General features: G+C 68.6%; 210 protein-coding genes and 6 tRNA genes (2 of these 216 cut by a window edge). 138 read left to right on the forward strand and 78 right to left on the reverse strand.

Annotated features, from left to right (window positions below):
* Positions 1-827, reverse strand: partial view of a diacylglycerol/lipid kinase family protein gene (locus JOE67_RS10800; protein ID WP_204975569.1) — the 5' portion only. The gene continues 172 nt to the left of window position 1, outside the view; 827 of the gene's 999 nt are visible here — the first part of the coding sequence; it begins with the start codon at positions 825-827; its stop codon lies off the left edge, out of view.
* A 78-nt stretch (positions 828-905) separates the two neighbouring features.
* Here JOE67_RS10800 and serS point away from each other — a divergent pair, with 78 nt between their 5' ends.
* From serS to JOE67_RS10875, 15 genes are all read left to right on the forward strand, one after another.
* On the forward strand, positions 906-2,222 hold the full coding sequence (gene serS / locus JOE67_RS10805) for a serine--tRNA ligase (RefSeq protein ID WP_204975570.1): 1,317 nt from the start codon (positions 906-908) through the stop codon (positions 2,220-2,222).
* The gene (locus JOE67_RS10810) at positions 2,219-3,013 is read left to right on the forward strand and encodes an HAD hydrolase family protein (RefSeq protein WP_204975571.1); all 795 of its coding nucleotides are present in this window, start codon (positions 2,219-2,221) and stop codon (positions 3,011-3,013) included. The genes serS and JOE67_RS10810 overlap by 4 nt, the downstream gene beginning before the upstream one ends.
* A gap of 128 nt (positions 3,014-3,141) precedes the next feature.
* A tRNA-Ser gene (locus JOE67_RS10815) sits at positions 3,142-3,226 on the forward strand.
* A 21-nt stretch (positions 3,227-3,247) separates the two neighbouring features.
* Positions 3,248-4,498 (forward strand): LCP family glycopolymer transferase, encoded by a 1,251-nt coding sequence (locus tag JOE67_RS10820; RefSeq protein ID WP_204975572.1) that lies wholly within the window; start codon positions 3,248-3,250, stop codon positions 4,496-4,498.
* A 63-nt stretch (positions 4,499-4,561) separates the two neighbouring features.
* A tRNA-Ser gene (locus JOE67_RS10825) sits at positions 4,562-4,653 on the forward strand.
* Positions 4,654-5,258: 605 nt separating this feature from the next.
* Positions 5,259-6,305: a hypothetical protein gene (locus tag JOE67_RS10830; RefSeq protein ID WP_204975573.1), complete on the forward strand. Its 1,047-nt coding sequence runs from the start codon at positions 5,259-5,261 to the stop codon at positions 6,303-6,305.
* Between the two features lie 456 nt (positions 6,306-6,761).
* Entirely contained in the window at positions 6,762-6,983 is a 222-nt protein-coding gene (locus JOE67_RS10835; protein ID WP_204975574.1) for a multidrug transporter, read from the forward strand.
* A gap of 86 nt (positions 6,984-7,069) precedes the next feature.
* Complete coding sequence (locus JOE67_RS10840) at positions 7,070-8,689, forward strand: sodium-dependent transporter (protein ID WP_204975575.1); 1,620 nt, start codon at positions 7,070-7,072, stop codon at positions 8,687-8,689.
* The gene (locus tag JOE67_RS10845; RefSeq protein WP_204975576.1) at positions 8,686-8,820 is read left to right on the forward strand and encodes a methionine/alanine import family NSS transporter small subunit; all 135 of its coding nucleotides are present in this window, start codon (positions 8,686-8,688) and stop codon (positions 8,818-8,820) included. Before JOE67_RS10840 ends, JOE67_RS10845 begins: the two co-directional genes overlap by 4 nt.
* A gap of 113 nt (positions 8,821-8,933) precedes the next feature.
* Positions 8,934-9,593: a GntR family transcriptional regulator gene (locus JOE67_RS10850; RefSeq protein WP_204975577.1), complete on the forward strand. Its 660-nt coding sequence runs from the start codon at positions 8,934-8,936 to the stop codon at positions 9,591-9,593.
* Between the two features lie 54 nt (positions 9,594-9,647).
* Positions 9,648-10,280 carry an asparagine synthase gene (locus JOE67_RS10855; protein WP_204975578.1) on the forward strand — a complete coding sequence of 211 codons (633 nt, stop codon included), beginning with the start codon at positions 9,648-9,650 and terminating at the stop codon, positions 10,278-10,280.
* Between the two features lie 73 nt (positions 10,281-10,353).
* A tRNA-Arg gene (locus tag JOE67_RS10860) sits at positions 10,354-10,426 on the forward strand.
* Positions 10,427-10,539: 113 nt separating this feature from the next.
* Positions 10,540-12,036 (forward strand): L-serine ammonia-lyase, iron-sulfur-dependent, subunit alpha, encoded by a 1,497-nt coding sequence (locus JOE67_RS10865; protein ID WP_204975579.1) that lies wholly within the window; start codon positions 10,540-10,542, stop codon positions 12,034-12,036.
* A gap of 45 nt (positions 12,037-12,081) precedes the next feature.
* A complete protein-coding gene (locus JOE67_RS10870) occupies positions 12,082-12,837 on the forward strand; it encodes an ABC transporter ATP-binding protein (protein ID WP_204975580.1) in 756 nt (251 codons plus the stop codon).
* A complete protein-coding gene (locus JOE67_RS10875; RefSeq protein ID WP_204975581.1) occupies positions 12,834-13,568 on the forward strand; it encodes an ABC transporter permease in 735 nt (244 codons plus the stop codon). The genes JOE67_RS10870 and JOE67_RS10875 overlap by 4 nt, the downstream gene beginning before the upstream one ends.
* 48 nt (positions 13,569-13,616) lie before the next feature.
* On the opposite strand, the gene JOE67_RS10880 is transcribed toward JOE67_RS10875, so the two are convergent.
* The 5 genes from JOE67_RS10880 to JOE67_RS10900 all read right to left on the reverse strand — a co-directional run bounded on the left by JOE67_RS10880 (position 13,617) and on the right by JOE67_RS10900 (position 21,065).
* Positions 13,617-14,036 (reverse strand): hypothetical protein, encoded by a 420-nt coding sequence (locus JOE67_RS10880; RefSeq protein WP_204975582.1) that lies wholly within the window; start codon positions 14,034-14,036, stop codon positions 13,617-13,619.
* Between the two features lie 135 nt (positions 14,037-14,171).
* Positions 14,172-16,724, reverse strand: a complete 2,553-nt coding sequence (hrpB, locus tag JOE67_RS10885; protein ID WP_204975583.1) for an ATP-dependent helicase HrpB — start codon at positions 16,722-16,724, stop codon at positions 14,172-14,174.
* 98 nt (positions 16,725-16,822) lie between these two features.
* Positions 16,823-18,445 carry an SPFH domain-containing protein gene (locus tag JOE67_RS10890; RefSeq protein ID WP_239528095.1) on the reverse strand — a complete coding sequence of 541 codons (1,623 nt, stop codon included), beginning with the start codon at positions 18,443-18,445 and terminating at the stop codon, positions 16,823-16,825.
* A gap of 54 nt (positions 18,446-18,499) precedes the next feature.
* The gene (locus tag JOE67_RS10895; RefSeq protein WP_204975584.1) at positions 18,500-18,931 is read right to left on the reverse strand and encodes a MarR family winged helix-turn-helix transcriptional regulator; all 432 of its coding nucleotides are present in this window, start codon (positions 18,929-18,931) and stop codon (positions 18,500-18,502) included.
* 307 nt (positions 18,932-19,238) lie between these two features.
* Complete coding sequence (locus JOE67_RS10900) at positions 19,239-21,065, reverse strand: bifunctional metallophosphatase/5'-nucleotidase (protein WP_239528097.1); 1,827 nt, start codon at positions 21,063-21,065, stop codon at positions 19,239-19,241.
* An 85-nt stretch (positions 21,066-21,150) separates the two neighbouring features.
* Here JOE67_RS10900 and JOE67_RS10905 point away from each other — a divergent pair, with 85 nt between their 5' ends.
* Both JOE67_RS10905 and JOE67_RS10910 read left to right on the forward strand, forming a co-directional pair.
* A complete protein-coding gene (locus JOE67_RS10905; protein WP_204975586.1) occupies positions 21,151-22,422 on the forward strand; it encodes an alpha-L-fucosidase in 1,272 nt (423 codons plus the stop codon).
* Positions 22,423-22,439: 17 nt separating this feature from the next.
* The gene (locus JOE67_RS10910; RefSeq protein ID WP_274606820.1) at positions 22,440-23,201 is read left to right on the forward strand and encodes an aspartate/glutamate racemase family protein; all 762 of its coding nucleotides are present in this window, start codon (positions 22,440-22,442) and stop codon (positions 23,199-23,201) included.
* Between the two features lie 140 nt (positions 23,202-23,341).
* On the opposite strand, the gene JOE67_RS10915 is transcribed toward JOE67_RS10910, so the two are convergent.
* Positions 23,342-24,286, reverse strand: a complete 945-nt coding sequence (locus JOE67_RS10915; RefSeq protein WP_204975587.1) for a LysR family transcriptional regulator — start codon at positions 24,284-24,286, stop codon at positions 23,342-23,344.
* A gap of 70 nt (positions 24,287-24,356) precedes the next feature.
* Here JOE67_RS10915 and JOE67_RS10920 point away from each other — a divergent pair, with 70 nt between their 5' ends.
* Positions 24,357-26,105, forward strand: coding sequence for an FAD-binding protein (locus JOE67_RS10920; RefSeq protein WP_204975588.1), 1,749 nt, complete (start codon positions 24,357-24,359; stop codon positions 26,103-26,105).
* Between the two features lie 150 nt (positions 26,106-26,255).
* Here the strand turns inward: JOE67_RS10920 and treZ are convergent, their stop codons facing one another.
* The 4 genes from treZ to JOE67_RS10940 are packed head-to-tail and all read right to left on the reverse strand — an operon-like array spanning position 26,256 to position 32,867.
* Positions 26,256-27,962, reverse strand: coding sequence for a malto-oligosyltrehalose trehalohydrolase (gene treZ, locus JOE67_RS10925; RefSeq protein WP_239528585.1), 1,707 nt, complete (start codon positions 27,960-27,962; stop codon positions 26,256-26,258).
* Between the two features lie 29 nt (positions 27,963-27,991).
* Positions 27,992-30,340 (reverse strand): malto-oligosyltrehalose synthase, encoded by a 2,349-nt coding sequence (gene treY / locus JOE67_RS10930; protein ID WP_204975590.1) that lies wholly within the window; start codon positions 30,338-30,340, stop codon positions 27,992-27,994.
* 2 nt (positions 30,341-30,342) lie between these two features.
* Positions 30,343-32,547 carry a glycogen debranching protein GlgX gene (glgX, locus tag JOE67_RS10935; RefSeq protein ID WP_204975591.1) on the reverse strand — a complete coding sequence of 735 codons (2,205 nt, stop codon included), beginning with the start codon at positions 32,545-32,547 and terminating at the stop codon, positions 30,343-30,345.
* Entirely contained in the window at positions 32,544-32,867 is a 324-nt protein-coding gene (locus JOE67_RS10940) for a hypothetical protein (RefSeq protein ID WP_204975592.1), read from the reverse strand. Before JOE67_RS10940 ends, glgX begins: the two co-directional genes overlap by 4 nt.
* Positions 32,868-33,082: 215 nt before the next feature.
* On the opposite strand from JOE67_RS10940, the gene folE reads away from it, so the two are divergent.
* The 4 genes from folE to JOE67_RS10960 all read left to right on the forward strand — a co-directional run bounded on the left by folE (position 33,083) and on the right by JOE67_RS10960 (position 36,587).
* On the forward strand, positions 33,083-33,736 hold the full coding sequence (gene folE, locus JOE67_RS10945; RefSeq protein ID WP_239528099.1) for a GTP cyclohydrolase I: 654 nt from the start codon (positions 33,083-33,085) through the stop codon (positions 33,734-33,736).
* A 40-nt stretch (positions 33,737-33,776) separates the two neighbouring features.
* Positions 33,777-34,916: an NAD(P)/FAD-dependent oxidoreductase gene (locus JOE67_RS10950; RefSeq protein WP_204975593.1), complete on the forward strand. Its 1,140-nt coding sequence runs from the start codon at positions 33,777-33,779 to the stop codon at positions 34,914-34,916.
* An 80-nt stretch (positions 34,917-34,996) separates the two neighbouring features.
* Complete coding sequence (folP, locus tag JOE67_RS10955) at positions 34,997-35,821, forward strand: dihydropteroate synthase (RefSeq protein ID WP_204976941.1); 825 nt, start codon at positions 34,997-34,999, stop codon at positions 35,819-35,821.
* Positions 35,822-35,831: 10 nt separating this feature from the next.
* Complete coding sequence (locus JOE67_RS10960) at positions 35,832-36,587, forward strand: dihydrofolate reductase family protein (RefSeq protein ID WP_204975594.1); 756 nt, start codon at positions 35,832-35,834, stop codon at positions 36,585-36,587.
* Here JOE67_RS10960 and JOE67_RS10965 read toward each other — a convergent pair.
* On the reverse strand, positions 36,572-37,735 hold the full coding sequence (locus JOE67_RS10965; RefSeq protein WP_338041583.1) for an FUSC family protein: 1,164 nt from the start codon (positions 37,733-37,735) through the stop codon (positions 36,572-36,574). The two genes, JOE67_RS10960 and JOE67_RS10965, sit on opposite strands and share 16 nt — an antisense overlap.
* A gap of 118 nt (positions 37,736-37,853) precedes the next feature.
* On the opposite strand from JOE67_RS10965, the gene JOE67_RS10970 reads away from it, so the two are divergent.
* From JOE67_RS10970 to JOE67_RS10980, 3 genes are read left to right on the forward strand one after another with little or no spacing between them, the layout of a single operon-like run.
* A complete protein-coding gene (locus tag JOE67_RS10970) occupies positions 37,854-38,363 on the forward strand; it encodes an SRPBCC family protein (RefSeq protein WP_239528101.1) in 510 nt (169 codons plus the stop codon).
* An 18-nt stretch (positions 38,364-38,381) separates the two neighbouring features.
* Positions 38,382-39,764 (forward strand): M20/M25/M40 family metallo-hydrolase, encoded by a 1,383-nt coding sequence (locus tag JOE67_RS10975; protein ID WP_204975596.1) that lies wholly within the window; start codon positions 38,382-38,384, stop codon positions 39,762-39,764.
* 44 nt (positions 39,765-39,808) lie between these two features.
* Positions 39,809-40,555, forward strand: a complete 747-nt coding sequence (locus tag JOE67_RS10980) for an AAA family ATPase (protein WP_204975597.1) — start codon at positions 39,809-39,811, stop codon at positions 40,553-40,555.
* A gap of 4 nt (positions 40,556-40,559) precedes the next feature.
* Here the strand turns inward: JOE67_RS10980 and JOE67_RS10985 are convergent, their stop codons facing one another.
* Both JOE67_RS10985 and JOE67_RS10990 read right to left on the reverse strand, forming a co-directional pair.
* Positions 40,560-41,462 (reverse strand): sigma-70 family RNA polymerase sigma factor, encoded by a 903-nt coding sequence (locus JOE67_RS10985; protein ID WP_204975598.1) that lies wholly within the window; start codon positions 41,460-41,462, stop codon positions 40,560-40,562.
* Positions 41,463-41,492: 30 nt separating this feature from the next.
* On the reverse strand, positions 41,493-41,951 hold the full coding sequence (locus tag JOE67_RS10990) for a carboxymuconolactone decarboxylase family protein (RefSeq protein ID WP_204975599.1): 459 nt from the start codon (positions 41,949-41,951) through the stop codon (positions 41,493-41,495).
* Positions 41,952-42,109: 158 nt separating this feature from the next.
* Between JOE67_RS10990 and thrC the strand changes: the two genes are divergently transcribed.
* Both thrC and JOE67_RS11000 read left to right on the forward strand, forming a co-directional pair.
* Positions 42,110-43,528 (forward strand): threonine synthase, encoded by a 1,419-nt coding sequence (gene thrC, locus JOE67_RS10995; protein WP_204976942.1) that lies wholly within the window; start codon positions 42,110-42,112, stop codon positions 43,526-43,528.
* Positions 43,529-43,637: 109 nt separating this feature from the next.
* On the forward strand, positions 43,638-45,095 hold the full coding sequence (locus tag JOE67_RS11000; protein ID WP_204975600.1) for an MFS transporter: 1,458 nt from the start codon (positions 43,638-43,640) through the stop codon (positions 45,093-45,095).
* A gap of 18 nt (positions 45,096-45,113) precedes the next feature.
* Here the strand turns inward: JOE67_RS11000 and JOE67_RS11005 are convergent, their stop codons facing one another.
* Positions 45,114-45,701 (reverse strand): TetR/AcrR family transcriptional regulator, encoded by a 588-nt coding sequence (locus tag JOE67_RS11005; protein ID WP_204975601.1) that lies wholly within the window; start codon positions 45,699-45,701, stop codon positions 45,114-45,116.
* A gap of 89 nt (positions 45,702-45,790) precedes the next feature.
* On the opposite strand from JOE67_RS11005, the gene JOE67_RS11010 reads away from it, so the two are divergent.
* Positions 45,791-46,462 (forward strand): hypothetical protein, encoded by a 672-nt coding sequence (locus JOE67_RS11010; protein WP_204975602.1) that lies wholly within the window; start codon positions 45,791-45,793, stop codon positions 46,460-46,462.
* 16 nt (positions 46,463-46,478) lie between these two features.
* On the opposite strand, the gene JOE67_RS11015 is transcribed toward JOE67_RS11010, so the two are convergent.
* The 5 genes from JOE67_RS11015 to JOE67_RS11035 all read right to left on the reverse strand — a co-directional run bounded on the left by JOE67_RS11015 (position 46,479) and on the right by JOE67_RS11035 (position 49,535).
* Positions 46,479-46,883, reverse strand: a complete 405-nt coding sequence (locus tag JOE67_RS11015; RefSeq protein ID WP_204975603.1) for a VOC family protein — start codon at positions 46,881-46,883, stop codon at positions 46,479-46,481.
* 89 nt (positions 46,884-46,972) lie between these two features.
* Positions 46,973-47,386 (reverse strand): VOC family protein, encoded by a 414-nt coding sequence (locus JOE67_RS11020; RefSeq protein ID WP_204975604.1) that lies wholly within the window; start codon positions 47,384-47,386, stop codon positions 46,973-46,975.
* Positions 47,387-47,498: 112 nt separating this feature from the next.
* Complete coding sequence (locus JOE67_RS11025; RefSeq protein ID WP_204975605.1) at positions 47,499-48,302, reverse strand: alpha/beta fold hydrolase; 804 nt, start codon at positions 48,300-48,302, stop codon at positions 47,499-47,501.
* A complete protein-coding gene (locus tag JOE67_RS11030; protein ID WP_204975606.1) occupies positions 48,302-48,709 on the reverse strand; it encodes a VOC family protein in 408 nt (135 codons plus the stop codon). Before JOE67_RS11030 ends, JOE67_RS11025 begins: the two co-directional genes overlap by 1 nt.
* Before the next feature lie 58 nt (positions 48,710-48,767).
* Positions 48,768-49,535, reverse strand: a complete 768-nt coding sequence (locus JOE67_RS11035; RefSeq protein WP_204975607.1) for a siderophore-interacting protein — start codon at positions 49,533-49,535, stop codon at positions 48,768-48,770.
* An 84-nt stretch (positions 49,536-49,619) separates the two neighbouring features.
* Between JOE67_RS11035 and JOE67_RS11040 the strand changes: the two genes are divergently transcribed.
* From JOE67_RS11040 to JOE67_RS11055, 4 genes are read left to right on the forward strand one after another with little or no spacing between them, the layout of a single operon-like run.
* Positions 49,620-50,615: a siderophore ABC transporter substrate-binding protein gene (locus JOE67_RS11040; RefSeq protein WP_204975608.1), complete on the forward strand. Its 996-nt coding sequence runs from the start codon at positions 49,620-49,622 to the stop codon at positions 50,613-50,615.
* Positions 50,616-50,645: 30 nt separating this feature from the next.
* The gene (locus JOE67_RS11045) at positions 50,646-51,683 is read left to right on the forward strand and encodes an ABC transporter permease (protein WP_420827644.1); all 1,038 of its coding nucleotides are present in this window, start codon (positions 50,646-50,648) and stop codon (positions 51,681-51,683) included.
* Between the two features lie 22 nt (positions 51,684-51,705).
* Positions 51,706-52,716 (forward strand): iron chelate uptake ABC transporter family permease subunit, encoded by a 1,011-nt coding sequence (locus JOE67_RS11050; protein WP_338041584.1) that lies wholly within the window; start codon positions 51,706-51,708, stop codon positions 52,714-52,716.
* Complete coding sequence (locus JOE67_RS11055) at positions 52,713-53,468, forward strand: ATP-binding cassette domain-containing protein (protein WP_204975610.1); 756 nt, start codon at positions 52,713-52,715, stop codon at positions 53,466-53,468. The genes JOE67_RS11050 and JOE67_RS11055 overlap by 4 nt, the downstream gene beginning before the upstream one ends.
* A gap of 40 nt (positions 53,469-53,508) precedes the next feature.
* Here the strand turns inward: JOE67_RS11055 and JOE67_RS11060 are convergent, their stop codons facing one another.
* Together JOE67_RS11060 and JOE67_RS11065 are read right to left on the reverse strand one after the other, a co-directional pair.
* Positions 53,509-54,447: a DNA-3-methyladenine glycosylase family protein gene (locus JOE67_RS11060; RefSeq protein ID WP_204975611.1), complete on the reverse strand. Its 939-nt coding sequence runs from the start codon at positions 54,445-54,447 to the stop codon at positions 53,509-53,511.
* Positions 54,448-54,593: 146 nt separating this feature from the next.
* The gene (locus JOE67_RS11065; RefSeq protein WP_204975612.1) at positions 54,594-55,283 is read right to left on the reverse strand and encodes a winged helix-turn-helix domain-containing protein; all 690 of its coding nucleotides are present in this window, start codon (positions 55,281-55,283) and stop codon (positions 54,594-54,596) included.
* 338 nt (positions 55,284-55,621) lie between these two features.
* Between JOE67_RS11065 and JOE67_RS11070 the strand changes: the two genes are divergently transcribed.
* The 3 genes from JOE67_RS11070 (at position 55,622) to JOE67_RS11080 (ending at position 60,149) form a co-directional block, all read left to right on the forward strand.
* Positions 55,622-55,939: an N-acetyltransferase gene (locus JOE67_RS11070; protein ID WP_204975613.1), complete on the forward strand. Its 318-nt coding sequence runs from the start codon at positions 55,622-55,624 to the stop codon at positions 55,937-55,939.
* Between the two features lie 65 nt (positions 55,940-56,004).
* Positions 56,005-57,162, forward strand: coding sequence for an exonuclease SbcCD subunit D (locus tag JOE67_RS11075; protein WP_204975614.1), 1,158 nt, complete (start codon positions 56,005-56,007; stop codon positions 57,160-57,162).
* Positions 57,162-60,149 (forward strand): AAA family ATPase, encoded by a 2,988-nt coding sequence (locus JOE67_RS11080; protein ID WP_204975615.1) that lies wholly within the window; start codon positions 57,162-57,164, stop codon positions 60,147-60,149. Before JOE67_RS11075 ends, JOE67_RS11080 begins: the two co-directional genes overlap by 1 nt.
* Position 60,150: 1 nt before the next feature.
* On the opposite strand, the gene JOE67_RS11085 is transcribed toward JOE67_RS11080, so the two are convergent.
* Positions 60,151-60,708, reverse strand: a complete 558-nt coding sequence (locus JOE67_RS11085) for a phosphorylase family protein (RefSeq protein ID WP_204975616.1) — start codon at positions 60,706-60,708, stop codon at positions 60,151-60,153.
* A 51-nt stretch (positions 60,709-60,759) separates the two neighbouring features.
* Here JOE67_RS11085 and nadE point away from each other — a divergent pair, with 51 nt between their 5' ends.
* From nadE to JOE67_RS11100, 3 genes are read left to right on the forward strand one after another with little or no spacing between them, the layout of a single operon-like run.
* Entirely contained in the window at positions 60,760-61,578 is an 819-nt protein-coding gene (gene nadE / locus JOE67_RS11090; protein WP_204975617.1) for an ammonia-dependent NAD(+) synthetase, read from the forward strand.
* A gap of 36 nt (positions 61,579-61,614) precedes the next feature.
* Positions 61,615-65,166 (forward strand): TM0106 family RecB-like putative nuclease, encoded by a 3,552-nt coding sequence (locus tag JOE67_RS11095; RefSeq protein ID WP_338041585.1) that lies wholly within the window; start codon positions 61,615-61,617, stop codon positions 65,164-65,166.
* Positions 65,159-65,941 (forward strand): GNAT family N-acetyltransferase, encoded by a 783-nt coding sequence (locus JOE67_RS11100; RefSeq protein WP_204975618.1) that lies wholly within the window; start codon positions 65,159-65,161, stop codon positions 65,939-65,941. Before JOE67_RS11095 ends, JOE67_RS11100 begins: the two co-directional genes overlap by 8 nt.
* Before the next feature lie 11 nt (positions 65,942-65,952).
* On the opposite strand, the gene upp is transcribed toward JOE67_RS11100, so the two are convergent.
* The gene (gene upp / locus JOE67_RS11105) at positions 65,953-66,585 is read right to left on the reverse strand and encodes a uracil phosphoribosyltransferase (RefSeq protein ID WP_204975619.1); all 633 of its coding nucleotides are present in this window, start codon (positions 66,583-66,585) and stop codon (positions 65,953-65,955) included.
* 81 nt (positions 66,586-66,666) lie between these two features.
* Here upp and tadA point away from each other — a divergent pair, with 81 nt between their 5' ends.
* Positions 66,667-67,122 carry a tRNA adenosine(34) deaminase TadA gene (gene tadA / locus JOE67_RS11110; RefSeq protein WP_239528105.1) on the forward strand — a complete coding sequence of 152 codons (456 nt, stop codon included), beginning with the start codon at positions 66,667-66,669 and terminating at the stop codon, positions 67,120-67,122.
* A 146-nt stretch (positions 67,123-67,268) separates the two neighbouring features.
* On the opposite strand, the gene JOE67_RS11115 is transcribed toward tadA, so the two are convergent.
* The 8 genes from JOE67_RS11115 to JOE67_RS11150 form a co-directional block, all read right to left on the reverse strand.
* The gene (locus JOE67_RS11115) at positions 67,269-68,240 is read right to left on the reverse strand and encodes a cation diffusion facilitator family transporter (protein WP_204975620.1); all 972 of its coding nucleotides are present in this window, start codon (positions 68,238-68,240) and stop codon (positions 67,269-67,271) included.
* Between the two features lie 87 nt (positions 68,241-68,327).
* Positions 68,328-69,479 (reverse strand): FAD-dependent oxidoreductase, encoded by a 1,152-nt coding sequence (locus JOE67_RS11120; RefSeq protein WP_204975621.1) that lies wholly within the window; start codon positions 69,477-69,479, stop codon positions 68,328-68,330.
* A gap of 2 nt (positions 69,480-69,481) precedes the next feature.
* The gene (locus JOE67_RS11125) at positions 69,482-70,075 is read right to left on the reverse strand and encodes an isochorismatase family protein (protein ID WP_204975622.1); all 594 of its coding nucleotides are present in this window, start codon (positions 70,073-70,075) and stop codon (positions 69,482-69,484) included.
* Positions 70,076-70,172: 97 nt separating this feature from the next.
* On the reverse strand, positions 70,173-71,750 hold the full coding sequence (locus JOE67_RS11130) for an ABC transporter substrate-binding protein (protein ID WP_204975623.1): 1,578 nt from the start codon (positions 71,748-71,750) through the stop codon (positions 70,173-70,175).
* A gap of 40 nt (positions 71,751-71,790) precedes the next feature.
* Entirely contained in the window at positions 71,791-72,627 is an 837-nt protein-coding gene (locus tag JOE67_RS11135) for an ATP-binding cassette domain-containing protein (RefSeq protein ID WP_204975624.1), read from the reverse strand.
* Positions 72,627-73,427 (reverse strand): ABC transporter ATP-binding protein, encoded by an 801-nt coding sequence (locus JOE67_RS11140; RefSeq protein WP_204975625.1) that lies wholly within the window; start codon positions 73,425-73,427, stop codon positions 72,627-72,629. Before JOE67_RS11140 ends, JOE67_RS11135 begins: the two co-directional genes overlap by 1 nt.
* A gap of 9 nt (positions 73,428-73,436) precedes the next feature.
* Positions 73,437-74,333, reverse strand: coding sequence for an ABC transporter permease subunit (locus JOE67_RS11145; protein WP_204975626.1), 897 nt, complete (start codon positions 74,331-74,333; stop codon positions 73,437-73,439).
* Entirely contained in the window at positions 74,330-75,310 is a 981-nt protein-coding gene (locus tag JOE67_RS11150; protein WP_204975627.1) for an ABC transporter permease subunit, read from the reverse strand. Before JOE67_RS11150 ends, JOE67_RS11145 begins: the two co-directional genes overlap by 4 nt.
* Positions 75,311-75,482: 172 nt before the next feature.
* Between JOE67_RS11150 and JOE67_RS11155 the strand changes: the two genes are divergently transcribed.
* The 3 genes from JOE67_RS11155 to proC are packed head-to-tail and all read left to right on the forward strand — an operon-like array spanning position 75,483 to position 78,138.
* Positions 75,483-76,088 carry a helix-turn-helix domain-containing protein gene (locus tag JOE67_RS11155; protein ID WP_204975628.1) on the forward strand — a complete coding sequence of 202 codons (606 nt, stop codon included), beginning with the start codon at positions 75,483-75,485 and terminating at the stop codon, positions 76,086-76,088.
* A 36-nt stretch (positions 76,089-76,124) separates the two neighbouring features.
* Positions 76,125-77,240 carry an NAD(P)/FAD-dependent oxidoreductase gene (locus JOE67_RS11160; RefSeq protein ID WP_204975629.1) on the forward strand — a complete coding sequence of 372 codons (1,116 nt, stop codon included), beginning with the start codon at positions 76,125-76,127 and terminating at the stop codon, positions 77,238-77,240.
* Positions 77,241-77,298: 58 nt separating this feature from the next.
* Entirely contained in the window at positions 77,299-78,138 is an 840-nt protein-coding gene (proC, locus tag JOE67_RS11165) for a pyrroline-5-carboxylate reductase (protein ID WP_204975630.1), read from the forward strand.
* A 118-nt stretch (positions 78,139-78,256) separates the two neighbouring features.
* On the opposite strand, the gene JOE67_RS11170 is transcribed toward proC, so the two are convergent.
* A complete protein-coding gene (locus JOE67_RS11170; RefSeq protein WP_420827645.1) occupies positions 78,257-78,919 on the reverse strand; it encodes a potassium channel family protein in 663 nt (220 codons plus the stop codon).
* Between the two features lies 1 nt (position 78,920).
* Entirely contained in the window at positions 78,921-80,351 is a 1,431-nt protein-coding gene (locus tag JOE67_RS11175; protein WP_204975632.1) for a TrkH family potassium uptake protein, read from the reverse strand.
* An 84-nt stretch (positions 80,352-80,435) separates the two neighbouring features.
* Here JOE67_RS11175 and JOE67_RS11180 point away from each other — a divergent pair, with 84 nt between their 5' ends.
* From JOE67_RS11180 to JOE67_RS11245, 14 genes are all read left to right on the forward strand, one after another.
* Positions 80,436-80,852 (forward strand): ArsR/SmtB family transcription factor, encoded by a 417-nt coding sequence (locus JOE67_RS11180; RefSeq protein WP_204975633.1) that lies wholly within the window; start codon positions 80,436-80,438, stop codon positions 80,850-80,852.
* An 82-nt stretch (positions 80,853-80,934) separates the two neighbouring features.
* Entirely contained in the window at positions 80,935-81,126 is a 192-nt protein-coding gene (locus JOE67_RS11185; RefSeq protein ID WP_204975634.1) for a helix-turn-helix domain-containing protein, read from the forward strand.
* A 114-nt stretch (positions 81,127-81,240) separates the two neighbouring features.
* On the forward strand, positions 81,241-81,339 hold the full coding sequence (locus JOE67_RS11190) for a 30S ribosomal protein bS22 (RefSeq protein WP_003792170.1): 99 nt from the start codon (positions 81,241-81,243) through the stop codon (positions 81,337-81,339).
* A gap of 67 nt (positions 81,340-81,406) precedes the next feature.
* A complete protein-coding gene (locus JOE67_RS11195; protein WP_204975635.1) occupies positions 81,407-81,700 on the forward strand; it encodes a rhodanese-like domain-containing protein in 294 nt (97 codons plus the stop codon).
* A complete protein-coding gene (locus JOE67_RS11200) occupies positions 81,697-81,960 on the forward strand; it encodes a glutaredoxin family protein (RefSeq protein ID WP_204975636.1) in 264 nt (87 codons plus the stop codon). The genes JOE67_RS11195 and JOE67_RS11200 overlap by 4 nt, the downstream gene beginning before the upstream one ends.
* On the forward strand, positions 81,957-82,256 hold the full coding sequence (locus tag JOE67_RS11205) for a Dabb family protein (protein ID WP_204975637.1): 300 nt from the start codon (positions 81,957-81,959) through the stop codon (positions 82,254-82,256). The genes JOE67_RS11200 and JOE67_RS11205 overlap by 4 nt, the downstream gene beginning before the upstream one ends.
* A 145-nt stretch (positions 82,257-82,401) precedes the next feature.
* Positions 82,402-83,229, forward strand: coding sequence for a basic amino acid ABC transporter substrate-binding protein (locus tag JOE67_RS11210; protein ID WP_204975638.1), 828 nt, complete (start codon positions 82,402-82,404; stop codon positions 83,227-83,229).
* Positions 83,230-83,260: 31 nt separating this feature from the next.
* On the forward strand, positions 83,261-84,052 hold the full coding sequence (locus JOE67_RS11215) for an amino acid ABC transporter permease (RefSeq protein ID WP_204975639.1): 792 nt from the start codon (positions 83,261-83,263) through the stop codon (positions 84,050-84,052).
* Positions 84,049-84,804 carry an amino acid ABC transporter ATP-binding protein gene (locus tag JOE67_RS11220; protein WP_204975640.1) on the forward strand — a complete coding sequence of 252 codons (756 nt, stop codon included), beginning with the start codon at positions 84,049-84,051 and terminating at the stop codon, positions 84,802-84,804. Before JOE67_RS11215 ends, JOE67_RS11220 begins: the two co-directional genes overlap by 4 nt.
* Before the next feature lie 353 nt (positions 84,805-85,157).
* Positions 85,158-85,955 (forward strand): hypothetical protein, encoded by a 798-nt coding sequence (locus JOE67_RS11225; RefSeq protein ID WP_204975641.1) that lies wholly within the window; start codon positions 85,158-85,160, stop codon positions 85,953-85,955.
* Between the two features lie 64 nt (positions 85,956-86,019).
* Positions 86,020-86,844 (forward strand): sulfite exporter TauE/SafE family protein, encoded by an 825-nt coding sequence (locus tag JOE67_RS11230; protein WP_204975642.1) that lies wholly within the window; start codon positions 86,020-86,022, stop codon positions 86,842-86,844.
* A 140-nt stretch (positions 86,845-86,984) separates the two neighbouring features.
* Positions 86,985-88,256: an ABC transporter substrate-binding protein gene (locus JOE67_RS11235; protein WP_204975643.1), complete on the forward strand. Its 1,272-nt coding sequence runs from the start codon at positions 86,985-86,987 to the stop codon at positions 88,254-88,256.
* Positions 88,257-88,309: 53 nt separating this feature from the next.
* A complete protein-coding gene (locus tag JOE67_RS11240) occupies positions 88,310-89,257 on the forward strand; it encodes a carbohydrate ABC transporter permease (protein WP_204975644.1) in 948 nt (315 codons plus the stop codon).
* Positions 89,254-90,078 (forward strand): ABC transporter permease subunit, encoded by an 825-nt coding sequence (locus JOE67_RS11245; RefSeq protein ID WP_204975645.1) that lies wholly within the window; start codon positions 89,254-89,256, stop codon positions 90,076-90,078. The genes JOE67_RS11240 and JOE67_RS11245 overlap by 4 nt, the downstream gene beginning before the upstream one ends.
* 7 nt (positions 90,079-90,085) lie before the next feature.
* On the opposite strand, the gene JOE67_RS11250 is transcribed toward JOE67_RS11245, so the two are convergent.
* Both JOE67_RS11250 and aspS read right to left on the reverse strand, forming a co-directional pair.
* A complete protein-coding gene (locus JOE67_RS11250) occupies positions 90,086-90,601 on the reverse strand; it encodes a GNAT family N-acetyltransferase (protein WP_204975646.1) in 516 nt (171 codons plus the stop codon).
* Positions 90,602-90,704: 103 nt separating this feature from the next.
* Positions 90,705-92,495, reverse strand: coding sequence for an aspartate--tRNA ligase (gene aspS / locus JOE67_RS11255; protein ID WP_204975647.1), 1,791 nt, complete (start codon positions 92,493-92,495; stop codon positions 90,705-90,707).
* Between the two features lie 98 nt (positions 92,496-92,593).
* Here aspS and JOE67_RS11260 point away from each other — a divergent pair, with 98 nt between their 5' ends.
* Positions 92,594-93,235: a histidine phosphatase family protein gene (locus JOE67_RS11260; RefSeq protein WP_204975648.1), complete on the forward strand. Its 642-nt coding sequence runs from the start codon at positions 92,594-92,596 to the stop codon at positions 93,233-93,235.
* A gap of 84 nt (positions 93,236-93,319) precedes the next feature.
* Here JOE67_RS11260 and JOE67_RS11265 read toward each other — a convergent pair whose 3' ends face one another.
* The gene (locus JOE67_RS11265; RefSeq protein WP_204975649.1) at positions 93,320-94,210 is read right to left on the reverse strand and encodes an NAD(P)/FAD-dependent oxidoreductase; all 891 of its coding nucleotides are present in this window, start codon (positions 94,208-94,210) and stop codon (positions 93,320-93,322) included.
* Positions 94,211-94,271: 61 nt separating this feature from the next.
* Here JOE67_RS11265 and JOE67_RS11270 point away from each other — a divergent pair, with 61 nt between their 5' ends.
* Genes JOE67_RS11270 through ccsB form a run of 5 tightly spaced genes read left to right on the forward strand, consistent with a single transcriptional unit; the run spans position 94,272 to position 98,803 of the window.
* Complete coding sequence (locus tag JOE67_RS11270) at positions 94,272-94,706, forward strand: MerR family transcriptional regulator (RefSeq protein WP_204975650.1); 435 nt, start codon at positions 94,272-94,274, stop codon at positions 94,704-94,706.
* A 23-nt stretch (positions 94,707-94,729) separates the two neighbouring features.
* Complete coding sequence (locus tag JOE67_RS11275; RefSeq protein ID WP_338041586.1) at positions 94,730-95,350, forward strand: TlpA family protein disulfide reductase; 621 nt, start codon at positions 94,730-94,732, stop codon at positions 95,348-95,350.
* The gene (locus tag JOE67_RS11280) at positions 95,347-96,093 is read left to right on the forward strand and encodes a cytochrome c biogenesis protein CcdA (protein WP_204975652.1); all 747 of its coding nucleotides are present in this window, start codon (positions 95,347-95,349) and stop codon (positions 96,091-96,093) included. Before JOE67_RS11275 ends, JOE67_RS11280 begins: the two co-directional genes overlap by 4 nt.
* The gene (gene resB, locus JOE67_RS11285; protein WP_204975653.1) at positions 96,074-97,804 is read left to right on the forward strand and encodes a cytochrome c biogenesis ResB family protein; all 1,731 of its coding nucleotides are present in this window, start codon (positions 96,074-96,076) and stop codon (positions 97,802-97,804) included. The genes JOE67_RS11280 and resB overlap by 20 nt, the downstream gene beginning before the upstream one ends.
* A 3-nt stretch (positions 97,805-97,807) precedes the next feature.
* Entirely contained in the window at positions 97,808-98,803 is a 996-nt protein-coding gene (gene ccsB / locus JOE67_RS11290) for a c-type cytochrome biogenesis protein CcsB (protein WP_204975654.1), read from the forward strand.
* 176 nt (positions 98,804-98,979) lie between these two features.
* Here the strand turns inward: ccsB and JOE67_RS11295 are convergent, their stop codons facing one another.
* Entirely contained in the window at positions 98,980-101,142 is a 2,163-nt protein-coding gene (locus JOE67_RS11295; RefSeq protein WP_204975655.1) for a YhgE/Pip domain-containing protein, read from the reverse strand.
* On the reverse strand, positions 101,139-103,910 hold the full coding sequence (locus JOE67_RS11300) for an efflux RND transporter permease subunit (RefSeq protein WP_204975656.1): 2,772 nt from the start codon (positions 103,908-103,910) through the stop codon (positions 101,139-101,141). Before JOE67_RS11300 ends, JOE67_RS11295 begins: the two co-directional genes overlap by 4 nt.
* A gap of 103 nt (positions 103,911-104,013) precedes the next feature.
* Here JOE67_RS11300 and JOE67_RS11305 point away from each other — a divergent pair, with 103 nt between their 5' ends.
* On the forward strand, positions 104,014-104,625 hold the full coding sequence (locus JOE67_RS11305; protein ID WP_204975657.1) for a TetR/AcrR family transcriptional regulator: 612 nt from the start codon (positions 104,014-104,016) through the stop codon (positions 104,623-104,625).
* On the opposite strand, the gene JOE67_RS11310 is transcribed toward JOE67_RS11305, so the two are convergent.
* Together JOE67_RS11310 and JOE67_RS11315 are read right to left on the reverse strand one after the other, a co-directional pair.
* Positions 104,622-105,608: an o-succinylbenzoate synthase gene (locus tag JOE67_RS11310; RefSeq protein ID WP_204975658.1), complete on the reverse strand. Its 987-nt coding sequence runs from the start codon at positions 105,606-105,608 to the stop codon at positions 104,622-104,624. The two genes, JOE67_RS11305 and JOE67_RS11310, sit on opposite strands and share 4 nt — an antisense overlap.
* Before the next feature lie 120 nt (positions 105,609-105,728).
* A complete protein-coding gene (locus JOE67_RS11315; protein WP_204975659.1) occupies positions 105,729-106,748 on the reverse strand; it encodes a GNAT family N-acetyltransferase in 1,020 nt (339 codons plus the stop codon).
* Between the two features lie 78 nt (positions 106,749-106,826).
* On the opposite strand from JOE67_RS11315, the gene JOE67_RS11320 reads away from it, so the two are divergent.
* Both JOE67_RS11320 and JOE67_RS11325 read left to right on the forward strand, forming a co-directional pair.
* Positions 106,827-107,162 (forward strand): PadR family transcriptional regulator, encoded by a 336-nt coding sequence (locus JOE67_RS11320; RefSeq protein ID WP_204975660.1) that lies wholly within the window; start codon positions 106,827-106,829, stop codon positions 107,160-107,162.
* A 1-nt stretch (position 107,163) separates the two neighbouring features.
* Positions 107,164-108,120 (forward strand): permease prefix domain 1-containing protein, encoded by a 957-nt coding sequence (locus tag JOE67_RS11325; protein ID WP_204975661.1) that lies wholly within the window; start codon positions 107,164-107,166, stop codon positions 108,118-108,120.
* Between the two features lie 232 nt (positions 108,121-108,352).
* On the opposite strand, the gene JOE67_RS11330 is transcribed toward JOE67_RS11325, so the two are convergent.
* The gene (locus JOE67_RS11330; protein ID WP_204975662.1) at positions 108,353-109,051 is read right to left on the reverse strand and encodes a peptidylprolyl isomerase; all 699 of its coding nucleotides are present in this window, start codon (positions 109,049-109,051) and stop codon (positions 108,353-108,355) included.
* A 44-nt stretch (positions 109,052-109,095) separates the two neighbouring features.
* Here JOE67_RS11330 and JOE67_RS11335 point away from each other — a divergent pair, with 44 nt between their 5' ends.
* From JOE67_RS11335 to JOE67_RS11375, 9 genes are all read left to right on the forward strand, one after another.
* Complete coding sequence (locus tag JOE67_RS11335) at positions 109,096-110,007, forward strand: 1,4-dihydroxy-2-naphthoyl-CoA synthase (protein WP_204975663.1); 912 nt, start codon at positions 109,096-109,098, stop codon at positions 110,005-110,007.
* Positions 110,008-110,090: 83 nt separating this feature from the next.
* On the forward strand, positions 110,091-111,215 hold the full coding sequence (locus tag JOE67_RS11340) for an AMP-binding protein (RefSeq protein WP_204975664.1): 1,125 nt from the start codon (positions 110,091-110,093) through the stop codon (positions 111,213-111,215).
* A 128-nt stretch (positions 111,216-111,343) separates the two neighbouring features.
* On the forward strand, positions 111,344-112,135 hold the full coding sequence (locus JOE67_RS11345) for a class I SAM-dependent methyltransferase (RefSeq protein WP_204975665.1): 792 nt from the start codon (positions 111,344-111,346) through the stop codon (positions 112,133-112,135).
* Positions 112,136-112,206: 71 nt separating this feature from the next.
* Entirely contained in the window at positions 112,207-113,424 is a 1,218-nt protein-coding gene (locus tag JOE67_RS11350) for a sensor histidine kinase (RefSeq protein WP_338041587.1), read from the forward strand.
* 28 nt (positions 113,425-113,452) lie between these two features.
* Positions 113,453-114,088: a response regulator gene (locus tag JOE67_RS11355; protein ID WP_204975666.1), complete on the forward strand. Its 636-nt coding sequence runs from the start codon at positions 113,453-113,455 to the stop codon at positions 114,086-114,088.
* Positions 114,089-114,288: 200 nt separating this feature from the next.
* Positions 114,289-115,050 (forward strand): ABC transporter ATP-binding protein, encoded by a 762-nt coding sequence (locus JOE67_RS11360; RefSeq protein WP_204975667.1) that lies wholly within the window; start codon positions 114,289-114,291, stop codon positions 115,048-115,050.
* Entirely contained in the window at positions 115,047-116,516 is a 1,470-nt protein-coding gene (locus JOE67_RS11365) for an ABC transporter permease (protein ID WP_420827646.1), read from the forward strand. The genes JOE67_RS11360 and JOE67_RS11365 overlap by 4 nt, the downstream gene beginning before the upstream one ends.
* Positions 116,517-116,655: 139 nt before the next feature.
* Positions 116,656-117,333, forward strand: a complete 678-nt coding sequence (locus JOE67_RS11370) for a 2-phosphosulfolactate phosphatase (RefSeq protein ID WP_204975668.1) — start codon at positions 116,656-116,658, stop codon at positions 117,331-117,333.
* A 250-nt stretch (positions 117,334-117,583) separates the two neighbouring features.
* A complete protein-coding gene (locus JOE67_RS11375) occupies positions 117,584-117,958 on the forward strand; it encodes a DUF3054 domain-containing protein (protein ID WP_204975669.1) in 375 nt (124 codons plus the stop codon).
* Positions 117,959-117,991: 33 nt separating this feature from the next.
* On the opposite strand, the gene JOE67_RS11380 is transcribed toward JOE67_RS11375, so the two are convergent.
* The 4 genes from JOE67_RS11380 to JOE67_RS11395 all read right to left on the reverse strand — a co-directional run bounded on the left by JOE67_RS11380 (position 117,992) and on the right by JOE67_RS11395 (position 121,298).
* Positions 117,992-118,480 carry a SprT-like domain-containing protein gene (locus JOE67_RS11380; protein ID WP_204975670.1) on the reverse strand — a complete coding sequence of 163 codons (489 nt, stop codon included), beginning with the start codon at positions 118,478-118,480 and terminating at the stop codon, positions 117,992-117,994.
* 58 nt (positions 118,481-118,538) lie between these two features.
* Complete coding sequence (locus JOE67_RS11385; RefSeq protein ID WP_204975671.1) at positions 118,539-119,069, reverse strand: hypothetical protein; 531 nt, start codon at positions 119,067-119,069, stop codon at positions 118,539-118,541.
* A 109-nt stretch (positions 119,070-119,178) separates the two neighbouring features.
* On the reverse strand, positions 119,179-120,048 hold the full coding sequence (locus tag JOE67_RS11390; RefSeq protein WP_204975672.1) for a spermidine synthase: 870 nt from the start codon (positions 120,046-120,048) through the stop codon (positions 119,179-119,181).
* A 23-nt stretch (positions 120,049-120,071) separates the two neighbouring features.
* On the reverse strand, positions 120,072-121,298 hold the full coding sequence (locus JOE67_RS11395; RefSeq protein WP_204975673.1) for an LCP family protein: 1,227 nt from the start codon (positions 121,296-121,298) through the stop codon (positions 120,072-120,074).
* A gap of 163 nt (positions 121,299-121,461) precedes the next feature.
* On the opposite strand from JOE67_RS11395, the gene JOE67_RS11400 reads away from it, so the two are divergent.
* The 5 genes from JOE67_RS11400 (at position 121,462) to JOE67_RS11420 (ending at position 127,257) form a co-directional block, all read left to right on the forward strand.
* The gene (locus tag JOE67_RS11400) at positions 121,462-123,138 is read left to right on the forward strand and encodes an ABC transporter substrate-binding protein (RefSeq protein ID WP_204975674.1); all 1,677 of its coding nucleotides are present in this window, start codon (positions 121,462-121,464) and stop codon (positions 123,136-123,138) included.
* Between the two features lie 57 nt (positions 123,139-123,195).
* Entirely contained in the window at positions 123,196-124,200 is a 1,005-nt protein-coding gene (locus tag JOE67_RS11405) for an ABC transporter permease subunit (protein ID WP_204975675.1), read from the forward strand.
* Positions 124,200-125,147, forward strand: a complete 948-nt coding sequence (locus JOE67_RS11410) for an ABC transporter permease (RefSeq protein WP_204975676.1) — start codon at positions 124,200-124,202, stop codon at positions 125,145-125,147. The genes JOE67_RS11405 and JOE67_RS11410 overlap by 1 nt, the downstream gene beginning before the upstream one ends.
* Positions 125,144-126,817, forward strand: a complete 1,674-nt coding sequence (locus JOE67_RS11415) for an ABC transporter ATP-binding protein (RefSeq protein WP_239528107.1) — start codon at positions 125,144-125,146, stop codon at positions 126,815-126,817. The genes JOE67_RS11410 and JOE67_RS11415 overlap by 4 nt, the downstream gene beginning before the upstream one ends.
* Before the next feature lie 128 nt (positions 126,818-126,945).
* Positions 126,946-127,257: a hypothetical protein gene (locus JOE67_RS11420; RefSeq protein WP_204975677.1), complete on the forward strand. Its 312-nt coding sequence runs from the start codon at positions 126,946-126,948 to the stop codon at positions 127,255-127,257.
* A gap of 60 nt (positions 127,258-127,317) precedes the next feature.
* Here the strand turns inward: JOE67_RS11420 and JOE67_RS11425 are convergent, their stop codons facing one another.
* Complete coding sequence (locus tag JOE67_RS11425) at positions 127,318-127,818, reverse strand: hypothetical protein (protein WP_204975678.1); 501 nt, start codon at positions 127,816-127,818, stop codon at positions 127,318-127,320.
* A gap of 204 nt (positions 127,819-128,022) precedes the next feature.
* On the opposite strand from JOE67_RS11425, the gene rpoB reads away from it, so the two are divergent.
* Positions 128,023-131,523: a DNA-directed RNA polymerase subunit beta gene (gene rpoB, locus JOE67_RS11430; RefSeq protein WP_204975679.1), complete on the forward strand. Its 3,501-nt coding sequence runs from the start codon at positions 128,023-128,025 to the stop codon at positions 131,521-131,523.
* Positions 131,524-131,569: 46 nt separating this feature from the next.
* A complete protein-coding gene (rpoC, locus tag JOE67_RS11435; RefSeq protein WP_204975680.1) occupies positions 131,570-135,445 on the forward strand; it encodes a DNA-directed RNA polymerase subunit beta' in 3,876 nt (1,291 codons plus the stop codon).
* A gap of 166 nt (positions 135,446-135,611) precedes the next feature.
* Here rpoC and JOE67_RS11440 read toward each other — a convergent pair whose 3' ends face one another.
* Positions 135,612-136,196, reverse strand: coding sequence for a hypothetical protein (locus JOE67_RS11440; RefSeq protein WP_204975681.1), 585 nt, complete (start codon positions 136,194-136,196; stop codon positions 135,612-135,614).
* A gap of 96 nt (positions 136,197-136,292) precedes the next feature.
* On the opposite strand from JOE67_RS11440, the gene JOE67_RS11445 reads away from it, so the two are divergent.
* Positions 136,293-137,198: a PfkB family carbohydrate kinase gene (locus tag JOE67_RS11445; RefSeq protein ID WP_204975682.1), complete on the forward strand. Its 906-nt coding sequence runs from the start codon at positions 136,293-136,295 to the stop codon at positions 137,196-137,198.
* Positions 137,199-137,284: 86 nt separating this feature from the next.
* A tRNA-Tyr gene (locus JOE67_RS11450) sits at positions 137,285-137,365 on the forward strand.
* Positions 137,366-137,473: 108 nt separating this feature from the next.
* On the opposite strand, the gene JOE67_RS11455 is transcribed toward JOE67_RS11450, so the two are convergent.
* Positions 137,474-137,770: a DUF7882 family protein gene (locus tag JOE67_RS11455; protein WP_204975683.1), complete on the reverse strand. Its 297-nt coding sequence runs from the start codon at positions 137,768-137,770 to the stop codon at positions 137,474-137,476.
* A gap of 211 nt (positions 137,771-137,981) precedes the next feature.
* On the opposite strand from JOE67_RS11455, the gene JOE67_RS11460 reads away from it, so the two are divergent.
* From JOE67_RS11460 to JOE67_RS11510, 11 genes are all read left to right on the forward strand, one after another.
* Positions 137,982-138,989, forward strand: a complete 1,008-nt coding sequence (locus JOE67_RS11460) for a helix-turn-helix domain-containing protein (protein WP_204975684.1) — start codon at positions 137,982-137,984, stop codon at positions 138,987-138,989.
* Positions 138,990-139,070: 81 nt separating this feature from the next.
* Entirely contained in the window at positions 139,071-139,775 is a 705-nt protein-coding gene (locus JOE67_RS11465; protein ID WP_204975685.1) for an ankyrin repeat domain-containing protein, read from the forward strand.
* A 9-nt stretch (positions 139,776-139,784) separates the two neighbouring features.
* On the forward strand, positions 139,785-140,258 hold the full coding sequence (locus JOE67_RS11470; RefSeq protein ID WP_204975686.1) for a nucleoside deaminase: 474 nt from the start codon (positions 139,785-139,787) through the stop codon (positions 140,256-140,258).
* Between the two features lie 9 nt (positions 140,259-140,267).
* Positions 140,268-140,759 (forward strand): FBP domain-containing protein, encoded by a 492-nt coding sequence (locus JOE67_RS11475; protein ID WP_204975687.1) that lies wholly within the window; start codon positions 140,268-140,270, stop codon positions 140,757-140,759.
* Between the two features lie 73 nt (positions 140,760-140,832).
* Positions 140,833-141,633: an enoyl-CoA hydratase/isomerase family protein gene (locus tag JOE67_RS11480; RefSeq protein ID WP_204975688.1), complete on the forward strand. Its 801-nt coding sequence runs from the start codon at positions 140,833-140,835 to the stop codon at positions 141,631-141,633.
* A gap of 109 nt (positions 141,634-141,742) precedes the next feature.
* Positions 141,743-142,942, forward strand: a complete 1,200-nt coding sequence (locus JOE67_RS11485) for a hypothetical protein (RefSeq protein ID WP_204975689.1) — start codon at positions 141,743-141,745, stop codon at positions 142,940-142,942.
* Entirely contained in the window at positions 142,939-143,730 is a 792-nt protein-coding gene (locus tag JOE67_RS11490) for an inositol monophosphatase family protein (protein WP_204975690.1), read from the forward strand. Before JOE67_RS11485 ends, JOE67_RS11490 begins: the two co-directional genes overlap by 4 nt.
* 262 nt (positions 143,731-143,992) lie before the next feature.
* The gene (locus JOE67_RS11495; protein WP_338041588.1) at positions 143,993-145,126 is read left to right on the forward strand and encodes a M23 family metallopeptidase; all 1,134 of its coding nucleotides are present in this window, start codon (positions 143,993-143,995) and stop codon (positions 145,124-145,126) included.
* A gap of 66 nt (positions 145,127-145,192) precedes the next feature.
* Positions 145,193-145,264 (forward strand) — tRNA-Thr (locus JOE67_RS11500).
* Positions 145,265-145,298: 34 nt separating this feature from the next.
* Positions 145,299-145,372 (forward strand) — tRNA-Met (locus JOE67_RS11505).
* 97 nt (positions 145,373-145,469) lie between these two features.
* Positions 145,470-146,540: a C45 family autoproteolytic acyltransferase/hydrolase gene (locus JOE67_RS11510; RefSeq protein ID WP_204975692.1), complete on the forward strand. Its 1,071-nt coding sequence runs from the start codon at positions 145,470-145,472 to the stop codon at positions 146,538-146,540.
* Here the strand turns inward: JOE67_RS11510 and JOE67_RS11515 are convergent.
* On the reverse strand, positions 146,529-147,521 hold the full coding sequence (locus tag JOE67_RS11515) for a LacI family DNA-binding transcriptional regulator (protein ID WP_338041589.1): 993 nt from the start codon (positions 147,519-147,521) through the stop codon (positions 146,529-146,531). The two genes, JOE67_RS11510 and JOE67_RS11515, sit on opposite strands and share 12 nt — an antisense overlap.
* 163 nt (positions 147,522-147,684) lie before the next feature.
* Here JOE67_RS11515 and JOE67_RS11520 point away from each other — a divergent pair, with 163 nt between their 5' ends.
* A complete protein-coding gene (locus JOE67_RS11520) occupies positions 147,685-148,998 on the forward strand; it encodes an MFS transporter (protein WP_204975694.1) in 1,314 nt (437 codons plus the stop codon).
* Positions 148,999-149,110: 112 nt separating this feature from the next.
* On the opposite strand, the gene JOE67_RS11525 is transcribed toward JOE67_RS11520, so the two are convergent.
* Entirely contained in the window at positions 149,111-150,103 is a 993-nt protein-coding gene (locus tag JOE67_RS11525) for a cation efflux transmembrane domain-containing protein (RefSeq protein ID WP_204975695.1), read from the reverse strand.
* Positions 150,100-150,594, reverse strand: coding sequence for a type 2 periplasmic-binding domain-containing protein (locus JOE67_RS11530; protein WP_239528109.1), 495 nt, complete (start codon positions 150,592-150,594; stop codon positions 150,100-150,102). The genes JOE67_RS11525 and JOE67_RS11530 overlap by 4 nt, the downstream gene beginning before the upstream one ends.
* 85 nt (positions 150,595-150,679) lie before the next feature.
* Here JOE67_RS11530 and JOE67_RS11535 point away from each other — a divergent pair, with 85 nt between their 5' ends.
* The 6 genes from JOE67_RS11535 to JOE67_RS11560 all read left to right on the forward strand — a co-directional run bounded on the left by JOE67_RS11535 (position 150,680) and on the right by JOE67_RS11560 (position 158,573).
* A complete protein-coding gene (locus tag JOE67_RS11535; RefSeq protein ID WP_204975696.1) occupies positions 150,680-151,345 on the forward strand; it encodes a TetR family transcriptional regulator in 666 nt (221 codons plus the stop codon).
* Between the two features lie 28 nt (positions 151,346-151,373).
* Positions 151,374-152,114: an SDR family oxidoreductase gene (locus tag JOE67_RS11540; RefSeq protein ID WP_204975697.1), complete on the forward strand. Its 741-nt coding sequence runs from the start codon at positions 151,374-151,376 to the stop codon at positions 152,112-152,114.
* Positions 152,111-152,959, forward strand: coding sequence for an NAD-dependent epimerase/dehydratase family protein (locus JOE67_RS11545; RefSeq protein ID WP_204975698.1), 849 nt, complete (start codon positions 152,111-152,113; stop codon positions 152,957-152,959). Before JOE67_RS11540 ends, JOE67_RS11545 begins: the two co-directional genes overlap by 4 nt.
* Positions 152,960-153,038: 79 nt before the next feature.
* Positions 153,039-154,508, forward strand: a complete 1,470-nt coding sequence (locus tag JOE67_RS11550; RefSeq protein ID WP_204975699.1) for a DUF3375 family protein — start codon at positions 153,039-153,041, stop codon at positions 154,506-154,508.
* A complete protein-coding gene (locus JOE67_RS11555; RefSeq protein ID WP_204975700.1) occupies positions 154,501-155,223 on the forward strand; it encodes a DUF4194 domain-containing protein in 723 nt (240 codons plus the stop codon). Before JOE67_RS11550 ends, JOE67_RS11555 begins: the two co-directional genes overlap by 8 nt.
* Entirely contained in the window at positions 155,220-158,573 is a 3,354-nt protein-coding gene (locus JOE67_RS11560) for an SbcC/MukB-like Walker B domain-containing protein (protein WP_204975701.1), read from the forward strand. Before JOE67_RS11555 ends, JOE67_RS11560 begins: the two co-directional genes overlap by 4 nt.
* Positions 158,574-158,597: 24 nt before the next feature.
* On the opposite strand, the gene JOE67_RS11565 is transcribed toward JOE67_RS11560, so the two are convergent.
* Entirely contained in the window at positions 158,598-160,403 is a 1,806-nt protein-coding gene (locus JOE67_RS11565; RefSeq protein WP_204975702.1) for an acyltransferase family protein, read from the reverse strand.
* A gap of 179 nt (positions 160,404-160,582) precedes the next feature.
* Here JOE67_RS11565 and JOE67_RS11570 point away from each other — a divergent pair, with 179 nt between their 5' ends.
* The 5 genes from JOE67_RS11570 (at position 160,583) to JOE67_RS11590 (ending at position 166,066) form a co-directional block, all read left to right on the forward strand.
* Positions 160,583-162,856, forward strand: a complete 2,274-nt coding sequence (locus JOE67_RS11570) for a carbon starvation CstA family protein (RefSeq protein ID WP_204975703.1) — start codon at positions 160,583-160,585, stop codon at positions 162,854-162,856.
* Entirely contained in the window at positions 162,856-163,092 is a 237-nt protein-coding gene (locus tag JOE67_RS11575; RefSeq protein ID WP_204975704.1) for a YbdD/YjiX family protein, read from the forward strand. Before JOE67_RS11570 ends, JOE67_RS11575 begins: the two co-directional genes overlap by 1 nt.
* A 64-nt stretch (positions 163,093-163,156) precedes the next feature.
* Complete coding sequence (gene truA / locus JOE67_RS11580; RefSeq protein ID WP_204975705.1) at positions 163,157-164,029, forward strand: tRNA pseudouridine(38-40) synthase TruA; 873 nt, start codon at positions 163,157-163,159, stop codon at positions 164,027-164,029.
* 10 nt (positions 164,030-164,039) lie between these two features.
* Positions 164,040-165,335 carry a hypothetical protein gene (locus tag JOE67_RS11585; protein WP_204975706.1) on the forward strand — a complete coding sequence of 432 codons (1,296 nt, stop codon included), beginning with the start codon at positions 164,040-164,042 and terminating at the stop codon, positions 165,333-165,335.
* A gap of 62 nt (positions 165,336-165,397) precedes the next feature.
* Positions 165,398-166,066, forward strand: a complete 669-nt coding sequence (locus JOE67_RS11590; protein ID WP_204975707.1) for an endonuclease/exonuclease/phosphatase family protein — start codon at positions 165,398-165,400, stop codon at positions 166,064-166,066.
* 3 nt (positions 166,067-166,069) lie between these two features.
* Here JOE67_RS11590 and JOE67_RS11595 read toward each other — a convergent pair whose 3' ends face one another.
* Both JOE67_RS11595 and JOE67_RS11600 read right to left on the reverse strand, forming a co-directional pair.
* Complete coding sequence (locus JOE67_RS11595) at positions 166,070-166,360, reverse strand: hypothetical protein (RefSeq protein ID WP_204975708.1); 291 nt, start codon at positions 166,358-166,360, stop codon at positions 166,070-166,072.
* Positions 166,357-167,217, reverse strand: coding sequence for a nucleotidyltransferase family protein (locus JOE67_RS11600; RefSeq protein WP_204975709.1), 861 nt, complete (start codon positions 167,215-167,217; stop codon positions 166,357-166,359). Before JOE67_RS11600 ends, JOE67_RS11595 begins: the two co-directional genes overlap by 4 nt.
* A gap of 34 nt (positions 167,218-167,251) precedes the next feature.
* Between JOE67_RS11600 and JOE67_RS11605 the strand changes: the two genes are divergently transcribed.
* Together JOE67_RS11605 and JOE67_RS15790 are read left to right on the forward strand one after the other, a co-directional pair.
* On the forward strand, positions 167,252-168,436 hold the full coding sequence (locus JOE67_RS11605) for an ATP-binding protein (RefSeq protein ID WP_204975710.1): 1,185 nt from the start codon (positions 167,252-167,254) through the stop codon (positions 168,434-168,436).
* 117 nt (positions 168,437-168,553) lie between these two features.
* Entirely contained in the window at positions 168,554-169,585 is a 1,032-nt protein-coding gene (locus tag JOE67_RS15790) for a glycosyltransferase (protein WP_204975711.1), read from the forward strand.
* Positions 169,586-169,590: 5 nt separating this feature from the next.
* Here JOE67_RS15790 and JOE67_RS11615 read toward each other — a convergent pair whose 3' ends face one another.
* Positions 169,591-170,766: an O-antigen ligase family protein gene (locus JOE67_RS11615; protein ID WP_204975712.1), complete on the reverse strand. Its 1,176-nt coding sequence runs from the start codon at positions 170,764-170,766 to the stop codon at positions 169,591-169,593.
* Positions 170,767-170,888: 122 nt separating this feature from the next.
* Between JOE67_RS11615 and JOE67_RS11620 the strand changes: the two genes are divergently transcribed.
* The 8 genes from JOE67_RS11620 to JOE67_RS15795 all read left to right on the forward strand — a co-directional run bounded on the left by JOE67_RS11620 (position 170,889) and on the right by JOE67_RS15795 (position 181,591).
* Positions 170,889-172,403 carry a polysaccharide biosynthesis tyrosine autokinase gene (locus JOE67_RS11620; RefSeq protein ID WP_204975713.1) on the forward strand — a complete coding sequence of 505 codons (1,515 nt, stop codon included), beginning with the start codon at positions 170,889-170,891 and terminating at the stop codon, positions 172,401-172,403.
* A gap of 68 nt (positions 172,404-172,471) precedes the next feature.
* Positions 172,472-173,356: a glycosyltransferase gene (locus tag JOE67_RS11625; protein ID WP_204975714.1), complete on the forward strand. Its 885-nt coding sequence runs from the start codon at positions 172,472-172,474 to the stop codon at positions 173,354-173,356.
* Positions 173,353-174,339, forward strand: coding sequence for a CgeB family protein (locus JOE67_RS11630; protein ID WP_204975715.1), 987 nt, complete (start codon positions 173,353-173,355; stop codon positions 174,337-174,339). Before JOE67_RS11625 ends, JOE67_RS11630 begins: the two co-directional genes overlap by 4 nt.
* Before the next feature lie 110 nt (positions 174,340-174,449).
* Positions 174,450-175,367 carry an RNA-binding protein gene (locus JOE67_RS11635; protein ID WP_204975716.1) on the forward strand — a complete coding sequence of 306 codons (918 nt, stop codon included), beginning with the start codon at positions 174,450-174,452 and terminating at the stop codon, positions 175,365-175,367.
* Between the two features lie 148 nt (positions 175,368-175,515).
* On the forward strand, positions 175,516-177,762 hold the full coding sequence (locus tag JOE67_RS11640; protein WP_204975717.1) for an N-acetylneuraminate synthase family protein: 2,247 nt from the start codon (positions 175,516-175,518) through the stop codon (positions 177,760-177,762).
* Complete coding sequence (locus JOE67_RS11645; protein WP_204975718.1) at positions 177,759-178,697, forward strand: glycosyltransferase; 939 nt, start codon at positions 177,759-177,761, stop codon at positions 178,695-178,697. The genes JOE67_RS11640 and JOE67_RS11645 overlap by 4 nt, the downstream gene beginning before the upstream one ends.
* A complete protein-coding gene (locus tag JOE67_RS11650) occupies positions 178,690-179,790 on the forward strand; it encodes a glycosyltransferase family 4 protein (RefSeq protein WP_204975719.1) in 1,101 nt (366 codons plus the stop codon). Before JOE67_RS11645 ends, JOE67_RS11650 begins: the two co-directional genes overlap by 8 nt.
* Positions 179,791-179,845: 55 nt before the next feature.
* Entirely contained in the window at positions 179,846-181,591 is a 1,746-nt protein-coding gene (locus JOE67_RS15795) for an ATP-binding cassette domain-containing protein (protein ID WP_204975720.1), read from the forward strand.
* A gap of 32 nt (positions 181,592-181,623) precedes the next feature.
* Here the strand turns inward: JOE67_RS15795 and JOE67_RS11660 are convergent, their stop codons facing one another.
* The 3 genes from JOE67_RS11660 to JOE67_RS15800 are packed head-to-tail and all read right to left on the reverse strand — an operon-like array spanning position 181,624 to position 184,902.
* Complete coding sequence (locus JOE67_RS11660) at positions 181,624-182,508, reverse strand: PIG-L deacetylase family protein (protein ID WP_204975721.1); 885 nt, start codon at positions 182,506-182,508, stop codon at positions 181,624-181,626.
* Positions 182,505-183,731: a glycosyltransferase gene (locus JOE67_RS15695; RefSeq protein ID WP_204975722.1), complete on the reverse strand. Its 1,227-nt coding sequence runs from the start codon at positions 183,729-183,731 to the stop codon at positions 182,505-182,507. The genes JOE67_RS11660 and JOE67_RS15695 overlap by 4 nt, the downstream gene beginning before the upstream one ends.
* Positions 183,721-184,902, reverse strand: a complete 1,182-nt coding sequence (locus JOE67_RS15800) for a glycosyltransferase (RefSeq protein WP_204975723.1) — start codon at positions 184,900-184,902, stop codon at positions 183,721-183,723. The genes JOE67_RS15695 and JOE67_RS15800 overlap by 11 nt, the downstream gene beginning before the upstream one ends.
* Before the next feature lie 521 nt (positions 184,903-185,423).
* Between JOE67_RS15800 and JOE67_RS11675 the strand changes: the two genes are divergently transcribed.
* From JOE67_RS11675 to glmM, 4 genes are all read left to right on the forward strand, one after another.
* On the forward strand, positions 185,424-187,001 hold the full coding sequence (locus tag JOE67_RS11675) for a choice-of-anchor G family protein (RefSeq protein ID WP_204975724.1): 1,578 nt from the start codon (positions 185,424-185,426) through the stop codon (positions 186,999-187,001).
* A gap of 294 nt (positions 187,002-187,295) precedes the next feature.
* Positions 187,296-187,742, forward strand: a complete 447-nt coding sequence (gene rplM, locus JOE67_RS11680; protein ID WP_071640481.1) for a 50S ribosomal protein L13 — start codon at positions 187,296-187,298, stop codon at positions 187,740-187,742.
* A gap of 29 nt (positions 187,743-187,771) precedes the next feature.
* A complete protein-coding gene (rpsI, locus tag JOE67_RS11685; protein ID WP_204975725.1) occupies positions 187,772-188,257 on the forward strand; it encodes a 30S ribosomal protein S9 in 486 nt (161 codons plus the stop codon).
* 17 nt (positions 188,258-188,274) lie between these two features.
* Positions 188,275-189,639 (forward strand): phosphoglucosamine mutase, encoded by a 1,365-nt coding sequence (gene glmM / locus JOE67_RS11690; RefSeq protein WP_204975726.1) that lies wholly within the window; start codon positions 188,275-188,277, stop codon positions 189,637-189,639.
* 147 nt (positions 189,640-189,786) lie between these two features.
* Here glmM and JOE67_RS11695 read toward each other — a convergent pair whose 3' ends face one another.
* From JOE67_RS11695 to JOE67_RS11710, 4 genes are all read right to left on the reverse strand, one after another.
* Positions 189,787-190,455, reverse strand: a complete 669-nt coding sequence (locus JOE67_RS11695) for a helix-turn-helix transcriptional regulator (protein ID WP_204975727.1) — start codon at positions 190,453-190,455, stop codon at positions 189,787-189,789.
* A gap of 270 nt (positions 190,456-190,725) precedes the next feature.
* Positions 190,726-191,394, reverse strand: a complete 669-nt coding sequence (locus tag JOE67_RS11700; RefSeq protein ID WP_204975728.1) for a helix-turn-helix transcriptional regulator — start codon at positions 191,392-191,394, stop codon at positions 190,726-190,728.
* A gap of 331 nt (positions 191,395-191,725) precedes the next feature.
* Positions 191,726-192,190 carry a VanZ family protein gene (locus tag JOE67_RS11705; protein ID WP_204975729.1) on the reverse strand — a complete coding sequence of 155 codons (465 nt, stop codon included), beginning with the start codon at positions 192,188-192,190 and terminating at the stop codon, positions 191,726-191,728.
* A gap of 110 nt (positions 192,191-192,300) precedes the next feature.
* Positions 192,301-193,371, reverse strand: a complete 1,071-nt coding sequence (locus JOE67_RS11710) for an acyltransferase family protein (protein ID WP_204975730.1) — start codon at positions 193,369-193,371, stop codon at positions 192,301-192,303.
* Positions 193,372-193,458: 87 nt separating this feature from the next.
* Between JOE67_RS11710 and JOE67_RS11715 the strand changes: the two genes are divergently transcribed.
* Genes JOE67_RS11715 through JOE67_RS11725 form a run of 3 tightly spaced genes read left to right on the forward strand, consistent with a single transcriptional unit; the run spans position 193,459 to position 197,595 of the window.
* Positions 193,459-194,856, forward strand: a complete 1,398-nt coding sequence (locus tag JOE67_RS11715; protein WP_204975731.1) for an O-antigen ligase family protein — start codon at positions 193,459-193,461, stop codon at positions 194,854-194,856.
* Entirely contained in the window at positions 194,826-196,430 is a 1,605-nt protein-coding gene (locus tag JOE67_RS11720) for a tyrosine-protein kinase domain-containing protein (protein WP_204975732.1), read from the forward strand. The genes JOE67_RS11715 and JOE67_RS11720 overlap by 31 nt, the downstream gene beginning before the upstream one ends.
* Positions 196,414-197,595 (forward strand): glycosyltransferase family 4 protein, encoded by a 1,182-nt coding sequence (locus JOE67_RS11725; RefSeq protein WP_204975733.1) that lies wholly within the window; start codon positions 196,414-196,416, stop codon positions 197,593-197,595. Before JOE67_RS11720 ends, JOE67_RS11725 begins: the two co-directional genes overlap by 17 nt.
* Positions 197,596-197,620: 25 nt before the next feature.
* Here JOE67_RS11725 and JOE67_RS11730 read toward each other — a convergent pair whose 3' ends face one another.
* Positions 197,621-198,676: a glycosyltransferase family 4 protein gene (locus JOE67_RS11730; protein ID WP_204975734.1), complete on the reverse strand. Its 1,056-nt coding sequence runs from the start codon at positions 198,674-198,676 to the stop codon at positions 197,621-197,623.
* 95 nt (positions 198,677-198,771) lie between these two features.
* Here JOE67_RS11730 and JOE67_RS11735 point away from each other — a divergent pair, with 95 nt between their 5' ends.
* Genes JOE67_RS11735 through JOE67_RS11745 form a run of 3 tightly spaced genes read left to right on the forward strand, consistent with a single transcriptional unit; the run spans position 198,772 to position 201,475 of the window.
* Positions 198,772-199,743, forward strand: coding sequence for a glycosyltransferase family 2 protein (locus JOE67_RS11735; protein WP_204975735.1), 972 nt, complete (start codon positions 198,772-198,774; stop codon positions 199,741-199,743).
* Positions 199,740-200,639 carry a glycosyltransferase family protein gene (locus JOE67_RS11740; protein ID WP_204975736.1) on the forward strand — a complete coding sequence of 300 codons (900 nt, stop codon included), beginning with the start codon at positions 199,740-199,742 and terminating at the stop codon, positions 200,637-200,639. Before JOE67_RS11735 ends, JOE67_RS11740 begins: the two co-directional genes overlap by 4 nt.
* Positions 200,636-201,475 carry an alpha-1,2-fucosyltransferase gene (locus JOE67_RS11745; RefSeq protein WP_204975737.1) on the forward strand — a complete coding sequence of 280 codons (840 nt, stop codon included), beginning with the start codon at positions 200,636-200,638 and terminating at the stop codon, positions 201,473-201,475. Before JOE67_RS11740 ends, JOE67_RS11745 begins: the two co-directional genes overlap by 4 nt.
* A gap of 6 nt (positions 201,476-201,481) precedes the next feature.
* On the opposite strand, the gene JOE67_RS11750 is transcribed toward JOE67_RS11745, so the two are convergent.
* Entirely contained in the window at positions 201,482-203,293 is a 1,812-nt protein-coding gene (locus JOE67_RS11750) for an ABC transporter ATP-binding protein (RefSeq protein ID WP_204975738.1), read from the reverse strand.
* Between the two features lie 146 nt (positions 203,294-203,439).
* Here JOE67_RS11750 and JOE67_RS11755 point away from each other — a divergent pair, with 146 nt between their 5' ends.
* Positions 203,440-203,940, forward strand: a complete 501-nt coding sequence (locus JOE67_RS11755; RefSeq protein WP_204975739.1) for a hypothetical protein — start codon at positions 203,440-203,442, stop codon at positions 203,938-203,940.
* A gap of 82 nt (positions 203,941-204,022) precedes the next feature.
* Here JOE67_RS11755 and JOE67_RS11760 read toward each other — a convergent pair whose 3' ends face one another.
* From JOE67_RS11760 to JOE67_RS11775, 4 genes are read right to left on the reverse strand one after another with little or no spacing between them, the layout of a single operon-like run.
* Positions 204,023-205,126 carry a glycosyltransferase gene (locus JOE67_RS11760; RefSeq protein WP_204975740.1) on the reverse strand — a complete coding sequence of 368 codons (1,104 nt, stop codon included), beginning with the start codon at positions 205,124-205,126 and terminating at the stop codon, positions 204,023-204,025.
* Positions 205,123-206,139 carry a glycosyltransferase gene (locus JOE67_RS11765; RefSeq protein WP_204975741.1) on the reverse strand — a complete coding sequence of 339 codons (1,017 nt, stop codon included), beginning with the start codon at positions 206,137-206,139 and terminating at the stop codon, positions 205,123-205,125. The genes JOE67_RS11760 and JOE67_RS11765 overlap by 4 nt, the downstream gene beginning before the upstream one ends.
* Positions 206,140-206,150: 11 nt before the next feature.
* Positions 206,151-207,278 (reverse strand): glycosyltransferase family 4 protein, encoded by a 1,128-nt coding sequence (locus JOE67_RS11770; protein WP_204975742.1) that lies wholly within the window; start codon positions 207,276-207,278, stop codon positions 206,151-206,153.
* Entirely contained in the window at positions 207,278-209,221 is a 1,944-nt protein-coding gene (locus JOE67_RS11775; RefSeq protein WP_338041590.1) for a glycosyltransferase, read from the reverse strand. The genes JOE67_RS11770 and JOE67_RS11775 overlap by 1 nt, the downstream gene beginning before the upstream one ends.
* 192 nt (positions 209,222-209,413) lie before the next feature.
* Between JOE67_RS11775 and JOE67_RS11780 the strand changes: the two genes are divergently transcribed.
* The 4 genes from JOE67_RS11780 to JOE67_RS11795 are packed head-to-tail and all read left to right on the forward strand — an operon-like array spanning position 209,414 to position 212,896.
* Positions 209,414-210,679 (forward strand): glycosyltransferase family 4 protein, encoded by a 1,266-nt coding sequence (locus JOE67_RS11780; RefSeq protein WP_204975743.1) that lies wholly within the window; start codon positions 209,414-209,416, stop codon positions 210,677-210,679.
* A gap of 17 nt (positions 210,680-210,696) precedes the next feature.
* Positions 210,697-211,581 carry a nucleotidyltransferase family protein gene (locus tag JOE67_RS11785; RefSeq protein ID WP_204975744.1) on the forward strand — a complete coding sequence of 295 codons (885 nt, stop codon included), beginning with the start codon at positions 210,697-210,699 and terminating at the stop codon, positions 211,579-211,581.
* Positions 211,578-211,862 (forward strand): PqqD family protein, encoded by a 285-nt coding sequence (locus tag JOE67_RS11790; RefSeq protein ID WP_204975745.1) that lies wholly within the window; start codon positions 211,578-211,580, stop codon positions 211,860-211,862. Before JOE67_RS11785 ends, JOE67_RS11790 begins: the two co-directional genes overlap by 4 nt.
* Before the next feature lie 26 nt (positions 211,863-211,888).
* Positions 211,889-212,896: a MauE/DoxX family redox-associated membrane protein gene (locus JOE67_RS11795; protein WP_204975746.1), complete on the forward strand. Its 1,008-nt coding sequence runs from the start codon at positions 211,889-211,891 to the stop codon at positions 212,894-212,896.
* Between the two features lie 25 nt (positions 212,897-212,921).
* Here JOE67_RS11795 and JOE67_RS11800 read toward each other — a convergent pair whose 3' ends face one another.
* The 4 genes from JOE67_RS11800 to JOE67_RS11815 form a co-directional block, all read right to left on the reverse strand.
* Complete coding sequence (locus JOE67_RS11800; protein ID WP_204975747.1) at positions 212,922-214,013, reverse strand: glycosyltransferase; 1,092 nt, start codon at positions 214,011-214,013, stop codon at positions 212,922-212,924.
* A gap of 13 nt (positions 214,014-214,026) precedes the next feature.
* A complete protein-coding gene (locus JOE67_RS11805) occupies positions 214,027-215,496 on the reverse strand; it encodes a sugar transferase (RefSeq protein WP_338041591.1) in 1,470 nt (489 codons plus the stop codon).
* Positions 215,497-215,676: 180 nt separating this feature from the next.
* Positions 215,677-216,450 (reverse strand): signal peptidase I, encoded by a 774-nt coding sequence (lepB, locus tag JOE67_RS11810; RefSeq protein ID WP_204975748.1) that lies wholly within the window; start codon positions 216,448-216,450, stop codon positions 215,677-215,679.
* A complete protein-coding gene (locus JOE67_RS11815) occupies positions 216,447-217,103 on the reverse strand; it encodes an arsenate reductase/protein-tyrosine-phosphatase family protein (RefSeq protein ID WP_274606821.1) in 657 nt (218 codons plus the stop codon). Before JOE67_RS11815 ends, lepB begins: the two co-directional genes overlap by 4 nt.
* Positions 217,104-217,175: 72 nt before the next feature.
* Between JOE67_RS11815 and rfbA the strand changes: the two genes are divergently transcribed.
* The 3 genes from rfbA to JOE67_RS11830 are packed head-to-tail and all read left to right on the forward strand — an operon-like array spanning position 217,176 to position 220,428.
* Positions 217,176-218,048: a glucose-1-phosphate thymidylyltransferase RfbA gene (gene rfbA, locus JOE67_RS11820; RefSeq protein WP_204975749.1), complete on the forward strand. Its 873-nt coding sequence runs from the start codon at positions 217,176-217,178 to the stop codon at positions 218,046-218,048.
* Positions 218,045-219,040, forward strand: coding sequence for a dTDP-glucose 4,6-dehydratase (gene rfbB / locus JOE67_RS11825; protein WP_204975750.1), 996 nt, complete (start codon positions 218,045-218,047; stop codon positions 219,038-219,040). The genes rfbA and rfbB overlap by 4 nt, the downstream gene beginning before the upstream one ends.
* Positions 219,037-220,428: a sugar nucleotide-binding protein gene (locus JOE67_RS11830; RefSeq protein WP_204975751.1), complete on the forward strand. Its 1,392-nt coding sequence runs from the start codon at positions 219,037-219,039 to the stop codon at positions 220,426-220,428. Before rfbB ends, JOE67_RS11830 begins: the two co-directional genes overlap by 4 nt.
* On the opposite strand, the gene JOE67_RS11835 is transcribed toward JOE67_RS11830, so the two are convergent.
* Positions 220,425-221,432 (reverse strand): hypothetical protein, encoded by a 1,008-nt coding sequence (locus JOE67_RS11835; RefSeq protein WP_204975752.1) that lies wholly within the window; start codon positions 221,430-221,432, stop codon positions 220,425-220,427. The two genes, JOE67_RS11830 and JOE67_RS11835, sit on opposite strands and share 4 nt — an antisense overlap.
* A gap of 78 nt (positions 221,433-221,510) precedes the next feature.
* Between JOE67_RS11835 and galE the strand changes: the two genes are divergently transcribed.
* Positions 221,511-222,533 (forward strand): UDP-glucose 4-epimerase GalE, encoded by a 1,023-nt coding sequence (galE, locus tag JOE67_RS11840; protein WP_204975753.1) that lies wholly within the window; start codon positions 221,511-221,513, stop codon positions 222,531-222,533.
* A 25-nt stretch (positions 222,534-222,558) separates the two neighbouring features.
* On the opposite strand, the gene JOE67_RS11845 is transcribed toward galE, so the two are convergent.
* Complete coding sequence (locus JOE67_RS11845) at positions 222,559-224,052, reverse strand: hypothetical protein (RefSeq protein ID WP_204975754.1); 1,494 nt, start codon at positions 224,050-224,052, stop codon at positions 222,559-222,561.
* A 2-nt stretch (positions 224,053-224,054) separates the two neighbouring features.
* Positions 224,055-224,825 (reverse strand): glycosyltransferase, encoded by a 771-nt coding sequence (locus JOE67_RS11850; RefSeq protein ID WP_204975755.1) that lies wholly within the window; start codon positions 224,823-224,825, stop codon positions 224,055-224,057.
* 60 nt (positions 224,826-224,885) lie between these two features.
* Here JOE67_RS11850 and JOE67_RS11855 point away from each other — a divergent pair, with 60 nt between their 5' ends.
* Complete coding sequence (locus JOE67_RS11855; RefSeq protein WP_204975756.1) at positions 224,886-225,335, forward strand: GtrA family protein; 450 nt, start codon at positions 224,886-224,888, stop codon at positions 225,333-225,335.
* Between the two features lie 39 nt (positions 225,336-225,374).
* Here JOE67_RS11855 and JOE67_RS11860 read toward each other — a convergent pair whose 3' ends face one another.
* Positions 225,375-227,315 (reverse strand): DUF4012 domain-containing protein, encoded by a 1,941-nt coding sequence (locus tag JOE67_RS11860; RefSeq protein ID WP_204975757.1) that lies wholly within the window; start codon positions 227,313-227,315, stop codon positions 225,375-225,377.
* Positions 227,316-227,385: 70 nt separating this feature from the next.
* Here JOE67_RS11860 and coaA point away from each other — a divergent pair, with 70 nt between their 5' ends.
* On the forward strand, positions 227,386-228,339 hold the full coding sequence (coaA, locus tag JOE67_RS11865; RefSeq protein WP_204975758.1) for a type I pantothenate kinase: 954 nt from the start codon (positions 227,386-227,388) through the stop codon (positions 228,337-228,339).
* A gap of 4 nt (positions 228,340-228,343) precedes the next feature.
* Positions 228,344-228,880, forward strand: coding sequence for a VanZ family protein (locus JOE67_RS11870; protein WP_204975759.1), 537 nt, complete (start codon positions 228,344-228,346; stop codon positions 228,878-228,880).
* A gap of 34 nt (positions 228,881-228,914) precedes the next feature.
* Here the strand turns inward: JOE67_RS11870 and JOE67_RS11875 are convergent, their stop codons facing one another.
* A protein-coding gene (locus JOE67_RS11875; protein WP_338041592.1) for a sugar transferase crosses the window boundary here: on the reverse strand, positions 228,915-229,464 show its 3' portion. The gene runs 872 nt beyond the window's last position; only the last 550 of its 1,422 coding nucleotides appear in the window; its start codon lies off the right edge, out of view; the stop codon is at positions 228,915-228,917.

Consider the following 229,464-nt stretch of genomic DNA (forward strand, 5'->3'; position numbering starts at 1 on the left):
TCCCTGCCGCGCCGCTCGAGTACGAGACGGCCGGCTCGCGTGCGGCGCAGCACCGAGTTGTCCCACCAGACCTTCCGCCAGATCCCGAGCCACCCGAGGGGGCCCGTCGCCTGGATCAGCGCGATGTCCATCGCTCCGTCGTCGAGTGAGGCGTCCGGCAGCAGCGCGATGCCGGCGGGCAGGGCGCCGCAGTTGGCGAACAGCATGCTGTGCACCTTCGCCGAGTGCAGGCGGCCGTCGTCGAGCTGATAGACGACGCGGAAGGGCTTCGCTCCCGGGAGAGAGCGAGCGGCGCCGTCGAGATAGGCCACCCAGCCGACCGACCGTTTGAGATCGGGTCTCGTGTTGGCAATCATGTCGGCGTCCAGGCCCATGCCGGCGAGCACGACGAAGCCGTGCTCGCTGACGGTGCCGTCGGGCCGGCTGAGCCGCGCCCAGCCCATGTCGACGGGGTACGTGAACCCGGTGAACACGGCTTCCATCACCTTCTCGATGTCGAGCAGGGGAAGACCGAGGTTGCGGGCGAAGAGGTTGCCCGTGCCTCCTGGCAGGACGGCGAACGGGGTGCCCGTGCCGGCCATTGTCTCGGCGACGGCGCGGATCGTGCCGTCGCCGCCGGCGGCGAGCACGGCCGCCGCTCCCTCATCGAGGGCGATGCGCGTGATCGTCTGACCGGGGTCTTCGATCGTCGTCTCGTAGAACCGTGGCGGAGCCCAGCCGTGCGTGCGCGAAAGCGACAGGAGAGCTGCGCGCAGCCGCACGGCATCCACCTTCACCGGATTGAGAATGAGAGCCGCGTGCGCGTTCTCGTTCCCGGATGCCGACATGACGCCACTCTACGACCTGCGCGCTCGCCGCTTCTCCGCCCGCCCGAGCAGCATCGACGCCCTCGATAGACTTGGCGCATGATCGATCTCGCCCTTCTCCGCGACGAGCCCGAGCTCGTCCGACGCTCACAGATCGCGCGCGGGAACGCGCCGGAAACCGTCGACGCGGCGATCGAGGCCGACCGATCGCGCCGCGATGCGCTGAACGCCTTCGAGACACTGCGCGCAGAGCAGAACGCCTTCGGCAAGAGCGTCGCCAAAGCGCCGAAGGAAGAGAAGGCCGCTCTGGTCGCACAGGCCAAGGACCTGGCCGATCGGGTCAAGGCCGCCCAGCAGGCGGCGAACGAGGCGGCGGATGCTGCAGCATCCGCCCTCGACCGCATCGAGAACGTCATCATCGACGGCGTCCCCGCCGGCGGCGAGGAGGACTTCATCGAGCTGCGCCGCGTGGGCGACGTGCCTACCTATGACTTCGAGCCGCGCGATCACCTCGAGCTCGGCGAGATGCTCGGGGCCATCGACATGGAGCGCGGTGTGAAGGTCTCCGGCTCGCGCTTCTACTTCCTGAAGGGCGTCGGCGCACGTCTCGAGATCGCTCTGATGAACCTCGCGCTCGACAAGGCGCTGGCTAACGGCTTCACGCCGATGATCGTGCCTACCCTGGTGCGGCCCGAGATCATGCAGGGCACTGGATTCCTCGGAGAGCACGCCGACGAGGTCTACCACCTCGACAAGGAAGACCTCTTCCTCGTGGGAACGAGCGAGGTGCCCCTCGCGGGGTATCACAAAGACGAGATCCTCGACCTGAGCGCGGGTCCTCACCGCTACGCCGGCTGGTCGACGTGCTACCGCAGCGAGGCCGGTTCGTACGGTAAGGACACCCGCGGCATCATCCGGGTGCACCAGTTCAACAAGCTCGAGATGTTCGTCTACACGACCCCTGAAGACGCCGAGGCCGAGCACGACCGTCTCGTCGCCCTGCAGGAAGAGATGCTCACCGCGCTCGGTCTCGCCTACCGCGTGATCGATGTGGCCGCGGGTGATCTCGGCTCGAGCGCGGCGCGCAAGTTCGACATCGAGGCGTGGGTGCCCACTCAGGGCGCGTTCCGTGAGCTCACGTCGACGTCGAACTGCACGACCTACCAGGCGCGTCGACTCGACATCCGGTACCGGCCCGAGACCGACGACGCGGCTGCGGCGAAGACACGCAGCGTCGCCACGCTCAACGGAACACTGGCCACCACCCGATGGATCGTCGCGATCCTCGAGACGCACCAGCAGGCAGACGGGTCGGTGACCGTGCCCGAGGTGCTTCGCCCGTACCTTGGCGGCATCGAGGTGCTGCGGCCGATCGGCTGGTCGGAAGAGCCCGCAGCCGCGCAGGGCACCGAGTGACTTCGCTTGGCCTCGTCGGGCTCGACATCGACGGCACCATCCTGCTTCAGGACGAGACGCTCAGCCCCGGCGTGACAGAAGCGGTCGGCGCCGTTCGCGACGCCGGATACGAGGTCATGCTCGCAACAGGGCGCAGCTGGGGTGGCACCAAGAGGTACATCGACGAGCTCGGCATCACCGCCGAGTACGCGGTGTGCTCGAACGGTGCCGTCGTGATGCGCCGTGTCGGCGATGACTGGGAGCGCTGGCGCGTCGAGGTCTTCAACCCGGCGCCCGTGCTCGCGCTGCTGCGCGAGAGCCTGCCCGAGGCGCGGTACATGGTCGAGCTCGGCTCTGGTGAGCGCCTCTATACCGACGTGCTTGACGACTGGACGCTCGATGCCGGCCGCGAGGTCGAGTTCGAGGAGCTGATGCAGCAGCCCGTCTCGCGCATCGTCGTCGTCTCACCGCAGCACGACGAGGAGGACTTCCAGCGCATCGTCGCCGAGGCAGGTCTCAATGAGGTGTCGTACGCCGTCGGCTGGACGGCCTGGCTCGACATCGCCCCGAAGGGCGTCGACAAGGGCACCGCTCTCGAGCGGGTGCGTTCGCAGCTCGGCACGCCCCGTGAGAACGTGCTCGTGGCCGGTGACGGCCGCAACGACCTCGGCATGTTCGCCTGGGCTCTCGAAGGCGGAGGACGCGCCGTGGCGATGGGCCAGGCGGTCGACGAGGTGCAGAACGCGGCGGGTGAGCTGACCGGAGCCGTGGAAGAAGGCGGACTGGCATCCGCTCTTCGCACTCTCATCTGAACCCGCCGATGCGCCGCGCATCCGCCCAGAAGATCCCCAGGAGTTCGCGCAAGAATGAGTCGTCCGCATTCGACTTCCCCCGGAGCCGATAGACTCGACGACTGACCGTCCGGTGAGAGCCGGAGTCGGGAGGGTTGTCCGAGCGGCCGATGGACCTGGTCTTGAAAACCAGTGGGCAGCAATGTCCCGTGGGTTCGAATCCCACACCCTCCGCTTCTTGTCGAAAGGCCCCGAGTGAGCACGTCCGTCAAACGGCGCCAGCCCGTGGCGCGCCATGGTCAGCTGCGTTCGCCCGGTGCAGCCGGGCAGCTCCTGAAGCTGATCGGCGTCGCGCTGGCAGTGATCCTCGTGAGCGGCGTGGGCGTCGCGGGTTACGTGCTCGGCGGCTTCACGTCGACCGTCAACGCGAACGCCGTCGAGATCGAGGGAACCAAAGAGCTGCCGCCTGACATCGGGGCGTACCCCGGCGGGTTCGACATCCTGCTGACCGGCGTCGACACGTGCGAAGAGAAGTACAAGCACCTGTTCGGCAAGCGCTGCACCGGCAAGGACGCAGGCGGCACCCTGAACGACGTGAACCTGCTGGTGCATGTCTCGGCGGAGCCGCGTCGAGTGACCGCGGTGAGCTTCCCGCGAGACCTCATGCTGCCCATCCCCGAGTGCACCGACATCAACGGCCAGACCAATGGGGCGCTGCGCAAGCAGCCCCTGAACGTCGCCTACGAGCACGGGGGTGAGAAGGGCGGCCTGAACTGCGTCGCCAAGACCATCTCGCAGCTCACGGGAGAAGACATCGAGTTCGCCGCGAAGGTCACCTTCGGCGGGGTGATCGAGATCACGGATGCCATCGGCGGCGTCGACGTGTGCCTCGCGAACCCCATCAAGGACCGGTACACCGGTCTCGACATGGCCGCGGGCGACCACACGATCCAGGGCGTGCAGGCACTGCAGTTCCTGCGCACGCGTCACGGCGTGGGAGACGGGTCCGACCTCGGTCGCATCGGCAACCAGCAGCAGTACATGTCGAGCCTGGCGCGCAAGATGATCAGCGGCGAGGTGCTCGGCAACGTGCCCGTCATGCTCCGTCTCGCCGACACCGGCCTCAACAACCTCGAGGCGTCGAAGTCGCTGGCCGACCCGATGAAGATCGTGCAGATCGCGCTCGCCGTGAAGAGCGTGCCCTTCGAAGACATCGTTTTCGTGCAGTACCCGACGCTGGAAGACCCGTACGACGCGAACAAGGTCGTGCCGAACGAGGAAGCCGCGACCGTGCTGTGGGACGCGATCAAGGCGAACAAGCAGCTGCAGATCACGCATGAGGCGACCAACAACGATGGTGTCGTCGTGAAGGACCCCGCGACGCCCGCGCCCACGCCCTCGGACGCCCCGACGCCCGTGCCCGACGACGTCGTGGCGCTGCCCGACACGATCAAGGGCAACTCGGCCGCCGTGCAGACCTGCTCGAACGGCAACGTCCGGCGCTGATTCGTGAGTGCCCGTCGGAACGGGTATGCTTGCAAGGCGCGTCCGAGCGGAAGCCGGGCGCCTGGAGACGTCGCATAGTCAGGCCTAGTGCACCACCCTGCTAAGGTGGAGTCCCCTCACGGGGACCGAGGGTTCAAATCCCTCCGTCTCCGCCAGATCGAGGCCCCCGAACTCCCTACGAAACACTGGGAAGGCGGGGGTTTCGTCATTCCGCTGACGCGGCTGGTGGCAACAGATTGGCAACACCCCGAGCAGCGATCGCGTGATCGAGGCGGCTCACCAGGGCCTCGAGGTCCTCATCGAACAGGTCGCTGTAGGTATCCAGAGTCATTGCTGCGGATGCGTGTCCGAGCATCCGCTGCCCGGCCTTGACGTTGCCTCCGCCGAGACCGCGAGGGATGCTGCCGTGAGCCGCAGGTCGGGTGCAGCCAAGGCGGGGGAGGGCGCTGCAGCCTGATCAGAGGACACCCACCATCCAGGTGGCGCGGCAGGACGAGCCCACGTATGAGTATCAGAAGCGCAGTGCTGCGCGTTCAGACGAGGAAGGTCCTGATCCATACGTTGACGTGGCTCGTGGGCAACCGATGCCACTGCGGTGCCCCCGGACGTCCGACATCACTGCACAGTTCGCGCCAGTATGCCTGCACTTCCGGTCATGATCGCCTTTCTCGCGCGAGGTCCCCTCGCGGACCGCCGATCCTATTACAAGGAGTGCGCCGAGCGGGGGCTCGGGGATCGCACTGTAATTTTGGGGAGAACAATGAGCGACGTCACCGAGCCGAACGCAAGCGCCAGCGCAAGCGAGGGCAACCAACGCTTGCCGCGCCGGCGAACGGTCATCAAGGGCGCGGCGTGGAGCGTGCCGATCCTTGCGGCCGCCGTTGCCGCACCCGCGCACGCTTCGTCCTGCGCACCGGGTGAAAGGCAGATCACCGCCACTTCTGACAGCTATGCGTGGACCACGATCGAGATCCCGGCGTGCGCTCGGGAGATCAGGTACGTGGTTCGCGGCGGTGGGGGAGGCGCATCTGGCGCGTATGGAGGTTTCGGTGCTGTGGCCACCGGCACCATCACACCCACGGGAAGCAGCATGACGCTCTACCTCATCGCCGGTCAAGGCGGATGGCGCCGCGGCAGCACGAAACTCGATGTACGACCGCGCGGGTATGGCGACGGCGGACTCGGCGGTGACCGGTACGATTTCAACGGCAGCGGCGTCTGGGCTGTTGACGCGGGCTACGGCGGAGCCGGTTCAGCAATCCTGCTGGGAAGCACTGAAGCCTCGCCGGCGCTAGTCGTTGCAGGTGGTGGTGGAGGTGGCGCCAACTCCATGAACTCAGGCGGCGATGGAGGAGTCCTCATCAAGGCGTTCCCGGGCGGTGGGGGCCACGCTGGGGCAACCGCTGAAGCTGGTGCCGCTGGAACCGTCGAGGGCGGCGGTTTTGCAGGCGGCGGAGGCGGCGCGACTCTGTCTAACGTCGGGGCCGGCGGAGTCCCGAGTGGTCCCTATATGAACATCGTGGGGTACAGCGGTAGCGGACGCAACGGTGGAAGCGGCGACGAAATGCGCTATGGCGCGTCCGGCGGCAAGACCGGGGCAACTTCTGGTGGCGGTGGCGGCGGGTACTTCGGTGGCGGCGGTGGTTCTGCGGTGTGGTACGAAGATCTGCACGCTGGCGCCGGAGCAGGTGGCGGCGCTGGTTCGTCGTTCATCAACCAGACGGCGGCACCCGGCACCATCGACTCCTCTTGGTTGGACAACTCCGGTGACGGCGTTCCTGGGATGGTCTCCGTCAGCTGGCGGTGATCCCGGACACGTCAGGCTGAGCTGGGCGGGTTACCTTTCGGATCGCCCCACGCAACAAAATCATTGAGCGGTAACGCCTCTCCGCTGACACCACCGTCCATATGCCGGTCTCCAGAACGGCGTCGGTCCAGTTCACGCAGGAAGGCCGATGGCGAGTCCATCAGCCCTAAGGCCCTCTCGTGATCCGTAGCTCCTTCCACGACAATCCCAGTCATCGCGGAAGGAGCTACGGTCACGCTTTGGTGTCTATTGTGCGCTCACCGGCAGCCTTGCCGGCGGTGCGGCGCTCTGTCATGGACGCGGAGGACTTCGACCTCATCATGGGGGCATGGAGCGGGTGCTCGAGTTGATCTGGGCGGGCGGCTTTTTCCGCCTGGGGCGAGATTCCCTATCCCCGTCCGGCACCGTCGGGCAAGGCCCTCGCGCCGTGGCACAGCATCCGGGCATCCTGCCGTCATGTCCGACAACACCGACGCAACCGGCGACATGACCCACGAGCAGAAGCTGCGCGATCAGTTCCTGCGTGCCGAGCACTCCACCGAGGCCGATGCCGCACCTCGCATCGAGGTGTCTGAGCGCAACGGCAACACCCGCATCGACATCGCCGATACGGCCGCAGTGCGACCGGGGCCCGGCCCAGGAGTCGAGGGAGCCGAGGAGCCCGAGAGCGAGAGCTGACCCCGTGCCCTGACCGGGGGACAGTAGCGGGGCGAGCACCGGCGGGGCCAGCCGGCGGGACCACGTGCCTCCGGTACCCTCGGACCATGGCGAACGCAACGACGCAGACCACCAAGCGCGAGGGCTTCGGCTCGCGCAATGTCTTCATCATGTCGGCGATCGGATCGGCTGTCGGGCTCGGCAACATCTGGCGCTTTCCATATGTGGCGTACGAGGGCGGCGGTGGCGCCTTCCTGATCCCGTACCTGTGCGCGCTGCTGACCGCGGGCATCCCTCTGCTGTTCTTCGACTACGCGATCGGCCACCGCTTCCGCAGCTCGGCGCCGCTGGCTTTTCGCCGGATGAACCGCGCCGCCGAGCCGCTGGGCTGGTGGCAGGTGCTCATCTGCGTCGTGATCGCGACCTACTACGCGGTGATCATCGCGTGGGCTGCGATGTACACCTGGTTCTCGGCGAACATCACGTGGGGCAAGGGCAACGAGCAGGACTACTTCTTCGGTGACTTCCTGCAGATGGGCGACGTAAGCGCGGGGCTGTCGACCGAGTTCGTGCCGCAGGTCGGCCTTCCGCTCATCGGGGTCTGGCTCGTCGTGATCATCATCATGACGCTGGGCGTGAAGCGCGGCATCGGCGCGGCCAACATGATCCTCATGCCGCTGCTCACGCTGATGTTCGCCACGCTCGTCGTGCAGTCGCTGTTCCTGCCCGGCGCGATGGACGGCCTCACCGCGTTCTTCACCCCGAACTGGGAGGCGCTCGCTGACCCCGGCGTCTGGGCATCCGCCTACGGACACATCTTCTTCTCGCTGTCGGTCGCCTTCGGCATCATGGTGACGTACTCGTCGTATCTGAAGCGCAAGACCGATCTCACGGGCTCCGGCCTGGTCGTGGCCTTCGCGAACTCGAGCTTCGAGATCCTCGCCGGCATCGGCGTGTTCGCGGCCCTCGGCTTCATGGCGGCAGCGCAGGGCACCGAGGTCTCGGGGGTGGCGACGTCGGGCATCGGCCTCGCGTTCATCGCGTTCCCCACCATCGTGTCGAACGCGACCGGCGGCTCGATCATCGGGGTGCTGTTCTTCGGAGCGCTGGTCTTCGCCGGCATCACCTCGCTCGTCTCGGTTCTCGAGGTGGTCGTGGCAGCCCTGCAGGACAAGCTCGGCTGGGGCCGAGTGCGCACCACTCTCGTCGTCGCGATCCCGGTGGCTCTCCTGTCGATCGCCTTCTTCTCGACGACCACCGCTCTCGCGGTCCTCGACACGACGGATGCCTTCGTCAACGCGTTCGGCATCATGGCCGTCGCCCTGGTCGCGGTCGTGCTCGTCGCCTGGATCCTGCACAAGCTGCCGGTGCTGCGCGACCACCTGAACAAGCGCTCCAGCTTCAGGTTGGGCTGGACATGGATGCTGCTGACCGGCGCTCTCGCACCTGTGGTGCTGGGCTACCTGCTCTACAACGAGATCGTCGCGAAGCTCGAGGCTCCCTATGGCGAGTATCCGGCGTGGTTCCTCGGGATCTTCGGGTGGGGGATGGCGATCGCCCTGATCGTGCTGGCGGTGCTGCTCACCCTGCTGCCGTGGAGTCGCCGCTCGCACGCCAAGCTCGATCCCGACTACGACGAGTTCCTGATCGAGGAGAACTACGAACCGGACTCCGAGACCGGCAGCATCCGACTGCCCGACGAGACAGCGAAGGTAGCACGCTCATGACCACGACCGCCATCATCATGATGATCATCGCGATGGTCACGGTGTGGGGAGGCCTCGCCCTCGCCATCGTGAATCTCGCCCGGCACCCCGAGGTCGCAGACGACGAGCCCGCGCCGCCGGTCGAGCTCTAGCCGTCGATGCCCGAGAGGGTCGCCACTCGCGTGGCGGCCCTCTCGTTCGGTTCTGCGGGACGGCGTACGCAAGGTGCTGGCTGAACGCGCGGCGGGGTGGTATGAATCCGATCATGGCGATCGATCGCGTGCCGGAGCTCGAGTCCGAGCGGGTCACCGACGTGCTGCGCGACGACATCATGTCGGGAAGACGCGCCCCCGGTTCCCGCCTGGTCGAGCGCGACATCGCGGCCGAACTGCAGGTGTCCCGCCTGCCGGTCCGGGAGGCGATCAAGGCGCTCGTCGCCGACGGGATCGTGGTCGCACGGCCCCGCAGCTGGGCGACCGTTCGCGAGTTCTCGCCTCAGGACCTGCAGGACTTCGCCGAGGTGCGCGAGGCGATAGAGACGCTTGCGTTCGCTCTCGCCACCGAGCGCCTCGACGATGTCGGCCTGGCACTTCTGGAGTCCCTCGTGGCGCAGGAGACGAATGCGGCGGCGATGGGAGACGGTGAGGCGGCGCGTGAGGCATCCGCGAACTTCCACATGGCCGCGGTGCGGCTGTCGAACAACACCATGCTCATCGAGCTCGCCGCCTCGCTGGTCACCCGCCTTCGCTGGCTGTTCGGGCAGCACGATGACGTCGTCGGGATGGCCGCGACGCACCGCCGCATCCTCGACGCGGTCCGGGCGCGCGATGTCGAGCTCGTGCGGCGGCTGATTCCCGAGCATCTGGCCGAGGGGCGGGCTGTGGCGCACGAGCGGATGTTCGGGAGCTCCGTGAGGCGGGACTGAATCCACCCCACCGGTGTCGGTGGGGTGCCGGTACGCTCGATTCGGGAGGTACTTGTGGGACGAACATCGGAGGCCATCGCCGAGGGCGTCGCGATCGCCACGGCGGCCGTTCGGCTGACCGTGAAGAACCAGATCCTGGTCGGCACGATCGCGCGGGGCGGCACCTTCGAGATCGATCACTACATGGACGAAGCCCGCGCCGCGCTGCGCGCGATGGCAGACGAGTCCGAACAGGCGGCTGAGCACCTCACGGCGCTGCGCAAGCGCGCACGCGGCCGCCACTCAGACCCGCACGGCACCCACGACTACCGCGACCGCGATGTGCGCAATCTGCGCCGACGAGCCAAACAGTCCACCGGGGTGGCGAATCACCTGCGCGAGATGACCGAGGATCCCGAAGCGCTCAAGGCACTCGTGGAAGAGGCCAGGGCAGCGGCGTGGGCCGACGTGCGCAGCAACCTCGACCGCCGACTGCGGGTGGAGGGCATGCGCGCCGACCAGGATCCCGAATACGAGCAGATGCGCGAGGCACGGATGCAGGCGCTGAAGCTGGTCGATCTGCAGGCGCTGTCGTCAGAGCAGCGCGCCCGCCGCAAGCGCGAGAAGGCGGTCGAGAAGGCTGCGGAGAAAGACGCCGCGCGCGCCGAGAAAGAGGGCAAGCGGGTGCCCTGGACGCGCCGGGCGTGAGCCCGATCCTGCTCGATTTCACTTCTCGGCAGAACGTGTTGTAGGCTGTTCTTCGGCCCGCTGAGCGGGCCGTGCGCCCCTAGCTCAATGGATAGAGCATCTGACTACGGATCAGAAGGTTGGGGGTTCGAGTCCCTCGGGGCGCGCACTGTGTTGAGACAGTAGTGAAACCCCCGTCGCGAAAGCGGCGGGGGTTTCGCCTTTCTTGCGGGGCCTTCGACCGGCCCTCGCGCAGCCCCCGCGGCCGTAGGCTGGAGAGGTGACTGCGTACGTCTCGGCTTTCGATCTGTTCTCCATCGGTGTAGGACCGTCGAGCTCGCATACCGTCGGCCCGATGCGCGCCGGTGTCGATTTCGCGGATCGCCTGCGCGCCGAGGGGCGGATCGGCCACATCGCGCGCGTGCGCTGCGAGCTCTTCGGCTCGCTGGGGGCGACTGGTCTGGGCCACGGAACCCCGGATGCTGTCGTCGCGGGCCTGCAGGGGCTGCACCCCGAGACCTGCGATCCGGCCGCCGTCCGCGAGCTGTGGAGCCGCTGGCCCGCGGGCCGCGATCTGCTGCTGGCGGGGGAGCACAGCATCCGGTTCGAGAAGGACGACATCGCCTTCGTGCCCCGCACCCGTCTGCCGGGCCACCCCAATGCGATGACGCTGCACGCCCTCGACGCCGATGGGGCGCCGGTGCTCGAGCAGACCTACTACTCCGTCGGCGGCGGCTTCATCCGCCGTGACGGCGAAGAGGCGCGCGTCGCCGCGGCTCCCCAGCCCTACCCCTACGACACGGCCGAAGAGCTGCTTGTCCTGTGCGATGAGACCGGCATGTCGATCGCCGAGATCGCCCGCGCCAACGAGATGGCGGTCCGCACCGAAGAGGAGGTCGCGGCCGGACTCGACGCGATCTGGGACGCCATGGCCTCGTGCGTCGACGCCGGCCTGCACTCCGAGGGCACGCTGCCGGGCATCCTCAAGGTGAAGCGGCGCGCGGGCGACATCCGTCAGCAGCTCGAGGCCTCGGAGGCCGAGGGGCATGCGGCCCTGCCTGGGGAGTGGCTCGGTGCCTTCGCCCTCGCCGTCAACGAGGAGAACGCGGCCGGCGGCCGCGTGGTCACCGCTCCCACGAACGGTGCCGCCGGCATCCTCCCCGCCGTGGCGATGTACTGGTGGCGCTTCCTCGCCGATTCGGGCCTCGGCGTCGGCAACGCTGTGACCCCGCACGGTGAGCTGGTCGGCAGCGCCCTGCTGGGCTTCCGCAACGAGCAGGCGGCTCTCCCCGCGGGTGAGCCGCTCGACGAGGCGGCGGTGGCCGAGGCGAACCGCCGCCGCGGCATCCGGCGATTCCTGCTCACGGCGACCGCGCTCGGATCGCTGTTCAAGGCCAACGCGTCGATCTCCGGTGCCGAGGGCGGCTGCCAGGCCGAGGTCGGCTCGGCGTGCGCGATGGCCGCCGGCGGCCTCACCGCCGTGATGGGCGGCACGGTGCGCCAGATCGAGAACGCCGCCGAGATCGCCATGGAACACCACCTGGGTCTCACCTGCGACCCCATCGGCGGGCTGGTGCAGATCCCGTGCATCGAGCGCAACGCGATCGCCGCCTCGACCGCCGTCACGGCCGCACGTCTCGCGCTGCGCGGAGATGGTCACCACTATGTGTCGCTGGACGCCGTCGTCGAGACCATGCGTCAGACCGGCCTCGATATGTCGACGAAGTACAAGGAGACCAGCGAGGGCGGCCTCGCGGTGAACGTCATCGAGTGCTGACCGTTTGCTCCCCCGAGATGGCGTTCTCGGGCGGATAATCGACGCATGACGAACCCCGATGCCGTCGTCGTCGACGGGTTGCGCGTGCGGCGCGGGCACCACGCGGTGCTCGACGGGCTGTCGCTGCGCATCCCCCGCGGACAGGTGATCGGGCTGCTCGGTCCGTCGGGCTGCGGCAAGACGACGCTGATGCGCTCGATCGTCGGGGTGCAGCGCATCCACGGCGGCACCGTGACCGTGCTCGGAGCACCGGCCGGATCGCGTGCGCTGCGGCACCGGGTCTCGTACGGCACGCAGGGCTCGGCGGTCTACGACGACCTCAGCGTGCGCGAGAACCTGCGCTACTTCGCATCGGTCCTCGGGGCGCCCCGGACCGACGTCGCCGAGGTGATCGAAAGGGTCGGGCTGAGCGCGCAGGCGCAGCAGCGGGTCGCCGACCTCAGCGGCGGTCAGCAGAATCGCGTCTCGCTCGCCGCGGCGCTGCTCGGCGATCCCGAGCTGGTCGTGCTCGACGAGCCGACCGTCGGGCTCGATCCGGTGCTGCGGGCGGAGCTGTGGGCACTGTTCAGGGACATCGCCGACGGCGGCACGACCATGCTCGTGTCGAGTCACGTCATGGACGAGGCTCTGCGCTGCGACCGGCTGCTGCTCATGCGCGACGGCCGAATCATCGCCGACACCACGCCACGAGAGCTGCTCGTCGACACGGGTCAGACCGACGCCGAGAGCGCCTTCCTCGTCGTCATCGAACGCGACGCGGGCCATGAGACGAGACGGTCGCGACGGGAGGTCGGGCGATGACCTTCCGCCGCACTCTCGCGACCGCAGGGCGCGTGCTCAGCCAGCTGCGTCACGACCCGCGGTCGATCGCCCTCATGCTCGTCGCGCCGAGCCTGCTCGTCGGTCTGTTCGCCTGGCTGTTCTCGGATCAGGACGGTGTCTTCGACCGTTTCGGCGGGGCGATCCTCGCGCTGTTCCCCTTCATCGTGATGTTTCTGATCACGTCGATCACGACCCTTCGCGAGCGGCGCTCGGGCACGCTCGAGCGACTGATGACGACACCGCTCGGCAAAGCCGACTTCATCATCGGCTATGCGCTGGCGTTCGGGGCGATGGCTGTTCTGCAGGCGATCGTCACGGTCGCCTTCGCCGTGTACGTATGCGGCCTTGAGGTCGACGGTCCGCTCTGGCAGCTCGGTCTCGTCGCCGTGGTGGATGCCGTGCTCGGAACGGCCCTCGGTCTGCTGGCGAGCGCGTTCGCGCAGACGGAGTTCCAGGCCGTGCAGTTCATGCCGGTGCTGGTCTTTCCGCAGATCATTCTCGGCGGGCTCTTCATGCCGCGCGACCAGATGCCCGACGTGCTCTACGCCATCTCGCAGTGGCTGCCGCTGAGCCACGCGATCGATGCGATCCAGGCTGTCACCGCCGGTGACGAGGGGTGGGATGTCGGCGCACCGCTGCTGATCGTCGCGGCATTCGCCGTCGGATGCCTGGTGCTGGCGCCCCTGACGCTGCGCCGTCGCACCGCATGACGGATCCGGATGCCCGTGCGCCTGGCATCCGGATCCGGGTGGTGCAGATCAGCCGAACTCGACGCCGCACGCCATGTAGGCGCCCATGATCTCGTCGCCGTAGGCGGAGAACACCAGGTCGATGCCCTTGCCGTCGCTGTCGAGGTGGTCGTTCGGGTTGTGCGCGAGCAGGGTGCCGTCCTGCCCGTTCGCGCCCTTCACCTTGACCGTGAACGATGCCGGGCCGTCGTACTCGTCCAGGATGCACTCGGCCTGCTCCTGCGTGTAGCCCATGCCGACGCCCTCCATGACGACGTCTTCGACGACGAGAGTCCACCAGCTCTGCGAGTTCTTGCCGGCCGCCGCGTTGCCCTGGTCGGAGCGGTTCGGGTTGAAGCAGTCGTGTGCCGAGGCGGCCATGCCCCCTCCGAGCACGAGCGCGGCCGTGAGGCCGAGGGTCGTGCCGGCGTACGTGAGGAACTTCTTCATTGATGCTTCCTTTCGCCCGACGCAGTCGGTCCGTCCGCCGCGTCATCGAACGATCTTCCAGGGGCGACACGCGTAGAGCATCGGTGAGAGCACGGAGAAGCACACGGAGAAAACGCGCCCGGTACGCAGATGCGGTCAGTCGCGGGCGGCGCGTCGAGTGGTGTGCCTGGTGGGCGCGGCCGCCCATGGATCCTCGGGCCAGCGATGCTTCGGGTAGCGCCCCCGCATCTCTGCGCGCACCTGGGCGTAGGGTCCCGACCAGAACGACGCGAGATCGCCGGTGACGGCGAGCGGGCGCCCGGCTGGTGAGAGCAGGTGGAACAGCACGGGTACGCGACCGGCGGCGATCCGCGGTGTCTCGGCCCAGCCGAAGCACTCCTGCAGCTTGACCGCGACGACGGGGCGTGCCTCGGGATCATCGAGCGGCGGGTAGGAGACCCGGATGTGCGAGCCGCTGGGCACCTCGAGCCGGTCGGGCGCGAGGGAGTCGAACTCGGTGGCTGCCGGCCAGGGCAGCAGCCGGCGCAGGGGTGCGGCGAGATCGATGCGTCCTGCGGGTGTGCCGTTCGCGAGAGCCGCGAGCTCGGGGTCGAGCCACTCCTCGAGCCGCGACAGCAGCCCGTCGTCGGACACGTCGGGCCAGGGCGAGCCGAGCTCACGGTGCAGCAGTGCCAGTCGGCGGCGCAGCTCGTCGGCGCCATCTGACCAGGTGAACACGTCGAGGCCGCGTGCGCGCACGGCCCGCTGCACGGCATCCCGTCCCTCCGCGGCCGAGGCGCGCACGGGCACTGATGAGCGAATGATGGCTCCGACCCGTCGTTCGCGACGCGCGCTGACCCGCCCGTCCTGCAGCTGGGCCTCGATCTGATCGGTGATCAGATGATCGGCGGCACGCTCGACCTGCTGCTCGGTGATCGGCGCTGCAGCGCGGATGACCGCACCGGTGCCGGCGGCGATGCGCGCGCTCGCCCGCGCCACGTCGGCCACGGCGAGCCACTCGGCGTCGGCCAGCGGGCCGCCGACGCCCGCCCGGGTTCCGGATGCCAGCAGGAACGTCGCGCCGTCGGCCGAGCGCTCGACGCGTTTCGCGATGCGCTCAGGGAAGGCGAGCGCGACGACGAGGCCGACGCCGTCTCGGCCGCCGTGTTCCAGGCTGGGCGGGGCGAGGCGCAGGAGGCGCTCGACCTCACGCGACCAGCGCTGCGCCTCGGGGCCGCGTCCGGATCGCAGCGCCGAGAGCGCCGCGACGATGTCGCCATCGCGCACCCGGATGTCGCCGCCCACCAGCGCGACGACCTCGGCAGCGGTTCGGGGCCCGGCGAGCGCCGAGCCGTCGCGCAGCGCGCGTGCCAGGCGCGGGTCTGTCGGGATCCGCGCGAGAGCTCGCCCCTCATCGGTCGCGCGGCCGTCGTCGTCGACCGCGCCCAGCGCATGCAGCACGGCGACGGCGTCGCGCAGACTGTCGGAGGGCAGCGCGTCGACGAGACGCAGGCCGGCTCCGCCCGGCGCGCCCCAGCAGGCGAGCAGCAGGGCCGCGTCGGTGAGGTCGGCGGTGGTGATCTCGGGCGCCGGTCGTGCCGGAGCTGCAGCATAGGTGCGTTCGTCGACGCATCGAACGACCGTGCCCGGCGCCTGACGGGTCGCTCGACCGGCGCGCTGGACGCAGGACGACCGGGATGCCGCTGTCGTCACCAGCCCGGTCATGCCCCGCGCCGCATCGCGCTGCGGCTGGCGGGCCAGGCAGCTGTCCACCACGAGCCGCGCCCCCGGTACCGTCAGCGACGACTCGGCGAGAGACGTCGTGACGATGATGCGGGGCTGGTCGTGCGGCCGGCGCCCTCGGATGACGGAATCCTGCGCGGCCGGTGGCAGCTGACCGTGCAGCTCTCGCACGTCGAACCCAGGCGCCAGATCGGCGATGCGACGGGCGACCTCAGCCACCTCGCGCGCGCCTGGCGCGAAGACGAGAGCATCGGCGCCGGCATCGTCACGGACGAGGGCCAGCGCAGCGGATGCCGCCGTGCGGGCGACGTGATCGAGGAACCCCCGGGTGACTCCTCGCTCGTCGAGCCTCGGCACCGGGCAGGGGGCCCACCGCTCCGCTAGCGGGTGAGCGGTCACGGTGTGCTCGACGACCGGAGCCGGTGCGTCGTCGGCGCCGATCACGGCGGCGATGCGCTGGGCGTCGAGAGTAGCCGACATCGCCACGAGCGTGAGGTCGTCGCGCAGCTCACGCACTTCGCCGAGCAGGCCGATGAGCAGATCGGTCTCGAGCGCCCGCTCGTGCACCTCGTCGAGGATGACGGCGTCGACGCCGTCGAGGCCGGGGTCATCGAGCATCCGCCGCAGCAGAACCCCCGCCGTGACGAACTCGATCCGCGTCTCGCGACCCACCGAGCGCTCGCCGCGGACGGTGAAGCCGACGCGGCCGCCGAGCGGAGAGCCGTCGAGCTGGGCGAGGCGACGGGCCGCAGCACGGGCGGCGACCCGGCGCGGCTGCGTGACGATCACGCGACCTGCACCACGCGATGCCAGTACGGGAGGAACGAGCGTCGTCTTGCCCGTGCCCGGTGGCGCGCTGATGACGACCGCGGTGCTGGTGTCGAGGGCGGCGTCGACCTGGTCGAGCGCTGCCGCGAACGACAGGCCGGCACCGATACGGCCGAGGTCGAACGCAGCTGAGGTCACCCGTCCAGTCTGCCTCTTCGCTCCCGGCGGCACGCACCGGCGCCACGACGCACGGGAGCCGCCTCGCGGCGGCGAGGCGGCTCCCGTGATGCGGACGCTTACGCGCCGGCGAACGGCTCCGCAGCGTCGTCGACCCGGCGCTCGACCACGGTCGATGTGGGCGCTGCGGTCGAGGCGGATGCCGCAGGCGGGGCATCCGTCGCCTGCGCGACCCCCGCACCGAAGCTGCGGCCGACGGCCTGGCCCTGGATGATCGCGGCGAGGTCGAGACCGGTCGCCGCGCTCACGCTGTCGAACACCGAGCGCATCGCCTTGGCGCTGTCTCCGCCGACCACGCTCGACGCCCCGTCTTCACCGGCTCCGCCGATGATCGACACGTTGCCGATGGCGGAGTAGCCCTTGGCGAACTCGGCCATGATCGACGGCAGCACCTCGAGCACGCGCTGCGAGAGGAATGCCTCCTGGTTCGAGGCGATGGCCTTGGCCTCCGCCTCGACCGCGGCGGCTCGGGCCTCACCCTCGGCGCGGATCGCCTCTGCCTCTGCGCTGGCGCGCAGGCGGCGTGCTTCGGCTTCGGCCTCGGCCTGTGCGCGAAGCGCGTTCGCGTCACCCGTGGCCTTCGCCTCGGCGGCGGCCGCCTCACCGGCAGCACGGGCCTTGTCGGCCTGCGCCTGCTGCTCGGCGATGCGGGTGCGCGCCTCTGCCTGCTTGACCTGCTCGATCGCGGCGGCCTCTGCCGCCTTCTCACGGGTGAACAGATCCGCCTGTGCACGGGTCTCGGCCTCGTACCGCTGAGCGTCGGCGACGCGCTTGACGTCGGCGTCGAGCTGAGCCTGCTTGTTCTCGGCCTGCTGCTGCAGAACGGCCTGCTCGGCCTGCGCGCGAGCGAGCTGCTCGGCCTGCTCGGCTTCCGCGCGAGCGCGGCCGATGCCGGCGTTGGCGTTGGCCGTGTTCGTGTCGAGCGCGGTCTGCTCGATCAGGTTGGCTTCCTGGTTGGCGATGTTCTTCTGGTTGATCGCACGGTCGGCGTTGGTCTGCGAGATCTCTGCCGCCTGGCGCTTCGCCTGGATCTCGGGCGCGCCGAGCGACTGGATGTAGCCGACCTTGTCGGTGATGCCCTTGATCTGGAACGAGTCGAGGATCAGACCCTGCTCGGCCAGCTCCTGAGAGACGTCGGCGGCGATCTGGTCGGAGAACTTCTTGCGCTCGCGCATCAGCTCGACGACCGACAGCGTCGCGACGATGCCGCGCAGGGCGCCCTCGAGCTGCTCGGTGGTGAACTGCTCGATCGCCTTGTCCTGCGAGGCGAAGCGCTCGGCGGCGCGACGCACGTAGAGGGGGTCGGAGCCGATCTTGACGATCGCCACTCCGTCGACGTTGAGCGTGACGCTGTCGAGCGACTGGGCCTCGGCGTTCAGCGACACCTGCCGCGAGCGCAGCGAGATGATCTCGTGGCGCTGCGTGATCGGGTTGACCAGCGACTTGCCGTTGACGATGACGGTGACCGGTGACTCTTCGGTCTCACCGCGGGTCGTGCCGTCGGCGGCGACGACCGTGCGCTGCACCTTCTGCTTGCGGCCCGAGATGACGAGCGCCTCGTCGGCGCGTGCGACCTTGATCCAGCTGCGTGCGAACAGCAGCAGGATCAATGTGATGACGATCGCGGCGGCGACCGCGATTCCGATGATGACCAGGATGCCGATTGCTCCGGCGAGCTCCATGGTGACCTTCCTTTCCCCCTCGTAGGTTTCAGGTCCACCCTGCCAGAGTCGAGGTCAGCGCATGCGGCGGAGCTTCTGCGTCAGTTCGAGCAGGGTCGCGAGCTCGGCGTCGTCGAGTGGCGACATCTTCTCGGCGATGGTGCGGCCGTGCACGGTCGCCAGCTGGCGGAACGCCTTCGCTCCGGCATCGGTCGCGGTGATCACCGCGCCGCGACCGTCGTCTGGATCGATCGTCTTCGTGATCAGCCCTCTGGCCACCATGCGGTCGATGAGCCTCGAGACGCTCGGCTGGCTGATGAGCGACTTCGCGGTGATGTCGCGCAGCCGCGAGGTCATGTCGGGAGCTCGCACGACCGTGAGCAGCACGTCGTACTCGCCCTGCGCGAGATCGGAACCATCGAAGTCGACGGCCATCTCGGCCAGCAGCTGATGCTGCGCGCGGAACAGGCTCTCCCACGCCTGAAGGGCGAGCTCACGGTCGGTCATGATCTCAGCGTACTGTCGGCCGGCGACGTCGGAGCGGCAGCAGTAAGGGCCGGTCGGAGAGGCTTCCGGCCGGCCCTTGTCCCTTGCACCAAAGAGAGTCCTGCAATCACATGCGGTGGATGCCACAGCAAAACATTCACCGTGCGACGAGTGTATAACGGCGAGATAACGAATGCAACGGTTTGATCACGAAGATGTTCGGGGAGCGCTGGTGAAGGTCGGGTCGTGCGTGTGAGAGCCCTGGCGTCTCCGCTCCCGGTCGTCACCTGGGGTGGCGTCCCGGTTCGCGAGACGCCACCCGGCAGGCTCAGAACACCGGCACTCCGTCGCGCACGAGCTTCCAGTTCACGACGTGGAAGTCGGCCGGGTCGATGGCGCCGGCCTCCGTCGCGTACTGCACGATCGCCTCGCGGATCGCCACCTGCGCGTTGTAGACGACGGGCGCGGTCGAGATGTGCGGAAAGCCCCCGCCGCCCGACTGGCGGTAGTTGTTCACCGCGACGACGAACCTCGCATCCGCCGCGATGGGGGAGCCGTCCCATGACAGATTCGCGATGCGCGAGCCGACCGGCTTCGAGATGTCGACGTCGTAGGTGACGCCCGAGAACTGGTCGTAGTTATAGTCGGGCGTCCCGCTCGCGTTGGTCCAGCTGGCCGGATCGACCGGGGCTCCGGGGGCGACCGTGGCGAAGTACTTCGCCGAGTACTCCAGGTAGTCCTTGATCTGCGCCCCGGTGAGGACGGATGCCATCAGCGTGTTGTCGTAGATGTACAGACCTGCGACATCGCGGATCGTCACCTCGCCCGCGGGGAACTTCGCCGCACGGCTGAAGGGAGCTGCGATCGAGATCACCGGCAGCGCGGCCTCGGCGGTGCCGGCGATCGCCGCGGTGACGGTGTCGACCTGCACCTTGTTGACGTAGTCGAGGATCGCGGTGTCCTTCCAGCACGACTCCGCTGCCGACAGCTCTTCCGTCGAGGTGGCGACGGTCTTGTTCACGTACGTCACGACCGCGTCGTGCTGCGTCTGCACGACGGCGACGAGCGCCGGGTCGTCTTCGACGGTGTTCGTGTTGAGGTTGGTGGCCCGCTTCGACACCACCCGCCACTGGCCCTTGACCTGCTGCAGCTCGATGTCGAAAACGCTCAGGCGCTGGCCCCAGCACATCGGCTCGCTCATCACGACCTGATTGCCGTCGGGGCCGGTGACGAAGCGCTCGGGAATGTCTTTGTGCGCGTGGCCGAACAGGATCGCGTCGATGCCTGCGACCTGCTGCGCGAGCAGCCCGGCGGCGTTCTCGACGGGCAGCTCGCTGCCGTACGACGACGTGCCACTGTCGCCGGAGTGCACGCTGACGACCACGACGTCGACGCCCTGCTGCCGGATGATCGGCACCCAGTACTTGGCCGTGGCGACGATGTCGAGCACGTCGAGCTTGCCGCTCACGTTCGCCTTGTCCCAGATCACGGTGCCGGGGTTCGTGAGCCCCAGCACGCCGACGCGGATGGGCTTGGCGCCCTTCACCTTCATCGTCTTGATCACGTAGGGCGTGTAGGCGGGCACCTTCGTGCCGATGCGCACCGCGTTCGCTGCGAGCGCCGGCGCCTTCAGCTGCGAGATGAACGTGTCGAGGAACTCGAGCCCGTAGTTGAACTCGTGGTTGCCCAGGGCGACGGCGTCGTAGCCGATGGCGTTCATCTGGGCGGCGATCGGATGCACGGCACCGGTCTTCGTGATCGGCTCGACTGTCGCGTAGTAGAAGCCGAGGGGCGTGCCCTGGATGGTGTCGCCGGCGTCGAACAGCAGTGTGTGGTCGCGGCCGCGATCGGCGCGCACCTGGTTCACGACGCTGGAGAGCCGCGCGAGGCCGACCACGTTCCCCTTGCCGTCGGTGAACTCGGCATCTTTGTAGTAGTCCCAGTTCAGGGCGTTGGAGTGGATGTCGGACGAGCCCAAGATCGTGATCGTCACCGACTTGCCCTCACCGCCCTGAGCGGCGGAGGCCGACGCCGGCTGGGCGACCCAGCCGGCGGCCGCGAGCGCGCTCGCGGCCGTCACTCCGGTGAGGAATCCGCGACGGCTCAGCCCCTCGGGTGAGTCGGCGGGGACGTGGGTGTGCTGTTCGTCTGTCATAAGCACCGATGCAACCACCGGCATCCGACGCAGACAAGAGTCGGGCGATGAACAGCCCGAGAATGGGGTCATTACAGTGAGGGGGATGCCTGAGATCGTCGCCCCCGCCCCCGGCCAACTCGCCTGGCAGCGCGCCGGATTCGGGCTCTTCGTCCACTTCGGGCTCAACACCGTCCACGGCAGGGAGTGGAGTGACGGGACCCTGCCCGCGGACAGCTTCGACCCCGTCGATCTCGAGGCTGCGGCATGGGCGAGGACCGCTGTCGATGTCGGCGCCCGCTACCTCATCCTCACAGCCAAGCACCATGACGGATTCTGCCTGTGGCAGACCGCGACGACCGACTACTCGGTCGCCTCATCTCCGTGGAAGAAGGGCAGGGGAGACGTGGTCGCCGAGGTCGCCCGGGCCTGCCGCGAGGCGGGCATCGGCTTCGGCATCTACCTCTCGCCGTGGGATCGCAACGCCGACTGCTACGACGATCCGCAGGCGTACAGCGAGTTCTATGCGCGCCAGCTGACCGAGCTGTGCACCCGGTACGGTCCGCTGGTCGAGATCTGGTTCGACGGCGCAGGATCCGACGGCTACGTGTACGACTGGGAGCGCATCATCTCCGTCATCGACGAGCACCAGCCCGACGCGATGGTGTTCAACATGGGCCGACCGACTATCCGCTGGGTGGGCAACGAGAACGGCCTCGCCGCCGACCCCGTCGAGTACGTCGTCGACCGCACCCATCTGAGCAACTACACCGCGGAATCCATCGACATGGGCGGGGCGGCGTACCTCCCGCCCGAGTGCGACGTGTCGATCCGGCGCGGATGGTTCTGGCATCCGGACGACGAGCCCAAGACCGTCGACCACCTCATGGCGATCATGTACGGCTCGATCGGCATGGGGGCGAACCTGCTGCTGAACGTGCCGCCTACGCCGCGGGGGGTCTTCGACCCGGGGGATGTGCAGCGCCTCGCCGAGTGGCGGGCGGAGTGGGATCGCCGCTTCGACTCCCCGATCGAGGCGCAGGTCGAGCGCGACGGCGCGGAGTGGCGGGCGCGCTTCGCTCAGCCCACTCGCATCGATCATCTCCGTCTGCGGGAAGACCTGGCCGCGGGACAGCGCATCAGTGCGCATGAGGTGGTGGCGGGAGGGGATGCCGACGCCGACGTCATCACCGAGGGCCTGACCGTCGGGCAGGGCCGCATCCACGCGTTCCCCGCGCGTGAGGTGACCGAACTGCGCATCCGCGTGCACGGAGAAGGCGCGACGCTCAGCGAGGTCACCGGCTTTCTCGCGGGTCACGAGACCATCCCGCAGCCGCCGGAGGGATACGAGGCCCCGACGGACGCTCCTCTCGCTTGACCTCAGGAGTACATTCGATGGATGCGAACGGCTCGTCATCCCGCCTGTGCCCGCGCCGAGAGGTGCCGATGAAGACCATCGGCGTGCTCGGCGGCATGAGCTGGGAATCCTCTCTCGAGTGGTACCGGCTCGCCAATGAGCGGGTGCGCGACGCTCTCGGAGGGCACCATTCGGCGCGCGTCATCCTCGATTCACTCGACTTCGCCGAGATCGAGCAGCTTCAGGCGCGCGGTGATTGGAGCGCGGCCGGCTCGCTGCTCGCCGAGCGCGCCCGAGGCCTGGAGCGTGCGGGTGCCGACCTCATCGTGCTCTGCACCAACACGATGCACCTCGTCGCAGATCGCATCGAAGACGCCATAGGCATCCCGTTCCTGCACATCGCCGACACCACAGCCGCCGCGGTGCGCCAGGCGGGTATCCGGAGGGTCGGCCTTCTCGGCACGGCCTTCACGATGGAGCAGCCCTTCTACCGCGAGCGTCTCGAGACCCACGCGATCGAAGTGCTCGTTCCGAGCTCCGAGCAGCGTGCGCGCGTGCACGCGGTCATCTACGACGAGCTCGTGCACGGGGTCATCCGTCAGGAGTCCCGCGCGTACTACCGCGAGGTGATCGACGAGCTCGCAGCGCGAGGCGCCGAGGGAGTGATTCTGGGCTGCACCGAGATCGAGCTGCTCATCTCGGCGGACGACTCGCCGGTGCCCGTCTTCCCGACCACGGCGCTGCACGTCGATGCGGCGCTCGCCGCGGCGGGCGCGACGCCGGGCCCTCGCTCACGCTGATACGACCCGCCGATCAGAGCCTCGCGGCGGCGGTCACAACTCCGGAGAACCGGGCCTGGTCTGCCCCGATCCGGGCCGGATGGGGCCGATTCGCGGCGGATCTCCTGAGTTGTGCGCGGCTCCACGGCAGCGGCGGGCGATCACCCGACGAGGGCGATCCGCCCGCCCAGGTCGCCGTCGTCCGCCAGGCGTGCGACGACGTCGAACACCGTGCGCTCGATCGCCGCGACGGCAGGTGCCTGCCGCACGGCCGCGCGCCGCGAGAGGTTGACCGTGCGGGTCATCGCGGGATCGGTCAGCTCCGAGCCGCGCAGCTCGGGCCTGTGCAGCAGCACGGTGGCCGGCACGACGGCGACGCCGATGCCCCGCGCGACGAAGCGCAGCACGGCATCCATCTCGGCGCCCTCCACCGCGATGGTGGGCCTGAGGCCCGCCGCTTCGAAGGCCGCGTCGGTGGCGAGGCGCAGGTCGTAGCTGCGGTTGAACGCGATCTGCGGCAGCTCGGCGAGCTCTGCGACCGTCAGGCGAGCCGGCAGATCGGCGTGCGCCCGGAGCGAGGGTTCGGCTGCGGATGCCACCATCAGCTCCTCACGGAACAGTGCGACGCGCTCGACCGCGCTGTCGTCGCGCACGTTCGGGCGCGTGATCGTGAGGGCGAGGTCGAGGGCGCCCTCGCCGAGGGCATCGACCAGAGCGTGCGAACCTGCCTCAGAGATGTGCAGGTCGACGCCCGGATGCTCGCGGTGGAACTGCGCGACCACCTCGGCGACCACTGAGACGCACAGCGTCGGCGTCGCGCCCAGTCGCACACGGCCCCGGCGCAGACCCGCGAGCTCGTCCATCGCCTGGCGCGCGGAGTCGGCGTCCGCCAGCATCCGCCGCGCGATCGGCAGCAGCGCCTCGCCGGCGGCGGTGATGGCGACGCCCGTTCGGTCGCGCTGGAACAGCGTCGTTCCGAGGTCTGCCTCGAGGGCCTGGATCTGCCGCGACAGCGAGGGCTGGGTCAGGAACAGCTCCTCGGCAGCGCGCGTGAAATGCTCGAGGCGGGCTACGCTCTCGAAGGCTTTCAGCTGTTCGAGTTTCATGCCCCAAGCGTATCCAAGTGACAGAAAAGATGCATTGGCGCGATCAGAGGCTGCTTTCTAGCGTGGGTGCATGAGCAATCAGCACCGCACCGAACGCCGCCTGTCCACATCCGTCCTCGTCATCGGCACGGGCGGCGCGGGGCTTCGCGCCTCGATCGAGCTCGCCGAACGCGGCATCGAGGTGCTCGCCGTCGGCAAGCGTCGCAAGCACGACGCGCACACCACGCTCGCCGCAGGCGGCATCAACGCCGCTCTCGGCACCATGGATCCCGAGGACTCATGGCAGCAGCATGCCGCCGACACCCTCCGCGAGTCGTACTTCCTCGCCGATCCCGCGATCGTCGAGGTCGTCGCCCGCGGAGCCGCTCGCGGCATCGAAGACCTCGAGCGCTGGGGCATGCCGTTCGCCCGCGAAGGCGACGGCCGCATCAGCCAGCGATTCTTCGGCGCGCACCGGTATCGCCGCACGGCATACGCCGGCGACTACACCGGGCTCGAGATCCAGCGCACCCTCATGCGTCGGGCGGCAGAGCTCTCGGTGCCGATCATCGACACCGTCTACATCACGCGCATCCTCGTCGCCGACGGCACGGTCTTCGGCGCCTACGGCTTCGATGTCGTCGACGGCACCCCGGTCGTGATCCACGCCGACGCTGTGATCCTCGCCGCGGGCGGACACACCCGCATCTGGCGCTACACGTCGTCGCGCCGTGACGAGAACACGGGCGACTCGTTCCGCCTGGCCGCGCTGGCGGGCGCCCGCATCCGCGACGCCGAGCTCGTGCAGTTCCACCCCTCGGGGCTGATCGAACCCGACGACGCCGCCGGCACGCTGGTCTCAGAGGCAGCACGTGGCGAAGGCGGGATTCTCACCAACGCTCTCGGCGAGCGGTTCATGGAGCGCTATGACCCTGAGCGCATGGAGCTGTCGACCCGAGACCGCGTCGCACTGGCGAACTACACCGAGATCGCCGAAGGCCGCGGCACCGACAAGGGCGGCGTCTGGCTCGACGTGTCGCACCTGCCCCGCGAGCAGATCCTCGAGAAGCTGCCCCGGCTGTACCGGACGATGATCGACCTGCAGATGCTCGACATCACCGAGAGCCCCATGCAGGTCGCTCCCACGGCGCACTACTCGATGGGCGGGGTGTGGGTGCGGCCAGACGACCACGGCACGGGCGTCGAAGGCCTGTACGCGATCGGCGAGGCATCCAGCGGCCAGCACGGAGCCAACCGCCTCGGCGGAAACTCCCTGATCGAACTGATGGTCTACGGCCGCATCACAGGCGAGACCGCGGCCGAGTTCGTCAGCGCGCGCACCGAGGTGCGTCGCGACCCGGCCGCGGTGGCCGAGGCGCGGGCGGAGATGGACAGGTTCCTCAGCAGCACGGGCACCGAGACGCCGCGACGGCTGCAGCGCGCCGTGCGCGACCTGATGACCGAGCACGCCGGTGTCATCCGCACCGAGGATTCACTGCGCGAGGGCCTGGCGAAGCTCGCCGTGCTCGAGGAGCGCGCAGCGCACGTCGGCGCTCACCCCGACATCGCCGGGTTCGACGATCTCGCGCACGCCTTCGATCTGCTCGGCTCGCTGCTCGCCGCCCGGGCCACCCTCGAATCGGCGATCGAGCGTCGTGAGACTCGTGGATGCCATAACCGCGCCGACTACCCCGAGACCGACCCGACGCTGCGGGGGAACATGATCTGGAGCGCTGACGGCGGCGTGAGCTTCGAGCCGCTACCAGACGCCCCCGACTCGTTCCGCGCTCTCGCCGAGAAGTCGGCGTCGGACTCGGTGGTCGGCAAGCTCGTCGAGTGAGGTCGGCGGCCGGGTACTGAAGTCCCTCTGCACGACTCCGGAGAAGCGCGCCCTCCTGTCCGGGTTCCGGCGGGAGACCGGCGGATTCGGCGCGGATCTCCGGAGTTGTGCCGGCGCGGAAGCGGTGAATGCCCCGCGCTGCCGCCCCGGTCAGCGCCGGACGATCGCGGCCGCCTCGGGCGGCACGGTCGTCCGGCCGCCTGCCGTCACCGGCTCTTCTGTGGCGAGCAGCACCTCGCCGTCGAGGTCGAACGCGACCGCGTCAGCGGTCAGATTGATCAGGACGCTGATCGCGCCGCGATCGATGCGCCATGCCCGCCGCTGCGGCTCCTCGTTCGCGACGATCAGTTCGACCGACGCCCGGTGCAGGCGCGGATCGGTCAGCTCCGGATGCTCTCGCCGCAGACGCACGAGCCGGCGGTACAGCCCGAGAAGCCGTGCGTGACGGGGTTCCTCCAGCTCATCCCAGTCGAGGCGCGAGCGCTCGAAGGTGCCGGGATCCTGCGGATCGGGCACGAGACGGGCATCCCACCCCATCCGCGCGAACTCGGCCGTGCGGCCCTCGGCCGTCGCGCGCCCGAGCTCGGGCTCGGGATGCGAGGTGAAGAACTGCCAGGGCGTCGAGGCGCCCCACTCCTCGCCCATGAACAGCATGGGCGTTCCCGGCGCGGTGAGCGTGAGCACGGCGGCGACTGCCAGCCGGCCCTCCGACAGGGTCGCGCTGAGCCGATCGCCCGCTGCCCGGTTGCCGATCTGGTCGTGATCCTGAGCGAACGTGACCAGCCGCCAGGCGGGCACCTCGTGAGGGATGGGCGAGCCGTGCACGTGATCGCGGAACGACGAGAACGTGCCGTCGTGGAAGAAGCCGCCGCTGGTGACCTTCTCGAGGGCCTCGGCGTCGGCGAAGTCGGCGTAGTACCCAGACACCTCACCCGTCAGGGCGACGTGCACGGCATGATGCCAGTCGTCCGACCACTGGCCGGACAGGCCGTAGCCACCTGCCTCGCGAGGCAGGATCAGGGTCGGATCGTTCAGATCGGACTCGGCGATCAGCGTCAGAGGCCTGCCCTCGTGGGCCGACAGGGCGTCGACCCGCTCGGCCAGCTCCTTGAGGATGTGCGTGCGGCTCTCGTCGTGCAGCGCATGCACGGCATCCAGCCGCAGACCGTCGACGTGCCTGTCCCGCAGCCACATCAGCGCATTCTCGATGATGTACTCGCGCACCTCGTGCTCTTCGAGGTCGATCGCATCGCCCCACGCGTTGCTGCTGCCTGAGCGCAGGTACGGGCCGAACTCGGGCAGATAGTTGCCGCTGGGACCGAGGTGGTTGTAGACGACGTCCTGGATGACCGCGAGGCCGTGCGCGTGGGCGGCGTCGACGAAGCGCTGGTAGGCGCGGGGCCCGCCGTAGCCCTCGTGCACCGCGTACCAGAGCACGCCGTCGTAGCCCCAGTTGCGCGGGCCGTTGAAGGCGTTCACCGGCAGCAGCTCGACGTGCGTGACGCCGAGATCGACCAGGTGCTCCAGCCGCTCGACCGCCGAGTCGAGCGTGCCGCCCGGGGTGAAGGTTCCCAGGTGCAGCTCGTAGATGAGTCCACCCGCCAGCTGCCGGCCCGTCCACCCCTCGTCGGTCCAGGCGAAGTCGGCCTCGTCGAACGCCGCCGATGCCGCGTGCACGCCGTCGGGCTGACGTCGGGAGCGCGGGTCAGGTCGGAGCCGATCGTCGTCGCCGATCAGGAAGCCGTAGCGCTCGCCGTCTCTCAGCGCGAGGTCGAGCCGCCAGTGCCCGCTGCCCGCGGCAGTCAGCTCGTGCTCGTCGAGCGTCGTCCCGTCATCGCGCACGCGGCGCAGTCGCATCCGCTGCGCGCGCGGCGCCCAGACGTCGATCACCGCAGCTCCTGCAGCAGGGCGACGGGGTAGTGCTCGAGCAGCTCCGCGAGGCGCACCGGCCCGCCGCCGAAGCGGCGCCCTGTGAGCACGTCGACCGATGGCAGCTCCGACCGCATCAGCATCGTCTCGCCCCACCCGCCGCGGCGCTCGAGAGCCACCGGCAGCCGCGTGGCGACCGCCGTCACCCCACCGCGACCGGCGGCTATGGCGTGCGTGGCCGCAGACCCCGCCACGGTCTCGGGGCGATAGACGGTGAACAGCTCAGGATGGTCGCGACGCAGCCGCAGCGCCCGCGAGGTCACGAGCAGCTTCGCGGCACCCGTATCGTCGATCGCCGGCAGATCGCCCACGGCGACGGCGGCGTCGAGGTCGGTCAGCATGCGCTCGCGCTGCGCGAAGTCGACGGGACGGCGATTGTCGGGATCGACCAGCGACAGATCCCACAGCTCGCTGCCCTGGTACACATCGGGCACGCCGGGCGCGGTCAGCTGCAGCAGCTTCGCCGACAGCGAGTTCGATCGCCCGTGACCGACGACCTCGGCCACGAAGTCCTCGACGACCTCCTTCGCCGCGCCGTTCGCGGCTTCGGCGATCTTCTCGAGGCCCTTCTCGAACCGGGTATCCGGATGCTGCCAGCCGGTCGACTCACCCGCCTCGCGCGCTGCCTTGCGGGCGTAGTCGAGCAGCCGCTCCGACGGGATCGGCCAGGCGCCGACGGCGGCCTGCCACAGCAGGTTGTCGAGCGGCCCGTGGCCCGTGGATGCGATTCCGCGCAGCTCGTCGAGCACCTCGCCCCACCGCTCGGGCAGCTCGGCGAGCACCGCGAGCCGGGCGCGCACGTCTTCGGACCGCTTGGTGTCGTGCGTCGACAGGGTCGTCATCGAGCACGGCCACGCCGCGAGCCGGCTCTGCTGCGACGCGTGGAACTGCTGGATCGACAGCGATCCGACCGAGGGGTCGCCTCCCACCTCGGTCAGAGTGCCGAGCCGCGTGTACCGGTAGAAGGCGGTGTCTTCCACGCCCTTCGCCATGATCGCGCCCGATGTCTGCTGAAACCGCCGGGCGACGGGCAGGGCCGGGTCGGCGAGCAGCGGCTCGAGCTCGGCGATGGCGGATGCCAGGTCGGGGCGCCGGCGCCTCGCCTCCTCGACGGCATGCCGCAGGTGCTCGCACCCGGCGGGCAGGTACGAACGGTAGACGGGGAAGCAGGCGAGCAGCTCGGCGAAGGCGTCGGCCGCCCCGACCACACCGAACGGCAGATCGCGGACGAGCCTGCGCACCTCGGACTGCAGCAGCCCGTCGGCCATGGCGCGCTTGGTGTCGTGGATGAGGTCGGCCCAGTCCTGCGCGACCGGCAGCCCCGTCTCGGCGCGCAGCCGTGCGTCGAGCGCCGTGAGTTCGTCGACGCCCGAGGGGTCGATGAGCACCCTGTCGATCTCGCCGAGCGCGTCGTACCCCGTCGTGCCGTCGGTGCGCCACCAGGACGGCAGCTGTTCGCCGTGCTCGAGGATCTTCTCGATCAGCGTGTATGCGCCGCCCGTGGCATCCGCGAGCCGCTCGAGGTAGCCCTCCGGATCGTCGAGACCGTCGGGGTGGTCGACCCGGATGCCGTCGGCGAGACCATCACGGATCCACCGCACGATCTCCTGGTGCGACTGCGCGAAGACATCGGGCAGCTCGACGCGGATGGCCGCGAGGTCGGAGACGGCGAAGAAGCGCCGGTAGTTCAGCCCGTCGTTCTGGTCTTCCCAGTGGCACAGGTCGTAGTGCTGGGCGTCGAGCAGGGCGGACAGGTCGTCGCTCAGCGCGCCCGTGCCGGGGGCGAGGGGAAGCACATGCTCGAAGTACGACAGAGTGCCGTCGGGGGCGTCGGGTGCCGGGGTGGGATCGACCGAGATCTCCCCGCGCTCGACGACCTCGGCGGGGGCGCCGCCCAGCATCGGCAGCCGCACCTTGCCGTGACCTCGTTCCCAGTCGATGTCGAACGCGACCGCGTGGGCTGAGCCTCGGCCCAGACGCAGCACGTCCCACCACCACGGGTTCTGCCGCGGCGCGGCGACGCCCACATGGTTAGGCACGATGTCGACCAGGATGCCGAGGCCGTGCGCGCGCGCCGCGGCCGCGAAGGCGGTGAGACCGGACGCCCCGCCGCGCGACTCGTCGATGCGGGAGTGGTCGACGACGTCGTACCCATGGCCCGATCCCTCTGTCGCCGCCAGCAGCGGCGACAGGTACGCCCAGTCGGCCCCGAGCCGATGCAGGTACCCCGTCACTCCGGCAGCATCGTCGAGGGTGAAGCTCGACGTGATCTGCAGGCGGTACGTCGAATCGGGACGACTGGTCATGGTCACACCTCGGGCTTCGGGGCGGGGGAGCGGGTCGCGGCGTTCTCGATCTGGATCCGCAGCGACGCCTCGACGGAGTCGTCGGCCGGCTCCTCATCGTCTCCTGCCTCACGCAGTACCAGCAGCGACCCTGCCTCCAGGTGCACGCCTCCGGCGGCGGGTAGCGCGCCGGCGTGGGTGAGTTCGCCCGCCGTGTCGACCACGGCCTCCCAGCTGGCGCCGTGCCTGGCATCCGGAAGCAGGATCTCGACCGCCTCGTCGCCGCTGTTGAAGTAGACGATGAAGTTCAGGTCGGTGACCGGCTGCCCGCGGCGGTCTTTCTCGCGGATGCCGCGGCCGTTGAGGAACATGCCGATCGACAGCCCGAAACCCGACTCCCAGTCCTCTGGCTGCATCGTGCGCCCGTCCGGGCGCAGCCACTCGACGTCGGGCACGCGCGCGCCGTCGTCGCTGCGCACGGGCTTGCCGTCGAAGAACCGGCTGCGCCGGAACGTCGGATGCAGGGCGCGCAGCCGCGTGAGCGCTGCAGTGAACTCGATGAGAGGGACGTCGGCGGAGTCCCAGTCGATCCACGTGATCTCGTTGTCCTGCGCGTAGCCGTTGTTGTTGCCGTTCTGCGTGCGGCCGAGCTCGTCGCCGTGCGAGATCATCGGCACGCCCTGTGAGAGCAGCAGTGTCGCGAGCAGGTTGCGCTGTCGCATCGCCCGCCGGCGGTTCACGTCGGGGTCGTCGGTGGGGCCCTCGACCCCGAGGTTGTCGGAGCGGTTGTGCGATTCGCCGTCGTTGTTGTCTTCGCCGTTCGCCTCGTTGTGCTTCTCGGCGTAACTGACCAGGTCGCGCAGCGTGAAGCCGTCGTGGGCGGTGATGAAGTTGACGGAGGCCACGGGGCGCCGCCCCGAGTGCTCGTAGAGGTCGGCCGAACCGGTCAGGCGCGAGGCGAACTCGCCGAGCGCCTGCGGCTCACCGCGCCAGAAATCCCGCACGGTGTCGCGGTATTTGCCGTTCCATTCCGACCACTGAGGAGGGAAGTTGCCCACCTGGTAGCCGCCGGGGCCGATGTCCCACGGCTCGGCGATGAGCTTGACCTGCGAGACCACCGGATCCTGCTGCACGAGTTCGAAGAACGTCGCCAGCCGGTCGACGTCGTAGAACTCGCGGGCAAGGGTGGAGGCGAGATCGAACCGGAAGCCGTCGACGTGCATCTCGGTGACCCAGTAGCGCAGCGAGTCCATGATCAGCTGCAGGGCGTGGGGGTTGCCGACGTTGAGGCTGTTGCCCGTGCCGGTGTAGTCGGTGTAGTACCGGCGGTCGTCTTCGAGCCGGTAGTACGCCTCGTTGTCGATGCCGCGCATCGACAGGGTGGGGCCCAGGTGATTGCCCTCGGCGGTGTGGTTGTAGACCACGTCGAGGATCACTTCGATGCCGGCGGCGTGCAGGGTGCGCACCATCGCCTTGAACTCCTGCACCTGCTGGCCGTGCTCGCCGCTCGACGAGTACGTGTTCTGCGGCGCGAAGAACGACAGCGTGTTGTAGCCCCAGTAGTTCGACAGGCCCTTGTCCTGCAGGGTGCTGTCGTTGACGAACTGGTGCACCGGCATGAGCTCGATCGCGGTCACCCCGAGGCGGGTGAGGTGATCGACGATGGCCGGGTGGGCGACGCCCGCATAGGTGCCGCGCATCTCTTCGGGCACCTCCGGGTGCCGGATGCTGAGGCCCTTCACGTGCGCCTCGTAGATCACGGTCTGCGCGTATGGCGTCTTCGGCAGGCGGTCGCCCGCCCATTCGAAGAACGGGTTGATCACGACGCTCTTCGGCGTGCTCGCGGCCGAGTCCTGCTCGTTGTGCGAGTCGGGGTCGCCGAAGTCGTACGAGAAGGGCGCCTGGCCCCACTCGACCTGTCCGGCGACCGCCTTGGCGTAGGGATCGAGAAGCAGCTTGCTGGCGTTGAAGCGCTTGCCGTTCGCCGGATCGTACGGTCCGTGCACGCGGTAGCCGTACAGCTGGCCGGGCTGCACGGTGGGAACGTATCCGTGCCAGACATAGGCGTCGACCTCGACGAGGTCGACCCGGGTCTCTTCGCCCGCGTCGTCGAACAGGCACAGCTCGACGCGCTCGGCGCATTCGCTGAACAGCGCGAAGTTGGTGCCCTGACCGTCGAAGGTCGCGCCGAGGGGGTGGGCTGACCCCGGCCACACGTCGACGCTCATGCGGCGGATCGGCCGTGGTGGTGCGGGCCGCGCGAGTGCGGCGCGGCGTCGCGGACGCGGCGCACGGCCTGCGAGAAGTCGTACACCTGCGCCACCTCGATCGCCTTCGGGTAGGGGTGACCCGAGTAGCAGATGAACAGCGGCGGGATCACCTCGACGTAGCCGACGGGGCCGTCGTCGAACACCTCGTAGCGGTCGATGTCGACGAGCTCGTAGGGCGGCTCGTCGGGTGCCGGGGCGATCTCGTCGTGCTCGGTCGGCGTCAGCTGAGCGCCTGGCTGGGCGACTGCGTGTCCGGTGGTTCTGACTGTGGCAGACATGAGGACTCCTGTCTCGGCTGCCTTCCGGCGATGCGCCTCGAGGTTGTTGCTGTCGAGGAGACGCTACGGGGGATAGGGGCGGGGGGCTACGGGGTTGTCATTGGACGAAGCAGGGGGTAACGCAGGGAATCTCCCTTCTAAAAGAAGTGATGCTTGCTTTTAGAAGGGGGCGGGTGTCTCATGGAAGAAGCAGCCGCAGCACTCGGGAGGTCGACATGACGATGACAGCCATCCACGACGAGGACGAGCTTGCACTGCAGCCACGAGCGCCGCAGCGGGTGCGGATCGAGGCCGCTCCCCAGCCGGTCGATCTCATAGCTGCCGAGCATGCCGCCCGCCTGTTCCTCGAGGCGCTCGGCATCGAACCGGATGCCCTCGATACCCCCGACCTCTCCCGTACGCCCCGGCGATTCGCCGAAGCGTACGCCGAGCTGCTCTCGCCGCAGCCGTTCGACTTCACCACCTTCGCCAACGCCGAGGGCTACGACGAGCTCGTCCTGATCCGCGACATCCCCGTTCGCTCGATCTGCGAGCATCACCTGCTGCCCTTCACCGGCACCGCGCACGTGGCGTATCTGCCCCGCGAAAACGTCGTCGGCCTGTCGAAGATCCCCCGCATGGTCGACCACTACTCCCGGCGTCCGCAGACGCAGGAGCGGCTGACCGTGCAGATCGCGGATGCTCTTACCGCGCGGCTGCAGCCGCGCGGCATAGGGGTCGTCATCGAGGCCACGCACACCTGCATGACCCTGCGAGGCGCGCGCGCCGTGGGCGCGATGACGACCACAGCGGCACTGAGGGGCACCCTGCGCGAAGACGCGAGCGCGCGTGCCGAGTTCTTCGCGCTGACCGCCGACCGCGCGCGCTGATCCGCCGTACCCACCGCTGTCACCGATCGGAAGGAAGACCATGAACATCTCCATCGTCGGCGGAGGGCTCGCCGCCGCCACCGCCGCCACCGAGCTGCGCGAGCACGGGTTCGACGGCGATGTCGTCATCTACGCGCGAGAAGACCACCTGCCCTATGAGCGCCCGCCCCTGTCGAAGGAGGTGCTGCTCGGCAGGAAGGACGTCGACTCCGCGCTCGTGCACGACGAGGCGTGGTACACCGCCAACCGCGTACGGCTCGAACGCGGCGTGGCGGTCACCGACATCGATCCCGCGACGCACACGCTGCGGACCGAACCGGTCGGCGGGGGCGGGGCCGCCGAGCACCGTTACGACCGGCTGCTGCTCGCCACCGGCGCCGCCGCACGTCACTTCGACCTCGCCGACCGCGTCGCCGAGCCGATCTACCTGCGCACCATCGAGGACAACACCCGGCTGCGCGCCGCGCTGCGGCCCGGCGCGAAGGTCGTGATCGTCGGAGCCGGCTGGATCGGACTCGAGGTGGCATCCGCCGCCAGGCAGAAGGATGCCGAGGTGATCGTCTACGAGATCGCCGACCTGCCCCTCGTCGCGGTGCTCGGCCCCGAGGTCGCGCAGCTGTTCGCAGACCTGCACCGCGCGCACGGCGTCGACCTTCGCCTCGGCACCGCCGTCGAGGAGGGCGCGCTGGCAGCCGCCGACGTGGTCGTCGTCGGAATCGGGGCGATCCCGCAGACCGAGCTCGCCGAACACGCCGGCCTCGATGTCGATCGCGGCGTGCTCGTCGACGAGCGACTGCGCACCTCCGACCCCGACATCTACGCGATCGGCGATGTCGCGAATCAGCACCATCCGGTACTCGGCAGGCGCATCCGCGTCGAGCACTGGGACACGGCGATAGAGCAGGCGAAGGTCGCCGCGCACAACCTGATGGGCGAAGAAAAGCCGTACACGCATCTGCCGTACTTCTTCACCGATCAATACGATCTCGGCATGGAGTACTTCGGCAGCGTGGGCCCCGACGGATACGACCGCGTCGACATCGAGGGCGACACCGACGTCGCGAACGGCGGGGCGTTCCGGGCCTACTGGGTCAAGGACGGCGTTGTGCGCGCGGCGATGCACGCCAACGACTGGGATGCATCCGACGCCGTACACGACAGCGTCGGCACCGAACGGTGATCGGTCAAGGCCAGCCGCCGGTGACGCGGTCGCGCCGCACCGGCAGCCGGCAGTTCGACTTCTCGCGGCGCGTCGCGGTGATGGCGGTGATCAACCGCACGCCCGACTCGTTCTACGACAAAGGCGCGACGTTCGCGCTCGATAGGGCGGTCGAGAGAGCTCTGCGCGCCGCCGACCTCGGCGCCGACTGGGTCGACATCGGCGGTGTGCCCTTCGGGCGGGGGTCGGCCGTGAGCACAGCCCAGGAGATCGACCGCGTGGTGCCGTTGGTCGAGGCGATCACGGCGGCTCGACCGGAGCTCGTCATCTCGGTCGACACGAACCGCGCCGACGTGGCCGAGCGCGCCATCGCCGCGGGCGCCGCCGTCGTCAATGACACCAGCGGCCTGGGCGATGAGCGCATGGCCGAGGTTGTGGCCGCGAGCGGGGCGCATATCGTGATCACGCACAGCGTGGGCCCGCCGCGGGTCGAGAAGCCGCCCGCACGCTACGGCGACCTGGTCGCCGAGGTGCGCGCCTTCCTCGCAGAGCGGATGGCCCGCGCCCAGGCTGCCGGCATCCCCGCAGAGCGGCTCATCGTCGATCCGGGCCACGACCTCGACAAGAACACGCTGCATTCGCTCGAGCTCACCCGCCGGATCGGCGAGATCGCCGACCTGGGTGCGCCGCTGCTTGTCGCCGTGTCGAACAAGGACTTCATCGGAGAGACGCTCGACCGCCCTCAGGGCGAGCGGCTGCCGGGTTCGCTCGCCGCGATGATCGCGTGCGTGCTGGCGGGGGCGCGCATCGTGCGCATGCACGACGTGGCCGAGACCGTCGACGCCGTCCGTATGATCGAAGCCATTCTCGGCTGGCGCCCCCCGGTGCGGCTCGAACACAACACACATCCGACCGGCAACGTCTGAGGAGGGCACCGTGACCGTGCACACCCCCATAGACCGCATCTGGCCAGACCCTGCCGACGACCTCGACGACGATGCGCTGCTCGAGGCGACCCGCTTCCCCGATGACGGCACCTGGCTGCGGGTCAACTTCATCTCGAGCCTCGACGGTGCCGCGACGCGCGACGGGGTCTCCGGCGGCCTGGGCGACGACGCCGACCGCCGTCTCTTCGCGCTGCTGCGCCGGCCGGCCGATGCCGTGCTGGTGGGAGCCGGCACGCTGCGCGACGAGCAGTACGAGGGGCTGCGCGTCGACGACGCCTCTGTCGCCTGGCGGCTGGCGCACGGGATGCCCGCCCATCCGGTGCTCGCGATGGTCAGCCGCAGCCTGTCGATAGACCCCGGCTCGCCCCTGTTCGCCGATGCACCCGTGCGCCCGATCGTCTACACCGTGGCATCCGCCCCCGCCGCCCGCCGGGAGGCGCTCGAAGCCGTCGCCGACGTCGCGACGGTGGGCGAGACGGATGCCGATCCGAGGCGCATCCGTGACGATCTGACCGAACGCGGCCTGCGGCGCATCCACGCCGAGGGAGGACCGCACGTGTTCGGCGCCCTGCTCGCCGCCGGCGTCGCCGATGCGCTGCACCTCACCCTCTCGCCCACGCTCGAAGCAGGCGCCGCCGGGCGGATCGTGCGCGGAGACGTCACGGGCGCACTGCCGGTGGCAGCGCGTCTGGCGACGGTGCTGCGCTCGGGCGACGAGCTGCTGCTGAGCTACTCGCTGCGCTGACCGCCGGCCCCGGGCGGGTCCGCGCCCTGATCCGCGGGCTCGTCTTCTTCGGCGGCCAACTCGGGGTCGAGCATGCTGAGGATGCGCTGCAGATGCATCGCACTCAGCACGCCGGGCCCGGCGACGGCATCCATCTCGAGCGACCGCGCATGCACGGCGCGATACAGCCGGTCGACGGCCTCTGAGGCGCGGGCGTGCAGCTCGCCGGCCTCCTCGGGATCGCCGCCGAGAAGATCGGCGACCGCGCTGCAGGCATCGGACAGGGGTTCGACGAGCTCAGGATCGAGAGGAAAGGACGAGGGCCGCTTGTTGATGGTGTCGCTGAGGCAGCCCGAGACGTCGCGGATCTGATGCGCGACCTCGACAAGGACCTCGAGCTTGGCGTGCTCATCGCTCGTGTCGGCGCGTCCGCGCCACGCCCGCGGGTTGCCCCGGCGGCTCTCGTCAGCCTCCGCGAGGGCATCGCTCAGCGAACGGCTCGTCTCGGCGAGGGCTCCGGCATCCTGCATCCACCCGTCGCGCTCCGGCGGCCACTTCTCGGTCAGCGCGGCGGCGATGTCGTCGAGGTGGGCGGCGAGCCGCTGCTGGAAGGCGTCGATCCGCGCCGCCGCCTCGGAGACGAGCGGTGCGGGAGGGATGATGAGGTTCACCGCGAGACCGACGATCACGCCCACTGCCGTCTGCGTGACGTACCCGAGGGAGTAGTCCTCGGCATCCGCTCCGCCGATGATCAGCACGAAGAGCGCCGCCATGGGGATGTACTCGCGGCCGATGCCGAACCATCCGGTGCCCGACACGATGACGCCAAGCCCGACCACCGCCGCGATCGACCAGAGGCTCGGGCCGACCGTCACCAGCACCAGCGTCGCGAGGCCGATCCCGACTCCCAACCCGAGCAGGGTCTGCAGACCCGAGCGGAACGACGACATCAGCGTCGGGTACATGCTGATCAGCGCGCCGAATGGAGCGTAGTAGGGATACTCGTCGGTGACGCCGGGCATGTGGGGCGCGATCAGCCATGCGGTTCCGACGGCCAGCGCGGTCTTCACGGCGAACAGCAGGCGCGCACGCGTCACCGCGCCGCGGACGGACGGCCGGATGCTGCTCAGCGACGATCGCACCCGCCGCTCGATCCTCTGTGCGCGCACGCCGACCACCTCCTCGCTCGGTTCCACAACACACGCGCCCGGGGTGTTGCGAAAGGGGCTTCCCCCAGCGCGGCACGTTTGCGACAATCTCCGCGATCGACGGCTTCTGGAGGGCATCATGGCGACGAATCGACGACTCATGCGATGTGCGCCCGAGGCGGTGTTCCGTGCGCTCAGCGATGGGTGGCTGTATCCCTCGTGGGTGGTGGGCGCGGCGCGGATGCGTGAGGTGGACGCCACGTGGCCGGCGCCGCGTTCGACGCTGCACCACTCGGTGGGCACCTGGCCGTTTCTGCTCAACGGCACGACGACCATGCTCGAATGGCACCCGAACAGGCAGGCGGTCATGCAGGCACGCGGATGGCCCATCGGCGAGGCTCGGGTCGTCGTCGAGGTCGAGGCCGGGCACTCCGGCTGCCTGGTCTCGATCCATGAGACTCCCGTGCGCGGCCCCGGGGCCGCGCTGCCGTCGTTCCTCAGCGCACCGCTGCTGCGCTGGCGCAACAGCGAGACGCTGCGTCGGCTGTCGTATCTCGCGGAGAGCGACTCGCTGGGCACGCGGAACATGAGTCCGGGAATCTATGGCGAGAGCACTGGAGGGGTCAAGCCCCCTGCCCCGTCGGAGTGACGAGCTCACACTGCGGGCATGGACCCCATTCGCGAGCATCTGCATCGGCACCTCGACGAGCTGACGGACAGACTGGCCGAGTGGGTGGCGATCCCCTCGATCGCGGGCGACGCCGAGCATCAGGGCGATCTGAGACGTTCGGCCCACTGGCTCGCCGGAGAGATGCGTGCGGCAGGGCTCGAGGCATCCGTGCTCGAATCGGGGGATTCATGGGCCGTGCTCGGCGAGTACAGCGCCGGCCCCGAGGCGCCCACCGCGCTGGTCTACAGCCATCACGACGTCCGCACGGTCAAGCCCGAGGAATGGGCTGAGACCGAGCCGTTCATACCTGTGCGGCGCGACGGGCGGCTCTACGGCAGGGGCGCGTCGGACGCCAAGGGGCAGGCCCTCGCGCACGTATGGGCGCTGCGGGCGCTGCGCGATCTAGACGGCGGCGCGCCCATGAACGTGAAGCTGCTCATCGAGGGTGAGGAGGAGACCGGTTCGCCCACCCTCGCCGCCCTGCTCGAGAAGCACGCCGAGCGCCTCGCCTGCGACGTGATCGTCTTCTCCGACACCGTGCAGTGGAAGGCGGACGCACCTGCACCGGTGACCTCGATGCGCGGCACCGTCAACGCCACGCTCACGGTGCGAGGGCCCGACCGCGACGTGCACAGCGGGGTCGTCGCGGGAACGACGGTGAACCCGGCCATCACGCTCGCGCATGCGCTCGCCGCGCTGCACGACGAGCAAGGCCGGGTGCGCGTACCCGGCTTCTACGACGGCGTGGCAGAGCTGACCGACGAGCGTCGTTCGGAGTTCGCGGCGCTTCCCTTCGACGAGCACGACTGGGTGGTGCGCACCGAGACCCGCGTCGTCAATGGCGAAGAGGGCTTCACGGTGCTGGAGCGCCTGTGGGCCCGCCCGACCGTCGAGGTGATGTCGCTGATCGCCGGCGACCCCCTCGGCCTGCCCCGTTCGGTCATCCCGCGGGATGCGACCGCGAACCTGAGCATCCGCACGGTCGCCGACCAGCGCATCCCCGCGGTCGCCGAGCAGCTGCGGGGCTTCTTCGCATCGGTGCTGCCCGCCGAAGCCGAGTACTCGCTCGTGATCGACGAGGCAGTGGGGCAGGAGCCGTACGAGTCGCCGAGCGGACCTCTTCTCGGCGCGCTGGAGCGCGCGCTCGAACGCGGCTACGACCTGCCCGTGCGCGGACGGATGGGCAACGCCGGTGGCGGGCCAGCCGACCTGCTGACTCGTACGTTCGACGCTCCGATCCTGTTCCTCGGCACGGGGCTGCCCGAAGACCACTGGCATTCCAGCGACGAGAGCATCGATCTGCGGATGCTGCACAGCGGCGCCGCGTCGATCGCGCACCTGTGGCGTGAGCTGGCGGAGGTGCTCTCCGCGAGGCCGTGAGCGCCATCCGTGGCCTGTCGGTGCACGCGGATAGGGTCGGGAGCATGAAGTCGGGTGATCCGGGGTGGCTGCGGCGCAGGCATCCTGTTGTCGCGGTGACCGCGACCGACGACGCACCCGAACCGGGTGGCGAATGGCCGACCGGCATCCCGGCGGTCGCTCAGCTGCTGCGCGATGGCATGCGGCTCTCGCCGGGGGTCACGTTCCTCGTCGGTGAGAACGGCAGCGGCAAATCGACGATCGTCGAGGGGATCGCGCTGGCGTACGGGCTGTCGCCCGAGGGCGGGTCGCGCAACGCCCGGCACAGCACGAGGCCGACCGAATCGCCGCTGTCGGACTGGCTGCGGCTGGAACGCGGCATCGGCGCGAGCTCGTGGGGGTTCTTCCTGCGTGCCGAGACGATGCACTCCTTCTACACGTACCTCGAGCAGAATCCCTCGTCGAGCGGAGACGCGCGCTTCCACGAGATGAGCCACGGGGAGTCCTTCCTCGAGATACTGAGCACCCGCTTCGATTCGCCGGGCTTCTACTGCCTCGACGAGCCGGAGGCGGCGCTGTCGTTCGCGTCGACGCTGACCCTCATCTCGGTCCTGCGCCGCATCGCCGACGAGGGCGGGCAGGTGCTCTGCGCCACCCACTCGCCGGTGCTCGCCTCATTGCCAGGCGCGACCATCCTCGAGGTCGGCGACTGGGGGCTGCGCGAGACGACCTGGGACGACCTCGAGCTGGTGCGGCACTGGCGCTCTTTCCTCGGCGATCCCGACCGCTACCTGCGGCACCTGCTCGACTGACCGGCTATGCGGCAGCCTGCGGGAAGGCGCGGGTCAGCTTGTGCGGGTTGCACACCTGCCGGATGCCGCGGATCCGGCCGACCTGGTCGAACTCGAGGGTCAGCACGTCGGTGCGTCCGCTGTGGTCGAGCGCGAAGGCGAGCTCGCCGTTGACCTCGATCGGCGTGAACGAGAAGGGAAGCGCGGGATCGAAGGCCCTCGCCTTCTCGCGCACGCCAACGTAGAAGCGATGCACCTTCTGGGCGCCGAAGATCGGATTGCGGGTCGCGGCGACCACACCGCCGCCGTCGGTCCACAGGATGGTCTCGTCGGTGAGCAGCGTCAGCAGGGTGTCGAGGTCGCCGTTCTGCACGGCGGCGAGCAGGCTGCTGAGCGCCTCGGGATCGGCAGCGCGCGGGGCGGGCGAATGCTCGTCGATCTGCAACCGGCGCTCGGCACGCGAGATCAGCTGGCGCACCGCGGCGGGCGACTTCTCGAGGATCTCGCCGATCTCGACGGCGGTTATCGCGTAGGCGCGGTGCAGCACCACGGCGGCGCGCGCCTCTGGCGAGAGCTGCTCGGCGAGGTGCAGCAGGGCGAGTGAGAGCAGTTCGCGGTCGGCGACCGCGTCGTCGGGAAGCCGGTCGGTCGCGACGGGCTCCGGCAGCCAGTGCCCGGTGTACTCCTCGCGCACGGCGACCAGCGCACGCACGCGGTCGATCGAGCGGCGCACGCATGTCGTGGTGAGCCAGGCGGGCCAGGAGCGCACGGCCGCGGCATCCGCCCGCTCAGCCTTCAGTGCCTCGATCGCGACCTCCGAGACGACGTCTTCGGCATGGCCGAAGTCACCGAGCATCCGGTATGCGATCCCGATCAGCCTGCCGCGTTCGGCCTCCCAGGCCAGCGCGGCGGAGGTGGCGACGGTCATGCCGCTCACGCTACCGCGCTGGGCATTCGCTCACACGATGGGGTGCTTGTCATCGACCGGCGGAGCCATCTCTGTCGCGATCGCGATGCGGTTCCAGACGTTTATGGTGCAGATCGCCATGACAATGGCACCCAGCTCGCTCTCGCTGAAGTGCTCTGCCGCAGCGTTCCAGATCTCGTCGGTCACGGTGTCGGGGCCGAGCTTCGTGATCGCGTCGGTCAGTGCGAGCGCGGCGAGTTCCTTCGGCTCGAAGAGGTTGCGGGCGTGCTGCCAGGCACCCACCGCGTGCAGTGTGCGCTGGGGAATGCCGTGCTTCGCACCGTCGGTCGCGTGCATGTCGACGCAGAATCCGCAGCCGTTGAGGATCGACGCGCGAAGCTTGATCAGCTCGTACAGGCGCTTCTCGACCGCCCTGCTCGAGTACGCCTCCATCCCGATGACGGCGGCGTAGCCGAGCTTGTTGGTGCGGCCCATGTCGATCCTGGTCATGGTGGTCCTCTCATCCGGGCATCCGGTCGATGCCTCTGACCGTCTGTCGGAGCCGAGCTGCGAAGTGTGACAGGCGTCGGCGCCGGCCTGGCGTCATCCGGCCTCGGCGCCGAGACGACCCTGCGAGAATGGGAGATCCGACGACCCGAGGAGTTCTCGTGCTGTACATCTCGACCCGCGGCGGCATGCAGCCGCAGCCGTTCAGTGAGACGCTGCTCGAGGGCCTCGCGCCAGACGGCGGGCTCGCGGTGCCGCAGCAGCTGCCGCAGGTCGACGCCGAGACGCTCGAGCGGTGGCGCGCGCTCACCTACCCGCAGCTCGCGACCGAGGTGCTCTCGCTGTTCGCCACAGACATCCCTCGTGACGACCTCGCGCGCATGACCGCGGCGGCGTACGCCGACTTCCCGGATGCCGTGGTGCCGCTGCGCTCGATCGGCGGCGGGCTGACGCTCGTCGGCCTCTCGGAGGGCCCGACTCTGGCGTTCAAGGACATGGCGATGCAGTTCCTCGGCCAGGTGCTCGAGTACGTGCTCGAGAAGAAGGGGCGCGTGCTGAACATCGTCGGTGCGACCTCGGGCGACACCGGATCGGCGGCTGAGCACGCGCTGCGCGGCAAAGACCGCGTCTCGGTGTTCATGCTCTCGCCGCAGGGCCGGATGAGCTCCTTCCAGCGGGCTCAGATGTTCTCGCTGCAGGACGCCAACGTGCACAACATCGCCGTCGACGGCGTCTTCGACGACTGCCAGAACCTGGTGAAGAGGCTCGCGGGCGACCTCGAGTTCAAGCGCGAGCAGAACCTCGGCGCGGTCAACTCGATCAACCTGGGGCGCATCGCTGCTCAGGTCGTCTACTACTTCTGGGCATGGATGCGGGTGACGGACGCCGTCGAGCCGGAGTTCCGCCCGGGCTTCGAGGTGTCGTTCACGGTTCCCTCCGGCAACTTCGGAAACATCCTGTCCGGCTTCTTCGCCAAGGGCATGGGCGTTCCGATCCGCCGTCTCGTTCTCGCCGCCAACGAGAACAACGTTCTCGACGAGTTCTTCCGCACGGGCATCTACCGCCCGCGTTCGGCGGCAGACACCCACGCCACCTCGAGCCCCTCGATGGACATCTCGAAGGCATCGAACCTCGAGCGCTTCATCTTCGATCTCGTCGGCCGCGACCCGGGACGCGTCGTGCAGGCCTGGGATGCCCTCGATGCTGTGGGCCAGGTGGACTTCTCTGCAGAGCAGGGCCGCTTCGAGAGCGAGTTCGGCATCGTCAGCGGCACGTCGACACACGCCGACCGGCTTGCGACGATCCGCTCGGTGTACGAAGAGACCGGCGAGATCATCGACCCGCACACGGCTGACGGGGTGAAGGTGGCCCGCGAGTTCGTCGAGCACGAGGTGCCGATGCTCGTGCTCGAGACGGCGAAGCCGCAGAAGTTCGCCGAGACCATCGCCGAGGCGATCGGCGTCGAGCTCGAGTTCTCGCCCGCTCTGCGCGAGATGATGGATGCTCCGCAGCGCGTCACCGAGATGGCAGACGACGAGCAGGCGCTGCGCGCCTTCGTCGCGGAGCACGCGCTGCGCTGACAGATCGCCCCTCCGGTGGGTCCGCGCGGTGGCAGCCGCAGCGGCCCCTCGCGCTACTCTGAGCGCATGTGCACGGCGTGGGGACCGGCTGCACGGCAAGGGGGAGGGGATGACCGCAGCGATTCGCGGGCTTGCGCTGGGCTCGCTCGCAGGCATCGTCGGATTTCTCGCGTTCGTCGAGTTCACCAGCGGCGTGCTGCAGGGCTACTACACGCCCATGCTCACCGATATCGCGCGTCATCTGGGCATTCATGACGCCGACGTGAACTGGCTCGAGGGCGCGCAGCTGATGCTGTCGGCGCTGGTCGTACCGGCCTTCGCGAAGCTCGGCGACATGGTCGGGCACAGGCGCATGCTGCTGATCGCGACGGCCCTCACGGCGGGGGCTGCGCTGGTTCTGCCCTTCACCGACTCGTTCCTCGTGTTCCTCGTCGGGTGGGCACTGATGGGCTTCTACGTGGTGTGGCTGCCGCTCGAGATCGCGTTGATCTGGTCTCGCACGAGGCCCCGGAATGAGCGTGCGATCGTCGTGGCCCGCGCCGCCGGGCTGCTGGTGGCGGCGCTCGAGGGCGGAGCGATCATCGGAGCGCTTGCCGGCGGTGCGCTGGTCGACCGGCTGCCGCTGCAGGTCGTGCTCCTGATCCCCGCAGTGATGATCATCGCCTGCTTCTTCGTGATCCTGTTCGGGGTCGAGGAGTCGCCGGAGCTCACCGGCGGGCGCCTCGACGTCGTCGGGCTGTCTCTGATCGCGATCGCGCTGCTCGCATTCACCGGCGGACTCGGACTGCTGCGTCTGCCCGGCGGGGTGACGAGCTGGTGGTCATGGGCGGTGCTGGTGCTCGGCATCGCGCTGATCGTCCCCTTCGTCCGCTGGGAGCTGCGCCATGACGACCCCGTGATCGAGGTGCGGATGTTCCGTTCACCGGCGCTTCGACCGGTCTTCGTCACCGCCGCTCTGTTCGGGGTCAGCATGCTCGGGGCGCAGGCGCCGCTCGCCACCTTCGCCCGCACCGATCCCGTCGCGAACGGCTACGGACTGGGGACGACCGGATTCACGACGTCGGTGATCATCGGCATCTATCTCGTGGGCATGATCACCGGCGCGCTCACGTACCCGGTGGTGGCCCGCCGCCTGTCGCCGCGGGTGGCGCTGATCGCCGCGTGCGTCTTCATCGGCATCGGCTTCCTGCTGTTCCTGCCGCTGCACTCCGCGTACCTGCAGGTCGTCGTCAACATGACTGTCGTGGGCATCGGATCGGGCGCGCTCATCGCGGCGCTGCCTGTGGCCGCGGCATCCGCTGCACGCTCGACGCAGACCGGGGTCGCGACGGGACTGAACAACACGTCGAAGACTCTCGGGGGCGCGATTGCGTCGTGCATCTTCGGCATTGCGCTGCTGAACGGTGTGACGGTAGGCGGTTCGGGCTCGACGGCCGGATCGCTGACGGGGTACATGACCGTGTGGATCGTGTGCGGCGTGACCGCACTGGCCGCAGCGCTGGTGCTGTTCTTCGTACCGAAGCACACCTTCACCGACCCGGCGGCTGTTCGGGAGCCCGCGGGCTGACCGGTCATCAACGGCCGATCAGCGGATGCCGTTCGCGCTGAGCTGTGCATCGAGCGCGGCGAGGGCCTCGGGCGCGGTCAGACCCGCACTCAGCACGGTGAGGCCGAGCCCCTCGGCGGTCGCGAGCAGGCCGACCGCGCGGATCGATGCTGTCGCCTCATCGACCTCTGTCGCCTTCGCGATCAGGTCTGCGAGCCAGGTCCGCAACTGCGCATCGCCCTGCTGCAGCGAGCGCGAGAGGTCGTCGCGGGTGGCCGCGTACGCCTGGAACTGCAGGCCGATCCTGCCGTCGTGCAGTTCGTCCTGGCTCTGCGAAATGAAGTTGGCGAGCACCGCGCGCACGACGGCGCCCGGTGAGGGCGAGTCTCCGAGTGCGGCGACTGATGTCCCTATCCGCTGCTCGTAGCGGGCGCTGGCTGATGTCATGGCGAACGCCATGAGGTCGTCCTTCGAGGTGAAGTAGTGCTGCACCATCCCGGCGGTGACCTGCGCTTCGGCGGCGACCTGCCGCAGACTCACGCCGCCGACGCCGTCGCGGACGATCACGCGGAACAGGGCATCGATGATGAGCGCGCGTCGCTCGGCATGGTCGACGATCTTCGGCATGCCGCCATGGTTTCACATTGCAGTCGTATTGACAACGCGACGGCGCCCTGGTTGCATTGCAGGTGTAATGCAACCGCGGGAGGAGCGTCATGACCCAGGGATCCGCCGTCCGGACCGCCGAACCGCGTCGTATCGGTCCAGAACTGCACGGCGCAGATCGGCTGCGGTACAGCGTTCGTCGCGCTACTGCCATGGAGGCTGCCGGCTGGCGCAGCATCGGCCGGGCCCTCGCCGGCCGCCCTCGCGTGCCGCGGGGTGCGTCGGCATTCACCTATGATCGTCCGGTCCGCACGATCCTCGTCGTCTTCCTCGTGCTGTCCGCCATCGAGATCCCGATCATCGACCTGGTCGTGCACGGCATCCCGTGGCTGCGATGGCCGCTCATGGCGCTGGGGGTGTGGGGCGTGCTGACGATGCTCGGGATGCTGCTGGGGTACCTGACCCGACCGCACGCGGTCGGACCGGATGGCATCCGCGTGCGGCACGGGGGCGAGGTCGACATCGACCTGGCGTGGAACGACGTCGCCTCGGTCGAGCACCGACGGCACGCGCTCAGCGGCGCGCCCGCGCTGAGCCTCACCGGACACGGCGACGATCAGGTGCTCAATCAGGTCGTGCAGGATGGAGCCGACATCCTGGTCACCCTCGAGCGACCCACCCGGCTGCGCCTGCCGCAGGGCGACGTCACCGTCTCAGCCGTGCGGATGTCGGTCGACGAGCCCGCGGCGTTCCTCGACTCCGTGCGCACTCACATCCCGTGAGAGTCGGTGCGGTCGATCAGGCCTGACGCGGCGGGTTGTGCATGATCTCGAGCCGGATGCCGTTGGCGTCCTCGACGAAGCTCGCGTAGTACCTGTCGCTGAAGCGCGGGTAGTCCTTCGGCGCGCGCACCTCGTTCCAACCCGCGCTCATCGCGATCGCGTGGATGCGGTCGACCTCTTCACGCGAGTCGACCGCGAAGGCGAGGTGCTGCAAGCCGACGCGGCCGTGCACGTGAGGTCCCGTGCCCTTCTCCCGTGCCGTGTACAGCAGGATCTCTGGCTCGCCCTCGAGCACCCAGTACGCGTGATCGTCGGCATTGTGGGCCCTGGTGTAGCCCAGCGCCTCGAGGACCGGATGGAACTGCGCGGATGCCGAGGACACGTCGTCGACGGTGATGCCGAGGTGATCGAAAGTCGCCATGCCCCCAGTCTGGCCGATCCGTCAACGAGCAGTCACGGCAGACTGGGGCGATGACCGCCGTCTCGCCGCGGTCGTCGACTGACCCTGCTTCAGGACGAGGCGTCGATCGACACCATCCAGGCCACGCCGAAGCGGTCGACGAGCATTCCGAAGTCTCCGCCCCACGGAGCCGGAGCCAGCGGAATGGTGGCCGTACCGCCGTCGAGCAGTCCGTCCCAGATCGCGCGCAGCCGCTCGGCCTCGCTGCCGCCGACCGAGATCGAGAGGCCGCGAGGCGCCTGGAACTCCATGCTCGACGGCGTGTCCGATGCCATCAGCACCATTCCGTCTTCGGTGGTGAGCTGGCCGTGCATGACGAGCTCGCTCTCGTTCGGCTCGTAGCCCATCTCGGGCATCGACCCGAAGGTCATGATCTGCAGGTCGCCGCCGAGCACCTCGTGATAGTGCTCCAGCGCCTCGCGGGCGTTGTCCCGAAAGGAGATGTACGGGTTCAGAAGGGGCATGGTCTCACCTCTCGATGGTTTCTGCCGGGGGCCCGGCGACGCCAAGTATTCGCCGCCCCACCGACATTCGCAATGCCTCTTCCCAGGCGCCTCGCGCTCGCGCCTGCCCGAGTCAGTTCGAGCCGACGACCCGCAGGATCTCAGGCCACGCCCGTCTGCCCAGCTCGGCATCAGCAGCCGCCGATCCGCCGCGCGCCATGCGCACGCCGCCGCTCGCCGCCTCCTCACCGGGCAGCAGCAGGCGATGCCCGGCATCCGGATGCCCGATCACCGTCGTGACCAGTCCTGCTGACCGCCGCGCCGCGACGATCGCCTTCGCGAAGGCGTCCGACGGCCAGACCTGATCGTCGCCGCCGACGATCAGCAGCACCTCGCCCTCGATGCGCTCGACAGCGATGCGGGCCACGGTCGCGCGTTCCGCGAAGCGGGTGAGGCTCGAGGCGTAGAGCCCGCGATACGCGGGCGGATCGGCATCCGGAAGCCAGTCCGGGTCGAACGGCGTGAACGGCACCGGCTCGCCCGCGAGCGTCCAGTGCGACGACCATGCGCCCTCGTGCGCGCCGGCCCACACGACGGATGTCGGAGCGACCGCGATCACCCCGTCGACAGGACTGACAGTCGCCGTCAGCAGCGCCGCCTCGGCGCCGAACGACGTGCCGAACACGACCACCCGATCGCACTCCTGGCGCAATTCTTCGAGATGCTCGACGAACAACTCGACAGGAACCTCATGCGGTACCGGCCGCTGACCCTCGCCGCCGAACCAGCGCATCGCCAGCACGCGTGCGCCGTGCGCCGCGAGCAGCCCGGCCCGCTCGGTCTCGATCCGTCCGCTGGAGCCCGCCAGCAGCAGAACCCCTGTGCCGCTCGGCGTCGTCGGGTGCGCATCGAACCGGTCGGCCTCGGCGAGCACCATCACGCCTCACGCGGCGGGTTGTGCACGAACTCGAGCCGGATGCCGCTCTCATCCTCGACGAAAGACGCGTAGTACCGGTCGCTGAATCGCGTGTAGATCTTGGGCTCGCGCACGGCCGTCCACCCGGCATCCATCGCCACGCGGTGCAGCTCATCGACCTCGTCACGCGAGCCGACAGCGAACGCGAGATGCTGCCAGCCGGCCTCGCCGTGTCGGTGCGGCACGGCGTCGGCGTCGTCGCGGATCTGAAAGACGATGAACTCGGTCTCGTCGCCGTTGTGCCACGAGATGCCGTGCTCGGCCTCGACGCCGACCGAGTATCCGAGCGCGGTCAGCACCGGATGGAACTGCTGTCGTGCTCGCTCGATGTCGAGAACGGATATGCCGAGGTGGTCGAGAAGCGCCATGCTGTTCAGTCTGTCGCACCCTGGCGCGGATGCCCCACGGTCCGGGCGCGCCGGTGCCTCAGTGCGGTGCGTGGTACTCCGCGGTCCCGCGCTTCCAGTAGCCCTTCACGACGGCGTTCGCCACGTCGACTCCCCAGCGGGTGAGCAGCGCACGACCTGGTCTGACGATCGACTGCTCGGCGGCGATGAACACGAAGGGGTCTTCGCTCACGGCATCCGCCTCGCCCAGCTCCTCGATGAACGCGATCAGCGCAGATCCGGCCGGGGCGTCGCCACGGTGCAGCCACTCGACGGCGACAGGAGCGTCCACAGCCACCTGATCGGACTCGGACGCGACCTCGATCACGATCCTCGCGGGCGTCCCCGAAGGGATCATCGCCGCGAAGCGGCGAATCGCCGGGATCGCGGTCTCGTCACCCACGAGCAGCCACGATCCCGGCTCACCCGTCAGCACCGCCGACCCGCGCGGGCCGCCCACGCCGACGAACGAGCCGAGGGGAGCGGACGCCGCCCACGGAGCGCCCACGCCCTCATCGCCGTGCACGGCGAACTCGACATCGAGCCAGTTCTCTCCCCACGCGAGCGGGGTGTACTCGCGGCTGGGCGAGGCGCGAAGCTCGTCGACCGACGAGGTGGGGCCGGCCGCGAAGAACAGGCGCATGTGGTCGTCTGCGCCGAGAGATGCGAACCCCGCGAGCTCGGCGCCGGCAAGGCGCACACGCACGTAATTCGGCGCGAGCCACTCACGCGATTCCAGGGTCGCCGCGCGGAAGCGCAGATCGAGGCCCTGTCGTTCGATCGAGAAACCGGATTTCACATCGCTCATAAAGTAAGGCTAACCTAAGTCGCGGCGAGGACGGACTCGCTTCCGCGCAGCTCGCGCACCACCCCGCAGAACAGGAGACTCTCCATGTCCATGCCCCGAATCATCGGCGGAACCGCTCTCGGTCTCGTCAGCATCCTCGCACTCGCAGGCTGCTCCACCGGCCCCGCTGCCGAAGCCGAAGAGGCCGCGCCCAAGACCGCGAGCACCGTCACCGTCGAAGACAACAACGGCACGCACAAGATCTCCACCCCGCCGAAGTCGGTCGTCGCGACAGACAACCGCACCTTCCAGACGCTGAGCGACTGGGGCATCGAGCTGTCGGCCGGCGCGGTCGCCCTCATGCCGGTGACCGTCGACTACAAGACCGACAAGAGCATCATCGACCTCGGCAACCACAACGAGCCCGACCTCGAGTCGGTCGTCGCGGTCGAGCCCGATCTGATCATCAACGGCCAGCGCTTCACTCAGCATCACGACAAGCTCGCGAGCCTCGTGCCCGACGCGACGATCCTCGAGCTCGACCCCCGCGAGGGCGAGCCCTTCGACGACGAGCTCAAGCGCCAGGTCACCGTGCTCGGCGAGGTCTTCGGCAAGCAGGCCGAGGCCAAGAAGCTGGTCGACGACTTCGACGCCGCCATCGCCCGCGCCAAGGACGCCTACGACGACGCAGACAAAGTGATGGCCGTCACCACCTCGGGCGGCGAGATCGGCTACATCGCACCGAAGGTCGGCCGCACGCTCGGCCCGATCTTCGACATCCTCGGCCTGACCCCTGCGCTCGAGGTCGAGGGCGCCACCGACGACCACCAGGGCGACGACATCTCGGTCGAGGCCATCGCGAAGTCGAACCCCGACTGGATCCTCGTGATGGACCGCGACGCGGTCTTCGCCGACGAGGAGCCGAACTACGTGCAGGCCGCCGAGATCCTCGAGAACTCCGAGGCGCTCGCATCCGTCACCGCCGTCAAGGACGCGCAGATCGTCTACATGCCCACCGACACGTATCTCAACGAGAGCATCCAGACGTACACGACCTTCCTCAACGACTTCGCCGACGCGCTCGAGAAGTCCGAGAAGTGACACTCCGCGGTGGCATCCGGTCGATTCCGGATGCCACCGCGCACCCCCACCATGACACGCACCCTCACTCTGACTGAGCCCGGGCCCGCCCCCGCCGGGCGCGGCGGCGTCGCGACCCGCGGACGCCTGTTCGACGCGAAGCTGCTGATCGGCATCCTGGTCGTCGCAGCCCTCCTCGTCGCCTCGCTCTTCACCGGCGTCTACGACATCGCGGGCGCCGCAGACGGCGCCGAGATGTTCCAGATCACCCGCATTCCGCGCACGATCGCGCTCGTGCTCGCGGGAGCCTCGATGGCCATGGCCGGTCTCGTCATGCAGCTGCTCACGCAGAACCGCTTCGTCGAGCCGACGACGACGGGCACCACCGAATGGGCGGGCCTCGGCCTGCTCGCGGTCATGGTGCTCGTGCCGCACCCGTCGCTGCCTCTGCGTATGGCTGGCGCTGTCGTCGCCGCGTTCATCGGCACCATGATCTTCTTCCTCTTCCTCAAGAGGGTCTCGCTCCGCTCGTCGCTCATCGTCCCGATCGTCGGCATCATGCTCGGCGCTGTCGTCGGCGCGGTCTCGACATACCTCGCCCTCGCGACGAACACGCTGCAGAGCCTCGGCGTCTGGTTCGCCGGCAGCTTCACCTCGGTTCTGCGCGGCCAGTACGAGATGCTCTGGATCGTCGCCGCGGTCGGCGTGATCGTCTTCATCGTCGCCGACAGGCTCACCGTCGCCGGCCTCGGCGAAGAGATCGCCACGAACGTCGGACTCGACTACGACCGCATCATGCTGCTCGGCACCGCCCTCATCGCCGTGGCCACCGGAGTTGTCACCGTCGTCGTCGGCAACCTGCCCTTCCTCGGATTGATCGTGCCCAACATCGTCTCGATGCTGCGTGGCGACGACCTGCGCAGCAACCTGCCGTGGGTCTGCCTGCTGGGGGTGGGCATCGTCACCCTCTGCGACCTGATCGGCCGCATCGTGGTGATGCCGTTCGAGGTGCCGGTCTCGCTGATCCTCGGCATCGTCGGCGCCGTCGTCTTCGTCCTCCTCCTGCTCAGGCAGCGTCGCCGTGCTTAGGCGGGCCAGTGCGCTGTCGCCGGTGCCGACGCGCACCTCGTCGGGTCTGTTCCCGGATGCCAGGGCGCGGCGCCGCTATGCGATCGCACTTCTGATCCTCGTCGTGCTCTCGGCCGGCTTCGGGCTGGGCCTGCTCGCATGGGACAACCCGATGCCGTTCGGAACCGAGGGGTTCTGGCGCATCGCCCAGCTGCGATTCACCAACGTGCTCGTCATGATCCTCGTCGCCGTCTGCCAGGCCGTCGCCACCGTCAGCTTCCAGACGATCGCGACGAACCGCATCGTCACGCCGTCGATCCTCGGATTCGAGTCGCTGTACCGCGCTGTGCAGACCTCGTCGGTGTACCTGTTCGGCATCACCGGCCTGATCGCGATGCAGGGACTGCTGCAGTTCGGCATCCAGATCGCCATCATGGTCGCACTCGCGATGCTGCTCTACGGATGGCTTCTGACCGGACGGTACGCCAACCTGCAGATCATGCTGCTGATCGGCATCGTGATCGGCGGCGGTCTCGGGGCCATCGCGACGTTCATGCAGCGGCTGCTGACCCCGAGCGAGTTCGACGTGCTCGCGGCGCGTCTCTTCGGCAACATCTCGAACGCCGACCCGTCGTACCTTCCCGTGGCGGTGCCGCTGTGCGTCACGGCATCCGCTCTGCTCTGGATGCGCGCCCGCCGCCTCAACGTGATGGCGCTGGGGGCAGACACGGCGAACGCGCTCGGCCTGAACCACCGTCGCGAGCTCATGATCACGCTCTTCCTGGTCGCGGTGCTGATGGCGACGTCGACCGCGCTGGTCGGACCGATGACGTTCCTCGGGTTCCTCGTGGCAACGCTCGCGTATCAGTTCGCGGGATCCGACGATCATCGGCTCGTGTTGCCGGTCGCCGTGCTCACCGCGTTCACGATCCTCTCGGGCGCCTACTTCGTGATGCGCAACATCTTCTACGCGCAGGGCGTCGTGTCGATCATCATCGAGCTGATCGGCGGCGTCGTGTTCCTCATCGTCATCCTCAAGAAGGGCCGCCTGTGATCACCATCTCTGATGTGCGCCGCCAGTACTCGGACGAGGTCGCGATCGGACCCGTCGACCTCGTGATCCCCGAGGGGGGCATCGCCGCCCTCATCGGGCCGAACGGCGCCGGCAAGTCGACGCTGCTCACGATGGTCGGCCGGCTGATGGGCATGGATGCCGGAACCATCGAGATCGCGGGACTCGACGTCGCATCGACGAAGTCGGCCGACCTCGCCAAGGTCGTCTCGATCCTGCGGCAGGAGAACCACTTCGTCACCCGCCTCACCGTGCGCCAGCTCGTCGGATTCGGTCGCTTCCCGCATTCGAAGGGGCGGCTGACCAGGGCGGATGAGGAGATGATCAGCCGCTCGATCGACTTCCTCGATCTCGGGATGCTCGAGCACCGCTACCTCGACGAGCTCTCGGGCGGTCAGCGTCAGCGGGCGTACGTCGCGATGGTGCTCGCTCAGGACACCGACGTCGTGCTGCTCGACGAGCCCCTGAACAACCTCGACATGAAGCATGCGGTGACCATGATGGCCCAGCTGCGCCGTGCTGCCGACGAGCTCGGCCGCACGATCGTCATCGTGCTGCACGACATCAACTTCGCCGGGCACTACGCCGACCGCATCTGCGCCATGAAGGACGGCCAGGTCGTCGAGTTCGGAGCGCCGGCCGAGATCATGACGGACGAGGTGCTGACCCGCGTGTTCGAGACCCCCGTGCAGGTGATCGACGGGCCTCACGGCCCGCTCGCCGTGTACTACTGAGCGGTGCCGGTCGGTCCGCACGGTGTCGGTGTGAACCCGGTCAGCGGTTGCGGTGGTCTTCGGGGGCGAGGCGCGCACCGCGACGCGGCTCGCGGGACCCGGATGCCCAGATCAGGCGGATGATGCGCTGACGGTGCCCTGCCCAGGGCGCGAGCAGCTCGAGCATCCCGTCGTCATCGGTGCGGTGACCCGTCAGGGCGAACCCGACCTCGTGGGCCAGATGGTAGTCGCCGACGCTCACGGCATCGGGGTCGCCGAGGGAGCGGATGCGCGTCTCGGCGGATGTCCACACGCCTACTCCGTGCAGGCTGGTCAGCACGCGGTCGCGATCACGGCCGTCGGCGGCGGCGAGGGCCGCGCGTTCGATGCTCGCGCCGCGACGCGCGGCCGAGACGATGGTGCGCGACTGCGGCGGCTCGACCGCCGCGCGGTGCCACTGCCACGAGGGAATGCGCTGCCAGACCTCATGCGAGGGGGAGGCGAACATGGGCCGCGGCACAGGACCCGGTGCGCGTTCGCCGAACCGGCTGACGAGATACCGCCAGGCGCCGAACGCCTGCATGCCGGTCACCTTCTGCTCGATGATGGCGCACGCGAGGGCATCGAAGACGCGATCGGTGCGCGCCATCCGGATGCCGGGATGCCTGCGCGCGACCTCCTCGAGCCGAGGATGCATCGAGACGTCGAATCCGGCGTCGTCATCGTCGGAGCCGCACAGACGCGGCACGGCGTCGAGCGCCTCGGCGGCGCCGGGCCCCCACGCCGAGGCGCGCACGCCCTCGGAGCCCTGCCGGAGGCACAGCGTCGCGACACCGGCGTCCGTCCGGAACGCCATCCAGATGCGGTGGCCCTCTATGACCATCGTCGGATCCGTGCCGCCTCGGCGCAGCATGCCGACCGTCCGGCCGAGGTCCAGCGGATGCCGCGGGCGGTAGACGGACTCGCGCGCAGTCGCAGGAGCATCCGTCATCAGGGTCATGCAAGAACCCTACGCGTCGTCTCTGACATCGACTCGCGGGAGCCCAGCCTGATCGTCGAGCTCCGGGTGCCGCCTGGATGGCCTCGCCCGCAGACGGCGAAACCCCGGGTCTCGGTGAGAACCCGGGGTATCGGCGAAGAGAGGGATCAGAAGCGGTCGGGCGAGGGGGTGCCGTGTCCGTAGCGGATCGAGACGTCGGCGTGACGGTCGAAGCGGTAGCCGACGCCGCGCACCGTGCGCACGATGTCTTCGTGGCGGCCGAGCTTGGCGCGCAGGCGACGCACGTGCACGTCGATGGTGCGCTCGCCGGGGGCCTCTTCGTCAGACGATGCCTGCCACAGGGCCGAGACCAGCTCGCTGCGCTCGATCGTGCGACCCTCGCGCAGCACCAGGTACTGCAGCAGCTCGAACTCCTTGTAGGTGAACGAGGCCGACTCGCCGTCGAGCAGCACGCGCTTGCGGGAGATGTCGACGACGACGCCCGACTCCTCGTCCTTCTCCTCCTCGACCGCGGCGTTGGCGCGGGCGATGGCGCCGGGCTCGTGCAGGGCGAGCCGCACGACGTCGAGGTCGCGGCCGCCTGCCGACTGCGGCGCGAGGGCGACGGTGGCGTGCGTCTCGGCGCCGGGGGCAAGTTCCGCCAGCGTGCGACGCAGGGCGTCGACGAGCACCGGGAGGCTGACACCGGCTGAGGCGGCCTTGATCTCGTCGATGCCGACGTAGAGGGCGAAACCGCGCGGGGAGCGGACCGAGGGGAGGTCTGCGGCGGCGTCGGCGGGGGAGATGACGCGAACGGGGGCGGTGACAGGACGCTCGAGGAGGGCGGTGTTCGACATGATGATGGATCCTTCACGGATACGTGAGCCGAGGCTCTGGATGCGTTGCACGAATGACCGGACGGAGCCGGTGGAGAATGAGCGCGAAGGGTGGGCGCTCAGAGACTCGTCCTCAGATCGAGGAGAATTCAGCGAGTCAGGCTGGGTGGTTGCGCCTTAGCAACACATTCGGCAACACGTGCCAACGCGACCGGGCATCATCATCCCGGCAGTCCCGTTCGCCTCCTGGGCGGACAGAGGGCTTGCGTTGGTGGTCATGGGGGTGATTATTTCCCACCATGACCCGCCATGTCAAAACGTGACAATCCAGCGGATGAAACACGACGTAACGTTGTGGGGTGAGTTCAACCGCCGATGCCTCCGATTTCGTGTTCCAGGATGAGAAGGATGCCTCGCGCTACACCCTCACGCGCGGGGGAGAGCTGCTCAGCGTGCTCGACTACCGCGACGACGGCAGTGCCGTAGCGATGACCAGGGCGTACACGATCCCCATCCATCGAGGCCGGGGATACGCGGCGCTCGTCACCGAGCATGCCGTCTCCGACGTCGAAGCGCGCGGTGACCGCCGGATCGTCCCGGTGTGCTGGTATGTCGCCGACTGGTTCGACGCGCATTCCGACAAGCGCCACCTGCTGCGTCGCGGTGCCGATTCCTGAGCCGGAGGCGGCTGAGCGCGGCACGCCTCGGACACGATGTCGGTGGTCGTCCTTACCGTTGAGGCATGCGCATCCTGCACACCTCCGACTGGCATATCGGCCGCACCTTCCACGGGCACTCCACGCTCGCGGCGCTGGCCGACGTGCTCGACGCGCTGGTCGCGCAGGTCCGCGAGAACGCGGTCGACGTGGTGATCGTCGCGGGCGACGTGTTCGACTCCGCCACCCCAGCGGCCTCCGCATACACGCTGCTCGACGATGCGCTGCTGGCGCTGCACGAGACCGGCGCCACGGTCGTCATGACCAGCGGCAACCACGACTCCGCCGCGCGGCTCGGCTTCCACTCGCGGCTGCTGCGCGACGGCATCCACGTGCTGACCGACCCGCTCGCGATCGCCACGCCGATCACCTTGCACGACGAGCACGGGCCGGTGCACTTCTTCGGCATCCCCTACCTCGAGCCGGCCATCGTCCGCCATCACTGGGCAGATGCCGAGTCCGCGCTGCGCTCGCAGGCGCAGGTGATGACTCATGCGATGGGTCTCGTGCGCGAGGGCGTAGCGGCGCACGGGGGGCGCTCGGTCGCGGTCGCGCACTGCTTCGCGGCCGGCGTCGACGTGACCGCAGGTCTCGAGCGCGAGGTGCGTCAGGGTGGCCTCGACATGGTGCCGCTGGCATCGTTCGACGGTCCCGACTACGTCGCCCTCGGACACATCCACGGCCGTCAGCAGCTCAGCGAGCGGGTGCGCTACTCGGGCGCTCCGCTGCACTACAGCTTCGGCGAGCAGCACAAGCAGCGGGGCTCGTGGCTGGTCGACCTCGACGCCGGCGGGCTCGCAGGGGTCGAGTGGCTCGAGCTGCCTGTGCCCCGCGCACTCGTCACTCTCACCGGAACGCTCGACGAGATCCTCGCCGATGAGAACGCGGCCCATGCCGACGCGTGGGTGTGCGCGATCTACACCGACGCCGTGCCTCAGCACGAGCCGATGCGGCGGCTGCGCGAGCGGTTCCCGTTCTGCGCTCTGGTGCAGCATCAGCCCGCTGGGGCGGATGCTGCAGACGAGCGCTCCTATGCGCAGCGGCTGCGCACCGCGGTCAGCGACGTCGACCGCATCGAGGCGTTCCTCGAGCATGTACGCGGCGGGCACGGGGCGACCGATCGCGAAGCGCAGCTGATCCGCGAGGTGCTCGACGATCGCGTACGGGCCGAGGCGCTCGTCTGATGCAGCTGCATCGCCTCGAGATCGAGGGGTTCGGTCCTTTCCGCACCCGACAGACGGTCGATTTCGATGCGTTCGCCGATGACGGCATCTTCCTGATCGCGGGGCGCACCGGCGCCGGAAAGTCGTCGATCCTCGACGCTGTGTGCTTCGGGCTCTACGGTGGCGTGCCGCGCTACGACAGCGGAGACAAGCGACTGCGCAGCGATCACTCCGAGCCCGACGAACCCACCGAAGTCGTGGTCGAGTTCAGCACGGCCGGCGGGCGATACCGCGTGACACGGGCACCCGCGTACGAACGCCCGGCCAAGCGCGGCGGCGGCTTGACCACTCAGGCGGCGTCCGCGCTGCTGCAGCAGCTCGTCGACGGCGAGTGGATCGGGCTGGCGGCTCGCGCCGTCGATGTCGCCAACGAGCTGAACGACATCCTGCAGCTCACGCAAGAGCAGTTCCTGCAGGTGATCCTGCTCGCGCAGAACCGATTCGCCGACTTCCTGCTCGCCGACAGCCGCGAACGCCAGGCCCTGCTGCGGCGCCTCTTCGGCACCGAGCGCTTCTCCGACTACCAGGCGCGATTCGACGAGCGTCGGCGCGCGGCCGAGCAGGCGCTCGGCGGCAGTCGTGCGACGGTGGCCGCCCGGCTAGACGAGGCCGAGCGTATCGTCACGGAGGCAGAGCTGTGGGGCGACGACGCCGATTCCGCGCCCGCGACGACGGACGCCCGGATCGATGTGCTCCGCCGCGCCATCGCTCGCGCCGACTACCGCGTCGAGCGCTTCGGTACCGAACGCGATGTGGCAGAGAAGACGCTCACGCTCGCGGATTCGGCGCTCGCCGATCTCAGAGAGCAGCGGCACGCGCAGTCCGATCGCGATCGGGCACGCGTCGCCCTGGCAGCACTGGAGGCGCAGACGGCCGAGATCGCGGATGCCACAGCGCGGCGGGACCGCGCGCGTGTGGCCGAATCGCTGCGCACGCTCATCGCCGCCGCCTCCCGAGCATCCGCAGCGCGGGTCATCGCCGCCGAGGCCGAGGAATCCGCCCTCGCCGCGTTCTCGATCGCAGAGGCGACCGGCGACGGCCGTGCGGCTGCGTACCGCGAGTTCGCGTCCGAGCGCACGCGCGAGAGCGGAGCATGGCAGCAGGCCGCCGAGCTGGAAGCCAGCGCCGCGACGCGCGCCGCCGAGCTGGCCACCGCGCAGGCGGCAGTGGCGCAGGCATCCGGGACCCTCGCCGCGCTCGATGCAGAGCGAGAGGCGCTGCCCGCCACCATCGCCGAGCTCACCGCTGAGCGCGACGTGGCGCGGCGGGAGGGTGACCGGGCCGACACCGCCGCAGATGTCGTCGCGCTCGCCGAGCGACAGCACGCCGCCTCTCGAGAGGTCGAACGGCTCACCGCCGCGGTGGCCTCAGCGGCATCCGCCGAGTCCCACGCGTCCGACGCGCACGCACGAGCGCAGACCGTGCTGTCGCAGCTGCGCCGGCGCCGCCTCGACGGCTACGCCGGTGAGCTCGCGACCTCCCTCGTCGACGGTCAGCCGTGCGCGGTGTGCGGCGCGACCGAGCACCCGGCGCCGGCCGAGCACGCCGACCCCGTTTCCGCTGACGACATCGAGTCTGCCGAGGCTGCGCGGGACGCGGCCGCCGTCGCCGAGCGGAAGGCGTCGCGCGCCCTTGCAGAGCTCACCGCCGAGCACGCTGCCGCACTCGAGCGATCGGCCGGGCTCAGCGTCGAGGAGGCCGGCGAGAATCTCTCTCAGGCCGTGGTCGCTCGCGACGCCGCTCGGCAGGCGGCGCTCCGAGCCGAGCAGCTCGGAGCCCGACTCGACGATCTGCAGCGCGACCTCGGCGATCTCGAGCAGCGCCGCGCCACAGCGTCCGAAATCCTCGGCGGGGCGCGCACCGCGCTCTCGCTGATCGAGCAGCGCATCGCCGATTCCGACGCAGCCGTGGCGGCAGCCCGCGGCGAGCACGACAGCGTCGCCGACCGCCTTGCCGAAGCGCAGCGCGACATCGCTCTCGCGACGGCGGCAGCCGACGCGATCGACGCGCACGCGGCTGCGATCGAGCGCGAAGGGAACGCGAACGACGAGCTCGCGGCGGCCGTCGCCGGGTCGGTCTTCGACGAGGTCGCCGAGGTCGAGCAGGCGCTGCTCAGCGCCGCCGAGGTCGCTGCGCTCGACGATCGCATCACCGCGCACGCGGTCGAGATCAAGAAAGAGCGCGCCCTGCTGCTCGACCTCGAGATGCGCATGCTGCCAGATGAGCCGCTCGACCTCGAGCCGGCCGAGCATGCCGCGCAGCAGGCGCGGGCCGCGTGGCAGACCGCCGTCGACGCCGACAGCCAGGCCCGCAGCGTGCAGAAGAGCCTCACCGCGACCGTCGACTCGGCTGCTCGCGAGCACGCCGCATCCGCCGAAGCGGCGCGCGAGTTCGAGGTGCTGCGCTCGCTCGCCGACACGCTCGCCGGTCGCTCGGAGAATACGCACCGGATGACCCTCGAGACCTTCGTGCTCGCCGCCGAGCTCGAAGAGATCGTCGCGGCGGCCAACGTGCGCCTGCACGACATGTCTGACGGCCGCTATCAGCTGCGCCACTCCGACGCGCTCGCGGCTCGAGGCGCGGCATCGGGCCTCGGCATCGTCGTCTTCGACGCCTTCACCGGCCAGACCCGGCCGGCGAAGTCGCTCTCGGGCGGCGAGACGTTCCTGTCGTCGCTCGCGCTCGCCCTCGGCCTCGCCGAGGTGGTCACGGCGCGCGCCGGGGGCATCCGGCTCGACACGCTCTTCATCGACGAGGGATTCGGATCACTCGACGCCGACACGCTCGATACCGCGATGCGCACCCTCGACGAGCTGCGTCAGGGGGGTCGCACGGTCGGCGTGATCAGCCACGTCGAGGCGATGCAGGAGCAGATCCCCGCTCAGCTGACGGTGCGCACGCTGCCAGACGGTCACAGCGTCATCGACGCTCCACCCGGCGCGAGCTGACTCAGACCGCGTACTCCCGCTGCATGTGCTCCCACAGCTGGGCGCTGCACGCGGCGACGACGTCGTCCCACACCTGGGTCGCCCCGTCCTGCGCGCGGTCCGAGACCACACGCATCACGCGGATCGGCACCTCGAACTTCTGCGCGACCCAGATGAACGAGAAGGTCTCCATGTCGACCAGCACTCCGCCGAGATCGCGGATGCGCGCCACCGCGTCGGCATCGTCGACGAAGATGTCGCCGGTCGCGATGGTCACGCCGTCGCGCCCCGTCTCGACGCGCGACGGCAGCGACACGTGCTGTCCGATCACGCCGTCGAGGTCCTGCACGTCATGCTGGATCGCTGCGCTCACGTCGTAGATGCCCGACTCGACCGAGTCGTCGACGGCGCCGGCCGTGCCCACCACGACGATCTCGTCGTAGCGCTTCGCGTCGAGCGCCCGGGTCAGGCCGTAGGCGGCCATCAGCTTGCCGGGGCCGGTGACCAGCCGGTCGAAGCCGGGGAGCTCTGCGGGAAAGGCCTGAAGTTCGGATGCCAGGGCGGCGACGAGAAGTCTCACGTGCTCCATCCTCTCAGGTGGGGGAGACTGGTACCCGACGAAGGAGGCGCCATGAGCATGCAGCAGCAGATCATCCACGACCTCGGCGTGAAGCCCGAGATCGACCCCGCGGCCGAGAACGAGAAGAGGATCGGATTTCTCGTCGACTACCTGCGCGCGACTGGCGCGAGGGGTCTGGTGCTCGGCATCTCGGGCGGGCAGGACTCGACCCTCGCCGGCCGTCTCGCGCAGCTCGCCGTCGAGCGCGTGCGAGCCGAGGGCGGCGAGGCCACGTTCCTGGCGGTGCGGCTGCCGTTCCGCGTACAGGCGGATGCCGCTGACGCCGAGTCGGCGATCGACTTCGTCGCGGCCGACCGCTCGGTGACGATCAACATCCAGAACGGCGTCGACGGTATCGAGCGCGACCTCGAGGAGGGGCTCGGCGAGAGCATCACCGACTTCAACCGCGGCAACATCAAGGCGCGACTGCGGATGGTCGTGCAGTACGCGCTCGGCGGCCACGACGGTCTGCTCGTGATCGGCACGGATCACGCGGCAGAGGCAGTGACCGGCTTCTACACGAAGTTCGGCGACGGCGCTGCCGATCTGCTGCCGCTCTCAGGGCTCAACAAGCGGCAGGGACGCGCGATGCTCAAGCAGCTCGGGGCCCCGGAGCATCTGTACATGAAGGTGCCCACAGCCGACCTGCTCGACGGCGTACCAGGCCGGCCGGACGAGGACGAGCTGGGACTGACCTACGAGCAGATCGACGACTACCTCGAGGGCAAGGAGATCGCGGCCGAGGCCGCGGCGATCATCGAGCAGAAGTATCAGGCATCCCGTCACAAGAGGCACCTGCCGGTCACCCCCGCCGACGACTGGTGGCGCTGACACCCGCGCGACCGGTGATGTCCGAGCCTGCGGATAGTGTCGAAGCAGGCCGAGGAGAGGGGCATCGTGCGGGTCATCGCAGCGGAGAACCGGGTCGTCTGGAGTGCCAGCGATCTGAAGCTGGCGGCTGAGTGCGAGTTCGCGTGGGCTCGTGCCCTCGACGCCAAGCTCGGCCGGGTTCCCGCCGTCGAAGAGCCTGAGGATGCGACTCTCGAGCGCGCCGCCCGGCTCGGCGACCGGCACGAAGAGAAGGTGCTCGAGCGGTACGTCCGCGAACTGGGCGAATCGGTCGACGGCGGACCGGGCGTCGTCGTGCTTCCCAAGGTGTCGTCGGCGGATGCTGCTGAGCTGGCCGCCACGGTCGACGCCACCGAACGGGCGCTGCGCTCGGGGGCGTCGCTCGTGTTCCAGGCGGCGTTCTCGACTCCGGAGTTCGTGGGCTTCGCCGACTTCATCGCGCGCGACGAGCCCCTGCCGGGCGAGAGCAGCGGGCGCTGGCGGGTGCAGGACTCGAAGCTCGCCCGCACGGCCCGGGCGACTGCGCTCATGCAGCTCGGGGCATACGTCGACCAGCTCGATCGTCTGGGCATTCCGCGCTCAGACGAGGTCGATCTGATCCTCGGCGACGGCACGATCAGCACGCACCGTGTCGACGACCTGCTTCCCCTGTTCCATGTTCGTCGCTCCCGGCTGCGCGCGCTCATCGCCGATCGTCGGCTGGGGGACGGAGCGGCGGGTGAGCCGCTCGCCTGGGGCGACGATCGCGGCGACCTGCAGGTCACGGCGTGCGGGCGCTGCGCGACCTGCGAAGAGCAGGTGCTGGCGCACCGCGATCTGCTGATGGTCGCCCGCATGCGGCCGGTGCAGCGACAGCGACTGCGCGCCGCCGGCATCCATTCGATCGATGATCTCGCGGTCGCCGCTGCGGCTCCTGAGGGGATGAACGCCGACACCTTCACGGCGCTGCGCGCGCAGGCCCGGCTGCAAGCAGGGGTGGCGACCGATCCAGCCGCCGTGCCGCCGTACGAGCTGGTCTCGGCCAATGCGATCGGCCTGATGCCGCGCCCCAGCCGGGGCGACCTGTTCTTCGACTTCGAGGGCGACCCGCTGTACACCGAGGCCGTGGCTCCGGGCGAGAGCCCGCGATGGGGCATCGACTACCTGTTCGGATGGATCGACAACGCCGAGCAGTACTCGGCGCTGTGGGCGCACACCTTCGCAGATGAGAAGCAGGCGCTGCTCGACTTCCTCGCGTTCGTGAAGCTGCGCCGGCAGACCCACCCCGACATGCACATCTACCACTACGCGCCCTACGAGACCTCGCACCTGTCGGCCATGGCCGCCAGGCACGGGGTGGGCGAGGCAGAGGTCGACCGCCTGCTGCGCGAGGGAGTGTTCGTCGACCTGTACCCGATCGTGCTGCGGTCGGTGCGCATCGGGTCGCGTTCGTACTCGATCAAGAAGCTCGAGCCGCTCTACATGGGTGCGGAAGTGCGCACCAGCGATGTGCAGAAGGGCGACGACTCGATCGTGCAGTACGTGCAGGCGCGCGAGCTGCAGGCATCGGGAAACGATGCCGAGGCGCAGAGCATCCTCGACGACCTCGCCGACTACAACCGGTACGACTGCGTGTCGACGCGTCGGCTGCGCGACTGGCTGATCGGTCTCGCGCGAGAGGCCGGCGTGGTTCCGGCGCCGCCGGACGACCCTGAGACCCGGGCGTACGAGCCCTCGCCGCTCTCCCTCGCCCTGCAGGCCGAGGCGCAGAGCGCCGGCGACGAGTCGAGCGCCGCGTCGTACAGGGTGGCCGCTGCAGCGATCGACTATCACCCGCGTGAGGCGAAGAGCTTCTGGCAGGGGCACTTCCAGCGACTGCGCGAGCCGGTCTCGATCTGGGAGTCGACTCGCGACGTGCTGCGAGTCGACGCCGGTGCCAGCCGGGTCGATGCCGATTGGGCGGTCGATGAGGGCCGCCGGGCGCAGACGCGTCTCGTGCGATTGCGCGGCGAGGTCGCGCCGGGCAGCACGCTCGGGGTGGGCAGTAGGCCGTTCGCGCTGTACGGGGTGCCGACGCCGTTCGACATCCCGGCTCCCTCCCGGGTGATCCACGTGCCGCACGAGGTCGAGATCGTCGAGGTGCTCGATGACGGGTACATCGTGCGCGAGCGTACCGTGCAGGGGCAGGTCTGGGACGAGATGCCTGTCGCCCTCGCCCCGGCGGCTCCGCCGAATGTGCTCTCGCAGCAGGGGGCGATCGAAGAATGGGCGGCGTCGCTTCACCACGCGGCGCCGGTCTTTCCCGACGATGCGGCCACCGACATCCTGCGTCGCATCCCGCCGCGCACCGTATCGGGCCGCCCGCTGCCCGAGGCCGGCGACAGAGGCGACACGATCGATGCGATCGTGCATGCCGTGCTCGACCTCGACGACAGCTACCTGGCCGTGCAGGGTCCTCCGGGCACGGGCAAGACATACACGGGCTCGCAGGTGATCGCCCGGCTGGTGCGCGACCATGGCTACCGCATCGGCGTCGTCGCGCAGTCGCACGCGATCGTCGAGAATCTGCTCGAGCGCGTCGTGGCGGACGGCGTGCCGGCGGCGCAGGTCGCGAAGGCCCCCAAGGATCCGGATGCCCCCGAACCGGCGTTCACAGTGATGCGCAAAGACGGCATGGCCTCCTTCCTCGCCGAGCACGCGCACCACGGCGCCGTCGTCGGCGGCACCGCGTGGGACTACAGCAACACCCGCCGCGTCGACCGGAAGGGCCTCGACCTGCTCGTGATCGACGAGGCGGGTCAGTTCTCGCTCGCGTCCACGATCGCGGTGGCGGCGGGAGCGAAGCGCCTGCTGCTGCTCGGCGATCCCCAGCAGCTGCCGCAGGTGAGCCAGGGCACGCACCCCGAGCCCGTGAACACCTCGGCGCTCGGCTGGGTGATGGACGGCTCGTCGGTCATCGATGCGCGATACGGCTACTTCCTCGCGGAGTCGTGGCGCATGCATCCTGCCGTCGCCGCCCCCGTCTCACGGTTGTCGTACGCGAGCCGTCTCGCATCTGCCGACGGCACCGAGGGGCGTCTGGTCGACGGCGTCGACCCGGGGCTGCACATCGTGCCCATCCGGCACCGGGGCAACGCCACCCAGTCGGCGGAGGAGGCCGCGGAAGTCGTGCGCATCGTCCGTGACCTGATCGGACGCACGTACGTCGACGGCATGTGCGACGATCCGCGGCGTCCACTCGAGCAGCGCGACATCATCATCGTCGCGCCCTACAACGCGCAGAAGCAGCTCATCCACGATCAGCTGTCTGCAGCGGGGTACGGCGATGTCGCCGTCGGCACGGTCGACAACTTCCAGGGCAGGGAAGCGGTGGTGTCGATCACGTCCTTGGCGGCGTCGAGCGGACGAGACGCCCCGCGCGGACCCGAGTTCCTGCTGCTGCAGAACCGCCTCAACGTGGCGATCTCGCGCGCGAAGAGCGTCGCGTACCTCGTGCACTCGCCCGCGCTGCTCGACGACCTGCCATGGACGCCCGAGGGCGTCGCCCGCCTGAGCGCGTTCGCGCACCTCGTCGGAGCAGACCGTGACTGACCGCGTGCACACGGCCGACGACATCCTGCGCGCCTCCGCGGCGTGGGTGTGGTTCCCGAGGGGGAGCGAGCAGGAGAAGACGGATCTGCAGCTGGTGCGGCACCCGGCGCGCTTCGGCGGCGGCGTCAAGGCATCTCAGGTCGATTCGACGAGAAGCGCAGACGAGGTGCTCGAGCATGCGATCGAGCGCACCCGCGCGTGGGGCGAGACCGAGCTGACCTTCTGGACCAACGCGTCCGACAGCCCCGACCTCGAAGACGCGCTGCAGCGACGAGGAGCACAGCACATCGACACGGTTGCGGTGCTGGCTCGTCCGATCGACGGCATCCCGATCGAGGTGCCCGGCGACGTGACCCATGAGGTCGTCCGCACCGAGGAGCAGTTCCGCGAGCTAGACCGGATCAACGTCGCCGTGTGGGACCATCAGTCCGCGCTCACCGACGACGGGCTTCGCGATGAGCTCGACGAGATCGCCGAGTCACTGGCATCAGGAACGGGCGGCCGGGTGCTCTCGCGGCTCGACGGCGTCGCCGTCAGCACGGGCGGATGCACGGTGGCTGACGGCTTCGTGCGCCTCTGGGGCGCTGCCACCCTTCCCGAGGCACGCGGACGCGGGGCGTACCGCGCCGTGCTCGCGGGCCGGCTGCGTCTCGGCGCCGAGATGGGCGCGACGACCGCGCTGGTCAAGGGCCGGATCTCGACGTCCGCGCCGATCCTCGCGCGCGCGGGGTTCGAGCACTTCGGCGACGAACGCGGCTACGTGCTCACCGTCTGAGCGGCGAGCGGTCAGACGGTGCCGTACAGGCGGTCTCCGGCGTCGCCGAGCCCGGGCACGATGTAGCCCTTCTCGTTCAGACGCTCGTCGAGCGCGCCGAGCACCAGGGTGACGTCGGCGTCGCCGACCATGTTCTCGATCGCAGCGACGCCCTCGGGGGTGCCGAGCAGGCAGATCGCGGTGACGTTCTTCGCGCCGCGGTCGAAGAGGAACTGGATAGCGGCCGCCAGCGAGCCGCCGGTCGCAAGCATCGGGTCGATCGCGAAGCACTGCCGGTCGCTGAGGTCGTCGGGCAGACGCTCTGCGTACGTGGTCGGCTCGAAGGTCTCCTCATCGCGCACCATGCCGAGGAAACCGACCTCCGCGGTGGGGATGAGCTTGACCAGGCCCTCGAGCATCCCGAGACCGGCGCGCAGGATCGGCACCACGATCGGGCGCGGCTCGGCGATCTTCACACCCATCGTCGTCGTCACAGGCGTCTTCACCTCGACCGGCTCGACCTTGACCTCCCGCGTCGCCTCATAGGCGAGCAGGGTCACGAGCTCCTCGGTCAGCTGGCGGAAGACCGGAGACGAGGTCCTCTCATCCCGCAGCACCGTGAGCTTGTGAGTGATGAGCGGGTGATCGGCCACATGAACGCGCATGGGTACAGATTACTTGCCGAGCCTCCACTCACCAGCACTGGCCGCACGGAGGGCGGCTAGGCTCGACCGTCGGGAGGGCCGATGACCGCTGCAGACGACGACGCGATGCGTCGCGCACTCGCGCTCGCCGCCGAGGCCGGCGCCGAGGGCGATGTGCCGGTCGGAGCCGTGGTGACGGATGCGCGCGGTGCGATCATCAGCGAGGGACGCAATCTGCGGGAGCAGACGCACGATCCCACCGCGCACGCCGAGATCGTGGCGCTGCGCGCCGCCGCCGAGGCGCAACGTGGGTGGAACCTCGAGCAGCACACGCTTGTCGTCACGCTCGAGCCGTGCATCATGTGCGCGGGGGCGATCCTGCAGGCCCGCATCGGGCGGGTGGTCTTCGGCGCCTGGGACGACAAGGCCGGCGCCGCGGGGTCGATGTACGACGTGCTGCGCGACCGGCGCCTCCCGTATCGCGCTGAGGTGGTCGGTGGCATCCGGGCCGATGACGCGACCGCGTTGCTGCGGGATTTCTTCGAGTCGCGTCGCTGACCGCACTCGCGGGTGAGCGGGTCGCGCGGAGATGTACGTCTGGCGCGGACGGATGCCCGGAATCTCTCCGCGCGAAGCGCACATCTCCGCGCGAAGCGCACAGCTCAGATCGCGGCCGCACAGCTCAGGCCGACGGTCCGGGTCGGTCAGTCCGACGAGGGGAAGACGAACGCGTCGGTCGACGGCTGAGGATCGAGCGCGGGCCGGTACACGTCGGGCTCGAGGTAGATCACGCGCGCCGCGGGTACGGCATCCCGGATGCGGCGCTCGATCTCGTCGATGTCGGCGGCAGCCTCGCGCACGGTCTTGTCGGCCGTGAGAGCGATCTTCGCCGCGACCATCAGCTCGTCAGGGCCGAGGTAGAGCGTCTTGATGTGGATGAGCTTCTCGACGTCGGGGCCGTCGACGATGGCGTCGACGATGCGGTCGTGATCCGCACGGCTGGCGCCCTCGCCGATCAGCAGGCTCTTGGTCTCGATCGCCAGCACGATCGCGATCACGATGAGCAGCAGACCGATCATCAGCGTGCCCAGGGCGTCGAACAGCGGGTCGCCCGTGATCAGGGTCAGGCCGACGCCGAACAGGGCGAAGGTCAGGCCGACGAGCGCGCCGGTGTCTTCGAGCAGCACGACGGGCAGCTCGGGGGCCTTCGAGCGGCGGATGAACGACAGCCACGACTGGCCCTCTTCTCGCACCGCGTTGCTCTCGCGCACGGCGGTGCGCAGCGAGAACGACTCGAGCACGATAGCGATCACGAGCACGGCCAGCGGCAGCCACCACCAGGTGTGGTCGATCTCGTGCGGGTCGACGATCTTCTGCACGCCCTCGTAGACCGCGAAGAGGCCACCGAGCGAGAACAGGATGATCGACACGACGAACGCCGACACGTACCGCTCACGGCCGTAGCCGAACGGGTGCGCCCGGTCGGCTTCACGCGTGGCGCGCCGATTGCCGAGCATCAGCAGCAGCTGGTTGCCCGAGTCGGCGATCGAGTGGATCGCCTCGGCGAGCATCGACGCCGAACCAGACAGTGCCCACGCGATGAACTTGGCCAGGGCGATGCCCATGTTCGCCAGGAATGCCGCGATGATCGCCTTGCTGCCGCCGGATGCGCTCATGACCCCGAGTCTACGACGGGCCGGCACCCAGTTCACGGGGGCACGGCGGGGGTCGATGGCCGGTCGGTCGCCGACATCATGTCAGAGTCAGCGGACGAGGCCGCTCTGCTCGGCGTCGTCCGCGAATCTCCCGAGCTCGGGGCTCTGCAGGTAGAAGCGCTCGGGTCGCATGCCCCTGAGCTCCACGACGTCCTCCCCGTCGAGAACCTCGCGAGCCACGACGTCTGCCCAGATCGGCCCCCAGCCGATGCCTCCGTGCGAGAGCACGTGGTACAGGCCCTGCACCCAGGAGAGCCCTCCGACGACAGGTCCGCCCGGTGGGATGGGGCGGAGTCCGACCCGCGTAGCCGAGACGCCCACGCCCTGAAGCGCGGGGATGGTCTTCGCCACGTCGGCGACGATGCGCTCGGCCGACCAGCCGTTCGCTCCGTGTCGGCTCGTCATCGACTCCCCGCGCCAGTGGATCGCCATCCCACCGCCAGGATGCGGACGGGAGAGCCACATGGGCGCATTGAGCACCGCAGGCGGCGCCAGTGCGGGATCGACAGGGTCCGTGTAGATCATCCGCCCTGGAACGACGTCCAGCGGAAGGGCAACGTCAGCGAGAGCCGCGATGTGGCTTCCCCAGCTGCCCGCGGCGTTTATCACGAGGTCGGCTTCGATGCGCTCGCCGGATGCCGTGATGACGCCGGTGATCCGGTCGCCCGCACGCAGGAGGCCGGCGACCGCAGTCTGTTCGCGGACTGTTCCGCCCAGAGCCTCGAGTCGGTCGATGAGCCGGTCTATCAGCGCTGGGGCATCCACCCAGCCGCTATCGGGTTCGAAGACGAACTCGGTGCCGTCGGCAACGCGTAGACCGCCCATCCGCTCGCGCGCGCTGGCGGCATCCCACACCTCGAGCTCGACGCCGCGGCGGATGCATGTCGCGGCGAGCTCGCGAAAGGAGGTCTGCTCCTCGGGAGTTCCCCACGCGAGCGTCCCGCACCAGTGGACCCAGTCGCCGCCGACCTCTTCGACGAGCTCCTTGAATCGAGGGTGGACGGTCGGGCGGAGGGCGGCTCGCCCGGCATCCTCCGACCATGCCCGCTGTGGAAAGGAGGAGAGCCAGGCGAACGAAGAGCGGCTCGTCCCGTGCGCCCGTACGCCGGCTTCGAGCAGCTCGACCGACGCGCCACGCTCCTGGAGTCGGTACGCGATATGAGCACCGACGGAGCCGGCTCCGATGACGACGATCTTCACGGTCAGGACCGCTGCTCGGCGATGAATGACGCGACGACCTCGGCGACGCTGCGCACACGGCCGATGTAAGGCAGCACGTTCTTCAGCGATCCCTCGTGACCTGCCAGGTTGGCGGCGCCCATGGCATCCTCGACCGCGATGACGTCGTAGCCCATGTTGTATGCGCTGCGCGCCGTTCCCTCGACGCCGAAGTGCGTCGAGATGCCGGCGATGACAATCGTGTCGATCCCGTGGCGGCGCAGCTCCAGGTCCAGCTCGGATCCGTAGAACGCGTCGAAGCTGCGCTTGACGATGACCGGCTCCGTTGCGAGCGGCTGCAGCTGGGGGACGATCTGATCCCATCCCTGGGGGCGCGTCGGCCGAGCGGGACGGGCGACATCCATCTTCGGGTGCAGGGCATCGGACTCGTCGGGCAGGAAGCTGGTGCGGACGTAGACGACCAGGCCACCTCCGGCGCGTGCAGCGTCGACGATGGTCGAGACGCGGGAGATCACCTCGTCGGCGGAGTTCGGAAAGGAGTCGTGACTGGCGACGCCGTTCTGCATGTCGATCGAGATGAATGCGGTGCGGCGGGGGTCGAAGAGCGGCTCGGTCATGGGGTGTTCCTTCGGCAGTGGGTGGCAGGTGCAGTCAGACGAGGAGGGGTGGCCAGTGGTACATGGTGAGCGCCACCGACCACCCCTCCTTGCAGGGTCAGTTCAGGGTGATGTCGTCGAAGTAGGTACGGTCGTCGAGGCGCGGCTCGAAGGTCACGCGCTTCGACACGCCGTATGCAGCCGGGAGCTGGTACAGGAACACGTGCGCCCGGTCGTCAGCGATGATCTGCAGCGCCTCCTGGTAGTTCTTCTCGCGCTGGTCCTGGTCCAGGCTCGTGTTCGCTTCGCGCAGCAGCTCGTTGACCTTCGGATTGTCGTAGTCCGCGCGACCGACGTTCGCCGGATCACCGGCGAGGTAGTGGCCGACGGAGTACTTGGCATCCAGCAGGGCATCGGCCAGGCCGATGATCATGCCCTCGCCGAAGGTGTTGTTCCCGAACGCGTCGCTCATGGCGGCACCCTCGAGCACTTCGAGCTTGACCGTGAAGCCGGCCTCCTCGAGCATCTGCGCGATCATCTGCGTGGCATCCGCGTCGAGCGGGTAGCGGTTGTTGGGGGCGGTGATATTCAGCACGATCGGCTCGCCGGTCTCGGCCTCCACCTCGGAGACGAGCTCCTTCGCGCGGTCGAGGTCGTAGACGAACGTGTCCTGGAGATCAGGGTTCGCGCCGAAGATGCCGACAGGCACCCTCGAGCGGATCGGCTTCGCCGCACCCTTATAGAGGCCCTCGGTGATCTCCTCGTTGTCGATGGCGAGGTCGATGGCCTCGCGAACGCGCTTGTCGGCGGTGATCCACCCCTCCTTGTTGCGCAGGAGCATGAGCATGGTCCGGGTGGTGTCTCCGAAGACGACGTCCGCGCTGTCCTCGGACTCGAGGCGGTCCCAGTCGACCGGAGGGATGTCGGTGATGATGTCCACGCCACCGGTGAGCAGTTCGCCGATGCGGGTCGACGCCTCGGGGATCACGCGGAACTCCACCTCGTCCCATTTGGGTTCGCCGCCGAAGTAGTCATCGTAGGCGTCGAGAACGATCCGGTCATCTGGGGTCCACTTGCGGATCTGGTATGGGCCCGACCCGATCGGGGCCTTGAAGAACTCCTCGAGCCCGACTTCGTCGATCAGCTTCGAGGGCATGATGTCTCCACCGCTCTTCGCCAGAAGGCGGATCAGAGTGGGCATCGGCTCCTTCGTCTTGATCTGCACGGTGTGTTCGTCGACGGCGGTGACGTCGTCGATGCCGTTCCAGTAGAGGTACTCGAGCAGGCCGTCATCGTCGGAGGGACGGTTCAGCGAGAAGGCCACGTCCTCCGCGGTGAGGGCGTCGCCGTTCTGGAACGTCACGTCCTCGCGGAGGTGGAAGATCCAGGTGAGGTCATCGGGCTGCTCGTACTCGGTCACGAGGTCGGGCTGCGGCTGCATGTCGTCGTCGATGGTGAACAGGCGGCTGTACACGTTGCGCATGATCCGCTCGCCGGGAGTCTCGACCAGGTTCTGAGGGTCGAGCGACTTGAAGTCCGAACTCTGCGCCAGGACGAGGCGCTTGACTTCGCTGTCGTCGCCCCCGTTGCTTGCTTCTTCGAGGTCGCTTCCCAGCGCGCACGAGGTGAGCGCGAGAGCGGCGACAGCCAGTGAGGACACTGCTGCGATCCGCCTCTTCTTGGATGACTGCATCATTTCTCCTCCTGTGGAGATTCTTGGTGAGGGGTCGGGAATTTCAGACGATGGTGTCGTCGGACATGAGCTTGAAGGGGACGATGTCGCGGCTGACGGCCACGAGCCGCTGGGTGTACGGGTCGATCGGCGCCTGCAGCACCTGCGAGCTCGGCCCTTCTTCGACCACCCGGCCGCCGTTCATCACCATCACGTCGTCGCAGATGCGCTCGACCGCACTCAGCCCGTGGGCGATGAAGATGATCGAGAGTCCGAGGCGTTCGCGCAGATCGGCGAGGAGCTCGAGAACCTGAGCCTGGATCGAGACGTCGAGGGCCGAGACCGCCTCGTCGCAGACGAGCACCTTGGGCTCGAGAGCGATGGCCCGTGCGATCGCGATGCGCTGACGCTGGCCGCCTGAGAACTGGTGTGGGTGCCGGTCGAGTGCGTTCGCATCGAGCCCGACCAGATCGAGCAGCTCGGCGCAGTGATTCACGAGCGAGGCGCGGGAATCGAAAGGGACATGACGCAGCGGTTCCCGCAGGAGCTGGAACACAGTCATCCTGGGATTCAACGAAGAGTACGGGTCCTGGAACACGACCTGGATGTCTCGGGCGATTGAGGCGCGCACCCGGCGGGAGTGCATGTCGATATCTGCTCCGTCGAAGATCATCTGTCCGGCGTCGGGAGCCTCGAGACCCATGACGATGTTCGCGAGAGTCGACTTGCCGGAACCGGATTCTCCGATGACGCCGAGCACCTTCGAGCGGCGAAGGGTCAGATCGACGCCGTCGAGCGCCTGGATGTCGAGCCTCTTGAGTCCCTTGCGAACATGGAAGACCTTGCGGATCCCGCGCATGGTGAGGATTGCGTCGGACGCGTCGATGCTGTTCTCAGGCATCAGTTCTCCTCCTCCAGGACGAGCGTGCGTGCGGTCGCGAGCGATGACGCCGCCAGCAGCCGCTTCGTGTAGGGATGTGCCGGAGAGCTGAGTACCTCGGCGGTCTCGCCTTCCTCGACCACTTCGCCGAGGTACATGACGATGACGCGGTCAGCGAGACGGGCGACGACGCCGAGATCGTGCGTGACGAAGAGCAACGCGGTCCTCATGCGCTCCGTCATCTCGTACATGAGCCGCAGCACCTGATACTCGATGGTCACGTCGAGGGCAGTGGTCGGCTCGTCTGCGATCAGCAGACGAGGCTGACGGATCATCGCCATGGCGATCATCGCCCGCTGGCGCATGCCGCCGGAGAGTTCGTGCGGCATGGCTCTGGCGACACGGCGCGGGTCTCGCATCCCCACCTCGTCAAGGATGCGGATGACGTCGTCATCCCGGATGCCGGGTACGCCCTCGCGGATCTGCCGGCCAAGCGGCATCAGCGGATTGAGCGCGGTCAGCGGCTCCTGGTACACCATCGACAGCTGTGTGCGCAGCAGCTTGCGGTGTTCGGCCGGTGACATCGAGAGCGTGCTGCGCCCCTCCCAGCGGATGTCACCGGAGGTGACCTGCAGAGCTGAGTCGAGCAGCCCCATGATCGAGAAGCACGTCAGGCTCTTGCCTGATCCCGACTCGCCCACGATCGCCACACGTTCGCCGGGATGGATGTCGAATGACACGTTGTTGACGAGCGCGAGCGAGGGGTCGTTCTTCGGCGTCACGACGAGGTCCTCGACGCGGAGAAGGGGGGTCTGCGGCATTGTCATTCCTCACACCGTGGTCTTGAGCCGGGGGTCAAGCTGCGAGCGCAGCCAATCGCCGATGAACAGGATGCAGAGCACCGTGAGCGTGATGGCCAGGCCCGGGAACGTGCTCACCCACCATGCCGTGGCGAGGTAGTCGCGTCCGCCGGTCAGCATCAGTCCCCACGAGACGTCAGGAGGCTGGATGCCCAGACCGAGGAAGCTCAGCGATGACTCGGTCACGATCAGAGCCGCGACGCTGAGGGTCGACAGGACGACGAACGTCGGGACGACGTTGACCAGGATGTGTCTGGTCATGATGAACAGATTTCCCGAGCCGAAAGTGCGAGCCGCCTTGACGAAGAGACGCTCCCTGATCTCGAGCACCTCATTGCGCACCTGGCGTGCGTAGATGACCCAGGTCGTCAGGCCCAGCACGATGATGAGGGTCGTCACGCCGGGATTGAGGATCGCGAGCACGGCGAGGATCAGAAGGATCGTGGGGATGGAGAGAAACGCGTCGACGATGCGCATGAGCACCGCATCGACCCATCCGCCGAAGTAGCCGGCCACGATGCCGATGGTGACCCCGAGAGCCCCGGCCACGGCGACCCCCAGGACGCCGACGAGGATCGAGATCCGGGATCCGACGATCAGCCTCGAGAGGATGTCGCGTCCGAGATTGTCTGTGCCGAGGATGTGGACCGCCGGGTCGGTCGTGAACGGTGGCAGCAGGGCCCGGGTGACGTCGATCTGCGCCGGATCGTGCGGCGTGACCCAGGGGCCGACCACCGCCAGGAGGCAGATCACGGCGAGGATCGCCATGGAGACGCGGGCGGGCCAGGTGGCGGAGCGCAGCAGGGATGTGCGCTTCTGCGGCTGACGGATCGCATGGGTCGACTGCGGTGCCTCGGTGCCGGTCACAGCTGAATCCTCCGGTCTGAGAGTCGGAAGATGACGTCGCCGCAGAGGTTCACGACGATGATCATCAAGGCGACGACGAATACGCCGGCTTGGACCACCGGCAGATCTTTGTTGGTGACCGCCTGGATGAGCAGCATGCCCAGCCCCGGCCACGCGAAGACGGTCTCGACGATGATCGCGCCGCCGATGAGTCCGGCGAATTGCAGGAGCACGATGCTCGTCACCGGAACGAACGCGTTGCGCAGCGCATGCACGCGCAGCACACGGGACTCCGCGATCCCCTTCCCCCGCGCTGTGCGCACGTAGTCGTTACCGAGTTCTTCGATCACGCTGGATCTGACGAGCATCATGATCTCGGCAGCGACTCCGGTGGCCAGGGCGACCGCCGGAAGGACCAGGTGGGCGATCGAGCCCGAGCCCGAGACGGGAAGCAGCCGAAGTCCGACGGAGAAGACCAGGATCAGCATGATGCCGAGCCAGAAGTTCGGCATGGCCTTCGCCAGCACGGAGATTCCGAGCAGCGAGTTGTCGAGTGCGCCGCCCTTTCGCACCGCGGCGATGACGCCGGCCGGGATGGCGAAGGCGACGGCGAGCGCGATGCCGCTGATCGCGAGCGTGAGGGTGACAGGCAGACGCTGCAGCACGAGCACCAGGGCCGGCTGCCCGAATCGGTACGAATCGCCGAAGTCGCCCTGCACGACATGCCAGAGATAGTCGGCGTACTGAACGAGGATCGGTCGGTCGAGGCCGAGAGCGTGGCGGGTCGCGGCGACCTGGTCGGGGGTGGCTTCCTCCCCGAGCATGCTCGCGACCGGATCGCCCGCGACGTTCACCAGGATGAAGACGAAGGTGAGGATGATCAGCAGCACGGGAATCGCTTCGAGCACCCGTCGCAGCAGATAGTTCAGCACTCGGCCTCCTGGCATTGGGGTGGGGATGGCGAGGGCGGTGAGACGCCGCATCGCGAGATTGGTCACGAACATAGCGACGATGTCAGCGTGCGTCAATACTGGACAAGAAAATGGAAGACGCGACCCTTTTTCCCTGATTTTCGGTACTCTGGCGCAGGCATGTGCAGAATATGCATACGCTTTCAAGTCGGCATATGCTGTGCACGCACATCTTGGGATAGACCCGTCGGGGGGAAACATGGATAACGACGCTGATGCAACGCTCGTGGCTGTAGGCAGCCGCCTGCGCGCCATCCGCAAGGAAGCGGGGCTCAGCCTGCGCGATCTCGCTACCCGTTCGGGGATGTCTGCCAGCTTCCTGTCGCTCGTCGAACGAGGGGAATGCTCTTTGTCGCTGACCTCGCTGTTCGGCATAGCTCGGGCTCTGGAGATCGACCCTGCAGAAGTTGTCGGGGCGGCATCCAACTCGGCTCCAGTGCAGGCCGAGTTCGCGCTCTGGCGCGACGGCGGCCGCCCTGCTCCGAAGAGCGTCGTCGGCGAGCGAGAGTACTACGGCTTCTCAGCCGCCGTCGCGCAGTCCGGCCTGAGGCCGATGTTCGTGCGGATTCGCCCCACGAGGGTGCCTCTGCCGCGCCAGAGTCACGACGGCGAGGAGGCCGCCGTCGTCCTCTCCGGCACGTTGGCGTTCGAGTTGCGCGACGAGGTCATCGAGCTCAGCGCCGGAGACGCCATACATCTCAACTCCCAGACGCCGCACACCGTCCTGAACCGCACAGACAGCATCGTCGAGGCGATCTGGCTGACGGCCGACAGCGCCACCGCCGCCCATCACGCGCCGCACTGATCGCTTCACAGACACCTGAACGCAAGGAGAACTGCTATGTCCCTGAGCCCCACTGCCATCGTGATCGGAACCGGCGTCGCCGGCGCTTCCACGGGTTTCGCTCTCGCGCGGCGCGGCGTCGACGTCACCCTGATCGAGTCCGGTTTCGAGGCGCCTGCGACAGCCGCCGGGGCGGGGATCATCCAGCCCTGGAGCTCGGCGGTCGATGGGGAGTACTACCGCTACTACGCGGAGGGGGCCGACTTCTACGATGAGCTGATCCCTCGTCTCGCCGAAGTGGGTGTCGATGACATCGGATATCGCCAGTCAGGGGCCCTGGTCGTGAACCGCGATTCGAGTCTTCTCGACGAGGTCGAGGACCGCGTGCACAGCCGCATCGGTGATGCGCGCCTGGCAGGCGAGGTGTCGCGGGTATCCGAATCCCGAGCGAAGGAGCTCTTCCCTCCACTCGGAGCCGGCTTCAAGGGCCTCCATATCTCCGGGGGCGCCCGGGTCGACGGTCGGGTGCTGCGCCAGGGTCTGCTGAACGCCGTCGAACGGCTCGGAGGGCGGATCATCGCGGGGGAGGCGACGCTCGAACCCACGCCTGAGGGTAACTGGGTCGCAATGCTGGGCGGTCGACGTTTCGAGGCGGACAGCATCGTCATCGCCGCCGGCGCGTGGACCAATCGGCTGCTCGAGCGGCTCGGCAAGCGGGTCTCGATCGAGCCGCAGCGTGGGCAGATCACTCATCTTCGGGTCGAAACCGCAGACACCCGGTTGTGGCCTTCGGTGCATCCGATGTCGGGTCACTACATGCTCGCGTTCGATGACTCTCGAGTCGTGGTCGGCGCGACTCGAGAGCCAGGCACCGGGTTCGACCCGAGGGTGACGGCCGCCGGACAACGGGAAGTGCTCGAGAACGCACTCGCCGTCGCGCCCGGCCTCGCGGATGCGACGCTCATCGAGACCCGAGTGGGCCTTCGTCCGATGCCCGAGGGCACGCTGCCGGTCGTGGGCGCGATCGACGGGATGGCGGGGGTCTACATCAATGCCGGCTTCGGTGCGGGTGGGCTGACGATGGGCCCGATCGTCGGGGATCGACTCGCGGCGATCATCCTCGGAGAGACCGATGCCCCGTCAGAGGGGATTCTCTCGCCCGTGCGCCTCTGATCCCGAGAGGTCGTCCGAGTCCGCCCCTTGCCTGGGCACCCCTCGTAGGATGGGCGGCATGGTCGTTTCCCTCCCCTCACTCGCATTTCTCGGAGCAGGTTCGATGGGAGGCGCGATCCTGCAGGGGGTCGTCGCCTCTGGTGTCGAGATCGACGGCGGCATCGTCGCGACGAACCGCACGCGTGAGAAGGCGGATGCCCTGGCATCCCTCCCCGGCGTCACCAGCGTCGCCCTGGAGGAGAACCCCGCGGGCAACACCGAGGCGGCAGCTGCCGCGCGCATCGTCCTCGTTGGCGTGAAGCCGGCCATGGTGCCCGACCTGCTCCGCGAGATCGCCCCGTCGCTGCGCGATGACGCGATCGTCGTGAGCCTGGCGGCCGGCGTCACCCTGGCCACCTTCACCGAGGCCCTGGGCGAGGGCGTGCATACGGTGCGCTCCATGCCGAACACTCCCGCGACGGTCGGCAAGGCAGTCACCGGGATCGCGGCCGGCCCCGCGGCGACCGACGACGACATGGCGCTGGTGCGGGCGCTCTTCGAGACGGTCGGTGCGGTGATCGAGCTGCCCGAGTCGCAGATCGACCCGCTGTCGACGGTCTCGGGGTCGGGCCCCGCCTACGTCTTCCTGCTGATCGAGAAGCTGACCGAGGCGGCTCGCGGGATGGGATTCTCCGACGCCGATGCGCGGCTCATGTCCGAGCAGACGTTCATCGGCGCGGCGGCGCTGCTGGCGGCATCCGGAGAAGAACCCGCTGAGCTGCGCCGGCGCGTGACCAGCCCCAAGGGCACGACCGAGCGCGCTGTCGCCGTGCTGCAGGATGCCCGTCTCGATGACGTCTTCGCGGAGGCGACGGCCGCGGCTCTCGCCCGCGCGAAGGAGCTCGCGGCCGGCTCCTGATCACGGGCAGGCTGCCGAGAACAGGTCGGTCGTCGAGAACAGGCCGGATTCCCGGCATCCGACCTGTTCTGGCGAACGAGCCTGTTCTCAGAACTGACTCGCGGGCCGGACACAGCGGTTAGCGGTCGAGACCGGCGAAGCGCTCGATGTCGACGTTCGTGCCCGAGACGATGATGAGGTCGTGGTTGGTGACGACCGTGTTCGCCTCGGCGTAGCGGAACGGCTTGCCCGGGCTCTTCACGCCCACGACGGTCACCTTGTACTTCGTTCGCACACCCGACTCGTTCAGCCGCACGCCGCGGATGAACTTCGGCGGGTACATCTTGGCGAGCACGAAGTCGTCGTCGAAGCGGATGAAGTCGAGCATCCGGCCGCTGACCAGGTGCGCGACGCGCTCGCCTGCCTCTCGCTCCGGGTAGATGACGTGATTCGCGCCGACACGGGCGAGGATCTTGCCGTGCGACTGCGAGACGGCCTTGGCCCAGATCTGAGGCACCTTGAGGTCGACGAGGTTGGCGGTGATCAGCACGGATGCCTCGATCAGCGAACCGACGGCGACGACGGCGACCTGGAAGTCCTGCGCGCCGATCTGACGCAGCGCGTCGATGTTCCTGGCATCCGCCTGAACGGTGTGCGTGACCCGCTCCGACCACTTCTGCACGAGACCCAGATCTTCGTCGATCGCGAGCACCTCGCGGTCGAGGCGGTCGAGCTCCCCGGCACAGGCGGCGCCGAAGCGTCCGAGTCCGATCACGAGCACCGGGGCGTCGCCCCGCACCATCTCAACCAACGATCGGCCTTTCGACGGGCAGCGAGTAGAGCTGCGATCGGGATGTCGCGGCGACCGCCGCGGCGAGTGTCACTGTACCAACGCGCCCCATGAAGATCGTCGCGGCGAGCACGTAGCTGGCGGAGTCGGGAAGCTCGGCCGTGAGGCCAGAGCTGAGACCCACGGTCGCGAATGCGGAGATCACGTCGAAGAGCACGTCGATGATGTCGGCCTTGGTGATCTGGGCGATGATCACCGTCGACACCGCGACGATCGTGGCGCCCCAGGCGACGACGCTGAGCGCGACGCGCTGCACGTCGGAGGGGATGCGGCGGCCGAACGCCTCGACCGACTGTCGCCCCTTCGCCTCGGACCAGACGGCGATGGCGAGGACGGCGAGGGTCGTCACCTTGATGCCGCCGGCCGTGGATGCCGAGCCGCCGCCGACGAACATGAGCATGCAGCCCACGAGCATCGACGATCCGTGCAGGTCGGACATCTCGATCACGTTGAACCCGCCCGAGCGGGTCATGGCCGAGAGGAACAGTGCGTTCATCGTGGTCTCGCCGGCGTCCATCGACCCGAAGGTGCCGGGGTTGTCGAACTCGAGGACGAGGAACACGGCCGCGCCGACCACGAAGAGCAGCACGGTGGTGATCAGCGTCAGCTTCGAGTGCAGCGACCAGCGCTTGACGTGCCAGGTGTGCTTGATCAGCGTGTAGATGACCGGAAAGCCGATGCTGCCCAGGAACACTCCGGTCATGAGCAGCGTGAGCACGAGGTAGTCGTCGGCGAAGACCGTCACGCCGCCGGCGTTGGGCGTGAAGCCGGTGTTCGTGAATGCCATCGCGGCGTAGTACGGGGCCTCCCACAGGGCGGCGATGGGAGGGATCCCAGCCCAGAGAAGCGCGGGGTAGAGGAGGATCGCCAGGGTGCCCTCGATCACCAGGGTCGACAGGGCGACGGTGGTGAGCAGCTGTCCGACCTCGCCCAGACGAACGGTCTGGCTCTCGTTGACCGGGCCGCCGTGCGCGCGCATGGGGTTGGTGTCTCCCGCGGCGAGCAGCTTGGCTCGCAGGCCGAGCCGCTTCGAGATCACCAGGCCCATCACAGAGGCGAGCGTGAGCACGCCCATGCCCCCGATGTTGACTCCGACGAAGATGACCGCGTTGCCGAAGGGAGACCAGTGGGCGGCCATGTCGACCGTGGAGAGCCCGGTGACGCAGATCGTCGACACCGCCGTGAACAGGGCATCGCTGAGCGGTGTGACCGTGCGGTCGGCTGATGCGATCGGCAGCGAGAGCAGGCCGGTGAAGAGCAGGATCAGGGAGGCGAAGATGATGATCGCGAATCGCGACGGCGAGGAGGTGACGAGGTGCTTGGCCTGTCGTCCGAAGCCGCGCAGGGTGACCTGCGGAGAGGATGCCGACACGATGCCCGACATCGATCCCCTTTCCCTCCGGTCGCCGGCGCCGTTCGCCGAGCCTTCGTCATGGTACTCCGGTGCGGCGCCGACTACCCTGAGGGGATGACCGACATCTTCGACGTGATCGCAGACGGCACGAGGCGCGACATCCTCCGGCTGCTGCTGAGCGAGTCGGCCGAGGGCGACGGTGGCACGAGCGTCACGCAGATCGTGAGCCGGCTGGGCATAAGTCAGCCGACCGTGTCGAAGCACCTGAAGGTGCTGCGCGACGCGCAGCTGGTGACCGTGCGCGAAGACGGCCAGCGCCGCTTCTACAGCCTCTCCGTCGGGCCGCTCGAAGAGGTGGACGACTGGCTGGTTCCCTTCCTGGTCGACGCGTACGGCGATCAGGCCCCCCTGATCGACATCCCGTTCGCGCCGCTGCCCGCAGCGACCGCGCATGCGGCCGAGGTCGTCGGCCGCGCCGCGGCGTCGGCGAAGCACGTGGTCACCACGGCGCTCAAGAAGCTCGGCCCCTGATCTCGAGTCACAGCAGTCTCATCTGTTTACAGCTGTCGCACGCACCCCATATGCTGTGCTTCAGCAGAAAGGGGTATTGGGGATGCCCGACGTCCAAGACGTTCGTTTCCTTACGGTGGCCGAGGTCGCCGAGATCATGCGCGTGTCCAAGATGACCGTGTATCGGCTCGTGCATGCCGGCGAGCTGCCCGCGATCCGCTTCGGTCGCAGCTACCGAGTGCCCGAGTCTGCGGTGGCAGACGCCGTGCGCGCCCCCATCGCCGACGTGGGCTGATCGCTCGATTCGGGCCCGGTGCGACGGTTTGCTAGAATCGTCCGAGGCATTTTTTCCGTGCCCGTACCCGGGTGCCGCATCCCGGCATCCAACCCCTGACTTAGTGAGGTTTCCGTGGGTTCAGTCATCAAGAAGCGCCGCAAGCGCATGGCGAAGAAGAAGCACCGCAAGCTGCTTCGCAAGACTCGCCACCAGCGCCGCAACAAGAAGTAAGCGGCACGACACCGAGCGCCTGTCTTCGGACGGGCGCTTCGTGTCTGCGGCCGCAGAAGGAGACGTCATGAAGTCGATCACCGTCGAGCAGCTCGCGCAGCGCGAGGGCGTGCCTCTCATCGATGTGCGCGAACGGCACGAGTTCGAGGCCGGGCATGTACCCGGTGCGATCAACCTGCCGATGTCCGAGCTCGGCGGTCGTCTCGACGAGCTGCCAGGTGAGGCTTTCGACGTCATCTGCGAGCTGGGCGGTCGCTCGGGTCGCGTCGTCGAGGCGCTCTCCGAGCGCGGTCACGACGCCACCAACGTCGAGGGCGGCACCGCCGCGTGGGTCGCCCAGGGGCGGCCGGTCGCCCAGTGACCACGCTCACGATCATCGGCAAGCCCGACTGTCACCTCTGCGAGGTCGCGAGCGAGGTCGTCGACGCCGTCGTCGCCGAGATGCCGGATGCCGCCGCTGAGCGCCTCGAGATCATCGAGCAGTCCATCGCCGATGACCCGGCGCTCTACGAGCGCTGGTGGGAGAAGATCCCGGTCGTTCTCATCGACGGTGAGCTGCACGCGCACTGGCGCGTCTCACCCGACCGACTGCGTCAGGCTCTCGAGGAGGCCATGAAGTGATCCGCCATGTCGTCAGCTGGAAGCTCGCCGCGGCAGACGCCGCAGCGCGCGCGGAGCAGGCCGCAGAAGTCGCCCGTCGCCTGAACGCGCTGATGGGCGTCGTGCCCGAGCTGCGTGCGGTGTCTGCGGGCGCGAACGTCGCGCACCCCGACATCAACTGGGACGTGACGCTCGTCGCCGACGTCGACTCGCTGGAGGCTCTCGAGGCCTACCAGGTGCACCCCGCGCACAAAGAGGCCGGCGCGTACATCAAGTCGGTCGTCGCCTCTCGCGTCGCCGTCGACTTCGAAGTCTGACGAGCCTCGTGGGATCTGCCGTGACCTTCACCTTGCAATGCAAATGTGACCGGGCAGCGGCCCTGCGGTTGTCACATTGCTTCGCACCCCATGTCAAAATGAGTTCATCCCGCCGGGCGCAAGCCCCTGTCACAAAGGAGTGGCCATGAAGCGCCGTCCCCTCATCTTCGGCACCGCAGTCGCTGCAGCCGCCGTCCTCGCACTCGCCGGCTGCGCGAGCAACCCCGGCTCGGACGGTGACGCCGACAAGCCGGCAGCCGGAGCCGACGCCGCCGACTACGGCCTCGTCGCCGACGGCACGCTGACCGTCTGCTCCGATATCCCCTACCCGCCCTTCGAGTTCGAGGGCGGCGACAACGGCACCGGCTACACCGGTTTCGACATCGAGCTGCTCGACGCGATCTCGAAGAAGCTCGACCTCAAGCTCTCGGTGCAGGACACCGGCTTCGAGGCGCTGCAGTCGGGCGCGACGCTGCTCGCCGGCACCTGCGACCTGGGTGCGTCTGCCATGACGATCACCGAAGAGCGCAAGGCGAACATCGACTTCTCCGAGCCGTACTACGACTCGCTGCAGTCGCTGCTCGTTCGCACCGACTCGGGCATCGAGAGCATCGACGACCTCGACGGCAAGAACGTCGGCATCCAGCAGGGCACGACGGGCGAGATCTACGCCAAGGAGAACGCCAAGGGCGCCGAGCTCGTGCAGTACCCGTCCGACGGCGAGCTGTGGCCGGCCATGCAGTCGGGTCAGATCGACGCGATCCTGCAGGACCAGCCGGTGAACCTCGTGCACGAGAAGGCCGACTCGGACTACAAGATCGTCGAGACCTACGAGACCGACGAGTCGTACGGCTTCGCCTTCGCCAAGGGCGAGAAGGAAGAGCTGCGCAAGGCCATCGACGCTGCGCTGCAGGACCTGCGCGACAGCGGCGAGTACGACAAGATCTACGACGAGTTCTTCTCGGCCGAGTGACCACTGATCTGATCACCGAGAGGCACGAGACATGGCGCTGAAGCGCAGAACGAGAACGCTGCTGTACCGCGTGACGATGTACGTCGTCTTCTTCGCGGTCGTCGCGGCAGTGGCGCTCTCGATCAACTGGCAGCGGGCGATCCCGCAGTTCTTCAACCTCGAGGTCGCGGCGAAGCTCTTCCCCGACATCATCCTGATCGGACTGCGCAACACGATCCTGTTCACGCTGATCGCGTTCACGGGAGGTGTGCTGCTCGGCATCATCCTCGCTCTGATGAAGCTGTCGAGCATCGGACTGTTCCGCTGGGTGGCGACGGGCTGGATCGAGCTGTTCCGCGGGCTCCCCGCCCTGCTGACGATCTTCTCGGTGGCGTTCATCGTGCCGATCGTCTTCGGCTGGAAGGTGCCAGGCGGTCCCGTCGGCGCCGGTCTGCTCGGTCTCATCCTGGTGGCCTCGGCGTACATCGCCGAGGTCATCAGGTCGGGCATCCAGGCTGTGCCGAAGGGGCAGACCGAGGCCGCCCGCTCGCTCGGCATGTCACCGATGAAGACGATGTTCTGGATCATCCTCCCGCAGGGTTTCCGGATCATCATCCCGCCGATGACCAACGAGCTGGTGCTGCTTCTCAAAGACACCTCGCTCGTCTTCATCGCGGGAAGCTTCATCTGGTCGAAGGAGCTCACCACCTTCGCCCGTGACGCGAACTCGGCGAATGCCAACGCGACGCCGCTCATCGTGGCGGCGCTGCTGTACCTGGTTGTGACCATTCCTCTCACGCGGTTCACCGCGTGGCTGGAGCGACGGATGGCGAAGGAACGATGAGCACCGATCTGATCGACGTGCATGCCCCTGCGATCCAGGTGCAGGGCCTGGTCAAGGCCTACGGCGACAATGTCGTGCTCAAGGGCATCGACCTCACCGTGCTGAAGGGTGAGGTGGTGTGCATCATCGGCCCGTCGGGTTCGGGCAAGTCGACGATGCTGCGCTCGGTGAACCTGCTCGAGACGCCGACCGACGGTCGCATCCTCGTCGAGGGCATCGACATCACCGATCCCGAGACCGACATCGACCGCGTGCGCCAGCGCATCGGCATGGTGTTCCAGAGCTTCAACCTGTTCCCGCACCTGTCGGTGCTCGACAACCTCACCGTCGCGCAGCGCCGGGTGAAGAAGCGCAGCAAGGGCGAGTCGGAGCGCGTCGGCCGCGAGATGCTGGAGCGGGTGGGCCTGGCCGAGAAGGCGGATGCCTTCCCCAGCCACCTCTCGGGCGGTCAGCAGCAGCGCGTCGCGATCGCCCGCGCGCTGTGCATGAACCCCGACATGATGCTCTTCGACGAGCCGACCTCGGCTCTCGACCCCGAGCTGGTCGGCGAGGTGCTGCAGGTCATGCGCACTCTGGCCGATGAGGGCATGACGATGCTCGTCGTCACTCACGAGATGGGCTTCGCCCGTGAGGTCGGCTCGCGCCTGATCTTCATGGACGGCGGCTACATCCTCGAGCAGGGCGACCCGCGAGAGGTGCTTGCGAACCCGCAGCACGCCCGCACGCAGGATTTCCTGGCGCGCGTGCTCTGAACCAGGACGACTCCTACGATCGAGACCCCCTGACGCTCCGGCGTCAGGGGGTCTCCGTTCATGCGGGGCCAGATGGCGCTCGCATGAACGGAGACCTGGGAAGTGGGTCACACCGCTCGGTGGCATCGACAACTCGGCGTTTCCATCATCCTTCACCTCTGCTCCGCGCTATCAGTGGGAGGCCGCGCCGTTCGAGCATCGCCGGCGTCGGTTTCGAGGTTGCTCGAGAGCGTGACCGAGACCGAAGCCCGGGTCGGAAGGGGAGGTGAACGCGGGGTGGCAGATTCTCACATCTATGCTGGATTGCAGGGCATAAGTACCCGGGTGGATATACCGACGACGAAGGGAAATGCATGATGACCGATACTGACGACGTGCCGGAGGTCTCTCGGCGCACTGTGGTGAGGGGATTCGCCTGGTCTGTGCCGATCTTGGCTGCGGCAGCGGCAGCCCCGGCGTGGGCCGTGTCCGGATGCAGGACATTCACGACGTCGTTCACGACAAGCTCCACCGTTCAGAACCCGACGCGGCTCCCCGCGACGGACGGCACCCGGAACCTGACTGTTGAGCTCACGGCCGTTTCGGGAGCGAACACTACGGTCACGCAGAATGGCCAGACGTTCAATATGACCCGCAGTGCGTCCGGTTGGAACGGGGGTTGGAGTGATGACAGTGCTGGCGATTGGGTATTCACCGACTTCGGCCCCGCGGGATCCATCGTGCTGAACCAGCGCTCCACCACCGATGCGTCGAATCAGCCCATCGGCAGTCCCACGCAGACCGTCACCTTAACATTCCTCGACGGATCTACGCCCGTCTCCGTCTCCAATCTGCGGATAGATGTCTACGACATCACCTCCGCGAACACGCCCCGTTGGCGCGACTCCTACTGGGACGCCGTCGGATTCAACATCGCACCGTCATCGATCCTTCCCGCTCCTGGTAAGGATCAAGGGTTGGGAGCGGGCACGATTGCAGACCCATTCCGACGTTCAACAGCAGGCCTCTCCACGGGGACTGGACCCTATCAAGACAGGTTCACGTTCACCACTGTGCCGTCCTCTGGCCTGCAACTTCGTTACACGAGCCATCAGCAGAAGTCCGGGTGGCAGTTCATCTCGATTGCCGGCATCACCTTCGACGCCTGCTGAGTCGAATCTCGGCTGAACCCGAATCAGCCGAGGAGGACGCGCCGATCTGGCATCCTGAACAGTGATGGAGATCGGCGCGTTCCTCGGCCTCGAGCAGCTCACCTGGGGCATGCTCATCCTCGTCGTCATCGCGGCATTCGGCGCCGGATGGATCGACGCGGTCGTCGGCGGTGGCGGACTGCTGCAGCTGCCGGCCGTGCTGCTGATTCCCGGCATCACGCCCGTGCAGGCGCTGGCGACCAACAAGCTCGGCTCGATCTTCGGCACCGCGACGAGCAGCATCACGTACTACCGGCGTGCGAGACCCGACATCCGCACGGCCTTGCCGATGGCGGTGATCGCGCTCGCCGGGTCGTTCGGCGGAGCCGCCGTGGCGACCGTGCTTCCGGCATCGGCCTTCAAGCCGATCATCGTCGTGGCTTTGCTGGCGGTCGCGATCTTCACCGCGCTCAGGCCGCAGCTGGGCGCGGCGACCGCGCTGCGGTTCTCGGGGCACCGTCACCACGTCGCGGCGGGGGCAGCAGGACTGGTGATCGGCTTCTACGACGGACTCATCGGCCCCGGCACGGGCACCTTCCTCGTGATCACGCTCGTCGGTCTGCTGGGTTACGACTTCCTCCAGTCGAGCGCGAAGGCGAAGATCGTCAACTTCGCCACGAACGCCGGGGCGCTCATCCTCTTCATCCCACACGGCGCCGTGCTGTGGATGCTCGGTCTCATCCTCGGAGCAGCGAACATCGCCGGCAGCTATCTCGGCTCGCGCATGGCGATCTCGCGAGGGTCGGGATTCATCCGCGTGGTGTTCCTGTGCATCGTCATCGTGCTGATCGCGAAGCTCGGATTCGACGTCTGGAACGAGAACGTCGAGCCTCTTCTCGCAGCGCGCTGAACACCATCCGGGATCCGACGTCCGAACCGGGTAACCCGGCATATCACGCGGCCGAGATCGTTGCCATGGCACGGGTCTTCCCGCGTAGACTCCGAATTGTGCCCGCCCGGGCGCAGCAACGCTCCCACGGAGGAGGGACGATGAAGTCAGGAAGCAGGAAGAGAGCGCTGGCCGGTGTCGCCGGGCTCGCTGCCGCAGCGGTCGCGCTCAGCGGATGCTCTGGATCGGGAGACCCGGGCGACGGTGAGAAGATCACGCTCGAAGTGCAATCTGCGATGGCAGAGGGGACGCCGCGCTACGAGGCGCTCACCGCACTCGCGAAGGCCTATGAAGAGGAGAACCGCGATGTCAAGGTCGACGTCGTGGCCATGGGCAACGACTACGAGGGCGACATGAAGGTGCGGATGGGCTCGGGCGATCTGCCGGATCTCTGGGCCACGCACGGCTGGTCGCTGCTGCGCTACAGCGAGTTCCTCGAGCCCCTGAACGAGCAGGCCTGGGCAGACAAGCTCAATCCCGTGCTCGACGCGACCATGAAGAACGACGACGGCGAGTTCTTCGCGCTGCCGCTGACGACAGATGTCGCCGGCATCCTCTACAACAAGACCGTGCTCGAGGACGCTGGGGTCGATCCCGCGTCGCTCGGTGACATCGACGCATTCGATGAGGCGCTGGCGAAGGTCAAGGACGCCGGTGTCGTGCCGATCTCGAGCTCCGGCAAAGACGACTGGTTCGCCGGCAACGTGGCCGACTGGCTCGGTTCGGGTTCGTACGACGACGCCCAGTCGAAGAAACTCGCGGATGGTGAGTTCGTCGACAGCGGCTTCGAGGCCCTGTTCGGCAAGCTCGACGAGTGGGCGAAGGCCGGCTACTTCAACCCCGACTTCTCCTCGGCGACGAGCGACGACATCGCCACGGCCCTCGGGCAGGGCAAGACCGCGTTCGTGATGATCCAGAACAGCCTGGCGCTCAGCGCCAAGCAGTTCGTGCCGGACGCGCAGCTCGGCTTCATCCCCGTGCCGGCGATCAACGGCGATCCCGAGTACCTCATCGGCGGCGAGGGGGTCGCACTCGGTGCCTGGCGGGACGGCGAGAACAAGGAAGAGGCCCTCGATTTCCTCGCGTTCCTCGCAGAGCCCGAGAACATCGAAGAGTTCGCCAGCGAAGACGGCAACCCCGCCGGCCTGACCGACATCGACGTCGACCTCGGCGATCTGTCCGACAGCTACGAGCAGTTCTTCACGCCGGGTGAGGTGCGCATGGTGCCCTACTTCGACCGCGCCTATCTGCCGAACGGCATGTGGAACACGCTGATCTCCACGACGGGCGGCATCATCACCGGGCAGACCACTGTCGACTCGGCGGTGAAGCAGACCGAGGCCGAGTTCGGAACGCTGTACGGTCAGCAGTAGCACCGCGCGCGTCCGGGGTGGCCCTCGGCCATCCCGGACGCACTGGAGGATCGATGACCGTCACCCGCACACCGCGTCCTACGGATACGGTCTCCGTCGTCACGCCCTGGTCACGCAGGAGGCCGCGAACGAGCAGCATCTTCCCGCGTAGGCTCAACTGGTTCTACGTGCCAGCGCTCGTGCTGTTCGCCGTCTTCTCGATCTACCCGCTCATCAGCGGCGTGAGTCTGTCGCTCACCAACTGGAACGGGTACAGCCGGGGCAAGGCGTTCGTCGGTGTCGACAACTACCTGCGCCTGCTCGACGATGACGTGTTCCGCACAGCTCTGGTGAACACCCTGATCTACGGTGTCGGCAGCACGATCATCCAGCAGGTGCTGGGGCTCGGCCTCGCGGTCGTGCTCGACCGCGTCGTTAGAGGGGCATCCCTTCTGCGCGCCGTGATCTACCTGCCGGTGATGGTGTCGCCCGTCGTGCTCGGCACCATGTACTACCTGATCTTCCGGTACAACAACGGCGCCCTGAACGACCTGCGTGCGCTGTTCGGTGCCCAGCAGGTCGCATGGCTGTCGGATGCCACGGTCGGCATCACCGTGATCGTGGTCGTCAACTCGCTGCAGTTCGTCGGCATCTCGATGGTGATCTACCTGGCAGGGCTGCAGGGCGTGCCCACCGAGTACTACGAAGCGGCGCAGCTCGACGGCGCGACATGGTGGCAGAGCTTCCGCAGCATCGCGCTCCCGCTGCTGCAGCCGGCCTTCGCCACGAGCATCGTGCTCAACCTCATCGGCGGCCTCAAGCTTTTCGACGTGGTGCAGGTGCTCACCGGCGGAGGGCCGGGCCACTCGACCCACTCGGTGTCGACTCTCATAGGCGAGACGTACTTCTCGAACCAGGCCGCCGGCTACTCGGCGGCGATCGGCGTCGTGCTTTTCGTGCTCATCGTGGCGGTCACCTTCGTGCTGAACGCGCTGCTGAACCGAAAGCGGGTCGAGCTGTGAAGAACGTCTCGACGCCGTCGAAGGCTCTCATCTACGCAGGTCTCGGCTTCATTGCCCTGCTGCAGCTGCTGCCCTTCTATTTCGGCCTCACCACGGCCTCCAAGCCCAAGACCGACCTGACCTCGCCCTGGGTGTTCCCCGGTCAGATCCACTGGGCCAATTTCCAGACGGCGATGCAGCAGGGCAACATCCTGCAGGCGATCGGCAACAGCGCTCTGGTGACGCTCGTCTCGACCGTGCTGGTGTGCGTGCTCGGCGCATTCACCGCCTACCCGCTCGCGCGGCGCATCACCCGCGGCAATCAACTGGTCTATGCGTGCATCATCAGCCTGATCATGATCCCGCCGCTGTCGGTGCTCGTGCCCCTGTACACCCTCATGAAAGACCTGGGCGGGCTGAACACCCACTGGGGCATCATCGTCCTGATGGTCACCGGCAACCTGCCACTGGCGGTCTTCCTCTACACGGCGTTCATGCGCAGCCTGCCGGTGTCGATCGAAGAGGCCGCGACCGTCGACGGGGCGGGCCCACTGCAGGTGCTGTTCCGCATCGTGTTCCCGATGCTGCGGCCGGTCACCGCCACGGTCGCGATCCTTGCTGGCGTCGGCATCTGGAACGAGTTCGCGCTGAGCACCTATTTCCTGCGCACCGACGAGACGCGCACGATCGCGCCAGCGGTCGCCGGCTTCTTCGCCTCGCAGGGCAGCAACCCCGGCGCTGCGGCCGCGGCCTCGCTGCTGTCGGTCGTGCCCGTACTGCTCGCGTACCTGTTCCTTCAGCGCAGCTTCATCAAGGGCATGGTCGCCGGCTCGCTCAAGTGAAGGGCGGTCAGCTCTGCGGCACGCGGTACTTGAAGCCGACGTGGGATCCGACGTAGCCGAGGCGCTCGTAGAAGCGGTGCGCGTCGGTGCGAGCGGCGTCGGAGGTGAGTTGCACCATCGCGGCGCCGAGCGCGGGAGCCGCGTCGTCCGACACCCAGCGCATCACCGCCGATCCGATCCCGCTCGAGCGCAGATCGCCGCGCACCCGCACCGCCTCGACGAGCAGTCGGCGCCCGCCCTGCCTGGCCATCCCGGGGATCGAAGTGAGCTGCAGGGTGCCCACGATCTCGCCGTCGAGCTCGACGACGAGCAGGTCGTTCTCGACGCTGGCGAGGATGTCCTCCAGCGCGCTCAGGTACGCCGGGCGATCGGCATCCGACGCCTGATCCCCGCGGGATGCGCTGATCGGGTCGTCGGCGAGCAGCGCGATGATCCCATCGGCGTCGGCCGGCGTCGCTCGCCGCAGCAGCGCGCGCCCTGCGCGCGACTCGATCAAGTGGGGAAGCGGGATGGATGCCAGCATGCACCCAGTCTTGCAGCATCGCCGAGACCCGCGCAGACGCAGGCACCCCGTGCTGCAGCTGCCTGCAGCACGGGGTGCCTGTGATGCCTCGCGATGAGGGGGATCAGGCCGAAGCGGCCTCGTCGTCTTCGAGCTGTGCGTCGACGCCGGCCTCTGCGCGCTGCTCCGGCGTGATCACCGCCGGCGCCTCGGTCAGCGGGTCGAAGCCGCCGCCCGACTTCGGGAAGGCGATGACCTCGCGGATCGACTCCGTCTTCGTCAGGTGCTGCATGACGCGGTCCATGCCGAGCGCGATTCCGCCGTGCGGAGGAGCCCCGAACTTGAACGCCTCGAGCAGGAAGCCGAACTTCTCATCGGCCTGCTCCTCGGTGATGCCCATCACGTTGAAGACGCGCTTCTGCACCTCTTCGCGGTGGATGCGGATCGAGCCGCCACCCAGTTCAGAGCCGTTGCACACGATGTCGTACGCGTAGGCGAGGGCAGAGCCAGGGTCGGTGTCGAAGGTGTCGGCGAACTCGGGCTTGGGGCCGGTGAACGCGTGGTGCACCGCCGTCCAGGCGCCCGACCCCACCGCGACGTCACCCGAGGCGACAGCGTCGCCGGCGGGCTCGAACATCGGGGCGTCGACGACCCAGGTGAAGGCGAACACATTCGGGTCGAGCAGTTCGAGGCGGCGGCCGATCTCGACGCGGGCGGCACCGAGCAGTGCGCGGCTCGCCTTCGTCTCACCTGCGGCGAAGAACGCGCAGTCGCCCGGCTTCGCACCGACGAGGTCGGCGAGGCCGGCCTGCTCTGCCTCCGACAGGTTCTTGGCGACCGGGCCGCCGAGCGTTCCGTCCTCGTTGAAGAGCACGTAGGCGAGCCCGCGGGCGCCGCGCTGCTTGGCCCAGTCCTGCCAGGCATCCAGCGTCTTGCGCGGCTGCGAGGCTCCGCCGGGCATCAGCACGGCACCGACGTACTCCGACTGGAACACCCGGAACGGCGTGTTCACGAAGTACTCGGTCGCTTCGACGAGCTCGAGACCGAAACGAAGATCGGGCTTGTCGGAGCCGTACTTCGCCATGGCATCGGCGTAGGTCATGCGCGGCAGCGGGGTCTGCACGTCGACGTCGATGGTCTTCCACATCGCGACGATGAGCGACTCCATCATCTCGATGACGTCCTCCTGCTCGACGAACGACATCTCGATGTCGAGCTGGGTGAACTCGGGCTGACGGTCGGCGCGGAAGTCCTCGTCGCGGTAGCAGCGGGCGATCTGGAAGTACTTCTCGACACCGCCCACCATCAGCAGCTGCTTGAACAGCTGCGGCGACTGCGGAAGCGCGTACCAGCTGCCAGGGTGCAGGCGCGCCGGCACGAGGAAGTCGCGGGCGCCCTCGGGCGTCGAACGGGTCAGCGTCGGCGTCTCGACCTCGACGAAGTCGCGCTTGTGCAGCTCGTCGCGGATCGCCTTGTACACGTCGGAGCGCAGGCGCATCGCGGCAGCCGGGTTCGGACGACGCAGGTCGAGGTAGCGGTGCTTCAGACGCACCTCCTCGCTGATCGGGTCGGACTCGGCCAGGCCGCTCGAGACCTGAAAGGGGAGAGGTGCCGACTCGTTGAGCACGACGACGTCGGCCGCGATGAGCTCGATCTCGCCGGTGGGCAGGTTGGGGTTCTCGTTGCCCTCGGGGCGGCGCGAGACCTCACCGGTCACCTGCAGCACGAACTCCGAGCGCAGCGGGTGAGCCACGTCTTCATCGCGGATGACGACCTGCGCGATGCCCGACGCATCGCGAAGATCGATGAACGCGACGCCTCCGTGATCGCGGCGACGATCGACCCAGCCCGAGAGGGTGACGGTCTGACCGATGTGCTCGGCTCGCAGTGAGCCTGCCGTGTGTGTGCGAAGCACGGAGATTCCTTCTGATCGGGGAAAGGCGAACCCGCCCAGTCTACGTGGCGCCCCTGATCGCGAATCCGCGTGACCTCGGCCCGCGATACGGTGGGCGGGTGACGGCACGACGACTCCATCTGGTGCGCCATGGCGAGGTGCACAACCCCGCGCGCGTGCTCTACGGGCGCCTCCCCGACTATCACCTGAGCGAGGCCGGGCGCCGGATGGCGCACGACGCGGCCGAGCACCTGGCATCCGCCGGCCGGCAGGTGAGCGAGCTGCGATGCTCGCCGCTCGAGCGCACGCAGGAATCGGCCGCGCCGTTCACCGAGCTGTTCGGACTCGACGCCACCCACGATGTGCGCATCATCGAACCCGCGAACGTGTTCGAAGGCCAGCGGATGTCGCGCGCTCTGCGCAACCCCTTCAACTGGCGCCACCTGCGCCGGCCGTCGGTGCCCAGCTGGGGCGAGCCGTACACGTCGATCGCGACGCGCATGCGCGCCGCGATGGACGAGGCCTGGGATGCCGCGCTGCGCGGCCCGTCGGTGCACGACGGAGACATCGTGTTCGTCTCGCACCAGGCGCCGATCTGGATCACGCACCTCTCGATCGCGGGAATCACCCTGCAGCACGATCCGCGCACCCGGCGCTGCGCGCTGTCGAGCATCACCTCGTTCGAGCGCGTCGGCGACGTGTGGCGAGAGGTGGACTACGTCGAGCCGGCGGACAAGGGCGTCGACCTCGGCGCGGTCTGACCGCTCCGACTGATCTCGAATCGCTCATCTGGCGGTTGCCGGCCCTGAGGTCGCCATTCGCGCGATTCGAACGCGGACGCCGGCTCAGCCCATCGCGAGCTCCTGCACGATTCCGATGGCGGCGAGCTGACCGGCTGCAGCAGCGAGTGTGACGGCCGCCATGACGCCGGGGACGCTCGCCCGATGCGCGAGGTCGCCCGCCGCCGAGACTCCGGCGAGCGAGGTGCGCCCCATCTCGTCGATCTCGATCGCGCCGCTGGGCAGCATCCGCAGGCCCAGCTGATCGGCGAAGGGAGCACGCTGGCGCATCGCGGCGTTGGTCACGAAGAGCCCGTCGACGCCGACGGCCGTCCCCGCGGCGACCCTCACGCCCTCCCCGTCCGGTGCGACCGACGTCACCGGCGCCCGGTGCACGACGGCGCCCAGCGATTCCAGCTCCGCACGACGGTCGTCGTCCAGCGCGCCGTCATCGAAGACGACGATCGAGACGCCGATGGGGCGCAGCATGCGCACGATGTGCTCTGCGCGCTCCGCTCCCAATACGCCGACCGTGCGTCCGGCGAACTCGTGCCCGTCGCAGAAGGGGCAGTTGAAGGCGCGCACGCCCCACAGCTCAGCCAGGCCGGCGACATCCGGCAGATCGTCTCTCATCCCCGTCGTCAGCATCACCCGCGGCGCATGCTCGACCGTGCCGTCTTCGAACCGCACGGTGAAGCCGCCGTCCGCGGGCGAGACCGCGCTGACTCTTCCCTGGCGGAGCTCGATCGTGTCGTACTGCTGCAGCTGAGCTCTCGCGGTCGCTCGGAACTCGGCAGGCGCCGTGCCGTCATTGGTCACCACGTTGTGCATGTGCAGCACGGTTCCGTTGCGGTACTCGCCCGAGTCGACGACAAGGGCCGAGCGGTGCATCCGCCCCAGCGTCAGGGCCGCCTGCAGTCCGGCCGGTCCTGCGCCGATGATGATGACATCGCTCATGTGCGTCCTCCTGAAGGGTCCCGATCTTGCGGTCGCAGCCAGTCTGTGACTTCATGTCAACATGAAGTCAAATGTCGAGCGCCCCTTCTCGGTGGGCGAAGTCGCCGAGCGCTTCTCGCTGCCCACGAACGTGCTGCGCCACTGGGAATCGGTCGGCCTGCTCTCCCCGGCGCGAGACAGCTCTGACCGACGCCGCTACAGCCGCGACGACGCCGTGCGAGTGGCCGTCATCCTGCGCAGCAAGGCGGCGGGCATGAGTCTCGACCAGATCGCTCACCTGCTCGAACGCGACATGGCAGGCAGACATCGTGTGCTGCAGACGCACATCGACGACCTCGACCGCCGCATGGAGGAGATGCGACGCTCCAAGGCGATGGCCGAGCATGCGCTGAGATGCTCGGCACACGACATCTCCACCTGTCCGCGATTCCGCGCCGAGCTGTCGGATCTGCTCGCCGAGTTCCCGGAGGGTCACGACGGCTCAGAGCGCGCATAGGATCCGCGCGTACGATTCCCAGCGTGTCCGTGCCTGCTCGTTCCCTTCGCGGCGCCTGGCGCATCGGCGCCGCAGCGCTCGCCGCGACTCTCGCCATCGGCTTGAGCGCGTGCGCTCCCGACCCCATGGTCGAGGCCTACAAGAACGGCGATCAGAAGGCGTACACGGCTGCTGACTTCCGCGTCGACTCGATCCCTGCCGGCGACCGTGCAGAGCCGGTCGACTTCGGCGGCATGACCGAAGACGGCGAGAAGTTCTCGAGCGACGACATCCGCGGCGAGGTCGCGGTCGTCAACTTCTGGTACGCGGGCTGCGGACCCTGCCGCGCCGAGGCGAAAGACCTCGAGGCGACGTGGCAGAAGCACCAGGCAGACGGTGTGCAGTTCATCGGCGTGAACATCTACGACCAGGCCGACACCGCCAAGTCGTTCGCGAAGACCTACGGCGTCACCTACCCGAGCCTCATGGACGCCACCTCCGGTGACGCCAAGCTCGCCTTCGCCCGGGTGACGCCGATCCAGGCGCCGCCGACCACCCTCGTCATCGACCGGAAGGGCCGGGTCGCGGCCCGCATCATCGGCCCGATCGACGGCACCTCGATCCTGTCGACCCTCATCAAGGACGCGCTCAAGGAGAAGGCGTGAGCCCGGATGCCGTGATCGGGGCCGGCGCGCTCTGGATCGCCATCCCGCTCGCCCTGCTCGCCGGTCTCGTGTCGTTCCTGTCTCCGTGCATCCTGCCGCTCGTGCCCGGCTACCTCGGGTTCATCGGGGGAGCGGCCGGAGCCACCGCCTCACCCGAGCGTGCACGACGCAGCCGGATGCTGCTCGGCGTGCTCCTGTTCATCGCCGGCTTCACGGTGGTGTTCGTCGCCTACACGGTGATCGGCGGCGCAGCATCCACCTTCTTCCTCGAGTGGGGCGACCTGATCACCCGCGTCCTCGGTGCCGTCGTCGTGCTGATGGGTCTGATCTTCCTCGGCCTGTTCGGCTTCGCGCAGCGTCAGTACAAGATGCAGGTCAACTCGGCCACCGGCCTCATCGGCGCACCGCTGCTCGGTTTCACGCTCGCCATCGGCTGGGCGCCCTGCACGGGACCAACGCTCGGCGCCATCATCAGCGTGGGCTGGACCCTCGGCGATCCGTGGCGCGCCGGGCTGCTCGGCGTCGCCTACTCGCTCGGCCTTGGCATCCCGTTCCTGCTCGTCGCCCTCGGCTTCGGCTGGGCGACGAGCGCAACCGCTTTCCTGCGCCGCCACATCCGCACCGTCAACATCATCGGCGGCGCGCTGCTGATCGTGCTCGGCCTGCTGATGATCACCGGCGTGTGGACCCAGATCATGTCTCGACTCACGGCGGTGATGAGCAGTGTCATCCTCCCCCTCTGACCCCTCCGACGGCGCGGCAGCGGCATCCGATCCGCTCCGCCCGGCCGACCACATCGACTCGGCACCCGCCGACGATAGCGAGATCAACCAGCCGAAGCTCGGGTTCGTCGGATGGCTGCGCTGGGGCTGGCGTCAGCTGACCTCGATGCGCGTGGCGCTGGTGCTGCTGCTGATCCTCGCCATCGCCGCGATCCCCGGATCGGTCTTCCCGCAGCGCACCGCCGACCCCAACGGCGTCGTGCAGTACAAGCAGAACAACCCCGACATCTTCCCCGCGCTCGACGCGATGCGCATGTTCGACGTGTACTCGTCGCCGTGGTTCTCGGCCATCTACCTGCTGCTGTTCATCTCGCTGATCGGCTGCATCATCCCGCGCATCAAGCACCACGCCAAGGCGCTGCGGGCCCAGCCCCCACGCACCCCTGCACGGCTCGGCCGGCTCGAGAACCACCGCTCGGTCGTTCGGGATGCCGGTGCCGCCGGCACGACAGACGCCGCCGTCTCGATCGACATCGCCGAGAAGCAGCTGAAGTCCCTCGGCTATCGCGTCGCCCGCTACGACCGCGGCAGGACGTGGTCGGTGTCGGCGGAGCGCGGCTACTGGCGTGAGACCGGCAACCTGCTCTTCCACGTCGCGCTCGTCGGCGTGCTGGTCACGGTCGGCATCGGCGGCGGTTTCGCCTACACAGGCCAGCGCGTGGTGATCGAGGGCGCCAGTTACGTCAACACCCTCATCGACTACAACTCGATCAACCGCGGGCGCTTCGTCGCCGACGACTCTTTCCAGCCCTACGCGCTGACACTCGACTCGTTCGACGTCACCTACGAGGACTTCGGCACGCCCGGTGCCGGCCAGGCCGGCAACTTCGCCGCCAACCTCACGGTGCGAAACGTCGACGGCTCGAAGAGCAAGGGCACCGTGCGCGTGAATCACCCTCTGCACGTCGGCGGCGACAGCATCTACCTGCTCGGCAACGGGTACGCGCCCACCATCACCGTGCGCAACGCGGAGGGCGAGAAGGTCTTCAGCGGTCCCGTCGAGTTCCTCCCGCAGGACAGCGCGATGACCTCGCTCGGCGTCGTGAAGGTCACCGACGGCATGCCAGAGCAGCTCGGCATGATCGGGTTCCTCTACCCGACCCCGCTGAAGATGAAGAGCGGCGCGTACACCTCGGTGCACGGCGCGCTCAACCTCCCCCTGCTCACCCTCGACGTGTACCAGGGCGACCTCGGCGTCGACGGCGGCAAGCCCGTGTCGGTGTTCGAGCTCAACACCGACGGTCTCGAGAAGCTCAACGGCCGCACGACCGACGAGAAGTCGATCGAGCTGCAGCCCGGCGAGACCGCCGACCTGCCCAACGGCCTCGGCACGGTCACGTTCGAGAACGTGTCGCCGAAGGGTGCGAAAGACACGCTGCAGTCGGTCAAGCGCTACGTGTCGCTGCAGATCCACCACGACGCCTCGGCGCCATGGGTGCTGGCGTTCGCACTGCTCGCCCTGGGCGGGCTCGGCCTCGCCCTGTTCGTTCCGCGTCGGCGCATGTGGGTGAAGGCCACGGCATCCGACGACGGAATCCACCTCGAGTACGCCGGCCTCGCGCGCGGCGACGATCCGACCCTCGCCGCCGCCGTGGACGATCTCGTCCGCGGACACGGGCGGCTTCTCGACGCGGCCGCGCCCGACAGCGCGACCTCCGCACAGGGAGACTGACACATGCCCGACCTCGATTCCATCTCGATCCTGACGCTGTGGACGGCCATCGCCGTCTACGCCGGCTCGTTCATCGCCTACGCCTTCGACCTGGCACGGCGCTCCTCGGCGACGGCCGCCGCCGTCGAGACCCCGGCTCTGGTCACCGCAGGAGGTTCGGATGCCCGTGGCGCCGCGTCAGCGGCATCCGGAACCGGCGCAGCCGCAGCAGACGCGGGGAAGGGCGGGAAGCCGAAGTACATCTTCGCCCGCATCGGAACCGCACTGGCGATCCTCGGCTGGCTCTTCCACCTCACCGCGACACTCACGCGCGGTTTCGCCGCCGGGCGCGTGCCGTGGGCGAACCTGTACGAGTTCGCGATGATCGGCACGCTGCTGATCATGGCCGTGTACCTGGTCATGCTCACCCGCATCGACCTGCGCTACCTGGGCACGTTCATCTCGGGTCTCGTCGTCGTGCTGCTGGGTGCCGCTGCGGCCAACTTCTACGTCGAGGTCACGCCGCTCGTCGACCCGCTGAAGTCGGTGTGGCTGGTGATCCACGTGTTCGTCGCCTCGCTGTCGACCGCGCTGCTGGCCCTCGCGTTCGCGCTGTCGGTGATGCAGCTGATGCAGTCGCGCCGTGAGCGTCGCGTCGCCGAGGGAGACGAGAACGCCGGCCCCGGGTTCCTGCGCACCCTGCCGAACACCGTGCGCCTCGAGAACATGGCGTACCACTTCTCGGTCGTCGGCTTCATCTTCTGGACCTTCACGCTGATCGCCGGTGCGATCTGGGCGCAGGACGCCTGGGGCCGCTACTGGGGCTTCGACGTGAAGGAGACCTGGACCTTCATCATCTGGGTGCTCTACGCCGGATACATCCACGCCCGTGCCACCCGCGGCTGGCGAGGCAACCCGTCGGCCTGGCTGTCTATCGTCGGCTTCACCGCGGTGATCTTCAACTTCGCCATCGTCAACGTCTTCTTCAAGGGTCTGCACGCCTACTCCGGCCTGAGCTGAGGTCGCGTCTCGCCGCCGAGGTCCGGGTTCGCCGGTACAGGCTGATTCGCGAGGACAGGATGGATGCCCGTGAAGGGGCCTGTTCTCGCGAATCGTCCTGTTCTCGGGCGCGCGTGCCTTGCCGGATGAGTCGCGTCCGGGCATCCGGGAGCAGTCCCGGATGCCCGATCCGGATGCTAGGCCGCGGCCAGCACGGCCTTGGCAGAGGTCGTGCGGCGGGTGGCCACGGCCAGGGTGGCGGCTCCCAGTGAGAGCACCGCCCAGACGACCAGGCCGGCGAAGGCCGCGCCGCTGGGGGCGATGAGTCCGCTGAGCGCGGGCGCGGTGGGCATCGCCGCGCCGAGTGCCGCGAGCCACGACGGCACGGTCGAGATCAGGCTCGTCGCCAGGGCCACGACGCCCACCAGCGCACTCACCCAGCGTCCGATGCCTCCGAGCACCGCGACGAGGGCCTGGTTGATCGCAGCGAAGGCGGTGCCGGCCACGACCGCGAATCCGGCGAAGCCCCACCACTGGGCTGCGTCGTACTGGGCCACGATCTGCACGACCAGCGCGACCAGCAATCCCTGCGCGGCCCCGAGGCCGGCAGCCGGCCAGAATCCGCGCAGCACCATCCCGATCGACGAGCGACGCGAGGTGAGCGTGCTGCCCGGCACGGCGCGCAGCACGATGAACGATGCCAGCGCTCCGAACCAGAGGACGACGGCCGAGAGCAGCGGGATCGTGGTCGGGCCGAACATGTCGTCGGAGTCCGAAGACGACGCGACCGGGTCGGCGATCACCGATGCGAGCGAGGTCGACTGCTCGTCGTCGAACGACGGCAGCGAGGTCGACGCGGTGTGCAGACCGTCGGCGAGCTCACCGGTTCCGGATGCCAGTTCGTCGAGCCCGTCCGAGAGCTCGCCCGCCCCGTCACCGAGAGCGGTGATGCCGTCGCCGAGCTTCGAAGCGCCGTCGGCGATCCCCGAGGCGCCATCGGCCAGGCCCGTGGCGCCGTCGCCGAGTTTCGAGGCGCCGGTGCCGACATCCACCATCCCGCCCGAGAGCTGGCGCGCCCCGTCGGCTGACTTGTCGATGCCGTCGGCGATCTGCCCCACACCGCCGCCGAGTGCGAGGGCCGCGTCGCCGGCGCTCTTGAGGGGTGCGGCGAGCTGCTGGGGAAGTCCCTTCACGTTCTCGGCGACGGGCGTCATGTAGCCCGAGACCGTGCCCGCATCGGTGGCGGTCTGCTTCGCGGAGTCGACGGCGGCGCCCGCATCCTCTGCCGCTGCGGCCAGGCGCCCGCAGAAGTCCGCGCCCGATGCAGCAGGATCGCACTCGGCAGCCAGAGCACCGAGGCTCTGAGCGACGCCGCCGATCCTGGTCACCGCGTCGACCGACGAAGATGCTGCCCCCGCCGCCTTGCTCGCGACGAGCTGCAGTGTCTGCGCCAGCGTGTTCACCTCGCTGTCGGGAGCGGTGATGGCCGCCGCACCGCCGACGAGACCCTTGCCGAGCTGGGTCGCACCGGCTCCGGCCTCCCTGGTCTTGGTGGCGATCGTGTCGAGACCCGTGCCGAGTGAGACCGCCCCGCTGGCTATCTCGTTCGCTCCGCTGGCCAGCTGATCCGCGCCTGCTCCCAGCTGTGCGGCGCCGTCCGAGAGCTGGCCTGAGCCGTCGGCGAGCTTTCGGGCACCGTCGGCGAGCTGAACGGCCCCGTCGGGGATCTCGGCCGCGCCGTCGGCAGCCGATCGGGCGCCATCGGCGAGCTTGTCGGCTCCGTCAGCGGCGTCGCCGATCTGGTCGCCGATCGTCGTGAAGCCGACCAGCACGTTGCCGACCGTCGCCTCGCTGATCATGGTCCCCATGGTCGATGCGGCGACCGACGCGATCTGCTGGCTGATCAGCCCATCGGCGACCCGGCCGTCGGGTGCGGTGGTCACGCTGATCTCGGCCTGCTCGGCGGTGGACTCGCCGTCCTGCAGTGCCGTACCGGCAGAGGTGGCGTCTGCCGAGAACGACCGGGGGATCGTCACGATGGCCTGATACCGGCCCTCGGCCAGACCCTCGGAGGCGTCGTCCTCATTCGAGATCACCCACGTGAGGTTCGAGTCGAGCTCATCCGATCCTTCGACCAGCCCGGCTGCGAGCTGGCGTCCGAGAGGCGTGTACTGCCCGTCGATCGTGACGGGCTTGTCGAGGTTGACGACCGCGGCCGTCATCTGCTCGAGCCGTTCGGTCGGGTCCTGAAGCGCTGCGACGAGGATGCCGCCGATCATCGCAGGAAGCAGCAGCACCCCGATGAGCGTCAGCCAGGTGATGGGCCGGCGGGAACGGGCGCGTTCGATGGGGAGCGTCATGCGGTCACCTCGGTCGAGTCGGAGGTCGGGAGTTCGGCGCTCTCGCGCAGGTCGGTGACGGATGCCAGCGCGCGGCCGGCATCGAGCAGCAGGTGCTGCGCGGCATCCGGGTGGGGAGTTGTGAGCAGTACCGCGAGACCGTCGCCGGCGTCTCGCAGGCGCGCGGCGAGCTGATCCCGGTCGGAGGCGGAGAGGCGGTCGACACCGTCGAGGATCACGAGTGCGGGCTGACCGCGCAGGGCCTCGGCGAGCTGAGCGGAAGCATCCGGCTGATCGAACAGCACCACCCCGACGTGGGCGCGCACCCACGCCGCACGGCCGGGCAGCAGATGGCCGCTGACTCGCAGCCTCCCGGCATCCGGTTTCACCCGCCCGGCCAGAACGAGCGCCAGCGTGCGCAGCGCGCTGGTGCCTGCGCCGGCCACGATCAGCGACGCACCGGGGGCGAGCCGCAGGTGCGCACCGTCGATTCCGGCCGCGTCGACGACGAGGTCGTCGGCGGCGACGACGCTGCCATCACCCGGCCACCCGTCCAGCGCCCGCTCGCGCTCGACCGCCTCGCCTTCGATGTCGACGTGGGGGAGGACGCGCTGCATCCAGCGCGGGATCCGCCAGGCGCGCTCGCCGAGGATTGCCATGACCGCGGGAATCAGCGTCATGCGCACGAGGAAGGCGTCGATCGCGATGCCCGCGGCGAGTCCGAGCGCGATGGGCTTCAGTGACGAGTCGCCCTCGGGCACGAATGCGACGAACACGGCGAACATGATGAGCGCCGCGGCCGTGACGACGCGCGCGGTGCCGGAGAAACCAGAGCGCACGGCCTCGACGGCCTCAGCGCGGCCGGATCCACGGGCATGCACGAAGTCCTCGCGCATGCGAGAGACGAGGAAGACCTGATAGTCCATCGCGAGTCCGAACAGCACGCCCATGAGCACGATCGGCATGAAGCTGATGATCGGTCCGGTGCGCGCCACGTGCAGGGCATCCGCGAACCAGCCCCACTCGAACACCGCGGCGACGACGCCGAACGCGGCGACGATCGACAGCAGGTATCCGATCGCCGCAGTGACCGGCACCCAGATCGAGCGGAACACGATCGCGAGCAGGATCAGCGAGAGGCCGATCACGAAGATGCCGAACGGCAGAAGCGCGGCGCCCAGCTGGTCGGAGATGTCGATCGCGACGGCGGTGAAGCCTGTGACCTTCAGGTCGATGCCGTACTCGTCGAGCCACTCGTCGTGGTGTGAGCGCAGTTCGCGCACGAGGTCGCTGGTCGCCGGGTCGTCGGGCGCCGTCTCGGGGATGATCTGCACGATGCCCGTATCGGCGGTCTCGTTCGGAGTGGCGAGGGCCACCTCGCGCACGCCGGGCAGTTTCTCGACCTCGTCGCCGAGGTCCTGCATGAGGTTCAGCGGGTCGGTGGAGGTGACGATCGTGCCGGTGAGGATCAGCGGGCCGTTGAAGCCGGGGCCGAACTCGTCGGCGGTGAGGTCGTAGCTGACGCGCGCCTCGGACCCCTTCGGGAGCACGCCGGCGTTGGGCAGTGCGAGGTTGAGGCTGAGCGCGGGGATCGCGACGATGCCGAGTCCGACGATGACCGCAGTGGCGATGATGACGGGGCGCTTCGTGATCGCGTCGACCCAGCGGCGCGAGAACGTGGGGCGCGGAGCGGCATCCCGGGCGGCGCCATCTCGCCTCTGCTGGTCGTCGTCGGCAGCGGCCGAAGCGGAACGCCGGCGCCGAGGCCGGCCGGCGACGCGGCCCTTCAGGAACCCGAGCAGCGCCGGAGTGAGGGTCACCGAGATGGCCACGGCGATCGCGACGGCGACCGAGGCGGCGATACCCATCGTGGTCAGGAACGGGATGCCCGCGAACCCGAGTCCGATCAGGGCGATCAGCACGGTGATGCCGGCGAAGACCACCGCCGAGCCGGCCGTGCCGACCGCGCGCGCAGCGGATTCCTCGGGATCGATGCCGTCGCGCACCTGGTCCTGGTGCCTGGCGACGATGAATAGCGCGTAGTCGATGCCGACCGCGAGTCCGAGCATGAGCGCGAGCAGGGGAGTGGTCGACGAGACGGTGGCGAAGGCGGTGGCGGCGAAGATGCCGGCCATCGAGATGCCGACGCCGAGCACTGCGGTCAGCAGGGGGAGGCCGGCGACGACGAACGAGCGGAACGTGACGATCAGCACGAGAAGCGCGATCAGCAGGCCGATCGCCTCGGTGATCGTGACCGTCGGGATCGAGGTCGCGAAGAGGTCGCCGCCGAGAGCGGCCTGCGAGCTGTCGGGCAGCGAGGCCGCGAGCTCGTCGACCTGGTTCTGCAGGTCTTCTTTCACGCTCGCCGGCACATCGGTCGACTGGCCTTCGAACTGCAGGCGCACGATGGCTGCAGTCTTCTCGGCGTTGACCATGCCGGTGATGTTCTCGTCGTACGGCGAGGTGACCGCGAGCACGCCGTCGAAGCGCTCGAGGCTGTCGACGGTGTCTTCGATGTCGTCGCGGTAGGCGGCATCGGTGATGTCATCGCCATCTGCCGCGACCACGATGAACTGCGCATTCGTGCCGCTGACCTGCGGGAAGGTTCGCGAGAGCTGCTCGAGACCCGCCTGTGATTCTGTGCCGGGGATGGAGAAGGTGTTGTCGGTTCCCGCGCCGAGCGCGACAGCGCCGCCGCCGGCGACGCCCAGCACGATCAGCCAGGCGACGAGTACGCGCCACGGATGCCGGAACGACCAGCGCCCGAGCGTGGAGAGAAGGGTGGACACGCGGCCTCCGCAGAATCTCGATACACAGATGTATTGAATACGTACATGTATCGTAAGGGCATCGGGAAGCCGGATGCTGTGCACCCGATGTGAAGGAGGAGCGATGACCGCGACACGCAGCCGCGAGAACACCCGCGCCCGCCTGCTCGAGGCGGCGCAGCAGGTGTTCGCCGAGGTCGGCCTCGAGGGCGCGACCGTCGAAGCAGTGTGCGAGCGCGCCGGATTCACGCGCGGTGCCTTCTACTCCAACTTCGAGTCGAAGGACGAACTGTTCCTCATGCTCGCGGCTTCGGTCGGCGAGACCCGGCTGCAGGCCGTGCGCGAGCGCGTCTCGACGCTGGTCGGCGAGAACACGCTCGACGAGTGCGATCCGGCAGACCTCGTGCAGCAGATCATGGACTCGGGCGCAGACGACCGCGTCGGGGTCATGATGATGAGCGAGATCCGCATCCGCGCCCTGCGAGACCCCGCGTTCGGCGCCGCCTACCTCGCACAGGAGGACGAGATGGTGCGCAGCATCGCCGCCATCATCCAGGAGATCATCGATGCCGGTCAGATCACGCTGCGCATCAGCGCCGACGAGGCGGCCCGCCTGCTCATGATCGTGTGGGAGGGCATGACCGTGCGCGGGGCGATCGGGGGCCGGGACTCGGTCAGCCTGCGCCGCGCGGGCAGCGATGCGCTCGGCCGCATGGTCGAGCTGATGCGCAGCTAGCCCGCATCTCTGGCGCTGAGCAGCGCGTGGCAGCGCTCGAGGCGCTCGAACCACCATGCCCGCCGGTCGGCAGGGGCCTCGAGGCGCGCGAGCGCGGCGGCATCCGGAACCACGCGCGCAGCCGACACCGACCCGCCGACCGGACGGGCGTCGGCGACATCGTGGGCGAACAGCGAGGCGGTGCCCAGCCCGCAGTCGTACTCGAGCGCGGGAAGGGATGCCGCGAGCGCGGCGCCCTGAGACAGGCCGACCGCCGTGTCGAGCGCGCTCGAGACCACGGCGGGCAGGCCGGCCTCGGCGACGATGCCGAGCGCTCGCCGGATGCCGCCGAGCGGCTGCGCCTTGATGACGATGAGATCCGCGGCGCCGGCCCGGGCGACGGCCAGAGGATCCTCGGCCTTGCGCACGCTCTCGTCGGCCGCGATCGGGATGCCCATGTGCTTCACCCGCGTGCGAAGCTCAGCGAGTTCGGCGACGGTCGCGCAGGGCTGCTCGGCGTATTCGAGGTCGAACTCGGCGAGGGCGTGGATCGCGTGCTCGGCCTCATCGACGTTCCAGCCGGCGTTCGCGTCGATGCGGATCCGGCCCTCCGGCCCCATGTGCTCGCGCACCGCGCGCACGCGCGCGACGTCGTCGGCCAGCACCTGGCCCCGCTCGGCGACCTTGACCTTGGCCGTGCGGCATCCGTCGAAGCGGGTGAGCACCCCCGCCACGGCTTCGGCCGCGACGGCCGGCACCGTGGCGTTCACGGGGATGCGGTCGCGCAACGGCGCGGGCTGCTCGTGCCAGGCGAAGTCGATGGCGGCTGCGAGCCAGGTCGCCGCCTCGGCGTCTTCGTACTCGACGAACGGCGAGAACTCCGCCCACCCCTGCGGGCCTTCGAACAGCAGCGCTTCGCGCGTGTCGACCCCGCGGAAGCGGGTGTTCATCGGCAGGGCGACCACGCGAGCCGTGGCGAGCAGGTCGGAGAGGGGCGGCGTCATGCGTCCATCATGCCCGCGGCGTGGTCATAACTCCGGAGATCTGCGACGCGAACGGCGGTTCTGGCCACTTCGCGCGCCGACCGGCGCGATTTCTCCGGAGTTATGAACGCGGCGACCGCGTCAGCCGAGCCGCTTCTGCAGTTCGCCGAGTCGGCCGGTGGCCTCGAACCCGAGCCGGGCGTTGACGGCCAGCATGTGCTCGTTCGACTCGGCGTTGTAGGTGTAGATGCGCGGGGTCTCGGGCGAGTGTCGCTGCAGCATCCGCAGGTTCTCCAGCTTGATGCGCATGCCGAGCCGGTGCCCGCGGTCTTCTCGCCGTACCAGGGTGCCCCACTGGTAGGCGTTGCCGTCGTCGCTCGAGACCACGATCTGCGTGTATGCCGCGATGCGGCCGTTGGCGGCGAGCGCCACGGTGCCGAACGACGTGCGCCCCTGGGCCGCCTGCATCGCCTCGTCGGCGCGGTAGTCCTCGACGTCGGCCGATGCGGCCTCGATATCGAGCTCGCCGGTCGGCGCCTCGGTGTCGAGAATGGCGTCGAGTGCCGCCCACTCGGCGACGAGCTCGTCGGGCACTGGGCCGATCCAGCTGCGGATGTCGTATCCGGGCGCGGGGGCCTGGGCCGACAGTGCGTCTATCGCGGCCGGGTCGACGGGCAGGGTGAGACGGTTCTGCACGTCGCCGAGCGCGAGTGCGTAACCGTGGGTGCGAGCGAACTCGATTCCGGGCTCGCCTGCGCCGGCGTCCGGTGCGGATGCGGGCCATGCCGTCTCAGCACGCAGCGTCGTGCGTCCGGATGCCGCGGCCTCGGCCTCGATGTGGGCGAGCAGTGCCGTGCCGACGCCCTGCCGGCGGTGCGCGGGCGGGACAGTGACGCCGACGGCTGCCGAATGCTGGTTGTCTTTGAGTGGGAGTGCGAGGGATCCGCCGCCGACCACCGAGCCGCCGTGCACGGCGACGTAGGTGCGGCGCTCGGTGGTGGCCGAGCGCTGCTGCATCTCGGCGCGGCTCTCCTCCAGGGTCCAGATGAGCGCGTTCTCGCCCATGTCCGTACGCTTCGCCTCGGCGTACGCCCACCACCACAGGTCGTGCTCAGCGATGTCGAAAGGGTCGACGCGGCGGATCTGCACGGCGTAACTCATCGCCCCAGACTAAGCGCGACCTGACGCACGGCAATGTGTCATTGACAATGCTGTGCATCGCACAATATAGTGATGCGCATGGACGAGACAGAGTTCGACGGACACCTGCAGGAGCTGCGGCGCGGCACCATCGTGCTCGCCAGCCTGCAGCTGCTGCGCACGCCCGGCTACGGGTACGGGCTGCTGGAGCAGTTGGCATCCGCCGGATTTCCGACCGACGCGAACACGCTCTACCCGCTGCTGCGTCGCCTCGAGAAGCAGGGCTATCTCGAGAGCGAGTGGAACACCGACGAGGCGAGACCCCGCAAGTTCTACCGCACCTCCGAGGCGGGCATCCGCCTCGCCACCACGTTGACTCAGGAGGTCGCAGCCATCGCCGCCGCGACCGCCGCGCTCCGCGAAGAGGAGAACTGACATGACCGCCACATTGACCGATCGCTACATCACGGCGACCGTTCGGAGCCTGCCCGAGGCGCTGCAGACCGAGGTGCGAGACGAGCTCCGAGCCTCGATCGCGGATGCCGTCGACGCGCGCACCGAGAACGGCGAACCGCTCGAGCATGCCGAGCGCGCGGTGCTGACCGAGCTGGGTGACCCCGGCGTGCTCGCCGCGGGCTACGCTGACCGACCGCTGCACCTGATCGGGCCGAAGTACTACCTCACCTGGTGGCGGCTGCTGAAGATCCTGCTCGCCGTCGTACCGGCGTGCGCGATCGGCGGCGTCGCGATCGCCCAGGCGCTGAGCGGCGCGAACATCGGAGTGGTCATCGGCGAGTCGATCGCCATCGGGCTGTCGGTGATCGTGCACGTGTCGTTCTGGACGACCCTGGTCTTCTTCGTCCTGGAGCGCACCGGTGCTGACACCGGCGCACGATGGAGCGTCGACCAGCTGCCTGAGGAGTCGCACTCGGGCACCGCCCGCGCCGACCTCATCGCCTCTCTGGTGATGCTCGCGCTGTTCGCGGGTCTGCTGCTGTGGGATCAGCTGCGCGGCTGGCTGCCCTCCGACGATGCGCCCATGTCGATCCTCAATCCCGCCCTGTGGCCGTGGGGAATCGGAGCGCTGATCGCCCTGCTGGTCGTCGAGGCTGGCCTCGCCCTCGCCGTGTTCGCCCGTGGTCGATGGACGATGACGCTCGCGTGGATCAACGCCGCCATCGCGGTGTGCGTGATGAGCCTCGGGCTCACAGCGCTCGGGCGCGGCGTGCTGTTCAACCCGCGCTTCGTCGACGAGGTGTTCGTCGCCAACGGCGTCGGCGGCGACGCGGTCACCGTGCTGGCTGTGCTGAGCAGCATCGCGATCGTCGGCATCACTGTCGGCGACATGGTCGACGGCTGGCGCAAGGCCGCGCGCTCCCGGCTCGCCGTCTGACCCCGCGCCCCCTGCCCGCGGGCTCCTGCCCGGCACCCGCCGCGACCGCCCTCCGCGGCCGCCCCGCCGCGGCCGCCCCGCCGCGACCGCCGAAACCTGCACATACCGCCGAGACCTGCAGTAGCAACCGCAGGTCTCGGCGGAAAGTGCAGGTTTCGGCGTTGGGGCCGGCGGCGAACGCAGAGCCGGAGGCGAGAAGCGTGCACAGCGGCGAAGGCCCGGCGGGCGAGCGTCAGCCCTTCGTGACGCTCTCGATCATGACCGGGGTCTTCGGTGCGCCGTCGGGCCCGCCGCTCTCGGTGCCGGCTGCCGCGACGTCGGCGACGATCGCGGTGGACTTCTCATCGAGGTGCCCGAACACGGTGTAGTTCGGCGGCAGCTGGCTGTCGGCGTAGACGACGAAGAACTGCGAGCCGTTCGTGTCGGGTCCGGCGTTCGCCATCGCGAGCGTGCCGGCCTCGTAGGTCTCGGAGCCGTCGAGCTCGTCGGCGAACGAGTATCCGGGGCCTCCCGATCCGGTGGCGCTCGGGTCGCCGCACTGCAGCACGAAGATGCCGTCTGTGGTGAGCCGGTGGCAGGTGGTGCCGTCGAAGTAGCCCTGCTCGGCGAGCGAGAGGAAGCTGTTCACGGTGCACGGCGTCTTCGCCGCATCGAGCGTGACCTTCAGAGCCCCGACACCCGTGGTGACGGTGACGGGAACCTCGGCGGTCTCGACCGGCTCCTCAGCGGGAACCTCGACCTTCTTCTCCGAAGGACGACCGTCGGCCGGGTACGAGCAGGTTCCGGATGCCTCGGTCGCCGTCGACGACGGCGCAGGCGCCGATGAGCCCGGCTCTGCGGCATCCGGAGCCGAGGCGCAGCCCGTCAGGGCGAGCGCGGCAGCGGCGGTGAGGGCGAGCAGGGAGCGGCGGAGGCGGGGTGAGAGAAGCACGCCACGATCGTACGCGAGCGCGGTCGCGGAATAGGCTGAGAGCCGTGACCGCTGATTTCGTCTCCGACATCTTCGACCCGTCCGAGTGGACCCTCGCGCCCGGCGCCGAGGACTACACCGACATCACCGCGCACGTGTCGCGAGACGGCGGCGTCGCGCGCATCGCGTTCGACCGTCCCGAGGTGCGCAACGCGTTCCGTCCGCACACGGTCGACGAGCTGTACAGGGCGCTCGACATCGCCCGCCAGGATCCGCGCATCGGCGCCGTCCTGCTCACCGGCAACGGGCCGAGCCCGAAGGACGGCGGCTGGGCGTTCTGCTCGGGCGGCGACCAGCGCATCCGCGGCCGTGACGGCTACAAGTACAGCGAGTCGACGACCGAGGTGCACGACACGGCCCGCGCGGGACGGCTGCACATCCTCGAGGTGCAGCGCCTGATCCGGTTCATGCCCAAGGTCGTCATCGCGGTCGTCCCCGGAGGGGCGGCCGGCGGCGGGCACTCGCTGCACGTGGTGTGCGATCTGACGATCGCGAGTGCCGAGCACGGCCGCTTCAAGCAGACGGATGCCGACGTCGGCAGCTTCGACGCCGGTTACGGCTCTGCGTACATGGCCCGCCAGACGGGGCAGAAGATCGCCCGCGAGGTGTTCTTCCTCGCCGAGGAGTACTCGGCTCAGCGCGCATACGAGATGGGCGCCGTCAATCGCGTCGTGCCGCACGCCGAGCTCGAGCGCGAGGCGCTGGCGATGGCGCGGACCGTGCTGACGAAGTCGCCCACCGCCATCCGCATGCTGAAGTTCGCCTTCAACGCCGTCGATGACGGCATGGTCGGCCAGCAGGTGTTCGCCGGCGAGGCCACGCGGCTCGCCTACGGCACAGACGAGGCCGTCGAGGGACGCGACTCGTTCCTGCAGAAGCGCGACCCCGACTGGTCGCCGTTCCCGTACCACTTCTGACCGATGTGCTCCGCTGAGTCCGTGCCGCGGTCGCCTCGCCGTGCCGTTCGAACCCCGACCCGGAGCGTCGGGGAGGCGGGGTCGTGAGGCTGCATCCGATCGACGGCGGCGATGCCGCCGCGGTTCGGGATGCCCTTCCCGCCGCCCTCGACGGAGAGCATCCGCTCGCGCTCGGCTTCGACCCCGCGCCCGCCGAGGTCGTGCCCGACGGCACAGCCGTGGTCATCGCGACCTCCGGGTCGAGCGGCATCCCGAAGCGCGTCGTGCTCAGTGCCGCGGCCCTGCGGTCGAGCGCCGAGGCGACAGCCGCGCGGATCGGCTTCGGGCAGTGGATGCTGGCACTGCCCGCCGCGTACATCGCCGGCGTCCAAGTGCTCGGGCGCTCGCTTCTCGCCGGTGCCGAGCCGGTGCTTCTCGATGGGCGGTTCACGGCGGATGCCTTCGTGCGGGCGACCGCAGCGCTGCGCGCCGACGCCGACCGGTTCACCTCGTTCGTTCCGGCGCAGCTCGCCACGATGCTCGATGCAGCGGAGTCGCGAGCGGATGTGCGCGACGCCCTGACCTCGTACCGGGCGATCCTCATCGGCGGTCAGGCGCTGCCCGCGCGGTTACGCGACCGCGCGGCGGAGGTGGGGGTGCGGATCGTGCGCACCTACGGATCGAGCGAGACCGCCGGCGGGTGCGTGTACGACGGCATCCCGCTCGACGGGGTGCACCTGGCCGAGGTCGACGGCGAGGTGCGCATCAGCGGGCCGATGCTCGCCGACGGCTACCTCGGCGACTCCGCGCTCACCGCCCAGGTCTTCCAGACTCGTGACGACGGCACTCGCTGGTACCGCACCGGCGACGCGGGCACGGTGGCCCCCGACGGGCGCCTCGACATCACCGGCCGCATCGACAATGTGATCATCTCGGGTGGCATCAACGTGTCGCTCGATCGGGTCGAGAGGGTGGTGCGCAGCATCCCCGGTCTGGAGCGGGCCGTGGTCGTCGGCATGCGCGACGATCGCTGGGGCGAGACATCCGTGATCGTGCTCGAGGCCGGCGCAGGCGACGTCGAGGCGATGTTCGAAGAGGCCCGAGCGCTGGTCGCCGCCGAGATCGGTCCCCACGCGCGTCCTTCGCAGCTCGATGTCGTTCCCGAGCTGCCCACCCTGGCATCCGGCAAACCGGATCGAGAGACCCTGCGGCGGATGGCCCGCGACTGACGGCCCGTTCCCGGCCTGCTCACAACTCAGGAGAATCAGCCCGCGACGGCCCTCCGCTCCCGGTAGGTTGCCGCTCCTGCCCCGGACGTCCTGAGTTGTGAACGTCTCAGTGATGCAAGACTGACCACATGGCCGTCTACACGCATGGGCACCACGATTCGGTGCTGCGATCGCACAACACCCGCACCGTCGACAATTCGGCCGCCTACCTCGCACCGCACCTGTCGGCCGGCGCGCACCTGCTCGACATCGGGGCGGGGCCAGGCACGATCACGGTCGACTTCGCGAGCCGGGTGGGTCGCGTCACGGCGACCGAGATCTCCGACGGCGCCCTCGGCCTCTCGCGCGCGCTGGCCTCTGAGCGCGGCATCGCGAACATCGACTTCTCGGTCGAAGACGTGCACGCGCTGGGCTTCGCCGACGACACCTTCGACATCGTGCACGCGCACCAGGTGCTGCAGCACGTGGGCGACCCGGTGCAGGCGCTGCGCGAGATGCGCCGTGTCGCGAAGCCGGGCGGTATCGTCGCCGCCCGCGATGCCGACTACGCCGGATTCATCTGGTTTCCGCTGCTGCCCGAACTCGATGAATGGCTGAGACTGTATCGCGAGGCCGCGCGACTGAACGGCGGAGAGCCCGACGCGGGGCGCCGCCTGCTGCAGTGGGCGCGAGCCGCAGGCTTCAGCGACATCACCGCCACCGCCTCGACCTGGTGCTACGCCACCCCGGCCGAGCGCGAGTGGTGGGGCGGGATGTGGGCAGACCGCATCCTGCAGTCCGCGCTCGCGGTGCAGCTCGAGCGCGAGGGGCTCGCGACCCGGTCGCAGCTGCAGCAGATCAGCGATGCGTGGCGCGCCTGGGCGTCCGACGGCGACGGCTGGTACCTCGTGCCCCACGGCGAGATCCTCTGCCGCGCGTGAGTCCGGCCTGATCCGCCGGATACATCTCCAGACGGACGCGGGGGTGCCGTCGGCTCCCGTAGCGTGAAGGGGTGATCCGCCGCATCCCCGCACCCTGGCTCGTGCTCGACATCATCGGTGCCGTCTTCGGGCTGCTGATCACCGTTCCGCTCTCGATGACCTTCAGCTCCGGCCAGCTGAGCTTCTGGCTGCCCGATATCTCGGCGACCACCGTGCTCGTCGTGGCCTCTCTGCTGGTCTGGGGGGCCGCGGCGATCAGCCGGCTCTCGCCCCCGATCGCCCTGATCCTCGCCTGGACCGGTGCGCTTCTGCAGATGGGCGGCGGTCTGCCGCCGCTTCCGATCGATGTCGCGATCTTCGGCGTGCTGTTCGCGACATCGGCGTGGGGCACGAAGCGGATGCTGTGGCTGGGCGGCGCCTCGGCGGTGGGCGGCGGCGTACTCGGCGGCCTGTACATCGGTCTGCTGCAGTACGACGTCAACGCGGTGGCGGCTCCCGCCCCGATCGAGATGCGGCTCGTGCTGCTCAGCGTCACGATGGGGCTCACCATCGTGCTGTCGCTCGCCATGGCGTGGGGTGCGGGTCTGCTCTGGCGGGTGGTGCGGCAGAGCCGGGTCACCCGAGAGGCGCAGCTGCGCGCCGAGACGATGGCGGCCGAAGAGCAGGAGCGCGTGCGCATCGCCCGCGACATGCACGACATCGTCGCGCATTCCCTCGCCGTCGTCATCGCGCAGTCGGACGGCGCCCGTTACGCTGCGGCGGCGAGACCCGAGCTCGCGCAGGAGGCGCTGGTGACGATCGCGCAGACCGCCCGCTCTGCGCTGTCGGATGTGCGGATGCTGCTGACCCAGTTGCGTCATCGCCAGGGCGACGGCCCGCAGCCCACGCTCGCCGACCTCGAGGCGCTGTTCTCGCAGGTGCGCCAGGCGGGAGTCGAGCCACGGGTGACCGTCGACCCGATGCCGCAGGCCGACCCGCCCGGCGCCATTCAGCTCGCCGTCTACCGGATCCTGCAGGAGGCGCTGACCAACGCCATCCGTCACGGCGAGGGCGACGTCGACGTGCACCTGTCGTGGTGGGCAGAGCGCGTCGACATCACGGTGCGCAACCGCGTCCCGGCGCCGGCCGCCCCGTCCGCTCCGGGGGCGCCGCAAGCGGCTCACGGTGGGCACGGGCTCATCGGAATGCGCGAGCGTGCGCAGCTGGTCGGTGGAGCGCTCACAGTGCAACATGAGCCGAACTGGTTCACGGTGCGCGCTACGCTTCCGATCGGCCCCTCGGCGAACTGAGCGGGCCGAAGACGACCAGGAGGTCAGGATGATCAGGGTCGTGCTCGTCGACGACCAGTCGCTGTTCCGTGCGGGTGTGCGCATGCTCGTCTCGTCGCAGCCGGACATGGATGTCGTCGGCGAAGCCGGCGACGGCAGAGAGGCGCTGGAAGTCATCGGCCGCACGCGTCCCGACGTCGTGCTGATGGACATCCGGATGCCCGTCATGGACGGCCTGACGGCGACCGCCGAGGTGCTCGCGCAGCCCGACCCGCCGCGCGTCGTCATGCTCACGACCTTCGATCTCGACGAGGCTGCAGCGCGGGCGATCCAGCAGGGCGCCAGCGGCTTCCTGCTGAAGGACGCCGATCCCGAGTTCCTGCTCGCCGCGATCCGGACGGTCGATTCGGGGTCGAGCGTGATCGCCGCATCCGCCACCCGCGAGCTGTTCGCGCACTTCACCGCCGAGACCAAGCCGGTGCCCGCCGAGTACGCCGACCTCACCGATCGCGAGCGCGAGATCTTCGCGCTGGCCGCGCGGGGACTGTCGAACAGCGAGATCGCGGCGCGCGAGTTCCTCAGCGAGGCGACCGTGAAGACGCATATCAGCCGCATCCTCACGAAGCTGCGCCTGCGTGACCGCGTGCAACTGGTCGTCTTCGCCTTCGAGCACGGCCTGGCCTGACCTGCCGTACCCGGTCCGCCTCCGCTATGACGCCGCACGGATGCCGCCGCGAACGGCCGAAACCACCCACAGAGGTGATCTGAGCCGGCATCCGTGCCGGACGTCACACTGACCGAGTCCAGGGGTCATCCTCGCGATGTACGCGGATGCCATCCCCAGGCCGATGTGCGGGTCTCAGGGCCGCACATAGCGTCGAAGTCATGGAGATCACGACCTCGGACCTCGGCCTCGCCGCACGCGTCCAGCACCTCACCAAGACCTACGGAGCCGGTGCCGCCGGCGTCCGCGCCCTCGACGATGTCAGCGTGGGCATCCGCCGCGGCCAGTTCACCGCGATCATGGGACCGTCCGGTTCGGGCAAGTCGACCCTCATGCACATCATGGCGGGTCTCGACGCACCCACGGAGGGGCGCGCGTGGATCGGCGACACCGAGATCACCGGCCTCGACGACCTCGAGATGACGATCCTGCGCCGCCGCCGCGTCGGCTTCATCTTCCAGGCGTTCAACCTCGTGCCGACTCTCGACGCGATCGGCAACATCCTGCTGCCGTTCGAGCTCGACGGACGCCAGCCGACGGCCATCGAACGTGCACGCATCGACTCGCTCGTCGAGCGACTGGGTCTGGCATCCCGGCTCACGCACCGCCCGCACGAGCTCTCGGGCGGGCAGCAGCAGCGCGTCGCCATCGCCCGCGCACTCGCCACGGCGCCCGATCTCGTGTTCGCCGACGAGCCGACCGGCAACCTCGACTCCCGCAGCGGACGCGAGGTGCTCGAGCTGCTCGCGACCGCGAGCCGCGAGCACGGGCAGTCGATCGCGATGGTCACCCATGATGCGATCGCCGCGAGCCATGCCGACCGCGTGCTGTTCCTCGGCGACGGCCGCATCACCGCAGACCACCCCAAGCAGAGTGCAGAGCAGATCGCCGCGCACATGCTCGCCGCCGAGGTGGCGGCATGAGCGCGCCGGCTGCGACCGTCTCGCGCCTCGAGCTGAGCCGTCCGCGGGGGCCGCGGCTCGGCTGGCTGCGCGAGCGGGGGATGGGGGCGAGTGTGCTCGTCTCGGCCCTCGCCGCCGCGTTCGGCGTGATCCTCGTCGAGGTGACCGCGTACATCGGAGGCATGCTGCAGTCCGACCCCTTCATCGGCGACAGCGAGATGCTCGCGCTCGTCGTGATGATCCTGTCGGTGCTGCTCGTCGCCGTCGCGATGTACGTGGCCGCCATCGTCACTGCGAACACGTTCTCGACGATCATCGCGGGGCGCACGAGGCGCATCGCGCTGATGCGGCTGATCGGGGCATCCGCTCGCTCCCAGCGCGCGGAGGTGACAGGCCAGGGCTTCGTCGTCGGGGTGATCGGCGCGGGCATCGGCCTGTTCGCGGGGCTCGGCTTCGCCGCGGTCGGGATGCTGGTGGGCGACTCGCTGCTGGGGCGGACGCCCGAGACGTTCACGCTCGTGCAGCCGGGGGTGCTGTTCCCGGTGGTCGGCGTCGCGCTGACAACCTGGCTCGCGGCGTGGATCGGCTCGCGCCGGGTGCTGGCGGTCACGCCGCTGCAGGCGCTCGGCGGATCGGTCGAGCGCACGCACGACGACGAGGCCGGTCGGCGCGGCAAGCACATCGGCGCGCTGGTGCTCATCGTCGTCGGCGTCGCGCTGCTCGTCGCGGGCGTGATGCTCGGCCTGATCAGCCCGCTCGGCGTGGTCGTCGCCTTCTTCGGCGGACTGTTCTCGTTCACCGGTCTCGCCACCGCGTCGCCGCTGTTCATGCCGCCGGTGCTGCGTCTGGTCGGGCGGCTCTTCGGCAGCGGAGCGACCGCGCGTCTCGCCGCCGAGAACGCGCTGCGCTACCCCGAGCGCTCGAGTCGCATGGCGATCGGCGTCGTGATGGGCGTCGCCCTCGTGACGATGTTCGCGGTCGCGATGGAGTCGGCGAAGGCCCTGATGATGAGGCAGAGCGAGGGCGAGTTCGTCGACGACTTCTTCGCCCCGATGGACGCCTTCGCGAGCATCATGATGGTGCTGGTGGCGGTGTCCGCCGTGATCGCGGCGGTGGGCCTGGTCAACCTGCTGACCATCGGCGTCGTGCAGCGTCGCCGGGAACTCGGCCTGCTGCGCGCGATCGGGCTGACCTCGGCGCAGGTGCGCCGCATGGTGCTGCTCGAGGCGGTTCACATCACGGTCGCCGCGACCCTGACGGGCCTCGTGCTCGGCGTCGCCTACGGGTGGATCGCGGCGCAGTCGCTGCTCGGATCGGTGCCTGTGCTTCCCGACTTCGAGCCCGCAGGCCTCGTCTACCCGGCGGTGCCGTGGATGCCGGTGGTCGCGATCGTCGCGGCGACGGCGCTCCTCACCGTGGTCGCCGCGGTCACGCCCACACGTCTCGCGACGCGGGTCGCCCCGGTCGAGGCACTCGCCGCCGACTGAGGCGGCGCTGCTGCTCGGTTCTGCCGGGAGGGTGTCGCATCGCCCAGGCCCCGCGCTGTCTGCACCCGGCAGCACGGGGCCTCGGCGATGCGCGCGGGGGCTCGGCGGGGCGTGCGCGACGGGGCAATATGCTGTTCGGATGCCTTCGCCGTTCGACCAGTCCTCGTACCAGGTGCGCTTCGAATGGGGGACGGACGGCCTGGCCCGTCTCGCGCCCGCCGACATCGTCGTCGCCGTCGACGTGCTGCGCTTCTCTTCGACGCTGGCCGACGCGGTCGCCGCAGGTCGGCGCATCCCGCTCGAGGAGGCGGTGCTGTGGTCGACGAACGGCGCCGCGGTCGCCGCCGCCGCTTCGGCGCCAGGTGTCGGGCGCGCTCCCTCGACCGTGCTGATCGGCGGCATCCGCAATGCCGCGGCCGTCGCGCGCGCGGTGATGACTCTGCAGGAACGGCAGGGCACGCGCGCCTCGGTCTCGATCATCGCCGCGGGCGAGCTCGGACCCACCGGCGAGCTGCGCTTCGCTGTCGAGGATCAGCTGGGCGCCGGCGCCATCATCGACGCGCTGTGCGACCTCGGCATCGATCACTCCTCGCCAGAGGCGGCTGCGGCCGCAGAGGCCTTCCGTGCTCTGCGCCCAGGACTCCGCCACATGCTCATCGGCAGCGGCTCGGGTCGCGAGCTCGTCGAGGGCGTGGCATCGACCGCCCGCATGGAAGCCGCCGGCGTGCGGCCCTCGACGACCGCCGAAGCAGCAGAGCTGGATGCCGTCGACGCCGTGCCCGAGTTGCTCCTGGGCGTCTTCGAGCGCTTCAACTGACCTCCGCGCGTCGGAAGCCTCGAACGGTTCGGTGCGGGCGCGGCGTGTCTGCCCGCCGGCGCGCCGTGGGCGTTCGGTTTGGTCTGGTGGTTCCGGCGGGGCATCCGGATGCGGGGGATGCCGGACGGTTCGGTGCGGGTGCGGGTGCGGGTGCGGGTGCGGCGTGTCGTGGGCCGGCGCGCCGTGGCCGTTCGGTTTCGTCTGGCGTTTCCGGCGCGGTGCGGCTTGGAAGCAGACATAGGGTCGGAGCATGAGGTACCTGCCCGCGGTCATCGTCGACGCCGTGTTCGTGCTGATCTTCGCGGTCATCGGCCGCACATCGCATGACGAGGATCCCCTCGGCTTCCTGCTGACGGCATGGCCGTTCCTCGTCGCTCTGGTCGTCGGCCACGCCCTTGCCGCGCTGGTGCCCGCCCGCCCTCGACGGCCGTGGTCGCTCGGCTGGGGGCTGGTCGTGTGGATCGTGGCGGTCGGCGGCGGGATGCTGCTGCGCATCGCCTCGGGTGACACCGCCGAGACCCCGTTCATCATCGTCGCCTCGCTGGTGCTGGCGGCGATGCTGCTGGGCTGGCGTCTGATCGCCCTGCTCGTGCGCCGCTATCGGGCTCCGCGCGACGCCGACTGAGTCGCAGCCACGCCGCTGCGCCGCGCAGTGCGCTCAGCGAGGAAGCTGAGCCGCGAGACGGTCGGCCGCGGTGATCTCGCGTCGGTGCCACTCGAAGAGGAACCGGCGGTCGAAGCGCCGCGAGCACTTCGCGCACGACGTCTCGCGTGCGGGGCGGCGGTGACGGTAGGCGACATGCCCCGATGGGCACCGCCCGATCCACGGGGCGAGTTCTACCGCCGTCTCGCCGTCATGCGTGGTGCCGCCCACGTAGCCGAGCGAGCGGGCGATGCGCTTCCACCCCGGCCCGTGGCCGGCCTCGTGACCGGCGAGGGCGTGCGCGACCTCGTGCAGCAGAGTCTGATGGATCTCGTCGTCGTCGAAGCGCGCGGCGAGATAGCGCGAGACCGAGATGCGCTTGCGCTGATAGTCGCAGAGCCCCGCACGGCGCTTCGCGTTGTCGAACTCGAATGACCACGACTCGTCGAGGTGCATGCGAATCAGCGCTTCACCCCAGACGCGGACGCGAACCAGATCGGCCATGTGATCAGAGTAAGACCCCTCGCGGACACCGGCGCCTGATTGCGGCGCCATGACGCGCTCAGACGAGCATGTCGGCCGTGGCGACGCTGCGACGTTCGGCCGCCTCGATGGCGCGCAGCGCCTTCTCGAGATCCGAGTCGTCGGCACCTGCTGCACGACGCAGGAACAGCGAGCGCTTGAAGCTCTCGCGCGCCTGCTCGAAGTCACGTGCCTCGTAGGCGTTCTTGCCGTGGTGCTGGTGTGCGAATGCGGCGATCCCCGCCCAGCCCTGACCCTCGGCCTCGTTCGCGCAGGTGGCGAGCTCCTGCGCCGCGGCGGCGTGCGCACCGCGGTTCTGCAGCACGGTCGCGTGCAGAACGCGGGCGCGCAGCAGGTCTTTGCGGGTGCCGGCCATGCGGGCCTGACGCACCGTCTCATCGGCCAGGTCGAGCGCCTCATCGAGCCGGTCGAGCACCTTCAGCAGCCACACGCGCTCCAGCAGCACCGGCAGGCTGCGCTGGTTCTCGATCTCAGCGAGACGTGTCAGGCACTCCCGCGGATCCACCAGTTCACGAAGGGTGTCGGGGTCGTAACCCTGGATCAAATTCACGACTGCTGACTCCTCTCCGCGACCGTCGTCCCAGTCTGCCTCGCTCACCTGAGAACCGGTCGAGGCACGCCCTGCAACCCGGCAACCGAGGTGCTGAGATGACGTCGCGTCAGCGCAGGAAGATGCTCGCGTCAGGGCGGGGGGACGCAACGGCGTCCGCGTCCGTGACGACCGCCGCGCCCTTCGCGAACGCGGCGACCTCGGCATCCTGCGCGATCTTGGCCGGATGCGGGCCTGCGGCCAGCAGCCGCGGAAGCCATTCCGTCGGCAGGGCCGTGCGCGAGGCGGCGAGCACCAGGTTGCCGAAGCGGCGCCCCTTCAGCACCTGGGTGTCGGCGAGAAGCGCCACCTCGTCGAACACGCTCATCGCTGTCGCGACCTGCCGCCTTGCGAAGGCGAGGCCGGGGCCGTCGGCGACATTCACCAGCAGCACGCCGGTGGGGGCCAGCAGCTCGGCGATCTCCCGGTAGAACTCGAGGCTCGTGAGGTGCGCGGGCGTCTGCGCACCCGAGAACACGTCGGAGACGATGAGGTCGCACTGCCCGCGGAGCGCCGGCGGCAGGCGCCGAAGACCTTCCCGCGCGTCGCCGATGCGGACGCGGATCGAGGCCGACCGCGGAAGGGGAAGATGCTCGCGCACGAGCGCGACCAGCGGACCCTCCAGCTCGATCACCTGCTGACGCGAGCCGGGCCGGGTCTTCTCGATGTACCGGGGGATCGTCATCGCGCCTGCGCCGAGATGCACGACGCTGAGCGGGGCGGATGCCGATGATCCGAGCTGGTCGATCACCGCACCCATCCGCACGATGTACTCGAAGTGCAGGTGGGTGGGGTCGTCGAGGTCGACGTGCGACTGCGGTGTGCCGTCGACGATGAGCTCGAAGCCGTGGGTGAACTCACTGGGCGCGACCTCGGCGATGCCGCCGTGATCGAGCCGCGCCTGCGGATTCGCGGCATCCCGCGCGCGTGCTCGTCCCATCCCTCGAGGTTATCCGCGCGGGCTCAGCGCCGCTTGCCGCCCGAGCAGGTCTGCTGGTTCAGATCGATCCCGCTGATCTGGTCCGACAGCACGACGCCCTGAGACGCGGACGGCGCAGGCGAGGGTGCGTCGGAGGGCGGTGCAGACGGCGTCGGGGTCTCTTCCGCCACCACGCCGCCGTGATTGCTGGCCTTGCCCGTGATCTGCATCGACTCGCCGGTGCGGATCGCCTCCCACATCGGCGCCGCGGCCTCTTCGTTGACGATCACGCGATCGTCGTCGTCCGGATCTTCCAGCGTCGGCAGCTGCAGGAACTTGAACTCGTCGAAGGGCACGTCCTTCAGCGCGAGGGCGAGCTGCGCGAGCCGCACGGGGTTCGCGAGCTCTTTGCTGGGGTCGACGTTGTCGGCCACGACGTTCGCGAGGCGCAGCACCTTTCCGGGGTCGGTGAGCGTCTCGCTGCTGAGGATGGTCTTGGCTAGACGAGACATGTACTGCTGCTGGTTCGAGATGCGGGCGAGGTCGCTGCCGTCGCCGATGCCCTTGCGCACGCGGATGAACTGCAGCGCCTCGTAGCCCGACACGGTGCGGGGTCCTGGGTCCCAGTTGATGCCGGTGTGCCTGTCGCGGATGCCGGTGCCGCCGATGCAGATCTCGACTCCGCCGATCGCGTCGGTGATCTTCATCACGCCGTCGAAGCTGAGCTTGGCGGCGAATCCGATGTCGATGCCGCTCAGCTCGCCGACCGACTTCGCCACGCACGAGAGCCCCGCGCGTTCGAAGACGGAGTTGATGGGCGCCTTCGACGATCCGGATGCCACGGAGCCGTCTTCACGTGTGCAGTCGGGGACCTCGAGCATGAGGTCGCGCGGCAGGGAGACGACGCTCACCTTGCGGGGTTCCTCCGACACGTGCACGAGCAGATTGACGTCGTTGCGGATGCCCTCTTCGCGGACGCAGCGCTCGCCGAGCTTCTGCTTCGACACCGCGCCGCATTCGTCGGTGCCCACCAGCAGGATCGCGAACTCGCCGGGGTAGGCGCCCAGAGAGGGGGGAGCCACCTCGGGGGCGCCCTCAAGATCGACCGCGCCGTCGCTGACGCGCAGCGCGAGGTCGGCGGCGATGAACCCTCCGATCCCGAGGGCGGAGACCGCGATCACGGCGGCGCCGATGCCGAGCATCCGCAGGGCGGAACCCCAGGCAGATGGGGTGCGATGCGGGGCGTGCTGAGCGACAGGGGAGCGCCTCATGGCATCCGACCCTACAGCCGCCACCGGTGAGGCGACCCGATACCGGATCGCAACACGGCAAGTTTGGATTTCTGCGCAGCCGCTGAGTAGCGTCGACTCATCATGTGCGGATGCGACGGTGCATCCGGTCCATGCGATGAAGCATTCCACAGAGAGGCACACCATGCTCCACAGCACCCGTAGGCGAGGGCTCGCTCTCGCCGCCGGCACCGCGGTCGCAGCGATGCTGCTGACCGGCTGCGTCGCCAGCCAGCGCGAAGAAGGCAACGGCTCCGAGACGTCTGACGACGTCGACAGCACCTTCGTCTTCGCCGCTTCGTCCGACCCGCAGGGTCTTGACCCTGCGCTCGCACAGGACGGCGAGACCTTCCGCGTGTCGCGCCAGATCTTCGAGGGCCTCGTCGGCACCAAGGCCGGCACCGCCGACCCCGCACCGCTGCTCGCCGAGTCGTGGGAGTCGTCGGAAGACGGCATGAGCCACACCTTCAACCTGAAGACCGGTGTGAAGTTCCACGACGGCACCCCGTTCAACGCCGAGGCTGTCTGCTTCAACTTCGAGCGCTGGTTCAACTGGGAGGGACTGCTCGCCTCCGAAGCGCTCGGCTACTACTACAACAAGCTGTTCCACGGCTACAAGAGCAACGCGGCCGACGCCGTGTACAAGTCGTGCACGCCCGATGGCGACGACAAGGTCACGATCGAGCTGAACAAGCCGTTCGCCGGCTTCGTCGCCTCGCTCTCGCTGCCCGCGTTCAGCATGCAGAGCCCCTCGGCGCTCGAGGAGTTCAAGGCCGACGAGGTCGGCGGCACCGCTGAGGCTCCCGTGCTCTCGGAGTACGCCAAGGGACACCCGGTCGGCACCGGCCCGTTCCAGTTCGAGGACTGGGCCCCGGGTGAGGACGTCACTCTGAAGTCGTACGACGGGTACTGGGGTGAGAAGGGCCAGATCGAGGAGATCGTCTTCCGCGTCATCGGCGACCCGACCGCTCGCCGCCAGGCCCTCGAGGCCGGCGACATCGACGGCTACGACCTGGTCGGCCCCGCCGACACCAAGGCCCTCGAGGAGAAGGGGTTCAACATGGTGTCGCGTCCGCCGTTCACCATCCTGTACCTCGCCTTCAACCAGGCCGTCGCCGAGCTGAAGGACGTCAAGGTCCGTCAGGCTCTCTCGTACGCCGTCGACAAGGACGCGCTGATCAAGCAGGTCCTGCCCGAGGGCACCGAGAAGGCCACGCAGTTCGTGCCGCCGGTGGTCAACGGCTACAACAAGGACGTCACGACCTACGACTACGACCCCGCCAAGGCGAAGTCGCTGCTCGAAGAGGCCGGCTACACGGCCGACAAGCCGCTGACGCTGACCTTCAACTACCCGGTCAACGTCTCGCGTCCGTACATGCCGGACCCCGAGCAGATCTTCACCGTGCTGGCGAAGCAGCTCGAAGAGGTCGGCGTGAAGGTCAACCCGCAGACCGATGCCTGGAGCCCGGACTACCTCGAGAAGATCACCTCGGGCTCCGACCACGGCATCCACCTGCTGGGCTGGACCGGCGACTACAACGACACCGACAACTTCGTCGGCGTGTTCTTCGGCACCAAGAGCGCTGAGTGGGGCTTCGACAACCCCGAGCTCTTCAAGGCGCTCACCGACGCCCGCGGCATCTCGAACATCGAGGAGCAGACTGCGGCGTACGAGAAGATCAACGAGGAAGTCGCCGAGTTCATCCCCGGTGTCCCGCTCGCCCACCCGGCTCCCACGCTCGCGTTCGACGAGCGCGTGAAGAGCTACCCGGCGAGCCCGGTGAACGACGAGGTCTTCTCGGAGATCGTCCTCACCAAGTAAGGCACCGCTGCGGCGCCCGGCCACCGGCCGGGCGCCGCAGCCCTGACGGAGAACTTCGTGCTGCGAACAATCGGCAAGCGGCTTCTGCTGCTCATCCCCACACTCTTCGGCCTCAGCATCCTGCTGTTCGCCTGGGTCCGCGCGCTACCAGGCGGACCAGCGGTCGCCCTGCTCGGCGAGAAGGCCACGCCGGCCGCCGTGGAGCAGGTCAACAAGCTCTACGGGTTCGACCGCCCGCTCATCGAGCAGTACGTGACCTGGATCGGCCGTCTGCTGCAGGGCGACTTCGGCTCTTCGATCGTCACCTCGCGCCCCGTCGTCGAGGAGTTCTTCCGCCGCTTCCCGGCGACGATCGAGCTGAGCATCGCGGCGCTCATCTTCGCCGTCGGCGTCGGCATCCCGCTCGGCTACTGGGCCGCGCGCCGCCACGGCAGATGGACCGACCACAGCGCCGTGATCTTCAGCCTCATCGGCATCACGATCCCCGTGTTCTTCCTGGCGTTCATCCTGAAGTACGTGTTCGCCGTGCAGCTGGGCTGGCTTCCTTCCGACGGCCGCCAGAGCCCGCGCATCGACGCGACGCACGTGACCGGGTTCTACGTCTGGGACGGCATCATCACCGGCGAGTTCGACGCCGCGTGGGATGCCGCTCTGCACCTGGCGCTTCCCGCACTGGCCCTCGGCACCATCCCGCTCGCGATCATCGTGCGCATCACGCGCGCCAGCGTGCTCGAGGTGCAGAACGCCGATTACGTCCGCACGGGCAAGGCGAAGGGCGTCGCCTCGTCGACCCTGCGAAACCGGTTCATCCTGCGCAATGCGATGCTTCCGGTGATCACCACCATCGGCCTGCAGACCGGTCTGCTGATCTCGGGCGCGGTGCTCACCGAGACCGTGTTCGCCTACCCCGGCGTCGGATCGTTCCTCGCGCAGTCGATCTTCTCGCGCGACTTCCCGGTGCTGCAGGGCTTCATCATCTTCATCGCGATCGCGTACGCGCTGATCAACCTGGCCGTCGACGTGTCGTACAGCCTGATCGATCCGAGAGTGAGGGTCCAGTGATGAGCGCAGTGCTCCCACCCGCACAGGGCGGCGAGGTGCTCGACACCGTCGCCGTCGCCCAGGCCGATCTCAAGTCCGGCGGCGGTTTCTGGCAGGACGTGCTCCGGCGTCTGCGTCGCAATCCCGCCGCATGGGTCGGTCTCGTCATCGTGCTGCTCTTCCTGCTCGTCGCGGCCCTCGCGCCGCTGCTGGCGCCGTATCCCGAGCGGGCCCTTCCGGGCACCGAGCACATCACCCCGACGACGATCCCCGGCATCGGCGAAGTCGACGGGTTCCCGCTCGGTCTCGACCGGTTCGGCGGCGACGTGCTGTCGAAGCTCATCTGGGGCGCCCAGGCGTCGCTGCTCGTGGGAGTCGTGTCGACGGCGCTCGGCCTCGTCGGCGGCATGCTGCTGGGGCTCATCGCCGGCACGTTCGGCGGGTGGGTCGACACCCTCATCATGCGCATCGTCGACATCATCCTGTCGGTGCCGAACCTGCTGCTGGCGGTGTCGATCGCCGCGATCCTCGGGCAGACGCCCTCCGCGGTCATGATCGCCATCGGCGCATCGCAGGTGCCGATCTTCGCGCGCCTGCTGCGCGCGTCGATGCTTCAGCAGCGCTCGGCCGAGTACGTCCTCTCGGCGCAGAGCCTCGGCCTCGGTCGCGGACGCATCACCATGTCGCACGTGCTGCCGAACGCCATCGGCCCTGTCATCGTGCAGGGCACGCTGACTCTCGCCACCGCGGTGATCGATGCGGCTGCGCTGTCGTTCCTCGGTCTCGGCGGCGGGCGCCCCGAGACCGCGGAGTGGGGCCGGATGCTGACCTACGCCCAGGCCGAGCTGGCGATCGCCCCGCAGCTGGCCTTCCTCCCCGGCATCTGCATCGCAGTGACCGCGCTGGGCTTCACGCTGTTCGGTGAGGCGCTGCGAGAGGCGATGGACCCGAGGACGCGCGCACGATGAGGAACGAGACGATGAACCAGAATCCGGATGCCGTGCGCCAGCCGCTGCTGCAGGTGTCGAACCTCGCGGTCGACTTCGGCACCATGGACGGCGTCGTGCACGCCGTCGAGGGGGTCGACCTCGAGATCGCGCCAGGCGAGACCGTCGCGATCGTCGGCGAGTCGGGCTCGGGCAAGTCGACCACCGCGATGGCCGTCATCGGACTGCTCGCTTCGGGCGGACGGGTCGCCGGCGGCAGCATCGCCCTCGACGGGCGTGAGCTGGTCGGCATCTCCGAGGGCGAGATGCGCAAGATCCGCGGACGCGACATCGGGATGGTCCCGCAGGATCCGATGTCGAACCTCAACCCGGTCGCGAAGATCGGCACGCAGGTTGCCGAGACGCTGCTCGCACACGGGCTCGCGAACCGCGGCAACGTGCACCAGAAGGTGGTCGAGGCGCTCTCGGCCGCCGGCCTTCCCGACCCCGAGCGTCGCGCCAAGCAGTATCCGCATGAGCTCTCGGGCGGCCTGCGCCAGCGTGCGCTGATCGCCATCGGGCTCGCCTGCCGCCCGCGTCTGCTCATCGCCGACGAGCCCACCAGTGCTCTCGACGTGACGGTGCAGCAGACGATCCTCGATCAGCTCGAGGAGATGACCCGCGAGCTCGGCACCGCCGTGCTGCTCATCACGCACGACCTCGGCCTCGCCGCCGAGCGCGCGCAGCGCGTCGTGGTGATGCATCGCGGACGGGTGGTCGAGCAGGGGCCGGCGCGGCAGATCCTCGAGGACCCGCAACACCCCTATACGCAGAGTCTCGTCAAGGCGGCGCCGTCGATCGCCGCAGCGCGCCTGCAGCCCGAGGTGTTCACCGCAGACGAGGGCGCGGCCGAGTCGGCGGCGACCGACAACATCGTCGAGATCGAGGGGCTGCGAAAGGTCTATCCCATCCGCGGTCAGGCCGAGGACTTCGTCGCGGTCGACGACGTGTCGCTCGTCGTGCCCCGGGGCAAGACCGTCGCGATCGTGGGCGAGTCGGGCTCGGGGAAGACCACCACCGCCCGCATGCTGCTCAAGCTCATCGAGCCGACCGCCGGCACGATCCGCTTCGAGGGCAACGACATCGCGAAGCTGAGTCGTGCGCAGGCCAAGGAGTTCCGTCAGCGCGTGCAGCCGGTCTTCCAGGACCCGTACTCGAGCCTGAACCCGATGTTCACGATCGAGCGGCTCATCGCCGAGCCCCTGGAGTTCTACAAGCGCGGCAGCCGGGCAGAGCGCAAGGCTCGAGTGCGCACGCTGCTCGACGATGTCGCCCTGCCGCAGTCCATGCTGCAGCGCTACCCGTCGGAGCTGTCGGGAGGCCAGCGTCAGCGCGTCGCCATCGCCCGTGCACTCGCGCTCTCTCCCGATCTCATCGTGTGCGACGAGCCGGTCTCGGCGCTCGACGTGCTCGTGCAGGATCAGATCCTCAGGCTGCTCGGCGATCTCCAGAAGGAGTACGGACTCAGCTACCTGTTCATCTCGCATGATCTCGCCGTCGTTCGTCTGATCAGCGACTACGTGTGCGTCATGAAGGATGGCGCGCTGGTCGAGGCGGCGACCTCCGAGGAGATCTTCACGAATCCCCGCGATCCGTACACGCGCCGGCTGCTGGCATCCATCCCCGGCAACGAGCTCGGCATCGCTTCCTGATCGGACGGCCGGCGCAGATCGGTCTTGTGCGTCGCGTCGGTCGGGTCTAGAACGGTGCTGTGCGGCGACGATGCCGCATCGAGCCGTAAGGGGGAGGCGACTCGTTCTTCTGGGGATTGGGAACGAAGATGAAGAAGGCTGTGATCGGCTGCGCCCTGGCGCTGATGCTCGTGGCGGGCAGCAGCGGAGCGGCGATGGCGGGGGAGTACACGGGCAACGGAGGTGACGTTCCTGGTGGCTCGAAGGCGCACTCGGCGTGTCACTTCTCGGGGCGGGATCTGCCCGACGACGTCGAGATGAACCCGATGCCGTGGATGAACGACGATGCCGTCACCGGCGGGCATGTTCAGAGCTACGGGATGCTGGTGCGCGCCGGCATGAAGGGCGCCGAGGGCGGGCCCGGTGTGGCGTGCCGCGGCAACGCGATGCACGAGGAGTGACCCCCTCGCCTCGCTGACGGGTTCCGGATGCCATGGGCTCGCCGCCCGTGGCATCCGGGCTCAGCTCAGCTCGGGGTCGCGCGCCCAGCGCGGCGCGAGTGCGCGCACCCTCAGCGCGCGGGCCTGCCACGTCGCCCAGAGCGCTGGCCACAGCAGGCTGGCGGTCGGTCCGTCGAAGGTGAGCCGGTCGCGCCACAGCGTGCGGTCGGGCCGGCCGGGCTGGGGCGAGACCGCCATCTGGTGGTCCCAGACGTCGAGTCCGCTGAGCGGGCCGGTGAGGGGGATGCCGCTGTCGCGGAGGATCCGCACGGCGCCGGCGGGTTCCTCGACCTCGCGTTCACCGATCCGGATGAGCTGAGTTCCGACGGGCATCCGCCCGAACGCGGACAGGCGAACGGCCGCCTCGTCGCCTGACTCCCATCGCTCGGGCAGCACGACGGGCTGCAGCGGCTGCATCTGCAGAAGAGGGGCGTAGAGATCGCCGACGACGCGAGGGGAGTGCAACGCTCGCCAGGCGGTGTCTGGGTCGCAGGCGATGGTGAACTTCAGCACGATGCGCATACTGCAGTGTCGCTCATACCGCAGCATCCGGCGTTGGTCAAGGACTCTGCTTGCCATGTCGTGAAATCGTGCGTATAGTTGGTAGTTGCGCTCGCTTCTCCCTGCCCTCATATGGTGGTCGGCATCCGTTGAGCTCTCGAGCGCGTTCTCCACCGACGTCTAGGAATCGACCAGCCCCTGCACGGGCTCACGGAGGTTACTCCCTTGGCTGCTGCTCACAACGCATCCACATCCACCACCAACAAGAACGGCCGCGGAGTCTCCCGCCTCTCGTTCGCCAAGATCTCCGACACGCTGACGGTCCCCGACCTTCTTGCGCTGCAGACCGAGTCCTTCGGCTGGCTCGTCGGCAACGACGACTGGAAGGCGCGCGTCGCCGAGGCCAAGAAGTCCGGCCGCAACGACGTCTCCGAGGTCTCGGGTCTCGGCGAGATCTTCGAGGAGATCTCCCCGATCGAGGACCTGGGCGAGACCATGCAGCTCTCGTTCACCAACCCGTACCTCGAGCCCGAGAAGTACTCGATCGACGAGTGCAAGGAGCGCGGCAAGACCTACGCCGCGCCGCTGTACGTCGAGGCCGAGTTCATGAACCACCTCACCGGTGAGATCAAGACCCAGACGGTCTTCATGGGCGACTTCCCGCTGCAGACCGACAAGGGCACGTTCATCATCAACGGCTCCGAGCGCGTCGTCGTCTCGCAGCTCGTGCGCTCGCCCGGTGTCTACTTCGACAAGACCCCCGACAAGACCAGTGACAAGGACATCGTCACCGCTCGCGTCATCCCCAGCCGCGGCGCATGGCTCGAGTTCGAGATCGACAAGCGCGACCAGGTCGGGGTGCGCATCGACCGCAAGCGCAAGCAGTCCGTCACCGTCTTCCTGAAGGCGCTCGGCATGTCGAGCGAGCAGATCCTCGCCGAGTTCGCCGGCTACCCCTCGATCGAGGAGACCCTCGCGAAGGACACGATCCTCACGCAGGAAGACGCCCTGCGCGACATCTACCGCAAGCTGCGTCCGGGCGAGCAGGTGGCCGCCGAGGCCGCGCGCTCGCTGCTCGACAACTTCTACTTCAACCCGAAGCGCTACGACCTCGCGAAGGTGGGTCGTTACAAGATCAACCAGAAGCTCGGTCTCGCGGCTCCGCTCACCGACTCGGTGCTGACCGTCGACGACATCGTCGCGACCATCAAGTATCTGGTGCGCGTGCACCGCGGCGACGAGACCTTCGAGGGCATCCGCGGCGGCAAGAAGACCGAGATCCGCATCGCCACCGACGACATCGACAACTTCGGCAACCGCCGCATCCGCGCCGTCGGCGAGCTGATCCAGAACCAGGTCCGCACCGGTCTGTCGCGCATGGAGCGCGTCGTCCGCGAGCGCATGACCACGCAGGACATCGAGGCGATCACCCCGCAGACCCTGATCAACGTGCGCCCCGTCGTGGCCGCGATCAAGGAGTTCTTCGGCACCTCGCAGCTGTCGCAGTTCATGGATCAGAACAACCCGCTCGCGGGTCTGACCAACAAGCGCCGTCTGTCGGCCCTCGGACCCGGTGGTCTCTCGCGTGACCGCGCCGGCGTCGAGGTGCGAGACGTGCACCCCTCGCACTACGGCCGCATGTGCCCGATCGAGACTCCTGAAGGCCCGAACATCGGTCTGATCGGTGCGCTCGCGACCTTCGCGCGCATCAACTCGTTCGGCTTCATCGAGACCCCGTACCGTCGCGTCGTCGACGGTGCCGTCACCGACCAGATCGACTACCTCACGGCAGCCGAGGAGGTCGACTTCAACATCGCTCAGGCGAACGCACCGCTCGACAAGAAGGGCCGCTTCACCGAGAGCCACGTCCTGGCCCGCCCCCGCGGCGGATCGGGCGAGGTCGACCTGTTCCTGCCCGAGGAGATCGGCTACATCGACGTCTCGCCGCGCCAGATGGTGTCGGTCGCGACCTCGCTCGTGCCCTTCCTCGAGCACGACGACGCACAGCGCGCGCTCATGGGCGCCAACATGCAGCGTCAGGCCGTGCCGCTTCTCCGCTCGGACTCGCCGCTCGTCGGCACCGGTATGGAGGGCTACACCGCCATCGACGCCGGTGACGTCGTCACCGCGCTCAAGGCCGGTGTCGTCAGCGAGGTCTCCGCAGACCGCGTCGTGGTCATGCTCGACGAGGGCGGCACGCAGGAGTACCACCTGCGCAAGTTCGACCGCTCGAACCAGGGCACGTCGTACAACCAGCGCGTGATCGTCAACGCCGGTGAGCGCGTCGAGGTCGGCGAGGTCATCGCCGACGGTCCCGCCACCGAGAACGGCGAGCTCGCGCTCGGCAAGAACCTGCTCGTGGCGTTCATGCCGTGGGAGGGTCACAACTTCGAGGACGCCATCATCCTGAGCCAGGAGCTGGTGAAGGACGACACCCTCTCGTCGATCCACATCGAGGAGTACGAGGTCGACGCCCGCGACACCAAGCTGGGCAAGGAGGAGATCACGCGTGACCTCCCCAACGTCAGCCCCGAGCTGCTGAAGGACCTCGACGAGCGCGGCATCATCCGCATCGGAGCCGAGGTCCGCCCCGGCGACATCCTCGTCGGCAAGGTCACGCCCAAGGGCGAGACCGAGCTGTCGGCGGAAGAGCGCCTGCTGCGCGCGATCTTCAACGAGAAGAGCCGTGAGGTTCGCGACACCTCGCTGAAGGTCCCCCACGGCGAGCAGGGCACGATCATCGCCGTCAAGGAGTTCGACGCAGAAGAGGGCGACGACGAGCTCGGCTCGGGCGTCAACCGCCGCGTCGTGGTCTACATCGCCCAGAAGCGCAAGATCACCGAGGGCGACAAGCTCGCCGGCCGCCACGGCAACAAGGGTGTCATCGCGAAGATCCTGCCCGTCGAGGACATGCCCTTCATGTCCGACGGAACGCCGGTCGACGTCGTGCTGAACCCGCTCGGCATCCCGGGTCGAATGAACTTCGGCCAGGTGCTCGAGACCCACCTCGGCTGGATCGCCAAGACCGGATGGAAGGTCGAGGGCAACCCCGAGTGGGCCGCGAAGCTGCCTGAGAACGGCCGCGACGTCGCTCCGAACACCAAGGTCGCGACCCCGGTGTTCGACGGTGCCAGCGAGTCCGAGATCTCGGGCCTGCTCGACTCGACCCTGCCGACCCGTGACGGCGTGCGCCTGATCGACTCGTCCGGCAAGACCCAGCTGTTCGACGGCCGCTCCGGTGAGCCGTTCCCGGCTCCCATCTCGGTCGGCTACATGTACATCCTGAAGCTGCACCACCTCGTCGACGACAAGATCCACGCTCGCTCGACGGGCCCCTACTCGATGATCACCCAGCAGCCGCTCGGCGGTAAGGCGCAGTTCGGTGGACAGCGCTTCGGTGAGATGGAGGTGTGGGCTCTCGAGGCCTACGGTGCCGCATACGCGCTGCAGGAGCTTCTGACGATCAAGTCCGACGACATCCTCGGCCGCGTGAAGGTGTACGAGGCCATCGTCAAGGGCGAGAACATCCAGGAGCCCGGCATCCCCGAGTCCTTCAAGGTGCTCATGAAGGAGATGCAGTCGCTCTGCCTGAACGTCGAGGTGCTCTCGGCCGACGGCACCGCCGTCAACCTGCGGGACACCGACGACGAGGCCTTCCGCGCAGCGGAGGAGCTCGGCATCAACATCTCCAGCCGTTTCGAAGCCGCGTCGATCGACGAGATCTGATCTCGGCCCTCGACAAGCGACAGATTTTTTCTACACAGGAGAACTAGTGCTCGAATCAACCACTTTCGATGAGCTTCGAATCGGCCTGGCCACCGCTGACGACATCCGCGGATGGTCCTTCGGCGAGGTCAAGAAGCCCGAGACGATCAACTACCGCACGCTGAAGCCCGAGAAGGACGGCCTCTTCGGCGAGCAGATCTTCGGACCCTCCCGCGACTGGGAGTGCGCCTGCGGCAAGTACAAGCGTGTCCGCTTCAAGGGCATCGTCTGCGAGCGCTGCGGCGTGGAGGTCACCAAGAGCTCCGTCCGTCGTGAGCGCATGGGCCACATCGAGCTCGCCGCCCCCGTGACGCACATCTGGTACTTCAAGGGTGTTCCGTCGCGTCTCGGCTACCTGCTCGACATGGCGCCGAAGGACCTTGAGAAGGTCATCTACTTCGCCGCCTACATGGTGATCTCGGTCGACGAGGATGCTCGTCACCGCGACCTCGCCACGCAGGAGAACAACATCCGCCTCGAGCTCAAGACGCTCGGCGACCGTCGTGACGCGAAGATCGCCGAGCGCATGCGCCGCCTGGAGGAGGAGCTCGCTGCTCTCGAGGCAGAGGGTGCCAAGGCCGACGCCAAGAAGAAGGTCAAGGACGCCGCCGAGAAGGAGATGACCCTCACCCGCAAGGGTGCAGACGAGGCCATCGCCAAGCTCGAGCGCGTGTGGGAGGACTTCCGCACGCTCGAGGTGGGCGCCCTGCGCCCCGAGGACGACGTGTTCCACGAGCTGCAGGACCGCTTCGGTCAGTACTTCGAGGCGCATATGGGTGCCGAGGCGATCAAGCGCCGCCTCGAGACCTTCGACCTGAAGGCCGAGTCCGAGAGCCTGCACCTGCAGATCTCGGAGGGCAAGGGCCAGCGCAAGATCCGTGCGATCAAGCGCCTGACCGTCGTCAACTCCTTCCTCGAGACCGGCATGAGCCCGGCCGCGATGGTTCTCGACGTCGTCCCGGTGATTCCGCCGGAGCTGCGTCCGATGGTGCAGCTCGACGGTGGCCGCTTCGCGACCTCCGACCTGAACGACCTGTACCGCCGCGTGATCAACCGCAACAACCGTCTTCGTCGTCTGATCGATCTCGGCGCCCCCGAGATCATCGTCAACAACGAGAAGCGGATGCTGCAGGAGGCCGTCGACGCACTGTTCGACAACGGCCGCCGCGGTCGTCCGGTCACCGGCACCGGCAACCGCGCCCTGAAGTCCCTCAGCGACATGCTGAAGGGAAAGCAGGGTCGCTTCCGCCAGAACCTGCTCGGAAAGCGTGTCGACTACTCGGGCCGTTCGGTCATCGTCGTCGGCCCGCAGCTGAAGCTGCACCAGTGCGGTCTGCCCAAGCAGATGGCTCTCGAGCTCTTCAAGCCGTTCGTGATCAAGCGCCTGATCGACCTCGGTCACTCGCAGAACATCAAGGCCGCCAAGCGCGCGGTCGAGCGCACCCGTCCCGAGGTCTGGGACGTGCTCGAGGAGATCATCCGCGAGCGCCCCGTGCTGCTGAACCGTGCACCCACGCTGCACCGTCTCGGCATCCAGGCGTTCGAGCCGCAGCTCGTCGAGGGCAAGGCCATCCAGCTGCACCCGCTCGTCTGCGCGGCGTTCAACGCCGACTTCGACGGTGACCAGATGGCTGTGCACCTGCCGCTGTCGGTCGAGGCTCAGGCCGAGGCCCGCGTGCTGATGCTCGCCTCGAACAACATCCTCAAGCCGTCGGACGGCCGTCCGGTCACCCTGCCCTCGCAGGACATGATCATCGGTCTGCACCACCTGACCACGGTCAAGGAGGGCGCTGCCGGTGAGGGCCGTGCATTCGGCTCGGTCTCCGAGGCGATCCTGGCCAAGGACGAGGGCACCCTCGACCTGCAGGCGAAGGTCCGCATCCGCATCCCGGGTCTGACCTTCCTCGAGGGCGAGGCCCCCGAGGGCTACGAGCGTCACGGTCTCGTCGACGCGTCGCTCGGTCAGGCGATCTTCAACGGCGCTCTGCCGAAGGGCTACCCCTTCGTGCGCGGCCAGGCCGACAAGGGCAAGCTGTCGCAGATCGTGAACAAGCTGGCCGAGGAGTACCCCAAGGTCGAGACGGCCGCCACGCTGGACCGCATCAAGGATGCCGGTTTCCACTGGGCGACCCGCTCGGGCGTCACCGTCGCGCTCAGCGACATCCTCACCCCGCCGAACAAGGCCGAGATCGTCGCCGGCTACGAGAAGCAGGCCGCGAAGGTCCAGTCGCAGTACGACAAGGGTCTGACCACGGATGTCGAGCGCCGTCAGGAGCTCATCAAGATCTGGACCGAGGCGACCGACGAGGTCCAGGCCGCGATGAAGGCCCACTTCCCCGAGGACAACACCATCAACCGCATGGTGACCTCTGGTGCTCGTGGTAACTGGCTGCAGATCCGCAACATCGCGGGTATGCGTGGTCTGGTGAACAACCCCAAGGGTGAGATCATCCCCCGTCCGATCATCTCCTCGTACCGCGAGGGCCTGTCGGTGGCGGAGTACTTCATCGCGACGCACGGTACCCGTAAGGGTCTGGCAGACACCGCTCTGCGTACCGCCGACTCGGGTTACCTGACCCGTCGTCTGGTGGACGTCTCGCAGGACGTCATCATCCGCGAGCAGGACTGCGGTACGTCGAAGGGCCTCGAGCTCCCGATCGCCGCTCCGAACTCGCAGGGTGTGCTGGTGCGCGACGCGAACGTCGAGAACTCGGTGTTCGCCCGCACCCTGGCATCCGATGTGGTCACCGAGGCCGGCGAGGTCGTCGCGACCGCGGGTGACGACGTGGGCGACGTGCTCATCGACAAGCTCGTCGAGGCCGGCATCGAGACCATCAAGGTCCGCTCGGTGCTGACCTGCGACTCGGCCGTCGGTGTCTGCGCGCAGTGCTACGGCCGTTCGCTCGCAACCGGAAAGACCGTCGACATCGGCGAGGCCGTCGGCATCATCGCGGCCCAGTCGATCGGTGAGCCCGGTACCCAGCTGACGATGCGTACCTTCCACACGGGTGGTTCGGCTTCGGCCGACGACATCACCCAGGGTCTGCCGCGTGTGCAGGAGCTCTTCGAGGCCCGTACCCCGAAGGGTGCTTCTCCGATCGCCGAGGCCGATGGCCGCATCACGATCGAAGAGAACGAGAAGGCCAAGAAGGTCATCCTCACGCCCGACAACGGCGACGAAGAGGTGGTCTACCCGGTGCTGAAGCGTGCGACGCTTCTCGTCGAGGACGGCCAGCACGTCACCGTCGGTCAGCCCCTGCAGGTCGGCACGCTCGACCCCAAGGAGGTCATGCGAGTCATGGGTGCCCGCGAGGTGCAGAAGTACCTCGTCGGTGGCGTGCAGGGCGTGTACCGCTCGCAGGGTGTGCCGATCCACGACAAGCACATCGAGGTCATCGTCCGCCAGATGCTGCGCAAGGTCACCGTGGTCGACCACGCTGACACGACGCTGCTCCCGGGTGAGATGGTCGACCTGAAGCGCTACCAGCAGATCAACCGCGAGGCCGTGGCAGAGGGCAAGCGCCCCGCGTCGGGTCGCCCGGAGCTGATGGGTATCACCAAGGCGTCGCTCGCCACCGAGTCGTGGCTGTCGGCCGCTTCGTTCCAGGAGACGACCCGCGTGCTCACGCAGGCCGCCATGGAGGGCAAGCGCGACCCGCTGGTCGGTCTCAAGGAGAACGTCATCATCGGTAAGCTCATCCCGGCCGGAACCGGTCTGTCGAAGTACCGCAACATCACGGTCGAGGCGACGGAAGAGGCCAAGAGCGAGCGCTACCCGAACCGGATCTTCGCATCCGACGGTGCGTACGCCGACGGCGACTTCGGATACGTCGACTTCGACGCGTTCTCGACGGACGACATCACCCCCGGCACCTACAACTGATCGAGCCGAGCACCGGCGAGCTTGCTCGTCCGGCCGAGGCGATTGAGGTTGTCGAGCGACGAAGTCGCGAACACAACTGATCCGGGCGTGATTCGAAAGGCCCCGGCCCCTCTTCGGAGGGCCGGGGCCTTTCCCGTCTCTTCGGGGCGACTGGCGCGCCAGGCGGTCATGGCCAGAGTGCGTCGACGATGCTGGTCGTGTAGCCCTTCGGGGCGAGGTTGGAGTAGCGGGTGTCGATCAGCAGACCGTCGCGCCAGAAGACGGTGCGCCCGTCGGTGACCGGGTACTGCTCGTTCTGCCAGCTCTTCTCGCAGCGGGTGCCCCCGTCCGGTGTGTAGCAGGCGTACGCCTCGTCGTCGGCGAGGGCATTGAGCATGTCCAGGGCAGGCCCGCGATCCATCCTCGAGATCTTCGTCGTCAAGCCTGTCGTATCGGCTTGGGGTGAGCCCCAGTTGCAGACGAGGGAGCCGTCGTCGAGCAGGCCGCTGTCGCCGAAGGCGGGGTCGTTGAGCGGCACGTCCTTCAGTTGCGTGAGCACGGCGTCCGACAGGATCTCGCGGCAGTCTCCCGGCAGCGGCATGAGCGTTCTCTCCGCGGTCGGCGATGGCGTCGGCGACGGAGACGCCGGTCCGGATGCCGTGGGCTTGTCGCTTCGAGGCGGCGTCGCCGCCTCGTCAGGTGCGGCTGAGGCGCAGCTGGCAAGCAGGGTCACGGAGAGGAGCGCGACTGCCGCGCCGACGCGGAGCTTCATGACCACAGAGTAGGGCTGACCGCCGCGATGGAGCGGAGCCGCGCCGTCCCTCGTCGCCGGCCCCGGGCAGCCGCTTGCCCGCGATAGTCTCTCGAGATGAGTGCTGTGGTGATCGGGGATGCGCTGATCGATGAGATCCGGGATGCCTCGGGCGTGCGCGAACTGGTCGGTGGCGCTGCACTGAACGTCGCCGTGGGCCTGCGCCGGCTGGGGGTCGACACGACGCTGATCGCCATGGTCGGCGACGACGAGGCGGGCGGGCACATCCGCGAGTACCTGAGCGATCACGGCGTGCGGCTCATCGCCGGCCCTTCGCCGCTCGGCTCGTCTCGCGCTCTCGTCACTCGGTCGCCTGAGGGCGAGCCGCAGTACGTCTTCAACGACGCGGCTCGCGGCCGCAGCATCCGGTACGACGACGAGATGCGGCAGGCGATCGCCGCTGCCGATGTCGTCGCAGTCAGCTGCTTCCCCTTCGACGTGCCGGCCGAGGTCGATGCGCTGGCCGACGCGCTTCAGGATGCACGAATCGCCGTCGATCCGAACCCCCGTAGCGGCATGATGAGCGATATCGAGGAGTTCGTGCGCGGGTTCGAGCGCCTTGCGGCACGCGCGGAGCTTGTGAAGGTCGGAGCAGACGACGCCGCGCTTCTGTGCGACGGGGATCTCGACACGCTGCGCACGCGTCTTCGCGAACTCGGAGCGGATGCCGTGCTGGCGACCGCAGGGTCAGAAGGTGCTGTGATCGAGTCGAATGCGGGCGAGTTCCGCGCCCCGATCGCGTCCCTGCCTGGTCCCGTGATCGACACCGTCGGTGCGGGGGATGCGACGCTGGCGGCGGTCGCCGCAGGGCTCGCGCTGGGCGAGCCGAAGACGGATGCCGAATGGCAGCAGCTGCTCGACCGAGCCATGCTCGTCGCCGCGGCGACGTGCCGGACCGAGGGCGGGCTGCTGCGCACTCCCGAGTTGCTGGCCGAGGCTCAGCGCGGCGTGCACGGCAGCTGATCGCTCGATTTCTCGCGACCGGTTCTGACCGGTATGCTTGGTAGTCGCGCCCCCGGTTGGCTGAAGAAGCCGGACGGGTGTGCACTGGCAAGTTGCCCGAGCGGCCAAAGGGAGCTGACTGTAAATCAGCCGCGTAAGCTTCGGGGGTTCGAATCCCTCACTTGCCACCGCCACCGCGGAATCGCGTGGAGATCGAAGGGCCCCGACCGGTCAGGTCGCGGGCCCTTCGGTCTGCCTGCACCGTGTTCCGGATCCGCGATTCGGGCTGCGCAGCCTCAGGGCTCCAGGTCGTCGAGAATCAGCTCCCCGCGAGCGTTCAGGCGCTCCATCATCTCCTCGACGCGCCGGCGGTCGATCTTCGGCGGTGGTTCGTGATCGAACTCCAGAACCAAAGGGATGCTCGGGTGCATCCACGCCGAAAGCCGCCCTGGGCGCTTCTTCCCCGACGGCCAGGTCATCATGAAGCTCTCCTGCCGACGCAGCTTCGTCGCGATCACGATCTTCACGTGAGCGAGCAGGGCGTCGTCGACATCTATCGGCGGCCGCGAGCTGTTGTACTCGAGCTTTCCCATGAACTGAACATACGCCCTCCGGCAGCTGGGGACGAGAGGGATCCGGAGGCAGAAGATTGACGCGGAATGCAGCCACTATTGGCGAGAACAGGCCAAATGGGTGAAAAGTGACGGCTCCGACGACAGAATGTGAACGTGCGAGGCGCTCCCGGGCCTCTTCTCTCGGCCCCGGTTCCGCTTGCAGACCCGGCAGAAGTATGGAGCAGAGCGGATGAAGAACAACCCCGTCACAGAGCTTCTGCCCGCGGTGGAGCGCGAGGGCTGGCACTGGCTCGTCGGGCATCGACGCTATCGCCATTGGCCGACGGCGAACAGCGGCCCGTGGATCATGACCTTCCTCACGGGTGCAGGCCTGAGGGTGATGCGGGGTGATCCCCGATCGCTCGAGATGAAGGCGATCCGGTTCAACAACTTCCTGATCGCGCACCTGCGCACACCGCCCCTGCACGTCCGATGGACGCGCGACCGGACGCCCGCGCAGTCGCGATACATGCTGCTCTTCGTGAACCACGGTTCGATCACCGTCGAGGGAGCGGAGCACTGGGCATCTTCCGGCGGCGGCCTCTGCCTGATCTTTCCCGGCACGACGCCGGCTGACATCCAGAGCACCGAGAAGAGCGAGGTGATCATCTTCACTTTTGAGCAGAGCGAGGTTGCGCCCTACATGCTCACGCCGTCGAATATCGCCGACATCCGACCAGGAACGACAGTGTTCCGCGCGTCATACGCGTATCTTCAGGCGACCGTCGAGGAGCCGCAGATGGCCGAGCAGCCGGAGGAGACGCCCGAGGTGCTTCGCACGCTCACGCGCGAGGTGGCCCGCGCACTTGCCAAGTCGTTCCTCGTCGAGGACGAATCCGAGGCGACCTTCCTCCACGCGCAGCGAATGGTCGACCAGCATTCCACTGAGCCGGATTTCGACGTCGATGCGCTCGCTTCACGGTGCCAGGTCTCACGACGCACGCTCGACAGGCTCTACGCGCGGCACGGCCTGAGCCCGGCGCAGGAGATCCGCCGTTCGCGCGCCCAGCGCGCGATCCCGCTGCTCGCCGAGAGCACGGCGCTGACTCTTGAAGAGGTGGCCGCAGCGAGCGGATTCCGCTCGATCACGACGATGAACAGGGCGCTCAAGTGGGCTTACGGGCTCAGCGCCGGCGCAATGCGTCAGACCGCAGCCCACACAGACGATCGGGCCGAGACGTCCGCGCTGGCGCAGTAGCCCCCATCGCGGGCGGATCAGTTGCGCTCCCGCAGGCTCCCCGGGTTTTGGTATACCATCCTCCTGACAGAGGAGGTCCCGATGGCTGTGATCCGCTCCATTCTGGTGGCAGTCGCCGCCGCTGCGGCGCTGGGTGGTCTGGTGGGGTGCGCGCCAGCATCCGGAACCGCTGCTCCCGACGCATCGAAAGGCGCCACTGACGACCTGTGGGCAGCGATCGCGGCGGAGGATGCCGACGCCGCGATCCGCGCGATCGAAGACGGCGCCAAGCTGGAAGACCGCGGCGGCGAGAATGACGCGACGCCGCTGATCCAGGCGACGAAGCAGAATCAGGCGCTGATCGCCAGGGTGCTCATCGACGCCGGCGCCGACGTCAACGCGAAGGACAGCATGCAGGACTCGGCCTTCCTCTACGCCGGGGCGGAGGGGCTCGACGAGATCCTGAAGCTCACGATCGAAGCGGGCGCCGATGTGACGAGCACCAACCGCTACGGTGGCACGGCGCTGATCCCCGCCAGCGAGCACGGGCACGTGAGCACGGTGAAGATGCTCATCGCCGCAGGGGTGCCGGTCGACCACGTCAACAACCTCGGGTGGACGGCGATGCATGAGGCGATCATCCTGAACGACGGCGGGCCCGACCAGGTCGAGACGGTTCGGCTCCTGCTCGAGGCCGGTGCCGACCCCGACATCACCGAGAACGGCGGACTCACCTCGCGTGAGCTGGCAGTCGAGAAGGGGTACGACGAGATCGTCGCCGTGATCGATGCGGCGGCGGGCAAGTAGGGAGAGACGATGGATGCCACCGACCTGACCCACCTGCGCCGCTGCGTCGACCTCGCGCGCGAGGCCCTCGACGACGGTGACGAGCCTTTCGGGTCGCTCATCGTCTCGGCAGCCGGTGACGTGCTCTTCGAAGACCGCAATCGTGTCGCCGGGGGAGACCAGACCCGGCATCCGGAGTTCGAGATCGCACGCTGGGCGGCCGCGAAGATGTCGCCCGAGGAGCGAGCGGATGCCGTCGTCTACACCTCAGGCGAGCACTGCCCGATGTGCTCGGCGGCGCACGCGTGGGTGGGGCTCGGCCGCATCGTGTACGCGACCTCCTCGGCGCAGCGGCGGGCGGAGTGGGGCCTCGAGCCCGGACCGGTCGCGGCACCGCCGATACAGGCGGTCGCGCCCGGTGTCGAAGTCGACGGGCCCGCCGACGAGCTCGTCGACGAGGTGAAGCAGCTGCAGCAGCGCCTCGTCGAGCGCCGGCCTTCTTAGACTGGATCGATGCGACCACTGACCGAGGCCCAGGTCCGCGAGGCGATCAGCAACGCCGATGCGGATGAGATCGCCCAGATCGCGATGCCGCACGACTTCATTCTCACCGACTGGGACTACATCGACTTCCTCGCCTGGCGCGACCCCGAGTCGAGCCGGCGCGCGGTGGTCGTGGTCGAGCACGAGGGGCGCCCGTTGGGGATCGTGCTGCGGTCGACCGATCCGGCGCGCGTGCGCTCGGGCATGTGCAACATCTGCCGCACCATGCAGCCGGGCAACCAGGTCGCGCTGCTCACCGCGCGGCGCGGGGGAGCGAAGGGGCGACGCGGCGACAGCGCGGGCACCTACATCTGCGCCGATCTGTCATGCCACGACAACGTGCGGCTCGCGCATCCGCTCGCCCCGAGTGAGGTGCGCGCGCCTGGACAGGCCGACCAGCGGCTCGACGGCACGAAGCGCCGCATGGAGGACTTCGTCGTTCGGGTGCTCTCAGAAGCCTGATCGTGCGGCAACCAGGTGATGAACCTGAGTGCCAGCTAAACTGAAACCCCGTCCTGTGCATCGAAGGAGAGCCATGACCGATCCGCTTCTGCTCACGGTCGACGAGGGCCTCGCTCGGCTCACGCTCAACCGCCCCGCGAGCCTCAACGCCTTCGACGCCGATCTGGCGCACGCATGGCGCGACGTCACCGCCGAGGTCGTCTCACGCGACGACGTGAGGGCCATCCTCATCGACGCCAACGGCCGCGCCTTCTGCGCCGGCGGCGACGTGGTGGCGATGTCGACGAGCATGGGGAGCGGGCGGGAGATCACCTCGCTCGCGCGGGTCATCAACGAGGGAATCCTGTCACTCACGACCTCGGCTGTCCCAGTCGTCGCAGCGGCACACGGCACGACGGCCGGCGGCGGCCTGGGCATCCTGATGTGCAGCGACTACGCGGTCGTCGGCGCGAGCTCGAAGATCGGCAGCCTGTACGCGAATATCGGGCTCACGCCCGACCTCTCGGTGTCGGCCCAGCTCGCGCGCGCGGTCGGCGAACGGCGGGCACTGCAGCTGGTGCTGCAGGATCGGATGCTGTCCGCCGATGAAGCAGTCGACTGGGGCCTCGTCGCCGAGGCGGTCACCGCCGACGCCGACGGCGGTGCGGATGCCGAGGCGGATGCTGTGCGCGAGCGCGCAGAGCAGATCGCTCGCTTCTGGCTCGCCGGCGCCGCGGGCGCCTACGGTCAGGCGAAGCGTCTGGTTCGCTCGCAGCCTTCTCGATCTTTCGAGGAGCAGCTGAGCACTGAGGCGGAGTCGATCGGAGCCTCTTTCGACACCCCCGACGCGCAGGCGCGTATCGCTGGTTTCGCGGCGGCATCGCGCAAGCGCTGAGTCGCCGCACCGCTGCCTTCCGCCGAGGATCAGCGCGTTATCCACAGCATCCGGTGCCCGGCGTCGGTGCGTGCGAGGATGAGAGCACCGACCGCGGGAGGATCTCATCATGTCCGACGTCACTGCGTCAGCTGAACAGCCGACGACCGCCGACGACCAGAAGCCGATGTCATCGAAGCTGCTGCGCGGCGCGATCTGGATCGCGATCGGCGCGCTGATCGCCGCCGCCCTCGTGTGCGTGGTGTGGGTGCTGATCGGCGATCAGGACGGCATCATCGGCCGGGCGTTCCTGACGATCCTGCTGCTCGCTCTGTTCGCCGGGGTCGCTATCGCCGAGGCGCATCTCGCTGAGCGACGGCCCGACTGGCTGGCGTTGGCGAGCATGATCAGCTGGATCATCGTGCTGCTCGTCGGCGCGGTGAAGATCTGGCTGCCGCACCACATCGCCGAGTCGTACGGCTGGGTGGGCGCGAGGTTCTTCCAGTTCCTGCTGGTCATCGGCATCCTGCAGCTCGCGCTCGTGCACCTGCGCCTGTTCGTGCGGGCCTCGCGTCGCTATGTCACGACGTTCACCCGTGTGATCGTGATGGTCACGTTCGCGATGCTCGCGGGGCTGATTGCGATGCTCGTGTTCCACCTGAGCTTCCCTGACCAGTTCGTCTACGACGACCTGTACTGGCGGATCGTCATCGCACTGGCGATCCTCGCCGCCGTGGGCACCACGCTCATTCCGCTGCTCAACGCCCTGTTCGCCCCGCGAGCGACCCGCCCGCGCCCGGCGCCGGCAGCCATGGCTCCGCAGCAGATGTGGCCGACGTACGCCGACGGTCGTACCCCTCTGCCGGCTCTGCCCGACGGCAGCCCTGACTTCAACGCGTACTACACCGGCCGCCCGACCTACCCGCCGCAGCCGCAGTCGGCGAGCTTCCCGACCCTCGAGGCGGTGCAGCACCCTTACGGCGAGAGCGCAGGGGCTGGCATCACCTATCCGTACGGAGAGGCGCACGCAGGCCACGAGGGGCAAGCCGGATTCCCGCCGCCTCCGTCGGTCGCGCCGCGCGACGAACGGACTCCGGATGCCAGTGCCCCGGTCGCACAGGTGGCTGATCTGCACCGACAGGGCGATGCGCCGAATGCCCAGGCGGCTCCGCCGGCGCCTCCTGCTCCGTCGGCACCCCCTGCTCCGGCTGCCCCGCCCGCTCCGCCGGCACCCCCTGCTCCGCCGGCACCTCCTGCTCCGTCGGCTGTGCCTGCCCCGCCCGCTCCACCCGCCCCGCCCGTCCCGTCGGCTCGTGAGGACCAGCAGTGACAGCAGCGGAACTCGGCGCGCTCGCGGCAGACATCGCGCGGGAAGCGGGTGAACTGGCCCGCAGACGGAGAGCGGAAGGCGTCGCGCTCGCCGCGACCAAGTCCACCGTCGCCGACATCGTCACTGAGGCTGACCGCGAGGTCGAGCAGCTCATCCGCGAAAGGCTGCGGGCTGAGCGCCCCGCCGACGGCTTCCTCGGTGAGGAGACCGGCGCCGAACGAGGCACCAGCGGCTATACCTGGGTCGTCGACCCGATCGATGGCACGGTGAACTACGCCTACGGAATCCCCGGCTACTCAGTGAGCATCGCCGTCGTCGAGGACGAGCCCGAACCAGAGCGATGGGAGAGCGTCGCGGCTGCTGTGTGCGCGCCCGCGCTCGGCGAGCTGTTCACAGCCGTTCGCGGCGAGGGTGCGTGGCACGACGGGACACGCCTCGCGGTCACCACCGAGACCCCGGCCGGCGCGTTGCTCGGAACCGGGTTCGGCTACGACCCCTCGACCCACGAGGGGGACATCGCGACGGTGCAACGGGCGATGACCATCGCTCGCGACGTCCGCCGCATGGGGTCAGCAGCGATCGACCTGTCTTACCTCGCGGCCGGACGTCTCGACGGGTTCTTCGAGCGGGGCCTGAAGCCCTGGGACTACGCGGCCGGCGCCCTGCTGGTGCAGGAGGCCGGGGGACTGGTCTCCCGGTTCGACGTCAACGCGCCGCGACCCATGCTCATCGCCGGCGGCCGCAGTGTGCATGATCGGCTCTGCGATCTGATCGCCCCGAGCCGATGAGCGATATGTTCGGGCTCATGGCTTTTTCAGCCTGAGCACGGTATCGTTTATCCGATCGTTACTTTCGTTACCCGAACGGCGAGAGTGTCCCAACGATTCCCCCAGCTTGACCTGAAACACGAGAGACTTCGTTTTGCCCCCTGAGCACACTGTGAACGCCGCGGCCCCCACGCGTCGTTCCAATCGACTTCGCGCCGTCTCGGCGAATCCTGCGAACTCGACCGCTCCGCTTGAGGAGCAGGTCCCATCAGCAGCATCCGCCGTGGCCGCTGCCGCCGCAGTGACCGCGGCCGCTGTATCGGCCGCCGCGAGCAGCCGCCGCGCTCGCCGAATCGCCGCGACCGGCTCTCCCGAGGTGCGGCCGGTGGTCGAGCCTGAAGCCGTCGTCGCCGAACCCGCCGCCGTGATCGCCGAGATCGTCGCATCGGTCGCCGCCGCGGCTCCGTCGCCCGCTCCCGCAGTGCGTGACGAGACCCCCGCATCCGTCGCACCGGTCCCGGAGCCTGCCGCTCAGGCCGTCGTGAGCGACGAAGACGCGTTCGCCGCGGCGTCAGAGGCTTTCGGCTTCCAGCCCGTCGCCGATGACGCGGTCGACGAGGTTCCCGTCGCCACCGAGCCGGTCGTGGCCGGAGTCGTCGCACACGTCGCTCCCCGCCGCCCGCGTGCGCGCCGGTTCGTCGCTGCGGGCGCCAGCCTCGGCGTCATGGGCGTCGCAGGCCTCATCGCCGTGTCGATGACCCTCCCCGTCTCGGCCATCGCCGCATCTCAGGGCGGCGCCGCCACTTCGCTGGTCGCCTCTGAAACTGCGGCGCCCACCTCGGCCAAGGTCGGCGACGACGAGATCCAGGCGTTCGTCGCATCGTCCGATGTTCAGGATGAGGCGCTCGTGCGCTCGGACTCGTTCTCGACCGTCTCGCTCGCCGAGGTCGCCGCAGACGAGGGCATCCAGTTCTCGCAGAGCCTGTACACGAACGATCCCGAGGCGGCCATCCAGTGGCCGTTCAAGGTCGGCGTCGCGATGAGCTCGGGTTACGGTCAGCGCTGGGGCCGCCTGCACGCAGGTATCGACCTCGTGCCGGGCGCAGGTGCCCCCATCCAGGCCATCGCCGACGGCACGGTTCGCCTCGCGACCGAGTCCGGTGGCAACTACGGCGTCACGGCGTACGTCGATCACGTGATCGACGGCAAGCTCGTGACCAGCCACTACGCGCACATGCAGTACGGCTCCCTGAAGGTCAAGACCGGTCAGAAGATCAAGGTCGGCGACATCATCGGAAAGGTCGGAAACACCGGCCGCTCGTACGGTGCGCACCTGCATTTCGAGATCATCATCAACGGCACGACGGTCGATCCGCTGCCGTGGATGAAGCGAAACGCCGGCCGGTACGAGTACTAGGCCTCGATTTCGCGAGAGGTGCACTCAGGTGCTAATCTCATCTGGTTGCCCGGAAACGGGTAGCACGCCCCGATAGCTCAGTGGCAGAGCACTTCCATGGTAAGGAAGGGGTCGTCAGTTCAATCCTGACTCGGGGCTCGCAGCACTTCGGATCTCCATCCGAATGCCCTGCGGCAGGGTAGCTCAGTTGGTGAGAGCGCACGACTCATAATCGTGAGGTCGCGGGTTCAAGCCCCGCTCCTGCTACAGAATGAAACCCCCGGTGACGCCGGGGGTTTTGTCGTATCCGGCCCGTCGCCGAACGCCTTGCACAAAACGTTTTGCCCTCCTACGCTGGCGAACCATGAAGCTTCTCCAGCACGCCAGCACCGCGACGAGCGCCGCCGACGGCGGCCGTGAACTCGGCGCCGAGTTCGCCCCGCAGTTCCGAGAGAGCGTTCGGCTCTACCTCGAGCACTTCGACGAGCTCGGAATCCCGGCAGAGACCGTCCGCATCATCGCCGAGCGCTCGCACGCATCGCTCACCGCATGGGCCCCTGGCCTGGCCGCCGAGACCGAGGCCATCGCCGCCTCGACGGGCATCGAGCTGTGGCAGCTCGCATCCGTCGGCGCCCGCACCGAGATCCTCGGCATCGCCCCGGCCCGCAGCGCCGAGTGCTCGACGGCGGTCTTCACCGGCGGCGACACCGCCCCCGAGACCATGCAGACCTGGGACTGGCACGAGTTCCTCGTGCCGGAGGGCCTCATGCGCGCGTACGTGTCCGAGGCGGGCCTGAACGTGAAGCTCTTCACCGAGTTCGGCACCGCAGCCAAGATCGGCGTCAACGACGCGGGCGTCGGTCTGCACTTCAACATCCTGTCGCACGTCTCTGATTCCGATGTCGGGGGAGTGCCGGTGCACGCCGTCGCGAGGCGCGTGCTCGACGAGGCCGGCAGTCTCGACGATGCGATCCGCATCGCCCAGAGCGCCACGGTCAGCGCCTCCACAGTGCTGACCGTCTTCGAGTCCACCGCTGCAGGATCTCGTGCGGCCAGCCTCGAGCTGTCGCCCGCAGGCATGGCGATCGTGCAGCCTGGGCCCGATGGCTGGCTCTTCCACACCAACCACTTCCTCGACCCGCAGCTGGCCCAGGGCGACACCATGCCAGACAGCGCCGAGAGCGTGCAGCGCTACGAGCACCTCGACGGAGTGCGCGCGACGCTGGCCGGTCTGACGCCCGTGCAGCGCGCGGCTGCGGCATGCGGCATCGAGGGCGACGGCGCAGTCATCTGCATCCGTCCTGACGACTCCCTGCCACGACTCGACCAGTGGCAGACGCTGCTCACCATCTCCGTCGACGTTCCCGGCTTCGCGCTCGACTACTTCGCCGGCGACCCTGCCGAGGCGGCTGCCGAGGGCATGTCACGCCTCTGAGCCGGCCCGCCTGGTCGAGGCCCGCGCCCGCAGCTGCACCTTCGTGCGGCGCGGGCCGTCACAGGTCCCCGACTCCAGCAGCTGCACGAGCAGGTCGAGCAGCGCCTCGGCGGTCTCTGCGGGGCTGAACGAGAACGCGGAGATCGCGGGCTTCGCCATGCGCGCCTGCTCCGAGTCGGACGCCGCGAAGACCATCACGTCCCGCGGAACGACGACTCCCCGTGACTGCAGTTCGGCCTGCAGTCCAGCGGCATGGCGTCCTGTCATGCACAGCACGGCGTCCGGCATCCCGTCGGCGATGATGCGGCGCGCGACCTCGGCGCCGCCCTCGACTCCGCTTCCCTCAGGCTGGGTATAGCGACGCACCGCGGTGCCGGTGCGGGTGCACCACGCCTCATACTCATCGGCGTACTCGAGGTTCCAGGCATTGCGGTCGGTGCCGCTGACGAGCACGATGCTGCGCGCGCCGGCCGCCTCGAGATGGTGCAGCGCCTTGCGGGCGGCGTCGGCGTCGTCCTCTGACGCCCACGCGCGGTGCTCCCTTCCCGGCTCGCGACCATAGGTGACGTAGGGGATGCCTCTGCGCTCGAGTATCGCGGTGACCGGATCGTCTTCCTGCGGGGTCATCACGGCGTAGCCGTCGAGAGCGAATGCGAGGGGCGGCACCGCCTTGCCGCTGATGTCTGGCACGAGGGTCACGCTCAGTCCGCGCGCGAGGGCCTTGGCGGCGAAGATGCCGGCGAAGCGGTCGAACACGTACACCCCCTCGGGGGTGTAGTCGCCCAGCACGTCGAGGGAGCGGATCGCGAGCCCTACGGCGTCGATCCGCGATTGACGCATGCCACGGGCGAAGGCATCCGCCTGATAGCCGAGGTCCTCGGCGACTCGCCGCACCCGCTCGCGGGTCGCGGCGCTGACCGTTCCCTTGTCGTTGAGGGCGTGCGACACGGCGGTGATCGACACGCCGGCCTTCGCTGCCACGTCGCGAATGGTGACTCCTGAACGACGCATGCCACTCCCTCTCGTCCGAGTCGGATGCGTATTGGTCACCAGTGTTGCATAAAACGTTTTGCGTAACTAGCTTTGCCAGCGCCCCTCCACCGGACCCCGAACCGGTCCTTTCGCAGATTCAAGGACGAATTCCATGACGAACACTCAGACCGCGCCCGACGGTCGCGCCGAGGCTCCCGCCCGGCGCGTCACCGGATTGCGCACCTTCTTCATCTCCGGGCTCGGCACCGCGCTCGAGTTCTACGACTTCATCATCTACGGCTTCGCCGCGTCGCTCGTCTTCCCGCAGCTGTTCTTCCCGACCGAAGACCGCCTGGTCGGCACGCTGGTCGCCTTCGCGGCCTTCGGCGTCGGCTTCGTCGCCCGCCCGCTCGGCGGCATCGTCGTCGGGCACTTCGGCGACCGCATCGGCCGCAAGTCCATGCTCGTGCTGACACTGCTGCTCATGGGCATCAGCACCTTCCTGATCGGCTGCCTGCCGACGTACGACTCCGTCGGGGTGCTGGCGCCGATCCTCCTGATCGCGCTCCGCCTGGTGCAGGGCTTCGCGGCCGGCGGTGAGTGGGGCGGCGCGTCGCTGTTCGGCATCGAGAACGCTCCGGAGTCGCGCCGCGGACTGTGGGGCAGCTTCACCAGCATGGGCATCGGCCTGGGCAGCGTGTTCGGCACGATCGTGTTCCTCATCATCGCCGCGATCCCCGGGCTCAGCCTCGAAGACGGCGCCTGGCGCATCGCCTTCTGGCTGGGGGGTCTGCTGGTCGTCATCGGCCTGATCGCGCGCACCCGGATGCCTGATGAGAAGGTCGACAAGCAGGCCGCGCCGCGCGTGCCCCTGCTCGCGGCCATCCGGCGTCACCCGAAGCAGATGCTGCTCGCCATCGGCGTCGCGTTCGGCTACAACACCGTCGCCTACGTCGGCACGATCTTCGCCATGACCTACACGCTCAACCGCGGGTGGGACGACAACGAGACCCTCGTGTTCCAGCTGGTGGGCTCGGTCGGGTTCGTGACCGCTGCTCCTCTCATGGGGCTGCTGTCAGACCGCATCGGACGCAAGAAGGTCGTGATCGGCGGGTCGATCATCTACGGTCTGTTCTTCTTCGCGTTCCTCGGAACCGTCGACAGCGGCATCCTGCTCCTCGCCATCGTCGGCAACATCCTGATGAGCGTGTTCATGGCCATGCCGCAGGGCGTGATCCCGGCGTTCCTCGGCGAGCAGTTCTCGAAAGAGAGCCGCTACTCCTCGATCTCGACCACCTACCAGATCGGCGCCGCGCTCGGCGGTGGCACCGCAGCACCGGTCGCGACCGCGCTGTTCATCGCCTTCGACCGGGGCTCGCTCGGCGTCGGCCTCTACTCGGGAGCGGCGTGCGTGCTGCTCGCGCTGTGCGCGTGGGGGCTTCGCGAGACGTTCCGCACCCCGAGCGCGCAACTCGGCGAGCACTGACCCCACGCCGCTCTGACGCGAGACTTCCGTTCCAGCACGACACCTGCCCGCAGCGGCGCGGTCTCATGCTGGAGCGGAAGTCTCGGCATGAAGGCGGGGGCGGGCGGGCGAGTCAGATCACGCCGTCGTCTGCCTCGGCAGGCAGCTCCGACACGGGAATGACCACGACGTCCTGCACCTTCCAGTCGAGTCCGGCGATCATCGACGACGCGGCATCGACATCCGCCACCTTCACCCGGCCGCGGGCAGGCACGACGAACGCCTCGACCTGGAAGACCTGGCCGAGGTCGCGCACGCGCACGGCGGCATCCGTCACCCAGCCCTGCTCGCGAAGCTCCTGCACGATCCGGCCTGCGAGCGGATGCGCGCTCCTGTCGTCATAGGTCGTCGCGCGCTGATCCATCAGATCGAGCACGGCGCCCTTCGTGTTGCGCCAGCCATCCCACACGACGCCGAGAGAGATGAAGATGGCGGCCGCGCCGTCGAGCCACCAGGCTCCGACTCCGATGCCGAGCACGCCGACGATCGAGGCGACGTTGGTCTGCCAGTCGGCTTTCGCCATGTCGGCGTCGGCGTAGAGCAGCTTGTTGTGCAGCACGGGCGCGAGCCGCGCTTTCGCGGGCCCGTAGATGAAGACGGGGCCGACCACCACGACGACCATCACCGCGACCATCAGCCAGCCGAGCCAGATCGTCTGGCCGAAGATCCGCACGGTTCCGATGGTCGGATGCTCGCCCGTGACCAGTCCGATGACGGACTCGACCGCCAGATTGGCGCCGATCACGAGCAGGGCGACCCCGGCGACGAGATGTCCGACCCCCATCGCGCGGTGCAGGCCATAGGGGTGCCTGCGTGTGGGGCGTCGCCGCACGAAGATCAGCGCCACGAGAAAGGCGATCTGCGGCGTCAGCGAGAGCATGTCCTCGATCCACGCGGTGCGCATGGCCTGAGAGTTGCCGACCACCAGCGCGACGACGGCGATCGTCACGCTCGTGTAGCAGATGGTGAAGATCTCCCAGCGAACGGCGCTCTTCAGCGCCCTCTGCTGCTCGGGAGGCAGATCGGTGCGCCCGTACTGGTGATCGGCCCGATGCGAGGAGGTCACGAATCCACCTCCTTGTCGAGGAACCGCTCGAGGTCGCTGAGGAAGGCGTTCTCGCCGAGCGGTACGAGCATCACGATCTTGCGCCCGTCGGCACCGGGGATGCCGCTGTAGCCGCGAGTGATCCCGGCCTTGTCGATCCACGGCGTCTTCTCGGTGAAGCCCCCGACGATCAGATCGAGGTCGCCCGCCTCCAGCATCCCGACCAGCGTCTCCTCGCTGCCGACCGTCCACTCGGGCGAGGCGTCGAGCGTCTTGGCGAACTCGCCCGCGAGGTCGGGCAGCGGCCCGCTGGGCGTCGAGGTGCCGATGTCGACGAGGCCGTGGTCGGGTGAGGCGCCGATGCGCAGTTCGCCCCCGGTCACGTGCTCGAGAGTGCCGTCAGGGTCGGTAGGGACGCTGATTCCGCAGCCGCTGAGGGCGATCGCCAGCAGAAGGGCGCCGGCGGTCGACATGGTGCGACGTGTACGTCGGTTTCCGGTCACGGTTCTCATGATGGCGCTCCTGTGCGACGAACGGAACCCGGTGGACGCGAGCGAGGCGGTACCAGCGATACGTTCGTGGGGTTATCATTGGTACGTGACCACGAGGACAGCGATACTCGAGAAGGCGGCGGAACTGCTCGCGCGCTCGCCGTCGGGGGAGATCTCCACGCGCGCCGTCTGCGAGGCGGCCGGGGTCACGCAGCCGGTGCTGTACCGGCACTTCGGTGACAAAGACGGCCTGCTCGCCGCCGTCGCCGACCAGGTCTGGGGCGAGTACCTCGCTTCGAAGCGCGCGGCTGGGCACTCCGCCGATCCCCTCGACGACCTTCGCGCGGGGTGGGACAACCACACCGCGTTCGCGCTGCGGCATCCGCACGCCTACCGCCTCGTCTTCGCCTCGACCCTCGCCACCCGGCCCGCCGCGATGGCGGAGGCGATGGGGCTGCTCGAAGACGTGCTGCAGCGGCTCGCGTCGCAGGGTCGGCTGCGGATGCCCGCAGCCGATGCCGCCCGCATCGTCATGGCTGCGAACAGCGGAGTGGCCCTCGGGCTCATCCTGCGTCCGGAGAGCTATCCGGATGCCACGGCTTCCGCCTCGACGAGGGATGCCGTGCTCCGCTCTCTGGTCGTCGACGGCGTGCCGCCGAGCGACCCCGTCTCCGCGGCGGCGACGACTGTCGCCGCCCGCCTCGGAACCTCCGAGGCTTTCACGCCCGCAGAGCGCGACCTGCTCGCCGAATGGCTGCAGCGGCTCGTCTGACCATCGCCCGACAAGAGAAGAAGAACACATGAGCACCACCTCCAGCACCCGCGTCGCTCTCGTCACCGGCGCCTCCGGAGGCATCGGCAGGGCCGTCGCCCAGCGGCTCGCCACCGATGGCCTCGCGGTGGCCGTCCACTACGCGGGCAACGAGTCCGCGGCCGACGCCCTCGTCGCCGAGATCATCGAGAACGGCGGACAGACCGTCGCCGTCGGAGGAGACGTCGCCGACGAGCAGGCCATGCAGGCCGCGTTCGACGCCGCCGAGCACGCGTTCGGGGGCATCGACGTCGTCGTCAACACGGCCGGCGTGATGGTCCTCGGCTCGATCGCCGACTACTCGCTCGACGACTTCGACCGCATCGTTCGCACCAACCTGCGCGGCAGTTTCGTCGTCTCGCAGCTGGCTGCGAAGCACATGCGCGCCGGTGGAGCGATCATCAACTTCTCGACCAGCGTCACCCGCACGCAGTTCCCGACCTACGGGCCCTACGTCGCCACCAAGGCGGCGGTCGAGAGCCTGTCGCTGATCCTCGCGCGCGAACTGCGCGGGCGCGACATCACGGTCAACACCGTCGCTCCCGGCCCCACGGCGACACCGCTGTTCCTCGAGGGCAAGAGCGACGAGGCGGTGCAGGGTCTCGCGAAGGCCGTTCCGCTCGAGCGGCTCGGTGAGCCCTCTGACATCGCCGAGACCGTCGCCTTCCTCGCCGGCCCGGCGCGCTGGGTGAACGGCCAGACGATCTTCGCGAACGGCGGTCTGGCATGAGCACAGCTCTCATCGTGGGGTGCGGCGATCTCGGCACCGAGATCGGCCTCCGCCTGCACGCGATGGGCGAACGGGTGATCGGCTGGCGCCGCACCCCGCCCGCCGCCTCGACCTCGGGCATCGAGTTCGAGGCGATCGACATCACGGTCGGCGCCGCCTGGCCCGGTGCCGAACTGCTGGTGATCGCGGCGGCGCCTGGCCGCGGTGACGACTATGAGCACACCTACCTCACCGGGCTTGATCGAGTGCTGCAGTCCATGGATGCCGCGGACGCGGCACCCCGGCGCGCCCTGCTCGTCTCGTCGACGGCCGTGTACGGATCGATGTCGGGCGTGGTCGACGAGACGACGCCCATCCCCGCGCCTGAGGGGCGCGCGGCAGTGCTGCTCGAGGCCGAGCGCCGGTTCCTCGACTTCTTCGCCGGACGGTCGACGGATGCTGTCGTGCTGCGCCTCGGCGGCATCTACGGACCGGGACGCACGCGCCTGATCGACCTGGTGCGTGACGGGCGCGCGGTGATCCCGCAGACGTCAGCGATCACGAACCGCATCCACCGAGACGACGCCGCAGCGGCTGCCGTGCACCTGCTCACCAGGCCGGGGCCACCCGAACAGCTGTATCTCGGCGTCGATGAGGCGCCCGCCGAGCTCGGCGAGGTGCTGCGGTTCATCGCCGGCAGGCTCGGGATGCCCGAGCCTCCCACCGGTGACGTCGAGCGCACACGGGGAGGGGCGCGACGCTGCTCCAACGCCCGGCTCCTGGCATCCGGATTCCGCTTCCGCTTTCCCGACCACGAGAGCGGCTACGGCCATCTGCTCACCGACGGTCGTCGCCGTCATCCCTGACGACACACCGGTGCTGCGGAGGGCCACGGACCCGGCGGGTGGATTCGAACGGGCCGGCGGCGTCGATAAACTGGAGCGTGTGACTGGCGCGCGTGCCGAGGCGGCATACTCTCGCTCCCTCGCGGCTTTCCGTACGCCGACGCTGGGGCTGCTTCACGGTCGCCAGGCGCCCTTCGTCATCGCCGCGCTTTCGATGCTGTTCTCTGCCGAGCGCCCCTCCGTTCCCGTCGCCGACGCGCATGCGGAGGTCGCCGAGGCGCTCGATGAGCTGCGCTCGGCTGGTCACGACGATGACGACCGGCGCATTCCCGCAGGCAGTGGTCGTGAGGTGTGCCGCACCTGGGCGAAGCAGGGCTGGCTCGTGCAGCAGATCGACGACGACGTCGAGGTCTACCGCCTCTCAGCGCACGCGGTGGAGGCGCTCGAGATCACGGGCCGCACGGGCGGCGGACGCACCAGGGTCTCGAACTCGCGTGTGCGCACCCTGCTCGACGCCGTCGAGCGGCTCGCTGACGAGGCCGAGGGCGATCCCGTCAAGCGCATCGCCCGCCTGACGGCCGAGCGCGATGCCCTCGACGCCGAGATCCTGCGGGTTCAGGCGAACGGCACGGTTCCCGTCGACGACGAGGAGCTGTACGAAGAGGCCGAGAACATCCTGCATCTCGCGCGCGAGCTGCCCGCCGACTTCACGCGTGTCGCCGAGTCGCTCAAGGCCATGCAGCGCGATGTCGTCGCACATCTGCGCCGCGACGAGCGCCCGACGGGTGAGGTGCTGCGCGAGTACCTGCAGCGCGCCAAAGACGTCATGCAGTCGACGCCCGAAGGCCGCGCGTTCGCCGGGGCGCTGCGCCTGATCGGCGACCCCGAGCGCATCGACGCTCTCGCCGAGCAACTGCACGACCTGCTCGCGCACCCCTTCGCGCGCCACCTCGACAGCACGCAGCGGGCGGAGTTCGACGCGATCGGCCGCCGGGTCGAGCTCGGGGTCGAAGAGGTGCTCGCGGCTCAGCGCCGCGCCTCGCACGTGATCACGGGCCAGGTGAAGACGCACGACCCACTGCGGGACAGGCAGATCGACGACCTGCTGCGCGACGTCATCTCCGGTCTGCATCACTGGGCGCAGACTGCGCCGTCGAACGCGATGGTCGACCCGGTGCGCAGCCTGCCGCTGATCGACCTCGGCCGACTGCGCCAGACGGTCGGCGACGTGCGCCCGCCCGGCGCGCCGGCGCCGCTGACCGATGCCGACGATGTCGAGTACCTCGAGGCCGATTCGCGTTCGTGGGGCGGGCCGCGGTACGCCGAGCTCGAGGCGTACGTCGAGGGCCTCGGGCAGGAGTTCGACCTGGGGGATGCCTTCGCCGGCGCCCCCGATGACACGCGGCGCCCCGTCGACCTCGTCGGTCTGCTCGAGATCGCGCACCGCAACGGCATGAACGAGACCGACGGTCTGTCGACCGTCGAGACGCTGCGCCCCGACGGCACCGTGAGACGCTTCGCATTCGTCTCGGCGACCGCCCGCGCGGCTGAGGAGGATCACGATGACTGACCAGGCTCTCGACAGCGGTGCGGTGGAGACCGCAGAGCAGCCGGACGCCGAGCCGGAGGCCCCGTTCATCGCGCCGGTCGCGATGGAGGACGACCTCGATGAGCTGTTCCCTGGCGACCGCGGCACGCTCGATGCCGAGGTGCGCCGGGTGCTCGTGCACGTGCTCCAGCGCCGTTTCCTCAGTGCCGACAGCCGCGCCGAGTGGGCGCTGCTGCTCGAGCATCAGCAGCTGATCGAGTCGCGGATGCACGACCTGTACCTGCGCCTGGTCGTCGACCTCGGACGGGGTGTGGCCTACAAGCAGCAGGTGCGCTCCGACGAGTTCGAGGTGCCGGTCCTGTTGAAGGATGCCCCGTACAACCGCACCGAGACCCTCGTGCTCGTGCATCTGCGCACCGTGTTCCAGCGCGAGTCGGCGGCGGGCGAGCCTGCGCCGCGTATCGACGTCGAGGACGTCGAGCAGACCGTGCTCAGCTACCTGACCGAAGCCGACGGAAGCACCGCACGCCAGCAGAAGGCGATCCGCGCGGCGCTCGATCGCCTTGACCGCGAGGGCGTGATCGACGAGGAGACCCTCGGCCGCTACCGCATCAGCCCGCTGGTCGAGGTGGTGCTGAGCGCAGAGAAGCTCGCCGAGCTGCGCGCGTGGCTGCGTGAGCAGGCGTCGCGGCAGGCCGCACACGCCGAGAAGGCTCAGAAGGAGGCAGCGCTGTGACGATGCTCGACACGCTCTTCGGGCTGATCCCCGCGGAGTCCCGTGGCCAGCAGTGGGTCGCCGAGGACCTGCAGCTGATCAACTGGGGAGGGTACGACGGCGGCCCGCACCGGGTGCGGTTCTCGCCCAACGCGACCATGCTGTGCGGTGGCTCCGGTTCGGGCAAGTCGACCCTGATGGATGCCTACATCGCCCTGATGATGCCGCACACGACGCCCTTCAACGGCGCATCGAACGGCGGTATCACAGGTCGCCCGCGCGGCGACGAGCAGCGCAACATCCTCTCGTACGGTCGCGGCAAGATCGACGAGTCGCGGACCGACGAGGGCACCAAGCTGCGCGTGCTGCGCGGCGACGGCGAAGACACCTGGACGGCTATCGCCATGACGTGGCTCGACCACGACGGCTCGCGCTTCACGGCGCTGCGCGCCTGGTACATCCCGGCCGGCGCACGCATCCTCGAAGACACCGTGCGCGTTCGCGCGACCGCCGACGGTTTCTTCGATCTCGCCCGGCTCGAAGAGGCTGCAGCGCACCGGCTCGCGGATTCCTCCCTTCGCTCACTCGGCCTCGACACGCTCGCGACCGACCGCGAGTTCTCGGCCCGCCTGCATGCCGTGCTGGGCATCGGCGCCGCGGGTTCGGGCGCGAAGGCGATGAGCCTGCTCGCGCGCATTCAGGCCGGCCAGCAGATCACCACGGTCGACGACCTCTACAAGCGGCTGGTTCTCGAAGAGCCGGAGACGATGGCGACGGCGGATGCCGTGGTCGCGCACTTCGATGAGCTCGAGAGCACACGCACAAGCATGATCACCGCACGGCAGCAGGTGAACGCGCTCGAACCGATCCAGGGCATCCAGGACCGCATCGCCGCAGCTGCCGAGCAGGTGAGGCTGATCGACCAGGTGGGCGACTTCGCGTCGCCGGACTCGCGCGCCACGCTGTGGCGGGCCGAGCGCCGCCTCGATCTGCTGCGCGAGGTCGAGGCTGAGCTGCGCGATCGCACGCACGCGCTCGATCTGACCCTGCGCGAGAAGAAGGCCCTGGTCGACGCGGCGGAGGCCGAGCGCGACGGCCTTCTCGACCTGCTGCGGCAGTCGGGCGGCGACCGTCTCGAGACCGCACAGCGCGAACTGCGCACGGTCGAGCGACGCCTCGCCGAGGTGCAGCGTGAGCGCGACCGCTTCGACAGCGTGCTGCGCGAACTCGGCCTGTCGGCATCGACGGCCGAGGAGTTCGCCGAGGTGCAGGCGGCTGCGCGGGCGGCCCAGTCCGAGGCATCCGCTCGCCGCGAGGCGCGAGCGACGTTCGCAGAGGCGGAAGCGGCTCGGCAGGCACTCGCGAAGCGCCGCCGCGAGCTGGCTGAGGAGCGCGCCGAGGCCGACCGTCTGCGCGGCAGCATCCCCGCTCCTCTCGACCGGGCCCGTGCGCTGCTGGCGGAGGCCGCCGGTCTCGACGCCGACGATCTGCCGTTCGTCGGCGAGCTGATCGAGGTGCGCACCGAGTTCGAGCCATGGCGCGAGGCATTCAACCTCGCCCTCGGCGGCTTTGCCACGACGCTGCTCATCGACGATGCCCACCTCGCTCGTTTCCGTGCCGCCATCGACAAGGTGCGCCTGCCGATCCGGCTGCGGTACGAGGGCGTCCAGACCGGCCTCGCGGAGTCGGCCAGCGCTGACGCGCGCACCCTTCCCGGCCGTCTCGACCACCGCTCGACGCCGTTCACGGGCTGGCTGCAGCAGCGTCTCGACGAGCGCTTCGGCTTCGTCTGCGTCGATTCGTCGGCGCAGCTGTCTGCGCACACGATGGCGCTGACGATCGCGGGGCAGATGTCGCAGGGCAGCCGCGGCGCGCACGGCGGGCACGGCCGCGAGAACTTTCTCGGCTTCTCGAACGAGCGTCGCCTGCGTACGCTCGACGAGCAGGCCGCCGCGCTCGAGGCCGAGGTGTCGGCGGCGACCGCCGCGGTGACGGAGGCGGAGGTGGCGATGGATGCCATCGAGCAGCGCTCGACGGCCTTCGCGATGATCCATGACCTGACCTGGGAGCAGATCGACGTGGCCTCGCCGGCAGCGGAGGTCGAGCGGTGGGCGGCCGTCGAGGCCGAGGTCACGACCGCGAATCCCGAGATCGCCGATCTGCGCGAGCGTGCCGAGACACTCAAGGTGCGAGCAGCGGTGCTGCGGGACGAGATCGGGGCGATCGGCGCGCAGCGTGCCGAGACCCAGGAGCGCTGGGGCGCCGTGACCGACGACGTCGATGACTGCCAGCGGGTGGTCGACGATGCGTCCGACATGTCGGTGGATGCCGCTCAGGCCGCGTTCCTCGATGAGCGGTTCATGCTCTCGGCGCCCGGCGACGGCGATGGCCTGTCGGCGAGCGATCGTCTGGCGCGCCTCGACCTGGCACTGAAGTCCGCCGCGGCGCGTCTGGCAGCGGATCGTCGTGCGGCCGAGGAGGCGTACGACGAGCAGCGTGAGCGCATGCGCCAGCTGATGTCGTCGTTCCTCGAGCGATGGCCGAACCTGAATCTGCTCCCCGATCCGGACGCCTCCGTCGGAGAGTTCCTCGGCATTCTCGAGGCGCTGCGCACCAACGGCCTGCACGAACTCGAGGGGGAGTGGCGCGACAGCCTGCTGAAGCTGTCGGGCAACGATCTCACGAGCCTGGATTCGACGCTGAGCCGCTCGGTGCGCGAGATCAAGGAGCGCATCGAGCCGATCAACAGCATCATGCGCGAGCTGCCGTTCTACGACGACCAGCACCGGCTGCAGATCTCGCCGCGCGAGAATCAGTCCGAGGCGCGCAAGCGGTTCCGCCGCGATCTGCGCGAGGTGCGCGGGCTGATCGAGGCCGCCTCGACCGACGACGAGCGCGAGCATGCGTACAGGCGCATGAGCCGGCTGATCGGGCGGATGCGTCGCACGGCCCCGGACTTCGCCGAGCTGATCGACGTGCGCAACCACGTGCGGGTATCGGCCGAGCGGGTGCTCGCCGCCACCGGCGAGCATGTCGCGCTGTACGACCACATCGGCGAGAAGTCGGGTGGAGAATCGCAGGAGCTGGTCGCGTTCATCGTCGGGGCCGCGTTGCGGTACCAGCTGGGGGATGCTGGTGCATCGCGTCCGCGATACGCGCCGGTGTTCATGGACGAGGCGCTGATCAAGGCGGACGCCCACTTCACGAAACGTGCGATCGGCGCGTGGCGCGGGCTGGGGTTCCAGCTCGTGATCGGCGCTCCGAACGACAAGTACAGCGCGATCGAGCCGCACGTCGACGTCGAGTACACGATCCTGAAGGACACCCGCGGCCGGTCGTGGGCGAAACCGAAGGTCGCCGTCGGAGACTGACGTCCGCAGCAGCCTCGGATGCCGCTACTCCGCGTACGGCTCCCAGCCCAGTGCCTTCGGCCTGGCGTGCCGCTCGGCTTCGGCATCCCGGATGCCCTTCTCGACGACCTCGGCGAAGATCTCGCCTCCGGCTGACCCGGGGTGGATCTGGTCGCCGGCGAGCAGATCGAGGTGGGGAGCGATCGCCCCTGACCAGTCGGCGACGACGACGCCCGTGCGGGCGTTGGCGAAGGCGGCGAGGTCGCGGTTGACGCCCGGAATCCATTCGCGGGGCGCGTAGGCGTTCACCAGCACGAGGTCGCGGTCGCGTCCGACGGTGCGGGCGATCTGCTTCAGCATCCCCTGGTCGACCGGGCCGTTCGTGCCGAGCGCGACCACGACGTGCTCGCGCAGCTGCCCCGACGACTCGAGCGAGTCGATGATGTCGCCCCCGGCCCAGAGCGAACGCGACACCTCCGCATCGACGGCGATTCCCGGCATCCGCTCGTACAGAGCGGGGGCGGATGCCAGCATCACCGAGTCGCCGACGGCCGTGACGTCCTCGCCCGCGAGAGCTGCCGGCGTCGCAGGGGTCGTCGGCACCGGCGTCGGCTTCGCTGCGGCTCCGGCCCGTATCACCATCTCCGAGGTCGTCATCTCGGGCGCGCTCGCGACCGCGGCGGTCGTGCCGCCGAGGGCAGCCGTGCCGACAGCGATCGCGCCGACGACCCGCACTCGGCGCATTCGGACGCCACGCCATGCCCGCCGGAAGCCCTTCCGCCGCACCGGGGTCTCGACGTACCGGTACGACGCAGTGGCGATGAGGAGTGTCAGCACGAGCGTCACCGAACCGGCCCATACCGGTACAGCCACGTTCGAGCCGACGACGACGCCTGAAGCGGCGGACACGAGCACGAGCAGCGGCCAGTGCCACAGGTAGATGCCGTACGACCGGTCGCCGATCCAGCGCAGCGGCGCGACGTCGATCGCGCGACCGAACCACGAGCCGGGGAGGATGCCGGCGAAGACCGCCAGCAGAGAGCCGGCGGAGGCCAGCAGCAGGGTGCCGGGCAGGGCGGCAGCATTCGTGGTCGCGGCGTAGACGATGAGGCCGATTCCGAGCATCCCGAGACCGAACACGCCGAGCTGAGCGGAGCGCGAAAGCCGATATGCCGATGACGGAATGTGCTGCACAGCGAAGGCCAGGGCGATGCCGAGGAGCAGCCCGAAGGCGTGCGAGTCGGTTCCGAAGTACGCCCTCGTCGCGAGCGCGTCTCCCGCGAGCACAGACATCCACCACGCCGAACCGCCGGCGGCGGCAAGAGCTCCCACGACCCGCACCCACCGTCGCCTGATCCCCGCGACGACGAGCAGCAGCAGCGGGGGCCAGAGCAGATAGAACTGCTCTTCGACGGCGAGAGACCACACGTTGCGGAACAGCTCGGGCTCGGCGGCGGCGAAGTAGTCGGAGCCGTCGGCGAGCGCGAGCCAGTTGTAGCCGAATGTCGCCGCGCCCAGCAGCTGGCGTCCGATGCCGACCAGCACATCGCCGCCGATCACCCACGCCGTGGTCGCACTCACACCGAGCATCAGGAACAGCGCAGGCAGCAGCCGTCGTGCCCGACGCCGCCAGAAATCGAGCAGACGATGACGTACAGGCAGCCGCGACTCCCGCAGCAGCAGCGAGGTGATCAGGAACCCGCTGACGACGAAGAACACGTCCACGCCGACGAGCCCCGAACGCACCCCGAGACCGGGGAACAGATGGTACGCGAGCACCACCACGACGGCGATCGCGCGAAGTCCGTCGAGTCCCGCGTAGCGGGGCCGGGGCGCAGAGGAATCAGTCATCGAGAAGAAGGGTGGGGGTGAACCGACCGTCCAGTTTAGGTGCCCACCCTCACACCGAGCTGGAAGCCCTGCCGCGCGCCCTGCCGTCGCCGTCGCCCCGCCTTCGTAATCTGAAAGGGCCGCGCCTCAGCGCGACGACCGGCGCCCACAGCGCAACGACGCGTACTAAGGTGACTTCCATGACTTCCTCCCGAGAATCACGCAGGGGCGCTGATGCGCTCGTACAGGATCCGGCACTGCCGCCGGTAGCCGTTCCCGAAGCCGAGCTCGAGCGCGAAACCAGGATGACGCTGCCGAAGATCGTGCTCTGGGTCGCCATCGCGCTGCTCGGCGCGGTGGCCTGGACCATGCTCGCCATCGTGCGGGGCGAGACCGTCAACGCCATCTGGTTCGTGTTCGCGGCTGTCTGCACCTACCTCATCGGCTACCGGTTCTACTCGAAGGTCATCGAGCGCTACATCACCCGCCCCGACGACCGTCGTGCGACGCCCGCCGAGGCGAAGCAGGACGGCAAGGACTACGTCCCGACCGACCGTCGGGTGCTCTACGGTCACCACTTCGCCGCGATCGCCGGGGCAGGCCCCCTCGTCGGCCCCGTGCTCGCCGCGCAGATGGGCTTCCTTCCCGGCACGATCTGGATCATCGTCGGCGTCGTGCTGGCCGGCGCGGTGCAGGACTACACGGTGCTGTTCTTCTCGATGCGCCGCGGCGGACGCTCGATCGGCCAGATGGCGCGCGACGTGCTCGGCAAGGTGGGCGGCACGGCGGCGATCATCGCATCGCTGCTCATCATGATCATCATCGTCGCGATCCTCGCCCTCGTCGTGGTCAACGCTCTCGGCGAGAGCCCCTGGGGCGTGTTCAGCGTCGCGATGACCATCCCGATCGCCCTCTTCATGGGGCTCTATCTGCGGTTCCTGCGCCCCGGACGCATCACCGAGGTCTCGCTGATCGGCTTCGTGCTGCTCATCGCGGCGATCGCCGGCGGCGGGGCGGTCGCGGCGACCGAGTGGGGCCAGGCCCTCTTCCACCTCGACCGGACCACCATCGCGTGGGCCATCATCGTCTACGGCTTCATCGCCGCCGTGCTGCCGGTCTGGCTGCTGCTCGCCCCTCGTGATTACCTGTCGACATTCATGAAGATCGGCGTGATCGTCATGCTCGCGGGTGCCATCGTGCTGGTGCGCCCCGAGATCGAGGTGCCCGCGTTCACCGAGTTCGCCGAGACCGGCCTCGGTCCGGTGTTCTCCGGAACGCTCTTCCCCTTCCTGTTCGTCACGATCGCCTGCGGAGCGCTCTCGGGCTTCCACGCCCTGATCTCGTCCGGCACGACCCCGAAGCTCGTCGAGAAAGAGCGTCAGACGCGCTTCATCGGCTACGGCGGGATGCTGATGGAATCGTTCGTCGCGATCATGGCTCTCGTCGCGGCGATCTCGATCGACCAGGGCATCTACTTCGCGATGAACTCGCCGGCCGCGCTCACCGGCGGCACGGTCGAGGGCGCTGTGGCCTTCGTCAACTCGCTCGGGCTCACCGGAGTCAACCTCACGCCTGACATGCTCACGAGCACGGCGGCGGCGGTCGGAGAAGAGACGGTCGTCTCGCGTACCGGCGGCGCCCCCACACTCGCGCTCGGTCTCGCGCACATCATGCAGCAGATCGGCGGCGGCACGGCGATGATGGGCTTCTGGTACCACTTCGCCATCATGTTCGAGGCGCTGTTCATCCTCACAGCGGTCGACGCGGGCACGCGCGTCGCGCGCTTCATGCTGCAGGACTCGATCGGCGCCTGGGTGCCGAAGTTCCGCGACATCAGCTGGCGACCAGGCGTGTGGATCTGCACGGGCATCATGGTCGCCGGCTGGGGCTACATCCTCATCCTCGGCGTCACCGACCCGCTCGGCGGCATCAACACCTTCTTCCCCCTGTTCGGCATCGCCAACCAGCTGCTCGCGGCGATCGCGCTCGCCGTGGTATTCGCCATCGTCGCCAAGCGGGGGCCGAGCTACGTGCGCTGGCTGTGGATCATCGCTGTGCCGCTCGCCTTCACCGCGGTCATCACGATCACCGCATCCATGTACAAGATCTTCTCGCCGGTCCCGGCGATCGGATACTGGGCCAACAACGCGAAGTACCGTGCGGCGCAGGCAGCCGGCGACGGCAGCCTCGGCGAGCCCGAGGTCGTCGAGGCCGTGATCCGCAACACGGCCGTGCAGGGAACCCTGTCGATCGTGTTCGTCGTGCTGACCATCGTCGTGATCGCCGTCGCGATCATCTCGGCGGTGAACTCCATCCGCAGAGGCGTCACGGACGACGGTGAGGATGAGCCGACCCCGTCGCGCATCTACGCACCGTCGGGTCTCATCGCCAGCAAGGCCGAGCGCGCCCTCGAGGCGCAGTGGCACGAGCACGATGCCGCCACCGGCACCGTGCGCAGCAGGGGAGCGCACTGATGAGCGCCACGCAGCACGAGCTGCGCTCCGCACCCGACGTCGTGTGGCGCCGGGTGCGGAGGGCGGCCTCGGGCATCCGGTGGTACCTCACCACTCTGATGGGCGACCGCGCGTACGACACGTACGTCGCGCATCAGCGAGCGCACCACCCGGATGCCCCGGTGCCGACCGAGCGCCAGTTCTGGCGCGACCGCATGCGCGAGCAGGATCGCAACCCCGGCGCGCGCTGCTGCTGACGCGCGAGCACGAGTCGCTCCCTCCTGCCCTGGCAGGAGGGAGCGACCCGTTTAGGCTGGACGGGTGCGCATCCGTCTCGACATCGCCTATGACGGCACCCATTTCCGTGGCTGGGCGAAGCAGCCGGGCCTGCGCACGGTGCAGGGCACGATCGAGGCGGCACTCGCGCGCATCGTCGGATCCAAGGCCCAGCTGGTGGTGGCCGGAAGGACGGATGCCGGTGTGCACGCCTCGGATCAGGTGGCGCACGTAGATCTCGATGAGAGCCAGTGGTCTCGGGTGCAGACGCGTCATGGCCACGCCGCCGCCGATCCGGCGGGGTCGCTCGCCCGCCGCATCCGAGGGGTGCTCGGAAGCTACCCCGATGTCACCGTCACCCGCACGAGCGTCGCACCCGACGGGTTCGACGCGCGCTTCTCCGCAGTCTGGCGCCGGTACATCTACCGGCTGGCCGACGCGACGGTCGGCTACGACCCGATGCGCCGGAACGACACGACGACGATCCCCGCGGCTCTCGATGTCGACCGGATGGATGCCGCGGCCCAGACCCTCATCGGGCTGCACGACTTCGCCGCGTACTGCAAGCCCCGGGAAGAGGCGACGACGATCCGCACCCTGCTCGACTACCGATGGACGCGCGATCACGACGGCGTGCTCGTCGCCGAGGTGAAGGCCGACGCCTTCTGCCACAGCATGGTGCGCGCGCTGGTGGGCGCATGCGCCGCGGTCGGGGAGGGAAAGCTCGAGGTCGCCGACGTCGCGCGGCTGCGCGACGAGCTCACCCGCACGAGCGCGTTCAAGGTGCTGCCGGCTCGGGGCCTCACCCTTGCCGAGGTCGGCTACCCGGCCGACGAGCTTCTGGCGTCCCGCGCCGAGCAGACTCGCGCTCGTCGCGACCGTGACGGCGAAGACGGGCACGAGCCCGACGATGCGTGAGCCGCGACGGATGCCCGCTCCCCCCACACTGCGGTTCGACCGGACTCCCCGTATCCGCGAGCTCGATTCGCGCGGCGTGCAGGTGACCCATGCCCTCGGCGTCACCACGGTCGCCATGAGCGTGACGCTCGTGGCCACATTCCTGGCAGTCGTGGTGGTCGGCATCGTGAATCTCGAACTCGACGGCTTCGGCGAGATGTTCGGGCTCGCTCGTGACCTCGACGACCTGCTGCGCGCCATGTTCGCTCCCATGCTCATCGTGGGTGCAGCGCTGCTGGTCATCGGCCCCGTGGTGTTCGTCGCGCACCGAGCGGCCGTGTTCGCAGCCGCGAGCAAGTTCGCCGCTCAGCATCCGACCGACGCGCCGCCCCGCGACGTGCGCGACCGGCTGCGCAGCACCACGCCGGGTGGATCGCTCGAGACCGCCGGAGTCGTGGGCGTCATGGCGTTCGGCTTCCTCTTCCTGATCGGGGTGCTGCTGACGATCGGATCCATGGTCGAAGATCCCGAGAGGGTGCAGGGCAGTGTGACCTTCATGGTGTGTGCCGCGGTCGCGGCGCTGCTCAGCGGGGTCGCGATCGGGCTCAGCAAGCGGCGCGAACCGGCCCAGAAGCGGCGCGCCGAGATGCTTCAGGGGCAGTGGAAGGCGACGGCGCGCAGGGCGGCGAAGGCCGAGAACCGTCGCCGGCGCGCGTTCCCCCGGGGCGAGATCCCGCACATCCTCCGCGGCGGAAGCCTGTGGTGGCTGTACGGGATCCTGTACCTCACGGTCTGCCTGGGCATGGTCGTGTTCATCGTCGGCGTCCTCCTGCGCCAGCCGTGCCGGACCTGTGAGCCGCGCGTGCTCGACCCGTTCGGCGAGAGCGCGATCGACGTCTTCAGCGGTACAGGCGGCGCGCTGCTGATCGCGAGCGGGGTGGGCAGCGCGGTGCTGTGGCTGCTGCTCGCCGGGTTCGCCTTCGCCCGCGAAGAGACGCTGCGCACTTGGCTCACCCGTGCCGGCGGCGTGCGTCTCGAGGGCGAGCATCGCCGGGAACTGCTCGGCATCCCCTCGGCGATGACGATGCTCGCGGCGCTGCTCGCCGGTATCTCCAGCATCGTGCTGGCCGTCAGCGGAGGGGCGATCGCGGTCGACTGGCCCAACCTCGACCCGCTGACGGCCTGGCTGACCGGTGGCTCGCTGACTGTCGCCGCATTGGTGTGCGGCATGATCGGCCACCGCCGTGAGGTGCGACTGCGGATGCTGGTGCGCGACGCCCTGATGCCCGGAGACATCACGGGCCGCGACGACGAAGACGCCTATTGACCGATCGCACGCGCGATTTCAACCCCGTCGCGTGCTCAGCGTGCGGCGGTAACGTGTGGGCCATGAGAGTCATCTCGTACAACCTTCGCAAGCACCGTGCCGCGACCGAGCTGGCCGAACTGGTCGCGGCGCACGACCCCGACATCCTCTGCCTGCAGGAGTGCGACACGGCAGCGCTCTCGGATGCCATCGGCGGGCTGTCCCTCGTGCACACGACCAGCGGAAACCGGCTGGGTCTTGCGATGTACCTGCGTCGCAATCAGTTCACAGTCGAGCAGGTGCGCACGATCGGGCTGAAGAAGTCACTGCACGACCGCGTGCTGAAGCCGGCGCACGAGCGGGTGCTGGGGGCACGGCTGCGCGACATCGACACCGGCCGGGGGCTGATCGTCGCCTCGTTCCATGCGGCGCCGCTGACCGCGTTGAACTCTCTGCGGCGCAATCAGATCAGGGCGGGGCTCGATGCGCTGCAGGAGCTCGGTCCCGGGATGCCCGTGCTCATGGTGGGCGACTACAACTACCCGGTTTTCAAAGAGAGCCTCGGCCAGACCGTGCGCGACCACGGCTACACGCTGACCCTGAGCGACGACCGCACCTACACCCGCTACCGGGTGTTCAAAGGTCACTACGACTTCGCGACATCGGTCGGCTTCGACATCTCGAAGATCACCACGCTGCCGCAGGCCACGAGCGATCACCGACCGATCCTCATCACCGCTGAGGCGGCGTAGGACTCAGATCTCGCGCAGGATCAGCCCCTGAGCTTCCAGCGCCGCGAGGAAGGCGTCGAGTCCGCCCTCGCCGAAGTCGACGGTCATCTCGAGTTCGGCGATCTCGCGCTCGATCGCCGAGGCGTCGGTGAAGCCGTCGGTCAGCAGCGACCACACGAGCCAGGCGGAGCCTGCGAGCTCGAACAGCTCTGCCGTGTCGAGTCTGGCGATCCAGACGATGTGGTCCTCCCGCCCGCCGTCTTCGGCTTCGACCCACGCGAGCTCCGGGCTGAGCCGGTACGGCTGCCGGCTCACGACGACCGCCCGAAGCGCCGGAACAGGTGCGAAGCGACTGATCGCACAGCGTGCGCGGCGCGCGCCGCGTGCTCGCGAGCGACGTCACCGCGTGAGGGCTCGCGCTCGAGTCGCAGACGCAGGTGCGTGCGGTTCACCCGCATTGCCTGGCGCAGCACCGACAGTTTCGCGGCGAACGTCGACGCGCTGCGCAGACGTGCCTGCCACTCGTCGAGTCGGTCTCCTTCGGAAGCAGACCAGTAGGCCCAGAGAGCGTGATCGGGGGCGTCCGCATGGGCGTCAAGCTCGCCGATTCCAGCGGCGAAAGCCGTCTCGGCCTGCAGCTCGGCCGCCAGCGCGCGCACGGCGTCGCGGTGATCGTCCGGGCACAGTGCCCAGGCATCCGCGGGCTCTAGGCCGTGCGACCGGGCTGAGTGCAGCGACTGCATCAGCACCTGGGCGGGTAGCGACAGCACGGTGCAGGGCCGATGGCCGATGAGCACCTCCGTGCGTGACGTCCAGAGGCGCTCGAAGACGGCATCGGGAGCAGCGAGGGGCCCGGGCACGGCGCGATGGATGTCGGCATAGGTCCATGACGGATGGGTGAAGTTCGCGGCATGGCCGAACGGCGACCCCTCGTCGAAGTCGGTGAACAGCTGCCAGCCCTCCTCCTGCATCCCGGCGATGAGTGCGGAGATATGCGCGGGCCGCACCAGCACATCGGCGTCGGTGGAGTCGTGCCGCCCCCTGCGCAGCGACCGCAGGGTCGACGGTCCCTTGATGTGCAGCACGTCCGCGCCCACCCGGTCGGCTGTGCGCTGCAGTGCTGCGTGAGTGAGGTGCGTGAGCGCCCAGACGGGAACCTCGGGCGCAAGCATGCATTTACTCTAGAGGTGACCGGAGGGGAGTGCCGTGGCGACGACCGAGCGCGATTCGCAACTGGTGCTGAGCCTGTTCGACGAACGCTGGCTGATCGATCTCTCGGCCTTCTCGGACCCGGCTCCGTATGTCGAGCGGCTGCGGCATCTGTGGGCGCGTGGCGTCATCGACACGACCGGCCACGACGTGGTGTTCCGCCCGCTTCCCGCGGGCGCAGACCGGAATGACCCAGACGGAGCCGTGACGGCGTTCATCGCCGAACGCGATGACGGATCGTTCCCCTACGCCTTCTCCCGGGCGATGACCCAGGCTCTGATCTCGCGCCTCACCGGTTCGGGACTGCTGCTGCACGCTGCCGGTCTCGCGTCGCCTGAAGGGGGTCGCGGCGTCGTGCTCGTGGCCTCGTCCGGCACGGGGAAGAGCACCGCGGCTCGCACCCTGGGCCGTCGGTTCGGGTATCTCAGCGACGAGCTGATGCGGGTCGATGCCGAGCACCGCATGCAGGGCCTCACCAAGCCCCTGTCGATCATCGTTCCGGGCTTCCCTGGTGGCAAGGACGAGTCGTCTCCCGATGACGTGGGTCTCGCTGCGGCGCCCAGGGAGGCGCCGGAGCTTGCCGCGGTCGTGTGTCTGTCACGGAGCACCGACGCCGTAGCGGCCGTGCTCGAGCCGATCAGCGTGCACGAGTTCATCGCGGAGGTTCTTCCGCAGTCGTCGTCGATCTGGCGCGGTGAACGGCCGCTGCACCATCTGGTCGAGGCCGGCGTGCTCGGAGGAGGCCCGTACCGGCTGCGGTACTCGGAGATCGTCGAGGCCGAAGAGCTGATCGCGTCGCTTCTCAGCCGGGATGCCCGGGCCGCCGTGACCCACGAATGGGTCGGGCATCTGCCTCATGACGAGGAGCGTTGGACGACGACCGATGCCTCGGTGGCGCGATTGCCGGAAGTGCTCTCGGACGACGCCGTGGTGAGCCGGATGCCCTGGACCGACGCCATCGAGTCGGAAGGCGAGATCTCGGTGCTCGCTGGTGCGGAGTTCTCACGGATCGCCGGAATCGCGGCGCCCATCTGGCTCGCGTGCGCGCGGCAGCAGACGGTACGAGAGCTGCGCGAGATGCTCGATCGGGAGTTCGGCCCGCACCCGGAGGCAGTCGAGCTGATGCGCGCAGCTCTGGCGGAGTTGGCGTCCCGAAGGCTTGTGCGGCTCGACGAGATCTGAGCGGAGCTTCGCACCGGGCGATCTGCTTGACCGAGCATCGGGCCGTTCCGCTACATTGTGAGCATCGCGCGCCGGACCCGTGCGCGCGTGCTCTGAGCCCGAGGAGTACCGGTGCCGGTGGAGGCCATCGATCACGTCACACTTGCGACCAACAACGGCGCAATCGGTGGTGGCGAAGTGATGCTTCTGCGTATCGCAGAAGCCCTGCGCGAGCTGTCGGTCGGAGTGACGGTTGTGACTCCTGCCACCCCTGGAGGGGTCGGCGACGCCGCGAAAGAGGCAGGCTTCGAGACAGTGCAGCTGCACGTCGACAACCGGGTGTCGTGGATGTGGCAGCTGCGCAGATGGGACGCCCGCCATCGCAAGGGGATGCTGTGGTGCAACGGGCTCGTGCCCGCGACCGCCACATGGGGTCATGGCAGGCGCATCGTGCACCTGCACCAGCACCCTGATGGCCTCCACCGTGTGCTGAGCGCGCTCTCGCGCGTCGGCGCGGTCGCGACGCTCGTGCCGTCGGCCCACATGCTGCGCTCGGTGCCAGGTGCCCGCGTGATGCCCAACTGGACGGCGCTGATGCCGCGCAGTGAGCGAAGCCCCCGGCCCGATGATCCCTTCACCGTCGGCTTCCTCGGCCGCCTCGGGCCCGACAAAGGCGTGCACGTGCTCGCCCGGGCGATGCGCCTGCTCGATGAGCAGGAACCAGGTCGGTACCGTCTGGCGCTCGCAGGCGAGCCGCTGTTCGTCGCGAAGTCGAAGGTCGCCCAGGTCGAGGAAGCGCTGGCGGAGGTCGACGCGCTCATCGACCGGGTCGGCTGGGTGCGGCCGACGGAGTTCTTCGACACGATCGACCTCCTCGTGGTTCCGTCGTTGGCGGATGAGTCATTCGGTCTTGTGGCTGCCGAGGCCATGTCGGCGCACGTACCCGTCCTCGTCAGCGACGCGGGCGCTCTGCCCGAGGTCGTCGGCGGTGAGACGGGAATGGTGACCCCCAAGGGTGACCCCGAAGCTCTCGCCCAGAGGATCGCGCGGGTCGCCGCGGGAGACGCAGATGAGGGTGTGGCTCAGCAGCACGCGCGATGGGCCGCGAACTACTCGCCTGAGGCGGGCACGGGCCGCGTCCGTGAGCTGCTGAGCACGCTGATCCGGTAAAACGGTCAGCGGTGCTCGGAAGCGGGCTGACCTGAGGGCAGCGGCGGGAGCATGCGCGCAATCCCGATGCCGAGGACGACGAGGCCGATGGGAGCGAGGAACACCTCTCCCAGGCGAAGAGCGCAGCAGAAGACGACCAGCGTCGCGGCGGTGATGACGCGAGATTCGCCGGACGTCACATCGACGCCGACGGCGCGCGGGGCGAGCCCGAGTCCGGCGACGACGAAGAGCCCGAGGACGACGGCCGCGAGGACGAAGCCCCCTTCGACGATCAGGGCCTCGTACGCGTTGTGGAAGAACCACGTGCCGCTGTCGAGCGACACGGTGGCTTCCCCGAGGCCGAACCCATGCCAGGGTGCGGCGGCTGCTTTCAGCGACGACGCCGCATCGATCCTGCTGCGGAACTCGTCGGAACCCTCGCGGGTCTCTCCGTAATCGCCGATCGTCGCGAGGTTGTCGTCGGCCCAGAGAAAGGCCAGGAACGCCATTCCCAGAGTCGCCAGCTGCGCGGTGCGGCGCAGGTAGCGGCTGGACAGAAGCCATACGAGCGCGACGAAGCTGGCCGCCATGGTGGTGCGTGAATCCGTGGCCGCGATCGCCGCAGCGCCTGCGACCACGAGCAGCAGCCGGCCCCAACGGCTCCTGATCACGAGGAACAGAAGGAACGTGCCAAGCGCGATCACGAGCGCCCCGGCGTTCTTGTCCTCCAGGAACCCGGTCAGACGCCCCTGGTAGTTGTCTGGGGCGACCCCGGCATAGAACAGGGCACCGTTGAGAAGCAGGCCGACGCCGATGCCCTTCACTGCGGAGCCGACGTCGATGCGGCCGCTCGCCAAGAAGAGCGACATGACGATGAGAATCGCGAGGTTGCCGGCCCGACGGACGGGGTCTATGCCCTGAAGCCAGGTCTCGATGACCAGAAACGCGAGGAGCCCCAGCATCGCGGCGGGAACCCACCACGCGTGAACGAACGACCTAGTCGGTCGCCTGAAGCAGCCGACGATGACGAGCACGGCGATGCCGATCTGAGCGACGGGGAAGGGCGTGCCTGGCAGGCTGACCCGGACCACGATGAGGCCCATCAGAACCGCATCGAGGATGCGTGCGGAGTGCGCAGTCGGGACGAGAGTCGCGCCGCTGATCGCACGGGCAGCGCGAGCTGTCGGACTGGCGAGGGTCATGTCCTCATCATCCCAGACGGCGGTTACGGGGGTGGCGGTACCATGGCTCGAACAACGGCCAGCGTCCATCCCCCGGTACCGGACACGGCCCTCGTGGGGACTACGAACTTAGGAGCGCATTCGTGACGGTGCTGGAATTCTTCACGCTCATCAGACGCGGCTGGCGGGTGCTCCTGATCGGCGCCATGGCCGGCATCCTCGTCGGGGTCGGGTACTTCTTCCTGACCCCTAAAGTTTACGAGGCGCGAGCGACCGGATTCATCGCGAGTTCCTCCGAGGACTCGTTGGTGAGCGGTTCGGATGAGGCCACGGCCCGGGCTTCCTCCTATGTGGCTCTGATCACCAGCGGGACGGTTCGCGAGGCGATTGCGGAAGAGCTCGGCGAGGAGCCCGGTTCGCTGCAGGGCGCGCTCAGTGCGCGCGTCGTTCCTGGCAGCACTCTCATCGAAGTCACGGCGCAGGCGAGCAGCCCCGGCACTGCACTGAAGCTGGCGAGCGGTGCGCTGGACGGGCTGACGACCGTCATCGATCAGATCGAGTCGAAGGGCGGACAGGCATCGAAGATCACGGTCGTGCCGCTCGACGACGCAGCCGAACCATCGGCTCCCGTTGCGCCGAACCTCCGCTTCTCGGTGATCCTCGGCGGGGTCGGCGGCCTGGTCGCGGGGCTGATCGTGCTGCTGCTGCGACGGGTTCTCGACGTCAAGGTGCGCACCCACACCGACATGAGCGAGCTCATGGGCACCGGTGTGCTGGGCCGCGTTCCCAAGCTGGGCAAGAAGGGAACGGCCCCGGCAGACTCCCGCGTCGCCAACATCGCAAAGGAATCCTTCCGGCAGATCCGCACCGGTCTGCGCTTCTCGAGTGTCGACGCCGAGGTGCGCACGGTGATGATCACCAGCGCCAATCAGGGTGAGGGCAAGTCGACGGTTGCGGCCTCGCTGGCAGAGGTGTTCGCCGCAGCGGGTCAGCGCACGATCATCGTCGATGCGGACATGCGGCGTCCGAAGGTCGCGCGCAACTTCAAGGTCGACGGTTCGGTCGGGCTCAGCGGCGTGCTCAGCGGACAGGTGTCCGTCGCGACCGCCGTGCAGGCGACGAGCGACCCGAATCTGTTCGTGCTGCCCGCAGGGGCGGTGCCACCGAACCCATCCGAGATGCTCGGCTCGGCTGCACTCAAGAACCTGCTCGCTGAACTGAGCCGAGACTTCTTCGTCATCATCGATGCTCCGCCCGTGCTGCCCGTCACGGATGCCTCGATCATCAGCACGATGGTCGACGGTGTCGTGTACGTGTCGGCGACCGGCACGACGCGCAAGGCTGCAGTGGGGGCAGCTCGAACGCAGCTCGAGCAGGTCGGAGCGCGCGTTCTCGGCGTCGTCCTCAACTTCGTGTCGTTGAAGGATGAGGGCGGGTACGGATACGGATACGGCTACTACCGTCAGAACAGCAGCTACTATCTGACGCCCGAGAAGCCGAAGAAGGGCAAGAAGAAGACATCATCCGAGCAGGCCGCGGCACGTGCGCCGCAGCCTGTCGCACCGATCGTTCCCGCTACTCAGGAACCTGAGGCGATGCGGCCCGTTCAGGTGGCCGAGTCCGAGGCTCCTCCGCTGAGGAGGCGTTCGCGCGCATGAGCACCGACCGGCCGAATGCTCCCGCTGGGGATAGCGAGCAGCGGGCCGATCTCATCACTGGTGTGTCCGTGGTGATTCCTCACTACGGCAGCCCCGCACCCGCGCAAGCGCTCATCGCCCAGCTGCTCGAACAGCGCGACCTGGAGATACCGCTCGAGGTCATCGTGAGCGACGACCTCTCGCCCGAGCCCTTTCCCGAGACCGCCGGGGTCACTGTCGTGCGCCGCGACTCGAACGGCGGTTTCGGAGCGGCGGTCAATTCCGGCGCGGCCGCGGCGCGACAGTCCCACCTGCTCATCCTGAACAGCGACCTCGAGGTGGAACGCGACTTCGTCGCACGTCTGATCCGCTCGGCTGAACCATGGCAACCGGCCGTGTGCGCACCGATGCTCGTGGGCACCGATGGCCAGACGCAATGGGCCGGACGTCATTTCCCTCAGCACCGTCACCACATCATCGAGTGGCTCACCCCGCTCGCGCGCTTCCGTCCCCGGCTGCATGAGGCTGTCGGGCACGACACCCGCTGCGCAGCGGGAACGACGGTTCCGGTCGACTGGCTGGTCGGAGCCGCGCTCCTCGTCCCCCGATCGGAGTTCGAGGCCGTCGGGGGCTTCGATGAGCATTACTTCATGAACTCGGAGGAAGTCGACCTCCAGCGGCAGCTGCGCGAGCGCCGCATCCCCTCCGTCTTCCTCGGCGACGTGCAGGTTCGACACGAGGGCGGTGGCTCGTCCGCGAATGAGAAGCGCGTGCGCTGGGTCACGCAGTCCCGCATCCGATACGCCCGAAAGTGGAATGAGCATCCGGCCGCGCTGCGGCTCGGCTTGCGCGCCGCGAGCCTCGTCAACCTCGCCTTCAATGTGGGTCGTCGACTTGCCGGCCGCCGCCTGCACCCGCTTCAGACGTTCAAGCGCGAGCTGAGCAGCATCAGTGCGGCAGGGCCGGACCGATGAAGATCCTGCTCGTCAGCCCCGCCTTCCATGGCTACTGGCACGCCATAGCCAACGCGCTCACCGAGCTCGGCCATGACGTGACGACTCACCGTTATGACGCCCCGAACCTCCGGGGACGCATCACGAATGCGGTCGCACAGCGCGTGCAGGGCGTGATGGCCCGGCGGGCAGCCGAGTCCGCTTCCGAACTCGCGGTCGCCGCGCTTCGCCGCAGCGCGCCAGATGCGGTGCTCATCGTCAAAGGTGATGCACTGACCGCGACCTGGTGGGATGCGCTGACGCGCTCGCGCGCTCGGTCGGCCGTGTGGCTCTACGACGAGCTCGAGCGCATGCACTACGACGTCGAGACTCTTGGATCGCTCGGTGCGGTGATGAGCTACAGTCCGAGCGATGTGAGCACCCTTCGGAACCGGGGGATCTCGGCCTCGCATCTGCCCGATGGATTCGACTCGCTCACCGCGTATACCTCTCGACCGTCGAGTCGGGTGTCCTTCATCGGCGCCCGCTACCCGGAGCGCGAGCGCCTGCTGCAGATGCTGTCCGCAAGCGGCGAGGATGTGGAGGCATACGGACGCGAATGGTCCCGGCACATATGGGACGTGCTCCGTACACGTCGATGGGAGGGGTCCGGAGTGCGCGCCCATCGAGACGTCACCCGTGCCGACTACTACGGCGTCATGGCAGGGAGCGTGGCGACCCTCAACGTCCACGGCGCCGGGCATGACGGCTTGAGCATGCGGACATTCGAGGCGCCTGGTGTCGGGGGACTGCAGCTGATCGACCGGCCGGAGGTCGCGGCCCACTACGACGTGGGAAGTGAGACGCTGGTCTTCACCAGCGACGACGAGCTGCTCGATCATCTGGCTCGCGTCCGGCGGGATCCGAAGTGGGCGGAGGGGGTCCGTACGGCCGGCCGAGCGAGGACTCTCGCGGAGCACACGCTGGTCCATCGCATGCGCAAGGCGGTGGCCCTATGGGGTTGAGGTTCCCGTCTGATCTTGCGGCGTGGCAGCGGTGGCAGCACAGGCAGCACCCGCTCCGGCGATTGCGGCATGCCGCCCGCAGACCGTCGCCGATCACGATGCATCTGCACATGCGCGGCATCGAGCCCGCCGTCCTGTTCGCGCTGGACGCGACCACGCCCACGGCGCTGGCGTCTGTCCTCGAGCCTCTGGCGCATCTCGGTGACACACCCGTAGCGGTTCTGGCGCCGCACGATGTCGCATCCCGGCTGCCTGGCGACTGGACCGTTCGCCCTCTCGACTCCGTGACGACGGTTCCGCGGGGTCTCCGGGACGTGCGCGCCGTCGTCTCGGCAGGACACTTCCTCGCGGCGGGGTTCGCGGCGCACGTATGGGCCGAGGCACTGGGCGCTGAGTACTTCGTCGTCCAGCACGGGCTGCTGACACCCTTCATGGCGCCGCTCGCGCCTCGTTCCCGCCTGCTCGCGTTCTCCGACAGGGATGCCCAGTTCTGGCGCTCGAGCCGGACCGACGTCACTGCTCACGTGGTCGGCAGCCAGCTCCTGTGGAGCGCCGCCGACCGCGGCCGGGAGAACTCATCGGTCTCGGCGACGGACGAGCCGGTGTTCCTCGGGCAGCTGCACGGCGCTGAACTGCCACGGCGCATCAGCGGAAGCACAGCGCAGAGGTTCTGCCTTCAGACGGGGGCCGAATATCGACCGCACCCGGCGGAGGTGGACCGGCTCTCGAAGTTTCAGCACTCCATGTGGCGGCGGCGTGGTGTCGGGTTCGCGAAGCCCGGGGCGCTGCTCGACGAGCGCCGCCCGGTCGTATCCATCTTCTCGACGGGCGTTCTCGAGGCGGCGGCGGCGGGCATCCCCTCATGGGTGACATGCGAGCGACCCCCGATGTGGGTGAGGGAGTTCTGGGACAGGTATGAGCTGTCGATGTGGGGGAGCCGACCGACTTCGCCCCCTGTTCTCCCCGATATCGAGCCCGCCCGAGCCATCGCGCAGCACGTCGAGGCGGCTGTCGGGGGCGAGCGCTGAGGGGGCGGCAGAACGCATCGTGGAACAATCGAGCCGGCGGTCGATGAGATGATCCGCCATTCGGGACGTCGACGGCGTCCGCTTCGGCGCCGCCGAAGGACAATCGGCGTGCCGAGCGTGGGGCTCGCGCGTCACAGGGGAGTAGCAAATGATCATCGAGCGTGACCTCACGCCGTACATCGTCTTCGCGGAGGATCCGGTACTTGCCGGGCTCGGCAAGATCAACGCGAACAAGCAGCGCATCGTGTTCGTCGTCGACGCGCATGGGATCCTTCAGGGGTCACTGTCGGATGGTGACTTCCGCCGGTGGATCATCGCGAATCCGACCGCATCGCTGGATGTCTCGTGCGTGACTGTCGCGAACCCCGAGGTGCACGCTGTGTCTCAGGATTCGGCTGTCGCGGACATCGCGCCGCTGATGGGGCAGCGCGGCGTGCATCACGTGCCGCTGGTCGACGAACGCGGGCACCTTGTCGCCATCGCGATCGACAGCGCCACTTCCATACGCATCGCCCAGCACGAGATCGGACCTGGGCATCCCGCCTTCGTCATCGCCGAGGTCGGCAACAATCACAACGGATCTGTCGACCTCGCCAAGAGGCTCGTCGATCTCGCGGTCGAGGCCGACGCCGATGCCGTGAAGTTCCAGCTGCGCGACATGGACGCGCTGTACCGTCAGCGCGGAGCGGCGACCGGAGGAGAAGATCTCGGCGTCCAGTACACGCTGGACCTGCTGCGGAGATTCTCATTGCCGGCCGAGAAGCTCTTCGAGGTCTTCGACCACGCTCGGGATGCGGGCATCGACGTCATGTGCACTCCCTGGGACGCCCCGAGCGTCGCCGCGCTCGCCGACTACGGCATCCCCGCGCTGAAGATCTCTTCTGCCGACCTCACGAATCACGAGCTGATCTCGACCGCTGCAGGACGAGGGATGCCTCTCGTCCTGAGCACCGGTATGTCGCGTGAGGCGGAGATCGTCGAGACGGTCTCACTGCTGCGGGGCCAGGGCGCTCCGTTCGCGCTGCTTCACTGCCAGTCGACCTACCCGGCGCCGTACAAGGATCTGAACCTCGCCTACATGGACCGCCTGGCCGAGATCGGCCAGAGCGTCGTCGGATACTCCGGGCACGAACGCGGCTGGCACGTTCCGGTGGCAGCCGTCGCTCGCGGCGCCCACATCATCGAGAAGCACTTCACGGTCGACAGGACGATGGAGGGCAACGACCACACGGTGTCGCTGCTGCCCGACGAGTTCAGGATCATGGTCGAGCAGATCCGAGACATCGAGACCTCGATGGGCAACGGGGACGCGCGAATCGTCTCGACGGGTGAGCAGATGAACCGTGTCACACTCGCGAAATCGCTCGTGGCCGCTCGCCCGCTCACCTCAGGCACCGTCCTGTCCGGCGACGACGTCACCGTCAAGAGCCCCGGCCGTGGGCTGCAGCCCAACGCGCTTCCGCAGCTCCTCGGGCGCACGCTGACTCACGACATGGCAGAAGGAGACTTCTTCTTCGCTGGCGACTTGAAGGACGCGACCCCCACCGGGCGCCCCTTCACCTTCCGACGTCCGTGGGGTCTGCCGGTTCGATACCACGACTACGCGGCGCTCATGGCGCAGTCCAACCCCGACTTCCTCGAGTTCCATTTCTCGTACAAGGACCTCGATGTCGACATGGACTCGTTCTTCACGGAACGTCTGCCCATCGGATTCACGACCCACCTTCCTGATCTGTTCGCCGGCGACTTCCTCGTGGACCTCGCATCAGATGATGTCGAGGTGTGGGAGCGCTCGATCCGCGAGGTGCAGCGCACGATCGATGTCACCCGGGATCTGCGTCGCTGGTTCACGATGGACGAAGATCCGATCATGGTGGTCACCATGGGCGGCTTCACGAAGGACAAGCACATCGCCCCGGGTGAGCGCCCTCACAAGTACGCGCGCGTCACCGAGGCGCTCGCCCGCCTCGACTCGACGGGAGTGCGCATCGCCGCACAGACTCTGCCGCCGTACCCGTGGCTGATGGGCGGACAGCAGTTCCACAACCTGTTCGTCGACCCCCGCGACACCGCGGAGTGGGCTGCAGCCACAGGCACCGCGCTCTGCTTCGACGCCTCCCACACGAAGCTCGCGACGAACTGGCTCGGACTTCTCTTCTCGCAGGCGGTGGAGCTTCTGGCCCCGCACAGCATCCACCTGCACCTGGTCGACGCCACCGGGGTCGACGGCGAGGGCGTTCAGGTCGGCGAAGGCGACATCGACTGGGAGGAGTTCGCGGAGGGGCTGGACAGGCTCGCGCCCCGCTCGCCGTTCATCCCTGAGATCTGGCAGGGGCATGTGAATCACGGCGAGGGTTTCTGGACCGCCCTCGACCGGCTCGAGGGTCGGTTGTGACGTACAGGGCGAGCATCGTCGTCCCGTCACGTGGTGGGGCGGCTCGGCTCCCGCATCTCTTCGACGCGCTCCGAGCTCAGAAAGAGAGCTCGTGGGAGGCGATCGTCGTCATCGACGGCGATGTGGACGGCTCGGCCGATGTCGTGGAGGCTGTTCGAGACGAGCTCCCGGTGACCTCGATCGTGTTCCCCGAGAATCGCGGTCGGTCGGCAGCGCTGAATGCCGGGTTCGCCGCGGCGTCGGGAGACGTGCTCATCCGCTGCGACGACGATCTTCGTCCGACGCCGGACTATGTCGGTCGTACCGTCGACCGCCATAGTCGTGACGCGCCTCTCGGCGTGATCGGCCTCGTGCAGAACGTCTTTCCCGAGACTCCCTACGCGCGTGCGTACGGGACCGCCCGTGATGCACGCTTCCGCGCAGACGCGTACCGCCTTCCGGAGGCGCGACGGTGGCGGCATTGGTGCGGCAACGTGTCCGTGACGCGGGAGACCTACGATCGAGTCGGGGAGTACGACACGAGGTTCCGGGCCTACGGGTGGGAAGACGTCGACTGGGGCTATCGCCTGCACAGGAGCGGAGTCGAGATCGTCTTCGCCCCGGAGCTGGAGACGCCGCACCACATCGCCGCCGTCACGACGGAGATCCGTGTCAAGCGCGCGTTCTATTCGGGCGCCGCGAAGACCGCTTTCTCGGCCAAGCACGGCGAAGACGTTCTCGGCGCGAGGCGGACGGGAATCGGGGCGTGGGGGCGGTTGATCGAGCGGACAGCCGAGCGGAACGGGCTGACGGACCTCCTCGCCCGAGCGCGCAGGGCCGATGCCGCGCTCGACAGGATGCCACGCTGGGCGGCGGAGAAGCGCGTCTCGTGGCTCGTCGAATCGGCCGCGATCGCGGGCGAACTGCATCCGGACCAGGTGGCGAACGATGTCTGACGCCGAACCTGTGGGCGGCACGGAACAGGGCGGCGCGACGCGACCTCGCCGCGCCCTCTGGGTCGTGCCCGTCGCTGATCTCGGCGGCGTAGCCCGTCACGTGCTCGACGTGGCACGCGTCGGCATCCCGGGATGGCAGCTGACCGTGCTGTGCCCGGACGGACCGCTCGCGGACAGCCTTCGCGCTCAGGGCTCTGCAGTGACTGCGGGCGCGTTTGGAACCGAGGCGGGTGCGCTCGCATCGCGGCGCACGCTGGCAGCTGTCGCGAAGGCTCTGCGACCCGAAATCGTCCATTCGCACCTCGCATTCGCGGACATCGTGAACGCCTGGACACGTTTGCCCGAGGGCACTCGACGCTTCACGACGGAGCATGGCATCGCCGGTGACGATGGCGTCTACCACGCTTCCGGCCTGCATTCGCGGGCGATGGCGCTCGTCCACCGCGCGCGCTTCCCGCGGTTCGACGGCGTGATCGCGGTCGCTGAAGCCACAAGACGAGCCATGATCGAGAAGTGGCATGTCACGAAGCGCATCGCCGTCATCCACAACGGAGTCGATCTGCCGGAGGGAGTCAGGCGCCGCGACCCCGCCACGGTCTCCGGCCTTCGAATCCTGTCGCTGTCACGCCTGGCGCCGGAGAAGCGGATAGACAAACTCATCGAGGCATTCGCATTGATCCTGCGAGACCACCACGACGCAGTCCTGACGGTCGCGGGCGAGGGGCCCATGCGAGCAGAGCTCGAAGAGCTCGCACGACGCCTCCGCGTCGCTCATGCTGTTCGGTTCCGCGGTTTCATGGACGCGGAGTCGGCGATGTCCGAGGCCGATGTGATCGCTCAGCTGTCGGTATGGGAGAACTGCTCCTACACGATCCTCGATGCAGTGGCGCGCGGGCTCCGGGTGGTGGCTACCGACGTCGGCGGGAACGCCGAGATCCTCCGCGGCGGAGTCAGCCTTCGCGACACGAGCCCTGATCTCGTCGCGGCCGCGATCCGAGACTCGCTTCCGCAGCCCGCCGCTGCTCAACAGTCCGTCCAGCAGGCCAACGCACGGTTGGCGGAGGAGTACCTCAGGGGAGGCCATCATCTCTGATTCACAGGCGACGCCGCTGAGGCGTCAACTACGCGACTTCCTCGACCTTGCGGGAGTGACGTCGAAGGGATGGATCGTCTTCACGGTTCTTGGCGCGATCGGTCTCGCGGCGCTCGACATGCTCGGCGTCGCGGCGATGGCTCCGCTGATGTCCGTCTTCACGGGAGCCGACCCGAGCACGGGCGTGATCGGCATGGTGTCCCGCGCGGTCGGAACTCGGGACGTCGCAGCCCTCACGGCGACCCTGGCAGGGTTCGTGTGCCTCGTCTTCGTCCTGAAGAGCGCCGCGACCATCCCCTTCCGGTGGTGGCTGCTGGGCCGGATGGCCGTGATCTCCACGTCCGCGTCAAAGGAGCTGATGAGGCGCTACGTCCTGTCCCCGTTCGTGGTGCACCGGTCGCGGAACCTTCCTGAGATCTATCGCAACATCGACGACATGTCGGAGCATGCATCGAATGTGCTCCTTGGCATCCTGACGGTCATATCGGACGTGCTCATCCTGACGGGCATCCTGGGCATCCTTCTGGTGACGTCCCCCTTGGTCACGCTGTTCACGCTCGTCTTCTTCGGGTTGCTCGTCGCCGGATCGCAGGCGCTGCTCCGGGAGCGGCAGAAGCGCTTGGGTGAGGAGATCGCCGCAGCCGATCTGAGGGGCTGGCAGTTCCTGCTGCCTTCGTTCGACGGCTTCCGGGAGGCCCGCCTGACCTCCAGCGGCGAGTCCTTCGTGCGCGGGTTCGGAGATGCGCGCCGAGCGAGTGCCGAAGGCCACCGACGGCTCACCTTGGTGTCGGAGATGCCGAAGTACCTGCTCGAGATCGGCTTCGTCGTCGCGATCGCTGTCATCTCGGCGATCCTGTTCGCCGTCGGAACGAAGGAGGCCGCACTCACTACGCTCGGCATCTTCACGGCGGCTTCTCTCCGCGCACTGCCCACTCTCAATCGGATCTCGGCGAACCTCGCGTCGATCCGGAGCAGCCGCGTAGGGCTCGACATCCTGGACGATGCGATGAAGCACCTCTCGGCGCACGCGACGCACGACGAGCGCCCGAAGTCGGATGATCGCTATCGCGGGGACATCCGTCTGGAATCGGTGTCGTTCCGCTATCCCGATGCGGACGAGGACATCGTCGCCGGTGTCGATCTGGTCATCCCGGAGAATACGACCACGGCCTTCGTCGGATCGAGCGGCGCAGGCAAGAGCACCGTTCTCGATCTGATTCTCGGACTGCTCGTCCCCACTCAGGGAGCGATCACGTGCGGCGGTCGACGGGTGGATGACGACCTCGCCGCCTGGTACGCCGGGATCGGGGTCGTGCCGCAGGACGTCTTCCTCTTGAACGCCTCGCTGGCCGAGAACGTGGCGTTCGGCGTGGACGTGGCAGAGATCGACGGCGCTCGAGTCGCCGAGGCCATCCGAATGGCCGAGCTCCACGAGTACGTGGCAGAGCTGCCGGACGGGGTGGAGACGATCGTCGGTGAGCGAGGGGTGAGGCTGTCAGGGGGGCAGCGGCAGCGAATCGGTCTCGCTCGGGCGCTGTATCGCCGGCCCCGGGTTCTGGTCCTCGACGAGGCGACCAGCGCTCTGGACAACGAGACGGAGCATCAGATCTCCAACACCCTCCAGAGGCTCAACGGACAGCTCACCGTGATCATCGTCGCGCATCGCCTGTCGACTGTTCGCCGGTCAGACAACCTGGTGTTCCTCGAGAACGGGCGGGTAGCGGCCCAGGGGACCTTCGCGCAGGTGCGTGAGAGGAATGAGCATTTCGGGAGGCTCGTCGATCTCGGCGAACTGCACTGACGCGTGACGGGCCGGCGGCCGCGTCCGCTTCCCTAGGGCCGGATGGTCCAGTATCGCTCCGTGTAAGGAAGTGTGGCTGCCTGATGGAGGCGGCCAGAGGGGTCCAGAGCAGAGAGCTGGCTGGCGTACTCGCGGAGATGATGCTGCTTTCGATCTCGATCCACCGGCAGCTCGAACGGTGACACGTTGAGCCCTCGGGCTGCACTCAGCCTCGCGACCTCCCCGTCCGCCGCGACACTCCACAGATACGGAAGCTCGTTGTAGAGGATCACCCGCACCCCGCCCAATCGATTCAACGATTCGAGGATGGCGTCTCTGACGAAGAGGTGGTCTGGGTGCGCCGGTCCGCGGCCCGCGAGTGCCTTGCGGCGCTTGCGCACGTACGCGCGATGCTTCAGTGCGCGGAGCCAAGCCAGCGCACGCCCGCCCACGGGTCGAGCTCCGGAGGTGACAGACGGAGGCGGCGTCCTCGAGACGTGCGCTCCTGAGCCGGCGGGGATGGCGATGGCGAGATCCTTCTCGGGCGAATCCTGCTCGCGGATCCAGCTCGTCACCGCACGCACGATGGCTTCCGCATCGGACACGTCGCGCTGGCCAGTCGTGTACTGCAGATCCACCAGAGGCAGCCACCAGTGTCGAGCGGCCACACCAGCCAGCGCGCGATCGTCTTCCTCGCGCCGCGCGTGGATCGCCTCTATGCCGTCTCGGAAGCCGCAGGCCGCGTCGGCCACGGTGCTCTTTCCCGCCGCCGGCAGGCCACCGAACACGGTGAGGACGTCGGCTGCGCCCGCGGGCTCTCGATCGAGCAGAGCCCAAGCCGAGAGCACCGCGTCGTCGAAATGGGGGGAGACCACCAGGATGCGGGTGAGGCGGTTGACGTCGTTCACTTCGCGCCCCGCATCGGTGGATTCGCTCACCGCACACCCTCCGCACCGTCGCGGGCTGCCCCGATCCGTCGCACGAGCCGACTCCATCGCTGCACGACTGACGCAGCGGTGTACGGCTCGCACCGCGTGCGCGACTCGCGCCCCATCCGATCCAGCTCTTCGGGGGCGGACAACAGCTGCCGCAGTCGGGCGACGAAGGCGTCGTCGTCGTCAGGGTCGACGAGCACGCCGCCGAGATCGCGTGTCAGATCCGTGATCCCGGGTGAGCACGCGAAAGCCAATGTCGGCGTGCCGTGCTGGGCAGCCTCCAGTACGTTCATGCCGAACGACTCGAAGCGCGACGTGGACAGCAGCAGCGCGGCCGCGGAGAGAACGGCTTCGCGCTGGTCGGTCCAGCCCATCAGGCGAATCCGATCCGTCGCCCCCGGCGTCTGCGCGATCCATTCCTCGAGATGCAGACGCTCGTCGCCCTCGCCGTAGATGTCCAGACGCCAGTGCCGCAGGTGTTCCGGCTCTGTCGCTCGGAGGAAACTCTGCATCATCCGATCGAGTTGCTTCTCTCCGGACAGGCGGGAGAGGGAGACCACTGTGCTGCGGCCCGCATGAGCGCCACGGTCTCGAGGCGGTTCGGCCGGGACGAGTGCGGGTGATGCGATCGGATTGGGTATGGCGATGCACTCGACGCCGAGTGCATCGGAGAAGAGCTCCGCGTCGGAGCGGTTCACCGCGACGAAGGCGTCGGGGGAGAGACTGCGGCTCCTGGGCAGATCTTCCCCTTCGACGTTCAGCTGCGTCTCGAAAGGGATGTGGAACTGCACGGCCAGCATGAACCGATCCGGCTGCGCATTGATCATGCGCACGGGCAGGTGATGGGCGACGTTCGGTCCAGTGGCGATGATCAGCGTGCCGTGAGGGAGTGAGGTGAAGAGGCGACGCAGTCGTCGTCGGCCGGTCAGGATGTCCCACCGCTTGATCACGAGGAGGGGGAGCGACCTGAGCGAGTTCAGGGCGATCCGACGGCTACCAGTGATCGAGCGCTCATGCAGGTGCGGCCGGCGCCCGAAAAGCGTCGTCGTCTGTGTCTGGGGACTGCCTACACCGGGGAAGACCGAGATCACCTGCACCTGGGCGCCCGCCGATCTGAACATCGGGACGAGGTTGGAGACGACCGACTCGACGCCGCCGCGGCCGGGGTACCGAGCAGTCGCGATCACGACGTTCGTGCACCATGCGGGCCAGCCATCACTCGACACGTCGACGCCTCTCTTCCGCGTCAGGACGTGGGACGTATGCAAGCCCGAGCGCCCCCTGCAGACCGGCGGCTACTCGCGTCCAGGAGTACAGCTCGCTCCTGCGACGGGCGCGCTGTCCGGCGGTGGCGGCCGCGATCGGGTCGCAGAACTCGAGCATCGCCGCAGTCAGGGCCTGGGGGTCCTCGGGGTCGACTGCTCGGCCGGCATCGCCGATGATGTCGGGCGCGCCACCCTGCGTGGTGCCGATCGCGGGGATGCCGGCGTGCATGGCCTCGACGTAGATGATTCCCGCCGGTTCGAATCTGGACGGCACGACGCAGCAGGTCGCCGTCGACCACAGCTCCAGCATCCGGTCGCGGTCCGCTGGGACGGCGAGGTCCAGGTGCCCATGGCTGACGATCCCTGGCCGATCGATCGGTGGCAGGTGACCAGCGAGATGCAGTTCGGCAGCCGGGAAGAGCTCCCTGACCCGGGCGAAAGCCTCGACCACAGCCGGGCCGTTCTTCCGGGACCATTCACGGCCAGCGAAGAGGAATCGCGGGGTCGCCCAATCTCTGCGGCGGACCGGGCCCGCGGTGAAGTTCGGGCCGATTCCGACGACATGTGCCTTCTCGGGCGGACAATCCAGCTGCGTGACAGCGGACTGCGCTGCCCAGTTCGTGCTGAACGCCGCCGCGCGGTTCCGCTTGTACGCCGAGGCCTGTTGCCGCACGCGCGCCTCTGCCATGTAGTTCGGGACGTCGCCCCAGAACGTGTCAGGCCAGGCCAGCGCCTGCACGGTCGTCATGTCCTCGTACGACACGACATTGCGATGCGGGACGGCGAATCCCGTGCCCATCTGCACAACTCCGTCGATCGCGCCGATGCGCGCGAACTGCCGGCGGGCGGTGCGCGCGCGAACCCGAGCCAGCACCATCGACTGCTGGGCCACACGCCGTTCGCGATCCAAGCCTGCCCGCAGACCCCGGCGGCCGAGGCCCGCCAGCACCCGTGGCAGAGCGACAGCGTCGACGGCGGGCATGTCCAGGTGGGAGCGCAGGTCTACTCCGATCACCTCTGCGCCCGACGCGCGGAGAGCCTGCACGATGTTGCTCGGCGTGCCTGACCACAGCGAGGGGCTTTCCGGATCACCGATGGCGACCACCGCGATCCGCGGAGCGATGTCCGTCACGCCGGCCGAGCCTCGACGGTCACACGCGCGAAACAGAACGAACGCATCCAGAACTTCCCCGGGTTGCTGGCATCGAATGAGACGACACGAGCATAGCAACGGGGTGTCCGCGCCCCGCGTCAACGCCTCTTGCTCCTGCAGCAGGAGCCTCCCGGACGCCCATCCGGGAGGGGTCGGGACGGGTCCAGGCGCCGGCGCCGAAACGGATGGGGGACTGGCGGCCGACGATTCCGGCGCTGTGCTGAGCGGAGTCGAGCCGGTCAGAAACTCGCTCTTTCTGAGACGCCTGTGAGCACGCTAGTCTGACCCCCATCGGGCCCCAGCCCGTTCGACCGGCGCCCGCAGGTCGGACACTCTCGTCGCTGAGAGGTGTTGTTCCGCGACGGCTGTGTCGCACCGCAGAAAGTGTGATCAGAGGAACCTCCCCAATGGTTGAAGAAGCCACAGATTCCCCCAAGCCGTCGTCCGGTCTTTCGCGACGTTCCGTCATGAAGGGGGCGGCCTGGACCGTTCCTGCACTCATGGTTGCGACGGCTGCGCCGGCATACGCTCTCAGCTGCATCGAGGGCAACTGGGCGGCCATCGGCCGCGGCAAGATGCTGAGCGGCGGCCTGTTCAACATCGATCTCGACACGCTCGCGTCGGTCGATGGAACGATCGCCTCTGCGCCCACGCTGGTCGCGGAGACCGGCTTCGTGCACGGCCCCAATGCCGAAGGTGACCCGGACAAGCACGCCAACCCGCTGAGCGTCACCGCACTCGGGACGATCAACGTCACCGCCACGGGGCTCACCACCACCGTGTCTCAGCTTCTCGGGCTCGTCGCGAGCGCCCCCGACGGGACTGGCCTCCTGAACCAGTTCGGATTCGCTCAGAGCAACGGGCTCTCGATGGGCGCATCCGGCTATGTCGACGACAACGGAACCATCCGTGTGGCTCCTGCTGGCGGATACCCGCAGGTCGCCAGCCTCGACCTCAAGCAGTTCCTGACCCCGCTGCTCGGATCGGCGACGACCGGTTTCCTGGCCAACGTCACCAACCTCAAGCTCGACGTCGGCGCCCTTGTGGGACGCGCCGTTCTCGAGCAGATGTGCAACACGGTGGTCAACCCGCAGGGCTACAGGCTCACTCGCGAGTACCTGGTCGCGTACCTGAGACTCGTGCTGACGTCGCCGCTGGTCGGCAGCATCGTCACTGCTGTGACGAGCGCGGTGAACACGGCGAACCTGTCGGTGGATTCGGCCGCTCTGCTGACTGCACTGGGGCAGATTCCGCTTCTCGGGCCGGTGGTGAGCGCTCTCGTGGCGGCTGCTGCGCAGCCGACGGTCAAGATCAGCGCCAACGTCGGGCAGGTCATCACCGCGCTCACGTCCTCGCCGATCGGGTCGGGGACGGCGATCATCACCGACCTCGGCGGCGGGACCGTCACGATCGATGTCGCCTCGCTCCTCGGCAGCGCGTTCCCCGGCGGCGCGTCGGCAATGGCCAACTCGCTCCCCGCGAACTCGGTCCTGTTCGTCGACTATCCGTTGCCGACGAACGTGCTCGCCGATCAGCTCTCGCAGATGCAGAACGAGATCATCACGCGGATCGCGGGCTTCGTCAGCGTCGAGATCTCGTACAGTATCGCCGGCGGCCTCACGACGCTGAGGGTCTCTGGAACGCTGGCCGATCTGCTGAACGGCAACGCGACGATCACGGCCACGCTGCTCGGCTCATCGGTCGTGAACGGTCCTATCACCAACGCCGCGCTCGTGACGGTCGGGAACATCGTCCGTGGTGGTCTGCTCGCCACAGGCGGAGTGATCAACGTCGCACTCGTTGCGCTGAACAATCTGCTCGCGACGATCTTCGACGCGCTGAAGAACCTGCTGAACATCACGCTGAACGTGCAGAACCTGCCCCAGGCCAACAACAACCCGAGCATGCCGGACAACGGACCAGGGCCTGCACGCTGGTCGTCGGGAGCTCAGGCGCTCCCGACAGGACGGTTCGACGTCGCAGCTCTCGGCATCACCGCCGTGGCGGCGCTTCCGGTGCCGAGTGTTCTGGATCTGTTCCTCGCACGTGGAAGCGTCGGGCCGCACACCGCAGCCTGAGCGTGACGCTCGACTGAGAGGCCGGTCCTTCGGGGCCGGCCTCTCGGCAGTCCGGCTCCGTCCCCGCCGGAGCCGGACCGGCGGGGGCGCCTGCCTTCGTCTCGCTTTGCGCCGGAAGCCCCTGATGCCGTAAGCTATCCCCTTGGTGCCTGCTCTTCGGCTTGCCGAAGATGCGGGTACGACGAACGTGAGCCCTCCACTGGCGCGTGTTTCGTCTCGGTTCCTGCGAGATGAAACCCACCCCGGAGTGGGATTCACGAACCTCTCCGTTCGAATCAAGAAAGCAGCACTATCGTGACGCGCACTTACACCCCGAAGGCCGGGCAGGTCCAGCGTGACTGGATCGTCATCGACGCGACCGACGTCGTTCTCGGCCGTCTGGCATCGCACGCAGCAGCAATCCTGCGTGGCAAGCACAAGGCAACCTTCGCTCCTCACGTCGACACCGGTGACTTCGTCATCATCGTCAACGCAGAGAAGGTCGCCCTCACGGGCCAGAAGCTCCAGAAGAAGATGGCCTACCGCCACTCCGGTTACCCGGGCGGCCTGACGGCCACCTCGTACGCCGAGCTTCTCGAGAAGCACCCGGTTCGCGCCGTGGAGAAGGCCGTCCGCGGCATGCTCCCGAAGAACACCCTGGGTCGTCAGCAGCTGTCGAAGCTCAAGGTCTACGCAGGTGCCGAGCACCCGCACGCCGCTCAGCAGCCCACGCCGTACACCCTCGACCAGGTCGCGCAGTAAGCGCCCCTCAGATTTCTAAGGACATACTCGTGGCTGAAATCCAGGACACCACCGAATTCCCGCAGAACTTCTCGACCTCGAGCCCTGAGGCCGAGGTTCAGGAGTCGGCTCCCCGCCCCGTGCTCTCCGTTCCCGGCGCCGCAGTCGGCCGTCGCAAGCAGGCCATCGCCCGCGTGCGTCTGGTTCCCGGCTCGGGCACCATCACCGTCAACGGCCGCACGCTCGAGGACTACTTCCCGAACAAGCTGCACCAGCAGCTGATCAACGACCCCTTCACGGTTCTGAACCTGCAGGGTGCGTACGACGTCATCGCTCGCATCTCGGGTGGCGGCGACTCGGGTCAGGCCGGCGCTCTCCGCCTCGGCATCGCCCGTGCACTGAACAACATCGACGCCGAGAACAACCGTCCGACCCTCAAGAAGGCCGGCTTCCTCTCGCGCGACGCCCGCGTCATCGAGCGCAAGAAGGCTGGTCTCAAGAAGGCCCGCAAGGCTCCTCAGTACTCGAAGCGCTGATCCCTACAGTTCCCTCTATGGCACTGTTCGGAACGGACGGCGTGCGGGGGCTGGCCAATGGCCAGCTCCTCACCGCCGAACTTGCGCTCCACCTGGCCCAGGCGACTGCTGTCGTCCTGGGCCAGGGCCGTATTGCCGATGCGCGTCGCGCTGCCGGCAAGCGGCTCACCGCTGTCGTCGCGCGTGACCCGCGCATCTCGGGCCACTTCCTCAGCGCCGCAGTCGAAGCCGGTCTGGCGTCGTCCGGCGTGGATGTGCTGGATGCGGGAACCCTGCCCACGCCGGCGGCGGCCTTCCTCATCTCCGACATCGACGCCGACTTCGGCGTCATGATCTCGGCTTCGCACAATGCTGCTCCCGACAACGGCATCAAGATCTTCGCCCGTGGCGGAGTCAAGCTGCCCGACCTCGTCGAGCAGCGCATCGAAGAGCACATCGAATCGGGCGTCAAGTTGCAGCCCACTGGTGCCGAGGTCGGTCGCGTCATCCGGTTCTCAGATGCTGAGGACCGCTACATCATGCACCTCCTGGCCTCGCTGCCGCATCGCCTCGACGGCATTCACGTCGTGCTCGACTGCGCGAACGGCGCAGCTTCCGGCGCATCGCCCGAGGTCTTCCGCGCAGCGGGCGCCAAGGTCAGCGTCATCGGCGCCGATCCCGACGGCCTGAACATCAATGATGGTGTGGGTTCGACTCACCTCGACAAGCTCGCGGCCGAGGTGATCCGAGTCGGGGCCGACGTGGGCATCGCCCATGACGGCGACGCCGACCGCTGCCTTGCGGTCGACGCCGACGGCAACATCATCGACGGTGACCAGATCATGGCGATCCTCGCGGTCGCGATGAAGAGCCGCGGCACGCTGGTCGATGACACCCTCGTCGCCACGGTCATGAGCAATCTCGGGTTGCACATCGCCATGCGCGAGCAGGGCATCGCCGTGCGCCAGACGGCAGTCGGCGACCGCTATGTGCTCGAAGACATGAACGCCGGCGGCTATTCGCTCGGCGGCGAGCAGTCGGGTCATGTGATCATGAGCGACTTCGCCACCACCGGCGACGGCTTGCTCACCGGACTCCACTTGGTCGCCGAGATGGCGCGCCAGAAGAAGTCGATCGCGGAGCTCGCCTCGATCATGACGGTCTACCCGCAGGTGATGATCAACGTGAAGGGCGTCGACAAGGACGCCGTCTCCGATCACCACGGTGTGCAGGAGGCCGTAAAGGCCGTCGAGAACGAACTGGGCTCGTCGGGCCGCGTGCTGCTGCGCAAGTCGGGCACCGAGCCACTCGTCCGCGTGATGGTCGAGGCGTCGGACGCCGAGACCGCTAATGCCCATGCGGCGTCGCTTGCGGAGGCCGTGCGCACACACCTCGCTCTGTGAGGCGCGTGCATAGGTGAAGGCGGGCTGCCTGGGAGCAGCCCGCCTTCATTGTTTTGCCTGCCGATTCCCCCCCCCCCCCCGGGACGGCAGAGCCGATGGCGGCTGCTGTCACTGGGGGTGAGAGCTCAGCCATCGGGTCAGGGTGGGTCAGAGGAGCACCCCGTCTTCGCGGGCGAGTCGGGCGAGGTCCAGTTTGGAATGCGCTACTCGTCCGAGCTGGATGTACTTGCGTTTCACACGTGCCAGGTACTTGCGGGCGGTGTCTTCCTTCGTGCCGATCTCAAGGGCGACGGCAGAGATGGATTTTCCTCGCACGTAGAGGTCGAAGACCTTCGATTCCTGTGGTGAGAGATCGGGAGTTCGTGGATCGGGTGCGGCGGCATTCCGCGCGAGCGCGGAGACATGCTCTTCGCCGGCGAGCACCTCGTCGACGCAGTCGAGCAAGGTGGACTCGTCGTCTTCTTTGGTGATGAGACCATCGAGGTCGAATTCGAGAAGCGTGCGAGCGGCGGCCTTCGGGCTCATCGACGAGATGACCATGACCTTGATGCCCGCTTGGCGCAGCGAGGTGAGGGTCTTGCGTGTCTGCTGCGCGTCGTCGAACGGGAGTGCCTCGACCACGAGCAGGTGCGGCCATTGCGAGCGCGGCTCGGTGCGCAGCCACTCCATCAGCGCGGCGATGGACCCGCTGGTGTGGACGATGGAGATGCCGGCCACCTCTTCGAGGATCTCGACCGTGCGCAGCCGCTGCAGCACATGCGGCTCGACGACGGCGGCCCGGCGCCACGTGCGCCGATACGCAGGCTTCACACGCATTGACGATCTTCCCATCACTCAGGAGACACCCGAGGGAAGTCTCCCAAGGCAGCACGCGCACGGCCGAAGATTGGCCGAGATTGGCGCATGCATTGTCGCAAGTAGGTGAACCCCAGGATTCCGGGTGTGATCGTCGCATATGTGAAGGCGGGCTGCCTGGGAGCAGCCCGCCTTCATTGTTTTGTCTGCCGATTCCCCCCCCGGGTCGGCAGAGCCGATGGCGTCTGCTGTCACTGGGGGTGACAGCAGGCATCACCGGGGCCTAGGGCTTCAGAGAAGCAGTCCGTCTTCGCGGGCGAGTCGGGCGAGGTCGAGCTTTGAATGCGCTACTCGTCCCCGCTCGATGTACTTGCGCTTCACGCGCGCCAGGTACTTGCGCGCCGTGTCTTCCTTCGTGCCGATCGCGCTGGCGACGGCGGCGATCGTCTGACCGTGCACATAGAGGTCGAGCACCTTCGATTCCTGTGGTGAGAGATCGGGAGTTCGTGGATCCGGTGCGGCGGCATTCCGCGCGAGCGCGGAGACATACTCATCGCCGGCGAGCACCTCGTCGACGCAGTCGAGCAAGGTGGACTCGTCGTCTTCTTTGGTGATGAGACCATCGAGGTCGAATTCGAGAAGCGTGCGAGCGGCGGCCTTCGGGCTCATCGACGAGACGACCATGACCTTGATGCCCGCTTGGCGCAGCGAGGTGAGGGTCTTGCGTGTCTGCTGCGCGTCGTCGAACGGGAGTGCCTCGACCACGAGCAGGTGCGGCCATTGCGAGCGCGGCTCGGTGCGCAGCCACTCCATCAGCGCGGCGATGGACCCGCTGCTGTGGACGATGGAGATGCCGGCCACCTCTTCGAGGATCTCGACCGTGCGCAGCCGCTGCAGCACATGCGGCTCGACGACGGCGGCCCGGCGCCACGTGCGCCGATACGCAGATTTCGCATGCATTGAAGATTTCCCGTCAGTCTCAGTTCGTGCGATTCGGCATCGCAGTCCGTCTTCTCAGTTGTCGTGTCTGTGGTTTCGACGGCAGGACCTCCAGAGGGAGGGAGGCCCTGCCGTCTTTTCGCGCAGCCGGTACTCCCCGGTACGGCTCGCGGGGCGACGTGACCACAGCGCAATCCCCCGATTGCTGGCACTCTCGTCGCCTACATATAGAGATGGGCGCCGATTCGAGTCATCACGCAGCTCGACGCAGATGGCGCATTCCGGTCTACGAGCTGGCGGAAAATAGAAGCGCTGAGCTTCTTCTCCTCGCCGATGAGCGGGTTCTCGCCGGTCACCCCTTCGGCGGTCGAAGCCGGCTCTCGGCGGTTCGCCGACGCGTCGTCCTCATCAGCGCAACCGCACCCGCGCCTACCACCGCGCCGATCGTATTCACGAGCACATCGGCGGCTGAGGCATCCCGGGGCAGCGCCGCGAACTGCACCAGCTCGACCGTGGTCGACAGGGTCAGTGCGATCAGCGCCCACAGCCACCAGCGCACCCGTGGCCAGAGTGTCGCGGCCAGTGCGACCGGCAGCGCGAAGAGCAGCAGGTTGAGAGCGACGTCGTAGGTCTCGATCGTCACGAACGGGGGGATGCCCATGCTGCGCCCCGCGTAGTAGAGCCAGACGACGAAGCGGTTGAGCATCCATCCGATCGGCAGCAACACGATCGCGAGCCCGCCGATCAGACAGGCGCCGAGGAGGGCGACAAGCAGCGACCGCCGCGCGGGGCGCTGCTCACGAGCCGGCCTGGACATCAGGCCATTGTCGCAGTGACGACGACGGCTCCTGAGGCCTCCAGCCCCATGAGGTGTCGCCACCCGTCATGGCCCCCGCCGACGCCGGGGAGAACCGATCGAGGACCGTGCTACCGCGCTGACCCCTTCCGGCGTCGCTGCGCCAGCCACGTGCGGCCCCATCGCCTGATCGGGGACTCCACGAACCGGTACGACAGCGCGACGACCGCGGCCGTGAGCACGATGTCGATCGGCGCCGCGAGCTTCAACTCGATTCCCGGCCACAGCAGTGGCACCAGTCCCATCAGGGTGAGGCCATAGAGATACACCCCGTACGACCGAGCGCCGATCCACACGGGGACCCGCGATCCGAGCATCCGCGAGACCACCGTCGGCGGACCGACGGTGAGCTGCAGCAGCAGCGCGGCCGTCGCCACCGACGCCGCGATGAAAGTCGCCGGCCGCAGGGCCGGAACGTCGGTCATGGCGGCGAAGACGAACACGGCGCACGCGGCGAATGACACCCAGCGCTGTTCGATCAGACGCCGCACCCACGGGGTCAGACCACGAGCGCGCTGCTCCGCGGCCCAGCATCCGATCACCAGAGGCAGCAGATGCCCGGTGGGGAGGAAGTAGTTCGGCCCGGTGAACGGCACGATCGCCGCCACGAGCACCGAGACGTGCAGAAACCATCGTTGGGTGCGCAGCGATGCACGCAGCAGCACGAGCACCAGCAGCGGGGGCCAGACGAAGTAGAACTGCTCTTCGACGCTCAGCGACCACGACTGGTTGAACGCCGTAGCGACCCGGTCGGTCCACGCCTGCTGGAAGTCGTTGAAGTAGAACAGCGCCCCGGCGACGCTCCACGGAACCTTCTCGCCCTCGCCGCCCAGAACTGCAGTGAGGGAGGCGATCGGCAGCCACAGCAGCAGCGCCGGCAGCAGACGGAAGGCTCGCCGCAGGTAGAACGCCCCGAAGCGCACCCGACCAGTGCCCGCGTACTCCGCCAGCAGCAGGCCGGTGATCAGGAAGGCGGACAGCACGAAGAACAGATCGACGCCGACGGCCCCACCGGGGAAGTACGCGGCCGCCAGATGCAAGAGGAAGACGGCGATCACCGCGATCGCGCGCACGCCGTCGAGCGAGGGCACGTAACCGGCTGTCGCGGGCGTACGCTCGGCCACTGTCGGGGGCTCATGCATGGCGATCGCGCTCAGCCTAGCCGCGAGCACCTGCGCGAGGGCACCCCGGGTGCGATACTGAGATACCGGGTGGGGGAAGGAGGGGCGATGACGCTCAGCCGTGCCTCAGTCCGCACTCTTCTCGCCGACTTCTGGGCGAACCTCTGGCGGTGGATGCTCTTCGCCGTCGCGACTGTGCTGGCCATCTACTTCCTGCTCGAGCGCGCGCTGGACGACGGCATCGCCAGTGCCATCGCCCTCGCCGTGATCGTGATCGGTGTGGTGATCACGCCCAGGCATCCGATGGTGCTTCCTCTGCTGGCCGTGCCGGGAGCATTCGTCACAGCGCGTGTCGGCTTCGGCGGCGCCGACCTCACGGTCTCGGACCTCGCCATCGCGATCGGATTCTTCACCGTGGTGCTGCTCTCGCAGCGCGACTTCCACCCGACGCTGCGCGCCATGCTCTGGTTCAACGCCCTGTACCAGTTCGCCACCCTCTTCACCGTCATCGTCAACCCGTACCCCCAGAACGTCGTCGAGTGGTTCCACGCGTGGCTTCTCATCGGCGGAGCGCTGGTGCTCGGGTGGGGCATCGGTCGCGCAGGGATGCTGCGCACCGCGCTGCTGCTGATGATCGGGGCCGCGACCGTGATCGCGCTCGGCACCATCGCGACGGCCGTCGTCGTCTTCGTGACCGAGGGAGTGCAGGCGATCTACCCGCGCTGGCCGTGGAGCATGCACAAGAACTTCGCAGGCTTCGCACTCGCGACAGCCGTGCTGATCGTGTTCATCAGACCGCCGGCGGCGAACCTGTCGCGGCGTCTCACGGTGCCGTCGATGTGGCTGTTCCTCGTCGCGCTCGCGCTCACCCAGTCGCGCCAGGCGGTCATAGGCCTCATCGTCGTCCTGCTGCTGTACGTCGTGCGCTCCGGCGCGAGCAGGCACAAGCTGCTCGTGGCTGTGCTCGCGGTGCCCGGTGCGGTGCTCATCGTGCAGAGCGTGATCGAGCAGGTCGAGTCGCAGAACAAGTTCAACTCGACGTACCAGCGGCTGGAGTGGTTCCGTGAGGTCTACGCGCTCTGGAAGCATTCGCCGTTCGTCGGCCACGGACTGCGCTACTGGTACGTGCACCCGACGGCGAACTTCCAGCCGCCGCAGGCCGAGCTCGAGGTGCTCGCATCTGCCGGCCTGATCGGCCTGGCGGCGTTCGCCGTCATGTGGGTCGGCTTCGCCGTCGCGCTCTGGAAGTTCTGGACGAGCAGCAGCGCGTTCGGCGCGTTGGCTTTCGCCGCCGTGATCTCGCGCATCGTCGCCGCGCAGTTCGACCTGTTCTGGGTGGCCTCCCAGGTGTCGGTGCCGTTCCTCATCGCAGGCCTCTGCCTGGGTGCGCAGGTGCACTGGCAGAACTCGCAGACGCAATCGGGTGCGGAACGCGTACCTTCTAATATCGATCACGAGGGAAAACTGGGGGTGGCATGGAACTCCGTGACTACGCGAACGCGCTGAGGCGGCACTGGCTCGGAATCGTCCTGCTGACCGTTCTGGGACTCGCGGCGAGCTACGGCTGGTCGGCGATTCAGACGCCGGTGTATCACGCAGATGCCAGCGGCGTCGTGAGGGTGCGCACGGCGCCAGGCGAGGTGATCACGCCGGGTGCCAACGAGACGCTGTCGAATGCCAAGGTGCCGACGTATCTCGAGATGGCGAGCTGGCGCAGCGTCGCCGAGAAGGCGGCCGAGACGCTCAACCTCCCCGACAAGCCCGAGAGCCTCGTGCAGCGTGTCACCGTCGACAACCCTCCCGGCACGCCGATCCTGAAGGTGACCGCGGCTGCATCCACCCCCGAGGCCGCGCGCGATCTCGCCGAGGCGTGGGTCAACGGTCTCACCGAGACGATCGAGGAGCGCGAGGGCACGGGCGCCGTGAACTCCGCCCCGTTCACGGTCGAGCTCGCCGAATCGTCGGCACTGCCCTCGGCACCCTCGTTCCCCGACAAGCGGATGGCTCTGCTCGTCGGAGGCGTGCTCGGTCTCGGCATGGGCATCGCCTTCGCGCTCGTTCGTGCAGTCTCCGACCGGCGCGTGCGCTCCACTGACAACGTCGAGCAGCGTCTCGGCAGCTCGGTCGTGGGCACCCTGCCGGCTGCTGAGGAGGTGCAGGGCGGCCACCGCCTGCTGACAGAGGACCAGACCGGCACGAAGTCGAGTTACGCGATGCGTGAAGCGCTGCGCGTGATACGAACGAACCTGCAGTTCATGGACGTCGACAACCCGCCCCGCATCATCGTCGTCAGCAGCGCGGTACCCGGCGAAGGCAAGTCAACGGTCGCAGCGAACCTCGCCGCCACCCTCGCCGCCAACGGCGCCCCCGTGGTGCTGGTCGACGGCGACCTGCGCCGGCCGACGGTCGCGAGCACCACGGGGGTCGAGGCTCCAGCCGGCCTCACCGATGTGCTCGCCGGTCGCGTGGCGCTGGGCGATGTGCTGCAGTCCACCCCGCATGCGCAGAGCCTGGCCGTGCTCACGGCGGGCACGATTCCGCCCAACCCGAGCGAGGTGCTCGGTTCGGCGCGCATGAAGTCGGTGCTCGACGAGCTCGCGGAACATGCGACGGTGATCGTCGACGCCCCGCCGCTGCTCGCGGTGACCGACGGCGCAGTGCTGGCGCATCAGGCCGACGGGGTTCTGCTCGTCATCTCGGTGGGCAAGACCACCTACGACCTCGTCGAGAAGGCGAAGGAAGCGCTGAACAAGGTGCACGGCCGGGTGCTGGGCGTCGTGCTGAACCGAGCGCCGCTGACCGGTGCCGAGTCGTCGGTGTACACCTACGAGTACACGCCCGCAAAGGAATCGAGGCGACGCGCCCGGCGGGCGAAGCAGGCGGCAGCGGCGTCCGCCGCCACCCCGCGCCCCGTGGATCCCGTGACGCCGGAGCCCACCGCGCACGAGGCCGATGACACCCGCATCTCCGAGAACCCCGAGACGGCGTCGCCCGCAACCGAGGACTTCGACGAGCTGCTGCGCGGCGCGACCGTCGAGGTGCGGCCGCGCCGGGCACCGCGCAATGCCAAGAACAAGTGACGGCGACGGCAGTGACGCGAAAGCGTCGCCGCGCCGCGTCGCGCTGATCGCCTCGTCGTTCGCGCCCCACGTCGGCGGCGTCGAAGAGCACGTCGGCCAGATTGCGAGGCAGCTGCATGCACGCGGTCACACCGTCGAGGTGTGGACGGTCGACCGCGGCGTGCGTCCGGATGCGCCGTTCGCCGCCCATGACGGCAGCGAGATCACCGTGCGCTACCTGCCGACGCCGCTGCCCGCGCGGTCCGTTGCGGCCATGCTGCGCTTCGGCTTGCGCGTCGCACCGGCATGGATGCGGTGGGCGCGGGCCCATCGCGGCTTCGCCCCCGAGGTGCTGCACGTGCAGTGCTTCGGCCCGAACGGCATCTACGCCGAGCGGCTGCATCGTCGCTTCGGAACCCCGCTCATCGTCAGCTCGCACGGTGAGACCCTGGGTGACGACCACGGCATCTATGCCCGTTCCGCACTGCTGCGCGCCCGGCTGCGCACGGCTATCGCCGCTGCCGCCGCCGTCACCGCCCCGAGCCGGTTCGCCCTCGACGATCTGAAGGCGCATCACGGTCTCGACTCGGCGGGCGAGATCGTCGCGAACGGCGTCGATCTGGATGTGGTTCCGGATGCCCTCCCGGTCTCGGATCAGCCCTACCTGTACGCGGTGGGGCGCCTCGGGCTGCCCAAGGGCTTCGACCTGCTGATCGACGCCTACGCGCGATCGGGCCTCTCACGCATTCCGCTCATCATCGGCGGCGAAGGACCCGAGCGCGATGCCCTGCAGCGGCGGATCGATGAGGCCGGACTCGACGAGCGCGTGCGTCTGATCGGAAGGCAGTCGCCGCAGCAGGTCGCCACAGGCATGGCCGGAGCGCTCGCCGTGATCGTGCCGTCGCGGTTCGAATCGTTCGGGATCGTGGCACTCGAGGCGTGGCGCGCGGGCACCGCACTGATCATGACCTCGCGCGGCGGGGCCGTCGACTTCGTGCGGCATGAGCAGAACGGCCTGCTCGTCGATCCGACAGACGTCGACGAGCTGGCTGCGGCGCTCATCCGCATCGTCTCGGACGATGAGCTGAGGGTGACGATCGCCCGCGCCGGCCACGAAGACGTCGACGCCTTCACCTGGGCACGCGCCGCCGAGGCCTATGAGCGCATCTACGATCGACTGCGGTGATGCCGCCGCGCCGAGGGCGCGTCGATCAGCCGCCGAGACGCTGCCACACGCGGGCATGCCCCTCGGCGCTGCGCTCCCACGTGAACTGGGCGGCATGCGCGCGGGCCCCGCGCACCAGGCCGTCGAGCTGCGCCCCGTCGTCTGTCGCGTCGAGGATGCCCGCCGCGATCGACGCGCCGTCGACACCGACCATGATCGCGTGCCCGTCGGCCACCTCGGTCAGGCTGCTCGTGTCAGCCACCACCGCCGGCACACGCGCCGCCATCGCCTCGAGCACCGGCAGCCCGAAGCCCTCGACGAGCGACGGCACGACCACCGCGCTCGCACCTGCCACAAGGCCAGGCATGACCTCGTCCGGCAGGCGACCGAGCATACGAACGCCCGGCATCCCCTCGAACAGGGCCGTCCGCCGGGGGTGATCCGGCCCCGCCAATGCGAGGGTGAGGTTCGGGCGACGGTGATGCACGGTCGGCCACGCCTCCGCGAGGCCCTCGAGATTCTTGCGCTGCGCCGCGCCGCCGGCGTGAAGCACGTAGGGGCCCTCGAGTCGCAGCGCAGCGCGATCACCGACGACGAGCGGGGCCGGATCGAAGTAGCGCGGGTCGACCCCGTTGTGCACGACGATCGGGTCGCGAACCCCCAGCAGATCCGCGGCCTCCTGCGCGGTGTACTCCGACACGCAGATGACTGCGGCAGCCCGACGCAGCTCCTCTGCGGCGGCGGGAACCGGAGCCGACTCGTCGGGAAAGCGCCAGGCGACCACGTCGTGCAGCGTCACCACGTCGTGTCGCCCAGGCGGCAGCTCCAGCGCCATGCGATGCGTGAGAGTGTCGCCGGCGAAGACAGCGGCCCCCAGCATCCGGCGCACGGCTGCCGGCGCCTTCGCCACCCTGCCGATCGGCAGGCGCCGCTCGCCGGGAAGGGGCGAGCGCAGCGACCGGATCGCCACCTCGCGCACGGCCCACGGAATCGGCGAGATCGCGGCCAGAGCATCCGCTGCCCGGTCAGAGATCTGACGCACGTACGCCTGAGCGCCCATCGGGTTGGCGGTCGCGATCGTCGCAATGCTCAGGCGGTGCATCCGGCTGCCCCCATCGAGTGTCTTCTGCCGCTGTGGTATCAGTATCGTGGACACGGGGAGACAGGCGAGTCCAGGCTCGTCGGAGTGGGAGACATATGCCTGACCGCACTGCCGTGGTCGTCATCGCGACGTATCGCAGGCCCGACCACGTCCGCACCTGCCTCCAGCACATCAGGCTGCAGACCGTCGAACCCGAGCGCGTCGTAGTCGTCGACGCGTCGCCCGACGACCTGACCCGCCGCGTGGTCGACGGCTTCCCTGGTGTCGAGTACCGCCGGAACGATCTCGGCGTCGGACTGCTCGCGACGTCGCGCGCCATCGGAGTGCAGGGCGCGACCGAAGACGTCATCGCGTTCATCGACGACGATGCCTACGCCGAACCGCAGTGGCTGGCCGAGATCCTCGCCGCATACGACGATCCGGCGGTGGGAGCCGTCGGCGGGCGCGCCGACAACGACCGGCCGGGCGAAGAGCGGGAAGGGTGGGACCGCATCGGCCGTCTGCTGCCTGACGGCACCCTGACCGGGAACTTCGGCGCCGACCCCGGGCGCGTGATCGAGACCGACCACATGCTCGGCGCCAACATGACCGTGCGCACCGAGGCGCTGCGCAGCATCGGCGGCATCCACGACTACTACCCCGGCACCTGTCTTCGTGAGGACTCCGATCTCGCCCTGCGAGTGAAGGCAGCCGGATGGAAGGTCGTCTTCGCGCCCCGGGCCGCCGTGCTGCACGTGGCGGGGGAGTACGCCAAGGGCAAGAGGTTCGATCTTCGCTACCGCTTCTACGGCGCGCGCAACCACATCCTGCTGCTCACCACCGTGCTGGGCCGCGGCGATGCGCACCTCGTGCGCCACTACGGCCGGGTGGCCGCCGGCATGGCGGCGGAGATCGGCGCTGGCGTCGGCGCTGTGGCGCACAAGCACGGTCTCGTCGCGAAGGCGCGCAGCGTCGTCGGCGGTTTCGCGCGTGCGGGCGCCGACCTGTTCGGCACGGCGGCGGGCATCGCAGCATCCATCCGCCCGAATGATCGGGCCGCCGACGCCTCACGGGAGTGGCGGCGGTGACCAGGCCGCTGCGGCTGCACGCCTACGTGCTCGTCGCAGACCCGAGCTATCTGCGGGAGAGCCTGGAAGCCTACTACCCGCATGTCGACCGGATCGTGCTGTCGTACGACCGCACCGCGACCTCGTGGACGGGCACGCCCCTGCCTGTCGAGCAGTGCCTCCGCATCATCGAAGAGGTCGACGTCGCCGGCAAGTGCGTGCACGCCCCCGGCGATTTCGCGCGACTCGATCACGAGCCGCTCGACAACGACACATTCCAGCGCCAGACGGCGCTGGACCTCGCCTCGGAGGGTGCTGATTGGGTGATCCAGCTCGACACCGACGAGGTGATGGCCGATCCGGCGCTGTTCATCGAGATGCTGCGCAGGGCCGATGCCGCCGGCGCCGCGGGGCTCGACTACCCCGCCCGCTGGCTCTACACCCGCACGGCCCCCGGGCGCTACCTCGAGGTGACTGATCGGCTCTGGCGTCACGCGGCCTCGTACCCCGGCCCGCTCGCGGTTCGCGCCGGAACGACATTGCGGCACGCGCGCCAGATCGGCGGTGAGCTGTTCCGCGTCGATCTCGCCCCGCAGAACACCGATCCCTGGCATCCGGCCGACGCGCGCGTCGATGCGGTGATCGCGCCCGAGAGCGCCGTGCTGCACTTCTCCTGGGTGCGCGATCCTGAGGTGATCCGCCGCAAGTTCGACTGGTCGGGTCACACCGCGTTCATGCGACCGCCGATCGTGCTGCGACGCTGGCTGTGGCGCACCCGGCATCCGCTGCTCACTGTGCTCACCACCCCGCTGCGGCGCAAGGAGGACGGCTGCTACCGCCTCTCCCGCATCCCCGAGCCCCCCGGTGGCGAGCCGATCGCCGTCCCGTTCGGCGACGGCGAGGCGACCCGCCGATGACCGGCATCATCCGTCCCGCGAAGCGCGTGGCGCGACGCGCCGCCGACGCGGCCGTGCGGCATACGCAGGACGCCGTCGATCTGCTGCGCCGGGGCGAGCGCACCGTGCTTCGCACCCCGCACGCCGGCATGCGGCTGGGCAACCTCCTCTATCTGTGGCTGCAGGCGCATCTCCGGTCGGCTCTCGGGCGGCCGGTCCGGGTTCTCGAGTCGCGCGGGATGGGGGAGTGGTGGGATGCCTTCCCCCGGCTGCGTGAGCTCAGCGTCACGGCCGACGAACTGCGATTCTCGGACCGCCGTGAGTGGGAGCCGGAGTGGCTGTATCAGCGCTACGGCGTCGACTTCACCCGCGAGCAGCTGCACGCCTTCATCGACGACGCCCTCGCACCCCTGCTCGTCCCGTCGGCCATCGACGCGCGACTGGTGATCAACGTGCGGCGCGGTGACTTCTATGGCACAGAGTTCGAACCCAAGCACGGTTTCGACGTGATCCGATACGTCACGGCCGCCGTCGCGCTCTTTCCCGATGCCACCGCGGCGCTGGTCGTCTCGGACGACGCCGAGTGGTGCCGCGCCCATCTGGGCGGGATGCTGACCGACCGCATCGGAGACGTCGCGTACGCCGACCCCGACCCCCTCGCCAACTTCCTGGCCATCGCCGGCGCCGAGCAGCTGATCGGCGCGAACTCGACGTTCTCGTACTGGGGGGCGTACGTGGCGGGCCGCAGGCACCCGTCGGCACGGATCGTGATGCCCCGCTTCATGGCGCGCATGGCCCACGGGTCCGACGCCCATCAGCTCGACCCTCGTTGGGTTGCGCTCGACGGGTTCCACTGAGCGGATCTAATCGAGTCGACCCAGCTCGACCAGACGCGCGAACTCGGGGTTCGTCGCACGCACCTCGTCGAATGTCCCTCGGGTGGCGACCCGCCCCGACTCGAGGAAGATGAGGGTGTCGGCATCGCGCACGGTCGAGAGCCGGTGAGCCACGATGATCACGGTCATCGTTCCGCGCAGACGATCGAGTGTGGCCGCTATCTCGTGCTCGGTGGCGTTGTCGAGTGCGCTCGTCGCCTCGTCGAGCACCAGCACGCGCGGTCGGCGGTACAGTGCCCTGGCGAGGCCGAGCCGCTGACGCTGTCCGCCCGATAGGCGCACGCCGCGGTCGCCGACGACGGTCTCGAGGCCGTCAGGCAGGTCGGCGACAAGGGAGTCGAGCTGCGCGATCGAGACGACCTCGGCCATGCGCTCACGGTCGAAGCGGTCGGGCGCGATTCCGTAGGCGATGTTCGCGGAGACCGTGTCGTTGACCAGGAAGACGTCCTGCGGCACGACGCCGAGATCGGCGTACCAGGTGGCGAGATCGTCGTCGATGCGCCGCCCACCGCAGGTGATCTCACCCTCGGTCGGGTCGAGAAGACCGAGAACCAGGTCCAGCAGTGTGCTCTTTCCCGCGCCGCTCGAACCGACGAAGGCCGTCGTCTCATCGGCCGGGATGCGCAGCGACAGATGCTCGAGCACAGGCACGTCGGCGTCGGGGTAGCGGAACGTGACATCGTGCAGCTCGATGTCCCCCGTGAAGCGGGCTTCGCTGGAGGGTGCGGGCTCGTGCATCCCCTCGGCCTTGAGCTCGCCGATCGCCTCCGTGAAGATCTGCAGGCCGGCAGCACCCGCGCGCATGGTCGCGACGTTGGCGGTCAGGCGGTTGAGCGTCGGCAGTGCGCGCATCGATGCCGCCGCGAACAGACCGAGCACGGACACGATCTGATCTGCCTCGCCGATCGCCATCAGCAGGATGGCGATACCCGCGATGGCGGTGATGAAGCTGACCTCGAGCAGATACCGCGGGATGTCGCCGAGAAAGCCCATGAGGCGGTTCTGATGCGCGCCGGCCAGACGTGCTCGGCGGAAGCTGTCGATCAGGCGCTCGGCGCTGCCGCTGAGGCGGGTCTCGCGAAAACCGTCCAGCCCGGGGAGGAGGGACTGCCACGCCTGCAGCCCCGTCTCGGCCAGGACCTCCCCGATGCGCAGCTGGCGACGCCGAAGCACCTGCTGCACGCCGAAGACGAGGACACCGAACAGGGCGACGGCGAAGAGGGTCACGCCGGGCGACGTCACGAGCAGCACCGCGACGATCGCGAGCAGCACGAGCACGTCTGTGAAAAGGGTCAGCCCGGCGAGGAGCACGCTCGCGGACTGCGTCGAGGCATCGTTGATGTTGCGGTAGATCGTGCTCAGGCTGCGCTGCCGGTGAGCGCTGTAGGGAGCCATGACGTAGCGCCGCATGAGCTCGACCGACGCCAGCGCCGAGACCCGCGTCGTGCGACCGAGGAGCCACCACCGGAACAGCAGTGAACCCGCGCTCTTGACGAGGAACGCGATCACCACGATTCCCGCGACGACGGGGATCAGCACGTGCAGATCACGTGTGCCGAGCTGATCGGCGATGGCGCGGTTCGCCCCCGTGAGGGGGCCGTCTGTGGTGACCAGCTGCATCAGCGGGACCATCGCTGCGACGCCCAGCATGTCGAGTGCTGCGAGCGTGATCGACGCGATCACGGTGCCGGCCACCCACTGCGAGGGCTTGGCGCCCGTCACGCGCAGGATGGTCAGCAGCTGCGGGATCATCCCGGGAGCGGTGCGCGCCTCACTCATCCGGAATCCTTCGTCAGATTTTCGCTCTCAGCGGGGGTGTTCGCGAAGCAGACAATACGCTAGCATTATCGCGATGGCATGGAGGATGCCATCAATTTTCTTTCAAATCGCTCTGGGGCTTGAGCGAATCGACTGGGGGCATCTCAATGTCTGAGAACGATCAGACCGGCATCAGCCGTCGTACCGTGACCAAGGCGATGGCGTGGGCGGTTCCGGCCGTCGCCGTCGCATCGACCGTGCCGTTCGCTGCCGCGTCGGCCATCGTCACCGTCAGCGAGGCAGGCGACGCCTGTAAGCTGCCGGGCAATTCCTGCAAGGACGCGGGCTACTCGAAGGGCTACCTTCAGCCGCTCAACATCTGCAACAACAGCATCGTGCCGATCACGGTGACGATCACCACGCCGGCGACGCTGACGTTCAACGGCAACGTGACAGCGTTCACCCCGATTCCCGCGTCGTTCACCGTCAATCCGGGCGATTGCCAGCGCGTCGTGCTGAACCTCAACCTCCAGGACAACAGCGAGCAGTCGTCGATCTACGGCACGCTGTACTGGACGTGGACCGAGAACGGCGGACCGCAGAGCGGTTCGGGTGAGACGGCGATCTCGACCGACGTGACGCCTCCGTGCGTCAACTGCACCGTCTGACACACGCAGAGCCTGCGAGAAGCCGTCGCCTTCGGGCGGCGGCTTCTGCTTTTCAGTGAGCGTCTGTCCCGGTAGCCAGCCGTCAGGGCGCAAGGCCGTGCAGCACCCGCGCGACCTGGCGCACCCGATCGGACCAGTCGTCAGCCGTGCCGTCGGCTCCCGCAGGGAAGGGGAGCGAGGTGCGCACCGCTGTCGCGACCGCCTCAGCGAAGCGCTCGCCCGTGTCGACGGTCGTCGCCTGATCGTCCCGGAACCCGGCGACAGGCGTCGAGAGAACGGGGCGGCCCACCGCCCGGTACTCGTAGAGCTTGAGCGGGTCGAGACTCTCGGTGAACGCCGTCACGACGTGCGGCACGACAAGGGCATCCGCGTGCTGCAGGTACGCAGGGACCTCGTCGCGCGACTTCGCCCCCAGCAGCACCACCCCGGCGGCGAGCAGCGATGCCGAGTCCTGTGCGGGCAGGGCATTCGGCCCGACGAGCACCAGCGTTGCCTCGTCGCCGAGCGCCCTCGCGGTGAGCACGCACAGGTCGACATCGAGGCGGTCGCGGTGCAGAGTGCCTGCGTAGACCGCCACGCGGCCGGCGGGAAGGTCACGCGGCCGCTCGGTGGGCATGCGGTAGCGAGTCAGATCGACGGCATTCCGGACGAGCGCGATGTCGTCGCGCTGATCGCTCTTGCGGCGGATGAGCTCGGGTGAGCACGCCATGACGGCGCCGGCGTTGCGCGTCAACCAGGCCTCCCCGTCGGCGACGCGCGCCCGCTCGGCCTCGGGGCGGTCGGCTTCGAGCCAGTCGTCGGTCATGTCGTACAGCGAAGTCCACCCCGAAAGGCGGGCCACGATCGCCGACGCCGGATCGTTCACCCAGAGGATCGGCCGCTGCATCGTCAGCCTCGAGGCCGCCGCGATGACCTTTCCGGCTCTCCGCTCGTCGGCGCCAGGGGCGAGCCTTCGAGGCAGGGACTTGAGCGGGCGAAGGGTCCACAGGCGATCCGCCACCTGGTGCACGCCGTGGCCGAACCCCGGCATGCGGCGTCGGCGCAGCGCGTGGATCGGATCATCCGGCGGTTCGACGAACAGCACCCGCAGGCTCGGGTCCTGAGCGAGCAGTCCGGCGATGAGGTACTGGTTGCGGCGCCACACCTCGTCCCACGGCTCCAGCGACATGACGACGAGATCGGTCATCGGGCACCCCGCTGCGCGATCACACGTCTGTACACGCCCTCGGTCGCATCCGCCTGCGCTCGCAAGGTGAACGACTCGAGCTGGCGTCGACGCTGAGCCTCGCCCAGACGTGCGCGCCGGGGCGCATCGGCCGACAGTGCGGCGAGCAGTGCGGCCGCGTCGGCGGCGTCGCCCGGAGCGTACAGCGCAGCGCCTGCGAGCGGGCGGAGCATCTCCGAGTGGCCACCGGCATCGCTGGCGACGATCGGAAGGCCGGATGCCATCGCCTCGAGTACCGTGAGACCGAAGTGCTCGAAAGGCGACGTCGCGAGCAGCATGCCCGCCGAGCGCATGAGGTCCGGCAGATCGTCCCGGAAGCCCCGGAAGACGACCGCATCGCCGAGCCCCAGATCGTCAGCGAGGGTACGAAGCCACCGCTCCTGCGGGCCGGTGCCCGCGATCTCGAGCCGCCAGTCCGCGGCGGCGAGGCCGGAGGCGGCGAACGCGCGCACGCCGACGGCGGTGTCCTTCTCGGGCTGCAGACGCTGCGCCATGAGCACGGTGCGCTCTCGCTCCGACTCGCTCGCCTCGACCGGATCGACTCCGGGATGCACGATGGTCGACGGCACTCCGATCGACTCGGCGACGGCCCGGCTGATCGAGATCTCGGCATCGAGCATGCGCTCGACGGCGCGGTAGGCGATCGACGGGCCTCGCGACCCTCGCCGCAGCGCGAAGTGGCGGGTCGAGACGAGCGCCGGGCCGCGTCGCGTGACGAGTCCCGCGATGGCCGCTGCCGTGTCGGCCGCCGTCATGTGCGAGTTGACCACGTCGACATCGGACGACCGGATCGCTGTGAGAGCCTCTCCCACGCTCGTGGCCGGAGCGAAGCTCACTCCCGCTTCGCGTAGCGGCAGTGCCATCCGCCTGGTGTCGCCGCCCGCGACGAAGACCTCGTGCCCGTCGGCGGCTTGGACCGCGGCCAGCCGGCGGATGAACTGCTCCACGCCCGCGAACCGATCAGAGACCGTCACATGCAGGATCCTCATGCCGCTCCCGCTCGCTCAGGAGCGACGTCGCGCAGCAGCGCGATGTACCGCTCGGCCGTCGCCCGCCAGGTGAGGTGCGTGACACTCGCCCGGCAGCGCTCGCGCCACTCATCGACCTCCGTGGCGGCGATGCGCTCGAGCGCGTGGCCGATCATCGCCGGATTCCGATCCACGAGATACCCGTTCACGCCATCGTCGATCAGGTCGGTCGCGCATCCTGTACGGGTCGCGATCACCGGGATTCCGCTCGCGAGGGCCTCGGTGATCACCAGGCCGTAGGACTCGTAGTAGCTGGGGAACAGGAATAGGTCAGCGGCGGCGAAGAACCGCGGCAGATCTGTCTGCGGGCCCGCGAACAGGACGCGGTCGGCCACGCCGACGGCTTCGGCGCGACCGCGCATCTTCTCGATGACCGACTCGTATCCGCCGACGACGAGCAGCAGCACGGTGGGAGCGTGCACGAGGGCATCGATCGCCTCGCCGACGCCCTTGCGCTCGAACTCGTGCCCGACGAACAGCGCCACTCGGTGCTCGTCATCGAGGTTCAGTGCGGCCCGGGCCGTTGATCGCTCTGCTGCGTCCGGCGGGCGAAAGCGCTCGAGATCGACTCCATGCGGGATCACGGTGATCGGCGGCGCGACCCTGCCATACGCACGCGACAGCTCACCGACCTCGTTGTCGGTCAGTGCGACGATCGCGCGGTGCGTGTGCCCTCGATACCGGATGCGGTCGCGCACGAAGGTGAAGGAGTGCAGCGGATTGCGCACCATTCGCCAGAATGTGTCGCCTCGCGCCCGCATCGATGAGAAGACGATGCCGTGGTTGACGTAGACGTCGCCGGCCATCACGGCGTTGTGGCAGATGGACACTGCCTCAGGGTGCTCTGCGAGGAATCGCCTGGCCTTTCGCGTTCCCGCGATCGAGAACTCGACCGCGTACCAGACGCGTGAGACACGATGCAGCAGCAGGGAGCGGGGACGAGCGCGACCGTGGCCGCGCGCCATGTCGGCGGTGAACGCCTCGACGGTGTGGCCCAGACGGCGCAGCTCCTCCGACAGGCGCATCGCACTGCCTCCGACACCCGAGCCGGAGCCGATCGTCGGAACGATCTGCACGATGTGCATCAGACGACCATCCGCTCGACCTCAGCCGCATCGGCGCGGAAACGCCCTTCGACGCGCACGGGCCCGAGGCGGTACAGCGCGGCTCTTCTTCGTGCTTCCCGGCTGCGCTCGCCGCGCAGCAGGACCGAGCGCACGACGGCGCCCAGCCAGCCGGCTGTGCGGGCCGACGCCCACCCGGCGGTGCCGAAGTGCTTGCGGAAGAAGCGCTCCTGCGATGCGAAGAACAGCGCTTCACGGCGCCGAGGGTCACTGCTCGTGCCTGCGCCGACGTGCAGTGCCTCCACCCCGTCGGCGACGCCGTGCCGCCACCCCACCAGGCGCGCGCGGTACGCCCAGTCGGTCTCTTCCGCGTAGAGGAAGAATCGCTCGTCGAATCCGCCCAGCTGATCCAGCGCCTCCGCGCGCAGCAGCAGAACCGACCCGATCACGAAGCCGTCGCGGTCGCGTCGCCGCCGCCCGAGTCCGGCAGCATCGAGCCATGCGCCGGCGGGCGAGGGAAACGGCCAGCGCACGCGCGCGCGACGACCTGCGCCGTCGACCTGCCGGGGGCCGATGCTCGCCAGGTGAGGGTCCGCGTGCAGCGCGTGCTGCAGTTCTCGGACGTCGGACTCGGCGATCACCGCATCCGGATTCAGCAGCAGCACATCGGCGTCCGGCTCCAGACGGTCGCCCAGAACCCGGTTGACGGCTGCGCCGAAGCCGAGGTTGGCGCCTGCGTCGATGTACCGCACGCCGAGCTCCGCACACAGCTCGCCGATCTCGGCGAGCGAGGAGTTGTCGATCACCGTGACGGGCAGCGCCGCGACCGGCTCGAGCGCGCGACGCAGCATTCCGGGTGAGCCGAACGCGACGACGATGATCTCGAGACCACGATCGGATGCCCCGGTGGTTCGGGCCGCGGCGCGATAGAGCTCGCGATAGCGATCGGCCACCGCGTCCCACGCGCACTCCTCCGCGCGGATAAGTCCGTCGGCTCGCAGCCGCTCTCGTTCGGGTCCGGATGCTCTCCCCAGCGCAGCGCCCAGCGCCTCGGCGTCTCCGCGCGGCACCACGAGGCCCGCGCCGCCGACCACCTCGGGCAGAGCCCCCGCGTCGCTCGCGACAACGGGCACACCGGCGGCCATCGCCTCGACGGCGACGCGGCCAAACTGCTCGGTCCAGCTCGATGTCGGCACGCTCGGCACGGCCACCACATCGAGCGAGGCATAGAACTCGGGCATCCGCTCGGGTGGCACCGGCCCGACCAGCTCGACGCGGTCGGCGATGCCCAGCATCCGGCTGCGCTCGGTGATGTCTGGCGCGAGAGGACCAGCCCCGGCGAACCGCACCCGCAGCTGCGGGAACGCGGCGACCGCGTCGAGCAGCACCTGGACGCCCTTCTCCTCGACCAGCCTGCCGACGAAGCCGACCACTGCCCGACCGTCGTCACTGCTCGGGCGGCGGCTCTCGGACCGTCCCGAGGTCGAGATCTCGACCCCGAGCGGAATCACCCGAGGCCGGCCGGAGAAGCCCTTCTCGACGCAGATCGCGCCTGCTTCGCTGTTGCAGACCGAGAGCGCCGAGGCGGTGCGCAGAGCCGTCCGCTCGGACCAGCGGAACGGCGCGGGGTAGCGCTTGCGGATGTTCTGAGCGGAGTAGAGCGCGAACGGCGCTCGCTGCCGGCGCAGCGCGCGCAGCAGCAGCACCTCGGCGGTCGCGAGCGCGAAAGGCTCCTCGTGGATGTCTATGACGTCCCACTGCTCGCCGAGCGCTCGCCAGAGCGGACCGGGGGAGTAGAGGAAGAGCGCGGGGTGCCGGCCGAGTGTGGATGCGGGCCGAACCCAGGGCTCGGCGTCGTCGAGGGAGACCTCTGCGCCACCGGCATGCCAACGTCGGGCCGTGATGAGCTCGACATCCTCACCGCGCCCCCGCAGCGCCCTTTCCCGCTCGCGCCACGGCCCCACCGTCGCGCTGTGGGAAATTCTTAGTACACGCAACCCGACTCCCCTGTAGGCTACGAACAACAATAGACCGCAGGCGCTACCCCCTGGTGCCTGAGGTGACACTTGACGGACGTCGGGAAACGTCCGTCGAGGAGGGTCAGGGGGCGCGGCAACTGGGAGCCGTGAATCTGGGGATTGCTGGGGAATCTGGGGATGGATGCTTCGCGTTTCGCGAGTCCGCATATCGTGCACCTCGCGCACACCACGGCGGCAGGAGGCGCAGAGCTCGCGCTCAAGCGCCTGCTCGACGCCGAGACCGACTGGCAGGCGAGCCTGCTCGTTCCCGCATGCGAGGATGAGGACGTCTTCGCGGGCGTGAGCTGGCGCTCCGTGCGCGGCGTTCGTCAGCTCGCGGGGGCGAGTTCGGGCGGACCGCTGCGGATGGTCGGGCTCGCCGTCCGACTGCTCGTGCAGGCCGCTGTGACCCGATGGCATCGTCGCGTACGTGACAGCGATCTCGTCGTCGCCAACTCGACGCGCGCGGCCGCGTACGGCGCTCTCGCTGTACTGGGCACCGCTCGCCCGTTCGTCGTGCACCTGCGTGACCACGTCACCCCTGAGGCGCTCGGATCATTCGGCTACCGGATGATGACGAGTCTGGTGCTTCCACGGGCTGACGGCGTCATCGCGAACTCCAACGGCACGCTCGCCACCGCAGTCTCGTTCCTGCGCGACGACGCGGTGAGCGCGGTCGTCCCCAGTCCGTCGGGGCTTGAACGACTGCGCGCGGTGCCGCGGACCGAGGGCCAGCCCCTGCGCATCGGGATGCTCGCGCGCCTCGATCCGTGGAAGGGTCAGCTCCCCCTCATCGAGGCATTCGCTCAGGCCTTCCCCGACGGTGACGTCGAACTCGACCTCGCCGGGGCCGGGCTGTTCGAGCACGATGCCTTCATCGGTCAGCTGAAGCGTCGTGCTGCAGAACTCGGAGTCGCGGACAGGGTCAACTTCCTCGGTCACGTCGACGACATCGCCTCGCTGCTCGCGACGTGGAGCATCACGGTGCAGTACTCGATGCGCCCCGAGCCGCTCGGCCAGAACGTGCTGCAGTGCCTCGCAGCCGGCACGGCTCTGGTCACCGCCGACGAGGGCGGTCCGGTCGAGTGGGTGCGTGACGGGCAGAACGGCCTTCGCGTCCCGCCGCGGGATGCCGGTGCACTCGCCGCGGCGCTGCGCCGTCTCGCAGACGACCCCGAGCTGCGGTCGCGCCTGGGCCGTGCGGCGCGATCGACGCCGGGACTGCTCGATGACGCCGAGATCGCCGCGATCCACGCTCATCTCTATCGCGATGTGATCGGCGCGGCAGACAGCGGCCGCGTCGCAGAGAGAGAACTCAGCCCAGTCGTGACGATCCCGTTCCATGCGTCGCATCCGCTCGCGGCATTCCAGGCCATCCCTGTTGCGGGAGCCCGGACGAGCTGATCGTCTAGGCTGACGGCGTGATCGACTCCGCGCCGGGTGCGCCCGCAGCGCGCTCGGTCCCGGCTGTCCCAGGGCGAGCGCGACTGGCCCTCGCGCGCGCCGCTGTGCAGGTCATCGCCGACGGGCTGGGCACGCGCCTGCTGCACATCAAGGGCGACGTGGTCGATCCAGCGCTGCAGCCCGCTGCCAGACCAGGATCGGACGTCGACGTCATCGCCGATCCGAGCGCCATCCCAGCTCTGCACCGTGATCTGCTGGCCCACGGCTGGAGCGTGTACAGCACTTTCCGCTTCGGGTCATCATTCGAGCACGCTCAGACCTACACTCACCCGGTATGGGGCCATCTCGATCTGCATCGGCGCTTTCCCGGCATCGGCCTCCCGGATCAGGTCGCGTTCGAGCACCTGTGGCGCGATCGCGCTCGCCGCGACGTATGCGGCGTCGAGATCCGCACGCCCAGCATCGACGCACAGCTGCTGATCCTCGTGCTCAACGCGGCCAGGAACCGCGGCACGATTCCCGAGGCCTGGACGGCTCTCGATGACGGCGGCCAGGAGCGCATGCGACGTCTCATCTCCCAGCTGCGCGCAGAGGTGGCCGTCGCCGCTCTCACGGGCGATCTGGAACGCTACCGCCGGTACCGCGAGCACCTGCTGTGGAAGATCACCGTGAACGGCGGCCCCCGGATCGTGGAGTGGTGGGCTCGGATCGTCGCCCAGCCGACGCTGCGGGGCAGCCTGCGCGTGGCGGCGCAGGCGCCGCTGGTCAACACCGACCGGCTCACCCGGCGTCTCGGGCGCGTACCGCGCGGGAAGGAAGTACTGGGGGAGTTCTTCATGAGGGCAGTTCGGGGGCTGCGAGAAGGTGCGGCGCTGGTGGCGAGGAAAGCCGGGCGACGATGACCGCCGTGCTGTGCCCGCATCCGCTCTGCGGCGTCTTCGACGACGGCGCCGGGCTCTACGTCGCCCGCCTGCCCGACGGGCCGATCATCGCGCTCGACGAGGTGTCGGCGCTGATCTGGCGGTCGGCAGGCACCGGGTCGCGCGCCGACGTCATCGCGACGGTCGCCGAGGCGACGGGCGAGAAACCGGATGCCATCGCGCACCACATCCATGCGTTCCTCGACGACCTCGTCGACAGGGGTCTTCTGGTCGCCTCCGCGGTGGCCGACGAGGCCCTCTGAGGTCGGCCGCCGAATAGCATGGAGAGGTGACCTCAGCCCTGCTCATCGGCCCCGCTCTGCTGCTCGGCGGCGTGCTCATCGCCAGCGGCGCTCTGAAGCTGCGCCGCCCGGCCGACCTGACGGAGTTCGATCAGCTCGGCGTGCCCACGGCCCTTCGACGGCAGTGGATCGCCGCGGCCCATCCGTGGGGCGAGCTGCTGCTCGGCGTCGTGCTGCTCGTGGCCGGCGGCTGGATCGGAGCACTCGCGGCACTGGCGGCGACACTGCTGATGGCGGCCTATCTCGTGCTCCTCTCTCGCGCGCGGCGCGCGACTCCCGATGCGTCGTGCGCGTGCTTCGGCAGCTCCAAGAAAATCACCACAGTGACCATCGCCCGCAACGCGTGGCTGAGCCTGCTGGGTGCGCTTGCGTTCGTGGCGGCGTGGGCACTGCCGGTGCTCGGCGGGCCGCTGGCGGCCCTCGCCGGTGACGGCTGGGCGTGGCTGCTGGTGGTGCTGGCCGGGGCCGCGACCGTCGCGCTGGTGATGTGGCCAGAGCCGGTGGATGCTGTGGCCGCCGCACCACAGGCCTCCGGCGTCGGCGACGCAGCAGGGGCTGATGGGGAACTCGACTACATCCGCTCGATCACCCCGGCAGTCCCCGTGACGATGTCCAACGGATCGACGCAGACGCTGCGCGAACTGAGCTCGGCCAGGCCGATGCTGATGCTCGCCGTCAGTGCGACCTGCGGCTCGTGCACGAGCACGATCGAGAGCCGCGAGCGGTGGCGTGAGCTGCTGCCGGAGATCGACATCCGCCTGGTCATGACTGCGGCGCCAGACGAGACCGAGATCGCCGAGCGGGCTCATCCGATGTCGATGCACGACCCCGACCGCCGGGTCGCCCCTTCGCTCGGCTACACATCGACCCCGTCGGCCGTGCTGTTCGGCATGGACGGCATGCTCGCGGGCGGCCCCGTGAGCGGAGCCGACGCTATCCGCGAGTTCGTCGGCGACGTCTACGAGAGTCTGCACGGCGAGCGTCCGCCCGCCTGAGTACTTCCTTGCTCGCCTGCCGGAGTCAGGCGGGCAGCCACTCGCGGATGCGGCGGTCGAAGACCGTCGCATCGAACTGCCGAGCACGGGCGACGACCCCGTCTGCGGGCAGCTCGCGCACGCGGTCGACGGCATGGCGCACCGTCGACTCCGAGAAGTCGGAGACGAGTGCGCCAGACACCCCGTCGAGCACGGTCTCTGCCGTGCCGCCCACATCGCGGGCGATCACCGGAGTCCCTGTCGCCATCGCCTCGACGGGCATGATCCCGAAGTCCTCGACCGCGGGGAACACGAAGGCCACGCTGCGACGGAACAGCGCCACGAGGAGCGCATGCGACGGCCGCGACACGAAGTGCACCTCGGCGCCGAGATCGGCCGCGAGCTGCGCCAGCGCGTCGCGCTCTGGTCCGTCGCCTGCGAGCACGACGGGCAGCCCGGCGGCGACCCCCGAACGGATCACGAGGTCGAGCCGCTTGTACGAGACGAAGCGCGATGCCCCGAGCAGGTACTCCGACGGCAGCGTCGCCAGCACCGCAGCATCCGGTTCATCCAGCTCGTACTCGCCGGTGAAACGATCGACCTCGACGGGCGGATGGATCACGCCGGCATCCACACCCCAGTGCCGCTGGATGCGCTCGCGCACCGCCTGGCTGTTCGCGACGACCGAATGCGCCTCCTGCGCTCGACGTCGGTCGACGCTGCGCAGCGGGGGAGATGCCAGCCGCACAGGCAGTGACCGACCCCGCTCGTCGAGCTCTGGGCTCCAGATGTATCGCGCGGGCGTGTGGACGTACACGTACTTCGGCGCCCCTCGCGCCGGACCGGAGAACCGCGCGTGGTGAGCGAACAGATGAGAGCTGCACAGCACCCACTCCGCGTCGCTGCGGCCAAGGTGCCGCCAGGTGAGCGGTTCCAGAGGCAGAGCCAGGGCTTTGCGTCGGCGCAGCGGCGTGCGCGCGAGCCACGTCTCGGAAACGCCCTCGGGCGCGAACCGGTCGGGTGCGTCGTTCCAGAGGGCGTGCAGCCGGGCATCCGGAAACAGCCCGGTCAGTCTCTCGACGACGTTCTCGGCCCCGCCGAAGCGCTCCAGCCACTCGTGGACGATGGCGCCTGTCATCGGCGAATTCCTCTCAATACGCGCCGTCAGCCTTCGTCACCGCACGAACGGTGCGCCACAGCAGCAGGAAGTCGGTCGTGAGGGACCAGTTCTCAACGTAGTAGAGGTCGAGTCGCACGCTCTCATCCCACGACAGGTTGCTTCGGCCGCTCACCTGCCACAGGCCTGTGATGCCAGGCTTCACGAGGAAGCGGCGGCGCATCCAGTCGCCGTAGTGGGCGACCTCGCTTGCCAGTGGCGGCCGAGGACCGACCAGCGACATGTCACCGCGCAGCACGTTCCACAGCTGGGGCAGCTCGTCGAGGCTGTACCGGCGCAGAGTCTTGCCGATCTTGGTGATGCGCGGGTCGTCCTTCATCTTGAACAGCACGCCGTTGCCCTCGTTCTGGTCGAGCAGGCTGGCCAGGTGGTGTTCGGCGTTCGCGGTCATCGAGCGGAACTTGATCATCGCGAAATCGCGACCGCCGTGGCCGACCCGCTGCTGGCGGAACAGTGCAGGGCCTCCGTCGGTTCGCACGAGCATCGCGATCATCAGCATCACCGGGCTGAGCAGAAGCAGCAGTGTGGCGCTGACGACGACGTCGAACGCACGCTTCGTCGCGTACCTGACACCGGTGAACGACGGATAGTCGACGTGGATGAGGGGCAGACCTGCGACCTGGCGGGCATGGATGCGCGGACCTGCGATGTCGGTCAGCGCGGGTGCCACGATCAGGTCGACCCGGCGTGCCTCGAGATCCCAGCCCATCTCTCGAAGGCGGGCGGGTGAGATCGAGTCGCTTCCCGCGAAGACGACGGTGTCGGCTCCGATGCCGGAGATCGTCGAGGAGACGTCGTCGAAGCCGCCGATCCTCGGGACTCCGGGGATCACCTCGTCGTGGAAGGAGTCGGTGAGGGCGCCGACCACGAGGATGCCTGAGCCGGGTTCGCGGATGATCTGCTCGGCCACGTGCTTCGCCTTGTCGTGCTCGCCGATGACGAGAGCGCGCCGGACGAAGCCGCCCTGCTCGCGACGAGCGGACAGCCAGCTCCGCCACAGCCATCTGCTCACCAGCAGCAGGAAGATGCCGATCGGCAGCGCGAGCAGCAGGTAACCGCGGGCGATCTGCAGCTTGAAGACGAACGCGAGGATCGCGAGCATGCCGAAGAACCGCAGGCTCGCGTCGGCGACGCGACGGTACTCGGTGGTGCCGTTGCCGATCACCTTCATGTCGCGCGTGCCGTAGATCGACAGCGCGGCCAGCCAGCCGAGAGCGACGACGACCGAGACGCCCGTGTATGCGATGTCGATCTCGAGAGCTGTGCCCACGTTGGGCAGCACGTCTTCAGCGGTCAGGCCGAAGCGCAGAGCCTGCGCCGTGAACACCGTGGCGACGACGATGACGGTGTCGGTGAACCGCAGGCGCCCCGCGAAGGAGCGAAGCCATGTCTCCGCCCGCGGCGCGCGGATCAGCGACATGAAGCTCACCATCTCGCGCCCCACGACACGATCGCTTGATTGTTCCCCACTGACGTACCCCATCCCCAGGTCGAATACGCATGCCGATCACTCCCCAGTCATCGGTCTGCGTGTCTCCGCCTCAGCATTCGAGTGGTGCACGACGGCGACACTCGGAGTATACCCACCCGGGTAGAACGTCGATAGGTCGATTCTGGTGACGGATCAGTTCACGGCAGACCAGCGGGGGATCGGCCACAGTATGGCTCCCACGCGTCCGACGATCCCCTCGCTCTCAGCCCATCGCCAGCAGTCCTGAGCCGCGCCGTCGACGCGGCACTCGATCGCCGAATCGGCCGAGTTCGAGCGATGATCGCCGAGCATCAGGTATCGGTCCTCCGGCACGGTGACCTCGTCGAAACAGCGCGTCGAGCGAGGAGTCGTCGAGCAGTCGAGAACCCCCAGGTCGAAAGGCAGATCCTCGTAGACGTAGGGCTCGTCGATCGGCTCGCCGTCGACCATGACCTCACCCTGAGCCGAGCAGCACGCGACTCTCTCCCCCGGCGTGCCGATCACGCGCTTCACGAGGGTGTGCCGGCCCGAGGGGCCGAAACCGGTCACCTCGCCGACCCGGCGCAGGAGAGCGGTGAGAGGCGGCTCGTCCGGCTGCGCTCCGGTGTCCCACTCGGGGCCGGCATCGAAGACGACCACATCTCCCCGTCGGGGGTCACCCATTCCATACGCGAGTCGGTCGACCAGTACCCGGTCTCCGACCTGCAGCGTCTGCTCCATCGAACCGGACGGCACGACATACGGCTTCGCGACGAAGGTGAGCAGGAGTCCGGTGACGGCGAAGGCCGCGAAGAGGTGGAACCAGAAGCTGCCCGCGACGCGTCGCCAGAGCGGCGTCTTCGCGGCGCCGGGAGGCGGGTCGTCCTGATGCCCGGCGTCCGTCCCTTCAGGGGCGAGCCGACCGGCGTCCGGAGCCGACGCGCTCATCCCAGCGCCAGCCGGATGACGCGTTCGACCTGAGCCACAGCCGGCAGCAGCTCGGCTGCAGCCCGCTGGTAGACCTTCGACGACTGACGAAAGGGGTCGATGACATCGTCATCGACGGTCGCGGCCGTGGTGCGCGTGCCGGTGATGGACGCGACCGCGTGGCGCACCCGTTCGGCAGGCACATCCCCTCCTGCGGCGGCAGCAGCGAGAATCCGCTCGTCGGGCATGGCCTCGGCGAGGCGGGCGAACTCGCGCACCGGCACGACGTGACGCAGCTTGCCAGGCGTCATCTGCAGGGCGACATCGCGGTGCTCCCGGGTCATGGTGAGCACCAGATCGGCCTCGATGAGCATCGGCTCGACGAGGTAGCGAGCCCGGTGGGCCTCGGCGATCGAGGGATCGACTCCCGCGTGGGCTGCGAGTTCGAGGGTCTGCGTGGTCATGCCGTGCCCGACGAGCGCATGGGTGCCGGCGCTGTGCACCTCTACTGGCAGGTCGCTCAGCCGCTGCCGCAGCAGCGCCTCGGCCAGGGGCGAGCGGCAGATGTTGCCCGTGCACACGGTGAGGATGCGAGGCACCGCCCCCGCGGCCATCCGGCGGCGCTCGCGGCGCGTCTGAGCGCGAGGCGGAGCGGACGAGGATGCAGCGGACATGCGACTCAGCATAAGCGGGGTTCCCCAGGGGAAAGGCGCGGGCACGTCGGCCGTCTGTGCGACGATGTCAGCGTGAAGGGGATCATTCTCGCCGGGGGATCGGGCACGCGGTTGCATCCGATCACGTTGGGCGTCTCGAAGCAGCTGGTGCCGGTGTACGACAAGCCGATGATCTACTACCCGCTGTCGACGCTGATGCTCGCGGGGATCGACGACATCCTGGTGATCACGACCCCGCACGACGCCGCGCACTTCGAGCGTCTGCTGGGTGATGGGTCGCAGTTCGGCATCCGGTTGTCGTTCGCGCAGCAGCCCTCTCCTGACGGACTCGCGCAGGCGTTCACGATCGGAGCCGATTTCATCGGAGACGACAGCGTCGCTCTGGTGCTGGGCGACAACCTGCTGTACGGCCCTGGCCTCGGCACGCAGCTGAAGCGCTTCTCGCAGATCGACGGCGGCGCCGTGTTCGCCTACTGGGTGGCTGAGCCGAGCGCGTACGGCGTGGTCGAGTTCGACGCCGGGGGTCAGGCCGTCTCGCTCGAGGAGAAGCCCGCCGAGCCCAAGAGCAACTTCGCGGTGCCCGGACTGTACTTCTACGACAACGACGTGGTCGAGATCGCGCGCGGGCTCGCGCCCAGCTCGCGCGGCGAGTACGAGATCACCGACGTGAACCGCGAGTATCTGCGTCGCGGCAAGCTGCAGGTCGAGGTGCTGCCGCGCGGCACCGCCTGGCTCGACACCGGCACGTTCGATCAGATGACGGATGCCTCGGACTACGTGCGCACCATGGAGCGCCGCACCGGCATGAAGATCGGTGCTCCCGAAGAGGTCGCCTGGCGGCAGGGGTATCTCTCGGACGACGAGCTGCGCAGGTGCGCCGAGAAGCTGGTGAAGTCGGGATACGGGTCGTACCTGCTGGAGCTGCTGGAAAGGGGTGACCGATGAGACTTCTGGTCACGGGAGGCGCCGGCTTCATCGGATCGAACTTCGTCCACCACGTCGTGGGGCACACCGACCACCATGTGACGGTGCTGGACAAGCTGACGTACGCGGGCAATCGCGCCTCGCTCGACGGACTGCCCGAGAGCCGCGTGCGATTCGTGCAGGGCGACATCGCCGACCCCGAGCTGGTCGACTCGCTCGTGGCCGAGACGGATGCCGTGGTGCACTATGCCGCCGAGTCGCACAACGACAACTCGCTGCACGACCCGCGCCCCTTCCTCGAGACGAACATCATCGGCACGTACACGCTGCTCGAAGCGGTGCGTGCGCACGGCGTGCGCTTCCATCACATCTCGACCGACGAGGTGTACGGCGACCTCGAGCTCGACGACCCCGCGCGGTTCACCGAGACCACGCCGTACAACCCGTCGTCGCCCTACTCGTCGACCAAGGCGGGATCGGACCTGCTCGTGCGCGCGTGGGTGCGCTCGTTCGGGGTGCAGGCGACGCTGTCGAACTGCTCGAACAACTACGGGCCCTACCAGCACGTCGAGAAGTTCATCCCCCGGCAGATCACGAACGTGATCCGCGGCATCCGGCCGAAGCTGTACGGGGCAGGGCTCAACGTGCGCGACTGGATCCACGCCGACGACCACTCATCGGCCGTGCTGACGATCCTCGAGAAGGGGCGCATCGGCGAGACCTACCTGATCGGCGCCGACGGCGAGAAGGACAACAAGACCGTCGTCGAGCTGATCCTCACCCTGATGCGGCAGCCCGCCGACGCGTACGACCACGTGACCGATCGCGCGGGGCACGACCTCCGCTACGCCATCGACTCGACGCGCCTGCGGGACGAGCTGGGCTGGAAGCCGCAGTACGCCGACTTCGAGGCGGGGCTCGCCGCCACGATCGACTGGTACCGCGAGAACGAGGCGTGGTGGGCGCCCGCCAAGGATGCCACCGAGGCGTTCTACGCGTCGAAGGGCCAATGACAGTGATCCACGAGACCACGATCCCCGGACTGCTGCTGGTCGATCTGGCCGTGCACGGCGACAGCCGCGGCTGGTTCAAAGAGAACTGGCAGCGCGAGAAGATGGTCGCTGCGGGGCTGCCTGACTTCGGCCCCGTGCAGAACAACATCTCGTTCAATGACGCCGTCGGCACGACCCGTGGCATCCACGCCGAGCCGTGGGACAAGTTCGTGTCGATCGCGTCGGGCCGCATCTTCGGCGCCTGGGTCGATCTGCGCGAGGGCCCCACGTTCGGCGCCGTGTTCACCGCCGAGCTCGACCCCTCGACGGCGATCTTCGTGCCCCGCGGCGTCGGCAACTCGTACCAGACCCTTGAGCCCGACACCGCGTACGCATACCTCGTCAACGACCACTGGTCTCCAGACGCGTCGTACGCGTTCCTGAACCTCGCGGACGAGACCGTGGCGATCGACTGGCCGATCCCTCTCGCCGAGGCCGGGCTCTCCGACAAGGACCGCACTCACCCGCGCCTTGCCGATGTCGCTCCGATCGCACCGAAGCGCATCCTCATCACCGGTGCCGATGGTCAGGTCGGCCGCGCCATGCGGGCACAGTACGGCGATGCCTCGCACATCGAGTACGCCACGCGGGCCGACCTCGACCTCACCTCCGCAGACCTCCGCAGCGCCCGCCGATGGCGTGACTACGGCGCCATCATCAACGCCGCCGCGTACACCGCAGTCGACCTTGCAGAGACGCCGGAAGGTCGGGCGGATGCCTGGCGCACGAACGCCGCGGCAGTGGCCTCCCTCGCCCGCATCGCGACGGAGTTCGGCATCACGCTCGTCCACGTCTCGAGCGACTACGTCTTCGACGGCACGACCGGGCGGGCTTATCGGGAAGACGACCCGATCGCTCCGCTCGGCGTGTACGGGCAGAGCAAGGCGGCCGGCGACCTTGCGGCAGGCACCGTGCCCAGGCACTACGTCGTGCGGACCTCCTGGGTCATCGGCGACGGCAGGAACTTCGTCACCACCATGGCCTCCCTCGCCGAACGCGGCATCGACCCCACGGTCGTCGCCGACCAGACCGGACGCCTCACCTTCACCGAAGACATCGCCCGCGGCATCCGGCACCTGCTCGAGTCCGGCGCCCCATACGGGACTTACAACCTGACGGGCGGGGGAGCGGTGCAGACCTGGGCCGATATCGCACGCGATGTCTATCGCCTCACGGGCCACGACCCCGAGCGCATCAGCGCGGTGACGACCGCTCAGTACTTCGAGGGGGCCGCGGGCCCCGTCGCTCCCAGGCCGGCCGCGAGCGCGCTCGACCTGTCGAAGATCGAGGCGACCGGCTTCACGCCCGCCGATGCGGCCGAGTCGCTGGCCGCGTACCTGCGGGCCTAGCGCATCAGGCGACGCCAGCGGCTCAGCGCCGCGGCAGGAGCCGTTACAGCGAGGGCGCTCAGGAGCCGAGGGGTCGGCGGCGCAGAGGTGAACGCCAGCCAGCTGGTGTCGAGGACAGCCTCGGCGGAGTGCGCGGCGGCTGCGCTGGGCAGCGCCGAGCGGATCCGGGATGCCAGCTCGGGAGCATCCCGGAGCCGCCGCAGAGCGACGAGCAGCGCGTCGGCGCTGTCGCCGTCGGCCAGCACCATCGTCTCGCCGTCGACGCCCGTCTCCGTGTAGCCGGCGTAGCTCCCGCACACGGGGATGGCTCCGCCGTGCCACGCCGCGATCAGCTTCGTCGGCGGCTTGCTGCGTTCGTCCACCCCACGCCCATGCGTGCAGAGCACGACATCGACATCGCGGAAGTCCTCCCAGCGGCCGTCGTGCTCTGTGTCGACGCGCAGCGTCATGCCCAGCTCGGTCAGGGAGCTGCGGAAGCGCGCATCCGCCCATGCGGGAACGTTGTACGAGTACGCCTTGATCGCGACCGTCTCGAGCCGGTCACCGCGCCCGGCGTCCCGCGGCCGGATCCCGCGCTGCGGAAGCAGGGGCAGCACGCGCTGCCGGCTGAGGCGCACGCTGGCCCGCGTCGGCATCGCCTCGAGAGTCGTGAACGACGGAGCACGAACACTCAGGTAGGTGTCGACGCGGAGGACGACCATCCCCGGCATCCGACCGGGAGCGACGAGCGCCCGTCGCAGCAGTGCGAAGCCGAGGCGCAGACGCATGCGCGCCGGAATCTGCGGCTGATGCGCGACGAGCTCCTCCATCGACGCGACGACGGCGGTGGCGTATGCCGGGATGTCGACCCCGATCGACACAGGGAGGCCCGCGCCGCGCATCCGCTGGAACAGCTCGAGGAACGCGTGGCCGTAGGCGGTCAGGTGCAGTCCGGGTTCGAGGTCGGGATCCCACGCGGTGCGCGCCTCAGGATGCCTGGTCCAGAAGTGCACGTGGTCCGGCATCAGTCCCCGTCTCCGCAGCCTCGCATCTCCCGTCACACGGTACAGGTGATGTCCGGAGCGATCCCATAGGGTCGAACCGTGCGCATTCTTCTCACCGGCGGTGCCGGCTACATCGGGTCCCATGTCGCTCTCGTGCTGCTGGAGGCAGGTCACGACGTGCTCGTCCTCGACGACTACTCGAACAGCTCGCGCGAGGCCATCGGCCGCGTCGAAGAGCTGACCGGCCGCTCCATCGACACGATCGACTGCGACCTCGCCGATCAGGCTGCCTCCGCCGCGGCCCTGCGCGACGAGAAGTTCGAGGCCGTCATCCACCTCGCCGGGCTCAAGGCCGTCGGCGAGTCGGTGGCTCAGCCGTCGCGCTACTACCGCACGAACCTCGTCTCCACGCTCAACCTGCTCGACATCATGGCCGATCACGGCGTCACGAAGCTCGTCTTCAGCTCGTCGGCCACGGTGTACAGCCCCGCCGCCGAGGGCGTGCTGAATCTCGACGAGTCGCAGCCCTCCGGCACGGGCATCACGAACCCGTACGGGTGGACGAAGGCGATGAACGAGCAGATCATCCGCGACGTGCAGGCCAGCCGCCCCGAGCTCGAGGCGATCCTGCTGCGCTACTTCAACCCGGTCGGCGCGCACCCGTCCGGGCGCATCGGCGAAGACCCGTCCGGGATCCCCAACAACCTCATGCCCTTCGTATCGCAGGTCGCCATCGGGCGCCGCGACCACCTCGCCGTCTTCGGCGATCAGTACCCCACTCACGACGGCACGGGCGTGCGCGACTACATCCACGTGATGGACCTTGCAGAGGGCCACCTCGCGGCGCTCGACGGTCTGCGCCCCGGCGTCGAGGCGTACAACCTCGGCACCGGCGACGGGCAGAGCGTGCTCGACATCGTCAAGGCGTTCACGGCGGCCACGGGCCAGGAGATCCGCTACGAGGTCGTCGCCGCCCGCCCCGGCGATGTCGCCCGCGCGGTCGCCGATCCGACGAAGGCGAACCGCGAGCTCGACTGGCATGCGACGCGCACGATCGAAGACGCCTGCCGCGACTCGTGGAGCTGGCAGTCGCAGAACCCGAACGGGTACGCGGCGGTCTGAGCGACAGCTCAGCGGTGAGCTGGCGTCACTCGGCGGGCGCGCACACGCGGTAGTGGCGGGCCTCGACCAGCACCTCTGTGTCGCACTGCTGGCCAGTGAGACGCGGCGTGCGCGCCATGCTCGGCGCATCGAACAGGCCCACGTGCGCACCCGACATGACGATGGGCGCGACCGCGGCTCCCCAGGGGGCGGCTGCCAGCCACGCGGTCTGGGTCTCGTCGACCCATTCGGCGATGACTGCGACGTCCGCCCGCTGTGTGGCGAGTGTCTCGCCGCGGGGGACGGAGGTCTGCTGCACGTGCCCGGCGATGCTCCAGACGAGAGAGGCCGACAGGGCCGCTGCGAGAACGCCCCCGGCGATGCGGCGCACATTGACAGGCTCCGCCCCTGTGCTCGCGGAATCTGCGCGGGAGACGCGCGGTGTCATGAGCTCGTGTGCGCCCCAGTACGCCACGATCACCAGAGCAGGGAAGAAGGCGAGCACGCCGACAGCAGGATGACGCACCCACAGCGGGGTGTGCGCGGCGGTGGACCACCAGGACACGAAGACCAGAGCTCCGACCGCGGCGGTCAGCGCCAGCGCGAGGGATCGGCGTCGGAGGCGGCCGCGACGGCGGACCTCGATCAGTCCCGCGATGACCAGCGCGACGACGATCGCCGCAGTCAGCCACGCCGCCCATCCCGGCACGAACCACGCGCCGCTGAGCGTCTCCAGCTTCTGCGAGACCGTGGTCGCCTGCCCGCTCTGCCCGCCGCTCAGGAGGAAGCGCTTCATCTGGCGCAGGTGGTCGACGAAACCAGAGGGTCCGAGCGCGATGAGAGCCCACAGCTCGAAGAGCAGGGTCGGCACGCCGACCATCACCAGCGGCAGCCAGCCGCGCACGAAGGTCTGCCCGATGCGAGCCCAGCCTCGGCCTGGGGCGCCCACCCAGATCATGACGGCGAACGCCGGCAGGGCCAGAAGGGCGATCAGCTTGGCCTGGATCGCCAGCCCGACCAGCAGCCCGGCCAGCCAGGGACGCTTGCGCACCGCGATCAGCGCCCAGACGAGCAGCGCCGCCGCCGGGATCTCGCCCAGCAGATCAGCAGGACCCTGAATCGGCGAGATGCTGCCCAAGCCGTTGAATGCCAGTGGAGCCGCGGCACCCAGCAGGGCCGCCCAGCGGCCGCCCACGCGAGCGCCGAGCACAGCCAGGCCGGCGATGAGCAGCGACCAGAACATCACGGGGACCAGCCGCGCGCTGATCACGGGATCGCCGCCGAACAGCAGCATTCCCGCCACGGGGAGCAGCACCGCTGGCCCCGTCGAGATGCGGGCGTCGAAGGGGGTGATGGTCGAGCCCGAGAGAGCGCCGTCGCTGGAGTAGCCGAGGCCGGCGAGAAGATTCAGGGGAACGGTGAGGTTGAACGCCTCGTCCTCCCAGAATCGCGCTGTCAGGCTGTGCTGGATCACGACGAGGTGACAGACGAGCAGCCCGACCGCCAGCATCCAGAACGCGATGGTGCGGGACAGCCTCATCGTCACGGCTTCCGGATGCTGCGCAGCGGTGCGTTCGGGCGAAGCGACAGCATCCACGCCTCGCGCAGCGCGCCGACGACGAACCGCCGCAGACGCGGCGGCGGCACCAGCGCCTTCACACCACCGCCCCACATCGTGCCGCTCGTCGATGCCCCACGGCGCGGGATGCTCGTGACGGCGAGGTAGCGAACCGAGAAGTCGCCGCGCGCCTCGGCGAGCGAGAAGTGCACATGCGGCACGAGAAGCTCGGAGGGCGCTGCGTCGAGCAGTGCGCGCAGCGCCGCGGGCCGATAGGCGCGCAGCGGGGTGTTGACGTCTGGGACCCGGCGGCCTGCGGCCGAGGCGATCATCAGCCCGACCGCCCCGGTGAGGACGCGGCGGTACCAGGGGTCGGTGCGGCTGTGGCGCACGCCGTGCACGACATCGGCGGCGGTGGTCTGGGCTGCCCCCACGAGGCGGGCGAAATCCGGTCCGATGAACTGCCCGTCGCCGTCGACATGCACGAGCAGGTCGGGGTCGAGCGCGAGCCCCGCGCGGTACGCGGCGAGGGCGGTGGGCCCGTGCCCGCGATTGTCTGGCTGCGGCTCGACCTGCACATCGTCGATGCCCGTGAGCGCTGCGACCGTGGCATCCGTCGACAGGTCGTCCGCGACGACGAACGACAGCCGATCGGTGAGGGGTGCGACGTTCTCGCGGATCTCGTCGATGAAACCGCGGATGCCCTCTGCCTCGTTGTAGGCGGGCATCACGATGACGAGATGGGGTACTGACACGCGGATCCTCACGGTGAACGGGAGCGGTACAGTGCCACTCGCTAGTAGCCTAGTTGAGCCATGAAGAATGACTCTCGCCTGCGGCGACTTGCCTCGGTCGGAAGTCGCTTCCTCGTCGTCGGCGCCCTCAGCACCCTGATCGAGATCGGTGTCTTCAACCTGCTCGTCTACGTCATGGGGGTCGACGTCGTCTGGGGCAAGATCATCGCATCGCTGGTCGCCCTGGTGAACGCCTACATCGGCAACCGTGAATGGACGTTCAAGCACCGTGACCGTCGCGGCCGGGTGAATGAGCTCGTGCTCTTCCTCATCACCAACGCGGTGTGCACCGGGCTGGGCGCACTGCTTCTCTGGCTCGGCGTTCTCGGGGCATCGGCGATTCTGGGCCGAGACGCAGGCCCGTTCGCCGTCAACTTCGTGAACCTGGTCAGCATCGCGATCGTCGTTCTCGTGCGATTCGCGCTGTACCACGGCATCGTCTTCCGCGTCGCGCCGCCCAAGCAGCCGTGATCGCGATGGCCGGCGGAGGTCCGCCGGCCATCGATCAGCTCAGTCGCCGCAGCCCGCGGCGTCGACGGTGAGCGCCGTCGGGCGCACCATCGGAGTGTGGCGAACCTCGAGGGGGCCGTATTCGCCGGCCGCGCCGTCGAACGTGGCCGAGACGGTGTGCTTCTGGCCGGGGGCGTTCTGCACCTGCACGAGCACCGCCGGGCGTCCGAGATGCGGCTTCAGCGTGGCCTTCGCGGGCTTGCCGTCGACGGTGACCGTGGCGGTCTTCGCGCCGATGGGGCCGTACAGCACGAGGTTGGTCGCGACATCGCCCTTCTTGAAGAAGCGCGCCGGCGCGATGTAGCGAGCGAGGCCGGCCGCCTGGTCGGCGTTGAGCGTGTTGGTGAGGGTCGCGGTGACGCCGAAGACGGGGGCATCGGGTGCGGTGCACTGGGTCGATGACGCGGCGAGGTCGAGCTGCATGTAGTAGTCGAGCTTGCCCTCGGTGATGTCGTTGACGTATGCGCCGACCATCGTCGACGAGTCGTTGGTGGTGGGCAGCTTGCCCGCGAGCCGCGATTCGCCGACCAGCTCGGCCTCGGACTCGGTGGCCGGCTGATACATCAGGCGTCCTTCGTCGGTCGCCTGAGTGAGCGCGGCGAGCAGTGCCTTCGGCTCGGCCTTGCCCGAGGTGAGGCCGGTGAAGACAGCCTGCGCCGAAGCGGCGAAGACGGCGTCCTGCCTTTCGGGAACCGGGTACTCGGAGTAGATGCCGTTGAGCAGGAAGGGAACGGCGTTCTTGTCGGTGAGCGTCAGCGGCTCGTCCATCACCCGCACCTTGTAGCCGAAGCCGACGTCCACGGGGTCGTTCGGCACGGTGACGGGGCCCGTGGCCTTCAGCAGGTAGCCGAGCGCGACGGGGTCGAACGAGACGACGGCGTCGATCGGCGTGCCGAACTCCTCGGCCCACCACGCCCGCATGATCCCGGCGGTCTCGGTGAAATCGGGGGAGAGCGTGGAGTCCTGCATCCAGCGCCCGATCTTGTCGCCGTAGAGACCCACGGTCTCGGGGTTCAGCTTCGTGACCGGAGTCTTGCGGCCGTTGTCGAAGTCGCCGCTCGATGCCTGCTGTTCGATGCTGATGCGGCCCTTGTCGACCTTGATCACGACGAGCGCCGCCGGATTTCCGCCCGTCCCGCGAGACTCGGCGTTGTTCTGGATGAGCACGAGATAGTTGCGCGGCTTCTCGTCGCCGAGCGCGGCGGGCAGGACGCCGAGGATCTCGGCCGCCGGCTTCAGCATCGGCTCGAGCTCGTCGACGGTGCCGGTGAGCTTGCCGAGGGCGCCGGAGACCTGAGAGATCAGCTCGTCTTCCTGGATGGTGTCGAGCTGCGTCGCGGCCTTCGACACGGCCGTGGATGCCTGGGAGACGACGCCCTGCATCGACTTGATGCCGGCGAGATCGATCGCTCCGTCGGCCGGCTTCAGAGCCGCGAGCGACAGGTCGGTCGCCGGGGTGAGCGCATCGCGGACGAGGTCGTCGGTGACGGATGCGGCGGTGCGGACGGCGTAGAGGTTCGGGCCGGCGACGGGAACCCACTCCAGGCTCTTCCAGATGTCGTCATCGGTCTGCTTCCTGGCATCCGCGGTCAGAGCGGAGATCTGCGCGACGGTCTCCTTGGCTGCGGCGTTGTCGCCGGCCATCACATCGTCCGCCGCCTTCGACGCGAGCGGCATCGCCTGCTCGAGGGAGCTCTTGGCCGCCATGGCGCGGTCGTACACGTGCTTGCCCATGAGGCCGCCGATCACGACCACCGCGATCAGGATCAGAAGGATGCTGATCGGAACCCAGAAGCGGAAGCTGCGCAGCAGCGGACGCCGCGGGGGCCGGCCGTCATCGCCTGATCCGGCGTCGGTGTCGAAGATCTCCCGGGAGAACTGGTCGAACGCCTCAGTCTGCTCGCGCTGCTGCTGGGCGCGACGTTCGGCACGTGTCTGCATTCCTCCATCGTAGGATCCCTCGGGGGTGTGAACGATGTGAGCGCCGGACGGGCGGGAATGCGTCGGTAGCATGGGCTCCGTGACCGTCACCTCCCCGACCCCGCCGCTGTCTCCGTATCGCGAGATCGACCGCGCCGACTGGGCGCGGCTCGCGGCGGGGATCGACCAGCCGCTCACCGAGACCGAGGTCGTCGGCATCAGGGGCATCGGCGACCGGCTCGACATCACCGAGGTGCGCGAGGTCTATCTGCCGCTGAGCCGACTGCTCAGCCTGTATGCGAGCTCGACCCGGCAGCTCGGAGCCGCGACCAGCGCGTTCCTGCAGGAGAACGACACCACGACCCCGTTCGTCGTGGGCGTCGCCGGCTCGGTCGCCGTCGGCAAGTCGACCATCGCCCGCCTGCTGCGCGAGCTGATGAGCCGCTGGCCGGGCACGCCCCGGGTCGAGCTGGTCACGACAGACGGGTTCCTCTACCCGAACGCCGAGCTCGAGCGGCGCGGCCTGATGGACCGCAAAGGCTTTCCTGAGTCGTACGACCGCCGTGCCCTCATCTCGTTCCTCACCGAGGTGAAGAGCGGTGCAGCCGAGGTGCGCGCTCCGTTCTATTCGCACATGCGCTACGACATCGTGCCCGACGCGCACGTCGTGGTGCGCCGCCCCGATGTCGTCATCGTCGAGGGACTCAACGTGCTGCAGCCGCCGCCCGCACCCAACGACGTCGCGGTGAGCGACCTCTTCGACTTCTCGATCTTCGTCGACGCCGACACCCGTCACATCGAGCGCTGGTACATCGACCGGTTCCTCGCGCTGCGGCAGGGCGCGTTCAGCAATCCCTCGTCGTACTTCAACGTGTTCGCGCACCTGACCGATGACGAGGCCGTGACGACGGCCCTCGGCTACTGGAACGAGATCAACATGCCGAATCTCGTCGAGAATGTGATGCCCACCAAGCACCGCGCCACTCTGGTGCTGCGCAAGGGCGCCGACCACGCCGTCGAGAGCGTGCAGCTGCGTAAGGTGTGACCGCGTGACAGACGAGTTCACGCGCATGCTGCAGTCCGCTCGGCCCGCCGCGCCATCCCGCCCCTCGACAGGAGGGCTCCGAGCCGGGATCGCGGTGGTGCTGCTGCTTCTGTGCCTCGCGGTCGTGCTGTGGGTGACCATGTCGCCCACTCCGATCAACCTCGGGCGCGAGGAGGCCATCCGCAAGCTGCTCATGGTGCTGCACGACAACGGGGTGCCCGAGTGGTTCGGGTACTCGAAGCTCGAGTTCACCGCGAACATCGCGATGTTCGTTCCGCTCGGCCTGCTGATCGGCCTGGCGCTGCCCCGGCGCGGGGTGTGGCTCGGACTGGTTCTCGCGCCCGCCTTCTCTGCGGGGATCGAGCTCGCGCAGGCGCTGCTGCTGTCGCAGCGCACCGCCTCGGTGCAGGATGTCATCGCCAACAGTCTCGGAGGATGGACGGGCCTGCTGTTCGCCGTCGTCATCCGTGCGCTGGTACACGCCCGTGACCGCAAGGTCGTGGCGCAGAGTCAATGGGACCAACGCTGGGCGCGGCGCTGATGAGGGCCGCCCGGCGATTCGCCGCCCCGGGGGCTCAGTGGGCGGTGCGCCCAGGCGCGATGACCGCCTTGATCGTGCGGAACAGGATGTGGAGGTCCTGCGTGAAAGACCAGTTCTCGACGTAGTAGAGGTCGAGACGGATGGAGTCCTCGGGGGTGAGCTGCGACCTTCCGCTCACCTGCCACAGTCCGCTCATACCAGGCTTGACCATCAGACGGCGTTCCACGACATCGTCGTAGAGGGCGACCTCGGCGGGGCGCTGGGGCCGCGGCCCGACCAGGCTCATCTTGCCCGAGAGCACGTTGAGCAGCTGCGGCAGCTCGTCGATCGAATGGCGACGCATGATCCGGCCGACACGGGTGATGCGCGGATCATCCGTGACCTTGAAGAACGGCTGCTCGGGGGCTCCCTGCAGGTCGAGCAGGCTGGCGAGCTGGTCGTCTGCTCCCTCGACCATCGAGCGGAACTTGAACATGGCGAACGTCGTGCCCCGTCGCCCGACGCGCTCCTGCGTGTAGAGCACCGGTCCTGGGCCCTCGAGACGCACCGCGACGGCCGCGGCCAGCATGATCGGCGACGTGAGG

This window comes from Microbacterium esteraromaticum, assembly GCF_016907315.1.
Lineage (GTDB): Bacteria > Actinomycetota > Actinomycetes > Actinomycetales > Microbacteriaceae > Microbacterium > Microbacterium esteraromaticum.

What these genes read in the sequence shown, in the direction of transcription:
- serS (WP_204975570.1), top strand. Translation starts at nt 906, where the DNA reads ATGATCGATCTCGCCCTTCTCCGCGACGAGCCCGAGCTCGTCCGACGC.
- JOE67_RS10830 (WP_204975573.1), top strand. Translation starts at nt 5,259, where the DNA reads ATGAGCGACGTCACCGAGCCGAACGCAAGCGCCAGCGCAAGCGAGGGC.
- JOE67_RS10835 (WP_204975574.1), top strand. Translation starts at nt 6,762, where the DNA reads ATGTCCGACAACACCGACGCAACCGGCGACATGACCCACGAGCAGAAG.
- JOE67_RS10840 (WP_204975575.1), top strand. Translation starts at nt 7,070, where the DNA reads ATGGCGAACGCAACGACGCAGACCACCAAGCGCGAGGGCTTCGGCTCG.
- JOE67_RS10845 (WP_204975576.1), top strand. Translation starts at nt 8,686, where the DNA reads ATGACCACGACCGCCATCATCATGATGATCATCGCGATGGTCACGGTG.
- JOE67_RS10850 (WP_204975577.1), top strand. Translation starts at nt 8,934, where the DNA reads ATGGCGATCGATCGCGTGCCGGAGCTCGAGTCCGAGCGGGTCACCGAC.
- JOE67_RS10870 (WP_204975580.1), top strand. Translation starts at nt 12,082, where the DNA reads ATGACGAACCCCGATGCCGTCGTCGTCGACGGGTTGCGCGTGCGGCGC.
- JOE67_RS10875 (WP_204975581.1), top strand. Translation starts at nt 12,834, where the DNA reads ATGACCTTCCGCCGCACTCTCGCGACCGCAGGGCGCGTGCTCAGCCAG.
- JOE67_RS10880 (WP_204975582.1), bottom strand. Translation starts at nt 14,036, where the DNA reads ATGAAGAAGTTCCTCACGTACGCCGGCACGACCCTCGGCCTCACGGCC.
- JOE67_RS10890 (WP_239528095.1), bottom strand. Translation starts at nt 18,445, where the DNA reads ATGGAGCTCGCCGGAGCAATCGGCATCCTGGTCATCATCGGAATCGCG.
- JOE67_RS10895 (WP_204975584.1), bottom strand. Translation starts at nt 18,931, where the DNA reads ATGACCGACCGTGAGCTCGCCCTTCAGGCGTGGGAGAGCCTGTTCCGC.
- JOE67_RS10900 (WP_239528097.1), bottom strand. Translation starts at nt 21,065, where the DNA reads ATGACAGACGAACAGCACACCCACGTCCCCGCCGACTCACCCGAGGGG.
- JOE67_RS10905 (WP_204975586.1), top strand. Translation starts at nt 21,151, where the DNA reads ATGCCTGAGATCGTCGCCCCCGCCCCCGGCCAACTCGCCTGGCAGCGC.
- JOE67_RS10910 (WP_274606820.1), top strand. Translation starts at nt 22,440, where the DNA reads ATGGATGCGAACGGCTCGTCATCCCGCCTGTGCCCGCGCCGAGAGGTG.
- JOE67_RS10915 (WP_204975587.1), bottom strand. Translation starts at nt 24,286, where the DNA reads ATGAAACTCGAACAGCTGAAAGCCTTCGAGAGCGTAGCCCGCCTCGAG.
- JOE67_RS10920 (WP_204975588.1), top strand. Translation starts at nt 24,357, where the DNA reads ATGAGCAATCAGCACCGCACCGAACGCCGCCTGTCCACATCCGTCCTC.
- treZ (WP_239528585.1), bottom strand. Translation starts at nt 27,962, where the DNA reads ATGCGACTGCGCCGCGTGCGCGATGACGGGACGACGCTCGACGAGCAC.
- treY (WP_204975590.1), bottom strand. Translation starts at nt 30,340, where the DNA reads ATGACCAGTCGTCCCGATTCGACGTACCGCCTGCAGATCACGTCGAGC.
- glgX (WP_204975591.1), bottom strand. Translation starts at nt 32,547, where the DNA reads ATGAGCGTCGACGTGTGGCCGGGGTCAGCCCACCCCCTCGGCGCGACC.
- JOE67_RS10940 (WP_204975592.1), bottom strand. Translation starts at nt 32,867, where the DNA reads ATGTCTGCCACAGTCAGAACCACCGGACACGCAGTCGCCCAGCCAGGC.
- folE (WP_239528099.1), top strand. Translation starts at nt 33,083, where the DNA reads ATGACGATGACAGCCATCCACGACGAGGACGAGCTTGCACTGCAGCCA.
- JOE67_RS10950 (WP_204975593.1), top strand. Translation starts at nt 33,777, where the DNA reads ATGAACATCTCCATCGTCGGCGGAGGGCTCGCCGCCGCCACCGCCGCC.
- folP (WP_204976941.1), top strand. Translation starts at nt 34,997, where the DNA reads ATGGCGGTGATCAACCGCACGCCCGACTCGTTCTACGACAAAGGCGCG.
- JOE67_RS10970 (WP_239528101.1), top strand. Translation starts at nt 37,854, where the DNA reads ATGGCGACGAATCGACGACTCATGCGATGTGCGCCCGAGGCGGTGTTC.
- JOE67_RS10975 (WP_204975596.1), top strand. Translation starts at nt 38,382, where the DNA reads ATGGACCCCATTCGCGAGCATCTGCATCGGCACCTCGACGAGCTGACG.
- JOE67_RS10980 (WP_204975597.1), top strand. Translation starts at nt 39,809, where the DNA reads ATGAAGTCGGGTGATCCGGGGTGGCTGCGGCGCAGGCATCCTGTTGTC.
- JOE67_RS10985 (WP_204975598.1), bottom strand. Translation starts at nt 41,462, where the DNA reads ATGACCGTCGCCACCTCCGCCGCGCTGGCCTGGGAGGCCGAACGCGGC.
- JOE67_RS10990 (WP_204975599.1), bottom strand. Translation starts at nt 41,951, where the DNA reads ATGACCAGGATCGACATGGGCCGCACCAACAAGCTCGGCTACGCCGCC.
- JOE67_RS11000 (WP_204975600.1), top strand. Translation starts at nt 43,638, where the DNA reads ATGACCGCAGCGATTCGCGGGCTTGCGCTGGGCTCGCTCGCAGGCATC.
- JOE67_RS11005 (WP_204975601.1), bottom strand. Translation starts at nt 45,701, where the DNA reads ATGCCGAAGATCGTCGACCATGCCGAGCGACGCGCGCTCATCATCGAT.
- JOE67_RS11010 (WP_204975602.1), top strand. Translation starts at nt 45,791, where the DNA reads ATGACCCAGGGATCCGCCGTCCGGACCGCCGAACCGCGTCGTATCGGT.
- JOE67_RS11015 (WP_204975603.1), bottom strand. Translation starts at nt 46,883, where the DNA reads ATGGCGACTTTCGATCACCTCGGCATCACCGTCGACGACGTGTCCTCG.
- JOE67_RS11020 (WP_204975604.1), bottom strand. Translation starts at nt 47,386, where the DNA reads ATGCCCCTTCTGAACCCGTACATCTCCTTTCGGGACAACGCCCGCGAG.
- JOE67_RS11025 (WP_204975605.1), bottom strand. Translation starts at nt 48,302, where the DNA reads ATGGTGCTCGCCGAGGCCGACCGGTTCGATGCGCACCCGACGACGCCG.
- JOE67_RS11030 (WP_204975606.1), bottom strand. Translation starts at nt 48,709, where the DNA reads ATGGCGCTTCTCGACCACCTCGGCATATCCGTTCTCGACATCGAGCGA.
- JOE67_RS11035 (WP_204975607.1), bottom strand. Translation starts at nt 49,535, where the DNA reads ATGAGCGATGTGAAATCCGGTTTCTCGATCGAACGACAGGGCCTCGAT.
- JOE67_RS11040 (WP_204975608.1), top strand. Translation starts at nt 49,620, where the DNA reads ATGTCCATGCCCCGAATCATCGGCGGAACCGCTCTCGGTCTCGTCAGC.
- JOE67_RS11045 (WP_420827644.1), top strand. Translation starts at nt 50,646, where the DNA reads ATGCCACCGCGCACCCCCACCATGACACGCACCCTCACTCTGACTGAG.
- JOE67_RS11060 (WP_204975611.1), bottom strand. Translation starts at nt 54,447, where the DNA reads ATGACCCTGATGACGGATGCTCCTGCGACTGCGCGCGAGTCCGTCTAC.
- JOE67_RS11065 (WP_204975612.1), bottom strand. Translation starts at nt 55,283, where the DNA reads ATGTCGAACACCGCCCTCCTCGAGCGTCCTGTCACCGCCCCCGTTCGC.
- JOE67_RS11075 (WP_204975614.1), top strand. Translation starts at nt 56,005, where the DNA reads ATGCGCATCCTGCACACCTCCGACTGGCATATCGGCCGCACCTTCCAC.
- JOE67_RS11080 (WP_204975615.1), top strand. Translation starts at nt 57,162, where the DNA reads ATGCAGCTGCATCGCCTCGAGATCGAGGGGTTCGGTCCTTTCCGCACC.
- nadE (WP_204975617.1), top strand. Translation starts at nt 60,760, where the DNA reads ATGAGCATGCAGCAGCAGATCATCCACGACCTCGGCGTGAAGCCCGAG.
- upp (WP_204975619.1), bottom strand. Translation starts at nt 66,585, where the DNA reads ATGCGCGTTCATGTGGCCGATCACCCGCTCATCACTCACAAGCTCACG.
- tadA (WP_239528105.1), top strand. Translation starts at nt 66,667, where the DNA reads ATGACCGCTGCAGACGACGACGCGATGCGTCGCGCACTCGCGCTCGCC.
- JOE67_RS11115 (WP_204975620.1), bottom strand. Translation starts at nt 68,240, where the DNA reads ATGAGCGCATCCGGCGGCAGCAAGGCGATCATCGCGGCATTCCTGGCG.
- JOE67_RS11125 (WP_204975622.1), bottom strand. Translation starts at nt 70,075, where the DNA reads ATGACCGAGCCGCTCTTCGACCCCCGCCGCACCGCATTCATCTCGATC.
- JOE67_RS11130 (WP_204975623.1), bottom strand. Translation starts at nt 71,750, where the DNA reads ATGATGCAGTCATCCAAGAAGAGGCGGATCGCAGCAGTGTCCTCACTG.
- JOE67_RS11135 (WP_204975624.1), bottom strand. Translation starts at nt 72,627, where the DNA reads ATGCCTGAGAACAGCATCGACGCGTCCGACGCAATCCTCACCATGCGC.
- JOE67_RS11140 (WP_204975625.1), bottom strand. Translation starts at nt 73,427, where the DNA reads ATGCCGCAGACCCCCCTTCTCCGCGTCGAGGACCTCGTCGTGACGCCG.
- JOE67_RS11155 (WP_204975628.1), top strand. Translation starts at nt 75,483, where the DNA reads ATGGATAACGACGCTGATGCAACGCTCGTGGCTGTAGGCAGCCGCCTG.
- JOE67_RS11160 (WP_204975629.1), top strand. Translation starts at nt 76,125, where the DNA reads ATGTCCCTGAGCCCCACTGCCATCGTGATCGGAACCGGCGTCGCCGGC.
- proC (WP_204975630.1), top strand. Translation starts at nt 77,299, where the DNA reads ATGGTCGTTTCCCTCCCCTCACTCGCATTTCTCGGAGCAGGTTCGATG.
- JOE67_RS11170 (WP_420827645.1), bottom strand. Translation starts at nt 78,919, where the DNA reads ATGGTGCGGGGCGACGCCCCGGTGCTCGTGATCGGACTCGGACGCTTC.
- JOE67_RS11175 (WP_204975632.1), bottom strand. Translation starts at nt 80,351, where the DNA reads ATGTCGGGCATCGTGTCGGCATCCTCTCCGCAGGTCACCCTGCGCGGC.
- JOE67_RS11180 (WP_204975633.1), top strand. Translation starts at nt 80,436, where the DNA reads ATGACCGACATCTTCGACGTGATCGCAGACGGCACGAGGCGCGACATC.
- JOE67_RS11185 (WP_204975634.1), top strand. Translation starts at nt 80,935, where the DNA reads ATGCCCGACGTCCAAGACGTTCGTTTCCTTACGGTGGCCGAGGTCGCC.
- JOE67_RS11195 (WP_204975635.1), top strand. Translation starts at nt 81,407, where the DNA reads ATGAAGTCGATCACCGTCGAGCAGCTCGCGCAGCGCGAGGGCGTGCCT.
- JOE67_RS11210 (WP_204975638.1), top strand. Translation starts at nt 82,402, where the DNA reads ATGAAGCGCCGTCCCCTCATCTTCGGCACCGCAGTCGCTGCAGCCGCC.
- JOE67_RS11215 (WP_204975639.1), top strand. Translation starts at nt 83,261, where the DNA reads ATGGCGCTGAAGCGCAGAACGAGAACGCTGCTGTACCGCGTGACGATG.
- JOE67_RS11220 (WP_204975640.1), top strand. Translation starts at nt 84,049, where the DNA reads ATGAGCACCGATCTGATCGACGTGCATGCCCCTGCGATCCAGGTGCAG.
- JOE67_RS11225 (WP_204975641.1), top strand. Translation starts at nt 85,158, where the DNA reads ATGATGACCGATACTGACGACGTGCCGGAGGTCTCTCGGCGCACTGTG.
- JOE67_RS11230 (WP_204975642.1), top strand. Translation starts at nt 86,020, where the DNA reads ATGGAGATCGGCGCGTTCCTCGGCCTCGAGCAGCTCACCTGGGGCATG.
- JOE67_RS11235 (WP_204975643.1), top strand. Translation starts at nt 86,985, where the DNA reads ATGAAGTCAGGAAGCAGGAAGAGAGCGCTGGCCGGTGTCGCCGGGCTC.
- JOE67_RS11240 (WP_204975644.1), top strand. Translation starts at nt 88,310, where the DNA reads ATGACCGTCACCCGCACACCGCGTCCTACGGATACGGTCTCCGTCGTC.
- JOE67_RS11250 (WP_204975646.1), bottom strand. Translation starts at nt 90,601, where the DNA reads ATGCTGGCATCCATCCCGCTTCCCCACTTGATCGAGTCGCGCGCAGGG.
- JOE67_RS11265 (WP_204975649.1), bottom strand. Translation starts at nt 94,210, where the DNA reads ATGAGCGATGTCATCATCATCGGCGCAGGACCGGCCGGACTGCAGGCG.
- JOE67_RS11270 (WP_204975650.1), top strand. Translation starts at nt 94,272, where the DNA reads ATGAAGTCAAATGTCGAGCGCCCCTTCTCGGTGGGCGAAGTCGCCGAG.
- ccsB (WP_204975654.1), top strand. Translation starts at nt 97,808, where the DNA reads ATGCCCGACCTCGATTCCATCTCGATCCTGACGCTGTGGACGGCCATC.
- JOE67_RS11295 (WP_204975655.1), bottom strand. Translation starts at nt 101,142, where the DNA reads ATGACGCTCCCCATCGAACGCGCCCGTTCCCGCCGGCCCATCACCTGG.
- JOE67_RS11305 (WP_204975657.1), top strand. Translation starts at nt 104,014, where the DNA reads ATGACCGCGACACGCAGCCGCGAGAACACCCGCGCCCGCCTGCTCGAG.
- JOE67_RS11310 (WP_204975658.1), bottom strand. Translation starts at nt 105,608, where the DNA reads ATGACGCCGCCCCTCTCCGACCTGCTCGCCACGGCTCGCGTGGTCGCC.
- JOE67_RS11315 (WP_204975659.1), bottom strand. Translation starts at nt 106,748, where the DNA reads ATGAGTTACGCCGTGCAGATCCGCCGCGTCGACCCTTTCGACATCGCT.
- JOE67_RS11320 (WP_204975660.1), top strand. Translation starts at nt 106,827, where the DNA reads ATGGACGAGACAGAGTTCGACGGACACCTGCAGGAGCTGCGGCGCGGC.
- JOE67_RS11325 (WP_204975661.1), top strand. Translation starts at nt 107,164, where the DNA reads ATGACCGCCACATTGACCGATCGCTACATCACGGCGACCGTTCGGAGC.
- JOE67_RS11345 (WP_204975665.1), top strand. Translation starts at nt 111,344, where the DNA reads ATGGCCGTCTACACGCATGGGCACCACGATTCGGTGCTGCGATCGCAC.
- JOE67_RS11355 (WP_204975666.1), top strand. Translation starts at nt 113,453, where the DNA reads ATGATCAGGGTCGTGCTCGTCGACGACCAGTCGCTGTTCCGTGCGGGT.
- JOE67_RS11360 (WP_204975667.1), top strand. Translation starts at nt 114,289, where the DNA reads ATGGAGATCACGACCTCGGACCTCGGCCTCGCCGCACGCGTCCAGCAC.
- JOE67_RS11365 (WP_420827646.1), top strand. Translation starts at nt 115,047, where the DNA reads ATGAGCGCGCCGGCTGCGACCGTCTCGCGCCTCGAGCTGAGCCGTCCG.
- JOE67_RS11370 (WP_204975668.1), top strand. Translation starts at nt 116,656, where the DNA reads ATGCCTTCGCCGTTCGACCAGTCCTCGTACCAGGTGCGCTTCGAATGG.
- JOE67_RS11375 (WP_204975669.1), top strand. Translation starts at nt 117,584, where the DNA reads ATGAGGTACCTGCCCGCGGTCATCGTCGACGCCGTGTTCGTGCTGATC.
- JOE67_RS11380 (WP_204975670.1), bottom strand. Translation starts at nt 118,480, where the DNA reads ATGGCCGATCTGGTTCGCGTCCGCGTCTGGGGTGAAGCGCTGATTCGC.
- JOE67_RS11390 (WP_204975672.1), bottom strand. Translation starts at nt 120,048, where the DNA reads ATGGGACGAGCACGCGCGCGGGATGCCGCGAATCCGCAGGCGCGGCTC.
- JOE67_RS11395 (WP_204975673.1), bottom strand. Translation starts at nt 121,298, where the DNA reads ATGAGGCGCTCCCCTGTCGCTCAGCACGCCCCGCATCGCACCCCATCT.
- JOE67_RS11400 (WP_204975674.1), top strand. Translation starts at nt 121,462, where the DNA reads ATGCTCCACAGCACCCGTAGGCGAGGGCTCGCTCTCGCCGCCGGCACC.
- JOE67_RS11410 (WP_204975676.1), top strand. Translation starts at nt 124,200, where the DNA reads ATGAGCGCAGTGCTCCCACCCGCACAGGGCGGCGAGGTGCTCGACACC.
- JOE67_RS11415 (WP_239528107.1), top strand. Translation starts at nt 125,144, where the DNA reads ATGAGGAACGAGACGATGAACCAGAATCCGGATGCCGTGCGCCAGCCG.
- JOE67_RS11420 (WP_204975677.1), top strand. Translation starts at nt 126,946, where the DNA reads ATGAAGAAGGCTGTGATCGGCTGCGCCCTGGCGCTGATGCTCGTGGCG.
- JOE67_RS11425 (WP_204975678.1), bottom strand. Translation starts at nt 127,818, where the DNA reads ATGCGCATCGTGCTGAAGTTCACCATCGCCTGCGACCCAGACACCGCC.
- JOE67_RS11440 (WP_204975681.1), bottom strand. Translation starts at nt 136,196, where the DNA reads ATGAAGCTCCGCGTCGGCGCGGCAGTCGCGCTCCTCTCCGTGACCCTG.
- JOE67_RS11445 (WP_204975682.1), top strand. Translation starts at nt 136,293, where the DNA reads ATGAGTGCTGTGGTGATCGGGGATGCGCTGATCGATGAGATCCGGGAT.
- JOE67_RS11455 (WP_204975683.1), bottom strand. Translation starts at nt 137,770, where the DNA reads ATGGGAAAGCTCGAGTACAACAGCTCGCGGCCGCCGATAGATGTCGAC.
- JOE67_RS11460 (WP_204975684.1), top strand. Translation starts at nt 137,982, where the DNA reads ATGAAGAACAACCCCGTCACAGAGCTTCTGCCCGCGGTGGAGCGCGAG.
- JOE67_RS11465 (WP_204975685.1), top strand. Translation starts at nt 139,071, where the DNA reads ATGGCTGTGATCCGCTCCATTCTGGTGGCAGTCGCCGCCGCTGCGGCG.
- JOE67_RS11470 (WP_204975686.1), top strand. Translation starts at nt 139,785, where the DNA reads ATGGATGCCACCGACCTGACCCACCTGCGCCGCTGCGTCGACCTCGCG.
- JOE67_RS11475 (WP_204975687.1), top strand. Translation starts at nt 140,268, where the DNA reads ATGCGACCACTGACCGAGGCCCAGGTCCGCGAGGCGATCAGCAACGCC.
- JOE67_RS11480 (WP_204975688.1), top strand. Translation starts at nt 140,833, where the DNA reads ATGACCGATCCGCTTCTGCTCACGGTCGACGAGGGCCTCGCTCGGCTC.
- JOE67_RS11485 (WP_204975689.1), top strand. Translation starts at nt 141,743, where the DNA reads ATGTCCGACGTCACTGCGTCAGCTGAACAGCCGACGACCGCCGACGAC.
- JOE67_RS11510 (WP_204975692.1), top strand. Translation starts at nt 145,470, where the DNA reads ATGAAGCTTCTCCAGCACGCCAGCACCGCGACGAGCGCCGCCGACGGC.
- JOE67_RS11520 (WP_204975694.1), top strand. Translation starts at nt 147,685, where the DNA reads ATGACGAACACTCAGACCGCGCCCGACGGTCGCGCCGAGGCTCCCGCC.
- JOE67_RS11530 (WP_239528109.1), bottom strand. Translation starts at nt 150,594, where the DNA reads ATGAGAACCGTGACCGGAAACCGACGTACACGTCGCACCATGTCGACC.
- JOE67_RS11540 (WP_204975697.1), top strand. Translation starts at nt 151,374, where the DNA reads ATGAGCACCACCTCCAGCACCCGCGTCGCTCTCGTCACCGGCGCCTCC.
- JOE67_RS11545 (WP_204975698.1), top strand. Translation starts at nt 152,111, where the DNA reads ATGAGCACAGCTCTCATCGTGGGGTGCGGCGATCTCGGCACCGAGATC.
- JOE67_RS11555 (WP_204975700.1), top strand. Translation starts at nt 154,501, where the DNA reads ATGACTGACCAGGCTCTCGACAGCGGTGCGGTGGAGACCGCAGAGCAG.
- JOE67_RS11565 (WP_204975702.1), bottom strand. Translation starts at nt 160,403, where the DNA reads ATGACTGATTCCTCTGCGCCCCGGCCCCGCTACGCGGGACTCGACGGA.
- JOE67_RS11570 (WP_204975703.1), top strand. Translation starts at nt 160,583, where the DNA reads ATGACTTCCTCCCGAGAATCACGCAGGGGCGCTGATGCGCTCGTACAG.
- JOE67_RS11575 (WP_204975704.1), top strand. Translation starts at nt 162,856, where the DNA reads ATGAGCGCCACGCAGCACGAGCTGCGCTCCGCACCCGACGTCGTGTGG.
- JOE67_RS11585 (WP_204975706.1), top strand. Translation starts at nt 164,040, where the DNA reads ATGCCCGCTCCCCCCACACTGCGGTTCGACCGGACTCCCCGTATCCGC.
- JOE67_RS11590 (WP_204975707.1), top strand. Translation starts at nt 165,398, where the DNA reads ATGAGAGTCATCTCGTACAACCTTCGCAAGCACCGTGCCGCGACCGAG.
- JOE67_RS11600 (WP_204975709.1), bottom strand. Translation starts at nt 167,217, where the DNA reads ATGCTTGCGCCCGAGGTTCCCGTCTGGGCGCTCACGCACCTCACTCAC.
- JOE67_RS11615 (WP_204975712.1), bottom strand. Translation starts at nt 170,766, where the DNA reads ATGACCCTCGCCAGTCCGACAGCTCGCGCTGCCCGTGCGATCAGCGGC.
- JOE67_RS11630 (WP_204975715.1), top strand. Translation starts at nt 173,353, where the DNA reads ATGAAGATCCTGCTCGTCAGCCCCGCCTTCCATGGCTACTGGCACGCC.
- JOE67_RS11635 (WP_204975716.1), top strand. Translation starts at nt 174,450, where the DNA reads ATGCGCGGCATCGAGCCCGCCGTCCTGTTCGCGCTGGACGCGACCACG.
- JOE67_RS11640 (WP_204975717.1), top strand. Translation starts at nt 175,516, where the DNA reads ATGATCATCGAGCGTGACCTCACGCCGTACATCGTCTTCGCGGAGGAT.
- JOE67_RS11650 (WP_204975719.1), top strand. Translation starts at nt 178,690, where the DNA reads ATGTCTGACGCCGAACCTGTGGGCGGCACGGAACAGGGCGGCGCGACG.
- JOE67_RS11675 (WP_204975724.1), top strand. Translation starts at nt 185,424, where the DNA reads ATGGTTGCGACGGCTGCGCCGGCATACGCTCTCAGCTGCATCGAGGGC.
- glmM (WP_204975726.1), top strand. Translation starts at nt 188,275, where the DNA reads ATGGCACTGTTCGGAACGGACGGCGTGCGGGGGCTGGCCAATGGCCAG.
- JOE67_RS11695 (WP_204975727.1), bottom strand. Translation starts at nt 190,455, where the DNA reads ATGCGTGTGAAGCCTGCGTATCGGCGCACGTGGCGCCGGGCCGCCGTC.
- JOE67_RS11700 (WP_204975728.1), bottom strand. Translation starts at nt 191,394, where the DNA reads ATGCATGCGAAATCTGCGTATCGGCGCACGTGGCGCCGGGCCGCCGTC.
- JOE67_RS11705 (WP_204975729.1), bottom strand. Translation starts at nt 192,190, where the DNA reads ATGTCCAGGCCGGCTCGTGAGCAGCGCCCCGCGCGGCGGTCGCTGCTT.
- JOE67_RS11710 (WP_204975730.1), bottom strand. Translation starts at nt 193,371, where the DNA reads ATGCATGAGCCCCCGACAGTGGCCGAGCGTACGCCCGCGACAGCCGGT.
- JOE67_RS11715 (WP_204975731.1), top strand. Translation starts at nt 193,459, where the DNA reads ATGACGCTCAGCCGTGCCTCAGTCCGCACTCTTCTCGCCGACTTCTGG.
- JOE67_RS11720 (WP_204975732.1), top strand. Translation starts at nt 194,826, where the DNA reads ATGGAACTCCGTGACTACGCGAACGCGCTGAGGCGGCACTGGCTCGGA.
- JOE67_RS11725 (WP_204975733.1), top strand. Translation starts at nt 196,414, where the DNA reads ATGCCAAGAACAAGTGACGGCGACGGCAGTGACGCGAAAGCGTCGCCG.
- JOE67_RS11730 (WP_204975734.1), bottom strand. Translation starts at nt 198,676, where the DNA reads ATGCACCGCCTGAGCATTGCGACGATCGCGACCGCCAACCCGATGGGC.
- JOE67_RS11735 (WP_204975735.1), top strand. Translation starts at nt 198,772, where the DNA reads ATGCCTGACCGCACTGCCGTGGTCGTCATCGCGACGTATCGCAGGCCC.
- JOE67_RS11745 (WP_204975737.1), top strand. Translation starts at nt 200,636, where the DNA reads ATGACCGGCATCATCCGTCCCGCGAAGCGCGTGGCGCGACGCGCCGCC.
- JOE67_RS11750 (WP_204975738.1), bottom strand. Translation starts at nt 203,293, where the DNA reads ATGAGTGAGGCGCGCACCGCTCCCGGGATGATCCCGCAGCTGCTGACC.
- JOE67_RS11755 (WP_204975739.1), top strand. Translation starts at nt 203,440, where the DNA reads ATGTCTGAGAACGATCAGACCGGCATCAGCCGTCGTACCGTGACCAAG.
- JOE67_RS11760 (WP_204975740.1), bottom strand. Translation starts at nt 205,126, where the DNA reads ATGACCGATCTCGTCGTCATGTCGCTGGAGCCGTGGGACGAGGTGTGG.
- JOE67_RS11770 (WP_204975742.1), bottom strand. Translation starts at nt 207,278, where the DNA reads ATGCACATCGTGCAGATCGTTCCGACGATCGGCTCCGGCTCGGGTGTC.
- JOE67_RS11780 (WP_204975743.1), top strand. Translation starts at nt 209,414, where the DNA reads ATGGATGCTTCGCGTTTCGCGAGTCCGCATATCGTGCACCTCGCGCAC.
- JOE67_RS11790 (WP_204975745.1), top strand. Translation starts at nt 211,578, where the DNA reads ATGACCGCCGTGCTGTGCCCGCATCCGCTCTGCGGCGTCTTCGACGAC.
- JOE67_RS11800 (WP_204975747.1), bottom strand. Translation starts at nt 214,013, where the DNA reads ATGACAGGCGCCATCGTCCACGAGTGGCTGGAGCGCTTCGGCGGGGCC.
- lepB (WP_204975748.1), bottom strand. Translation starts at nt 216,450, where the DNA reads ATGAGCGCGTCGGCTCCGGACGCCGGTCGGCTCGCCCCTGAAGGGACG.
- JOE67_RS11815 (WP_274606821.1), bottom strand. Translation starts at nt 217,103, where the DNA reads ATGTCCGCTGCATCCTCGTCCGCTCCGCCTCGCGCTCAGACGCGCCGC.
- rfbB (WP_204975750.1), top strand. Translation starts at nt 218,045, where the DNA reads ATGAGACTTCTGGTCACGGGAGGCGCCGGCTTCATCGGATCGAACTTC.
- JOE67_RS11830 (WP_204975751.1), top strand. Translation starts at nt 219,037, where the DNA reads ATGACAGTGATCCACGAGACCACGATCCCCGGACTGCTGCTGGTCGAT.
- JOE67_RS11835 (WP_204975752.1), bottom strand. Translation starts at nt 221,432, where the DNA reads ATGCCGGACCACGTGCACTTCTGGACCAGGCATCCTGAGGCGCGCACC.
- JOE67_RS11845 (WP_204975754.1), bottom strand. Translation starts at nt 224,052, where the DNA reads ATGAGGCTGTCCCGCACCATCGCGTTCTGGATGCTGGCGGTCGGGCTG.
- JOE67_RS11855 (WP_204975756.1), top strand. Translation starts at nt 224,886, where the DNA reads ATGAAGAATGACTCTCGCCTGCGGCGACTTGCCTCGGTCGGAAGTCGC.
- JOE67_RS11860 (WP_204975757.1), bottom strand. Translation starts at nt 227,315, where the DNA reads ATGCAGACACGTGCCGAACGTCGCGCCCAGCAGCAGCGCGAGCAGACT.
- coaA (WP_204975758.1), top strand. Translation starts at nt 227,386, where the DNA reads ATGGGCTCCGTGACCGTCACCTCCCCGACCCCGCCGCTGTCTCCGTAT.